This is a genomic window from Promicromonospora xylanilytica, from assembly GCF_054782895.1.
The window spans coordinates 115,343-343,201 of sequence record NZ_BAAGRP010000007.1 but is presented as its reverse complement, the minus strand read 5'-3'; the positions used below and the strand labels follow the sequence as shown (position 1 = coordinate 343,201).

Genomic DNA, 227,859 nt, shown 5'->3' with positions numbered 1-227,859 from the left:
CCCACCGAACGACCCGCACTCATCAAGACCCGGACTCATCAAAGGGGATGGACATGCGACCGATCCGAGCACTGCTGGCGGGCACGGCAGCGGCAGGACTGCTCCTGCTGACGGCCTGCACCACCGACGCCCCGACCGAGGAGCTGCCGGCCGCCGAGACGAGCGCCGCCGAGGAGGCGCCCGCCGAGTCCGGCGCCGAGAGCGAGTGGTTCGTCCAGGCGGACTACGACCGTGAGCTGGCCCAGCGCGACATCGAGCCGGAGGGCCCCGCCGACCAGCCGTGGCTCCAGGCCATCGAGCCCGAGTACGTGGACACGGCCGACCTCGCGAGCGAGGGCGGCGACAAGACGCTCTGCTTCTCCAACGCGTCGGTCTCCAACCCGTGGCGGGTCACCGGCTGGATCACCATGCAGCAGCAGGTGGAGGTCCTCAAGGAGGAGGGCGTGATCGGCGAGTTCCGGGTCTCCGACGCGGCCGACGACGACAACAAGCAGATCTCGGACATCCAGGCGTTCGTCGAGGCGGGCGACTGCGACGCGATCATCATCTCGCCGTCGACGACGGCGACGCTCACCCCCGCCGTCGAGGCCGCCTGCGAGAGCGGCACGCCGGTCATCGTGTTCGACCGCGGCGTGAACACCGACTGCATGGCGACGTTCATCCACCCGATCGGCGGCTACGCCTACGGCGCGGTGGGCGCGGAGTTCCTGGTCGACAACCTGGAGCCCGGCTCGACCGTCCTCGCGCTGCGCATCCTGCCCGGCGTCGACGTGCTGGAGCACCGGTGGGCCGCCGCGGACAAGGTCTTCTCCGAGTCGGACATCGACGTGGTCGGGGTCGAGTTCACCGGGGGCGACGGCGCCAAGATCAAGGACCTCGTCACCCAGTACCTGCAGCGCGGCGAGGTCGACGGCATCTGGATGGACGCGGGCGACGGCGCCGTGGCGGCCGTCGAGGCGTTCGAGGACGCCGGTCAGCCCTACCCCGTCTTCGTGGGCGAGGACGAGATGAGCTTCCTGCGCAAGTGGGACGAGACGGGCATGACGGCGATCGGCAACGTCTACTCGAACTTCCAGTGGCGCACGCCGATCCTCGCCGCGCAGAAGATCTGGGCCGGTGAGGAGGTGCCGTCCGAGTGGGTGCTGCCCCAGGAGCCCGTCGACGACTCCGACCTGGCGGCGTACCTCGACGCCAACGCCGACATGCCGTCGCTGCACTACGCGAAGTTCGGCGGCGAGGACCTGCCCGGGTACCCCGAGGCCTGGACGGACCGCTGAATGGGTGTGCCGACGAGAACCACGACCACGAGAACCACGACCACGTGGCCGGTAGGCGTCAACACCTGGGTGTGGACGTCGCCGCTCACCGACCGGTCGCTCGCCGAGATCGCGCCCCGCGTCGCGGGGTGGGGGTTCGACGTGCTGGAGCTCCCCGTGGAGCGGCTCGGCGACTGGGACCCGCACCACGCGGCACGGGTCCTCGCCGACCACGGCCTCGCGGCCAGCGTGTCCCTCGTCATGGGCGAGGGGCGTGAGCTGGTCGCCGCCGACACCGGCACCGTCCGCGCGACGCAGGACTACCTGCGGGCCGTGGTCGACGCCGCGCACGTCGTGGGCGCCCGGGTGATCGGCGGCCCGGCGTACGCGTCGGTCGGCCGTACGTGGCGGACCACCCCGCAGGAGCGGGCCGACGCACTGGCCGAGCTCGGCGAGCACCTCGCGCCCGTCGTCGACCACGCGATGGCCGCGGGCGTCGTCGTCGGCCTCGAACCGCTCAACCGGTACGAGACGAGCCTGATCAACACCGTGGACCAGGCGCTCGAGGCGATCAGCCCGCTCCCCGCGCAGGGCATCGGGCTGATGCTCGACGTCTACCACATGAACATCGAGGAGCGGGACCTGCCCGCGGCGGTCGAGCGCGCTGGGGCGCGCATCGCGGCCGTGCAGGTCTGCGGGAACGACCGCGGCACGCCGGGCGGCGACAGCCTCGACTGGCCGGGCCTGCTCGCCGCGCTGGAGCGGGCCAGCTACACGGGCCCGCTCGTCATCGAGTCGTTCACCGGCCAGAACGCGACCATCGCCACCGCCGCCTCGATCTGGCGGCCGCTGGCCGCGAGCCAGGACGCCCTCGCGACCGAGGGACTCGCACACCTGAGGGGACTGATGCCCGCCATGGACGGCTGAACCGCGCCGGAGGTCCACAGCGCTCGGCGCCGGCACGCCGGGCTGGTCAACGCAACACGCTCCGCCGGGGACCCCCCGGCGGGTCCGCACGTCGATCTGCCCAGGAGGCACCACGATGACCGCACCACGACGTCCCCGCTGGGGGAGATCCACAGCGGCGCTCGCCGCCGGAGCCCTGGCGCTCACGCTCGGGTCCGCCCCGGCGGCCACTGCCGCCGACGAACCGCAGGCGCAGACCCAGACCGGGGCCCAGACCGAAGCCCTGGCCACCGAGGCGCTGGACGAGGGCCGGGTCCTCATCTTCACCGCCACGACCCAGTACCGGCACGCCGAGGCGATCACGCAGGGCACTCCCGTGCTCGAGGCGGCGTTCGCCGAGGCGGGCATCGCGTCCGACCACACCGAGGACCCGACGGTCTTCAACGACACCGACCTGGCGCAGTACGACGCGCTGGTCATGTTCCAGGCGTCGGGCGACCCGTGGAACGCCGAGCAGAAGGCCGCGATGGAGCGGTACCAGCAGGCGGGCGGCGGCATCGTCGCCATCCACAACGCCACGGACATGCGGGGCAGCTACGGCTGGTGGGACGAGATGATCGGGTCGCTGATGCCCGGGCACGCCGCCACGGGCTCCAGCCCCGGCCTGCCGGGAACCGTCCGCGTCGAGGACCGGAAGCACCCGTCCACGGAGCACCTGCCGCAGCGCTGGGACCGCGCCGACGAGTGGTACAACTTCTCGACCAACGTACGCGGCGACGCGCACGTGCTGGCCACGATGGACGAGTCGACCTACGACCCGGGCAGCAACGCCATGGGCTACGACCACCCCATCTCGTGGTGCAAGTACTACGACGGCGGCCGCGCGTGGATGACCGGCATGGGCCACTTCGGCGCCCACTACACGGACGAGCCGGACTTCGTACGGCACATCGTCGGCGGCGTGCAGTGGGCTGCGGGCCTGGCCGAGGGCGACTGCGGCGGCACCGACTGGGGCCAGTTCGAGAAGGTGTCCCTGGACACCAACACGAGCGCCCCGTTCGGCATCGACGTGGCGCCGGACGGCCGGGTGTTCTACACCGAGCTGGTGCGCGGGCAGATCCGGGTCTTCGACCCGGAGACGCAGACCACGACCACGGCGGTGACGCTGCCCGTCTACTCCGGCGGTGAGGACGGCCTGCTGGGCATCGCGCTCGACGAGAACTTCGCCGAGAACGGGTACCTGTACCAGTACTGGTCGCCCGCGAGCGAGGACGACACCGACCCCGCGAACTTCACCAACCGGCTCTCGCGGTTCACGGTGACCCAGGACGGTCCGGGGACGACGACGATCGACCCGGCATCCGAGAAGGTGCTGCTCGAGGTCCCCGCCCGGCGCCTGCCGGACGAGCCCGGGCACACGGGCGGCGGACTGATCGTCGACCACGCGACCGGTGACCTGTACCTCGGCGTCGGCGACGACGTGAACCCCCACTCGGAACCGTCGGGCGGGTACGCGCCGCTCTCCGAGCGGGACGGCACGTTCCACGACGCACGGGAGACGTCGGCCAACACCAACGACCTGCGCGGCAAGGTGCTGCGGATCCACCCCGAGGACGACGGGACGTACTCGGTCCCCGAGGGCAACCTGTTCCCGGAGTCCGAGGACACCGCGGACAAGACGCTGCCCGAGATCTTCGCCATGGGCTTCCGCAACCCGTTCCGCTTCGCGATCGACCCGGCGACGGGCAACCTCGCCGTGGCCGACTACTCGCCCGACAACGGCAGCGACAACCTGGCCCAGCGCGGCCCGGCGGGCATCGCCGAGTGGAACCTGGTCAAGGAGCCCGGCTTCTTCGGCTGGCCGCTGTGCATGGGGAACAACGAGCCGTTCCGGGACGTCGACTACCGGACGAACCCGGTCACCGTCGGTGACTTCTTCGACTGCGACGCCCCGGTCAACGACTCGGTGCGCAACACCGGTCTGACCGAGCTGCCCCCGGCCCAGCCGGCCGACATGTGGTACGGGTACCAGCGGTCCTCCGTGCCCGGCGCCATCAACCAGGGTGGTGGCCTCGCGCCGATGGGCGGCCCGTTCTACGACTACGACCCCGAGCTCGAGTCGGACACCAAGTTCCCCGAGTACTACGAGGGCAAGGCGTTCTTCTACGAGTGGTCACGGAACCAGGTCTTCACCATCGAGCCGACGGACCCCGAGGCGGCGCCGGGCGAGCCCGACGTCGAGAAGGTCAACCGGTTCCTGCCGGACGAGGACTTCCTCGCGCCGATCGACGCGAAGTTCGGGTCGGACGGCGCGATGTACGTGCTCGACTGGGGCGGCGGCTTCGGCCGGGACAACCCCGACTCGGGTCTGCACCGGGTCGACTACGTGACGGGCTCCCGGTCGCCCGAGGCGCTGCCGAAGGCGTCGCCGGACTCCGGGACCGCACCGCTGGAGGTCCAGTTCGACGGGACGGGCAGCACCGACCCCGAGGGCGAGAACCTCGAGTACGCGTGGGACTTCGACGGCGACGGGACCACCGACTCGACCGAGCCGACGGCGTCGCACACGTACACGGCGGACGGCGTCTACGACGCGCGGCTGACCGTGACCGACCCGGCCGGCAAGGACGGGACCGCCACCGTGCCGATCACCGTGGGCAACACCCGGCCGGAGGTCGACTTCGGGCTGCCGCCCACGGGCTCGTTCTTCGAGTTCGGTGACACGATCTCGTGGGACGTCGACGTGACCGACGCGGAGGACTCGCCGGACGGCTCGGCCATCGACGACGAGCGCGTCGTCATCCAGCCGGCCCTCGGGCACGACGCGCACGCCCACCCGTCCGAGCCGCTGCACGGACGCACGGGATCGGTCGCGACCGCGCTGGGCGGCGGGCACGGTGAGGGCACCAACGTCTTCTACGTGCTCGACGCGCGGTACGAGGACGACGGCGGCGCCGGGGACATCCCGTCGCTCACCGGCTCGGACACGACGCTCGTGTTCCCCAAGGAGCGGCAGGCCGAGTTCCACACGGCGCAGGAGGGAACCCGGACGGCGCCGAGCCGGGACGTCGAGGGCGGCGGCGACGTCGTGGTCGGCTCCGACGGCGCATGGGCGTCCTACGACCCCGTGAACCTGCACGGGATCGACGCGCTGACGCTCCGGGTGGCCTCGGCGTCCGCAGGCACCATCGAGCTGCGCAAGGGGGCCCCGGACGGTGACCTGCTCGGGACCGCCGAGATCACGGGCAGCGGTGTCAGGGACTTCGGCGACGTGCGGGTCGACGTGGACGACCCGGGGGAGAGCTTCGAGCTCTACGTCGTCTTCCCCGGGCCGGGCGAGCGGTCGCTGAACTTCGTGGAGGCGAACGGCAAGGGCGTCAGCGACACCACCAGGCCCGAGGTGGCGATCACGTCGCCGGAGGCCGGGGTCGAGCTCGAGCACGGCCAGATCGAGGTCACGGCCGATGCCGCCGACGCGGAGAACACCGTCAGCCAGGTGGAGTTCTTCGTCGACGGGACGTCGATCGGCGTCGACGACACGGCGCCGTACGCGGCGGCGTGGGACGTCGCCGCCGACGGCTACTACGAGCTGACGGCGGTCGCGACCAACGACCGTGGTCTGCCGACGACCTCACGGGTCGTGGTGGCACAGGTCGGCGACATGTTCGGCGGGATGCGGACGTTCAGCAACGCGGACGGCGAGTTCGAGCAGCTGTCCTCCGGGGCGTACGTCATCGACTCGGGCGGCGCGAACATGTGGCAGGGCACCGACGAGTACTCGACGATCTTCCGCGAGGGCTCCGACCGGCACTGGTCGGCCACCGTGAAGATCAACAGCCAGGGGAACTCCAACGGGTCCGCCAAGGCGGGGATCATCGTCCGCAACGACGTGACCCAGCCGGGGACGTCACCCGGGTACGCGGCGCTCGGCATCCGGCCGAGCGGCGGGTTCGAGTGGCTGCGGGGCAACGACGCCGGCCAGCTGGTGACGTCGACGGGCGGCGGTTCGACGGCCTACCCGGCCTGGGTGCGGCTCGTGCGCGACGGCGACCTGTACTCGGCGTTCTGGAGCTCGGACGGCGAGACGTTCACCCAGATCGGGGAACCGGAGGAGCTGGCCGGGGCTGCCGACCTGCAGGACGTCGGGCTGTTCGTCACCGCGCACAGCACGACGAACCGCAGCGCCGTGGAGTTCCAGGACTTCACGTTCGACGACCAGCCGGACCCGCCGCAGGTGGAGGTCGCGGCGGCCAGCCGGTGCACCGGTCCGCAGGCCCGCGTTGCGGTGAGCGCGACCAACGCGGGCGCCGACCCCGCCCGGGTCGAGCTCACCACCACGCACGGGAGCAAGACCTTCAAGGAGGTCCTCCCGGGGGAGACGGTCTCCCAGCTGTTCCGGTCGGGTGCTGGGGCGCTCGACGCGGGGGCCGCCACGGTGACCGCGACCAACGGGCCGCACGAGGTGGTCGTCGAGGAGGCCTACGACGCCGTGAGCTGCGGCTAGCCGCCGTGGCTGACCCGACCGACTGACCAGATGGCCTGACCGGCCGGCCCACAGACCGGGCCGGCCGGTCCGACCGAGAGGAGCAAGGACGTGCCGAAGACGAGGAACAGACCGCGGAACCCACCGCGGAGCGCACCGAACGCCGCGGCACGTCCATCGAGCCGGGGTGGTGCCGGCCGCCCCGGACCTCGGCCGCCGGCGCCCGCGCGGCGCCGGTGGCGGAGGTGGGGTGCCGTGGCGGCGGTCGCGCTGGTGGCGGCCGCCACGGTCCTGGTCCTGGTGCTGGTGCAGCCGTGGGAGCCGGCGGCTGCGCCGTCGCCCGGGGGCATCCAGGTCGATCCCGCGCGGGTGGCGGAGCTCGAGGCCGCGGAGGCCGAGCGGGACGGCGACAACCTGACCGCGGCGGGGGAGCTCGCCACCTCGGCGCAGGAGCGGCTGCTGCCCGTGATGGACGGGCTGTACGAGGCGCTGCCGGCGGGGGAGGACTCCTCCGTGGATTCCTCGGCGGGCGGGCCGGAGAGGGACGGGAAGGCGCCGACGGCGGCCGAACTGCGCGAGTGGCGCGACACCGTCGAGCAGGTCACCGCGGAGCTCGAGGCGCTGCCGTCCGGGTCGTCCGAGCACAACATCGTGCGCAACGGGCTCCTGCTCTCCGCGGGGCTGCTGGGGGACACGCTCGACGTGGTGGAGCTGGCCGGTGAGAGCGACGGGCCGGGCTCGTCAGGGGAGTCCGAGCGGCTCTCCGCCGTCGCGGGCGACCTGCGGACGCGGGCCGTCGACGCCTGGGCGGTCGCGGCGGTCCAGCTGGACCTCCAGCACATCGCGGCCGACCGCGGCCACCTGCACGCGTTCCTGCCGCTGCACTCGGGCATGTCGGAGGAGGGCGAGGTAGAGCTGGGGCACGGGGACCACTGACGGTCCGGCGCGGCAGCTCAGTCCTCCTGCCACGCGACCGATCCCGTCACGGTGCGGCGGTACTGGCCCGGCGATGTACCGGTGTACTTCTTGAAGGCGACACCCATGTACTCGGAGTGGCTGAACCCGAGTCGCTCCGCGATGCGGTGCAGTGTCCAGTCCGTCGACGACAGCAGCTCGGCGACGCGGTCCATCCGCACGCGGAGGATCTCCGCGTGCACCGTCCGGCCGAGCAGCCGCTCGAACCGGTGGTCGAGCGCGCGCCGGGAGAGGCCCACGTGCTTGAGCACCACCTCGACCTTGAGGTTCTGGTCCGCACGGTCCCGGATGAAGCGGAGGGCCTCGACGACGAGCGGGTCGTCCACGGCGAGGATGTCCGACGACTGCCTGGTCACGATCCGCGTCGGATCGATGAGCCGCAGTCCGGGCTCGAGCACCTCGCCGTCCATCATCTGGTCCAGGAGCTTCGCGGCAAGGTGGCCCATGTGCGTCGTGTCCGGGTCGATGCTGGACAGCGGCGGCGAGGTCAGGTTGCCGATGAGCTCGTCGTTGTCGACCCCGATGACGGCTACCTCGTCGGGAACGGCGATGCCGGCGAGAGTGCAGGCCTCCAGCACCTCTTGACCCGCGATGTCGTAGCAGGCGAGAAGCCCTGTCGGCTTGGGCAGCCGGGTCAGCCACCCCGCCAGGCGCGCACGGTCGGCCGCTCGCCTGCCGGACGGGATCATCCGGAACTCGTAGGCCTTCGACCCTCGCTGCCGCACGTGCTCGGCGAACCATGCGCCGCGCTTGAGCGCCCAGGCGAAACGTTCGTCGCCGCAGTAGGCGAAGTTCCGCAACCCCCGCTGCTCGAAGTGCTCGACCGCCCACCGCGCGATCGTGTCGTCGTTGGTCTCGACTCCCGGCAGTGCCGGCACGAGCCGAGCCGCACTGAGGTCGACGGTCGGCAGGTCGAGCCGGCGGATGAGGTCCGCCGTCGCCGCGGTCTCGATACGTGCCAGCACGCCGTCGCCACGCCAGCCGTCGAGCCACGAGAAGTCGGTCTCGTGGCGACTGTGCTCGCCCAGGTACATCGACCAGCCGGTGCGTGCCTCCGCGTACTTCCGTACGCCGGTCAGCAGCGCACGTGCGTACGCGTTCGACGTCTCGACGAGCAGCGCGACGTGCCGGGTCGGCGGTGGGGGCATGTGAAATATCTAAGCAGCGATGCGTGATCGCGCATGGTGTGACCTCGGTCACGCTCCATAGCGTGTGGACCACTACCGAGGAGGTCAGCGTGACGGAGAACGTACGGGTGGCAATCGCCGGGCTGGGGTTCGGCGCGGAGTTCATCCCCATCTACCAGGCACACCCTGACGCCGAGCTGGTCGCCGTGTGTCAGAGGTCGAAGGACACCCTGGACCGCGTGGCCGATACCTTCGGCGTCCCGGGTCGCTACACCAGCTACGACGAGATGCTGCAGGACCCCGGCATCGACGCGGTCCACATCAACACCCCCATCTCCGCGCACGCCGAGCACACCGTCGCGGCCCTGAAGGCGGGCAAGCACGTGGCATGCACCGTGCCCATGGCGACGACGACCGACGAGTGCCGGGCGATCGTCGCCGCGGTCCGCGAGTCGGGCAAGAAGTACATGATGATGGAGACCGTCGTGTACTCGCGGGAGTTCCTCCACGTCCAGGATCTCGTGGCGGACGGCACGATCGGCCGGGTCCAGTTCCTGCGCGGAGCGCACCACCAGGAGATGGCCGGCTGGCCGGGTTACTGGGAGGGGCTCCCTCCCATGCACTACGCCACCCACGCGGTCAGCCCCGTCCTCACCCTCGCCGGCGCCCTGGCGGAGAGCGTCGTCTGTCTCGGGTCCGGCCGTATATCGCCGGCCCTGGCTGCCCGCTACGGATCACCGTTCGCCGTGGAGAGCGCGCTCCTCACGCTCCGCGACTCGGACGCCGGGGCCGAGGTCGCACGGTCGCTGTTCGAGACGGCCCGCGAGTACGTCGAGAGCTTCACGGTGTTCGGCGACCGGGCCACCTTCGAGTGGGAACAGACCCAGGGCGCCGGGCACGTGCTGCACGTCGGCGAGACGCCGAAGCGCATCGAGGTCCCGGACTTCGCCCACCGGCTGCCGTCGCAGGTCGCGCCGTTCACCACCCGAGGCGTCTACGACGACGAGCACGAGCACCTCTCCTTCGTCCAGGGGGCCGGCCACGGTGGCTCGCACCCGCACCTGGCGCACGAGTTCGTCCGGAGCATCATCGAGGATCGCGCTCCGGCGATCGACGAGGTCACGGCCGCCAACTGGACGTCGGTCGGCATCTGCGCCCACGAGTCGGCCATGCGCGACGGAGCCCGTGTGTACATCCCGGACTACTCGGACGTGCGGTGATGACCGCGACCCTGCAGCGGGGTGCGGCGCCGTCCTCGTCGCACCGGCGGACGCGATCGCGGTGGGCGGACCTACGGCGCCGGCTGCCGGCCGCCGGGGGAGGCGTGATCGCCGCGGCGGTCGTCGTGTGGGTGGTGTTCCTCGCCACGGACACTCCGGCGGGTCCCGCGGCGAGCAACCCCGGCACGTTCATCGTGACCGTGCTGGACGCCCTGACGTTCGGCGGTCTGCTGTTCGTCGCGGCGTCCGGCTTCACCCTGATCTTCGGGCTGATGCGCACCGTCAACATGGCGCACGGGTCGTTGTTCCTGCTGGCCGCCTACGTCGCCATCCGCGTGCAGGAGGCGATGGTCGGCCGGTCCCGCAACATCGGGGCGGCCGACGTCGGCATCCTCGACTGGCTCGTGCCGATGCTCGTCGGTGCGACGGTCGCAGCGGTGCTGGGGCTGATCATCCAGCAGGTCTTCCTGCAGTGGAACGAGGGCCAGGAGCTCCGGCAGGCGCTGATCACCCTTGCCATCACCGTCGTCCTCGCCGACCAGATGCTCCGCGCGTTCGGTGGGCTGGCCGGACGGATGGTGTGGCCCGGTGCGGTGACGCACTTCTACTCCGTGTTCGGCGAGCGTTACGCCCTCAGCCGGTTGTTCATGCTGGCCGTGGCCGTCGTCGTCGGTGTGCTGCTGTGGCTGTGGCTCAACAGGACGAGCGTCGGCATGGTCATCCGCGCCGGGGTCGACGACCGGCAGATGGTCCGTGGGCTCGGTATCAACATCAAGCTCGTGTTCGCGGTGACGTTCTTCGTCGGCTCGTTCCTCGCCGGGCTCGGCGGGGTGCTCGGCGCGTCCTTCGCCGGTGCCGCGCCCGGTACCGACGCCGACTGGCTGCTGAACTCCCTGGTGGTCGTCATCATCGGCGGGCTGGGGTCGTTCAAGGGTGCCGTCGCCGGGTCGTTGCTGTACGGGACGGTCGTGGCGTTCTCGCCGGCCTACCTGCCCAGCGAGTACTCGTTCTACGCCATCATCATGACGTTCGCCCTGCTGGCACTGGTGCTGGCCGCCCGGCCGCAGGGGCTGTTCGGGAGGATGGCATGACGATCCTCCGCTCCGCCCGGCCGGGCGTCGCCACCTTCGCCGGCCTGATCGCCGTGCTCCTGGTGCTGCCCGCCCTCGCCCCCGCGTTCTTCATCAACTTCGTGATGACCAAGACCCTGGTCCTCGGGATCGCGGCCGCCTCGATCGTGTTCCTCGCGCGGTACGGCGGCCTGGTGTCGCTGGCGCAGTTCCTCTTCTTCGGCGTCGGCGGCTTCATGTACGGCAACGCCGTGCTGGAGGACGGTTCTCGTGGCCTCAACCTGGGGATGAGCCCCTGGGCGGCGGTCGTCTTCGCGATCGTCGTCACCACGGTCGTCGCGTGCGCGCTCGGCGCGCTCGCCAGCCGGATGACCGGGCTCTACTTCCTGATGCTCACGATGGTCTACACGGTGATCGGGTTCTTCGTCTTCGCGCAGATCGTCGAGATCTCCGGCCCGGGAGGTCTCACGAGCATCCCCCGCCCGGAGCTCATGTCGCCGCCGGTCAGCCTGTACTACGCAGCGCTGGCGGTGTCCGTCGTGGCCTACGTGGGCTTCCGCGCCCTCGGCCGCACGCCGTTCGGGCTCACGCTGCAGGGCGTCCGGGACGATCCCGTCCGGATGGCGTCGCTCGGCTTCAACGTCCCGCTGCACCGGACGGCCGCCTTCACCCTGGCCGGCTTCGTCGCCGGACTCGCCGGGGTGCTGAACGTCTGGTGGAACGGGCAGATCGATCCCGCGTCGATCGCGCTCGACCCCAGCCTGATCCTGCTGATCATGGCCGTGATCGGAGGCATCTCCTACTTCGAGGGCGCCTGGCTGGGTGCCTTCGTGTACGTCCTCGTCTTCACCTACCTCCGCGACATCCCGCTGCTGGGCCAGATAGGGATCACCGAGGCTCGGCTGAACACGGTGATCGGAGCAGTGGTGCTCCTGATCATGGTGCTCTCCCCGGAAGGGCTGGCCGGGATCGCAGAGAAGGTCCGTCGCCGGGTCCGCGTGACCCGGGCGAGGCATTCCGCAGTGGCTGACGACGCACGTCCGACGCCGACGACACCCACAGGAGAACAATGATGATTTCCACCAGACCACGGCGGCCGGCGACGTTCGCCATCACCCTCGTCACCGGTCTCGCGCTGGCTACCGCGGGGTGCTCCGACCGCGGCGGAGCCAGCGGGCTGCCCGCCGACGACACGGCGGACCCGACCGGCTCCACCGCCGTCAGGGACGACGGCACCGTCCGGCTCGGCATCCTCGGACAGTGCGAAGGACCGTTCGGCGGTTTCCACGAGGACGTCGCCGGCGGCACAGCCCTCGCGCTGGTCAACCACGCCGGCGCCACCGTGAACTCACCGACCAGCGCCCTGGAGGGCTTCTCGGGTGCGGAGGTGGCAGGGACCCCGATCGAGCTCGTGGGGATCGGTTGCGGGAACGACACCGCCGACCGGATCCTCGAGGAGACCCGCCGCCTCGTCGAGCAGCTGGGCGCCAACGTGATCATCGGGCCGCTCTCCGGGGACGAGGGGCCTGCCGTGGCCGAGTACGCGAAGGCCAACCCCGACCTGACGGTGCTCGCCGGGATCTCCGGCTCCCAGGAGCAGACCCTGCACGTGCAGGCCGACAACTACTTCCGGTGGTACGGGGACGGGGCGATCTGGAACGCCGGGCTGGGCGACATCCTGTACAACGAGCGCGGCTGGCGCAAGGTCGCCGTGATCGCCGACGACTACAGCTTCGGGCACACGTCGTCGGCAGGGTTCATCGCCGACTTCTGCGGCGTCGGCGGTGAGATCACGCATCGCGTCTACCCGCCGCTCGGCACCACGGACTACTCGTCCTACATCGCGCAGCTGCCGGGCACGGACGAGGTCGACGGCTACTTCTGGGCCGTGGGCGGGACGGGCACCCAGGCGTCGCTCGAGGCCTTCGTCAACGGCAAGGGTGACCTGACCGGCGACCAGCACGCGGGCAACTTCTTCTTCAACCCCGACCTCGCCCAGGCGCTCGGCACCGATATCGCCGGTGCCTACATCGGGGGGTTCGCCACGCTGCCGGGCGACGTGCGCACCCCGGCGATCGAGGAGTACCTGGCCAGCGCGGACGCCACCTGGGAGTCGCTCTCTGGTTCGCTGAGCAACAACGAACCGGCCGACCCGTCGGTGGCGGCCGCGTTCGGGTTCTTCTACGGCTACTACTCGGCCGGTGTGGCACTGGTCGAAGGGCTGGCCGCCGTCGACGGCGACATCTCCGACCCGCAGGCCCTGCAGGCCGCGATCGGTGAGCTCGAGCTCGACCTGCCGTACGGACCCATGAGCCTCGACGAGAACCGCAGCGGGATCGTCGACGTCGGCCTGTCGCAGCTCGTCGTCAACGACGACGGGGAGATCGAGCAGGAGACCGTCGCGATCGTCCCCGGCGTCGACCAGACGTTCGGCGGGACGTTCGGCCCGGACACGCCGTCGCCGTCCCGGGACTTCCCGGGTTGCGAGAAGCGTGACCTGCCGTGGACGGGGAACGCGATCCCCGTCGTCGACGGTGTCCCGCAGGTCGACGGTGTCCCGCAGTAGGGGCGACGAGATGACGACCGTGCCGCGGGGCAGAGAGGAATCGGCGCACCGGCCGAGTGCCGTACCGGCGATCCAGGTCAGGTCCGTCGTCGTCGCCTTCGGCGGGCTGCGCGCGCTCAAGGGGCTGGACCTCGACGTGGCCCGAGGTGAGCGGCTGGCGGTCCTCGGTCCCAACGGGGCGGGCAAGAGCACGTTGTTCAACGTGATCGCCGGGGACATCCGGCCCACCGAGGGCGCTGTGCTGATCGAGGGACGGGACTGCACGTTCCTTCCGTCGAGGTACCGGCCCCGGCTCGGCGTGGTGCGCACCTATCAGAAGGCGCGGTGCCTCGACGGGCTGACGGTGCGCGAGAACCTCTATCTCGCGGTGGCCGGACGCCAGCGTCACCAGTGGCCGCTCTGGCGTTCCCACCGTGACCGGCAGCTGGACGATGCCGCGGGTGAGGTCGCCGAGGCGGTCTGGCTGGCCGATGACCTGGCCACGACGGCGGGCGAGCTGTCCCACGGGCAGCGCCGTCAGCTGGAGCTCGGCATGGCGATGGCCGGCGACCCGGAGGTGCTGCTCCTGGACGAGCCGGCGTCGGGCCTGTCCCGCGGTGAGCGGGAGCAGCTGACGGAGCTGCTGGGCTCGCTGGCCGGGGAGGTGACGCTGCTGCTGATCGAGCACGACATGGACGTGGCGTTCACCGTGGCGCAGCGGGTGGTGGTCATGGCCGACGGCGAGATCGTCGCCGCGGGGGAACCGGACCAGGTCCGCGGCGATCCGGTCGTGCACGAGATCTACCTCGGAGTGGAGGGATGACCATGGACAGCGCCGGTGAACCCCTGCTCGCCGTCGACGGGCTCTCGGCCGGGTACGGCGCATCGACGGTGCTGGGCGGCGTCAGCTTCCGGATGGGCGTCGAGGCGGTCGGGATCGTCGGCCGCAACGGGATGGGTAAGACGACCTTCTGCGACACGCTCGTGGGGTTCCTCCCGTCGTCGGCGGGGCAGGTCTCGTTGCGCGGGCGCCGGGTGGACAACCTGACACCGGAACGGGTGGCCCGGTCGGGGATCGCCTACGTGCCGCAGGGTCGGCGGCTCTTCCCGTCGCTCACGGTGGACGAGCACCTCGCGATGCTCGCCCGGCGGGCTCGGAACAAGCGGTGGACGCCGGATGCGGTCTACGAGCTGTTCCCCCGCCTCGCCGAGCGCAAGAAGCACGGGGGAGCGGACCTGTCCGGTGGTGAGCAGCAGATGCTCGCCGTCGGACGGGCGCTGCTGCTCAACGCCCGGCTGATCGTCATGGACGAACCGTCAGAGGGGCTGGCTCCCACGATCGTCGACGTCCTGGTGTCCGCGGTCCGGCAGCTGGTCGACGAGGGCGTCGCGGTGCTCGTCGTCGAGCAGAACCTGCGCGCCGCCACCCGGATGGCGAACCGCCAGCTCGTCATGGTCTCGGGGCGCATCGAGGCGGAGTTCACGGGCGACGAGCTGCTGGCGCGGCCGGACCTGCAGAGCCAGTACCTGGGCGTCGGTACCGCGTAGTGGCACGGCGTAGTGGCACGGCGTAGTGGCACGGCGTAGTGGCGCCTTGCCATGGGACGTACCCGGCAGACAGCCGGGCCAACACCGCAGAGGAGCACAGGTGAACGCAGCGAGAACCTTCGGAGTGAACACGTGGGTATGGACGTCACCCCTCACCGACGCCAAGCTGGCCGAGCTGGCGCCGCGCGTGGCGGACTGGGGGTTCGACTCGATCGAGCTCCCGGTGGAGGACGTCGGTGACTGGGACCCAGAGCGTGCCGCGACGCTGCTCGAGTCGCTCGGCCTGACGGCCACGCTCGTGCTTGCCATGGGCGCCGGACGTGAGCTCGTCGCGGCGGACCGCGCCACGATCACGGCCACCCGTGACTACATGCGTCGCGTGGTCGACATGGCGCACACGGTCTCGGCACCGGTGGTCGCCGGACCTGCCTACACGTCGGTGGGCCGTACCTGGCGGATGTCCGAGACCGAGAGGCGTGCGTGCTACCTGCAGCTCCGGGACGGGCTCGCCCCTGTCGTCGAGCACGCCCGCGCCGCCGGGATCACGGTCGCCGTCGAACCGCTCAACAGGTTCGAGACCAGCCTGATCAACACCGTCGACCAAGCGCTCGAAGCGCTCGAAGGTCTGCCGGCCGAGGCCTGCGGTGTCGGTCTGGACATCTTCCACATGAACATCGAGGAGCAGGACATCCCCGCGGCCATCCGGCGTGCCGGCGCCAGAGTCGCGCACGTGCAGGTGTCCGGTAACGACAGAGGTGCCCCGGGGGCCGATCACGTCGACTGGCGCGGCATCGTCGACGCGCTCGACGACGTGGGCTACCAGGGGCCGATGACGATCGAGTCGTTCACGCAGGACAACGAGACGATCGCGGTCGCCGCCTCGATCTGGCGGCCGCTCGCGGCGAACCAGGACGCCATCGCCGTCGACGGCCTGGCCTTCCTGTCTGGCCTCGTCCGAGAGGGGGCGCCGATGGCGTGAAACCGGCCGGTGGGTGGTTCGGCGGTGACCGACGGAAGGTCGGCCCGCATCCAGTGACGAGAGACGGTGAGAGGTCCATGCAAAGACGCAAGCGATCCATCGCAGGTGCCGTGGCCACGGCTTTCCTGGCTTCGACTCTGACAGCGGCGGCGATCAGCCCCGCCCAGGCACAGGAGGACGAATTCGACGTCCTGTTCTTCCACAAGACGACCGGCTTCCGGCACGGCTCGATCCCGGCGGCCCTCGACGCCGTCGAGGAGCTGGGGGTCGCCAACGGCTTCTCGGTGACCGAGACCGAGGACGCATCGGTCTTCACCGATGACGGGCTGGCCGACTACGAGGCCATCGTGTTCTACACCGATGGTGAGAACACGCTGGACGCCGACCAGCGGACCGCGTTCGAACGGTACATCCAGGCAGGCGGCGGCCACGTCGGCCTGCACTCGTCGTCCAACATGGACAAGACGGACTGGCCCTGGTGGGCCGATCTCATGGGTGGTGCGTTCTTCAGGAACCACCCGTCGGGAGCCGACCAGTTCCAGGAAGCCACGGTTCGGGTCGAGGACGCCACGCACCCGTCCACCGCGGCGCTGCCCGCCGAGTGGGTCCGCACGGACGAGTGGTACAACTTCACGGCCAACCCGCGCGAGAAGGTGCACGTCCTGGCGACCCTGGACGAGTCGACGTACGAGCCCGGTCCGGGCGCCATGGGTGCGGACCACCCGATCGCCTGGTGCTCCAACTTCGACGGTGGCCGCACCTGGTACACGGCGTTGGGGCACAACGCGGAGCACTACGACGAACCGCTCCTGCGTGAGCACATCCTCGGTGGCATCCAGTGGTCGGCAGGTGCCGTGGACGGCGACTGCGGTGAGCCGCGCGACGGCCTCCCGACGGAGGCGTCGTTCGAGAAGATCACGCTGGACGACAACACCGCCAACCCGATGGAGCTGGCGGTCGCGTCCGACGGGCGGGTCTTCTACGTCGAGCTGGGTGGGGCGGTCAAGCAGTACGACCCGGAGAACGGCTCGGTCACCAAGGTGGCGGACATCCCGGTGCATCGTGGTAACGAGAACGGGTTGCTGGGCATCGCGGTCGACCCGGACTTCGAGACGAACCAGTGGATATACCTCTTCTACAGCGCACCGTCCCCCGAGGTGCAGCGCGTCGCGCGGTTCACGGTCGACGGCACGGCCCTGGACATGGCGTCCGAGCAGGTGCTCCTCGAGATCCCGCACCAGCGGGAGGTGTGCTGCCACTCCGCCGGATCGATGACGTTCGGACCCGACGGCGACCTGTTCATCTCCTTGGGCGACGACACCGCCCACTTCGCGTCGCAGGGATACACGCCGATCGACGGACGGGTCCACGACCAGCACTCGAGCGAGGACGCCAAGCACAGCTACGACGCGCGCCGCACGTCCGGCAACACCAACGACCTCCGGGGCAAGATCCTGCGGATCACCCCCGAGGACGACGGCTCGTACTCGATCCCTGAGGGCAACCTGTTCGAGCCCGGTACCGAGAGGACGCGACCCGAGATCTACACGATGGGCCACCGCAACCCCTTCCGGATCGCCGTGGACGACGAGACCGGCTGGGTCTATGCCGGCGAGGTGGGGCCGGACGCGGGCAACAACAGCACGACCCGCGGTCCGCGCGGCCATGACGAGTGGAACCAGATCCGGGAGGCGGGCAACTACGGCTGGCCGTACTGCATCGCGGACAACCAGCCCTATCGCGAGTGGGACTTCGCCACCAGCACGCCCGGTGAGCTCTTCGACTGCGAGAACGGCCCGGCCAACGACTCCCCGTTCAACACCGGTCTGGACGTCGTGCCGCCGGCCGAGGACGCGTTCATCTGGTACCCGTACGGCGCGTCCCCGCAGTTCCCGGAGCTTCCGGGCGGTGCGGGCCGTACCGCCCTCGCCGGCGACGTCTACCACTACGACCCGGAGCTGCTGGGAGACGGCCAGTTCCCCGCCTACTACGACGACACGGTGTTCGTCATGGAGTGGTCTCGGAACTGGATGGGCGTCGTCCACCTGGACGACAACGGCGACTACGCGGACTTCGAGCAGTTCATGCCGAACACCGAGTTCCGCAGTCCTCAGGACATGGCGTTCGGACCCGACGGTGCGATGTACCTCCTCGAGTGGGGCGTCGACTTCAACTACGCCGGAGGCGGCGTCAACCCCGACTCCGGTCTCTACAAGATCAACTACACGGACGGTGCGCGCACGCCGGTGGCGGTGGCCGGATCCGACCGGGACTCGGGGGCCACTCCGCTGGAGGTGACCTTCTCCGGCTCGGAGAGTCACGACCCGGACGGTGACGACCTGACGTACGCCTGGGACTTCGGGGACGGGACCACGTCGGACCAGGTGAACCCGACCCACACCTACACCGAGGCAGGCGAGTTCACGGCGCGGCTGACGGTCAGCGACCCGTCGGGGCGGAACCACAGCTCGAGTCTGACGATCGCGGCGGGGAACACCCGACCGGAGGTGACGATCGAGGCGCCGGCCCAGGGGCAGGTATTCACCTGGGGCGACGACATCCCCTATCGGATCTCGGTCTCCGACACGGAGGACGGCTCCGGTGGCGACATCGACTGCGAGCGCGTGACCGTCCAGCAGGGTCTGTATCACGACGAGGGTGGCAACGCGCACGTGCACCCCGGTCACTCGCAGACGGGCTGCGTCGGGGTGCTCGAGACGCAGGAGGACGCCGAGCACGGTGACGCCGCGGACATCTCGCTGGTGGTCATCGCGAGCTACACGGACCTTGGTGGTGAGGTCGGTTCACCGGAGCTGACCGGTGCCGCGACCCACGTCCTGCAGCAGCCGCGCAAGGAGGTGGAGCACTTCACCGACTCCTCCGGGATCCAGGTCAGCCCCGCGAACGACCCGGAGACCGGAGGCGGCGACGCGATCGAGGGGCAGGGCAGCGCCTGGGCGTCGTACGAGCCGTACAACCTCGAGGGCGACGGTGCGCTGAGGCTGCGGGCCGCCGCCGCGGAGGACGCCACCGTCGAGGTCCGCCGCGACGCCCCCGACGGGGAGCTGCTGGGGACCGCCCAGATCGACGGAGGCGTCGAGATCGGCCGGTCCGACGGCCCCGCCGGATTCGGCAGCGCCGTCCAGCTGGGTGGGTCGAGCCCGCTGGAGCACATGGAGCTGCCGGCCGACATCGTCAGCGACGTCGACGACTTCACGTTCTCCGCATGGGTGAACTGGAACGGTGACCAGACGTGGGCCCGGGTCTTCGACTTCGGCTCGGGGACGGACAACAACATGTTCCTCACGCCCAGCGCCGGTGGTACCGACAAGCTGCGGTATGCCATCACCACCGGGTCCGGTGAGCAGCAGATCAATGGTTCGCAGCAGCTGCCGACGGACGGGTGGCAGCACGTCGCGGTGACGCAGTCCGGCACGACCGGCACGCTGTACCTGAACGGCGAGGTGATCGGGACCAACACCAGCATGACCCTGAGCCCGTCGGACCTGGGGCAGACCCCGAACAACCTGATCGGGAAGTCCCAGTGGCCGGACCCGCTGCTCGACGGCGCTGTCGACGACGTCAACCTGTTCGACAGGGCACTGACACCGCAGGAGGTCCAGTCCCTGGTGGGCCGCGCCGGCGGCGACGTCGGCGGGGGGAACCTGGCGTGGTACCAGTTCGACGAGGACGGCGGCGCGACGGCGGTCGACTCGTCCGAGCGGGGGAGCGACGCGAGCATCGTGGTGGCGGACGACGCCGCGGCCTGGCAGACCGTGACGGTGGACCTGCTGCCCACGGAGGGCACGTTCCCGCTCCATCTCGTCTTCCCGGACAGCAAGGCGCGGGTGAACTGGATGGAGATCGAGCCCGGGGACCCTGCCGGACCGGGTGCGTGCACCGATCCTGACCAGCGCGCGACCGTGGTCGTGGGAGACGTGGACAGCGGCGTGCCGAACCATGACGCCGGTGACGGATGCACGGTCAACGACCGGATCCTCGACGAGCAGGACTGGAGCAACCGCGGCGAGTTCATCAAGCACGTACGAACCGTGGTGGCGGAGCTCGAGAGCGACGGCGTGCTGACGGAGAAGGAGGGACGGGACATCAACCGCGCCGCCGCACAGAGCGACGTCGCCCGGAAGGGCGAGCGGCGCTGACCCGACTCGTGGACGGACGCGGGACGGACGCGTGACGGACGCGGGCGGCCCGGGGCGAGACGCCTCGGGCCGTCCGCGTCCGGTCGTGCTTCCAGAGATGGCGACCCCCCGACCCGCCCGGCCAGCCCGACCCGCCCGGCCAGCCCGACCGCGTCGGCTACCGGACGCCCGCCAGCGCCTCGCCCAGCGGCGTGCGGGTGTGCAGCACGCGCACACCGGTGCGGCGGCTGTCGACCAGGCCGGCGTCGCGGAGCACGGTGAGGTGGTGGGACGCGGTGGACACCGCGAGGTCGGTCAGCCGGGCGCACTCGGACGTCGAAAGCGGCTGCTGGAGCTCGAGCACGAGGCGGGCGCGGGCCGCCCCGAGCAGGGCGGTGAGTGCGGCGAGGGCGTCGGCGCCGTCGCGGTGCCAGGTCTCGGACACACCGTGCGCAGGGTAGAAGATCGTGGGTTGGGCCGGGCGCTCGGTGAGCACGGCGCAGCCGCGGGTGGCCATCATGACCGAGGGGACCAGCACCAGGCCGGTCCCGCCGCAGTCGACCACCTCCTCGTGCTGACGCATCTGGACGCGGACGATCTCGTCGGCCCAGGTCACCGTCGAGTGCAGGGTGCCGGCCATCTCGGCGAGCCCCGCGTCGCTGCTGCGCCGCGAGCGGACCGCGACGTCCGCTCGGAGCAGGCGCAGCATCTGCGGCCAGACGGGTGCGAGCAGCGTGTCCCATACCTCCTGCCACGCCCCGACGATCCGCGTCCTGGCGCGGTCGGGCGCCGCGATCAGGTCGCGGATCTCCTGCTGCCTGGCGCCGGTCGAGCGGAGCACCATCTTCTCCAGGTCGAACCGGAGCCGTTCGGCGGGGACCTGGCGGAGCCGTTCGGCCTCCTCCTCCGGCGTCATGTCGCCCGACGGCGTGGCGGTCAAGAAGTCGGGCAGGTAGCCGTCCACGCCGCAGATCGTGGCGATCAGCCGGAAGGCCTCGCCGGACGGCCTGGTGTCCAGACCGCGGAACCACCCCCAGTGCAGCGGTGCGCTCTGCGGGCGCAGGGTGGTCCGCACCGCATGGACCAGCTCGTGCCCGGGGGAGATGCCGAACCGCACCGCCGAGATGTCGCTCGAACCGAGCCGGAACTCCACGTACTTTCGATCCACGTCGAAAGCGTAGTCAGTGGTGCCGTGTCGGGCGGAGAGTGGGGCCATCAGGACGCGACACCCGCTCAAGGTGCCGCTGTAGGTCCCGTCGAAGATCCCGCTGAAAGGAATCTCATGCCCAGCTCCGCACCGATCCCCGCCGACAGCATCCGCATCGGCGACAGCCGCACCCTCCGGTTCGAGGGTGCGTCCTACGGGGCCAACGTGTCGTTCTTCCTCGTCACCAACGACCCGGGCCGGGGCCCGAGCCTCCACCGGCACCCGTACGACGAGACCTGGTCGGTGCTCGAGGGCGAGGCGACCATCGTGGTCGGCGACGCGACCTTCGTCGCCCGCGCCGGTGACACCGCCGTCGCACCGGCGGACACGTGGCACCGCTTCACCAACACCGGTACCGGGACGCTCCGGATGGTCTGCATCCACGCCTCGCCGGTGATGATCCAGGAGTTCGCTCCCGAAGCATGACGGCGGCAGGTGTTGCCCGCCGTCGCGCGCACGACCAGAATTCAGCGCAACCAGTCAGAAGGGAAGCAGTCCCATGACCCAGTACTTCCTGACCATGCCGCACGACGCGGCAGAGGAACCGACGATGGAGTCGATGAAGGAGATGGACCCGGCGGAGCTGGAGGCGGTCTTCGCCGCCGTCGGCGCCTTCAACACCGCCCTGACCGAGTCCGGGGCCTGGGTGACCGCGGGCGGGCTGCACCCGCCGTCGACCGCGATCACCGTCGACGCCACCGGCGCCGAACCGAAGCGCGTCCCTGGTCCGTTCGTGGACGCGCCGGAGTACGTCGGCGGGTTCTGGATCATCGACGTCGCGGACCAGGAGACCGCGCTCGGCTGGGCCGAGCGGGCCTCCGCGGCCCTGCAGTCGCGGATCGAGGTGCGTGCCCTGCAGGAGGAGCCCCAGTAGCGGACCGGACGCCGGGCGGGGTCAGCGGTCATCGCCGGACGGCGTGGCTGCCGGCCCCGGCCCGGCGGGGATCGGCTCCTCGAACACCAGCAGCGTGTGCGTGTTCACGATGCCCTTCATGCCCTGGATCTGGTCCAGGATCAGGTGCCGCAGGTCGGCGTTGTCCCGTGCGCGGACGAGCAGGACGAGGTCGAACTCGCCCCCGACCAGCCCGATGTGGTCCACGCCCCGGAGCCTGCGCAGCTCCTCCCGGACCGAGCGCCACTCCGCCTGCTCCAGGTTGACCGTGACGTAGGCCGACGTGCCCAGGCCGGCCAGCACCGGGTCGATGTCCGCGCGGTAGCCGCGGATGACGCCCGTCGACTCGAGGCGGCGCACGCGCGCGTAGGCGTTGGCACGCGAGATGTGCAGCTTCTCGGACAGCGTGCGCATGGACATGCGGCCGTCCTGCCGCAGCTCGTCGACGATGCGCTGGTCGACGTCGTCAAGACTCGATTCCACTTGTCTTGCGGCCACGCCCTCAGCTCCTTCGCCGGTGGACATTTGGATCGCATGACCAGCATATTGCTGGACGTTCTCTTGGATCGTCGCCGTTGATGGATTCCGGAGAGAACCTTGACGATCATATCTATATGACAGGCATCACAGGCAGGGCAAGTGACCCAGATCGCATGCTCCCGTCCCGGGAGCCGGTCATGCTCCTCGGCCCGGACGGCCGTCCCACGGCCGCGGAGGGCCTGCCCGCGGCCGATGCGCTGCTGCGGGGCCTCGCGGGCATGATCGCCGCCCGCCGCTTCAACGAGCAGGCGTCCGCGCTCGTGCGGCAGGGTCGGCTCGCGGTCTACCCGTCGTCGTTCGGGCAGGAGGCCTGCCAGGTCGCGGCGGCACAGGTGCTCACCGCCGACGACTGGCTCTTTCCCACCTACCGGGACACCGCGGCCGTCGCCGCGCGGGGGGTCGACCCGGTCGACACGCTCGGCCTGCTCAAAGGCGACTGGCACTCCGGGTACGACCCGTACGAGCAGCACGTCGCACCCCTGACGACGCCGCTGGCCACGCAGCTCCCGCACGCCGTGGGCGTGGCGCACGCGGCGCGCCTGCGCGGGGAGCCCGTCGTGGTGCTGGCGATGTGCGGCGACGGCGGCACGAGCGAGGGCGACTTCCACGAGGCGCTGAACTTCGCGGCGGTCTTCCGGGCGCCGGTCGTCTTCTTCGTCCAGAACAACCAGTACGCGATCTCGGTGCCGCTGGCCCGGCAGACGGCGGCCCCGTCCCTCGCCCACAAGGGAGTTGGCTACGGCGTCCCGGGTGAACAGGTGGACGGCAACGACCTCGCGGCGCTCCTGTCGGTCCTGTCCGGAGCGGTCGAGCGCGCCCGCGGCGGCGCGGGGCCACAGCTCGTCGAGGGACTGACCTACCGCATGCAGGCGCACACCAACGCCGACGACGCGACTCGCTACCGCGCCGACGACGAGGTATCGGCCTGGGCGGCCAAGGACCCGCTGGCGCGGCTGGACGCGTACCTGCGGGTCGAGGGTGTGCTGGACGACGCGCGGGCAGCGGCCTTCGGCGAGGCCGCGGAGCAGGTGGCCCGCCGCATGCGGGACGGCCTGAACCAGGACGTCGAACCCGACCCCGACGACCTGTTCCGGTACGTCTACGACCGCCCGACGCCCCAGCTCGAGGAACAGCTCGCCCAGGTCAGGGACGAGCTCAGCAGGGATCAGCAGGGCCGTGACTCGCAGGGCCGTGACTCGCAGGGCCGTGACTCGCAGGGCCGTGGCCCGCAGAGCAGAGTGGAGACCCGCTGATGACGACCACCACGGTGGAGCGCGCGACGCTCAGCACGGCGCAGGCGATCAACCGGGCCCTGCACGACGCCATGGCGGAGGACCCCTCGGTGCTCGTGCTGGGTGAGGACGTCGGCACGCTCGGCGGCGTCTTCCGGGTCACCGACGGCCTCACGGCTCTGTTCGGGGAGGACCGCTGCTTCGACACACCGCTCGCCGAGGCGGGGATCGCGGGCTTCGCCGTCGGCCTGGCCATGAACGGCATGCGTCCCGTCATCGAGATGCAGTTCGACGCCTTCGCCTATCCCGCGTTCGAGCAGGTGGCGAGCCACATCGCCAAGATGCGGAACCGGACCCGCGGTCGCGTGGGGCTGCCGCTGGTCATCCGGATCCCGTACGCCGGCGGCATCGGCGGGGTCGAGCACCACTGCGACTCGTCGGAGTCCTACTACGCCCACACCCCTGGCCTGCACGTCGTCGCGCCGTCGAACCCCGCGGACGCGTACTCGCTGCTGCGCGAGGCGATCGCGTCGCCCGACCCGGTCGTCTTCCTCGAGCCGAAGAAGCTCTACTGGGCGAAGGGCGAGGTCGCCCTGGGTAGCGCGGGGCCGGGCATCGGTACGGCCGTCGTACGCAGGCCGGGCACCGACGCCACCCTGATCGCCTACGGGGCGGCCGTGCCGGTGGCGCTCGAGGCGGCCGAGGTGGCCGCGGGGGACGGCAGGAGCCTGCAGGTGGTCGACCTGCGCTCGATCGTGCCGTTCGACGACGCGACCGTGTGCGCGGCCGTGGAGTCGACGGGCCGCGCGGTCGTCATCGCGGAGGCGGCGGGCTTCGCGAGCGTCGCCTCCGAGATCGCGGCCCGGGTGAGTGAACGCTGCTTCCACTCGCTGTCGGCACCGGTGCGCCGCGTCACCGGGTTCGACATCCCGTACCCGCCGCCGAAGCTCGAGCACTTCCAGCTCCCGTCGGTCGACCGGATCCTCGACACCGTCGACGAGCTCCAGTGGGAGGACGCGTGACCAGCACCGCGACCGCACAGACATTCCTCCTGCCCGACCTCGGGGAAGGACTGACCGAGGCCCAGGTGGTGCAGTGGCTGGTCGCCGAGGGTGACACCGTTGCCGTCGACCAGCCGGTGGTCGAGGTCGAGACCGCCAAGTCCGTGGTCGAGGTACCCAGCCCGTACGCCGGCCGGGTCGGCGTGCTGCACGCGGCAGAGGGCGAGCTCGTGGAGGTCGGGAGGCCGCTGATCACGATCGAACCGGAGGAGGTCGGTACCGGGCGCGATGGGGAGGCGGCGCGCGATGGGGAGGTTGCGCGCGATGGGGAGGCCGCCGAGGCCTATCGCGAGGAGGAACAGGCCGGCTCGGGCAACGTGCTCATCGGGTACGGCACCTCGGCGCGGGCCGCCTCGGGTCGCCGACGCCGGCCGCGCGGCGCACCGCCGGTGGCCCCCGCCGCCGTGCCGGACGACCGGCCGGTCAAGGTGGTCTCGCCTATCGTCCGGCGACTGGCCCGCGAGGCCGGGCTGGACCTGCACACGATCCGGCCCACCGGCGCCGGCGGGGTGGTCACCAGGTCCGACGTGTGGGCCGCCGTCGAGGGCGCGCGGGCAGCTGCTGCGGCGCCCGCGCCCGCTGTTCAGGCCGCTCCGCCCGGGGCCGTGCCGAGTGCGGCGCCCGTCCCGAGCGCCGCGGTGCCCGTCCCGAGCGCTCCCGGCGAGCGGCGCATCCCGCTCAGCGGCTTCCAACGGGCCGCGTCCCGGGTGCTCTCGCGGAGCCGTGCGGAGATCCCCGAGGCGACGGTCTGGGTCGACGTCGACGCCACGGCGCTCTGGGAACTGCGCGAGGCCGCCCGCACGCCGGCCGGCCCAGGGCCTGGCCTGCTCGCGTACGTCGCACGGTTCGTCGTGGCAGGCCTCAAGGAGTACCCGGTTCTCAACGCCCGGTTCGACGCTGAGCACGACGAGATCGTCGTTCCCGACGTCATCAACCTCGGCATCGCCGTGCAAAGCGAGCTCGGGCTCGTCGCGCCCGCCGTGCTCGGGGCCGGCTCGATGACGACGACCGAGCTCGACACCGCCCTGCGCGACCTCACGACCCGGGCACGAGCCGGCAGGGCGACGCCGGAGGAGCTCACGGCCGGCACGTTCACCCTGAACAACTACGGCAGCCTCGGGGTGGACGGCAGCGCGGCGATCATCAACCACCCGCAGGTCGCGATCCTGGGCCTCGGCCGCATCATCGACCGGCCGTGGGTGGTCGACGGCCAGCTGGTGCCGCGCAAGATCGCCCAGCTGTCGTTCGTGTTCGACCACCGGGTGTGCGACGGTGCGACCGCGGCCGGGTTCGTGCGTTCGGTGGCCGACGCCGTCGAGCACCCCGCCGCGGCGATCGTGCGGCTCTGACGGGGTGCCGCTGGGCTGTGGTGTTCAGCGGCGCCGCCCTTCTAACACGCGCTCTACGGGCTTGATGCCTCGTTGGTGGCGTGAGAGCGTTGTCGTGCCACAGGCCGCCTCTCCTGACCGTCCGGGGGAAAGGCGAACAGTCGTCAGGGCGGCCTGAGGGTCGCCTTGCATCTGGCACACAACCGTTCTTTCGCCGCCCGGCTCTGGGCTGTCTTCTTTCTCAACGGGGCTGTTCTCTCCAGTTGGGCCCCGCGGATACCAGAGGTCAAGCAGCTTCTGGATCTCAGCGACCGCGAATTGGGCACTGCCCTGTTCGGTGTCGCCGCAGGGTCTGTCCCCGCACTGCTGCTCACCGCCCGGATCCTTGACCGGGTGAGGTCGGGACCGGTCTGCGTGATGACCGCGCTGCTCTTCAGCGCGTCGCTGCCCTTGATCGGCCTCGTCGAGGACGTATGGCAGCTGACCGGCGTGCTCATGCTGCTCGGGGCGTCCAGCGGCGTCCTCGACATCGCAATGAACACCACCGGTATCGCCTACCAGCAGCTCACCGGTCACCGGGTCTTGTCCCGGTTGCACGGTGGGTACAGCCTGGGCGTGCTCGCCGGAGCCTTGGGAGGCGTGGCCGCCACGCATGGGGGTGGCACGGTGACCGAGCACTTCCTCGCCGTCACCGTCGTCCTTGTGGGCCTCACATTGGTGTGCGCGCCGGCGTTGTGGTCGCAACCCTTGAACCCCGGCGCCCGAGGGGTCGAAGACGCCGACCCCGCCCTTGCCCGAAACGGGCGCTTCGGCCTGCCGGTGGCGATTGCGGTGCTGGCGGTATCCGGCCTGCTCGTCGAGGGGTTGGTCACCGATTGGTCGGCTCTGCTGATCACCCGTGACCTCGGAGCGCCGGCCTCCCTGGGGGCCACCGCTCTGGCGTTGTTCAGCTTGGCGATGTTCATCTCTCGTTCGGCCGGTGACGCCGTGCTGAACCGCTTCACGGAACATGGGGTCCTGACGACCGTCGCCGTAGTCGTGATCTGCCTCGTGGTGCTCGGCTCCCTGGTCGCCCATCCGCTGGTCATGGTCGTGGCCATGGGCCTGGTCGGGCTGTTCCTTGGCCCGGTCTTCCCCATCGCGGTCTCCCGGGCCGGCCGGTCAGCGCCCGGACACGCCGCGACGATGACCGCGCGGGTCAGTGCCGTGGGGTACATCGCCTACCTCGGCGGACCGCCCGCGATCGGCTTCGCCACCGACGCCATCGGTCTACCTGCCACGTTCGCCGCGGCGGCGGCCCTCAGCGGCGTGAGTATCGCCCTCGTTCGCCGGGGTCCCGGCTGAGACTGCCACAGCCTCCGGGCGGTCAGGCATCCCGACCAGGTCGTGAAGAGTTATCCACAGATTCTATTTTGACCCTGCGATACGTACGAGTGTTCGAGATAATGGGATCGGCGAACAGGCGACGGGCAAGGGGGTGGGTGCTGATGGGTCAGCCGACGGATGGGACGGCGCCTGGTGCTCTGCCTGCTGCTCGGTCGGTCGAGGACGCGCTGGCGCGGATCGAGGCCGCGGTAGCTGATCTCGCGGTCCTGACGGACCCGGGGGTGTTGGAGGGGTGGGACGCACCCAGTGTGGGCCGGTTGGTCGACGCGCATGCCCGGATCCGGCAGGTGACCGGCCGGTTGGACGGTGTCCGATACACAGTGCTGCCCAGGATCGAGGCGGAAGGTTCGTGGCGGTCGGGCGGGATGGCGCGTACGTTCGCGTCCTGGCTCCGTGTCCGTGAGGGTGTCTCGGCTGGGACGGCGCGTAAGGACATGCTGATCGCCCGTCGTCTGGCAACCGCACTGCCGGTGACCCGGGAACGCCTGGTCGCGGGAACCGTGGGTGTGGATCATGTCCGGGTGTTGACGCAGGTCGCCCCGACCAGTGAGACGCGTACGGATGCGTTGGCGTGGCTGATCGATACCCGTACCGGAGAGGCGACGACGCCGGAACAGTTCGTGCAGACCGTGCCCGTCGACTTCCCCGTGGATGACCCGGACGGGTCCCGCACGCGTGCGGTGGTCACCCGGGTGCTGCAGGACGCGGTCGCTGACGGGACGCTGGTGACGGGTGAGGGTCTGGTCCTGCGGGAGGCGAACGTGCTGAACGCGGATCAGTTCCGGGTGGTGGCGCGCAGGTTCGCGTCGGTGACGGACCCGGATACCGACGAGGTGGAGGACGACAAGGCGGCCCGGGGTGAGTTCCTGGACCTGTCCAAGACGTTGGGTGGGTATCACGTGGCTGGTTTCCTCACCGACGAACACGGACTGCTGGTCCAGAGCGCGCTGACCGCGGTGATGGGTGCCCCGGCCGCGGAGGACACCCGCACCACGGGGCAGCGGCGGGCGCAAGCCCTGGCGGATGTGGCCCGCGTCGTGCTGGACACGAACCAGGCCTCGCCGGGGGCGGCGATCGCCCCGCACCTACATGTCACGGTGTCCTGGACCGAGCTGGAGACCCAGGTCACCCGCACCCGCGACGGCCTCTGCGTGACCTGCGGGCACACGACCACACGCCGAGCCCCAACCGGCACCACTGGCGCCACCGGCACGGCTGGCACCACGGGCACGGCTGGCACGACCAGCACGACCAGCACGACCAGCACGACCAGCACGACCAGCACGACCAGCACGACCAGCACGACTGGCACGACCAGCACGACTGGCACCACCAGCACGGGCGCGGTCGGCGCCACGGGCACGGCCGGTACAACGTCGCTGTCCGGGCTGCTCACGGGTGGTGGCCCGGTGTTCACCGAGACCGGTGGTCGTGCACCACGCGCGTTGTTGCGGCGGTTGGCGTGTGACAGTGCGGTCACCANGGCAGATGCGGCGTGCGGTCATCGCCCGCGATCAGCACTGCGTGTATCCCGGGTGTGACCAGCCGCCGTCACGGTGCGAGGTCCACCACGCGGTGACCCACTGGGCCGACGGAGGAGAGACCTCCGTCGCCAACAGCGCCCTGCTGTGCTGGTTCCATCACCAGCTCGTGGATGCCAAGGGCATCACCATGCACTGGACCGGCAAACCCACCACCACCCACACCGAGACGCGCACCGGCACCGGTATGCCCGGAGCACTGCTCGAGACCGGATGGGCCTTCACCGACCCCCGCGGCCACCGCATCCGACTACCCGAAGCCCTCGAACCCCTACCCCCACCGGACGCCGAAGCTGCCTGACCACCAGACGCCCGGCAACACCGCGACGTACACCGCCGAGACGGCGTGACCGGTGGGTGCCGGAGGCCCGGCACCGAGGCCCAGCACCGTGGCCCAGCACCGCAGCTGCCAGACCCCGACTACCCGGTCGAGCTCCGGTCGAGGAAGGGTCGCACGTCGCATCCCGCCGAGCGGATCGGCTGACGCTTGGACGGGCACAGGTCCCCACCAGCAGGACCGAAGCCCGTCAGCGGGGTTCGATCAGCTGGTTGGTGATCCGCGCCGTGCAGATGCGGCGGCCCTGCTCGTCGGTGACGACGATCTCGTGAGACGTGATGGTCCGCCCCAGGTGCACGGGAGTCGCGGTGCCGGTCAGCAGACCGTCCTCCGCGCCCCGGTGGTGCGTGATGTTGAGGTCCACGCCCGCGCACACCTTGTCCATCGTGCTGGCGTGGATCAGCGCGCACCACGATCCCAGGGCCTCGGCGAACGCGGCGGTCGCTCCGCCGTGCAGCCGGTTCAGCGACTGGGTGTTCCCCGCCACCGGCATGGTGGCCACGACGCGCTGCACCGACTGCTCCACGACCTGGATGCCCAGCTTCTCGTCCAGAGCACCCAGCGTGATCGTCCACGGCGTCGTCATGCCGACACTGTAGGTCGCCGCTACGGCATCCCGCCCGCCCCCGCCCGCCCGGCCAGCGGCACCCGCCAGCGGTGGCGCAGCGAGAGGCCCCGCGCGGTGAACACCAGCGCCGCCACGGCGCTGCCGGTGACCACGTTGAACCAGTCGAGGTTCCAGAGCAGCGAGGTCAGCGCGGCGCCCGCCACGGCGGGGATCGCGTAGATGCCCTGGGGCTGGAACACCTGCGGCACCTCGTTGGCGACGACGTCCCGCATCACCCCGCCGCCCACCGCGGTGGTGAGCCCCAGCAGCACCGACGTCACCGCGCCCATGCCCGACTCCAGGGCCGTGAGCGTCCCGGTGACGCAGAACAACGCGAGGCCTCCGGCGTCGAACAGCAGCAGCGTGCGGCGCAGCCGCCGGACCCCGAAGACGTGCAGGTAGACCGCCAGGGCAGCCAGCAGCGGCGGGACGATGTAGAGGGGCTGCTGGAAGGCGTTCGGCACGCCCTGGTTGATGACCAGGTCGCGGATCACGCCGCCGCCCAGGCCGACGAGCGACGCCAGCATGACCGATCCGACGATGTCGAAGTCGCGGCGGGCGGCCAGGAGGGATCCCGAGACGGCGAAGAAGAAGACGCCGATCAGGTCGAGCGCGAACATGACGTTCATGGTCGGAGGCCCTCGAACAGCACACTGGAGACGGTGGCGGCCAGTGCGTCCTCGCCGAGCGGCCCGTCGGGCCGGTACCAGTCGGCGAGGGAGTTGACCATGCCGAAGACCAGACGGCTGACGAGGTCGGGGTCGACGTCGCCGCGCAGGTCGCCCTCCGCGGCGGCCTGGCGGACCAGGGCGGCCAGGCGCTCGTCGATGTGCCGGCGCCGTTCCATGGCCGCCCGCTCGACGTCGCTGTTGCCGCGCACGCGCAGCAGGAGCGTGACGGCGGGGAGGTTGCCGGCGAGGATCCGGACCGCCGCCTCGACGGTGGTCCGCAGGCGGACGGAGCTGCGCTCGCCGTCGGTGGCCGTGGCCGCCGACTCGACCGCCGAGCTCAGTCCTTCCAGCGCCTCGTCGAGCGCCGCGGAGAGCAGCGCCTCCTTGCTCGGGAAGTGGTGGTAGACCGCCGACTTGGTGACGCCCAGCTCCGCCGCGAGGTCGCTGATCGACGTGGCGTCGAACCCGCGGCGGATGAAGAGGTCGATGGCCGTGCGGAGCACCGCCTCGCGGTCGTGGCCCGGGCGTCCGCGCGGCCGGCGGCCCGGCGCGGTGGCGTCTGTGGTCATCCGAGCATCGTCCCAGACGGGGCTGGTCCGGGCGGGCGGGGAGTGATCGGCAATCTGTCAGGTGATCGGCAACTCGGGTTACCGATCACCTGACGTTCTACCGATCACTCACCGGCTGCTCCCTTCGCGACCAGCGTCAGCACGTCGTACGTGGCCACCTGCTCGTCGTCCTGGTTGGTCACCGTCGCGTCCCAGCGCACCTCGCCGTAGTCCGCGGAGGTGCGCGGGGTGAGCTGCTTGACGGTGAGGCTCACCCGGATCGTGTCGCCCGGCTTGACCGGGGTGAGGAACCGCAGGTGGTCGACGCCGAAGTTGGCGAGCACCGGTCCGGGTTCCGGGTCGACGAACAGGCCGGCGGCCAGGGACACCACGAGGTAGCCGTGCGCGACGATGCCGCCGAAGAACGGGTTCGCCGCGGCGGCCTCCGGGTCGGTGTGCGCGTAGAAGGTGTCCCCGGTGAACTCCGCGAAGTGGTCGATGTCGTCGTGCGTGACCGTCCGGGGTGCGGTCTCGATCGTGTCGCCGACGCGCAGCTCGGCCAGCGACTTGCGGAACGGGTGCACGCCGTCGAGCACCCGGCGCGACCCGGTGGTCCACCGGCCGGTCACCGCGGTGAGCATGTCGGGGGAACCCTGGATCGCGGTGCGCTGCATGTGGTGCAGCACGGCGCGGATGCCGCCCAGCTCCTCGCCACCGCCGGCGCGCCCTGGCCCGCCGTGCACGAGCATCGGCAGCGGGCTGCCGTGGCCGGTCGACTCGGCGGCGTCGTCGCGGTCGAGGATCAGGAGCCTGCCGTGCCAGGGGGCGAGGCCCCGGGCGATCTCGCGCGCGACCTGCGGGTCGTGCGTGACCAGGGACGCCACCAGGCTGCCGCGCCCGCGGGCGGCCAGGTCCACGGCCTCGCGCACCGAGCCGTAGGTGAGCACGGTGGCGACCGGGCCGAACGGCTCCACGTCGTGGGGTTCGGCGGCACCGGGACGAGCGCGCAGCAGGACGGGGGAGAGGAAGGCCCCGCGCTCGGCGTCGGCTCCCACGACGTCGACGTGCGCCGGGTCGCCGTAGACGATGTCGGCGGACGCGCGCAGCGCCTCGATGGCCTTGCGCACCTCGTCGCGCTGGCCGAGGCTGGCGAGCGCGCCCATCCGGACGCTCTCGTCGGCGGGGTTCCCTACGGTGATGCGGTCCAGGCGCGCGCTGATCGCGTCGACCACGGTGTCCGCCATCGCCTCGGGGACGACGACGCGCCGGATCGCCGTGCACTTCTGGCCCGCCTTGACGGTCATCTCGGTGACGACGCCCTTGACGAACAGGTCGAGCTCCTCGTCCTGCGCGGTCACGTCGGGTCCGAGGATCGAGCAGTTCAGGGAGTCGGCCTCCACCCCGAGCCGGACGCCGCGGTGCAGCACCGACGGGTGGTTCCGGAGGATGTCGGCGGTGTGCGCCGACCCGGTGAAGGCCACGGAGTCCTGCTCGCCGAGGTGGTCCAGGAGCGTGCCGGCGCTGCCGCAGACCAGCTGCAGGCTGCCTTCGGGCAGTATGCCGGACGCGACGATCCGCCGGACGACCGCCTCCGTGAGGTACGCGGTCTGGCTGCCCGGCTTGACGATGCTCGGCAGGCCCGCGAGGAACGCGGGCGCGAGCTTCTCGAGCATGCCCCACACGGGAAAGTTGAAGGCGTTGATCTGCACGGCGACGCCGGGGCGGGACGTGTACAGGTGCTGGCCGACGAACGTGCCGCCCTTGCCGAGCGGCTCGAGGTCGCCGTCGAGCACCACCGTGTCGTTCGGCAGCTCGCGCTTGCCCTTGCTCGCGAAGCTGAACAGCGTGCCGATACCGCCGTCGATGTCGACCATCGAGTCACGCCGGGTGGCGCCGGTGCGCGCCGACAGCGCGTAGAACTCGTCCTTGTGCCCGCCCAGGTGCAGCGCCAGCTCCTTGAGTGCGCTCGCCCGCTCGTGGAACGTCAGCTCCCGGACCGCCGGGCCGCCGACCTGGCGGGCGTGGGCGACCAGCGCGGCGAAGTCCAGCCCGTGGCTGGTCACACGGGTGACCTCCGCGCCCGTCACCGCGTCCAGGACGGGCTCGCCGCCGTCGGTCCCGCGGAACCAGGCGCCCGCGACGTAGCTCTCCAGTGTGCTCACTGTGCGTACCCCTCCAGATCGGTCTGCCCGGGCCGTTGTGCTACCCGCTGTGCCTGTGTCAATGTATTACAGAACGTTCGGTCGGTAAATAGCAGACGTCGCCCAGCGGAGGTGCCCATGTCGGTAGTCACGGAACCGGAGAGAGGGCCGGAGCGAGGGCCGGAGCGGGAGCCCGAGGCCCGGCCCGAGAGCGAGGAGCAGCTCGAGGCGCGCTTCCAGGCCGTGATCGCGCGCAAGGACCGCATCGAGCCGCGCGACTGGATGCCGGAGGCCTACCGCAGGACGCTGGTCCGGCAGATCGCCCAGCACGCCCACTCCGAGATCATCGGCATGCAGCCGGAGGGCAACTGGATCACCCGGGCGCCCTCGCTGCGGCGCAAGGCGATCCTGCTCGCCAAGGTGCAGGACGAGGCGGGGCACGGCCTCTACCTCTACTCGGCCGCGGAGACGCTCGGCGTCTCCCGCCAGGAGCTTACCGAGATGCTGATCAGCGGCCGGCAGAAGTACTCGTCGATCTTCAACTACCCCACGCTCAGCTACGCCGACATGGGCACCATCGGCTGGCTGGTCGACGGCGCCGCCATCTGCAACCAGGTGCCCCTGTGCCGCACGTCGTTCGGCCCCTACGGGCGGGCCATGATCCGCATCTGCAAGGAGGAGTCGTTCCACCAGCGGCAGGGCTACGAGCTGCTCATGACGATGATGCGCGGCACCGACGAGCAGCGGGCCATGGTCCAGGAGTCCGTCGACCGGTTCTGGTGGCCGTCGCTGATGATGTTCGGCCCGCCGGACGACGCCTCGCCCAACACCGCGCAGTCCATGGCGTGGGGCGTCAAGACGCACACCAACGACGAGCTGCGCCAGCGCTTCGTCGACATGACGGTGCCCCAGGCGAAGGCCCTCGGCGTGACCCTGCCGGACCCCGACCTGGTCTGGAACGAGGAACGCGGCGCGCACGACTTCGGTCAGCCGGACTGGGCCGAGCTCTGGGCCGTGGTCAAGGGGAACGGGCCGTGCAACGCCCAGCGCGTGGCGCACCGCAAGCGGGCCTGGGACGACGGCGCCTGGGTCCGGGAGGCGGCGCTCGCCTTCGCGAACGGCTCCGGCGTCGAGGTCGGTGCCGATGCCGACCCCGCTGACGCGCGGCACGACGGGACGGAGACGACATGACCGGCCGGATCAGCGGCGAGTGGCCGCTCTACGAGGTGTTCGTGCGCGGCAAGCGCGGCCTCAACCACGTGCACGTCGGGTCGCTGCACGCACCCGACGACCAGCTCGCGCTGCGGCACGCCCGCGACGTCTACACGCGCCGCAACGAGGGCGTGAGCATCTGGGTGGTGCGCTCCAGCGCGATCACCGCGTCCAGCCCGGACGAGAAGGACCCGCTGTTCGCGCCCAGCGGCGACAAGGTCTACCGGCACCCCACGTTCTACGACATCCCCGCCGACGTCCCGCACATGTAGCGCCACCCGGCGCACGAACCGTCCGGCGCACGAAGGAGCACCGCATGCCCGACGTCCGTACCCACGACCCCGACGAGCACGACAACGCGTACGCGGGGCTGCTCGTCAACGACGCCCACTGGGCGTTCGGGACCGACTTCGAGGACCCGCTCGCCGGCGTCGACACCACGGTGCCTGACGGCGTGGACCCGGCGGCGCTGGCGACGTACTGCCTGATGCTGGGCGACGACGCGCTGGTGCTGTCCCAGCGGCTCGCGCAGTGGTGCAGCAACGCGCCGGACCTCGAGGAGGACATCGCCCTGGCGAACATCGCGCTCGACCTGCTCGGCCAGGCTCGGCTGCTGCTCGCGCGGGCGGCCGCCGCGGACCCCGGCCAGGTCCCCGATCTCCCGGAGCGCTCGCCGGTCCCGGCCGAGGACCGGCTCGCCTACTTCCGCGACGACCTGCGCTTCCGCAACGTGCGGCTCGTGGAGATCCCGGGCGGCGACTTCGCGCAGACGGTCGCGCGGATCCTGCTCTTCTCCACGTGGCGCCTCGCGCTCCTCGAGAGGCTGACGCACAGCCGCGACGCGGTGCTCGCCGCGGTGGCCGCCAAGGGCGTCAAGGAGCTGGCCTACCACCGGGACTTCGCGGGCCGCTGGTTCCTCACCCTGGCCCGTGGCACCGACGAGTCCCGGCGCCGGCTGCTCGCGGGGCTCGACACGATCTGGCCGTACCGGACCGAGCTGTTCGAGACGCACGAGGTCGAGCGGCAGGTGGCCGCAGCCGGCGTCGGCGTGGACCCGGCGGAACTCGCCGCCGACGTCGACGCGGTGCTCGACCAGGTGCTGACGGCGAGCGCCGTCACCCGGCCGACCGTGCCCCCGCTCGCGGGCGTGCAGGGCCGCAAGGGCCGCGACGGCCGCCACACCGAGGAGCACAGCAGGATGCTCGCCGAGATGCAGGTGGTCGCCCGCGCACACCCCATGGGGAACTGGTGACCTCCGCGCTGCGCCGGGAGCCGGCGCTCCGGGACGGGACGGCCGACCGGGACGGGACGCTCGACCGGGCGTGGGCGGCCGCGTCCGCCGTCGTCGACCCGGAGCTGCCGATGCTCACCCTCGTCGACCTCGGGGTGCTGCGGGACGTCGCCGTCGCCGACGACGGGGCCGTGGTCGCCGCCATCACGCCCACCTACTCCGGCTGCCCGGCGATGGCGACCATGCGGGACGACCTGCTGCGGGAGCTGCGGGCCGCCGGCTTCACCGACGCGCGGGTCCGGGTGGTCCTCGAACCCGCCTGGACCACGGACTGGATCACCCCGGCGGGACGTGCGGCACTCGCCGCGGCCGGGATCTCCCCGCCGGGGCCGGCCTCCCGGCGGACCGGCCCGGTGCCGTTGCGCCTGGTGCCCGCGCGCCGTGCCGTGCGCTGTCCGCGCTGCGGGTCCGCCGACGCCGTGGTCGGCTCGGAGTTCGGCTCCACCGCCTGCAAGGCGCTGTACCGCTGTCTGACCTGCCGGGAGCCGTTCGAGCACGTGAAGGAGATCTGACGTGACCGCCATCGCGCCGACCGGCGCCCGCGCCTCGCGGACGACGTTCCACACCCTCACCGTCACCGACGTCGAGCAGCTGACCGACGACGCGGCGGCCGTGACGTTCGACCTGCCCGCCGGCCTGGCCGACGTCTTCGCCTTCGACGCGGGCCAGTCGCTGACGCTGCGGCGCACGGTCGACGGCGTCGAGCACCGCCGCACGTACTCGATCTGCTCGCCCGTGGGCAGCGCTCCGCGGATCGGCGTGCGGGTGATCCCCGACGGGCTGTTCTCCTCCTGGCTGGTGCACCACGTGCGGCCGGGTGACCGGATCGAGGTGCAGCCGCCGAGCGGCAGCTTCCGGGCCGACCCGGCCCAGGGCGGACGGCACCTGTGCGTCGCGGCAGGCTCCGGCATCACGCCGATGCTCTCGATCGCCGCCACCGTGCTGAGCAACCCGGACGCGCGGGTGACGCTGCTCTACGGCAACCGCACCACGAGCTCGGTGATGTTCGCGGAGGAGCTGGCCGATCTCAAGAACGTGCACCGCGAGCGGCTCGACCTGGTCCACGTCCTGTCCAGGGAGCCGCGCGACGTCGAGCTGTTCTCCGGCAGGCTCGACGGCGACCGGCTGCGCAAGCTGCTGACGCTCGTGGTCCCGGTCGGTGACATGGACCACGTGTGGCTCTGTGGGCCGTTCGGCATGCTGGCCGACGCGCGCACGGTGCTCGCGGAGCTCGGGGTCCCGGCCGAGCGGGTGCACGTGGAGCATTTCTACGTCGACGAGCCGCCGCCCCCGCTGCGCCACGCGGACCGGGTCGTCGAGGGCGCGACCAGCCAGGTGACCGTCGTCCTCGACGGCCGCGCGACGACCAGCGCGATGTCGCAGGGCACGAGGCTCCTCGACGCGGCGCAGGAGGTCCGCGCCGACCTGCCCTTCGCGTGCAAGGGAGGGGTGTGCGGCACGTGCCGGGCCAAGGTGCGCGGCGGCGAGGTCGACATGGTGCGCAACTACGCTCTCGAACCCCAGGAGGTGGCCGCCGGCTTCGTCCTCACGTGCCAGAGCTACCCGGTCAGCTCCGACGTCGTGGTCGACTTCGACGCCTGACCGTGCGTGGGCACCGGCCCACTTCTCATCGACCACTGCTCACCAGCCCAGGAGGATCATGTCCGACGCCTTCATCCTTGACGGGGTGCGCACACCCATCGGCCGGTACGGCGGCGCGCTGTCCGCGCACCGGCCCGACGACCTCGCCGCGCTGGTCGTGCGCACCGTCGTCGAGCGCAGCGGCATCGACCCGGCCGACGTCGACGAGGTGGTGCTCGGCGCTGCCAACCAGGCGGGGGAGGACAACCGGAACGTGGCCCGCATGGCCGCGCTGCTCGCGGGGTTGCCGGACAGCGTCCCCGGGTTCACCGTCAACCGCCTGTGCGCCTCCGGGCTCACGGCGATCACCACGGCGCGCCAGATGATCGCGGCCGGCGACGCCGACGTCGTCGTGGCGGGCGGCGTCGAGTCCATGACCCGGGCGCCGTGGGTGACCGAGAAGCCGGCCCGCGCGTGGGCGAAGCCGGGCCAGACCTGGGACACCTCCATCGGCTGGCGGTTCACGAACCCGGCGTTCGACGCCGACACCACGCTGACGATGCCGCAGACCGCCGAGCGGGTCGCCGAGCGCTGGGGCCTGAGCCGCGCGGAGCTCGACGACTTCGCGCTCCGCTCGCACCGGCGCGCGCTGGACGCCCAGCGGGACGGGCGCTTCGACGCGGAGATCGTCCCCGTCGGTGACGTCACCCAGGACGAGGGGCCGCGTGCCGACACGACGGCGGAGAAGCTCGCCGCCCTGCGTCCCCTCCACGGACCGGGCGGCCGGATCACGGCGGGAAACTCCAGCTCGCTCAACGACGGCGCGGCGGCCGTGGTACTGGTCAGCGAGCGGTACGCGGCGGCCAACGGACTGGAGCCCGTGGCGCGGGTGGTCGCGGGGGCGAACGCGGGAGTGCCGCCCGAGATCATGGGGATCGGACCCGTGCCGGCCACGCGCAAGGTGCTCGACCGTGCGGGCTGGTCGGTCGGCGACCTGGACGCCGTCGAGCTCAACGAGGCCTTCGCCGCCCAGTCGATCGCCTGCGTGCGGGACCTCGCGCTGGACGACGAGACGGTGAACGCCGACGGCGGGGCGATCGCGCTCGGCCACCCGCTCGGCTGCTCGGGCGCCCGGATCACGGTCACCCTGCTGGGCCGGCTGGTCCGCACCGGCGGGCAGCGTGGACTGGCCACGATGTGCGTCGGGGTCGGCCAGGGGTCCGCGCTGCTGCTGGAGCGGCCATGAGCGCGCCACTGGTGGTCGAGGAGCACGACGACCTGGTCGTGCTGCGGCTCAACCGCCCCGAGGTGCGCAACGCGATCGACCGAGCCATGGTCGAGGCCCTGCACGGCGCATGCGCCGCGCTCGAGGCCACGCCACGCGTCGCGCTCGTGACCGGCTCCGGCGGCACGTTCGCGGCAGGGGCCGACATCGCCGAGCTGCGCGAGCGGCGCAGGGAGGACGCGCTCGCCGGGATCAACTCCGGCGTCTTCGAGCGGATCCGCCGGCTGCCCATGCCGACCGTCGCGCTCGTGGACGGTTACGCGCTCGGGGGCGGCGCGGAGCTCGCGTACGCGTGCGACTTCCGGATCGGCACCCCGGCGACCCGGATCGGGAACCCCGAGCCGGGCCTCGGGATCCTGGCCGCCGCCGGCGCCGCCTGGCGGCTGAAGGAGCTCGTCGGCGAACCCCTGGCCAAGGAGATGCTCCTGGCGGGGCGCGTGCTCGACGCCCAGGAGGCACTGGCCGTGCGGCTGCTGGGCGAGGTGGTCGAGGCCGGCGACCTCGAGGCGGCCGGACGCCGGCTGGCCGAGCGCATCGCGGCCCAGGCCCCGCTCGCCGTCCGCCTCACCAAGGCGGTGCTCGACGCGCCGCGCGACGCCCACCCGCTCGTCGACGACATCGCGCAGGCGGTGCTGTTCGAGACCCAGGACAAGACCGACCGGATGACGGCGTTCCTCGACCGGCGCAAGGAGCAGCCATGACCGGCGACAGCCCGCACGACGTGGGCGCCGTCCCGCGCGCCGTGGGCGTGTACGGCGGCGGTCGGATGGGCGCCGGCATCGCGCACGCCTTCGCGCTCGCCGGCGCCGCCGTCACCGTCGTCGAGACGGACGCCGCCTCCGCCGGGTCCGCGCGGTCGCGGATCGACGCGAGCCTCGCCCGGTCGGAGGCCGAGGGCGTGCGGGCGGTCGGCACGGTCGACGTCGTGACCGACCCGGCCGCCCTGCGCGGCTGCTCGCTGGTCATCGAGGCGGTCCCGGAGCTGGTCGGCCTCAAGCACGACGTGCTGCGCGCCATCGCCGCCGTGGCACCGTCCGCGGCGGTCGGCACCAACACGAGCTCCCTGTCGATCGACACCCTGGCCGACGCCCTGCCGGACCCGTCGCGCCTGGTCGGCCTACACTTCTTCAATCCCGTCCCGGTCAGTGCCCTGGTCGAGGTGGTCGTCGGTCCGCGGACCGCACCCGGCCTGGTCGCGGACGCCAGGGGATGGGTCGCCGGGCTCGGCAGGACGGCGGTCACGGTCAAGGACTCACCCGGCTTCGCGAGCAGCCGGCTCGGTGTGGCGATAGCGCTGGAGGCGATGCGCATGCTGGAGGAGGGCGTCGCCGACGCCGAGGACATCGACACGGCGATGACGCTGGGCTACCGGCACCCGGTGGGCCCGCTGCGCACCACCGACCTCGTCGGCCTCGACGTGCGGCTGAGCATCGCCGAGCACCTCGAGCGAGAGCTGGGCCCGCGGTTCGCGCCGCCGCGGGTGCTGCGGGACAAGGTCGCGGCCGGCGAGCTCGGCCGCAAGACCGGGCAGGGTTTCTACACGTGGTGACGACGTGCCGCCCGCTGGAGCGGCCCCATTCTCAGGAGGACCGATGACCGACACCCCCGTTGCCGTCGACCGTACGGCCGCGGTAGCGACCATCACGCTGAACGACCCGGAGCACCGCAACGCCCTGACCGGCGTGGCGAAGGCGGCGTTGCGGGACGCCGTCGCGGAGGTGGCCGCCGACGAGCGGGTGCGGGCCGTCGTGCTCACCGGGTCGGCCCGGGCCTTCTGCCTGGGCCAGGACCTCGGCGAGCACGCCGAGGCGCTCGCCGACGGGCCCGAGGCGGCGTTCGCCACGGTCCGTGAGCACTACACACCGATCGTCCGGGACCTGCTGACCATGCCCAAGCCGGTCATCGCCGCCGTGGGCGGTACCTGCGTCGGCGCGGGGCTCGGCCTCGCGCTGGCGTGCGACCACCGCGTCTTCGCGTCCGGCGTCATGCTGGCCACCGTGTTCGCGGGGATCGGGCTGACCTTCGACAGCGGGCTGTCCGTCACGCTGCCGCGCGCCGTGGGCGACGCCCGGGCGAAGGAGCTGGTCCTGTTCGGCAGGTCCTTCACCGCGGAGGAGGCCATCGAGTGGGGCATCTCCGGGGAGACGGCCGCCGCCGAGGAGGTGCTGCCCCGGGCCACGGCGCTGGCCCGGCAGCTCGCCGACGGGCCGACCACCGCTTTCGCACAGAGCAAGCTGCTGATCGGGCAGGCACGGGGCCTGACCCTCGACGAGGCGCTCGAGGCGGAGGCGCTCGCGCAGGTCACGTGCGGTTCGACGAGCGACCATGCCGGGGCCGTCGAGTCGTTCCTGAACCGGCGGGCACCCGTCTTCACCGGTCGGTGAGGCTGCGGGCCGGGACCACGGCACACGGGTTTCCCGAAGTGCTGTGACATCCCGGCCCCCGGTGCGTCTGAGAGGCATGACAGACACGACCGGAACGGCGCCGACGACCACCACCGCGACGCAGCCGGCTCCCCCGGGTCGCCTCCGTGGGGGAGGGGCTCTCGTCGCGCTCGACATCGACGGCACCCTCCTGGGCGCCGACCGTGAGGTCCCCGACGTGACGGTCGAGGCGGTCAGGGACGCCCGGCGGACGGGCCACCACGTGGTCCTCGCCTCCGGCCGGTCCCTGGTGGGGGTGCTGCCGGTCGCCCGCCGCCTCGGCTTCGACCAGGGCTGGGTCATCGCCTCCAACGGCGCGGTCCTCGCCCGTACCGGTGACGCCGTGCCGGAGGGCTACCGGCTCGAGAAGGTGCACACCTTCGACGTCGAACCGGTGATCCGCCTGGCCCGTGCCTTCATCCCCGGCGTGCAGGTGGGCGTCGAGGAGATCGGCTGGGGATACCGGGTCAACCGCCTCTTCGAGCGCGGGCTGGTCAACGGGCAGCAGCGCAGGGTCGCCGACACCGAGCTGTGGAACGTGCCGGCCCCCCGCGTCATCCTCCGTGCCGACGGGGCACGGGCCCTGCTGGAGCCGTTGCGAGAGCTCGGCGTGACGCCGAACCCCGCCGGCCCCGACTGGGTCGACGTCACGCCGGGCACCCAGAGCAAGGCGACGGCTCTGGAGCGCGTCCGCGAGCGGGTCGGGGTCGATCCGCGACGCACCGTGGCCGTCGGGGACGGGGTCAACGACCTGGAGATGCTCGCGTGGGCCGGCCGCGGCGTCGCGATGGGCCACGCGCCCGACGCCGTCCGGGGCGCGGCGGACGAGGTCACCGGCACCATCGAGGAGCACGGCGTGGTCGCCGTCCTGCGCACGCTGCCGGGGGTGGACGGCCGCGGTTCCGCGGCCGCCCGGCGTGCCGTGTCCCGCTAGCTCACCCGGAGGAACACCGGATTGCTGTAGAACCACAGGTCGTCCCACGGGTCGACCTCGCCCGGCACGTCCTGCGCGGGCCCGGCGGGGTCCACGTCGGCGCCCAGGAAGCCGGCCTGGCTCCGCTTGCCGTCGGTGCCCCGCACCCGGACGTAGCCGTCCTGCTCGGCCACGAACGTGGAGCTGAGCTCCACCGAACCCGATCTCCCGCTGGTGTCCCAGGAGCGGACCACCCGGGTGCCGGGGGCGTACAGGGTGTCCGGGTCGGCGGCAGGGCCGGTGACTGCGCCGCGGATCAGGTCGACGCGAGCCAGCTCCGGCAGGAGACCCGCGTGGTTGACGCCCTGTGCGAGGTCGATGGCGATCGTCAGCTCGACCGGCGTCCCCCTGGTGACCACGAGCTCCTCGCCGAGTGTGGCCCGGTGGCGTCGTCCGCCCCGGCCCTTCACCTTCAGCTGGATGTCCAGGCCCGCGATGAGGTCACCGAAGCAGACCCACATCCGGCCGGCACGCATGGCGTCCATCACCGCACGGTGACTGAAGTTGTCCGCGCCGACCCAGGTCTTGTTGTACGCGCCGGGCGGGAACGAGCTGTACTCGGTGACGGGCCGTCCCGCCCCGACCGGCGGCGGGTACACACCGGTGGTCTTGAAGGTGTCGCCGTCGTCGTTGAACGGGATGCTGTCGTACCCGGTCTGGTCGAGCGCGTCGACGGGGTTCTTGACCCAGTCGCCGCAGCCCTGGTGACCGTCCGAGGTGGTCGTGATCCACCACCTGCGACCCTCGGACAGCAGGCTGTCCCACACGCCGCCGACAGTGGCGGTCATCCAGTCGAAACCGCCCCAGGTCCGATAGCTCTCCACGGGGTACCCGGGGAAGGAGTACGTGCCGGGGCCGCCGTCGTACAGGCCGCGACCGCGGGCCATGCCGGGAGCGGGCAGGCCTGCCGCCTGGTGGCCGGGCGCACCCTCGAAGCCGATGACGACGCCGGGGGCCGCGTCCTGCCACGCCCGGAGCTCCGCCGGGGAGTCGATGCCCTTGCGGGCCGGGTGGTTGGGCAGTACCAGCGCGTCGGCCAGCCGCCCGGACCGCACGGTGGCGGCGATGTGCTCGAGCGCGGTGATCGCCAAGGCCTCGTTCTCGGGAGTGCCGTCGCGGGCGCCGACGACGAGGGCGTCGTAGCGGTCCACCAGCTCCTGCAGCGCCTCGGCCTCGCCGGCGCCCGGCGCCATCATGAACGTCGTGTGCTCGGCGCCGGGGATGTTCCACTCCAGGCCGTTGAAGATCAGCAGGTTCGCGCCGTGCCGCTCGCGGGCGGCCAGGATGTCCCGGCGCTGGGGAGCGATGCTGTGGGCCGCGAACGACTCGTTGCCGTGGTCGGTCACGACCATCCAGTCCAGCCCGCCGGTGACGGCGCGCACCGCCTGGTCGTCGATGCGGTACATCGCGTCGTTGCTGTACTGGCTGTGCAGGTGGTGGTCACCGGCGAGCCAGACATACCCGCCGCGACGGGGGCGGGAACGGCCGGGGGCGGCGCTCGCGGTCGTGGCGGTCCCTGCCGCCACCAGGCCGGCGCCGGCAGCACCGGCACCCAGCAGGAAACCGCGCCGGGAGGCGTTGAGCGGACCGGCGGTACCGGCGGCGTGATGGTCGTTCAAGGATGCTCCTGTGCAGTTCGTGGTCGAGCGCTCCCTGGTCGGGCACGGGAGCGCGGCTCACCATCGCAACCACCGATGTCCGGGGTCTGAATCGAGGCTGGCCCGCCGGTGAACCACCGGCCGGCGCGTCGCACGGCGACGAGCCACCTCGCCACGCCCCTTGACGCCGACATGGCTGTGCTCGTAACGTCCATACAGAAAGAATGCAAGAACCTGACAGAAGCCAAGCACAAAGCAGTGCATGCTCTGCAATTCACCTACCATGCCACCGTGCGGCCCTGGTCGCCCCGGTGACGCCGACCCGACCCAGAACGAGGACGTTCATGAGAATCCCCTGGAAGCACACGGTCATAGCGGGTGCGGCGGTGGCACTCGTCGTGCCGCTCGGCGTGGTCGCCGTCGCGCATGCCGCCGAGGTCACCAACCTCGCGCTGGGCCAGCCGATCGCGGCGTCGTCGGTGACGCAGACGTACACCGCGGCCAACGCGAACGACGGCAGCACGAGCTCGTACTGGGAGGGCGGCGGTGGCCAGTACCCCGCGCACCTCACGGTCGACCTCGGCGAGCCGGCCGACCTCGAGCGCGTCGTCGTCACGCTGCCGCCCGCGGACGTGTGGGCGGCGCGCACGCAGACCTTCAGCGTGCTCGGGCGGTCCGACGGCGAGACCGCGTTCCGCACCCTCGAGGCCTCGGCGGACCACGGCTTCGACCCCGCGAGCGGGAACAAGGTCGAGATCCCGGTCGACGGGCAGGCCGACGAGATCCGGCTCGCGTTCAGCGCGAACACCGGCGCCGGCAACGGACAGGTCTCCGAGCTGCAGGTGTGGGGCACGCCCACGGGTGGCGGCGACCCGACCGACCCGCCCACCGACCCGCCGTCCGACCCGACCGGCACGAACTACGCACAGGACCGGCCGGCCGCGGCGTCGTCGACGGAGTGGACGTACGTCGCCGCGAACGCGGTGGACGGGCAGACCGGGACGTACTGGGAGGGCGGTGGCGGGCAGTACCCGTCGACCCTCGACGTCTCGCTGGCCGCGCCCACGCAGCTGAGCAGCGTGCGCGTGCGGCTCAACCCGGACAGCGCGTGGGGCCCGCGCACCCAGACGTTCTCGGTCTGGGGGCGGTCCGGCAGTGATCCGTGGCGAGAGCTCGACGACTCCGCGGCGCACGAGTTCGCCCCCGCGAGCGGCAACCTCGTGGAGATCCCCGTCGCGGGCACCGTCACCGACGTGCGCCTGCGCTTCACGGGCAACACCGGCGCCGGCAACGGCCAGGTCGCCGAGCTCGAGGTGTACGGCGAGCCCGCCCCGAACCCGAACCTCACCGTCACCGCGGTGACGACGTCCCCCGCCGAGCCCACGGCGACCACCCCGGTGACCGTCACGGCCACGGTCGAGAACACGGGCGACCGGGCGTCGTCCGGCACCACGCTGGATGCGAGGCTCGGCGGCAGCGCCGTCGGCTCGGCGGACGTCGCGGCCCTGCAGCCCGGCGCCAGCGCCCAGGTGGACGTCGAGGCGGGCACCCGCCCCGCCGGCGAGTACACGGTGGGCGCGGTCGTCGACCCGGCGGACACGGTCGCCGAGCAGGACGAGACCGACAACGCGTTCAACGCGGAGACACCGCTCGTCGTGGGCGAGGCGCCGGGGCCGGACCTGGAGGTCGTCTCCGTGTCCTCCGACCCGGCCAACCCCGCCGTCGGCGTGGACGTCGCCTTCACGGTCACGGTCCGCAACCGCGGGAACGAGCAGGTCCCGGCGGGTTCGGTGACCCGCGTCGTGGCCGGCTCGACCACCCTGGGCGGTACGACGCCGGCGGTGCCGGCCGGCGAGACCGTCACCGTCACCCCGGACGGCACGTGGACCGCGGTGAACGGCGGCTCCACGGTGACGGCGACGGCCGACGCGACCGACGTCGTCGACGAGACGAACGAGGACAACAACACCGGCAAGCTCTCGGTGACCGTCGGGCGCGGCGCCGCCGTGCCGTACACCACCTACGAGGCCGAGGACGGCCGGTACACCGGCACGCTCCTGGAGGCCGACCCGCTGCGCACCTTCGGCCACACCAACTTCGCCACCGAGTCGTCGGGCCGCGAGTCCGTGCGGCTGAACAGCACCGGCCAGCACGTCGAGCTCACGTCCACGAACGAGACGAACTCGATAGTCGTGCGCAACTCGATCCCCGACGCGCCCGGAGGCGGTGGACAGGAGAAGACGATCAGCCTGTACGCCGACGGCGAGTTCGTGCAGAAGCTGACCCTCTCGTCGAGGCACTCCTGGCTGTACGGGACGACGGACTCGCCCGAAGGGCTGACCAACACCCCCGGCGGCGACGCCCGCCGGCTCTTCGACGAGTCGCACGCCCTGCTCGGCCGCTCGTTCCCCGCGGGCACCGTGTTCCGCCTCCAGCGCGACGCCGACGACGACGCGGAGTTCTACATCATCGACCTGGTCGAGCTCGAGCAGGTCGCCCCGCCCGCGGCCAAGCCCGCGCAGTGCACGTCCATCACCGAGTACGGCGCCGTGCCTGACGACGGCGTCGACGACTCGACAGCCATCCAGGCCGCCGTGACGGCGGACCAGGAGGGCGAGATCGACTGCGTCTGGATCCCCGCCGGTCAGTGGCGGCAGGAGCAGAAGATCCTCACCGACGACCCGCTGAACCGCGGCAACCACAACCAGGTCGGGATCAGCGACACCACGATCCGCGGCGCCGGCATGTGGCACTCCCAGCTCTACAGCCTGATCCAGCCCCAGGACGCCGACGGCATCAACCACCCGCACGAGGGCAACTTCGGGTTCGACATCGACGACAACGTCCAGATCTCCGACCTCGCGATCTTCGGTTCCGGACGCATCCGCGGCGGTGACGGCGACGCCGAGGGCGGTGTGGCGCTCAACGGGCGGTTCGGCCAGAACACGAAGATCAGCGACGTGTGGATCGAGCACGCCAACGTCGGGGTGTGGGTCGGGCGCGACTACTCGAACATCCCCGACTTGTGGGGCCCGGCCGACGGCCTGGAGCTCAGCGGCATGCGCATCCGCAACACCTACGCGGACGGCGTCAACTTCAGCAACGGCACCCGGAACTCCAGCGTGCTCAACTCCTCGCTGCGCAACACCGGCGACGACGCCCTCGCGGTCTGGGCCAACCCGTACGTCAAGGACCCGGCGGTCGACATCGGCCACGACAACACGTTCCGCAACAACACCGTCCAGCTCCCGTGGCGTGCCAACGGCATCGCGATCTACGGCGGCTACGACAACAGCATCGAGAACAACCTGATCTCCGACACGATGAACTACCCGGGCATCATGCTGGCCACCGACCACAGCCCGCTGCCGTTCTCCGGCACGACGCTCATCGCCAACAACGGCCTCTACCGCACCGGCGGGGCCTTCTGGAACGAGGACCAGGAGTTCGGTGCGATCACGCTGTTCCCCCAGACGCACGACATCGTCGGCGTCACCATCCGCGACACGGACATCATCGACTCCACCTACGACGGCATCCAGTTCAAGAACGGCGGCGGGAACATGCCCGACGTGCACATCACGAACGTACGGATCGACAAGTCCAACAACGGTTCCGGCATCCTCGCGATGGGCGGCGCTCGCGGCAACGCGATCCTGTCCGACGTGACCGTCACCAACTCCGGTGAGGGGGACATCGAGAAGGAGCCGGGTTCGACGTTCGTCTTCACCGGCGAGTAGGCGGAAGGCGGCCCCGCTGCCGAAACGGGGGCCGGTGCCGGCATCCGACGGGATGCCGGCACCGGCGGTGTTGAGCCGCAGGTTGTTGGGTTGCTGGTGGTGTCGAGCCGCAAGGTGCTGGTTGCCGGTCGTGCCGAGCCGCAAGTTGCTAGTCGTTGGTCGTGCCGAGCCGCAAGTCATGTGTCGATCAGAGCCCTGATCGACCATGATCATTCGGTTCGGCGTCGTGGTGGAAGCGGGGCTTGCGGTTCGACGTTCGTCAGGTCACTGGATGACCGTTAGCTCGCGGTTAGACGTCCGTCAGGCCACCGGACGACCGTTAACTTGCGGCTCGACACGGTCTCGCGCCGACCCCGCGCACGGCCGCGGCCGACCCCCACGCCGCCCCCACGCCGCCCCCACGCCGACCCCACGCCGACCCCCAGCCCCGCCCGCTCAGCTCCCCACGCGCTCCGTCACCCGGCGCCGCAGCTCGGCCGCGGCGGCGCGCGGGTCGGCCGCCCGGGTGATCGCGCGGACGACGACGACGCGCCGTGCCCCGGCGTCGAGCACCTGGTCGAGCCGGGCGGTGTCGATCCCGCCGATGGCGAACCAGGGCGTGGCCGGCTCCCGGCCGGCGACGTCACGCAGCAGGTCGAGGCCGACGGCGGCACGGCCGGGCTTGGTCGGCGTCGCCCACAGTGGTCCGACGCAGAAGTAGTCGACGCGCGCATCGGCCTCGGCGGCCAGCGCCTGGTCCAGGGAGTGGGTCGAGCGGCCGAGCACGGGACCGTCGCCGAGCAGGGCCCGCACCGCGTGCGGCGGGAGGTCGTCCTGCCCCATGTGCACGACCGGCGCACCGGTCAGTCCCGCGATGTCGGCCCGGTCGTTGACGGCCCAGAGGGCGCCGTGCTCGGCGGCCACCCGCGCGACGAGGGTGTGCAGCTCGACCTCGCGGGCGGCGTCCAGGGACTTGTCCCGGAGCTGGACGACGTCGACGCCGCCCTCCAGCGCCGCGTGCAGGAACGGTTCGAGGTCTTTCGTGTCCTCGCGGGCGTCCGTGCACAGGTAGAGGCGGGCGTCGGCGAGCCGGGTTCGGGGGTCCACGAGCGCGAGTCTAGGCAGACGCCGGACCCCGCCGGACGTCCCGTCCTTGTCCGGGCACCTCACGGGCGGGGATAAGGTTGTCGGGTGCACGGGAGCCCCGCTCGGGGCTGAGAGGGCGTGAGCGCCGACCGTCGAACCTGATCTGGGTCATGCCAGCGAAGGGAGAACATGTGAGCAGTCGTGCGTGCGACGTCCTCGTCATCGGCGGGGGGATCATCGGCCTGACCGCGGCCTGGCGGGCGCTGGAGGCCGGCGCGAGCGTCGTCGTGCTGGACCCGTCGCCCGGCGACGGCGCCACCCACGCCGCCGCGGGCATGCTCGCGCCCGTCATGGAGGCGGGCTTCGGGGAGGCCGGTCAGGCCCGGCTGGGCACCGCCTCGCTCGCCCTCTGGCCGGAGTTCTCCGCCGCGCTCGAGCGCGCCGCGGGGCTGCCACCGGGCGCCGTCGGGCTCGACACGACCGGCACGCTCGCCGTGGCGTACGACAGCGACGACCTGGTCGCGCTGCGCCGGATGCTCGCCCTGCACCGCGAGTGGGGCCTCGGCTCGGCCGAGATCACGCCCGACGAGGCGCGGCACCGCGAGCCCGCCCTCGGGCAGCGGCTCGCGGGCGCGGCGTGGGTACCCTGCGACCACCGGGTCGATCCCCGAGCGGTGCACGGGGCGCTGACCGCCGTCGTCGCGGCGCGCGGGACCGTCGTGCGCCGCGCCGCGGTCTCGCTGACCCGGGCGGACGGAGTGGCGGACGGCGCGGTGGTCGGCGCGGTCGACGAGGCCGGTGCCGGGTACGTGGCCGGGACGGTGGTCCTGGCCGCCGGTCACGCCAGCGGCACCCTGTTCGCGGGCGCGCCCACCCGGCCGGCCCCTGGGACGACGCTGCGCCTCGACGCCGCCGCCGACCGCGCACCGGCGGTGGTGGTGCGCGGCACCGTCCAGGGCCGCCCGATCTACGTGGTGCCCCGCGCGGCGCGCCCCGACGGGCTGCGCCGGCTGGTCGTCGGTGCGACGTCGGACGAGCGCGAGGACGACCACCTGACCCGCGCGGGCGACGTCTTCGCCCTGCTGCGTGACGCCCGCGCGCTGCTGCCCGGGCTCGACGACGCCGTGCTCCTGGAGGCCACCACCCGGTCCCGGCCCGCCAGCCCCGACAACGCGCCGCTGCTGGGCCGGGCGGCCGACGGGCTCTGCCTCGCCACCGGGCACCACCGCAACGGCATCCTGCTCACGCCGCTGACGGCCGTCGCCGTGGACCAGGCGCTGGGCGTGGCCCCGTCCAGCGCGCGGGCCGCGGACGCCGTCGAAGCCGCCAACCGGTACGCCGACCCGTACAGGTTCACCGAGACGTACAGGTCCGCCGACACGTACAGCACGACCCGAGGAAGCACAGCATGACCCGAGGAGGCACCGCATGACCACCGCCCCGTCCACGCCGCACCGCGAGAGCCCCGAGCCGCACACCGGCTCGGCCGGCACCGCCGTCGTCAACGGTGAGCCGTACCCGCTCGACGCCCCGGTGCCCGTCGCCGACCTGGTCGCCCGGCTCCTGCCCGGCCTCGTGGTCGACGGCGCACCGCAGGGGGTGGCCGTCGCGCTGGACGACGCCGTCGTGCCGCGCGGTGCCTGGAGCACCACCACCGTCCGGCCCGGCGACCGCGTCGAGGTCGTCACCGCGGTCCAGGGAGGCTGAACATGCAGGACACACCGAGCCAGGACACACCGAGCCAGGACGCACCACTCACCATCGCCGGCACGACGCTGAGCTCGCGGCTGGTCATGGGCACCGGGGGAGCGGCGAGCCTGCTCGCCCTGGAGGACGCGCTCGTCGCGTCGGGCACCGAGCTGACGACTGTCGCCATGCGGCGCGTGTCCCGGCCTCGGCCGTCGGGTGACCCGGCCGGCGCGGGGGACCCGTCGATCTGGGGTCTGCTCGCCCGCCTGGGCATCCGCGCCCTGCCGAACACCGCCGGCTGCTTCTCCGTGCGGGAGGCGGTGCTCACCGCCCAGCTCGCGCGGGAGGCGTGCGAGACCGACTGGATCAAGCTGGAGGTCATCGCCGACGACGTGACGCTGCTGCCCGACGCGATCGGCCTGGTCGAGGCGGCCAAGGTCCTGGTCGACGACGGCTTCACCGTGCTGCCGTACACGAACGACGACCCGATCGTCGCGCGCCGCCTCCAGGACGTGGGCTGCGCGGCGGTCATGCCGCTGGGCTCGCCCATCGGCTCGGGGCTCGGCATCGCCAACCCGCGCAACATCGAGGCGATCGCGGCGGCGTCGGCGGTGCCGGTGATCCTGGACGCGGGCATCGGCACCGCGTCGGACGCCGCGCTGGCGATGGAGCTCGGGTGCGACGGCGTGCTGCTCGCCACGGCCGTCACCCGCGCCGCCGACCCGGTGCGCATGGCCCGCGCCATGCGGCTCGCCGTCGAGGCGGGGCACGACGCCGCGCACGCCGGCCGGCCGCCACGCAGGGAGCGGGCGCTGGCGTCGTCGCCGGCCGACGGCCTCGTGCGCGTCGGTGACAACCTGGACCTCGCGCTGTGACCGCGGCTGGAACTGTGACCGCGCTGCCACCGCTCGTCGAGCCGGGCCGGGAGCTAGGCCGCGACGAGCTGGCGCGGTACGCCCGGCACCTCGTGCTGCCCGGCGTGGGCCCGGACGGGCAGCGCCGGCTCGCGAACGCGCGCGTGCTGGTGGTGGGCGCGGGTGGGCTCGGCAGCCCGGTGCTGCTCTACCTCGCCGCCGCGGGCGTCGGCACGCTGGGGATCGTCGACGACGACGTGGTCGAGGCGTCCAACCTCCAGCGCCAGGTGATCCACGGGGTCTCGGACGTCGGTGTGGCGAAGACGGCGTCGGCGCGCGCGGCGGTCGCCGAGATCAACCCGCACGTCGAGGTGGTGGAGCACCGCGCACGGCTGACGACGGCCAACGTGCTCGACGTGCTCTCCGGCTACGACCTGGTGCTGGACGGGACCGACGCCTTCGCCACCCGCTACCTCGTCTCCGACGCCGCCGAGGTGCTGGGCATCCCGTGCGTCTGGGGCGCGATCTACCGGTTCACCGGGCAGGTGGCCACGTTCTGGGGTGCGCCGCCCGCCGGTGTCGAGGGAGTCACCTACCGGGACGTGTTCCCGGCCCCACCGCCGCCCGGCGCCTCGCCCGACTGCGCGGCGGGCGGCGTGCTCGGCGCGATGTGCGGCACCGTCGGCTCGGTCATGGCGACCGAGGCGATCAAGCTGGTCACCGGGGCCGGCGAGAGCCTGCTCGGGCGGCTCGCCGTGTACGACGCGCTGGCCCTGACCTGGCGGCAGCTCTCCGTGGCCCGCGATCCCGCGAGGGAGCCGGTCACGGAGCTGCTGACCGGCACCGGCGACGCCGACCCGTACGTGGCGTTCTGCGGGCTGCCGCCGTCGGACGGTGCGACGGTCACCGTGGCGGAGCTGGCCGCGCTGCGCGCGGACGGCTCCGCGCCGGTGGTGCTCGACGTGCGCGAGCCGTGGGAGGTCGAGATCGCGGCCCTGCCCGGTGCGAGAGTGGTTCCGTCCGGGGCCTTCGAGGGTGACGACTCCGCCGTGGCGGTGGCCGACGTCGCTGCCTGGGCGGCGGGCCGCCCGGTGCACGTGCTGTGCAAGTCCGGGGGCCGATCACTGGCCGTGGCGCGGCGGCTGCGCGAGGCGGAGGTCGACGCCCGGTCGGTGGCCGGCGGGATCCTGGCCTGGGCGCGCGACGTGGACGAGACCGTGCCGGTCTACTGAGCCGGTCTACTGAGCCGGTCTACTGAGCCCGGCGACTGAGCCCGGCTACCGGTCCCGCGCGGCGGCCCATGCCTCCGGGCTCGCGACGTGGCTCGAGTGCCCGGCGGCGAGCACCGTGCGGAGCTCGGCGAGGTGCTCGGTGCCCGGAGGGAGCGCGAGGCGGTTGAGGATCGTCAGGGCCGGACCGGGATCGAGGTCCCCGAAGTAGTCGTGGTAGCTCCTCAGGAGGCCGCGGAACACCGCCGGCCGGAGCCGCTCGATCGAGGCCGCGGCCTCGTAGGACCGGGCCTTCACGCCCCAGCGCACCGGGCCCGACGCCGTCAGGACCCGGTCCGCACGGCGGAGGAAGGCCTCGTCGCCGCCCTCGTCGCCGACGGGGCCGGCCTCCAGCAGCTCGGCGTCCTGGCCCAGCAGGGCGACGAAGGCCTCCTCGGACGTGTCCGTGCACTCGAACCAGGTGTACCAGAGCGACTGGGTGATCCGTTCGCTGACCTGCGGCGCCTCCAGCCGGTCCCGGTAGCCCGCCCAGAGCTCCGCCGGAGGCTGCTGGCGGGAGCTGCCGCAGTACGGGAAGTGCATCTCCTGGGTGGTCCAGAACTCGTCGAGCAGGTCGACCAGGCCGAACGCGATGCGAAAACGCATCGCGACGTCGAGGCCGTCGTCGTCGAACACCCAGCTCGAGTAGTCGAGCGCTACGTCGTTGGCGCTCAGCTCCGAGCCGAGGTCGTCGTCGATCCACGTGGTGTCACCGATCTGGCGAACCTTCGCCCGGGCAAGCCATGACCGGGCGGTCTCGGCGTCAGCCGTCGTGCTCATCGTGTACCTCTCACCCGCATCCTCGTGGCCCAGGACCAGGGCTGTGCGCCGGTCGCCACAAGGCGTGGGATCTCGTCGTGCCGCGTTCCCGGTGGGATCAGGGAGCGGCTGTTCGCGGACCCGATGCTATCCGACGGGGGACCGCGACGTCCCGAGAGCGCTCGGCGGCCGGGCTCGGCTGCAGGGTCCTGGCCGGAGAAGCAGTTCACCGTGCGAGCCGTCTCTGTCCGGCCTAGCCTGACCAGGAAGGACGTCGTATGAACGTCCTCGGCGCGGGCCTCAAGGAGCGGGACTCTCAGGCGCCGGGCGGTCGCGGGTCGGCCGCTCGAAGGGAGGCCACCATGAGTGACAGCTCTGCAGACGAAGCCAAGTCCCGTCCTCGGTTCAGCCGGGCCTACTCCTTCGGCATCGTGACCGCCGGGTTCTTCCTCGTGTCGTGGATCGGCCAGTTCGTGTTCCAGGCGATCGCGGTCCGGAACGAGGCGACCCAGCACGGGGCGCAGTTCTCCTGGGCGGACTTCTACCCGCAGTTCCTGTCCTCCACGTTCGAGAACTGGCAGTCGGAGTTCCTCCAGCTCGTGTGGCAGGCAGCGGGCCTGATGCTGTTCTACTTCTGGGGCTCGTCGCAGTCGCGCGAGGGCGAGGAGCGGGTCGAGGCGAAGATCGACGCCCTCCTGGAGGACCGGGGGATCGACCCGACGCGGATGGACCACGACGTGCGGGCCCGTGCGGAGGGCAAGGGTGCCTGACCAGGGCGGGTGCCCGGGACACCGAAGGTCAGGGGGCCACCGCGATCTCGCCGGCGGACAGGCCCAGCAGGGCCACGCACAGCACCGCGACCCCCAGACCGAGGCCGAACGGGGCACGGCTGCGGGGCCGGGCGACGGCGCTGACGCCGGCGGCGAGCGCCAGGCCGACGGCGCCGGCCCCGCCGGCCCAGGCCGCGGCGTTCGGGGCACCGGCGGGGCCGGTGACCACGACGGCGGCCGCGGCCACCAGCAGGCACGGCGCGAGCACACCGGACACGCGGCGGCCGAGCCGGTGGGGCAGCCCCCGTACGCCTGTCGACGCGTCGTCCTCCAGGTCGGGCAGGGTGTTCGCGACGTGTGCGCCGACGCCGAGGAGCGCCACCGCACCCACCGCCCAGGCGGCCGGGACGCGTGGGCCCGGCGCCGCGAGCACGACGGTGACGGCCAGCAGCGGGAACGAGACCGCGTAGGGCAGCCACGACCAGGCGGTCTGCTTGAGGCGGGCGTTGTACGCCCACGCGCCGGCCACGGCCACGAGGTGGGCGACGCCGGGGGCGGGCCCCAGCGCCAGCGACGCGGCGACGCACACCGCGAGCGCCACGAACGCGGCCTCGCGCAGGGTGCGTGCGGTGAGGAGCCCGGCGACGACCGGTTTGTCGGTGCGGCCGACGGCGGCGTCGCGCTCGGCGTCGATCCAGTCGTTGGACCACCCGACGGAGAGCTGGCCGGTCCCGACGGCCACGGTGACCAGTACCACGGTGCCGGTCCCGGAGCCCAGAGCGGCGGCGAGGGCGGCGGCCAGGCCGGTCACGACCGCAGCGGGTGCGGCATGGCTCGCGCGCACGAGCCCGCGCACCAGCCTGCGGGTTTCGGCACGGGCGACCATGGGCGGCACGCTAGCCGTCGTGCGGGCTCCCCGCGCGGGCGGACCGGACCTGGGACACGATGCTGAGATGTCGCGCGTCGTTGCGGTCGAGCCGGTCCTGCCGACCCATGTGTACGCCCAGGGGGCGATCACGGAGGTCGTGGGGCCGCTGGTGGCGCCGGACCCGGCGCGCGGCGCGCTGCTGCGGCGTCTGCACGCGAGCGCGGGTGTGCGGCACAGGCACCTTGTGCTGCCGCTCGAGGAGTACGCGGGCCTGCACTCCCTCGGTGCCACCAACGCCGTCTTCGTGCGCGAGGGCGCGGTGCTGGCCGAGCAGGCGTCGCGGCGGGCGCTGGCCGCCGCGGGGCTGGAGCCGCGGGACGTCGACCACGTGTTCGCCACCTCGGTGACGGGGGTGGCGGCACCGTCGCTGGACGTGCTGCTCGCGGAGCGGCTCGGGCTGCGCGGCGAGGTGCGGCGCACGCCGTCGTTCGGCCTGGGGTGTGCCGGCGGCGCCGCCGGGCTGGCTCGCGTGCACGACCACCTGCGGGGCCGGCCGCGCGACGTGTCGCTCCTGGTGTCCGTCGAGTTGTGCTCCCTGACGCTCCAGCACGGCGACGACTCCACGGCCAACATGGTGGCGTCGGGGCTGTTCGGTGACGGTGCGGCGGCCGCCGTCGTGGTGGGCGCGCTGCATCCGCTGGCGCGGTCGGCCGGCGCTGCTCCGGGCGGGGCGGAGGGGCCGCGGCGTCGCACGGCCAGGGTGGTCGACACGCGGTCGCGGCTGTACCCGGGCACCACCGCCGCGCTGGGCTGGGAGGTGCGCGACACCGGTTTCGCGATAGTGCTCTCCGCGGGGCTACCCGACCTGCTGCGCGCGCACCTGGCGGCCGACGTCAAGGAGCTGCTCGCGGAGCACGGCGTCGCCCCGTCGGAGGTGCCGACCTGGGTGGTGCACGCGGGCGGACCCCGCGTGATCGACGCCGTGCGGGATGCGATCGGGCTGCCGGAGGACGCCGTGCGGGAGAGCCGGGAGAGTCTCGCCGCCGCCGGCAACCTCTCGTCCGCCTCGGTGCTCGACGTGCTGGCGAGGACTCTTGCGCGCTCGGACGCGCCACCGGGCTCGCTCGCGGTGCTCATGGCGTTCGGGCCAGGCGTGTCCTGCGAGCTGGTGCTGCTGCGACTGGAGGGCCGCTGATGCTCGGGCTCTACGTCGCGCTCGTAGGGGCCACGGCGGTCGAGCGCCTTGCCGAGCTCGTCGTATCCACCCGCAACGCCCGGTGGTCGTTCGCGCGCGGTGGCGTGGAGTCGGGGCGGGGGCACTTCCCGGCGATGGTGGCGCTGCACGGCGGGCTGCTGGTGGCGTGCGTCGCCGAGGCGGTCCTCGCGGACCGGCCGTTCCTCCCGTGGCTCGGCTGGCCGATGCTCGTCCTCGTGGTGGCGAGCCAGGCGCTGCGGTGGTGGTGCGTGGCCACGCTGGGGCACCGGTGGAACACCCGCATCATCGTGGTGCCGGGCCTGCCGCTCGTGTCCTCGGGCCCGTACCGGTGGATGCGGCACCCCAACTACGTGGCCGTGGTGGTCGAGGGGGTCGCGCTCCCGCTGGTGCACACCTCCTGGGTCACGGCGCTCGTGTTCACCGCGGCGAACCTGGTGCTGCTCGCCCGCTTCCGCATCCCGGCGGAGGAGCGGGCGCTCCGCCCGGCCGCACGCGAGGCGCGGTGAGCGGGGTGCCCGCCGGCGGTGGCGGCGGTGGTGGTGGCGGCGGTAGCGGCCTGGACGCCGACGTCGTGGTGGTGGGAGCGGGGCCGGTCGGGCTCGCCGCGGCGGTGCACGCACGGGCCGCGGGGCTCGGCGTGCTGGTCGTGGACCGGCGGACGGGCGTCATCGACAAGGCCTGCGGCGAGGGCCTGCTCCCGGGTGCGCTGCGCGCGGTGCAGGCGCTCGGCGCCGATCCGCCGGGCCGTCCCCTGTCGGGGATCAGCTACCGGGCACCCGGCAGGCACGCCGACCACCGGTTCGCCGCCGGGCCGGGCCGGGGTGTTCGGCGTACCGTGCTGCACGAGGCGCTGGGGGAGCGCGCCGCCGCCGTCGGGGCGCCGCGCGTGCACGGCAGGGTCACGGCGCTGCGGCAGGACCCCGTGGGCGTCGAGGTCGAGGTGGTGCCGGCGGCCGGCGGGTCCGTCCCGTTCACGCTGCGCGCCGGCTGGGTGCTCGGGTGCGACGGCCTGCACTCCACGGTGCGCCGGCTGGCGGGGTTGGAGGCCGGTGCGGGGCTGCGCCGCGCACGGCCGGCGCGCAACCGGTACGGCCTGCGCAGGCACTTCGCCGTCGCGCCCTGGAGCGACCTCGTGGAGGTGCACTGGTCACCGCACGCGGAGGCCTACGTGACGCCGGTCGCCGCAGGTGTGGTCGGGGTGGCGCTGCTCGGGCCGCGGGACGTGTCCGGCGCTGGGTTCGACGCCCTGCTGCGCACCCAGTTCCCGGAGCTGAGCGCACGGCTCGCGGCCGCGACGGGGGCCGGCCGGCTGCTCGGCGCGGGCCCGTTGCGCCGCCGGTCGCTGCGGCGCTCCGCCGGGCGGGTGCGGCTCGTCGGTGACGCGTCCGGCTACGTCGACGCGCTGACCGGCGAGGGGGTCCGCGTGGGGCTCGCGCAGGCGGACGCGGTGGTCCGGTACCTGGGCGACGCCGCCGCGTACGAGCGGGCGTGGCGCACGGTGACCCGGGACTACCGCACGCTCACCACGGGCCTGCTGGCCTGGGCGTCGACGCCGGCCCGCGGCGCGATCGTGCCCGCGGCGCAGCGCGTGCCGTGGCTCTACGGTGCCGTGGTCGAGCGGCTGGCCCGCTGATCTCCTGCGCGGGAGTGCCCCATCCGACACCGCGAGCGCTCTGAACCATGCAGGATGAGCCGTGCCCGCCGCAGCCCGGGCAGGTTCCGTGCTTGGCGTGATGCATCCTGTGCTTGAATATAGCCAGGCTAGTTAAATCGACGAGGAGGAACAGTGGCAACGGAACGAGTCGTCCTGCTGGACGAGGACCGCACGCCGATCGGCTCGGAGCTCAAGCACCTCGTGCACACGGAGAGCACCCCGCTGCACCTGGCCTTCTCGTGCCACGTGCTGAACTCCGCGGGGGAGGTGCTGGTCACCCGGCGCGCCCTGGGCAAGCGCACCTGGCCGGGCGTCTGGACCAACTCCGTCTGCGGCCATCCGCAGCCGGACGAGCCGATGGAGGCCGCCGTCGTGCGCCGCGCGCAGGACGAGCTGGGTCTGACGCTGAGCGGGATCCGCTCCGTGCTCCCCGGCTTCCGGTACCGCGCCACCGACGCGAGCGGAGTCGTGGAGAACGAGGTGTGCCCCGTGTACCTGGCCGTGACCGACGAGGAACCGCGGCCCCACCCCGACGAGGTCATGGAGGCCCGGTGGGCCGACCCCGCCGCGCTGGGCGACGCGCTCCGCGCCACGCCCTGGGCGTTCTCCCCATGGTTCGTGAGCCAGGCGCGGGAGCTGGAGCTCTACGCTCCGCCAGGCACCGGCGCCGGCCGCGACGTCCCATGACCCCGCGCACGCCCCACACCTGGTCGAGCGTGGTCGGCCTGCCCCGGTCCGAGGTGTTCGCCTGGCACCAGCGGCCCGGCGCGGTCACGCGGCTGACCCCGCCGTGGCTGCCCGTGCGGGTCGTCCGGGAGGCGGCGTCCCTGGCCGACGGCGAGGCCGTGCTCGGCTTCCCGCTGGGGCTGCGCTGGGCCGCCCGCCACCGCGGCCATGTGCCGCCCGAACGGTTCGTCGACGAGCTGGTCTCCGCGCCGCTGCGCTGGGGCGTCCGGTGGCGGCACACGCACGAGTTCCACGACGAGGGGTCCTTCACGCGCGTCACCGACCGGGTGGAGACCAACGTCCCGCGGGCCGTGCTGGAGTCCATGTTCGCCTACCGGCAGCGCCAGCTCGGCCTGGACCTCGCGGCCCAGGCGACCGCCCGGAACAGCGGCGACCGGCCGATGGTCGTCGCGATGACGGGCAGCGGCGGGCTCGTCGGCGGCGCGCTGGCACCGTTCCTGACGACGGCGGGCCACCGCGTGGTGCGGCTCGTGCGCGGGCGGCCGCACGGGCCCGACGAGCGGCACTGGGACCCGCACGCCCCCGCGGACGACCTGCTGCGCGGCGTCGACGCGGTGGTGCACCTCGCCGGCGCCTCGATCGCCGGCCGGTTCACGCCGGCGCACCGCGCAGCCGTCCGCGGCTCCCGGATCGGCCCGACCCGGGCGCTCGCCGACCTGGCGGCACGCACCGCCGACGGGCCGCGGGTGTTCGTCTGCGCCTCGGCGATCGGCTGGTACGGCCCCGACCGCGGCGACGAGGTGCTCGACGAGACCAGCGCGCGGGGCGAGGGCTTCCTCGCCGACGTCGTCGCCGACTGGGAGCACGCGTCCGACGCCGCGGCCCGGGCCGGGCTCCGGGTGGTCACCGTGCGCACCGGGCTCGTGCAGTCGCCCCGCGGCGGCACGCTCCGCGTCTTTCGTCCGCTGTTCTCCGCAGGGCTGGGCGGCCGGCTCGGCGACGGCGAGGCGTGGCAGTCCTGGATCGGCATCGACGACCTGGTCGACGTCTACCACCGTGCGCTCTACGACGGCGCGCTGACCGGGCCCGTCAACGCCGTCGCGCCCGCGGCGGTCCGCAACGCCGAGTACGCCGCGACCCTGGCGGGCGTGCTGCGCCGCCCGGCCGTCCTGCCCGTGCCGAACCAGGGGCCGCGGCTCCTGCTGGGCCGAGCGGGCGCGAGCGAGCTCGCCGAGGCCAGCCAGCACGTGTTCCCCGCGGCCCTGCTCGCGGCCGGGCACCGGTTCAGGCACCCGACCCTGGAGCCGGCCCTGCGACACCTGCTGGGCAGGGAGCGCCGCAAGGTGGTTGACGCCGGCTGACCGGATCGATTGAATATCGCCTGGCAGAGTGCAGTTTCCACACTGCGGAAGATCAGCTCGGGAGGGTGCGTGCGGATCGAGTCGATCGAGTCGCTGGTCCGGGGCGACGTCGTCGTCGTACGGGTCCGGACGGACGACGGCGGGGTGGGCATCGGCCAGAGCGCCCCGTACCAGGCAGAGACGACGGCGCACGTGCTGCACGCCGTCGTGGCCCGGTTCTTCCTCGGCCGTGACCCCTGGGACGTGGAGGCCGTGGTCGACGACTGCCTGCGCGAGACGTACAAGTTCCCGTCGAGCTTCATCCTCCGGGCGCTCGCGGGGGTCGACACGGCGTGCTGGGACATCCTCGGCCGGTCGGCCGGGGTGCCCGTCTACAAGCTCCTCGGCGGGCAGGCGCGGTCGACGGTGCCCGTGTACGCGTCGAGCATGCTGCGCTCGACGTCGCCCGCCGAGGAGGCCGACCGCCTGGCGGCCCTGGTCGACGCGCACGGGTTCGGCGGGGTGAAGGTCCGCGTCGGCGACCCGATGGGGCGCGACGCCGACGCGGCGCCCGGCCGCACGGAGCGGCTCGTCCCGCTCATGCGTCAGGTGCTGGGCCCGGACGTGGCGATCAGCGCCGACGCGAACGGCGGCTACTCTCCGGGGCGCGCCGTCCAGGTAGGGCGCCTGCTGGAGGAGCACGGGTACTTCCACTTCGAGGAGCCGGTGCCCTTCGGTGACGTCGAACAGCTGGTCCGCGTCACCGCCGCGCTCGACATCCCGGTGTCCGGCGGTGAGCAGGACACCCTGCTGCCGCAGTTCCACCGGCTCCTGAGCACGGGGGCCGTCGACATCGTCCAGCCCGACATCGGCTACGTCGGGGGCGTCTCCCGGGCGCGGAAGGTCGCCGTGCTGGCCGAGGCGGTGGGGCTGCCGTGCACGCCGCACTGCGCGAACGACTCGTTGCTCCAGGTCTTCTCGCTGCACCTTGCCGCTGCCGCGCCCGCGTGCTTCCAGCGCCAGGAGTGGAGCATCGAGGACACGCCGTGGACCCGGCACCTGTACGGGCCGGTGCCGGAGGTCCACGACGGTCACGTCGCCCTGCCCACGGGGCCCGGCTGGGGCGTCGAGCTGGACCCGGCGTTCCTCCGCGACGCGACCGTCACGACCTCGCGACGGCGGTAGCCGGGGTCAGCCCTTCAGCCCCGTCGTGGCGATGCCGCGGATGATGTACCGCTGCGTGAAGATGAAGAACGCCACCACCGGGACCAGCGACACCACCGACATCGCGAAGAGCGGGCCCAGGCCGGCTCCGGACTCCGTGCTCACGAGGGAGTTCAGCCCGATGGGGACGGTGTACTGCGTCGGGTCCGTGAGATAGATCAGCGGTGAGAAGAAGTCGTTCCAGTTCCAGATGAACGTGAAGATCGTCGTGGTGATGAGCGCGGGGCGCATGAGCGGCAGGATCACGCTCACGAACGTCCGCAAGGGACTGGCACCGTCGAGGGCCGCGGCCTCGTCGAGCTCCTTGGGCAGGCCGCGCAGGAACTGCACCATGAGAAAGATGAAGAACGCGTCGGTCGCGAGCAGCTTGGGCAGGACCAGAGGCCAGAACGTGCCGATCAGCCCGGCCTCGGAGAACTCGACGTACTGCGGTACGGCGATCACGTGGTACGGCAGCATGATCCCGGCCAGCATGAGCGCGAACATCGTGTTCTTGAGCCGGAACTCGAGGCGGGCGAACGCGTACGCGGCGAGCGAGCAGGACACGAGGTTCCCGATCACGCACCCGACGACGACGATCAGCGAGTTGACGACGTAGGACGGGAAGCCGCCCGCGGCACCCGAGCTCCAGCCCTGCGCGAAGTTCTCGCCGGTGATCCCCGACGGGACGAGGGAGAAGGAGCTCAGGATCTCGTCCTCCGGCGTGACGGTGCTCTTGAGCAGCCACAGGAGCGGGTAGAGCATGACGAGCGCGCCGACCAGGAGTGCGAGGTGCTTGACCTGCCGCGCGCCGCGGAATGTTTTCGGCTCAGTCATTGTAGAAGACCCAGAATCGTGAGAAGAGAAAGTTCAGGGCGGTCAGGACGCCGATCAGCACGAGGAGAAAGCAGCCCAGCGCGGACGCGTATCCCATGTTGAACCGGGTGAATCCCTCGATGTAGAGGTAAAGCGTGTAGAACATGGTCGAGTCGGCGGGACCGCCGGTCCCGCCGCTGATGACGTGCGCGGGAGTGAATGCCTGGAACGCGTTGATGGTCTGCAGGATCACGTTGAAGAAGATGAGCGGCGTGAGCATCGGCAGCGTGATGCCGAAGAACTTCCGGACCGGGCCGGCGCCGTCGATCGACGCCTGCTCGTACAGCTCCACGGGGATCTGCCGGAGCCCGGCGAGGAAGATGATCATCGGGGAGCCGAACGTCCATACGTTGAGCGCGATCAGGGTCCAGATGCTCGTGCTCGGGTTGTCGACCCAGTTCGGCAGGTTCTCGAAGCCGAGCAGCCCCAGCACCTGGTTGAAGCCACCCTCGTAGCCGAACACGGTGCGCCAGAGGATGCCGACCGCGACGCTGCCGCCGATCAGCGAGGGCAGGTAGTACAGCGCGCGGTAGTACGAGAGACCGCGCACGCCGCGGTCCAGGACGAGTGCGAGCAGCAGAGCCAGGGCTAGCTGCAACGGCACGGACACGACGACGTACGTGCCCGTCACCAGGAGCGACCGGTAGAAGCGGGGGTCCTCGGTGAACATCCGCACGTAGTTGTCGGCCCCGACGGGCTGCGGGCTCCCGAGCAGGTTGAAGTCCGTGAACGAGAGATAGACGGCCGCGAGCAGCGGTCCCGCGGTGAGCAGCACGAAGCCGAGGGTCCACGGGCCCATGAGGACCGCGAGGTCGCGGAAGCGCCCGCGGCGGGCCCCTGACCCGCGGCCACGCGGTGTGCGCCGGGGTGGTCGCGCGGCAAACGAGGTGCCGTCGCGGACGACGTCGGTGGTCGGTGCTGACACGAGGGCGGTCCCCTCTCGCTCAGCCGCGGTCGAGCTGCGACTGCAGCTCGGTCATGGCGGTCCGCACGGCCTCGTCGATCGGCTGGCCGCCGTTGAAGATGTTGTCGGCGGCGGTCTCGATGAGCTGCTGCCAGTCGGCGCCCGCCGGCGGCGGCTCGGGACGCTCGCGCATCGGCTGCTGGTCGATCCGCTCCTGCATGTCGATGATCTGGTTGTCGACGTCGTCGCCGACCTCGCGGATGCGGTCCACGACCTTCGGGTTCACGGGGATCCCCGAGGCGATCCCGACGATCTCGGCGCCGCTCGGGTCGTTGAGCAGGTAGTTGACGAACGCGCCGGCCTCCTCGGCGTTGGCGGTCGTCTCCGCGATGGCGATCCGCGTGTAGTAGCGGAACTGGTAGTCGTCGGGATGACCCGGCTCGACCGGGTACTTCAGGAGCTCGAGCTGGTGGTCCGCCGAGAAGTCGGCGTTGTCGCGGTACTGGTTGAGCTGCACCAGGTAGAGCCCCGTGCGGTGTCCCGTCTGGGTCCACTGGGTCTCCGACCCGCTGATCTCGGTCGGCATGACTGCACCGCTGTCGATGCCGCGCCGCCACCACTCGAACCAGCCGGCCAGCAGGTCGGCGTCGAACCCCAGGCTGCCGTCGGCCAGGAACGCCTCCGCGCCGTGCTGCCGGATCCACATGTGGGCGTGCTGGTAGAAGGACGCCTGGCTCGAGATGCCCCAGCTGTCGTCGCCGGTCGCGTCGCTGTACTCCTTCGCGAGGTCGTGCAGGTCGTCCCAGCTCCAGCTCTCGTCGTCGGGCAGGCCGGTGATCCCGGCATCCTCGAACGCCGTCCGGTCCAGCTGCACGCAGACGCTGTACTGGCTGTAGACGGGAGCCACCTGCTTGCCCTCGATCTCCCACGACGACACCTGGGCCGCGGGGATGTCGCTCAGCGAGAGGATCCCGTCGGGCAGCGTGGCCACGTCCTTCAGCACCCCTGAGTCGGCGAAGCTCGCCGCCTGGTTCGCGGGCAGCCAGAAGGTGTCGGGCAGGTTGCGCCCGCCGGCCTGCACGGACAGGCGGTCGACGTAGCCGGAGTACTCCGCCGGCTCCACCTGGACGGTGACGCCCGGCTCCACGGCCTCGAAACCCTTGGCGAACTCGGTGTAGATCTCCTGCCGTGCGGCGTTGCCCCACCAGGCGAACCGCACGGTGCCCTCGATCACACCGTCGGCGGCCCCGCCGTTGCCCCCCGCGCACCCGGCGAGGACGCCACCGCCCAGCAGGACGATCCCACCGAGCCCGAGGAAGCTCCGCCGGGACAGCGGATCCCTCGGCATCGTGTCAGCCGTGTTGTGCATATCGACTCCTTCGTCGCAGCTTGGTCTTCGTCGCAGGTTTGTCCTCGTCGCGGCCGGGTCCTCGTCGCGGCTCGGTCGCGGCGGGCGGGGACCTGCGTCACGGAACCTGGGCGGCTCTGCCCCGTGCCCGGACGACTGCCATGGTTGCGACGTCGTGCGCGGGGTGGCAATACGCAGAAAGTCCCGGCCGTGTGCAGATTTGCACAGCCCCCCGCAGGAGCCTCCTGCGCGCCTCAGGAGATCCCGGGGCGGCCCACCAGGTCGTCTCGCCGGGACGAGACGACGTCGGCCAGCACGTCGATGACGGCGCGCACCCGCGCCAGCCGCGCGTGCTCGGCGGGCAGCGCGAGCCAGTAGCGCCTGCGGAACACCAGCTCCGGCAGCACCGGCACGAGCCGGGGGTCGGCGCCCGCGATGTACTGCGGCAGCGGCGCGATGCCCGCGCCGGCCGCCGCGGCCTGCCACTGCGCCACGACATTGGTCGACTGGAGCTTGGGCTGGTGCGGCAGCCGCTGGAGCAGGCGCAGCGACGGCAGGTCCAGGAGGTGGTCGACGTAGAAGATCACCACGTGCCCGGCGAGGTCCTCGAGCCGTTCGACCGGCGGGCGCGCGGCCAGGTACTCCGGTGTCGCGTACAGCCGCAGGACGTAGTCGGTCAGGGGGCGGTGCGTGAAGTGCGCCGACGACGGCTGCTCGAGGGTCACGGCGACGTCGAACCCGCGCACCGCCTGATCGAGGTGCTGGGTGGCGGTCACCATCTCGACCACGAGGTCCGGGTACCGCTCGTTGAGCGCACCGAGCGCCGGCGCGAGCAGAAAGGCCCCGAACCCGTCGGGGCAGGTGATGCGCACGGTTCCCGAGAGCGTGGGCCCGCCGATCCCGAGGCGTTCCTCCGCCAGCGCGATGGCGCTGTCGACGGACTCGGCCGGCGTGAGCAGCGTGCGGCCCGCGTCGGTGAGCACCCAGCCCTGCTCCGTGCGGTCGAAGAGCCGCTGTCCCACCGCGCGCTCCAGTGCGCCGATCCGCCGGCTGACGGTCGTGTGGTCGACGCCGAGCTGTGCCGCCGCCCGCACGAGCCGCCGTCGCTGGGCTACCGCCAGGAAGTACCGAAGATCGTCTGCCGACATCATGGGGCACGCACCTCTCCCGCCCAGGCCCGCCGGACGGTCCTGGGCAATCCTGCACACCGGCCGTGGAAGGTTGTCCGTTGTGAGCCGTGGTCCGCCGCGCCACCGTGGAGCCCCGTAGACACCGGCGACGTCGCGTGCCCGAGGCCCGGGCACCGCCCGACGAGAGGACCCACCGCATGGCCGCGATCCGACTGACCTGCGACCACGAGCTCTTGCGCTCGCGAACCGGCTCCTGGGTGATCGGGCACCTCAGGACGGTGCTCGCCGCGCGAGAGGTCCGGGCGACGGACGGCCCGGGGACCGTCGGCGACGCCCTGCACGTCGTGGTCGGCCTCACCGGTGGCGACGCGGCGGCCCTCGTGGCCGATCCGCCGCGGGACCCCGAGTCGTTCGTGATCGCGCACGTCGACACGCCCGCCGGTGCCGCGCTCGTCGTCGTCGGCGCGGACGAACGCGGCCTGACCTACGGCGTCCTCGAGCTGGCCGACGTCGCCGAGCACACGGCGGCGCCGCGGGACGGCCGACCCGGCGAGGCCGTCCTGGCCGCGCTGCGTGCCGTGCCCGCCGGCGCGCACCGGCCGGCCACGGAGGTGCGCAGCGTGCTGCGCACCCTGACGAGCTACGTCCAGGATCTCTCCTGGTTCCACGACCGCGACTTCTGGCGCGCGTACCTGACGCACCTGGCCACGCACCGGATCAACCGGTTCCAGCTCGCCCTGGGCATGCAGTACAACTACTCGCACGACCCGGACGTGCGGGACGGCTATCTGGCGTTCGCCTATCCGTTCCTGGTGGCCGTGCCCGGGTTCGACGTCGCTGTCGTGGACGACGCCGAGCGCGCGGCCAACCTCGCCTCCCTGCGGTTCATCGGCGACGAGGCGTCCCGGCGCGGTATCCACTTCCAGCTCGGGCTGTGGAACCACGCGTACGACTTCCCGGACAGCCCGCACCAGCACTACCGCGTCACGGGGCTGACGCCGGACAACCACGCGGCGTACTGCCGGGCGGCCCTGCGGGAGCTCCTGGTCAGCTGCCCCGGCATCGACGGCGTGACCGTCCGTGTGCACTACGAGGGCGGGGTCCACGAGCCCGCCCACGAGTTCTGGGGCACCGTGCTCGCCGGCGTGCGGGAGGTGGACCGCACGGTCGAGATCGACATGCACGCCAAGGGCGTCGACTCCCGGATCCTGGACGCCGCTCGCGCCACGGGCGCACCCCTCGTCGTCTCCGGCAAGTACTGGGCGGAGCACTGGGGCCTGCCCTACCACCAGTCCTCGGTACGGGACATGGAGAGCGCCCGGCCACCGCGCGAGGGCCTGAGCGGCGTGACGCGCAACGAGCGGCGCTTCACCCGGTACGGGTACGGCGACTTCCTGCGCGCGGACCGCGACTACGGGTTCATGTTCCGGATCTGGCCCGGCACGCAGCGGGTGCTGCTCTGGGGCGACCCCGAGCAGGTCGCCGGGATCGCCAGGGCGACGGCGCAGATCGGCGGGCGGGGCGTCGAGCTCTGCGAACCGCTGACGTTCCTGGGCCGCAAGACCACCGGGACGTTCGGCTCGCGCGAGCTGTACGCGGACCGGGACCTGCGGATCGAGGGCGACCCGTGGACCAAGTACGCCTACACCTACCGGCTGTGGGGGCGGCTGCTCTACGACCCCGACGCGCGCCCGGCCACCTGGCTGCGGTACCTGAGCAGCAGGTACGGCCGGGCCGCCGACGACCTGGCGGCCGCGATCGGGGCGGCCAGCCGGGTACTGCCCCTGGTCACCACGTTCCACGGGCCCAGCGCGTCGAACAACTTCTACTGGCCGGAGATGTACGTCAACATGCCGCTCGCCCGGCACGGCCGCTCCGAGCACTACGCGTTCGACACGCCGGAGCCCGGCACCCTGGGCGCGGTGAGCTCGTTCGACCCGGAGCTCTTCGCGTCCATCGACGCGCACGCCGACGAGATCCTGTCCGGGAGACCGAGCGGCCGGTACACGCCCGTCGACGTCGCGCGGTGGCTGGAGGACCTGGTCCGCGGTGCGGAGCGGCACCTGGCGGCCGCGGTCGCGGCCTGCCACGACGCGGCCGCGCCGGACTTCCGGCGGACGACGACCGACATCGCGGTACTGGCCGCGCTCGGGACGTTCTTCGCCCGCAAGACGCGGGCGGGCCTCGACTACGCGCTGTACGAGCGGACGCACGCGTCGGGCCACCTGGCCGACGCCGTCGCGCACTACCGGGCGGCTCGCGACGCGTTCTCCTCCGTGGTCGCGCTGACCGACGGCGTCTACGTGCCCGACCTCGCCTTCGGTGACCGCGCGTCCGAGCGTGGGCACTGGTCCGACCGGCTGCCTGCGATCGAGCAGGATCTCGCCGACCTCGAGGCGGAGCTGGACGCGGCGCCGGTCCGCTCCGAGACCGCCAGGGCGATCGTCGCCGAACCGGCCGGCGGACACCGCCCGGTGGTGCGGTGCACGGTTCCGGAGACCTTCGAGCCGGGCGCCGAGGTACCCGTCGAGGTGGCGGTGCTCGACGACGTCGACTGCACGATCGACGTGCACTACCGGCGGCTCCACCAGGGCGAGCAGTGGTCCACCGTGGCGATGGCCCCGAAGGGCCACCACCACGGTGCCGCGGTGCCCGGCGTGGACACCGACTCCGCGTACGCGGTCCAGCTGTACTTCACCGTCCACGGCTCGACCGGTGACGCCTGGACCGTGCCGGGGCTGGGGGAGTCGCTGACCGGCCAGCCCTACTTCGTGCTGCGCCATCCCGCTCACCGCGACGGTCTTGGCACCAGGTCCACGGCCTGAAGCTGCGCGCGCACGGCGAGCTCGGCCGCCTTGAACGCGTGCTCCTGCGTCATCGCGTTCTCGGTGCGTTCGAGGCAGTCGAGCACGAGCCGGCCGAAGTACGGGTAGCCGACCTTGCCGTGCACGTCGAAGTGCGTCTCCTCCTCGCCGTTGGCCAGGTACAGGTGGCCGGGGCCGTCCTGCGTGCCGAGGTTCATGTACTTGCGCTGCTCGATGAACCCCTCGGTACCGAGGATGAACGTGCGGCCGTCACCCCACATCTGCAGACCGTCCGGGGTGAACCAGTCGCAGCGGAAGTAGCCCGTGGCGCCGTTGTCCATGGTGAGCATCGCGTCGCCGAAGTCGTCGAGCCCGGGGTGGTCCGGGTTGGCGTAGTTGGCGATCTGGCTGCGGACCACCGTCGCGTCGCGCGCCCCGGTGTAGTGCAGGATCTGCTCGATCTGGTGGCTGCCGATGTCGCACAGGATGCCGCCGTACTTCTCCTTCTCGAAGAACCAGTCCGGACGGTTGCCCGCCGAGAGGCGGTGAGGGCCGGTGCCCATGACCTGGACCACCCGCCCGATCGCGCCGGACTCGATGAGCTGGGACGCGAACACGGCGGTCTCCACGTGGATGCGCTCCGAGTAGTAGACGGCGTACTTGCGCCCGGTGCGGGCCACCGCCTCCCGGGCGGCCGCGAGCTGCTCGAGCGTCGTCAGGGGCGCCTTGTCGGTGAAGTAGTCCTTGCCCGCCGCCATGACGCGCAGGCCGAGGGCCGCCCGCTCGGACGTCACGGCGGCGCCGGCGACCAGGCGGACCGCGTCGTCCTCCAGCACCTCCGCCTCGCTGCGGGCGACGTGCGCCTGGGGGAACTTCTCCACGAACCGCGCCACCTTGGCCGGGTCCGGGTCGTACACCGACCGGAGGGTCGCCCCCGCGCCGATCAGGCCGTTGGACATGCCGTAGATGTGACCGTGGTCGAGGCCGACCACGCCGAACGTGAACTCGCCGGGTCCCACCACGGGTGCCGGGATCGCGTCGGGGGAGTAGCTGCCGCCGAATGCCGTGCTCATCGCTGCTGCCCTCCGACGGAGATGGTGCCCTCGAGGTCGTCGACCGACCGGGCCTTGGCGAAGTAGCGGGGCGCGTTGCCGAGCACACCCTCGCCCGTGTAGTAGGAGCTGTCGGTCGGGATCGGCAGGTCGACCGTCCGGCGCTCGATGGCGGCCTGGTAGATCGCGGTCACGACCTCGACGGTGCGCCGGCCGTCCTCGCCGCCGATCGCCGGCGCCCGGCCGGTCTCCAGGGCGCCGAGCAGGTCGTCGATCTGCCCCACGTGGCCCAGGTGGGGCAGCGGCGGGTGCGCGCTCCCGACGGCCTCGATCCGCTCGGCGAGCTCGGTGTTGCCCTCCGCCGTGGGGAACCCGTTGGGCTGCGTGGTCTCCGCGTGCACGGACCAGGGCTGTGCCACCGAGGCGTCCCGGCCCTGGATCACGATCTCCTGCTGCTGCCCGTGGTGCACCACGGAGCTGGTGAGCTGGGCGATGGCGCGGTCGTACTGGAGCAGGGCCACCGAGAGGTCCTCGACCTCGGCGTTGTCGTGCCAGGCGTTCGTCATGCTCGCGGTGACCGCCTGGGGTGCCCCCAGCATCCACAGCACGAGATCGATGTGGTGGATCGCGTGGTTGAGCGTGGGCCCGCCGCCCTCCGACTGCCAGGTGCCGCGCCACGACAGGTCGTAGTAGGGCAGTCCGCGCCACCAGGCCGAGTCGGTCCGGAGGTGCGCGACGGGCCCGAGGAGGCCGGAGTCCAGTGCGCCCTTGAGCGTGGCGATGTCGTCCCGGAAGCGGTTCTGCGCGATCACCGACAGCCGCTTGCCGCTCTCGCGCTCCGCGGCGAGCATCGCGTCGCACTCCGCGAGGGACGGCGCCATGGGCTTCTCGACCACGACGTTCATCCCGGCACGCAGCAGGTCGATCGAGATCGGGGCATGCGTCGACGGCGGTGTGCACACGGCCACCAGATCGATGTCGTCGCGGCCCAGCAGCGCCTCGTGGGACGAGACGACGACGGTGTCGTCACCGAGCCCGTGCTCGAGCCGCTTCGCCTCCGCCTTGGCCGGCACGGTGTCGCAGAGCGCGACGACGCGGCACCGCTCCGGGAACTGGAGGTAGCCCAGCAGATGTGAGCTCGAGATGTTCCCGGTTCCCACCAGGGCGACATTCAGCATACTTGCTCCTCGGATCGAATCCATCGAAAAGTTTCGGTACTATTCAGAAACCGCGTTGTAGGCTAGCCGCATGCTCTGCGCGGTGTAAAGAGGGATACGATCGCGAGGCAGTCGTCGGCGACGGGAAGCCGCCGGCCGCCTGATGCTTGAGATTTTCGGGGATCCGCGATAGAAACTGTCGGAACGAGGAGGCTGCCTTGACGAAGAAGACCGGGACGGCGCGCCCTAATCTCTCCGCCGTGGCCGCTCACGCGGGTGTCTCCACGGCGACCGCGTCCAAGGTCGTCAACGGCCGTCCGGACGTGGCCGAGGGGACGCGCGAACGCGTCGAGACCGCGATCAGCGAGCTCGGTTACCGAGGGCCGTCGCGGTCCAGCGCGGCACGCACGGTCGAGCTCATGGTCGACGTCCTCAACACCACCTACGCGACGCAGATCCTGCGCGGTGTCGTGCTCGCCGCCGAGGAGCTGGACATCGACGTGGTCGTCGGGCGCGTGCGGCACCGGTCGGCGCGCGGGGTGATGGAGTCGAGCGCCGCCTGGGCGCAGCGCATCGCCGCTGCCGAGCACATCGGGGCCATCGTGCTGACGTCCGGCCTGGGGCCGGACGTCTACGGGAGCCTCGCGCGGGCGCGCATCCCGATCGTCGTGATCGACCCGCTGGACTTCGCCCAGGCGGGCGTGGTGTCGGTCGGGTCGACGAACTGGCTCGGCGGGCGGAGCGCCGCCGAGCACCTGGTCGGGCTGGGTCACCAGCACATCGGGGTCATCGCGGGTCCGTCCGAGTCGATCAGCGCCGTGGCGCGCCTGGACGGTTTCCTCAGCTACTGCCGGCAGAAGGGGGTGGAGGTCGACCCCGGCCTGGTCCGCCCCATCCGCTTCGACCACGACCAGGCGGTGCAGGTCGCCGAGGAGTGGTTCCGCCGGCCGGACCCGCCGACGGCGATCTTCGCCGGCAGCGACGCCCAGGCGATGGGCGTGCTGGAGGCGGCGCGCCGCACGGGCCTGCTGGTGCCGGAGGACGTCAGCCTCGTGGCCTACGACGACACCCCGATCGCGTCCTGGGCCAACCCTCCGCTGACCGCCGTGCGGCAACCGCTGGAGGAGATCGGCCGGCGGGCGCTCCTGACGGTCCAGCAGCTCCACACCGGGACCCCTGTCGACTCCCACCACATCGAGATCGCCACCACGCTCGTGGTGCGGGACTCGACGGCACCGCCACGCACGGACCTCGTCAGAAGGACGCGGCCCTAGGCGGTCACCGGGAGAGGGGAGCTACGCTGCGACCCTCGCTCGGCGACCGAAAACGTTCCACACGACCATCGCACGACCACCGAGATGCCAGCGGGCATCAGAGATCGACGGAGATCACATGCGCACAGCCGACAGCTGGCCCATCGCGGCCAACATGCTTTCCTTCGGGTCGACGACAGCGGACGGCACCCCCAACGTCGACGCGCCCGCCGAGGCCTGGCGGGCTCAGCTGCAGCAGGTCGCCGACCTGGGCTTCACGGAGGTGGACCCGACCGACGCCTGGCTGTCGATCGGGGAGCTGAGCGACACGCGGTTCGGTGAGCTGCGCACGGTCCTCGCGGAGACGGGGCTCTCGGTCCCGTCCGTGTCGACCACGCGCCGCAGCGTCATCGATGCGGAGCGCGGCGAGGACTACCTGCGGTTCGGGCACATGATCATCGACCGCGCCCCCGCGCTCGGTGCCGAGGTCGTCAACTTCGGGTTCATGCAGGCGCTGACGCCGGCCCAGGAGCGGGCGCTGTGGTTCTGGCTCGCCGACGGGCACCACGACGACCTCTCCGACACGCCGATGTACGAGCTCGCGGTCGCTCGCATCCGCGAGCTCGCGGACCACGCCAAGGACCTCGGGGTGCAGATCAGCCTCGAGATGTACGAGGACACCTACATCGGCACGCCGGACCTGGCCGTCCGGTTCCTGCACGACGTCGACCGGGAGAACGTGGGCCTCAACCCCGACCTCGGCAACCTGGTGCGCCTGCACCGGCCGATCGAGGACATCCCGACGATGTTCGAGAAGGTCCTGCCGCTGACGAACTTCTGGCACATCAAGAACTACACGCGCGACGAGGACCCGGCGACGGGCGCGTACGCGACCCACCCGACGCCGCTCGTCCAGGGCGTCGTGAACTACCGCGCGGTGATCCGCCGGGCGCTGGAGCTGGGGTTCGAGGGGGTCTTCGTGTGCGAGCACTACGGCTCCGACAGCCTGGGGGTCGCCGCCATCAACCGCGACTACATCCGGGGCGTGCTCCGGGGCGCGGGCCGATAGCGGCGATGACCCCGCCGGCCGCAGGGCCGGCACGCGCGTGTAAAACGTTATCGACCGGTCGACGAGCAGGTCGACGAGCAGGTCTACGAGCAGGTCCACGAGCAAAGGTGCAGGTGACATGACCTACGTCCACAACCGTCCGGAGGACTTCGTCCCCGAGGCCCTGCGCGGCCTCGTCAAGGCCCACCCCGGCCGCATCCGCTCCGTGCCGGGGGGCATCGCCCGCGCGGAGGGCACCAGGCCCGGCAAGGTCGCCGTCGTCGTCGGCGGTGGCTCCGGGCACTACCCGGCGTTCGCCGGGCTGGTCGGCGACGGCCTCGCCGACGCGGCAGTCTGCGGCGACATCTTCACGTCCCCGTCCACGCGCCAGGTCATCGACGTCTGCCGGGCGGCCGACGCGGGCGCCGGCGTGTTCGTCACCTTCGGCAACTACGCCGGTGACGTCCTCAACTTCGGCGCGGCCGCGAGCCGGCTCCGGGCGCAGGGCACGGAGGTCACCATCCTCCTGGTCACCGACGACGTCGCGTCGGCCCCCGCCGAGCGGGCCGCGGAGCGGCGCGGCGTCGCCGGTGACCTCATGGTGTTCAAGCTCGCCGGGGCGGCCGCGGAGCAGGGGGCCGACCTCGCGGAGGTGAACCGGCTCGCCACCCGGGCCAACGAGCGTACGCAGTCGTTCGGCGTCGCCTTCGACGGGTGCACGCTGCCCGGCCACGACCACCCGCTGTTCAGCCTGGAACCCGGCGAGGTCGGCTGGGGGCTCGGCATCCACGGCGAGCCGGGTATCGGCGAGGAGGCGCTCCCGACGGCGGCGGCGCTGGCCGCCGAGCTGGTCGACCGGGTGCTCGCCGAGCGGCCCGCCGACGCCGACGGCCGGGCCGCCCTGCTGCTCAACGGCCTCGGCAACGTCAAGTACGAGGAGCTCTTCGTCCTCTGGGACAGCGTGCACGACCTGCTGCTGGAGCGGGACGTGCGGCTCGTGGCGCCGCTCGTCGGCGAGTACGTGACGAGCCTCGACATGGCCGGCTGCTCCCTGACCGTCACGTGGCTCGACGACGAGCTCGAGCCGCTGTGGCTCGCGCCCGCCGACACCCCGGGTTTTCAGCACGGCGGCTGGCGCCCCGCGCCGGAGTCCGTGCCCGACGCGATCGCGTCCGACGCGGAGACCGAGCTCGTGCCCGCTACCACCGCGGAGGGGGCCGACGCCGCGAAGACCGTGGCCCGCCTGCTGCGCCGGGCACGGACCGCGCTGCACGACGCCGAGCAGATGCTCGGCGACCTCGACGCGGTGGCCGCCGACGGCGACCACGGCAGAGGGATGAGCCGCGGGATCGACGCGGCGGTGGACGCGGCCGATGCCGCCGTGGACGCCGGCGGCGACGCCCCGTCCGTGCTGCGCCGCGCGGCCGACGCGTGGGCCGACCGGGCCGGCGGCACGTCGGGGGCGTTGTGGGGCGTCGGGCTCCTCGCGCTGGCTGACGCGCTCCCCGCGGACGCGCTGGTCACCCTCGACCACCTCGTCGCCGGAGTCACCGAGGCACGCGACCAGATCCAGCAGGTCGGCGGCGCGCGGGTCGGCGACAAGACGCTCGTCGACGCCCTGCACCCGGCGGTCGAGGCGCTCGCCGCCTCCGCCGCCCAGGGCGCCACGCCCGCAGAGGCCTGGCAGGCCACCGTGCTCGCCGCACGCGAGGGTGCGGCGTCCACCGAGCACATCGCGGCCCGGCGCGGGCGTGCGCGGGTGCTCGGTGACAAGAGCCTGGGGGTCCCGGATCCCGGGGCGACCTCGCTCGTCCTGATCCTGGGCGAGGTGGGTGCCGAGCTCGGCGTCCCCGCGCCCGTCAACCGGAAGGTGGAATCGTGATGACGGACGGTCTGCGGCTCGTGATCGGCTCGGACGACGCCGGGTACGAGTACAAGGAAGCGCTGAAGCGGGACCTGGAGGCGGACGAGCGGGTCGCCTCGGTCGTCGACGTCGGCGTGGCGCGGGACGAGCACACCGCCTATCCCCACGTCGGAGCGTCGGCGGCCCGCCTGGTCGCGGCAGGGGAGGCCGACCGCGCTCTGCTGGTCTGCGGCACGGGCCTGGGGGTGGCGATCGCGGCGAACAAGGTGGCGGGCATCCGGGCGGTGACGGCCCACGACTCGTTCTCCGTCGAACGCTCGGTGCTCTCCAACGACGCCCAGGTGCTCTGCTTCGGCCAGCGGGTCGTCGGCCTCGAGCTGGCCCGCAGGCTGGCCCGCGAGTGGCTCGGCTACCGGTTCGACCCGGCCTCGGCGTCCGCGCCGAAGGTCGCCGCGATCGGGGAGATCGAGGGTGCCGACCCGGCACCGGCCGGCGCGTCCTGCGACTGACCCGGCCGCTCGCTCACCCGGCACTCCCGCCAGCACCCAGCACGCTCAGCACACTCGTCAGGAAGGACATCATGGTCACGACCATCAGCTCCGTCGCCGTCGTGGGGACCGGATACATGGGCGGCGGCATCGCGCAGTCGCTCGCGCTCGCCGGCCTGCCGGTGACGATCGCCGACGTCTCCACCGAGGCGACGGAGGCCGCGTACGCGCGCCTGCTCGCAGAGGCGCAGCAGTTCGAGGACGACGGGCTGTACGACGCCGGCGCCACCGACACGATCCGGGCCAACCTGAGGACCGCCGGATCGATCGAGGAGGCGGTCACGGACGTCGACTTCGTCGAGGAGGCCGTCTTCGAGTCGGTCGAGGTCAAGCACGACGTGCTCGGCCGGATCTCCGCGGCGGCGCGCGCCGACGCGATCATCGGCAGCAACACGTCGACGATCCCCGCCCGCGTGCTGGTCACCGCGGTGACGGGTCCCGAACGGTTCCTCACCGTGCACTTCTCCAACCCCGCGCCGTTCATCCCGGGCGTCGAGCTCGTCCTCAGCGAGCAGACCGACCCGGGGGTCGTGCCGGTCGTACGGGAGCTGCTGGCCCGGGCCGACCGGCAGGGCGCCCTCGTCGCCGACGTGCCCGGGTTCGTGCTCAACCGCCTCCAGTACGTGCTGCTGAAGGAGGCGATGTCGATCGCGGAGGAGGGCATCGCGTCGCCCGAGGACATCGACACCGTGGTGCGCACGACGTTCGGCTTCCGGCTGGGCTTCTTCGGCCCGTTCGCGATCGCGGACCAGGCGGGGCTCGACGTCTACGCCGGCGGGTTCCGGACGTTCGAGGAGAACTTCGGCGAGCGCCTCGCCACGCCGCAGCTCATCCAGGACGCGGTGGACGGCGACCGCAAGGGCGTGAAGAACGGCAGGGGGCTCACCCGGGACTACACCCCAGAGCAGGTCAAGGCCCTCGTGGACTACCGCAACAAGGCCTACAGCGAGATGGGCAGGCTCCTGCGTTCCATGGGTCCGGCCCCGGCGTAGGCGTCTCCTCGCGCACGTGCCGGACGCTCAGGGCATCCAGGTGACCTGAGCGTCCTGCGCGTGGGCGGAGCCGGTGGTCGCTCGCGTTGATCGTATCGATACGACTCGGGTCACGGCAGATCGTCGGATCCGATGTCGGCAGTCTTGCATGCTAAAGATTTCGATAACGATATCAAGTCCGAGGGGAGTGGCAGAGACGGCATCTGGGCTGCGTATTGCTCGCACCGCCTCGCCTCGTCGCGATCAATTTCGACCCTTGACCGCGCTGTAGCGGCTGATGCACACTTCCTGGCAGGGCAGTCAGAACGAAAAAGTTTCGATCCTCAACGGTGTGGATTACAGCCTGGTCGGCACCGTTGCCATGACAGGAGAACGGCATGACCGCAACCAGTGTGGAGCGCAGGGCAGCGCCCGTACGCACGACCCCGTTGCGCAGGGACGGCCGGGCGGCCGCCGGCTTTCTCGCGCCGTGGTTCATCGGCCTCGCCGTCATCACCGCGGGGCCGCTGGTGGCCTCCCTGTACCTCTCGTTCACCGACTTCGACCTGCTGTCGCCGGCCCGGTGGATCGGGCTGGAGAACTACGCGCAGATGTTCCAGGACGCGCGCTGGCTCAAGTCGCTGGGCGTGACCGCGACGTTCGTGGCGGTCTCGGTGCCGCTGCAGCTGGCGTTCGCGCTGGCGCTGGCACTGTTCCTCGACAAGGGCCTGCGCGGCCTGTCGTTCTACCGGTCGCTCTACTACCTGCCGTCACTGCTGGGCGGCAGCGTGGCCATCGCGATCCTGTGGCGGCAGGTGTTCGGCAAGGAGGGTCTGGTCAACCAGGTGCTCGGCCTGTTCGGCATCGAGGGTCCGGGCTGGATCGCCCACCCGGACACCGCGCTGATGACGATCATCGCGCTCGGCGTCTGGACCTTCGGGTCGCCGATGGTGATCTTCCTGGCGGGGCTCCGGCAGATCCCCCAGATGTACTACGAGGCCGCGGCGATCGACGGCGCCTCCCGGTGGCGGCAGTTCCGGAACATCACGTTCCCCCTGCTGACGCCCATCGTCTTCTTCAACCTCGTGCTGCAGATCATCAACGCGTTCCAGTCGTTCACGCAGGCGTTCGTCGTCTCGGGCGGCACCGGCGGTCCGTCGGACTCGACGCTCTTCTACACGCTCTACCTCTACCTGCGCGGCTTCGGTTCGCTCGACATGGGTTACGCCTCCGCGATGGCGTGGGTGCTGCTGCTCGTCGTCGGCGGGTTCACCGCGCTCAACTTCGCCGCCTCGAGATATTGGGTCTTCTACGATGACTGACGTTCTTGTGCGCACCGACGCCGCCGCGCCCGTCCCGCCCGCCGCCCCGGCGGCCGCCCCCCGCCGCCGCGGCCGGTGGGGCAGCTGGTGGAAGCACGTGCTCCTGATCGGCTTCGGGCTCACCATGCTCTACCCGCTGCTCTGGATGATCTCGAGCTCGATCAAGCCGGACGAGCTGATCTTCCGCGAGCCGGGTCTTCTCCCGACCGCCATCGACCTCGGCAACTTCGCCGAGGGCTGGACCGCCCTCCAGCAGCCGTTCAGCCACTACCTGATCAACTCGGCGATCGTGGTGCTCGGCTCCGTGGTCGGCAACCTGATCTCGTGCTCCATGGCCGCCTACGCCTTCGCCCGGCTGGAGTTCAAGGGCAAGTCGCTGTGGTTCGGCATCATGCTGCTCTCGATCATGCTGCCGATCCACGTGGTGATCGTGCCGCAGTACGTGCTCTTCTCGCGGCTCGAGTGGATCGACACGTTCCTGCCGCTGATCGTGCCCAAGCTGCTGGCGACCGACGCGTTCTTCATCTTCCTCATGGTCCAGTTCTTCCGCGGGATCCCGCGCGAGCTGGACGAGGCAGCGCGGCTGGACGGCTGCGGCCACGTCCGCATCTTCACGCGGATCATGCTGCCCCTGGCCACGCCGGCCCTCGCCACCACCGCGATCTTCACGTTCATCTGGACCTGGAACGACTTCTTCTCCCAGCTGGTCTTCCTGACGTCCCCCGAGAACTACACGGTGCCGCTGGCCCTGCGCAGCTTCGTCGACGCGACGGGTGACAGCTCGTGGGGGTCCTTGTTCGCCATGTCGCTCGTCTCCCTCGTCCCGATCTTCCTCGTGTTCCTCTTCGGCCAGAAGTACCTGGTCAAGGGGATCGCGACCACCGGCATCAAATAGTCACTGTTGCAAAGGAGCATCATGAACACAGCACGACTTCCGCGGCGCCCCGTGTGGCGGCTCGTGGCAGGGGCGGTGTCCCTCGCGGTCCTGGTCGGGGCCACCGGCTGCTCGGGCGGGGGCGAGGACGACGGCACCGCGACCATCCGGTTCTCCTGGTGGGGCTCGGAGGAGCGCACCGCGCGGATGCAGGAGGCCATCGACCTGTTCGAGGCCGAGAACCCGGACATCCACGTCGAGGGCGACTTCGTGGACTGGGACGGGTACTGGGACAAGCTCGCCACGTCGGTCGCCGGCGGCAACACCCCGGACGTGCTCATGCAGGAGGACCGCTACCTCGGCGACTACGCCAACCGTGGTGTGGTCGCCGACCTGGGCGCGCAGGACATCGCCACGGACGACATCGACCCCACCCTGCTGGGCAGCGGGGAGATCGACGGCACGCAGTACGGCGTGCCGACCGGGTCGAACGTCTACACGGTCATCGCCAACCCGGCGATGTTCGAGGCCGCCGGTGTCGAGATGCCGGACGACACGACCTGGACGTGGGACGACTACGAGGAGATCGCGAACGCGATCTCCGACGGCTCGCCGGACGGCGTCCACGGCACGTCCGACTACTCGTACAACGAGACGGCGTTCACGGTCTACGCGCGTCAGCACGGTCAGTCCCTGCTGGACGAGAACGGTGAGCTCGGCTACGACGACGAGCTGCTCGTCGAGTGGTTCGAGCGCTCGCTGCGGCTGCAGGAGGAAGGCGGCCAGCCGCCGGCCGACGAGGCCCTCAACCTGGATCTGCTCGACTCGCCGATCGCCAAGAACGTCGCCGCGATGACGATCACCTGGTCGGCGCAGCTCGGGCCGGTCTCGACCGCGGCGGGCCAGGACATGGTGCCCCTGAGGATGCCGGGGGAGGCGGAGCACGAACGGCCCGGCATGTTCTTCAAGCCGGGCATGTACATGGCGCAGGCCGCGGACTCCGAGCACCCGGAGGCGGCCGCCAGATTCATCGACTTCTTCGTCAACAGCCCGGAGGTCGGCGAGATCTTCCTGACGGAGCTCGGGCTCCCGGGCAGCGCCCCCGTCCGCGAGACGGTGAGCGAGAACCTTCCCGAGAGCGAGCAGGTGGCCGCCGACTACGTGGTCGACCTGGCGGACGAGATCGTGGACGCCCCCGCCCCGCTGCCGAACGGTGCCGGTGACCTCGCCGACATCATGAACCGGATCAACAGCGACGTGCTGTTCGAACGGCAGACGCCGGAAGAGGCCGCCGCCCAGTTCCGGTCCGAGGCGGAGGCCGCGATCGGCTGACCCGCGCGGTCCGGAGGCACCACCCAACCATTCGGGTTCCCCGAGCGTCTCCTGGGTAAGACGCCGTCCCATCGACGATCGGGGTTCCGTGATGAAGGCTCGTGCACGCCGGCTGGCAGCCTCCGGCCACCGGACGATCAGGAGGATCGCCGTCGCGGCGACGGCCGCCGCCCTCGTGGCGACGTCCGCCGCCGCGCTCGAGCCCGGCGGGCCCGGGCCGGATCGCGGAGCGCCGCGGGAGCGGCCCACCACCACCGTGGTCACGCTGGTCACCGGCGACCGCGTCGCCGTGACGGAGCGCGACGGCGAGGACGTCGTCCGGATCGTGCCCGCCGCGCGTCCCGACGGCGCGCCGGTGGCGTTCCACCAGGTGGCCGGCGATGAGCGGCACCTGGTCATCCCGACCGACGTGCTCCCGCTGGTCCCGGACCGGCTCGACCGCGACCTGTTCGACGTCAAGCGGCTGGTGGCCGACGGGCGCACCGGAGACCTGCCGGTCATCGTCCAGACGCGCGGAGTCCAGACGCAACCACGGGCCGACGCTCGTGCGGCGCGACAGCCCGACTGGGCGGCGCTCGGCGTCGACACGGAGCGCGAGCTCGAGTCCATCGGCGCCGTGGCCGGCGACCTGGAGACGGGCGCCGGACCCGACGGGTCGGCGTCGTCCTGGGCGCTGCTCCGGGCGCTGGGGGCCGGCGGGGGAGGCAGTGCGGGCGCGAAGGCCGCGCCGGCGGGCAGCGCGATCGCCAAGGTGTGGCTGGACCGGCGGGTCGAGCCGCAGGACGCGGACTCGATGCCGCAGATCGGCGCCCCGCAGGCCTGGGATGCCGGGCACACGGGCGAAGGAGTGCTCGTCGGTGTCGTCGACACCGGGGTGGACGACGCCCACCCCGACCTCGACGACGGCGTGGTCGCGGCCGCACGGGACTTCACCGGGTCCGGCGAGGACCCGGACGGCACGACCGACGACGTCGGGCACGGTACGCACGTGGCCTCGATCATCGCGGGCTCCGGCGAGGCGTCCGACGGTGTGAACCGGGGCGTGGCGCCCGGCGCCCGCCTGCTGGACGCCAAGGTGCTCACGCCCGACGGCGGTGACACGTCCTGGGTGATCGACGGGATGGAGTGGGCGGCCGAGCAGGGCGCCGACATCCTCAACCTGTCCCTGGGCGAGCCGGGCAACTACACGGACGGCACCGACCCGGCGTCGCTCGCCGTGGACGCCCTGAGCGAGCAGTACGGGCTGCTCGCGGTCGCCGCCGCCGGCAACGAGGGGCCGGAGCCAGGGACCGTCCCGACCTTCGGCACGGCGTCGAGCGCCCTCACGGTCGCCGCGGTGGGGGACGACGACGTCGTGGCCGGGTTCTCCAGCGTCGGCCCCCGGGTCGACGGCGCCCTGAAGCCGGACATCGCGGCGCCCGGGGTCGGGATCGTGGCCGCCCGGGCCGCCGGCACCACGCTCGACGAGCCGGTCGACGACCTGCACGTCGCGGCGAGCGGCACCTCCATGGCGGCGCCGCACGCCGCGGGCGCCGCCGCCGTCCTGCGGTCCGCCCGCCCCGACCTGACCGGGCAGGAGCTCAAGGACGTGCTGATGGCGTCCGCGCAGCACGGCGAGCCGAACTCGGTGTGGCAGGAGGGCGCCGGGCGGGTGTGGATCCCGGGCGCCCTGCGGCAGACCGTCACGTCTGACCCGCCGTCGGTCTCGTTCGGCATCGTGCCGTACCCGCAGGACGAGGCCGAGCCGACGACCCGGACGGTGACCTACCGCAACCCCGGCGCCACGGCGCTGGAGCTCGACCTTGACCTCGCGGTACGGGACGAGGCGGGACAGCCGGCGCCGGCCGGGACGGTGACGGCATCGGCGACGCACCTGGTCGTTCCGGCCGGCGGCACCGCGAGCGTCGACCTGACCCTCGACCCCACCGTCGCGGCGCCGGGCGCCTACGGCGGTGCGCTGATCGCCCGGTCGGGCGAGGGCGAGCAGGTGCGCACGGCGGTCGGGTTCGTGAACGAGAGCGAGAAGTACGACCTGACCCTCCGGGCCACCGACGTGGACGGTTCGCCGGCGACGTCGGACGACCACCTGGTGCTGCAGAACGCCGCGGACCCGTGGGACCCGCTGTGGATCGAACCCGAGTTCACGGACGGCGTGGCCACGGTGCGGGTCGAACCGGGCTCGTACTACCTCGCCGGGTTCTTCGAGGCGCGCGACCCGGGCGTGTCCTGGCCGACAGCGGTCACCGCGGTCGCCGACCCGCTGGTGGAGGTGACCGGGGACGTGACGCTCGACCTGGACGCGCGCGACGCCCGGCCGCTGGAGGTCACCACGCACCGCGAGACGGACGACGCCGGCAAGAAGATCCTCATGTACCGGCTGGTGGACGGCGAGTACAACAGCACGGTCAGCGCGGACTACGGCGGGTACACCGACGACGTCGTGGCCCCCGACTTCTACGCCCTGCCCACGGAGCGGGTCGGGGAAGGTGTCGAGTTCGAGCTCGTCTCCCTCACGCAGCAGCGCCAGCCGGTGCTCCACGTCTCCGCCGGCCGGGGCGTGGGCGACGTACCCGTCACCATGGTGCCCGGCTCGGTGCCCGTGCCGGACCGCGGCCGGGTGCGCCTCGTCGACGCCGGCGGTGGCTCGGCCGCCGAGCTCGCCGACGCACGAGCCCGTGGCCGGTTCGCGCTCGTGGACCAGGGCGACGTAGCGGCCCAGGCGTCCGCGGCGGAGGCCGCCGGCGCGGCGGGCCTGCTGATCCGTAGCGACGGGCTCGGCACCGTACCCGGCGGCGTGGACGGCGCAGCGGACGGCGGCGTGGGGGTCCCGGTGCTCGCCACCGACCGGGACACCGGCGACCGGCTGCGCCGCGCGCTCGAGAGCCGGCCGGTGCGGCTGCGGATCCTCGCGCGCGACCAGGCCGCCTACACCTTCGACACGGTCGTGGAGCGCGTGGGGCAGGTGCCGGACGAGGACCTCACCCTGCGTGCGGGGCCACACAACCTGGCGGCGCTCGACATGGCGTACCGGGCGGTGAGCGCCGGGGGACAGGTCCAGGTCACGCCCGTGATCGTGCGCGACGGGCGCCAGGGCGTCTTCGGCCTCGACAGCGAGCTCACCGCGCCGACCGAGCGCACCGAGTACGTGAGCGCCGCCGAGGGCGTGCGCTGGTACCACCAGGTGATGCCGCGCCATACGGACGCGATGCTCGCCAGCGCGTTCGAGTCCGAGATCCGGGAGTACCGGCCGGGCGACACCGCGAGCGACGTCTGGCTGGCCCAGGCGCACCACGGCGGGTTCACGCCGCCGGGCGTCGGCGGCTACGGGGAGTTCGGCATGGCGTCCGCCGTGCGTGACTGGGACATGTTCTCCTTCGAGCTGCCCTTCTGGGTCGACGACGCGGGGCACTCGATGCCCGTCGCCCTGCCCTGGGAGGAGGAGGCAGACGTGCGGATGCGGCTGTGGCAGGACGGCGAGCTGGTGCTCGACGAGGCGGGCACGTGGGGCTCGGCGTTCGGGCTGCCGGACGAGCCCACCCGGTTCCGGCTGCGGTCCGACGTCGCTCGTTCCACGCCGTGGTGGGAGCTGTCGACGCGCGTGTCGACCGAGTGGGAGTTCACCTCGGCGTTCGCCGACGACCGCACGGTGCTGCCGCTGCTGCAGATCGACTACGGGCTGTCCCTCGACGACCGCAACCACGGGGACCGCCGCGAGGTGCTCCACCTGTCGGCCGCGCACCAGGGTGGCTCCACGCCGTCCGCGGTGGAGGAGATGCGGCTGTGGGCGTCCGCGGACGACGGGGAGACCTGGGCGCCCGTCGACGTCGTGCGGGACGGCGGGGCGGACGGCGCGGGCGGGTTCACCGCCACCGTGCGGGTGCCCCGGGGGACCGAGCACGTCTCGCTGCGCGCCGAGGCACGGGACGCCGCGGGTTCGCAGGTCAGCGAGACGGTGATCCGGGCGTACGCCGTCGGCCGGTGATGCTCGGGGCGGCGGGGGCTTTCGGCCCCTCGCCGCCCCGGCGCCGCGGCCGGGCCCCGCTACGCCACGAAGGTGTACCGGCCGGAGCCGACCCGGACCAGCACCGCGCCGTCCTCCACCGAGACGTCCGTGACGCCCTCCGCGCCGGACACGGGGCGCCCCCGCTCCGTGACGGCCTCGGGGTCGCCGGTCGGCAGGCGCACGGTCGCCGCCGACCCGACGGGCACGGACACCGTGAGCCGGAGCCCGGCGGCGGTGCGCCGCCACTCGCTGGCGACCGTTCCGTAGGGCGTCCGGACCGACGCAGTGGCGCGGTCCAGGTGCTCGGTCACCGCGGGGGCGATCGTGATGTCCCGGAAGCCGGTGTCGGGGGACGCCTGGATGCCCCCGACGTGCTGGTAGAACCAGTCGTCCACGGTGCCGAGGAAGTAGTGCCCGTAGGAGCGTGCCTCCAGCGACCAGTGCTCCCACATCGAGGTGGCGCCGTTCTCGATCATGTAGCCCCAGCTCGGGTAGGCGGTCTGCACGGCCAGCTCGTAGGCGACGTCGGCGTGCCCGTGCCGGGTCAGCACGGGCAGCAGCCACTTGGTGCCGAGCACGCCCGTGTTGAGCATGGTGCCCTTGGCACGCACGTCGGCGACGATGCTCGCCACCACCCGCTGGGTCGTGGCGGCGTCGGGCACGAGCCCGAAGGCCACGGCGAGCACGTTGTGCGTCTGCCGGTACCCGCGGTCGCCGTCGCCACGGTAGAGCCCGGCACCGTGGTCGAGGAACGTCTCGTTGAACGCGGCCCTGATCGTGGCCGCGTTGCGGGCGAAGTGCTCCACGTCGGCCGCCCTGCCGAGGAACCCGGCGCTGCGCCGCATGGAGGTGGTCATGGCGTAGAGGAAGGCCGTGGCCGAGACCCGCAGGTCCTCCGGCGCGTTGCCGCCCGCCGGGCTCGCCTCCGGGCTGACCCAGTCGCCGAGCCGCGCGTCGGGGACGATGCCGCCCTGGGACCGGTCGAACTCGAGGTCGACATACCGCTTCATGCCGTCGTAGCACTCGGCCAGCACCCGCTTGTCCCCGCCGTACTGGTAGAGCCACCACGGGATCATCACGTAGGCCGCGTGCCACGGCGGGCACACGCCCCACTCGCCCCAGTCACCCGAGCTGGGCGCGATGACGAGCGGCCTGCCCGCCTCGTCGCGCGTCTCGTGCACGTCGCGCAGCCACTTGGCGAACAGCTCGTGCACGTCGAGGTTCATCAGGAACATCTCGGCGCCGACGGCGGCGTCGCCGGTCCACCCGTTCTTCTCGAACATCGGGGTGTCGGTGGGGATGCCGTGGATGTTGTTCTTGAGCGTGTCGACGACCGCCCGGTGGGTCCGGTTCATGATGTCGCTGGAGCTGTCGAAGGTCCCGGTCTCCTCGGCTGCCGTGTGCACCACCCGCGCGGTGAAGGCCGACAGCGGCGGCGGTCCGTCCTGTGGCCACCCCGTGACCTCGAGGTACTGGAACCCCTTGTACGAGAAGCGGGGTTCCCACGTCTCCGGCTCCGGCCCGGCGGTCCCGGCCAGCGTGAAGCGGTCGGTCTGGAAACCGGCCTGGAAACCGCCGTTGTTGCTCATGTTCACGCGACCCTCAGCGGTGAGCTTCTCGCCGTGGGCCGCCCGGATGGTCGCCCCGGCGGGACCGGTCGCGGTGTACCGCACCCAGCCCGCGATCACGCGCGGGAACTTCACCACGTAGACGCCCGGCTCCGGCTCGGTGACCTCCACGGCGGGCAGCGACCCGGTCACCTCGATCGGCTGCTGGCGCTGGTTGACCAGCACGCCGCGAGGGCCGGGGGCCACGGCGGCGGCCGCCCACCCGCCGTCGTCGAACCCGACCGTGTCCCAGCCGGGCACGGTGCGGCGCGCGTCGTACGCCTCGCCGCCGTAGAGGTCGTCGAACACCGTCGGCCCGTCATGGATGTGCCAGGTCGCGTCCGTGGTCACGCGCTCGACGGCGCCACCGGCGTACTCGAGGTACAGCACCGCGCGCACCACGGGCTCGTCGTGCCACGGCGGCGACTGCCAGCGCCACACGTTGCCCCCGGTCATCCCGTAGAAGCCGCGGCCCAGCTCGAGGCCGAGCGCGTTGCGGCCGGGCCGCAGCCGCCGCGTCAGGTCGACGGCGGTGTACTGGACGGTGTCGTCATAGTCGGAGAACCCCGGGGCAAGCACCTGGTCGTCGGCAGGTCTGCCGTTGAGCGACACGTTCGCGTACCCGCCGGCGGCCAGGTAGAGCGTGGCGCGCCGGAGGCGCGGACCCACCTCCAGCTCCTTGCGGAGCAGCGGCGCAGGCAGTGGCGGCAGCGTCGGCAGCCGCACCCCGCGGCCCCACGGCCCTGAGCCGTAGGGCGCGAGCTCGGTGGCCGGGGCCCAGGCGGAGTCGTCGAGGTCCGGTCGCGCGAAGTCCTCCGGGAAGTCGGTCGCGGCCGTCCAGGCACTCCCGGTCGGAACGGTCGACGTCGTCCCGTCGGAGTAGGTCACGCGCACGACGGCGAGCACCGCCCCCGCGCTGACGGCGTCGTTCGTGCCCCGCACGGCGACGACCGTGGAGGTCCCGGACAGGTCGGCCTCGTAGAAGCGGGAGCCCTGCCAGCCGTTCTCGACGGGCTCGGTCCCGCCGACCTCGGCGCCGTCCACCCAGAGGGTGAAGGAGTCGTCGGCGGTGATCAGGACCTCCGCCCGCGTGGCGGATGCGCCGTCCGGGGCCGTCTGCGTGAGCCGGAAGGCCCGGTCCCGGTCGGGGAGCTCACCCTCCGCGAGCCAGATCCAGGAGGCGCCCTCGAACGTCAGGTCGGTGACCTGGCCGGAGCCCCGCTCGTTGCCGATCCACTCGGCGCCCGCCCAGTCGCGGTCCTCGTACAGACCCGTGCGGAAGTCCGACGACGTCGTGGTGGTCCCGTGCGTGGTCGTCACGTCGACCCGCCACGTGTAGTCCGTGGCGGCGCGCAGCGGCGGGCCTTCGTACTCGACGTTCGCCGACTCGCGCGACGGCACGACGCCGCTGTCCCACACCGTGCGCGACCGCACGCCCTGGGTGCTGACCCGCACCCGGTACGACCGCTGCACGACGCCGCGCCCGTCCGACTCGACGGTCCACGAGAACCGGGGACGGTCGACGTCGATCCCGAGCGGGCTGGTCTTCTTCTCGACGAGCGGATCGGCGAGCCGCACGGCGCCGACACCGCCGGTCGCGGTCTCGGCGGCCGCGGCGGCGACGCTGCCGAGGGGCAGAGCGGCGGCGGTGGACGCGACGCCGGCGGTCTTGAGGAACAGTCTGCGGTCCAGTGTCATGGCGCCTCCAGGCGTAGCGATCGTCATTGATCGTCCGGGTTGAGAGGGTTGCTCCATTGCATCGTTTCAACCAGCCGTCGCCAGTGTAGGGCCGGGCGGGTCGCGTGACCAGACCTTGGCGCCTCAGACCCTGCGGCCGAGCAGGTCGGCCGCAGGGGATGGCCCGACGGGATGTCTACGACGCGGCGAGCACGGCGGCCGCGGCCGGCTGCCGGGTGCCGGTCGCGGAGCCGAGCCGTGCGGCGAACGTCGCGACGTCGGGGGGTAGGCTCGCGCCGCGCCAGGCAATGTGCTGATCCTGGCGGGCGATCACGAACGGTGTGGCGAAGGTGGGGTCTTCGACGGCCTCGGGAAGCCGGACCAGCGTGATCGGCAGCCCCGCGGCGCGAGCCCGGTGGGCCCAGCTCTCGGCCACCTCGAACTCGTCGAGGGCGACGAGGGTGTACCACGGGCCGAGATGGTCGTAGAGCGAGCTCCCGTCGGTGAGCCAGAGGTGGGGGAGGCGGCACCCCGGGACCGTGGAAGGGGTGTACGTGCCCATCGAGTATTCCGGGGCCGGGCCATCACTCACGATGATGGGGCTGTCCGTGTAGCTGTAGCCGAAATTGAGACCGGCGGCGGCGAACTGCTGCACGTTGAGGTCATAGGCGAGCCGCCCGAACGCGTCGCGTGCCGCGTCACCGGCAGGTCCTGTGTCCTCGAGCTCCGCGGGCAGGTCAGTCGCCGAGATCTTCCGCAGGTGGGACATCGCGAACCGGGACACCTGGTCGGTGATGGGGGCGCGCTCGGCGACGTAGGCGTCGAGGACGGACTCGTCGGCCCAGCCGTCGATGACGGCGCCGAGCAACCAGGAGAGGTTGAGGGCGTCGGCGATGCCCGCGTTCATGCCGTAGCCGCCCATCGGCACCCAGAGGTGCGCCGCGTCCCCCGCGATGAAGATCCGGCGGTCCCGGAACTTGTCGGCCACCAGGCGTCGAGCGATCCAGTCCTCGCGGGAGACGATGTCGTAGGTCTGGTCGTCGGTCAGTCCCAGGATGTCCCGGATGGCGCGGTCGCGGTCGACCTCCTGGCGTTCGGCCTCCTGCGCGGTGAGGTAGGTGTGGATCAGGAAGGTCTGCTCCCCGTCGATGGAGTACACGTGCCCGTTCCTGCGCTCGTTGTAGACGTAGTAGCACCACGCCCTGCCCGCTGACATGTGCTCGTACAGGTCGGGCATGCGGATAGACGTGGACTGGACGTGCTGCAGCACCGGGTCCCCGTGGAATCGGGACCCGATCGACTTCCTCACGAGCGACCTACCGCCGTCGGCACCGATGGCGTAGCGCCCTCGGAGGACGGTGGGGGAGCCTGCTCCGACAGGGGCGACCGAGACGGTGACGCCGTCGTCGTCCTGCGCGACGGAGTCCGCTCTGGTCTCGTTCCGCAGGGAGACACGGGGCAGGGCGGCCACGTGTTCCTCGAGGATCGGCTCGAGGAACTGCTGGTTGACGCGGTGCGGCGGTTCGGCCGCCGCCCACGTCGTGTCGGGCCCGGTGCCGCTGCCGTCACGACGCTGACTCGCTGACGGGACCGGGATGCGCCCGAACTCGGTACCGGTCACCGAGGTGAGAAAGGCGATGTCCTGCGGATGGTCGGCCGGCAGGCCTGCGGAGCGCACCGTGTCAGCGAGGCCGAAGCGTCGGAAGGACTCCATCGTGCGTGCGGAGACGTGGTTGCACTTCACGTTCGGCGGGTCGAGATACGAGTTCTCCTCGATCACGATCACCGACACGCCGCGTGAGTCGAGGTCCATGGCGGCGAGCAGTCCCACGGGACCACCGCCGACGATGATGACGTCCGCGTCGTAGACGGATGAGGTTGTCACTGTTGTGAGCTCCTGTCGGTTCAGCCGATCGTGGCGAGATCGCGCTCGTTGCTTTCTGGAAGGAGGAACAGCGCGACGGCGCACAGGGCGAGGGCGGCGATCCACACACCGCCGAGCAGTGCGAGGCCGCCGGCCGACACCGCGATCGAGCCTGCGATGATCGGTGTGAAACCGGCGCCGATGGCAGATGCGCCCTGGAAAGCGAGCGAGGAGCCCGTGAATCGGACGGCTGTCGGGAAGAGCTCGGCGAGCAACGCCGCGAGCGGACCCAGGATGATTCCCTGGAGTCCCTGGCCGACGACGACGGCGATCGCGAAGGACCAGTTCTGGCCGGCGTCGACCAAGAGGACCAGCGGATAGGCGAAGACGGCCGCTCCGACGATGCCCGCCGCGATGACGGGACGGCGCCCGACGCGGTCGCTGAGGCGCGCGGCGAGCAGCGTGGTGAGGAAGAGGGCGATGGCGGACGCGACCTTCGCGTTGAGGGCGAACGTCTGGTCCACACCCTGCGCGGTCGCGTGGCTGAGCCCCCACACGGAGGCCATGCCGGAGATGGTGAGCTGGGAGATCGCGACAAGGGTGCCGAGGACCAGCGGCCTCGGGGACCTGGTCAGTACCGCCACGAGCGGGACGCGACGCTTCTCGGCCTCCTGGTCGAACCGGAGGAAGAGAGGGCTCTCCACGACCTTCAGCCGGACGACGAGCCCGATGACGACGAGGGCGACGCTGAGCAGGAACGGGACACGCCAGCCCCACGAGAGGAACTCCTCTCGCGGCATCAGCGTGAAGAGACCGAGGATCCCGGCGGACAGGATCGATCCGGCGGGTGCGCCGAGGTTGGCGAACGACGCGGCCAGGCCTCGCTTGCCGCCCGGCGCGTGCTCGAGCGCGATCAGCATCGCTCCGCCCCACTCGCCACCGACGGCAAAGCCCTGGACCATGCGTAGTGCGACCAGCATCAGGGGGGCCGCGACACCGATCTGGTCGTACGTGGGAAGAAGTCCGATGAGCGCAGTAGCGATCCCCATCAGGAGCATCGTGGTGACGAGCACGCCCTTGCGCCCGAGCTTGTCACCGAAGTGGCCGAAGACGATGCCGCCGAGTGGCCGCGCCACGTAGCCGGCCGCGAGCGTGCCGAACGACGCGATGGTCGCGATGGAGGGGCTCAGGCCGGCGAAGAACACGTGAGCGAAGACGAGCGCCGACGCACTGGCGTACAGCATGAAGTCATAGAACTCGATGGCGCTGCCGAGGAAGCTCGACGCGAGGATCCGCTTCATCTGCGGCGTGCGGAGCGTGCCTTCGACATCGGGGGCGGTCTGTGATGCGGGGATGTTCATCATTGAACTCCTTGGTGCCGGCCACCTGTACCCAGGCGCCGCGGACGGGCGGAACACGACGAGTCTGGGCGTCTTGTGCTCGTCATTCAATGACAAGTATCTGGATAGATAGTTTGATACTGCTAAAGTGGCCCGATGCCAACCTTGTCGTTGAGGCAGCTCCAGTACTTCTGCGCCGTGGTCGAGGCGGGATCGGTCACGGAGGCTGCCAGAAGGCTTCGCGTGTCGGCCGGAGGCGTCTCCCTGGCCATCACGCAGCTCGAGGACGCGCTCGACGTGCAGCTGACGTTACGGACCCGAGGCAAGGGGGTCGAGATCACCGATGCGGGCCGGACCGTCTACGCCTCCGCTCGGGGGGTGGCACGAGGGCTCGAGGACATCCAGGAGGTCGCCGCGGCGATCAGGGGTGACCTCACCGGGCCGCTTCGGGTGGGCATGTTCACCACGCTCTCTCCGTGGCTGTTCCCTCAGATGGCCGAGTATTTCGCGCGACGCCACCCGGAGGTGGACCTGCGGCTCGAGGAGGGGGCGTCGGCGGAGCTCCAGGACCTCCTGACCGAGGGGCGGCTCGACGCGGCTCTGCTGTACGAGAACCACATCGTCTCCGAGGTGGAGGTGCTGCGGCTTGCTCCGGTGCGGTTGCAGCTCGCGGTAGCGCCCGACCACCCGTTGGCCGTCCTCGACGAGGTCCCGCTCGCGGCACTTCGCCACGAGGACGCGGTCCTCCTGGCGATGCGCCCGGCGACCGATCACGTCGAGGAGATCCTCCGGAGTGCCGGGATCACGCCGCGTGTGCGGTGGCGCAGTGCGAACGTCGAGACGATTCGGTCACTGGTCGCGCGAGGCCTCGGCTACACGATCATCATGGGGAGGCCGCACGGCGACAGGACGTACGACGGCAAGCCCGTGGTGTACCGCCCCATCGCGGACGAGATCCCGCTCAACCACGTCGTGCTCGCCACCGCGGCGGGTGCCCGCAGAGTCGCGCGCGTGGAAGCCCTCCGCGCCTACTGCCGTGACGCGGTGCCGGGGCACATGACCGCGCGCGGTGACGCGCCCGTCAGCCAGACGGGTCATCTCTGACCGGCCCCGTCAGATCCAGCCGCGTTCCTCCGCGAGCAGCAGAGCCTGCTGCCGCGTGCCGACCGCCAGCTTTCCCAGCACGGCGGAGATGTGGTTACGCACCGTGCCCGGCGCGAGCGACAGGGTGCGCGCGATCTGGCGGGTCGTCTCGCCGTGCCGGCCGGCACGCAGCACGTCCAGCTCGCGGTCCGTCAACGGCGAGCGTTCGTCGCTCAGCGCGTCGGCCGCGAGCTCCGGGTCGATGTACCGCCCGCCCACCGCCACGCGCCGGATGACGGCGGCGACCTCGTCGGCGCCGCGACTCTTGGGCAGGAACCCGGCGGCCCCGGAGGCCAGCGCCCGGCGCAGGACTCCCGGCCGTGCGTGGCGGGTGACGATCACGCACCGGGTGGCGAGCGTGCGGTTCAGCCGCTCGGTGACCTGTACGCCGTCGAGGTGCGGCATCTCGAGGTCCAGCAGGCAGACGTCCGGCTTGACGCGCTCCGCCTCGGCGACGGCCTCCCTGCCGTCAGCGCACTCCGCCACGATCTCGATGTCGGCCTCCAGCCGCAGCAGCGCGGCCAGGGCGGAGCGGATCATGCCCTCGTCGTCGGCGAGCAGCACCCGGATCATTCAGGGACCTCTTCTCGTGCGGGAACCGTGACGACCACGGTGAAGGTGTCGCCGTCGCGCAGCACCCGGAGGTCCCCGCCGGCCTCGGCCGCGCGGCGCCCGATCCCGTCCAGGCCCGAACCACCGTTGCTGTCGGGGGTGTCGAGCGAGTGGCCCGCTGCGACGTCGTTGGCGATCTCGTAGCGCCACGACCCGTCCGGCCGCGTGAGCGTGAGGCGGGCCCACCGCCCGCCGCCGTGGCGCAGCACGTTCGTCGTCGTCTCCCGGATGACGGGCCCGAGCACGGCGGCCGGCGCCAGAGGCGCGTCCGGGTCCACCGTGGCCTCGGCGCGCGTACCGCCGGCACGCAGGAGATCCACCGCGTTGGCGAGCTCGTCGGTCAGGGGGACCGAGCGGAAGCGGGTGGCCAGGTCACGCGTTCCCTGGCGCGCGTCGTCCACGCTGGCACGTGCGGCGCGCAGCTGCTCCATGCCCTCGGGCGCGTCGTGGGGCATGAGTCGTTCCGCGAGCTCCAGCTGCAGGGCGATGACCTGGAGGTGGTGCCCCTGCAGGTCGTGCACGTCCGTCGCGAGCCGCAGCCGCTCCTGGGTCGCGGCGAGCCGCGCCTGCGAGGCGCGGGCCTGGTCGAGCGCGACGAGCACGTCCCACCACCACAGCGAGGAGACCGTGACGCAGGGCAGGACGACGGAGACGAAGGCGATCTGGATCCAGCCGTCGCTCGCACCCGCACCGACCGCGGCGCGCACATCGACCACCGCGAGCGCGGCGAGCAGGGCGGTCGCGACGAGCGTCGCGCGCAGACGCATTCCCGCCGGCCAGTTCAGCACCATGGCCACCTGGATCAGCGGCAGCACGGCCACCACCCAGTAGCCGGTGACGATCCCCGCGGCGAGCCCGTAGACCGCGGCGACCACGAACGCCGCGAGGTGGCGGCGCCAGATCACCAGCGGCGCCGTGGGGTTCCGGTGCCGGTAGTCGAGCAGCGGGAGCAGGGTCGCGCCGCACCACAGCAGTCCGCCGACGCCGACGGCCACCGACGTGGGCGCCCCGAAGCCGTCGTCGACGAGGGCGCTCACGAGGAGGAAGGCGACCAACCCCTGGAAGAGCATGACCGCCAGCGCGATGTACCACCAGGTCGCGCTGATGCTCCGGGTGAGCCGTAGCGCGCTGAGGGCTTCCGCCGCCGCCGTCGGGGAGACCGTGGGGTCGGGCTGGCTGATCACGGAGCCAGGCTACGGGCATGACACATGTCATGGGTCCGCGACGGTCGCGGGGCGGACCAGCACCGCGGCGAGCGCCGTCGGCACGGCGAGCGCGGCCGCGAGGCCGACGTCACCGGCGAGGGCGAGGCCGGCGCCCCTGAGCGCCGCGCCGGCGAACACGCCGAGGCTCATGCCCGCGGCCTGCAGGCTGAACGTGGTCGTGGTGAGCGGTCCGGCGCGGTGGGCGACCAGGCTCGTGACGGTCGCGCCGACCACGGCGTGGCTGAAGCCCATGACGGCCGTGGCGGCCAGCGCGACGGGCGTGTCCGCCGGAGGTACGACCGCGGAACCGAGGCCGATCGCCAGGAGGGTGGACGCGGCGAGCAGGACGAGCAGCGCCGCGGTCAGGGCCGCGAGACGCGGGCCGCCGGGGTTCAGCCGTGTCCTCACTGGACGGCCTGGCGCATCGAGGACCTCCGGGTCAGGAGTTGGTTGAGAACCGTTCTCAACTCTGCTTCACTGTACCCGATTAGCGGGAATGATTATCAATCTCCCGAACTGTCCGGGTGCCCCGCGCCCCTGGACGATCCGTCCCCCAGAAAGGATCACTGGTGGTGAGAGCTACTGTGCTTCGCCGTGTCCCAGCGGCGCCGGCCCACGTGGGTGCGGCGCTCGCCGGCGTGGTCGCGCTCGCGGCGGCGTTCGTCGCCCCCGCGGTCGGTGCCGCCGTGGCGGCCCCCGTCCGTACCGCCGCGGAGGACCGCGAGTTCGTCCTGAACAGCGGCCACGTCGACGGCTTCGAGACCACCTACGACGCCCGGACGGGTGAGCTCGTGCTGTCGGTCCGTGACGACACCCGCATCTACGAGGGCGAGCCGGTCTTCCGTGCGCCGGAGTCCACGACCTTCGCCTACGAGGACCCGCGTAGCCAGGTCACGCTCCCCGCGGCCGAGGGCGGCTGGGCCTTCCTCGGCGAGCACGGCGGGTCCACGGTCTGGCTCGGCTCACAGACCGGCGGCGACCAGGAGCACGCCCCCTGGGTGGGCTGGAGCACCGAGCGGCTCCTGGACTCGCTCGCGGGGACCGGTATCACGCCCGCCGCCGGCCAACCCGTGTCGCTCGACGTCGTGGTCGACGGGCCGGGTGACGTGCTCACCTTCCAGAACGACTCGTTCGGTCGGCCGGTCAACCGCTACCTCGACACGACGACGTCCGACGGCGGGACCATCCCCGTCGCGGCCAACGCCCACGTGCACACCAACTGGGTCTACACGGCCGAGGGGGACTACACGCTCACCGTGACACCGTCCCTCGCGACGTCGGACGGCGACACCGTGACGGGGGACCCCGCGACCTACCACGTCCGGGTGGGCGAGCGGCCCGTGACGACGGTGCTCACCGTCACGGCCGACAGCGCCGAGCACACCGAGGGCGACACGGTCGTGCTGACGGCGGCCCAGGACCTGCGGACCGAGCTGTCGGTCTACCGGTGGGAGATCGCCCCGGCGGACGGAGACGAGTTCGCACCGGTCGCGGGCCAGCAGTCGGCCACCTACGAGCGGGAGCTCACGCTCGACGACGACGGCGCACGCGTGCGGGCCGTCCTGCTCGACGGCGAGCGCGCGGCGGGAACCTCCGAGCCGGTGACGCTCTCGGTCGCCGAACGGCCCGAGCCGACGCCTACGCCGACGCCGACGCCGACGCCGACGCCGTCGCCGACCCCTCCGCCGGATCCTGAGCCGACCCCGGATCCTGAGCCCACACCGGATCCTGAGCCCACGGTGCCGGCCCCAGGGACCGACGAGCCCGGTGACGACGAGCCCGGTCAGGACCGCCGGTACGTGCTGGACCACGGGCACGTCGACGCGTTCGAGACCAGCTACGACGCCGGGTCCGGGCGGCTGAGCCTGTCGGTCAAGGACGACACCCGGATCCATGCCGACGGCTCGGTCCGTCGCTCGCCGGAGGACGTGACGCTGGCCTACGAGGACGACCGCGGACAGGTCGAGCTGCCCGAGGCGACGGGCGCCTGGGCCTTCCTCGGCGAGCACGGTGGCCGGACCGCCTGGCTCGGGTCCCAGACCGGCAGCGACCAGGACTACCTCCCGTGGGCGGGCTGGAGCACCGAACGCCTGCTGTCGTCGCTGGCCGGGACCGGGATCACCCCCGCGGGCGGGCAGCCGGTGTCCCTCGTGGTGAAGGTCGACGGGCCGGGCGACGTCTTCACGTTCCAGAACGACTCCTTCGGCCAGCCGGTCAACCGGTACGTCGACACCACCGCGTCCGACGGCGGGACGATCCCGGTCGCCGCGAACGCGCACGTGCACACCAACTGGGTGTTCACCGCCGCGGGTGACTACCACCTGGAGGTGACGCCGCGGCTGCGGACGGACGACGGCCGCACGATCACCGGGCCGCCCGCCGACTACCACTTCCGGGCGGGCGGGCAGCAGACGGACGGTCCCGGCGGGGGCGAGGACGGCAAGGGGCCGGGCAAGGGTCCGGACGCAGGGCCGGACGCAGGGCCGGACGACGGCCCCGGCAAGGATCCGACCGGCACGCCGACCGGCGACTCCGGCGACGGGCCTGGCGACGGCCCGGGCGACAACCCGGGGCCCGGCGGCACGGCCACCGACGCTCAGGCAGAGCAGTGCGTCGCACACCCGGTCGAGCGCGAGGTGAGCACGCCGAAGGCGAGCACGCCCGAGGCGGGCGGCGTCAGCTCCGGCCACTTCGACTTCGGCTCGATGGTGCGGGACGGCGAGCTCGTCGCCCAGGTGAAGGACGATCGCGAGCAGCCCTCGTCCTGGGTCGACCCGGCGTCGCTCACCTTCCGCCTGGGCGAGGCGGCCGAGGACGAGGTGCCGACCGGCAGCGAGTTCGCGTTCCTCGGAGCGCCAGGTTCGACGATCTGGTCGGTCGGTCAGGTCCAGGAGCCCGGCGTTCCGTGGATCGGCTGGAACACGCAGCACCCGAGCCTGAACGAGGCGGCCGACGGTCCGGTCACCTTCACGCTCGACGGCGTCGACGGTCCCGGCGAGCTGGGCGTGTACGCCACCGGCACGTTCGGAGGAGTGGGGACCAAGAGCTTTGGCACGCTGCCGGGGTTCCCGAAGTCGGTGTCCGTGCCGCTCAACCAGCACGTGCACGCCAACTGGGCGTTCACGAAGCCGGGCGCCTACGAGGTGACGGTGACGCAGTCGGTCCCGCTCAAGAGCGGGGGGACGGCGTCGGACGCGGCCACGCTGAAGTTCACCGTCGGTGACACGACCGGAGCGGAGCCGGCGCCGGGAACGACGACGCGGACCAGCTTCGTGGGGCGCACCGCGTCGGGCGAGGAGTGCGACCTCAGCGCCGCCCAGCGGGCCGCGCTCGCGAGCACCGGCGCGAGCGTGCTCCAGCCGGTCGCGCTGGCCGGGGTCCTCGTGCTGACGGGTGCGGCGCTCGTCGTCGTCGCTCGTCGTCGTCGGGCATGACCGTGCTCCCACGACGGTGGGCCGCCGCGGTCAGCATGGTCGCGGCGGGCTCGCTCGCCCTCGTCGGCTGCGCGGCCGCCCCTCGCGCGGCCGACGACGGGAGACTCCGCGTGGTCACCACCACCGGGGTGCTCGCCGACCTCGTGCGCAACGTCGCCGGCGACGAGGTGGAGGTCACCTCGATCGTGCCGCCCACCGGCGACCCGCACTCCTACGACCCGACGCTGCGCGACGTGCGCGACGTCGTGTACGCGGACGTGGCCTTCAGCAACTACCTGCTGCTGGAGGACCACGCCGTGGTCACGACCCTGGACGCCAACCTGCCCGACGAGGCGCCGAACGTGTCGCTGGCCGAGTCCGCCACGAAGTACGCCGCCGAGGTGATCCCGCTGGTCGAGAACGTCAACCTGGACACCGTCTGGCTCGGGCTCCGCGTGCAGGGCAGCGGTGCGGAGCTGGGCGCGACGCGCGCGTCGGAGGCACGACTCACGGTCACCGGCGTGGAGGGCCCCGGGCGCCTGGCGGGATACCTGACCGAGACCTTCGGGCACCCGCGGGTCTACTTCGACTCCGGCGACGGGTTCGACGCCGCGGACGGGTACGCGCGCGACACCGCGGCCCTGCCCACCGCCGCGCACACCCACATGAGCTGGGCGTTCACCGAACCGGGCGTGTACACGGTCGCGCTGGAGTCTGGCCTGACGCTCGAGCCCGGCGCGGACCCGTGGCCGTTGGGGGAGGCGTCGGTGACCTTCGCCGTCGGGGTGGACCCGCACTCCGTGCCCGGCATGGCGGGCGCCCGGGTGCTCGACGGCGGGCACGCGGACGTCACCATGAACCTCGACGACCGATCGATCGTGCTGCGAGCCGACACCCCGGCGGGCCAGAGCTCCGGCCGCGACACGAGCCCGGGTGCCCACGGCGCCGCCGGGCACACCCACGCGGAGACCCTCGACCCCGCCGAGACCGTGATCGCCGTGCCGAACAAGGCGCTCGCGCCCGTGCCCGCCCAGCCCGGCTTCGGGTTCCTCGGCACGCCGGGGGACCAGGTCTACCTGCTGCCCCAGGCGGTCCTCGGCAAGCACGTGCACGGCGAGATCGACCCGCACCTCTGGCAGGACGTGCGCAACGCGCAGGCGTACGTGGAGGTCATCCGGGACACCCTGGTCGCGGCCGCCCCCGAGCGGGCCGCGGAGCTCCGGGACAACGCCGAGGCCTACCTCGCGCTGCTGCGCGAGACGGACGCCTACGTGGAGCGCACCATCGCGCAGATCCCACGGTCCCGCAGGCACCTCGTGACCACGCACGACGCGTTCGCCTACCTCGGCACGGCGTACGACGTGGACATCGCGGGGTTCGTGACGCCGAACCCCGCGGCCGAGCCCAGCGTGGCCGATCGGATCAAGCTCACCCGGACGATCCAGACGCTGGACGTGCCCGCGGTGTTCCTCGAGCCCAACCTCGCGGCCCGGTCGACCGTGCTCACCGAGGTGGCGCGCGAGAACGACCTGCGGGTGTGCGCCATCTACTCCGACGCGTTCGACGACCGCGTCACCACCTACGTCGACCTGATGCGTGCCAACGCCGACAGCCTCCGCCGGTGCCTGACATGAAGGAGCACCCCATGACATCCCGAACCATGCGCAGCCGCCGGACGCCCGCGTGCACGGTACCGCTCGCCGCCGGCCTGCTCGCCGCCGGCCTGGCCCTCGGCACGGCGCCTGCCGCAGCCACCGACGCCCCGGACGACGCGGGGCTGGAACAGACCGTCGAGTCCGGTGAGGAGGTGGTGGCGGGCGACGTGGTGGTGACCGACGGGCACGTCGACGTCGGACCCCGGTTGGTCGACGGCGAGTGGACGATGCTCGCGCGCGACGACCGCGAGGTCCCGTCCGTATGGCGCGATCCCGCGCGGACCGTGCTGCACCTCGGCGACGCGGCGGTGCTGGAGGCGCCCGACGGGCCGGACTTCGAGTTCCTCGGCGTCGAGCCCGGCACCCCGCTGCACGTCGTGCCCCAGACGCAGGCGCCCGACGTGGTCTGGCTGGGCTGGAACACGCAGGACCCCCGGGTCGTGGACGCGATCGGGCAGGGGGCTTCGCTCCGGCTCGACGCCGTGGACGGACCCGGTGAGGTCTTCGTCTTCCTGCAGGAGGGCGTGTCCGGACCGCCGAACGTGCTGTGGGACTCGGGTGAGCCCCTGCCGCAGGAGCTGTGGATGGAGACCAACACCCATGTCCACGCCAACTGGGTGTTCACGGAGCCCGGCGTCTACCGGCTCGCCGTGACCACGCTCGCCGAGCTCACCGACGGGACCCGCGGCGAGGACTCCAGCACCCTCGTGTTCGCGGTCGGCGAGGACACCGACCCGGCCGGGGCGTTCAGTGCGGTCCCGGACGACGGCGCCTCGGCCGGCACCACGCCGTCGGCCACCCCGACCGGTGAGGCAGCCGACGGTGAGGCCGGTGCGGAGGCGGCCGATCCGCCCGAGCCGAGCGCGTCGCCGTCGGACGGCGGTGGTTCCGGCCTGCTGGTCTGGGGAGCCGGCGCAGCCGGACTGGTGCTGCTCCTGGTCCTGGTGGCGCGCGTCGTGGGCGCCCGCCGAGCCCGCGCGGCGGCGGAGCACGACGCCGGGGACGAGTCGTGACGGCGACCGTCGCGAGCGGGACCACGCCGTCGGTGCGACCGGCGTCCGCCGCGGTGCTGGAGGTGCGTGACCTCGCCGTGGTCCTCGGCGGCCGGCCGGTGCTGCACGACGTGCGGCTCGAGGTCGCCGAGGGCGAGCTGCTGGGCCTGGTCGGCCCGAACGGCGCGGGCAAGACGACGCTGCTGCGGGCCGTGCTGGGACTCGTGCCGTCGTCCGGCCGGATCACCATCGCGGGGCGGCACGTGCGTCCCGGCCGGGCACGCTCCCGGCCGGCAGGCGTGACCTCGATCGGATACGTGCCGCAGCGGCACGAGTTCGCCTGGGACTTCCCGGTCACGGTCGAGGAGGCCGTGCTGACCGGGCGGGTCGCCCGGATCGGCTGGCTGCGCGGAGCCCGGACGGACGACTACCGGGCGGTGCGCCGGGCGCTGGACCGCGTCGAGATGACCCACCTGCGGTCCCGGCCCGTCGGCGAGCTCTCGGGTGGCCAGCGCCAGCGGGTCCTGGTGGCGCGCGCCCTGGCGCTCGACCCGCGGATCCTCCTGCTGGACGAGCCGTTCACGGGCCTGGACGTACCCACGCAGGAGCACCTGACCGAGCTGTTCCGCGAGCTCGCGGACGAGGAACGAGCCGTGATCATGACGAACCACGACCTGGTGGGCGCCGTCCACGCGTGCGACCGCCTGTGCCTGCTGAACGGGACCGTCGTCGCCTCCGGCACGCCTGCTGAGCTGGCCGGGCCCGAACCCTGGATGACGGCGTTCGGCGTCTCCGCCGGTTCGCCCCTCCTGACGGCGATCGCCCAGGTCGCCCGCGGGCGTGCGGCCGGAACGCCGGACGGTGACGGCGCATGATCTCGCCGGCGGACTTCGTCGCCGACCTGCTCAACCCCGACCTCGCGTTCCTGCCCAAGGCGCTGTTCATGGCGGTGCTCTCCAGCGTCGTGTGCGGCGTGGTCGGCACCCACGTGGTGCTGCGCGGCATGGCCTTCATCGGCGACGCCGTGGCGCACGCCGTGTTCCCAGGGCTCGCGATCGCGTTCGTGCTGCAGGGCTCGCTCGTGCTCGGGGGCGCCGTCGCGGGGATCACGACGGCCCTCCTGGTCGCGCTGTTCGCCCAGAACCGCAGGCTGCGCGAGGACTCCGTGATCGGCGTCTTCTTCGTCGCCGCGTTCGCGCTCGGGATCGTGATCATCTCGGCCGCTCCCGGGTACGCCGGGTCGTTGCAGGACTTCCTCTTCGGGTCCATCGTCGGCATCCCCGACGAGAACGTGCTGGTCGCCGTCGTGGTCGGGCTGGTGCTGATGGTGGTGCTGCTCGCGTTCCACAAGGAGCTGGTCGCGGTCAGCCTGGACCGGGAGTCGGCACGGGCGCTCGGGCTGCCCGTCCTGCGCCTGGACCTGTTGCTCTACGTGGTGGTGGCCGCCGCGATCGTGATCTCCGTGCAGACGATCGGCAACGTCCTCGTCCTGGCGCTCCTGGTGACGCCAGCCGCGGCCGCCCGCCTGCTGACCGACCGGCTCGGTCCGATGATGCTGCTCGGCCCGACCATCGGCGGGGTGTCGGCGCTCGCCGGCCTGTACCTGTCGTGGAGCCTCGACCTCCCGGTCGGCGGCACGATCGTGCTCGTCGCCACCGCCGTGTTCCTCCTGGCCTGGCTGTTCGCGCCCCGGCACGGCGTCCTGACCCGTGCCGTGCGACGGCCCGGTGCCGCGGTGCGGACCGCGCCGGCCTGACCCCGCCCGTGACTTCCCTGCGGACGGCTCCTCGCCGCCCGTGCCCCCACGCATGGAATGAGAGGTTCCCGTGAGAACGACGCGTCCCAACGAAAGAGCGGGCCGGTCACCGGTCCGGCGGCTGCCGGTGGTGCCGGCCGTCTCGGCCCTCGTCGTCGCCGCGGTACTCGGCACGTCGGGCCCGGCACTCGCCGACGACGGTCCGGCACCGGACCCGGTCGAGCACCAGGTGCTGCAGAAGGTGCACACCGACGCGGTGTCGACGTTCCTGGACGAGGGGGCGTTCACCCTGGGCACGAGGGCCGACCTGCCCGAGGGCAACGGCACGCGCCTCGACCCCGCAGAGACGCTGTTCCACGTCGACGACGCGTCACGCCAGAGCGTGCCGGCGGGCTACGAGTTCGTGGCGCCGGCCGGTGCGTCGGTGTGGATCGCGCCGGAGTCGAACCCGTCCGGCGGGAACGGCTACGGCCAGCTGTGGCCAGGGTTCTCGACCGAGTCGGTGCCGGCGGGGGCGGTCGACGGGAACTCGACGGAGTTCCGCCTGCTGTCGGTGGACGGTCCGGAGGCCGGGGACGTGGAGGTGTGGCGCGGATCGGGCCCCGGCCTGACGCGCATGTGGTCGTCGGACGAGGAGATCGCCACCTTCGACCTCGGCCGCACCCACATGCACGCGAACTGGGCCTTCACCGCGCCGGGGACGTACCGGCTGACCGTCGAGGGGGCGGCGGCGATCGAGGGGGAGGCGGTCACGGACACAGCCGTGTACACGTTCGTCGTCGGTGACCTGCCGCAGACCGTCGAGACCACGACGACACTGGAGTCCTCGGCGACCCAGGTCGTCGAGGGCAGCCCCGTGACCCTCTCCGCCGCGGTCGCCCCCGCGGGCGTCGAGGGCCATGTCGAGTTCCGCGACGGTCCGGCGGTGCTGGGCCACACCGAGGTGTCCGACGGCGGTGGCGCGGAGCTCGAGGTGTCCGGTCTGGGGGTCGGTACCCGCTCGATCACCGCGGTGTTCGTGCCGTCGGTCGCCAACTTCACGACCGGCTCGACCTCCGACCCGGTCACCGTCACCGTCGTCGACGGTTCGGGCACGGAGTTCGGTGTGGCCGGGGTCGCGGGCTCCTACGAGCCGGGCGACACGCTGACCGCTACCGCCGTCGGGGCGACGCTGAAGGAGGACCAGGTCTTCCGCTGGCTCCTGCGCACCCAGGGCTATACCTCCACCGTCGTCGCGCAGTCCGACGCCGGCGCCACGTACTCCCGGGAGGTCGACGCGCTGGCGGACGACACCGAGATCAGCGTGACCGTCTACGACTCGGCCGCGCGCACCACGGTGGCCGAGAGCCCGTGGGTGCCGATCACCGTCGTCGGGCAGGGCGACCGGCCGGTCATCACCGCGACGGAGGGCTTCCACGACCCGCTGCTGCCCGGGGACGCCATCGAGTTCACGGTCAGCGGGCGCGAGCTGGGTGAGGGCGAGTCGATCGCCTGGGGCTTCGTGCCCTACGGCGCGTACTTCGGCGCGATCATCCCGGAGTACGAGTGGGACGCCACCTATACCGACGACGCCCGGACGACGGTGCGCCTGAGGTCCAAGGTCAACGCGCCGGAGACCCGGCCGTACTCAGGACCCCTGACCGCGAGCGTCGTCAAGGACGGCGTGACCATCGCCCGCTCGAGCTTCGAGCCGGTCATCACGGGGCATCGCGAGCTGAACGTGACCGGGCACCGCAACCTCTACCGCGAGGGCGGGGCCGTCACGATGGACGCGAGCGTCTACCCGGTTCGGGAGGGCGACGACCTCACCTACACGTGGAACTTCACGAAGGGAGACGTGACCGAGGTCTGGGGTGCCGAGCAGCAGGCCACGGCCGCGCTGACCGGACCGGAGCTCTCGCCGGCCGAGCACGACGGCGGAACGCTGCGGCTGGACGTCCACAGCGACGGCCTGCTCGCCCAGCAGTCACAGCGGTACCCGATCAACGTGACCGACGACCTGACGTCCCAGATCCTCGAGATCGGGACGCTCGCCGGCCACTACCACCAGGGCGACGCGCTCGACCTCACGCTGACCGTGGACCCGGAACCCCTGGACGGTGACGTGCTGGAGTGGCAGTGGAGGTGGCCGGGCTCCGAGGACTGGAAGACCATGACCGGTGTCGAGGACGATGTCTTCGCGACGTACGCCGAGCAGGCGCTCGACGGCGTGGAGATCCGTGCCGTCCTGACGTACTCCGACCCGGGGACCGCTCCGGTGGTCTCCGAGACCCGGACCGTTCACGTGGACGACCACGGCGCCCCGGCCAGGCAGCAGGTCGCCGTGGCGGGGGAGACGACCTACCCGGAGGGTGAGACGGTCACCCTCTCCGCCGAGGTCGAGCCCGGAACGGTCCTCACGGCGTTCCGGTGGGAGCGGAAGGCCGCCGCTGCGGACGAGTTCGTGGTCGTCGAGGGCGAGAACGGCGCGACCCTCACCTTCGAGGCGGCCGCCGCCGACCACGGCAGCGAGTACCGCGCCACCGCGATGACACCGAGTGGCCAGGTCGGGTACGGCCCGTCACCGGCGACCGCGCTGACGGTGACCGAGGCCGTGGAGGAGCCGGCCGTGGAGGAGCCGGCCGTGGAGGAGCCGGGTGTGGAGGAGCCGGCCGTGGAGGAGCCAGGTGTGGAGGAGCCCGGTACGGACGAGCCCGGTACGGACGAGCCGGGAGCCGCCGTCGTTCCGCGGGACGGACCGTCCGGTGCCGACGACGACCGGGCGCCGCGACCGGCAGGGGTGCTCGCGGCGACCGGCTCGGCGGGTGTTCGGCTCCTCGTCGGGGGAGCGCTCCTGCTGACCCTCGGCGGAGCGGCGCTGATGTGGGTGCGCCGACGGGTCGAGCGGCACCGGCCCGGCGCATAGGGTCGGGTCCGTACCGGCACGCGACGAGCGGAGTGGGCGGGATGGCCGAGACGGCACTGGTGGTCGAACGGGGAGATGTGCTCGGCGAGCCGTACCGGCGCCGGATCACCGAGGTCTACGTGCGCAGCTTCGCGGAGGACTTCGTCGCGTTCTCGCGCGACACGGACAGGCTGGCCGACGCGTTCGAGCACATGCTGCTGCTCGAACGGTTCTACGTGGTGCTCGTCGACGGGGAGCCCGCAGGCCTCGCGTCGTTCACGGAGGGCGACCAGGAGCTGTTCGCACCGCGGCTGCGGCAGCTCCTGCGTCATCTCGGACCGGTGCGCGGGCTGCTCGGCCACGTGGTGATCCGGAGCTGGTTCATGGGCGCGTCCGACGGGGCACGGCCCGGGCTGGCCGAGATCGGGTTCGTCGCCACGGAGCCCGCCTACCAGGGTCGAGGCGTCGCGACAGCGCTGCTGCGCCACCTGCTGGCGCTGCCGGGGCATCACGAATACGTGCTCGAGGACATCAAGGACACCAATGCGCCTGCCCTCGGCCTCTACGCGAAGCTCGGCTTCACGGTGTACAAGCGGCAGCCGGTGCGCCACGCCCGACGCGTCGGCTTCGCCATCGCCGCCGCGGTGTCGCTCGTGCCCCCAGGGCTGCCGACGTCGCGTCGTTGTGGGACAGCGCGTGAGTCACGCCGCCGGGAGGGGCCGCAGGCCGATGAACTTCATCCGGTCCTCGCCGTAGTGGCAGGTCTGCAGGGCCAGGTCGCCGTCGAGCCCGACGAGGTCGTCGGTCGTGGACCAGACCTTCGAGGTGTGCCGGATGTCGACGACCTCGTAGACCTGGTCGCTGCCCTCGACGCGAAGGTGCTGCCCGGTCTCCCAGGGCAGGACGGCGTCGCCGCCGCAGGTGTTGTGCGCTGCCCACACCGCCGGGACGTCGTCGTGCTCGTACGACGTCATCTCGGTGAACGAGCCGTCGCACCGGTCGAGCTCGGGTATGCCGCCCGAGACGCCGAGCCGCACGGTCGGTATCTCCCCGGTGACTCGTTCGCGGGTGGTGTCGACCACCGCGTCGGTGGTGGTCTTCACCGTCCCGTAGGCACGCTCGACCGTCTGAGGTGCGACGAGGTTCCCCACGGTGAGTGCCCCACCGGCAGCGACCAGGAGCCCTCCGGCGAGGCCGACGACGGCCTCGCCCCGCCGCCGGGGCGAGCTGCGTGCGTGCCGCCTGCGCGGCATCAGAGCCGAAGGGGTGAGTGTCATGGGCTCATCATGCCGTCAAGTCGACTATCGCGCATAGTCGACCAGGTGCCAGTGACGCCGGCGGGAGCGTTTTCCGTTATCCCGGCGTAGGCGGCAAGATCAGGGTTCACGACCTCCTGCCACGCAGATCAACCAACGGAGCCGCAATGCCCGGAGACGGCCGACGCCACCTCCACGCGCCGATCGTGGCCGCCGAGCACCCGCTCGTGCGCATGCCGGCCGCGCTCGTCCTCGCGGTGGCCGGCGGGCTCGCGCTCGACGCGTCCTTCCCGTCGCTCGGCTGGTGGCCGCTCGCGTTCGCGGCCGTCCCGCTCGCCTTGATCTCCCTGATCGGGCGGACCGTGTGGGGCGGAGTGCTCGTCGGCGCGGCGTTCGGCGCCGCGTTCTACTTTCCGCACCTGTCGTGGGCGTCGCAGTTCCTCGGTGACAACCCTCTCGGGTGGGTGCCGTGGGTGGCGCTGGCGGCGGCGGAGACGCTCGTGCTCGCGGCGGTCTCGCCGCTCGTCGTGCTCGCCTACCGGTGGCTGCCGCGCTGGCGCGACACCCGGGCCGTGCGTCTCGTGGTGCTCCCGGTGCTGGTGGCCGGGGCGTGGACGGCCCGGGAGATCGTCCTGGGCTCCTGGCCGTACGGCGGGTTCCCGTGGGGCCGCCTGGGCATGAGCCAGTCGGAGAGCCCCATCGCGCCTGTCGCCTCCTGGCTGGGCGTGTCCGGGCTGGGCTTCCTGATGGTCGTGCTGTGCGCGGCGGCCGTCGAGGCGGTCCGGTGGAGCCCGCTGGTGCGGGAGACACCGGATGCGGACGGCGGTACCCGCAGGCGATGGGTCGCTGCACTGCCGCGGGTGGTCCCCGCCGGCCTGCTCGCCGTGGTCATGCTGCTCGTTCCCCGGTTCCCGACCGACGACGCGGGCACGATCCGCGTCGGCGCCGTGCAGGGCAACGGGCCCGCCGCCTACGTGGACGAACGGGACGCGCACGAGGTGCTGGAGTCGCAGCTCGCGGCGTCGGCGCCCCTGACGAGCGAGCCGGTGGACGTGGTGCTGTGGCCGGAGGGCGGCGTCGACAGCGACCCGGCCGCACAGCCGGGCACCGCACGGGCCCTGGACGCCGCGGCGGCCGCCTACGGAGCGCCGGTCATCGTCAACGCGGCGTCCGCCGTCGGCGACCTCTTCTACAACACGTCGTTCCTGTGGACCGAGGGCGGGCCGGAGGCGACGCACGCGAAGCGGCACCCCGTCCCGTTCGGCGAGTACGTGCCGGACCGGCACGTGTACGGCGCGATCGCGCCCGGTCTCGTGGGGCTCCTCACCCGTGAGTACACCCCGGGTGCGGACTCGCCGGTCTTCGACCTCGGCCGCGCGAGCGTCGGGCTGGCGATCTGCTTCGACGTGGCGTTCGACGACGTCATCGACGAGGGCCTCCGCGACGGCGCACAGGTGTTCATGTTCCAGACGAACAACGCCGACTTCCGGGGCACGGACGAGAACCTGCAGCAGGTCGCGATCGCCCGGATGCGCGCGATCGAGACCGGGCGCACCGTCGTCAACGTCTCCACGACCGGCACCAGCCAGATCGTCGCGCCGGACGGCAGCACGACCTCGTCGCTCGCGAGCGACGAGGCGGGGCTCATGGTGGCCGAGGTCGAGCTGCGTGAGGGCCTGACCGCCGGTGCGGTGCTGGGCCCGTGGGTCAAGAACGTGCTGCTGTGGGGGACGGTCCTGGCGCTCGCGGTGCTGGGTGTCGCCGTCCGGCGGTCAGGTGGTCGTGCCGGTCATGCGCACCCGGTGAGCGCGGTGACGGCGTAGGGCAGGTGCACGGCGGTCGCCAGGAGCGTGAGGGCGGCCACGTAGGACATCGCGGCGACGGCGGGCAGCACCCCGGCGGTGCCGGGGCAGGGCTGCACGAGGTGGCGGATACGGTCGGGGCCGAGCATGTGCAGGGCGCCCTCCGTGGTGTCGTCCGCGGGCGCGGGGCTGCTGTGCTCCCCGAGGGTCAGCAGCGCGCCGGCCAGTGCTGGGGTTCCCGCGCGGCGGCGGGCGGCGTCGTCCGCCGCGATCTCGAGGTAGTGCCCGAGCGCGGCCTCCGCGGCCGCGACGAGCGGGACCCAGCGGAGGAGGCGCGAGATGCCTGCCGTGGCCGTGGTCACGAGATGGTGGTGCTGGCGCAGGTGCGCGTCCTCGTGGGCGAGCACCGCTGCCAGCTCGTCCGGAGCCAGGGCGCCGACGGCCCCCGTGGAGAGGTGGATGCCGCCGTTGCGGCGGGGGAGTGTCATGGCGAACGGGTGCGGGTCGTCGACGACGAGCACCGGGTACCCGAGGACCGTGCGACGCTCCGCCCGCACACGCAGGAGAAGCCCCGTGCGCGCGGTCGCGTGGCGGCGTCGCATCACCTCCGCCACGATCGCGACGCCGAGCGCCACTGTGGCGAGTGCGGGCAGGGCCAGCAGGAGGAGGACAGGCACGGCGCTGTCGAGCGGCGTGGTGGGGAAGGGGTTCGCGGCGTCGAGGCACCGTTGACAGGCCTCGGCTGCGCCGTCGGGCAGGAGCGACGGACCCGACATCGTCCACGCCAGCAGCGGTCCGAGCGCGAGGGCGGTACCGACCCAGGCCAGGACGCTCCCGGCGAGCAGCGCCACGGCGGCGCGCGGGACTCGTGCCAGGGCGGGCGCCGCGCGCCGCAGCACCCACGGTCCGGCAGCCGCCGACGCCACCAGCGACGTGATCAGCAGGACGACAAGGGAGCCCACGGTCACGAGGCGTCCCCGTCCTCGCGCTGCCGCAGGTAGTCGCGCAGCAGGTCGAGGTCAGCGGCCGGGATCGTGTCGACGAACCGCAGGATCGACGCGGCCCGGTCACGGCTCGTCCCGAGCGCGTGCCGCATCACCGCGGCGACGTGCTCCTCGCGCCGGGTTCGAGCCGTGTACAGCGTGGAGTGGCGCTCCTTACGGGCGGAGACCAGCCGCTTGCGGTCGAGGTTGGTCAGCACGGTGGCGATCGTGGTGTAGGCGAGATCGCCGGGGAGCTGGTTGATGATGCCGCGGATCGTGGCAGGTCCGTGGTCCCACAGCACGTCCATGACCTGCGACTCCAGTGCGCCGAGCCGAGGCGGCTCCGGCGACCCGTTGCGTGAGCTCATGCCCCCATCATGCACGAGAGCGACTACAGGCCATAGTCGACTACCAGCGATAGTCGACTATGTGTCATAGTAGGGCCGCCCAGTACGCCGACGAGAGGGACGCCCCATGTCTACGCAGACCCACCGCCGGGCGAGGCCGGGATGGGTGACCCCGGTCGCCGCCACGGGCGTCGCCGCCCTGCTGGTCGGGCTCGTCGTCGCGCTGGCGCAGTCCGGCCCCGACGCGGCGGGTGAGCAGGCGGACGCGGCGGGCGCGCCCGAGGTGGTCCAGGAGTCCGAGCAGCCGGCGGACCGGCCGGACCAGCCGGACCTCACCTCCGTGGAGCGTCGCGACCCCGACGATCCGCTCGCGGCGGGTCCGGTCGACGCACCGGTGACGCTCGTCGTGTTCTCCGACTACCAGTGCCCGTTCTGTGCGCGCTGGAGCCACGAGACGCTGCCCCTGATGATGGACACGTCGAGGCCGGTGACCTGCGGGTCGAGTGGCGCGACGTCAACGTCTTCGGTCCCGCCTCCGAACGCGCGGCGCGGGCCTCCTACGCGGCCGCGCTGCAGGGCACGTTCTGGGAGTACCACGACGCGCTCTTCGCGGGCGGTGAGAAGCGCGCGGAGGCGGAGCTGAGCGACGAGGCGCTGACCGCCCTGGCCGGAGACCTCGGCCTGGACGTCGAGCAGTTCGGCACCGACCTGGAGTCCTCGGCCGCCGCGACGCAGATCGACCGGAACGCGCAGCTCGGCCTCGACCTGGGTGCCTTCTCCACACCGGTCTTCCTCATGGGCGGTGAGCCGCTGGTCGGTGCCCAGCCCTCGCACGTGTTCGTCGACGCGTTCGAACGAGCGCTCGCCGCGGCGGGGTGAGGCGATGGACATCGGCCTGCTCAGCGCCTTCGTCGGCGGGGTCCTCGCCCTCCTCAGCCCGTGCGCGGCACTGCTCATGCCCGCCTTCTTCGCCTCCACCGTCGGTGCGGGCCCGCGCCTGGTCGCCCACGGCGCCGTCTTCTACGCGGGGCTGCTGCTCGTGCTCGTGCCCCTGGGGGTGGGTGCAGGTGCGGTCGGTGCGCTCTTCGCCACCCACCGCCAGGCGATCGTGCTGGCCGCCTCCGTCCTGCTCGTGCTCCTCGGAGCCGCGCAGGTCCTTGGGTTCGGGTTCGACCCGGCGCGCCTCCTACCGGGCGTTCCCAGCCTCCAGACCCGTGCGCACGTCGCGACCGGCTGGCTCAAGACACTGCTGCTCGGTGCCGCCAGCGGCGTCGCGGGATTCTGTGCGGGTCCCATCCTCGGCGCCGTCCTGACCGTCGCCGCCGCGCGAGGCGACGCCGTCGCCGCCGGCGGGCTCCTCGCCGTCTACGGGGCAGGGATGGTCGCGCCGCTGCTGGTGATCGCGGCCCTGTGGGGGCGGATCGGGGTCCGGGGGCGGAGCGTCCTGCGCGGCCGGGTCTTCACCGTCCTCCGGCGCGAGCTGCACACCACCTCTGTGCTCACGGGGCTGCTGGTCCTCGGCGTCGGCGTGCTGTTCTGGACCACCAACGGTCTGGTCGGAGCACCCGAGCTGCTCCCTGTCGAGGCCCAGGCCTGGCTCCAGGAACGTTCGGCCCTGCTCGCCGACCCGGTCCTGGACGTCCTCGTCGTCCTCGTCGCCGCCGCCGTGGTCATCACGGTGTCGTTCGTCCGTCGCCGGAGGGGGCACGGCCGGGAGGACCTTTCTGCCACGTCTTGAGCGTCCAAAATCCGCCGGATAGCGTCCCGTCGACCCACGGCGACGGCGCCGCGGGCACAGGGAGGGCGGACAGCTCATGAACGACCACGCGCACGAGACGGACCCACGTCGAACGGCGCCCGACCGGCGTCGGACCCTGCCGGCCGCGCGCCGCACCGCGCGGTTCCGCGCCGTCGCCGGCGCGCTCACGACGACGCTCGCCCTGACCCTCGGCCTCGCCGCGCCCGCCGCCGGCGACGGGACCGACGCCGAGATCGAGCCGCTGCCCGCGCTGGGCGTCATCGGCGCCAACTACAACGAGAACCTCGACCGGCTCGACGCGCGTGAGCTGCGCGCGGCACGTGCGACGTGGGTCCGCGGCTTCTACACCCTGCCGGAGGCCGACACCGTACCGCCCGAGCGGAGCGACACCCTCCTGGCGGTGCGCGCCGCCCAAGGCGACGGCTTCCGGACCGTGCTCAGCCTGAAATTCCCGAAGGCCGGCACCTCGTTCCCCCGGCCCGGCAGCGCGGAGATGACCGCCGAGCTCGCCCGCCTGGACCGCGTGCTGCCGCACGTGCTCGGCACGGTCGACATCGTCACCATCGGCAACGAGCCCTTCATCGAGAGCATCCCGGACGAGCGCGACGAGCGCCTCAACGAGTTCTACGAGACGGTCGCCCGCCACGTGATCGAGCGGCGCTCGCAGCTGTGCGGTGCCGGCTGCGCCACCCACCTCTACATGGGGGCGCTGAACCGTCTGGACCTGCCGAGGAACCGGACGCCCGCCGTCGAGCGGTACCTCGCCTTCGTCCGCGAGACCCCCGCGATCGAGGGCGTCGACCTGCACCCGCACGTCGCCGACCAGGACAAGATCCAGGACTTCCTGGACTACACCCTGCCCAGGCTCCGCCCGGAGCAGACCTTTCTGGTGACCGAGTTCTCCCTGGTCTGGTACTGGCAGCGGCACATGACGGACCGGATCCCCGCCCGGTTCGCCCAGCGGTACGGATACGCGCCGGAAACCCAGGTGTGGCAGGTGATCGACGAGGCGATCGAACGCCCCTTCCCCTCGCACAAGTGGAACGACCTCCTGTCGCAGAGCCCCTGGTTCGAGGACAAGAAGCACCTGCTGCGCGACGAGATGGAGCGGTTCCGCGGCACGGGCCGGCTCGCCGTGGCGACGTACGGCTTCAACCAGATCCCCTCGATGACGGCGGGGTGGAGCGCCACGAAGCCGCCGTGGCTCCTGAACAGCGTGTTCGCCGACCTGACCGTGCGGCCGAGCGGTCAGGGGATGTCGACGCCCGGCTACGCCTGGATCGACGACTTCAGGCGGCTGCAGGGGCCCGGCGTGCGGTGATGACGCCGTGAGCCCGCGCCCATCGGCCTCACCCCAGGCCGGTGGGCGCTCCCATGGCGCGGTCGAGGATCGTCGAGAGCGGTGGCGGCTGAGTGCTCGCGGTCCATGCGCTCAGCGCCGCCTCCACGCACCCGAGCGCCGCGGCGATCACGGCGTGCGTACGGGGGTCGGAGTCGTCGTCCGGATCGGCACCGAGGCGGCGTGCGATCTCCGGCCGGAGCGCCTCCTGCCAGCGGGCGTTCTTCTCCCGGTGCCGGGCAGCCAGGGCAGGCGTGCGCACGATCAGGCGGGTCAGCCGGCGGGTGCGCTCGTCGTGGCCCTCGTACCGGTCGATCAGCGCATCGAGCGCCCGCCGCATGGCGACCCACGGCGCTTCGTCCGGTGGCCGGGCGGTGAGCGCGTCTCGCAGGTACTCGCCGGCGTCGGCCGTGTCGCCGAAGAGCGCGTCCTCCTTCGACGGGAAGTACCGGAAGAACGTGCTGCGCGAGATCTCGGCGGCCGCGCAGATGTCGTCCACGGTCGTCTCTTCGTAGCCGCGCTCGAGGACCAGGTCCTGGACGGTCGCCGCGACTTCGGCACGCATGGCCTGACGCGCTCGGGCTCGGACGCCGCGCTCTGCCTTGATCGGACTCATGCCCACGATGGTACCGCCTGCCATTAGTGGTACTGTGTCTCACGTTAGGAAGTCAGTGCCATCAGCGGTCGTGTCAACCGGCCGAACAGGGCAGTGCCACAGGGAGTGGAGAGACATGGGCGAGAGCAAGGTGATCGTCATCACCGGTGCGAGCGACGGCATCGGGGCGGCGGCCGCACGGCGGCTGCACGCGGCCGGCCATACGGTCGTGGTCGTGGGCCGGTCGGCCGAGAAGACCCGGGCGGTCGCCGACGAGCTCAAGGCGGACAGGTACGTCGCGGACTTCACCCGGTTCGACGACGTCGAGCGGCTCGCGGACGAGCTCCGTGCCGCCTACCCGCGGATCGACGTGCTCGCCAACAACGCCGGCGGGGTGTTCGGGACGCGGGCCAAGACGGTGGACGGGTTCGAGAAGACGTTCCAGGTCAACCACCTGGCGCCGTTCCTGCTCACGCGACGACTCCTGGACACGCTCATCGTGTCGAGGGCCTCGGTGCTGCAGACCTCCAGCACGGTGCGGTTCGCCAAGGAGGTCCACCTGGACGACCTGGACCACGACCGCAGCTACGACCCCGTGCGTGCCTACAGCGCGGCCAAGCTGGAGAACATCCTCTTCACCACCGAGCTGCACCGGCGCTACCACGGGGCCGGTCTCTCGGCGGCGTCCTTCTACCCGGGCAACATCGCGTCGAACTTCGCGTCCGACACGACCAGTCCCATCATGCGATTCGTCCGGTTCTTTGGTTCGATCCCGGCGGTCGGGCGCCTCCTGCTGTCCACGCCGGACCAGGGTGCCGACCAGATCGTCTGGCTCGCCGAGGGCATGCCGGGCACCGACTGGCAGTCGGGGGCCTACTACTACAAGCGCCGGGCCAGCGTGCCGCGCAACCCGCAGGCCGAGGACGCCGACTTCGCGCGCAGGTTGTGGGAACGGTCCGAGGAGCTGCTCGGGAGCCGGCTGTCCGAGCTGGCGTGACGAGCCGGCGGGCGTCGCTGGTCAGCGTCCGCGGTGCTCGCCCACGCGTTCCCGCTCCCGGCGTGCGACGCGCCGTGCGAGCAGGACCAGCAGGAGTACCTCGGCCGCGATGGTGACCGCGCCGGTGACGGCCGTGGTCGGTGAGGCGGGCATCATGAAAGCGGTGTGGCTCACCAGCAGGCCGCCGGCCAGCCAGACCCGGTGCAGGTCGCCCCAGCCGGGCGCGGTGCTCCAGCGCAGCGCCGTCAGCGCGGCGGCGACCGCGAACACGGCCGCCGCGGTCAACGGGACCGCCAGGTGGATGCTGTCACCGAAGATGTTCTCCGGACGCAGGCCCGGTGGCAGCAGGAGCCCGAAGAACACGACGGTCGCCGCTCCCGCCGCGAGACCGGTCACGGCCGGCCTCGGGGCGGAGGCCGCCGGAGCGGGGACCGGGACGGTGCGGCCGGGTGCGACGCGCAGTGCCAGCCACGCCAGTGCCGCGATGGCGACGACGTACCCGACGGTCCAGCCCACGGGGGTCTGGTACCCGGGGTGCTCGGTGGCCGAGATGAGGCCGCGGAGACCGAGCACACCGACCACCGCCAGCACGCCCACGCCCGCGAGCCCGCCGCCGCGCAGGTACGGTCGGCCACGGTGGGCCGGGAAGAGCAGGTCGGTGAGCAGTACCGGGACCAGCACGCTGAAGACGATGTGCACCCCGAGCTGGGACTCCCAGTACGTCCAGTTGGCGCCGAGCGCCCGCCAGCCCCAGTCGGCGGCGCCGTACATCTCCGGGCTGGTGAGGGCCTGCAGCCCGAGGCCGTCCTCGGCCAGCTGGTAGGCCAGGCCGAGCAGCACGAGGCTCGGCCAGCCGCCGCCGGCCCGGGCGACGGCCTCGCGGACCACGAGCACCCCGGCCCCGTACATCACCAGCAGCAGCGGCAGGAGCAGCCAGGTGAAAGGTATCGCGATCGCGGTGAACGTCAGCTCGGCGCAGACGGTGGCCAGCAGCGCCAGCGTCCATGCCGCTCGCAACCGCCCGGGTCGAGGGTGCTCGGGATCTTCCATCGGTGCCCCCTGTGGTCGTCGTCCCACTGCACTCTACGAGAGTGCGCCGGCTCACCTCCTGGTGCGCCGGAACAGGACGACCGCTGCCACCACGGTCCACACCATCGACAGGACGCGTCCGGCCGGCAGGAGCGCGCTGGCGTAGAAGAAGGCGATCGACAGCACGGAGAGCATGGCGAGCGTGCCGGCGACGTACCCGAGGACGCGCGTCGGCCGACCGAGCAGGCCGCGGCTGCCCAGGATCCGCGAGGCCGCGAACGCGAAGAACCCGAGGGTCGCGACGTTGGCGACCCCGCCGGCGTAGAAGCTCACCTGGCGCAGTACGCCGACGGTGTCGGCGGAGACCGACGGGGCCAGCCCCGCGATGACGGCCGTGGCGGCCGCGGACACCAGCATGGCGCCCACCGACGCCGCGGCGACCACGTTCAGCCGGCGCCCCGCCGTCCCGAGGGCGGGCCGGACCGAGCGGGCGAAGACCGCGAACCCGAGGACGGACACGACCTGCAGCGCGGCCCCCACGACCGCCGCCGCAGGGTTGGCGACGTAGTAGGCGGCGATCTCGGCGGTCGTGCCGTCGAACGGGAGGCTCCGGTCGGCGAGCGCTCCGGCGACCGGGTCGACGGCGAGGTAGGCGGCGAGGAAGACGGCTGCGCCGGCGATCGCGGCGCCGCCGACGTCGGCGGTCGTGCTGGCGGTCGTGCTCGTGCTCGTGCGGGCGGCCGCGGAGCGGCCCACGGAGCGGGGCGTCGTACTCATGATGGTCTCCTTGTCACGACCGGGCCCCTGTGGTCCGGTGGTGACTCAACCCTCGCGGTGGCGGAGCGCCGCCACGTCCGCTCCTGGGCTGCACCCTGGCTACGTCGCCGAGCGTAGGACGGCGCCGGTCACATCTCGAGCAGCGCCGCCGCGAGCGACTCGTCGACGATGAGCACGTCGACGAGGCCCGAGCGGACCGCCGAGCGCACGGCGTCCGCACGGTGGGCGCCGACGCAGGTGCCGATGATGTTCGGTACGGACCGTAGCTGGGCGAGGGTCAGGCCGACGATCCGCCCGTCGACGCCGACGTCGAGCGGGCGCCCCTCGTCGTCCATGACGCGACCGGAGACGACCGCCGCCGCCCCGGCGGCCGCGGTCCTGCGTACGAGGTCCGGGGGGAGCAGCGGCAGGATCGACGAGCCCTCCTTGGTCCAGGTGCCGATGCCGACGACGGCGTGGTCGGCGTGCTCGGCGCGCTTCATCACGTCGGCGATCTCCGGTGCCGACAGGAGCGACGTCGCGATGTCCGCGGTCGGGGCGACGAGCGGTGCGTAGACGGGGTACGCCGTGCCTCCGGCGGTGCGGGCCACCTGGCGGATCACCTCGACCGACCCGACCCGGTCGCCCGAGAACGTCAGGGCGCCCGCGAGCTGCACGACGTCGCAGGGGGCGAGCCGCTGCAGCCGGGCCGGCATGGCCTCGATGGCCCGGGACCAGCCGATCGCCAGCGACTCGCCCGGGGCGACCGCCTCTCCCAGGTAGGTGGCGAGCGCCTGCGCCACGGCCTCGACGCCGGCGTCGGGCCGCAGGGCGCGGGCGGGAGCGACGATCGCGCGTCGCAGTCCGAGCGCCTGCTGGAGGCGTTCCGCGAGCCCGCCCCGCGGTGTCTCCTCGTCCGCCACCTGGATCGTGACCAGGCCCTCCTCGCGGGCATCGTTGAGCACGCGGGCCACCTGCCACCGGCTCAGCCCTGTCTCCTCCGCGATCTGCACCTTGGACCGGTCCTCGATGTAGTACGCCTTGGCCACCTCGAGCATGACCGCTCTGCTGACCGACTCGGCTCGTCTGCGCGCATCCACCACGGCGCCAGTATTGCACATCTGAGCGTTGTAGAACCGCACTATTGCGCGATGAGGTGGACGTCCCTACACTCGCTGCAGCAAACGAGCGTTCCTAGCGGTGCTCTTATGTGCATTGCTCACCCAGGCGTCCAAAGGGGGACATCGATGCCGGCCGACCGTCCGAACATCGTCTTCATCATCACCGACCAGCAGCGGTTCGACACGATCGCCGCGCTCGGCCACGAGCACGCGATCACCCCGAACCTCGACCGCCTCGTGCGGCGCGGCACCACCTTCACGCGCACCTACGTGACGGCACCGTCCTGCGCGCCGTCCCGCGCCAGCCTGTTCACCGGCATGTACCCGCACACGACCGGGGTGCTCAAGAACAACGACCCGTGGAACCACTCGTGGGTCGAGCGGCTCGCGGACTCCGGCTACCGCTGTGTCAACGTGGGCAAGATGCACACCTACCCGTACACCGCGAGCGTCGGCTTCCACGAGCGGCACGTGGTCGAGAACAAGGACCGGTCCAACCCGACGCTGCCCTTCTTCCTCGACGAGTGGGACAAGGCCTTTCGCAGCCGTGGCCTGGTGAAGCCGGACCGCGCGACGAAGTACCGGGCGCTCGACGACTACCGTGAGCGGCTCGGCGCGTTCGAGTGGGAGGCGCCCGACGACCTCCACGTCGACAACTTCGTCGGCGACCTGGCCACGCACTGGCTGGACGTGTACCCCGGCGACGAGCCGTTCTTCCTGCAGGTGGGCTTTCCCGGACCGCACCCGCCGTACGACCCCACGACCGAGGCGATCGCGCGCTACGACGGTGTCGACATGCCGCCGGCACACGACTCCGCCGAGGACCGGGCGAGCCAGCCGTTCGCGGTCAAGGACCTCATCCGCGACAACCTCGAGGTCGACCACGACGGGATCGTGCACCTCGAGCACCCGACGGCGGCCCAGGTGGACAGGCAGCGCCGGTACTACATGGCGAACGTGACGATGATCGACGAGCAGGTGGGGTCCGTCGTCGACGCCCTCGAGCGGCGCGGCGTGCTCGACGAGACCGTCATCATCTTCACGTCCGACCACGGCGACTGCCTCAACGACCACGGCCACATCCAGAAGTGGTCGATGTACGAGCCGAGCGTGCGGGTGCCCGCGATCGTCGCGGGACCCGGGATCGCCGCCGACCAGAGGTTCGACGGGCTGACGTCGCTCTTCGACCTCGGGCCCACCGTCATGGAGCTCGCGCGGCTCACGCCGCCGGCCTGGATGGAGGCGCGCTCGCTCCTGCCCGCGCTCCGCGGCCAGGAGTTCGAGGGGCGGGAGTTCGCCTTCTCCGAGCACGCGCGCGACATGGTGCTGCAGCAGACGGCCCTGATGACGATGGTCCGGGACGAGCGCTACAAGCTGGTCGAGTTCGTCGACCACGAGGACGGCCAGCTCTTCGACCTGGAGCGGGACCCGCACGAGATGGCCAACCTGTGGGACGACCCGGAACATCGCGGCGAGCGCGACCGGCTCTCGCGGGTGATCTCGCGATGGCGTGCCGAGAGCGAGCTCCACACGGCGTCCTGGACCGCCGCCTTCCGCTGATCGCGCGACGATCCGCACCAGCACGACCACGACAGACAGTTACAAAGGAGTGACGAGATGAACGAGCGCGTGAGCAGGACCCTCAGGGCCGCGGTAGCCGTCGTCGCCCTCGGTGGCCTGGCCACCGGGTGCGGCGCGAGCGGCGGGTCCGCCGGGGCGGGCGGAGAGTGCGGCACCATCACCATGGTGGTCCCGTACGCGGCGGGCGGGAGCTCCGACGTCGTCGGACGCGCGCTGGCCGACGCCGTGAGCAGCACCGAGGGCACCCGCGTCGAGGTGGTCAACAAGACGGGTGCCAACGGCACGGTCGCCGCCACGCAGATCGCCACGCAGCGGCCCGACCCGTGCGAGGTGATCTACCTGCCGAACGGCCCGTTCGCCTCGATGCCGTACTTCCAGGAGCTCCAGTTCGAGCCGGCGAGCTTCCGCGGCGTCTATGCCGTGAACGAGGAACCCATCCTCCTGCTCGTGAACGCGGCCAGCGAGTGGCAGAGCATGGACGACCTGCGCGAGGACTCCGGCACCCGGTTCACGTACGCCAGCTCGGGCACCGGCAGCTACACGCAGATCGCCGTCGCGCAGACGTTCGCGGACCTCGGCGCCGACGCGGAAGGCATCCCGTTCGACGGCTCGGCCCCCGCGATCACCGCGCTCCTCGGCGACCAGGTGGACGCCGTCGCCGTGCACCCGGGCGAAGCCATGCAGTACCTCGAGTCGGGCGACCTCAGGGCGCTCGCCGTCTTCAGCGACGAACGCCTGGAGAGCCTGCCCGACGTGCCGACGGCGACCGAGCAGGGCGTCGACGTCGAGCTCGCGGTGTTCAAGGCGCTGTACGCGAACGCGGAGGTCCCGGACGAGGCCGCGGCGGAGCTCGAGCGGGTCTTCAGTGCGGCGGGGGAGTCCAAGGAGGTCACCGACACCCTCAAGACGCTCTACTCAGAGCCCTCGGACGTGCCGACCGACGAGCTCGTCTCGACGCTCGAGGCCGAGCACGAGGCGAACGGGACCACGTTCGCCGAGCTCGGGATCATCGATGAGTAGCGCGGGGGACGCGGAGAGCGCCGCACCGAGGCAGCGCGCTCTCAAGCCGATCGGCGCGGCCGTGCTCATGCTGCTGGGTGGCGGCGCGGTCGTCTCCGGCCTGGGCTTCGGTGCCGGGTCCCTCGACCGCCCCGGCCCCGGCATGTGGCCCGTGGCGCTGGGGGTCGCCCTCGTCCTGAGCACCGTGGTGTTCCTCGTCGTCAACCGGGACGGCAAGGAGGGCGCCTTCGGTCCCGAGGTGCGGAACGCGCTGACCGTCATCGGGTCGATCGTGGCGTTCATCCTCCTCTTCGAGCACGTGAGCTTCCTGCTGGCCTCGGTGGTGCTCCTCGCGGGCTGCCAGATCGCCGCGGGCGCGACGCGCTGGCTGACGATCGCGATCACGTGCGTCGTGGGGACGGGCGCCGCCTGGCTCCTGTTCTTCGTCGTCCTCGGCGTCACCACCCCGCTCTAGTACCGCTCCGGACCGGCAACCTCTCCACCGGCAAGGCCTCTCACCGTTAGGCGTCGACACCATGGAAGACTTCCTCCTCGGGCTCGCGACAGCCCTCACCTGGCAGAACCTCCTCGTCGTGTTCGTCGGGGTACTGGTCGGCAACCTCATCGGGGTGCTGCCAGGACTGGGCTCCGCCGGCACGATCGCCCTCCTGCTGCCCATCACGTTCGCGATGCCGCCCGAGTCGGCCATCATCATGCTCGCCGGCATCTACTACGGCTCCGCGTACGGCGGGACCATCACGTCGGTGCTGCTGAAGATCCCCGGCGAGGCGACCACGATCGTCACGACGTTCGACGGCTACCAGATGGCCAGGAAAGGTCAGGGCGGGGTCGCGCTGGGCATCTCGGCGATCGGCTCCTTCATCGGCGGCACCATCGCCATCGCCGGGCTGCTGTTCCTCGCCGCGCCCATCGCGGAGCTGGCCCTGGGGTTCGGCCCGGCCGAGTACACGCTCCTGGCGCTCACCGGCATCGTCCTGGTCGCGTACCTCGCGAACGGCGGCATGCTGCGGGGGCTGGTCGTCGCGGCGCTGGGGCTCCTGCTGGCCACGATCGGCACCGATCCCATCACCGGCACCGTGCGCTTCACGTTCGGTGTCCCGGAGCTCGGCGGGGGCATCGAGTTCGCGGCCGTCGCGATGGGGCTCTTCGGCATCGGCGAGCTCATGCACACGATCGAGGAGTCCCGCCGCAACCCGGCCACCTCGCTCACGTACGGCAGGGTGCTGCCGAACCGGCAGGAGCTGCGGCGGTCCGCCGCTCCCTTCGCCAGGGGTTCGGTGATCGGCTTCCTGCTGGGCGTGCTGCCCGGCGGCGGCGCGACGATCGCGTCGATGGCGTCCTACGGCGTCGAGAAGCGCGTGTCGAAGAACCCGGGCGGGTTCGGTCGCGGCGCGATCGAGGGCGTGGCGGGCCCGGAGACCGCGAACAACGCCGCGGCGAACTCGTCGTTCATCCCGCTGCTGAGCCTCGGGATCCCGGCGAACACCACCATGGCCGTCATCTTCGGTGCGCTCATGATCCAGGGCATCACGCCGGGGCCCCAGCTCATCCAGACCAACCCGCAGCTCTTCTGGGGCGTGATCGTGTCGATGTTCATCGGCAACATCGTGCTGCTGGCCCTGAACATCCCCCTCATCCACGTCTTCACGCGTCTGCTGAGCGCGCCGATGCGGCTGCTCGGGCCGCTGACGCTGCTTGTGACCCTCGTCGGGGTGTACAGCATCAACGGCTCCATCTTCGACGTCTGGGTGGCGCTCGGGTTCGGCGTGCTGGGCTACGTCATGAAGAAGTTCGGGTTCGAGGTGGCGCCGCTGGCCCTCGCCTTCGTGCTCGGCCCGCTGCTGGAGTCGAACCTCCGGCGGGCCCTGCTGCAGTCGGACGGCTCGTTCTCGATCTTCGTGGCGAACCCGGTCTTCCTCGTGCTCGTGGCCGGCGCCGTCGCCTGGGCGGTGCTCGGCTGGAGCGGCCGCAGGCGTGCGGCCGCTCGCAGCGAGGCGGACGTCAGGAGCAGCGAGGAGGACGTCAGGAGCTGAGCGCGGCCTCGACGCGTCGCAGCGTGGTGCGCTGCAGCTCCACCCGGCCCTCGACACCGAGCGCACGCGGGCGCGCCGCGACCTTGATGCCGATCATCGTCCCGTGGGCCGTCCCGTGCGTCGTCCCGTGCGTCGTCTCAGCGAGGCTCCGGGCGATCTCGGTGTCGTCCAGCAGCGAGGTGGGCTCCCCCGACTGGTCCCTGGAGGGCGCCGGGGGAGTGTGGGCGTCGGCCCACGCCGGTCCGAACGGCCCGTCGACCGCGGCACAGCCGGACAGGACGAGCCCGCTGAGCACCCCGGCCTCGCGGGCGAGCCGCAGGTGCTCGACCGGGCCCTCTACCGACCGCCGCTCGAGCGCCGAGCGGCCCCAGTTGACCAGGGCGCCGACGTTCTCGTGGCCGGCCTCGCGCAGCGCGGCGAGGCAGCGGACCTCGTCCGCCATGGACAGGTAGCCCTTGGCCGGGGCCTGGCCCGGCACGACGGCGTCGCAGTGCTCGACGAGCAGCGTGCGGCCGTCCACGTCGCCCTGCAGCACCTGCGTCAGGGCGTCGGTCAGGGCGGCACCCGACGCGGCGCGGGCGTCCTCGGCCGTGGTGGGCGCGCTCACCAGGGCGACGGCGCGGACGGCGGTCCGGCCCAGGGCCCGGTCGATCCGCCGGGCGGTCGCGAGCACGTCGTGCACGAATCCGATCGCGTCACGTCGTCCGGACGCGTCCGTCGAGGCGAGCCCGAACGCCGGGTCGCGGTCGAGGCGCGCCCGGGTGCCGGGCACCGTCGTCAGCACGAGGCCCCACGAGTCGTCGATCCGGCCCAGCATGGCGTCCTCGTCCACGAGCGAGCCGTCGGCCGCGACGGGCAGCTCGATCGAGCCGATCCCCTCGACCGAGCGGAGCCCGCGGTAGTAGGCGTCCACGCTGCCGCTGCCTTGCCGGGCCTCGGTGGGCGCGGCGGGGTAGGTGCTCACCAGCAGGCCCGTCATCGGGTCAGGTCCACGGTCTGCGTGCGGGCGGCCTGTTCGACCTCGGGCCCGAGGGCCGCCGCCGCCCCGACGCCGGTGGGTACGGTCTGCCGGCCGTGCACCGGTACCGGCAGCCCCGGGTAGTCCTCACGGCTGCCGGACCCGGAGGTCGTGACGAACTCGGCCGGCTCGGCCTGTGGAAGCGTCGCGAGGAGCTGCACCGCCCACGGGTGCATCGCGCCGTAGTGGGGCGAGAAGCCCACCCCGCGAGCGCTCGCGTCGCGGTGGATCTCGCGTGCCGCGGTGAGCCCGCCGGCCCAGGTGAGGTCCGGCTGGATCACGTCGACCACGCCCTCGGCGAGGACCTGATGGGCCTCCAGCGCCGAGAACGCGTAGTTGCCGAGGCACAGCCGGGGCGCGTGCGACCAGCCGGCGACGCGCTTCTTGATCGACTCGTACCCGCGCGCGTCCCACGGGAGCAGCGGGTCCTCGAGCCAGTCGAGCTGCCCGTCGGTGAGCTCGCCGAGCACCGCGTCGGTGAACTCGGCGGTCCAGCTGCAGGCGGCGTCGATCATCACGAGCGTCCCTGGCGCGACGGCGTCCCGCACCCGGGTGACGTCCTGCGCGACGCGGCGTGCGGCGCCCGGCCCGTCGTCCGGGCCGAAGCGGGCCGCGATCTTGACCCCGTCGAGCCCGTCGAGCCCGTCGAGGTGCTCCGGGTGCACCGTGACGTAGCAGGGGAGCGACTCGCGGACCGGGTCGCCGTCGGACAGGAGGGCTCCGAGGGCGACCCCCGCGTGCTGCGCGCGCAGGTCCCACAGCGCCAGGTCGATCGCGCTCAGGGCGGCGGCGCCGACGCCGGACCACCCGTACGTCAGCTGGGAGGCGGTGAGCTCGCGGTAGAGCTGGTCCGCCTCGGCGAGGCTCCGCCCGCGCAGGAGCCCGGCCAGGTGGTCGACGATGACCGCCACGGTGGCGGTGCCGCGCGTGGCGCCCACGCCGACGCGGCCGTCGGCGGTACGGATCCGCACGAAGACGCGCTCGTGCTGCCCGCGCCAGCTGGACCGGCTGGCCGCGTGCCGGGGGTAGCCGGACATGTGGGTGGAGAGCTTCTCCTGCTGCAGCCAGGTGGAACCGATCTGGCTGGGACTGGTCAGGACCTCGAGACCCGCCAGCGTGTCGCTCACGCGATCTCCGCCGTGGGGTCGACCGCCAGGGCGGCGGAGAGCTGGCCCCGTCCCTGCTCCAGCGCCCGCACGAGCTGCTGCTCCATCTCCCGGCCGTGCCGGGTGAGCGGGAACGAGGCGCTGATCGCGAGCCGGTCCGCGGACGTGGTGGGTACCGTCACCGCGACGCACCCGATACCGTCCGTGGCCTCCTCGAGCTCGAGGGCGTACCCCCGGGTCCGGGTCTGCTCGACGTCGCGCAGCAGGCTGTCCAGGTCGGTGCAGGTGTTGCGCGCGAGGCGGGTCAGCGGCTCGGTCAGCTGCGCGCGGATGTCGTCGTCGTCCCACTCGGCGAGGAGCGCCTTGCCCATGGCGGACGCGTGGGCGGGCAGGCGCAGGCCGACGGCGCTGCGCATGGCGAGCGCCTGGCGCGACCGGCGCACGGCGAGGTAGACGACGTCGCGGCCCTCGAGGGTGCCGAGGTTGACCGTCTCGCCGACGGCCAGGGCGAGGTCGTCGAGGATGCCCTGGATGCTGGCGGTCCCGGACTCGCGCATATACGCGCCGCCGGCCTCGAGAGCGCGGATCCCCAGCGTGTAGGTGGGTCCCGGGCGCGTCTCGGTGAGCCAGGAGCGCGCGGCGAGCGTCGCGAGGAGGCCGTGGAGGCTGCTCTTGGGCAGGCCGGTCTCGGCCAGGAGCTCGGAGTAGGTCCGCGGCCGTGGATCGGCGCTGAGGAGCTCCAGGATGGTCAGGATCCGGTCGGCCGACTTCACCGGGGTGGTGGGTCGGCCCGTGCTCCGCGGGCCAGCGGCAACCATGTGTCCTCCTTGACGTTGTCGAACGTGGCTCCTATGGTCTCAGAAATATGAGCCGTGTTCAAGGATATGAGAAGCGTAGGGTCGGCGAGATCGTGCCCGTCCTGCTGGGCGCCGACTCCGCGATCAACTGGCTCATCGTCCAGGTCACCGACGAGCGGGGCGGGACAGGGCTCGGCGAGGCGACCCTGGAGCGGCAGAACTCCCGGGTGGCGGCACACGTCGAGGCCCTCGCCGGAGAACTTCGCGGTCAGGGGCTCGACGCCGCGATCGCCCTGACGCGACGGCCCGCCACGTCGCTCGCCGAGGCCTCGGCGCTCAGCGCGCTCAACCAGGCGCTCTGGGACCTGCGGGCGCGGGCCGGCGGGTTGCCGCTGGCGTGGCTGCTCGGAGACCGGCCGGTCTCCGTCCCCCCGCTGTACGCCAACATCAACCGCGCGATCGTGGGCGACCGGAGCCCCGCGGCCTTCGTCCGGGTGGCGCAGGCCGCCGAGCGTGACGGCTACCCGGCGATCAAGATCGCCCCCTTCGACGACGTCGAGCCGCGACCGCTGACCGACGCCGCCGTCCGCCGGGCCGTGGACGAGGGCCTGGCCAGGACCGCCGCCGTCGTGGAGGCGGTCGGCGTCGAGGTGCGGATCGACCTGCACTGGCGGTTCGAGGTCCGGGCCGCCGTCGACGTCGTCGCCGAGCTCGCCGCCATGGGGCTCGGCTGGGTGGAGGGGCCCGTGCGCGAGCACGACCTCGACGCCTGGCGGCAGGTCCGGCGGAGCACCGAGTGCGTGCTCGCCGGAGGGGAGACGCTCACGAGCGCGGCCGACCTGGACGGCTTTCTCTCGGCGTCCGGTGTGGACGTGGCGATGCCGGACATCAAGTACTGCGGCGGCGTGGACGGGTTCCGCCAGTGCCTCGACGTCGCGCGCCGGCACGGGGCGCAGGTCTCGCCGCACAACCCGAGCGGACCGGTGGCGAGCCTCGCCACCGTGCACGCGGCGGGAGGTCAGCCCCTGCACAGCCTCGAGGTGGCCTGGCGGCAGGTGCCCTCACCCCTCGACGTGCTGGACCGCGGCGCGCTCACCGTGCCGCGCGGCCCGGGGCTGGGGTTCGAGCTCGCCCAGGACGCCGCCGCGCTGTTCCCGGCCCACGACGAGCCCGACCGGGCTCCGACCGACCTGATCTGACCGCCTGACCTGCCTGACCCGACCGACGACGACGTCTGGAGCACGCCCATGACCTCCCCCTCCACCCCTGACCGGCCCTCCACCCCTTACCGGCTCGGCATCTCCGCCGAGTTCTTCAAGGCCGACGGCAGCACCATCTACGCGGACATCGGCATCTCCGAGCTGGAGGCCCACGGCATCGAGTGGCGCGCCCTGGAGTCCACCGACCTGGCCCAGGTCGACGGGATCGCCGACCTCGACGCCCTGCTGGTGCTCCGCCAGGAGGTCACGCAGCGCGAGCTCGACCTCATGCCCCGGCTGCGGCACGTCGCGCGGTGGGGCGCGGGGCTCGACCGCATCGACCTCGAGGCGTGCGCCGCGCGGGGCGTGGTCGTGACCACGACCCCCGAGGGTGGCCGCCGCCCGGTGGCCTCGGCCGCCCTGGCCCTGCTGCTGGCGCTCGCCCACCAGATCCCGCAGCGGGACGCGCTCGTGCGCACCGGGCGCTGGGCCGACCGCACCGAGGTGCTCGGGGTCGGCCTGGGCGGGATGACGATCGGGATCATCGGCCTGGGGACGATCGGCAGCGAGTTCGCCCGGCTCGTGGCCCCGTTCGGGGCGCGGCTCGTCGCCGCGGAGGAGCGTACGGACCCGGCCAGGGCGGCCGGGCTCGGCGTCGAGCTGGCCCCGACCGCGGACGTGCTGCGCCGGTCCGACGCCGTGGTGCTCATGTGTCCGCTGACCCCCGCGACCCGCGGGCTCATCGGCAGGTCGGCCCTGGCCACGATGAAGCCCACCGCGTTCCTGGTGAACGTCGCGCGCGGCGAGATCGTCGACGAGGCCGCCCTGACCGCCGCGCTGGCGGAGGGCCGCCTGCGGGGTGCCGGCCTGGACGTGTTCCAGAACGAGCCCCTCCCGGGCGACAGCCCGCTCGTCGACCTGCCCACCGTGATCCTCGCGCCGCACTCGCTCGCGTGGGGCGACGAGATCCTCGACGGCAACCGCACGCAGGCGCTGCGCGACATCCGCCTCGTGGCCGGCGGGGAGGCCCCCACGGCCGTGGCGAACCCGGACGCGCTCACCGGTGAGCTCTGGGCAGGGCGCGCCGTGGGCGGCCGGGCGTAGTTGATCGCCGAGAAGCGGTGACGTAGAGTTGCAAACACTGAACACAGTTCACATGGATGAACGGAGCGACGGAGCAATGATGCATCGTTACCAGACCTGGGCAGCCCGCGGAGTCGCCGGCGTCGTCGCGGTGGGAGCCCTCGCCGCCTGTGGTTCCACCGGAGCGGCCGGAGGATCCGGCCCCTGGGAGCCGACGAAGGACGTGACCATCACCGTCGCGTTCCCGGCCGGGGGCGGCACCGACGCCGCGGCCCGGGCGCTCGCCGAGGGCCTCGAGAGCGTCCGGGAGGACCTCAACGTCGTCGTCGTGAACCGCGACGGCGGCTCCGGCACCGTCGGCTACACGTACGCGGCGCAGCAGGCCAAGGAGCCGCACGAGCTGACGTTCGTCGAGCCAGGGTTCGTGATCGTCCCCGAGACCACCGAGGTGCCGTTCACGACGGACGACGTCGCGACGATCGGCGGGGTCTCCACCTACACCAGCGTGATCATCACGCCGGCCGGCGAGCACAAGGACCTCGACTCGCTCCTCACCGCGGCGAAGGGCGGCTCCCTCGCGGTCGGGTACCCCAACGCCACCGGCCCGCAGGCGATCTCCACCGCCCTCATCGAGGAGGAGGCGGGCATCGAGATGGAGCACATCGTCTACCAGAGCGGTGGAGAGATCACGGCCGGGGTGGCGAGCGGCGACCTCGACGTCGGCATCACCGCCCTCGAGCACGCACAGGGCTTCATCGAGGACGGCCGGGTCGAGGCGCTGGCCGTGCTCTCCGACGAACGGATCGACAACGAGACCTTCGCCGACGTCCCGACGGCCACGGAGGCGGGGCTCGAGGTGTCGTTCAGCGGCTTCCGCGGCCTCGTCGCGGGCGGCGACCTCACCGACGAGCAGGTCGAGTACTGGGAGTCGGCGCTCGAGGACTACCGGGCCTCCGACGCGTACCAGGAGAGCCTCGACACCACGATGACGCAGAAGCTCGACCTGTCCGGCGACGAGTTCCGCGGCTACCTGGGGGAGTTCGGCGAGACCGTCCGCCCGATCCTCCCGCAGCTGGGTTCATGAGCAGCGCGTCGGCCGCCGGCCGCCAGGACGGGCTCGGCGGCATCGTCCTCCTGGCCCTCGGGATCGTGGTCGTCCTCGCGTCGAGCGAGAACGAGTGGTTCACGAGCTCCGGCGTGGTCGGCCCCGCCGCGGTTCCCGGCACGTGCGGCATCCTGCTCGCGGTCCTCGGTCTCGTGCAGCTCGGCCAGGGCATCCGTGCCCGCCGGGCCGCGCCGGTCACGTCACCGGGCACCTCGCCGGTCGACGTGCCCGGCGACGCCGGCGCGCCGGCCGAGCCCGCCGAACCCGCCGAGCCCGCAGAGTCGCGCCGCCACCTCGCGTGGCTCGCCTGGGCAGGCGTGATCGTCGCCGCGGTGGTGCTCCCGTACCTCGGGATGCTGCCGGTCATCGGCCTGCTCACGCTCTACCTGGTCAAGGTCGTCAGCCGCAAGAGCTGGCGTGCCGCGCTCGTCTACGCCGTCTGCCTCGTCGTGGCCGTGTACCTCCTGTTCGTCATCGTCCTCGGCATCCCGCTGCCGACGTCCCCCTGGATCGGGTGATCCCGCATGCTCGAGAACTTCCTGAGCGGCTTGGAGTCGGCTCTCACCCTGCAGAACTTCCTCCTTCTCCTGGTGGGCGTCGTCGGCGGCACCGTCATCGGCATGCTCCCCGGCCTCGGCGCCGCGTCCGGCATGGCGCTGCTGATGCCCCTCGCGGCCGGGCTCGACCCCCTGCCCGGCCTGATCCTGCTCGCCGCCGTGTACTACGGCACGCAGTACGGCGGGAGCATCACCTCGATCCTCCTCAACACCCCCGGCGACGCCGGCCAGCTCATGACCACGCTGGACGGCTACGCCATGGCCAAGCGCGGCAAGGCGGGCACGGCGCTCACGATCTCCGCGGTCTCGTCGTTCGCCGGCGGCATCCTCACCATCCCCCTGATGGTCATCCTCGGTCCCGCGCTCGCGGAGGCGGCGCTGCGCCTCGGCCCACCCGAGATGCTCGTGCTGCTCGTGTTCGCGCTCGTCAGCGTCGCGGCCATGACCTCGACGCACCGCACGAAGGCCTATGCGATGGCGGCGTTCGGCATCCTGCTGTCCACCGTCGGGTTCGACCCCCAGTCCGGTGTCCCGCGGCTCACGTTCGGGCAGCCGGACCTGCTCAACGGGATCAACCTGGTCCCGGTGATCATCGGCGTCTTCGCGCTGGGCGAGGTGCTCAACCAGCTGGGTGCCGGGACCGTTCGGCCCATGCGGGCCCGGTTCCGCGAGCTGTTCCCCCGGTGGTCGGAGCTGCGCGAGAGCCTTCCGCCCACGCTGCGCGGCTCGGTCATCGGGTTCGTCGTGGGCGTGCTGCCCGCCGCCGGCTCGACGATCGCCGCGTACTTCGCCTACGACGTCGAGCGCAGGATCCCGGACAAGGGCCGCCGGCCGATGGGCACCGGCTCCGTCCGCGGTGTGGCGGCGCCCGAGGCGGCGAACAACGCCGCCGTCAACGGCGCGTTCGTCCCGACGCTCTCCCTCGGCATCCCGGGGTCCGCGACGACGGCGATCCTGCTCGGCGCGCTCCTCGTCTACGGCGTCCAGCCGGGGCCGTCCTTCATCCCCGACAACCCCGAGCTGTACTGGGGGCTCGTCGCGTCGTTCCTGCTGGGCAACATCGCCCTGCTGGTGCTCAACGTGCCCCTCGTGCCGTTCTTCGCGTCCGCGCTGCGGGTCCCGTACCTGTTCCTCTTCCCCGCCGTGGTCGCCACGTGCCTCATCGGCGCCTACGCCCTGCGCAACAACCTCTTCGACGTGCTGGTCGCCGCCGTGTTCGGCCTCGTCGGGTTCCTCATGATCCGGGGCAGCTACCCGCCCGCACCGCTCGTGCTCGGGCTGGTGTTCGGGCGGCTGCTCGAGGAGAACCTCGTGCGGACGTCGGGCATGGGCCGCGGAGACCTCGGCATCATCCTCGAGCGACCGATCTCGCTCACCCTCGTCGTGCTGACCGTTCTCGTCGTCGTCGCCCCGCCCGTCGTGGCAGCCGTACGCCGCGGCGTCAGTCGCCGACAGCCGGCCGCCGCCGGCACCACCGAACCGAAGCAGAAGGCGGATACCCGATGAAGATAGTCATCACCGAGTGCGACCACGACACGTTCGACGCCGAGCGGGCGGTCGTCGAGGCGGCGGGTGCCGAGCTCGTGCTGACGCAGTCGTTCACCAGCGCGGACCTGATCGCCGCCGCGGCCGGCGCCGACGCGATCCTGGTCCAGTACGCCCGGATCACCGCCGAGGTGATGGACGCACTGCCGACGCTGCGCGCGATCGGGCGCTACGGTGTCGGCGTCGACTCGGTCGACATCCCGGCCGCGACGGAGCGCGGCATCGCGGTCTGCAACGTCCCCGACTACGGCACGGAGGCGGTCTCGGACCACGCGATCGGCCTCACCCTCGCGGTGGCGCGCGGCATTCCCCGGCTCGACCGCGGGGTCCGGGCGGGCGCGTTCGACCTGCCCGTCGTCCGCCCGCTCTACCAGACCAAGGACCGGGTGTTCGGGATCATCGGGCTGGGCCTGATCGGCACGGCGACGGCCCGCAAGGCGGCAGGCCTCGGCTACGAGGTCATCGGGTACGACGCCGCGGCCGACCCCGGCGCCGAGACCTTCCACGGCGTGCGGTCCGTGAGTCTCGCGGAGCTCCTCGAGCGCTCCCAGGTCGTCTCGCTGCACACCCCGCTCGACGAGACGACCCGGCACCTGATCGGCCCCGCGGAGCTCGCCCGGATGCGCCACGACGCGATCCTGGTGAACACGAGCCGCGGGGGAGTGGTCGACGTCGACGCGCTCGTCGACGCCCTGCGCTCCGGGTCGATCCAGGGCGCCGGCATCGACGTGCACGAGCACGAGCCGCTCCCGGCGGACCACCCGCTGACCGAGATCGACTCCGTCGTCCTCACCCCGCACCTCGCCTGGTACACGGAGGAGTCGTACGACGAGCTCAAGCGCCGCACGGCGGCGAACGTCGTCGACGTCTGCGCCGGGCGGACACCGCGCAACATCCTCAACCCGGAGGTCCTCGGCCGTACCGGCCACGGGCTCACCCCGGCACGTACCGCGACAGGAGCATGAGATGACGACCATGAGGGCCGCCGTCTGGACCGGCACGGACGAGATCGACGTCACCGACGTGCCACTGCCCGACGTCCCCGAGGGCTGGGCACTCGTCAAGCTGGCGTACAACGGCATCTGCGGGACGGACCTCTCGATCTACCACGGCAAGCACCCGCGGGCGCGGCACGGGCTCGTGCCCGGGCACGAGATGTCCGGCTGGGTCGAGCAGGCGGCGCCCGGCGGGCCCGCCGAGGGCACGCTCGTCGTCGTCGAGCCGCTCCTGTCGTGCGGGCGCTGCCTGCCGTGCACCAGCGGCAGCCCGCACGTGTGCAACGACCTGGGCCTGTACGGGATCGACCGGCCCGGCGGGATGGCCCCCTACGTCGCACTGCCGCCCGAGGTGCTGCACGAGGTGCCCGCCGGCGTCGACCCCCGCACGGCGGCGCTCGCCGAGCCGCTCGCCGTGGCCGTGCACGCCGTGGACCGGTCCGGCATGCAGGCCGGCGACACCGTCGCCGTGTTCGGCGCGGGCCCGATCGGGATCCTCACCGCGCTCGTGGCACGCCGCGCCGGAGCGGGCCGGGTCGTCATCACCGAGCCCAGCCCCTGGCGCCGCGAGGTCGCCGCCGGCATGGGATTCACCACCGTCCCGGACGGCTCGACCATGACCGAGGTGCTGCACGAGCTCACCGGCGGCGAGGGCGCCGACACCACGTTCGACTCCGCGGCCCACCCGACCGTGACCGCCGAGCTCACCGCCGCCACCCGCGTGCTCGGCCGCATCGTGATCGTCGGCGTCTACAAGCAGCCCGTCCCGCTCGACCTCCAGGCGGTCTGCTTCAAGGAGCAGTCGGTGGTCGGCGTCCGGGTCTACACGTCACAGGACGTCGCAGCGGCCATCGACCTCATCGCCACCGGCGACCTCGACCTCGACCGGTTCCCGACCACGGCGTTCGACCTCGCGGACGTCGGCGCCGCGTTCGACGCCGCGACATCGGGCCAGGACACGCTCAAGGTCCTGGTCACCCCGCTGCCCGGAAAGGCTGACGCATGACCAACCCGTTCGACCTCACCGGGAGGACCGCCGTCGTGACCGGAGGCGGGCGCGGGCTCGGCCGCGGCATCTCCGAGTCGCTGCTCGGCGCCGGGGCAGACGTCGTCGTGCTCGCCCGCAGCCCGCTCCCGGACGACCTCGTCGAGCACGCGGCCACGCTGGGCCGGCGGATCGACCACCACCCGATCGACCTCGCCGACTCCGACGCCGTCGCCGCGACCGCCGACGCGGTGCTCGCCGACCGCCGCGTCGACATCCTCGTGAACAACGCCGGGACGCAGGACCGCTACCCGGCCGCCGACTTCCCCCTCGCGGCATGGGACCAGGTGCTCGACGTCAACCTGCGCTCCGTGTTCCAGCTCTGCCAGCTGTTCGGGCGGCCGATGCTCGAGCGCGGCGACGGCAGGATCGTCAACCTGGCGTCCCTGCTGTCGTTCCAGGGCGGGCTGACCGTCCCCGCGTACGCGGCCAGCAAGGGCGCCGTCGCACAGCTCACCAAGGCACTCTGCAACGAGTGGGCGGCCAAGGGCGTCAATGTCAACGCCGTGGCCCCCGGCTACATGGCGACCGAGATGAACACCGCGCTGCTCGACGACCCGGTGCGCCGCGAGCAGCTGCTGGTCCGCATCCCCGCCGGGCGCTGGGGCCAGCCGGAGGACATCGGCGACGTCGTCGTCTTCCTCGCGTCCCGTGCCGCGACGTACGTGCACGGCCAGGTCCTCGCCGTCGACGGCGGCTGGCTGGCCCGGTAGGACGCCCGGGCCACCGCGGTGGCCCGGGCGTTCCTGCCGCGGATCAGGACTCGATCGTCTGCCGGCTCTCGGACGTGTCCTGGCCGATCGGGGTCGAGCCGGCGCTGTGCGCCACCTCGATCCTGCGCGGCCGTGCCTCCTCGCTGACCGGGATGGTCAGCACCAGCACACCGTCGGTGTACGAGGCCGAGATGCTGTCGAGAGCGAGGCCACGACCGACGGTGAGCTGCCGCGCGAAAGTACCCGCCGGCCGCTCGTGCACCAGCCACTGGGCGTCGGCGTCCGAGCGCTGCGTGCGCTCGGCGCGGACCGTGAGCGTCCGGTCCTCGACCGAGACGTCGATGGTGCCGGGGTCGACGCCGGGGAGGTCCATCGACAGGACGTAGTGGTCACCCGTGCGGAACAGGTCCATCGGCATGCCGCCGGACTGGCGTGCGTTGCCGGCGAACGAGCTGAAGAGCCGGTCCATCTCCCGGACCGGGTCCCAGTAGGTAGCCATCGCACATCACCTCCTACGACGATGCGGCCCTGGCCCCTCCAGGGCCGCGGCGATCGGCGACGGCTCGGCCGCCGCCTGGCTACACCCATATTCTGGCACTCGGACGTCGAGAGTGCCAAGACCCGGAGCGGCACGTCGCGACCCGGACGAAATCATCCTGACGGCGGGCCAAGATCATTCGTAGGGCTGATGCCCCCGCCAGGCCGGCCCGCGTACGTTCGACACATGCCAGAACTTCGACGCATGCCAGAAGACAGCGGAGAGCGCCCGGGCTGGAACTGGGGCGCGGGCATCGCGCTCGGGATCGCCCTCGGGGTCTCCATGGGCATCGCGACGAACAGCTGGATCCTCGGCATCGCACTCGGCGCGGCCCTCGGGACGGCGCTCGCGGCGGCCATGCGACCCCATGGAGGCCAGGACGAGGGTGAGGACACGCCTGGGCCCTGAACGGGGCACACCCCGCGGACCTGTGTCGGACTTGTACGTGTTGTGCGATTTTCGCCGACACGGCGCGCCCGGCCCCATACGGTGGCGAACGTGACCACTCCAGAGGCTATGACGACGACCGTCGCGGAAGAGCCGTGGGACAGCGCGGACGGTGTGCGGCTGCGCGGCGCCATGGCAGCCGAGCTTGCCGCCCGCTACAAGATTCCCGACCAGGAGACCGACAAGCCGGCCGCGGAGACCGTCAGCGTGTTCCTGGTCGCGCGCGACCAGGAGGGCAGGGCGATCGGCTGCGGCGCCCTCCGCGTGCTGGAGGACGGCACGGGCGAGATCAAGCGGATGTATGTGGACCCGGAAGCGCGCGGCACCGGGGCGGCCACGAGCGTCCTACGCGCGCTGGAGGACCACGCCCGGCAGCGTGACGTCGACACGATCGTGCTCTCGACCGGCACCAAGCAGCCCGACGCGATCCGGTTCTACGAGCGCGAGGGGTACGAGCTGTTCGACGGCTACGCGCCGTACGTCGGGCACCCGATGGCGCGGTGCTTCACCCGGCGGCTCGGGTAGGTGCGGGACAGGGCTCGTTCCGAGGCGCGGTCAACCGATTGACCGGTTCTGTCCGTGTCGCTTAGCCTGGCCGCCGGGCGTTCAGGACGCTGCGTACGGATCCGGGTCGAAGGAGACCTCGTGAGGCTGCGCCTGACCACCACGCTGTCCAGCGCCGAGCATGCCCTGATCTTCGCGCGCTGAAATGACAGCGCTGACATCCGGCGTCGTCGAACGGGTAGACGGCCGCACCACCGAACGAAGGAGCGAACGATGAGGTTCACCAGAGTTGCCGCTACGGTCGGCGCGCTTGCCTGCGCACTGGGGGCGGCGGCCCCCGCCGGCGCGCAGAACGGTGGCGCCCCCGAGGTGTCGCAGCGTACGCAGGTGCAGCGGGCAGTCGCGTCGTACGACGCGATGCAGGACTACATGGCCGCGGACGACGGCTCCGGCCTCTACCGGGAGCGGTACCCGAGCGGGGCCGAGGACCGTGCCTACTCGTTCGAGTGGCCGCACTCCCAGGCGCACGTCGCGACGCTCGACCTCACCGGGCTGCCCGGGGCGCTGGGTCGGTCGTTCGAGGACGACCTCGCGGACGACGCGCGCGGGCAGGAGCACTTCTGGAACGCTGACGGCGGCACCACCGGGCTGCCCGGCTACGACTCGTACCCGCGGGCGCCGTACGGCGGTGGCGGCGACATGTTCTACGACGACAACGAGTGGGTCGCCCTCGCCAAGGTGCAGCAGCACCTGGCGACCGGCGACGAGGCGGCGCTGCGGCGTGCCGAGGAGATCTTCGAGCTCGTGGTCTCCGGATGGGACACCGACTCGTCGCACCCTGCCCCCGGCGGCGTCTTCTGGACCCAGGCCGACTGGAGCACCGACCGCAACACCGTCTCCACGATGCCCGGCGCGCAGCTCGCCACCCGCCTGTACATGATCACGGGGGAGGAGCACTACCTCGACTGGGCGCTGCGGATGGTGGGATGGACCGACGAGCACCTGCTCGCGCCGAACGGTCTCTACTGGGACAACATCAAGCTCGACGGGTCCATCGACCGCACGCAGTGGTCGTACAACCAGGGCGTCCCCGTGGGCACCTACACCCTGCTGTACGAGGCGACGGGCGACGAGCGCTACCTGGAGAAGGCGGAGGCGATCGCGGCGGCGTCCTACAACTACTACGTCACCGAGGGGCGGCTGGGCGGCCAGCCGATGTTCTTCAACTCCATCTGGTTCAAGAACCTCCTTCTGCTGGAGTCCGTGACCGGTGGCACGACGTACCGGGACGCCATGGCGGACTACGCCGACCACCAGTGGGGCGCTGAGCGGGACTCCGCGACCGGGCTGTTCAACGCCGGTGACGAGCACACCGAGCTGCTGGAGCAGGCGGCGATGGTCCAGATCTATGCCACCCTCGCCTGGCCGCGCGAGCAGGCGTCGATCCTGTACTGACCTGTACCGCCCGAACCGAGGCGGGCTGGTGACCTCGCCGTCGAGCCACGACGAGCGGAGCCGATCCGGAACGAGGATCGACGGCGAGGTCGCTCGGGTCCGCCGTTCAGGTAGACCGCCGCGATGCGGTCGTGATGTCGTCAGCGGGGTTCGCGTCGAGCGCGAAGAGATCCGCAGGTTCGCCGACGGTGAGCATCCCGCGGTCGGGTCGGTCAGTTCTTGCCGCGCAGCTCGGCGAGCACCTTGTCGAGCCGGCGGGCGCGGGTCTCCTCGGTCTTGGCGCCGTCAATCGACTGCGCGTGCGCCTTCTGCTTGCTGTAAGAAAGCTGCCCCCATGCTTCGGCGGCCGCGGTGTCGGTCGCGAGCACCTGCGCGAGCGCATCCGGGACCTCGACCGTGCGTGGCGCGTCGTCGAGCTCCAGAGTCACCTCGACCTCGTCGCCTGCGCCTCTTCCGGTGGCTGCTCTGGTCTCGGAGTTGAACGAGATCAGGTACTGCCCGCCCATGGAGGTGATCGTGTTGCGGTAGGTGTATCCGCCGTCGATCGTCACGGTCACGGGCACACGCTTACCGCGCTCGAACGAGCGAACGACTTCCTCCGGTACGACGATGCCGACGTTGTTGCCGCCGCCGGGCCAGAGTGTGGTGCGGAACGTGGGCATCGTGGTCTCCTTCTCGATCGGATCGCTGACGAACAGCAGTTTGCTGGACACGGCACCTCCCGCGCAATACTGTACGGTCTAGTTTTATCGCACGGAGGACTCGTGACTACGGAGGGATGCCTCGTGACCGGACCGGAGGCTCGATCGAATGCCGTGCGGCACGAGGCCTTGGACGGCATGACCAGGCTGCTCCTTCTTGCGGGGGCGGTGGCAGGGCCGCTCTTCGTGGTCCTCGCGCTGGCTCAGGCGGTGCTACGTGAAGGATTTGATCCGCTGCGTCATGCGGTGAGCCAGCTCGCGCTCGGCGACGGCGGCTGGGTTCAGGTCGCGAACTTCGCCGTCACCGGCCTGCTGATGCTCGCCTGTGCGATCGGCCTGCGACGTGTCCTGGGCGGCGGACGCGGCGGACAGTGGGCGCCGGTTCTCATCGCGGTCATGGGCTTGGGCTTCGTGGTCGCCGCCTTCCTGCCGGCCGACCCCGGCAACGGCTTTCCTCCCGGCACGGCCTCGGAGGCCTCGCTCAGCGTGACGGGAATGCTCCATCTCGCGTGTGCCGGTATCGCGTTCGTCGCCCTCGCCGCCGCGTGCTTCGTGCTGGCGAGCCGGTTCTCCAGGATAGGCTGGCGTGGCTGGGCCATTGCGGGGCGCACGAGCGGGGTGCTGCTGGCGATCGGCTTCGCCGCGGCGAACTCTGGCGTCGTCGGTGGGCCCCTCGCCATGTTTGTCGGAGTCGTCATCGCCTGGCTTTGGATTGGTATGTCGGCAGCACGCCTTGCCCGGTGAGCGGTGGGCCCGCTCGACCCGGCATGAAGAGAGTTGGGACGGGCGATGGGAGGACGAGTGGACCTGCGCGAGGGCACTCGGTCTGCTGACAAGCACCGCGCGATCCTGCAGGCGGCAACGGAGATCTTCCTCGACAGGGGATATGCCGGGGCCAGCATGGATGAGGTCGCCGCCCGCGCCGCTGTCGGCAAGCAGACGGTCTACAAGCATTTCGTGGACAAGCGTTCACTCTTCACCGAGATCGTGCTCGGCACCACCAATCAGGTTGACGGCATGGTGCAGCTGATCGCTGAGACCTTGTCCCGTACCGATCACGTCGAGCGGGACCTCACGTCACTGGCCCGCCGCTTGCTCCTCACTCTCATGGATCCTCAGTTGCTGCGGCTGCGCCGTTTGATCATCGCCAGTGCCGGTCAGTTCCCCGAGCTGGGGCGCGCCTGGTACCAGCAGGGCTTCGAGCGCGTACTCGCGAGCCTCACGGACAGCTTCACCCGACTCGGCGAACGTGGGCTGATGAATGTGCGCGAGCCGGGACGTGCTGCCGACCACTTCGTCGGCATGCTCCTCTGGATCCCTCTGAACAGGGCCATGTTCATGGGCGAGGACAGGCCGTGCACGACGACCGAGCTGGAAGCACACGCCGAAGCGACAGTGCAGGCGTTCCTCGCAGCTCACAGCACGGCGTAGCTTCGCGACAACGGACCGGCCGCCGGCCCAGGGCTTGTGACGCCTCGCTACGGGACCAACCGATGCCGTCCCGAACCGAGCACCTGGGTCGCTCCGCCCGGCAGCGTCACGTCCGCGGTCGCGTTGACCGGAACGATGACGGTGACCTCTGGACCACCCCGGCGCCGTCGCCAGGCGACCTCGACCCGGCCTCGTGGAGTGTCCACGTGCGTACTCGCCCAGGCGAGGTTCCCGAACGCGCGTGGGGCGACGCGGAAACGGGCCCAGCCGGGCTCGAGTGGTTCGAGCCCGAGGACGCGGGCCAACATCCAGCTGACGGGTGAGGACAGCGTCGGGTCGTTGTGGCTGCGGGCGTCAGCCCGCCACTGTTCCCAGAGGGTCGTCGCACCGAGACTGCGCCAGTAGCCATAGCCGGGATAGTCCTCGGTGCTGAGGACGTCGAGCGCGAGGTCGGCGTGGCCGTGGTCGCTGAGCGCGTACGGGAGGGAGATCGTGCCGAACGACCCGGTGTCGAGGTGGCGGTCGTTGCGCTCGACCTCGGCCGCGAGCCGGTCTGCCACCGGACGGATCATGTCATCCGGCACCAGCCCCAGGTGCAGCGGGATCGCATTGCTCGTCTGCCGGTAGTCGACCGTCATTCCCGTCCGGTAGATCCCGGCGGCACGGTCCAGGTAGCGCTCGTTGAAGTCGTCGGTGAGCGCGGCCGCCCGACGGCGCCAGCTCCGGGCCTGGGCCTGATCGCCAGTCACCTCGGCGATGGCCGCGGCGTCCCGCAGGGTCTTGATCAGGTACGCGGCAGCCACCAGCGCAGTGCCCTCCGGCGCGTACGGGTTGCCGTCCTCACTGGGCGGGTACCAGTCGCCGAAGTTGTCCATGAGCTCCCCGTCCTGCTCCTGGAGTGCGGCGAGCAGGAGTTCGACGTAGCGGCGGACCGCCGGGTAGTGCCGCTCCGGCACGGTCCTGTCGCCGTGGTGCAGGTAATAGCGGCGGACCAGGTGCGGGTACGCGGCGGTCGTCGACGGGCTGGCGAGGAACGGCCACGGCGCGATCGGCGTGTAGACGCCGATGTTGCCGTCCGCGGTCTGGCCCACCCGGATGTCCTCGAGCCACTTGTCGAAGACGGTCGCGCTCTCCACACCGCACAGCTGGGTGGTGTCGGCCTGAAGCCCCTGGGCCAGCCAACCCATCTTGAGCAGGCCGGACGTGTCGGGATGGCCATGCATGCCGTTGCGGCTGGTCCGCGCCGCCGCGTCGACGACCCACTGCAGGACCGGCTGGTCGAGGCCTAGACCCATGGTCGGGTCCAGGTCGGAGCGGACAGGCACGGCGACCAGATCGGGTCGCTCGCTCATCCCGGTGACCTCGACGTACTGGAAGCTCTTGTACGCCCAGGACGGCTGCCAGTCGATCGGGCCCCCGGCAGCGAGGTACTCGTCGCGCTGCAGCCTGCCGGTGATCGAGGGATTCTCGACCCCGCCCGGGGCACCTGGGTCGATGCGCCCGTGCTCTCCGAGCTTCTCGTGCTGCAGGATGCTGACAACAGTGCCCTTGGCGGTCTGCCCTCGCAGCTGTACCCAGCCGGAGACGACCTCACCGAAGTCGTACAGCCAGACTCCCGGCTCCGGTTCGCGGACCGCGACGGGCTCGACGGGCCGGTGCGTGCGGATCGGCTGATGGGGGTAGGGCTCCAGACGGCCCTGCGGTGGCGGCACCTGCCGGGCGGCCGCCCAGCCGTCGTCGTCGTAGACCGCGGTGGTCCAGCCCTCCAGCTCACGTGCGCGTCGGGCGTCGTAGGTCTCCCCGGTGTAGAGGCCGTCGAACAGGGTCGGGCCCTCTGTCAGACGCCAGTCCGGGCCGCTGCCGACGACGACCTGCTGACCGTCGTCCAGCGTGACCTCCAGCTGGACGAGGATCTGGGGCTCGCTCGTCCACGGCTGCAGGTTGGTCCCGTCGGAGTCCGCGGCCCGGGTGGCGAAGAGTCCGCGTCCCACATCCACGCCGATCGCATTATCGCCGCGCCGGACCAGTCGGGTCACGTCATGGGTGGTGTAGAGCACGCGCCTCGTGTAGTCGGTGAAGGGCGGGGTCAACTGCTGATCGCTGACGGGGCGACCGTTGAGCATGGCCCGGCCGTGGCCCAGACCGACCAGATAGAGCCGCGCCGACACCGGGTTCCGGTCCAGCCGGAACGTATGCCGGAACCGCGGGTTGGGCGGCGGGTCGCCGGGCAGGGCGTACAGCCACCGGTCGAGCAGGTCGATCTCTTCGCCGTCGGCGACCGCGGTGCCGTGGGGGTATGGGCTGCCGTCCCGCTCGTTGCCGAGCCGGCCCTGCCAGGCGACCACGTCCGTGGGACTCGTGGCCCCCAGGTAGTACCGACCTTCACCCAGCGGCTCGGCCAGGTCCAGCCGGGCTTGCGCCTCACCGGCCCCGACGGTCATCCGTCCCCGGGCGAGCACCTCGCCTTCGGCCCGGTCCCGGCGCAGGACCAGGTCGACGTCGGCCGACTCGGCGGACACCGTGAGCAGGACGGCGACGGCGCTCATGGTGCCGGCGACGGCAAACGTCTGGCCGAGCTCATGACCCGGCAGGATCCTGTCGGGCGTGAAGCGCTCCGGCTCGAGGGTCCTGGTCGGCTGGGGAAGCACGGCACCGCTCCCGATCCAGGCTGCCTGCCAGGGTTCGTCGGGCAGTGCGGTCTCGAACCAGGCAGGCTGGCTCCACGGGCCGACCCGGCCGGCTTCGTCCCACACCCGTACCGTCCACCGGTGGCGGGTCCGGGGCCGGAGCGTCGGTCCGGCATAGCTGATCGCACTCTGGTCCGCCGACTCGACTCGGCCGGAGTCCCAGACCTCGACGGGCGCTCCCGCGACCGGGGACTCGGTCACCCGGAGCTGGTACGCCGACTGCCGGCGGTCGTGACCGGACCCGCGCAGCCGCCAGCCGAATCGAGGCGGCCGGACCCCGACCCCGAGCGGATCCGACAGGTGCTCGGTCGTCAGCCGATCGGCGCGGAGCGACCGGCCGTCAGCCCACGCCGTGCCCGGCACCGCGTAAGCGGCCGCGACCGCGCCCGCGGTCCCGGCCAGGAACGTCCTGCGTGACACCGTCACGTCGTCCTCCGATGCATCATCACGTACCCGGTCAGTGCCTTGGTGCGCTCGACGCGCACGCCCCCTGCGTAGTCGCGCACACCCGGCGTCGTCGCGGGAGTGCTGCGTGCAGGTGCCCACGATCCTGGTGAGACCTCGCCTGCCGGGCATCCGCTCCACGACGCAACCGGGGCTACGCCGGCCGACGTAGGCAGAGTTCGCCCCTGGCGCTCGAACCCCGGCGACGGCACGCCGCGGCCTGCGCGGAATCAGGCCCTGGGCGGTACGGGGCTTGTCCAACGGCCGCCAGTGCAGGAATTGAACAGGGCACGCGGGTACCGGAGGTAGGGTCCGGCTGTCGTCAGCCGGACTGCTCAACCGCGCTTTGAAACGGCATCCTTCACGACCTGCCACATTTCATAGTTCCCGCATTCTGCCGTGATCTCGGCCGTCTCCTGAGCTGCGGCGAAGAAATCGTTCGCGATCGGCGAGGTGCGTGACTCCGCCATCGCGACGAACACCTGATCCGGCGCCAGATCTGCGACGGGTACATAACTGATATCTGGACGGGAGTAGAACACCGTCTCAGAACGCCCCACGAACGATATGCCGCGGCCGGCCGCGACGTGCTCGAGCTTCTCCTCCACTCCGCGCACCCGGAGTCCGGAGTCGGGGTGCGGGCGCCTGGTGGGCTGCGTGCTCGGGCCGGCATGCCAGATCAGCGGCTCACCGGCGAGGTCTGCCTCGGCCACCTCCTCCTTGCCGGCCAGCCGGTGGTCCGTGGGCAGCGCCACCATGAGCGGCTCGGGGTACAGCGGGCTCAGGCGCAGGCCGGTCTCGTCGATGGGCAGCCGCACGTAGGCGACGTCGACGCGGCCGTCGAGCAGCATCGGGGCCTGGTCGTCCCACTCCATGCGCTGCACGTCCACGACCACGTCAGGATGCCGGGCCTCGAACACTCTGGTCGCCGGGATGACCGGGATACCGGCCCGAAAGCCGACCACCAGCCGCTTGCTGCCGTGGGCGGTCACGGACACGCGGCGCTGGACCGCATGCGCGGAGGCGAGCAGCGGACCCGCGTCGTCCAGCAGCTGGCGGCCCGCATCGGTCAGCGTGACACCGTGGCTGTTCCTGGTGAACAGCGAAGCGCCGAGATCCTGTTCCAGCGCGCGGATCTGGCGGCTGAGCGCCGGTTGCGCGATGTGCAGCTGCTCGGCCGCGCGGCCGAAGTGCAGCCGGTCGGCGACGGCCACGAAGTAGCGCAGCTTGCGCAGGTCCAGATCCATGGGGCCTCCCGTTCCGGCAATGCCTCGAGGGTATCACCGCGGCTGAAACAGGTCTTGGACACACGATCAGGCCAGTGGCATCGTTCATCGGGCCGAGAGAAATCGGCAAAAGAATTCGGTACAGGAATTCGGGATCGGCATGTGATGGCAAGGCCCAGAAATCGGGATGCGCACATCATTATCCGGGCTCATTCGCTCCCGTCTCGAAAAACCGTCAACTCAAAGGAGTGACCGTGGGAAAGCTCGATGGCAAGGTCGCGGTGATCACCGGTGGATCCACCGGGATGGCGCTGGCCGGGGCCAAGCTGTTCGTCGAGGAAGGCGCGCACGTCTTCATCCAGGCCCGGCGGCAGGAAGCGCTCGACGACGCCGTCCGGCTGATCGGTCGCAACGTCACCGCTGTCCAGGGTGACGCGTCTGACCTGGACGATCTGGAGCGCCTGTACGACACCGTCAAGAGGGAGAAGGGCTCGATCGACGTGCTGTGGGCCAGCGCCGGGTTCGGCGAACCCGGCGTCCTCGGCGAGATCACCGAGGAGCAGTTCGAACGCTCCTTCTCGCTCAACGTGCGCGGCACCCTGTTCACCGTGCAGAAGGCGCTGCCGCTGATCAACGACCACGGCTCGATCCTCATGACCGGTTCCAACGCCTCGCTCGGTGCCTTCCCCGGCTGGAGCCTCTACGCGGGAAGCAAGGCGGTCCAGCAGGCCTGGGCGCGTGTCTGGCTCAACGAGCTGCGGGACCGCAAGATCCGGGTGAACGTCCTGACCCCCGGCCAGGTCGGCACCGCCAAGCAGGAAGAGCTCTTCGACGAGGCGACGAGGGCCGCATTCGAGTCCCTCATTCCCCGCGGAACGATGGGCCGTCCCGAGGAGATCGCCACCATCGCCCTGTTCCTCGCCTCCGACGACTCCAGCTACGTCAACGGTCTGGAACTCGTCGCCGACGGCGGCACGACCGCCATCTGAACCACACACGAACGAGAGTCATGGCGGCCCTGAGGGACGGGCGCCTCGAGAACAGGAAGAGGCACGGCTCATGAGCAGCATCACCTTCATCGGTGCGGGGAACATGGCCCGCACGATCGGCACGCTCGCGGTAGCGGGCGGCAACACCGTCGAGGTCATGGCGCGCGATCAGGCCAAGGCCGTTGCGCTGGCCGAGGCACTGGGGGGCGGCACCACGGCGGGTAGGTGGGGCGCCGTCCCGGCCGGGGACATCGTCGTCACGGCGGTGTTGTACGACGGCGTCGTCTCCACCGTCGCCGAGTACGGGGACGCCCTCGCAGGCAAGACCATCGTCGACATCAGCAACCCCTTCAATGCCGCTTTCGACGGGCTGGCCCACAGCGAGCCGACGTCGATCGCCGAGGAGGTCGCCAAGATCGCCCCGGCCGACGCCACGGTCTTCAAGGCCTTCAACACCATCTTCCGCGGCGTCCTGGAGAGCGGCCGGCCCGACGTCTTCTTCGCGGGTGACGATTCGCAGGCCAAGTCGGACGTGGCGGTGTTCATCAAGAGCCTCGGACTGCGCCCGCTGGATGTCGGCGGCCTGAAGATGGCGCACTGGCTGGAAGGAGCGGGCGTGCTCACGGTAGGCCTCGCGGGCAACGGGATCGGCCACGGGAACTTCGCCCTGGGCGTCAACGAGTTCACCGGCTGATCCTCCGGACCGACCGGTCACCGAACAAGGCGGTGATCGAGCGCACCGGCCGGTTGTGACCACGAAGAGACGACCACCCAGGAAAGAGAGCACTCACCATGAGCACCATCAGCTTCATCGGCCTCGGGGGCATGGCCCATGCCATCGCCTCACGCGCGGTATCGGGCGGCCACTCCGTCCAGCTCATCGGCCGCGACCCGGCCAAGGCCAAGGGCCTGGCCGCCGAGATCGGCGCAGGGGCGACGGCGGGAACCTTCGGCACCGTCCCGGTGGGCGACCTCGTCGTCCTCGCCGTGCCGTACACCAGCGCGGTGCCGGTCGTCGCCCAGTACGGGGACGCGCTGGCCGGCAAGGTCATCATCGACATCTCCAACACCTTCGACGCCGACGCCACCGGGCTGCTCACTCCCGACGGCACGTCCGGCGCCCAGGAGATCGCCAAGGCCGTGCCGGCGACCACGCACGTCGTGAAGGCGTTCAACACCGTCTTCGGCCACGTCCTGGTCCAGGAGCGACCGCTGGACGTGTTCTTCGCCGGAGACGACGCACGGGCCAAGGCGGACGTGTCGGCATTCATCGAGAGCCTCGGGCTGCGACCCCTCGATGTGGGCGGCCTGGAGATGTCCCGCTGGCTGGAAGGGGTCGGGCCCCTGCTGATGGGTCTGGCCCGCAACGGCGCAGGCACGTTCGACGTCGCCCTCGGCGTCACGCTCCCCGCCTGAACGCCCTCACAACACCCGTTCCTCCCGCGCCACCCACAAGGAGCACCAGCATGCACGTCTTCGTCACCGGCGGGACCGGCCATTCCGGTTCGCACATCATTCCCGAGCTCGTCGCCGCCGGGCACGAGGTGACCGGCCTGGCACGGTCGGACACGGCCGCCACGGTGCTGTTCGCACTCGGCGCGAAGGTCCGCCGCGGCGACCTCCAGGACCTCGACGGGCTCAAGGAGGCGGCCGCGGACTCGGACGGCGTCATCCACGTCGCGCACAGGCAGGACCTGCTGCCGTCCGGCGGGATCGACGCCGTGGCCGCCGCGGAGCTCCCGATCATGCTCAAGTACGGCGAGGCGCTCGCGGGAACCGGAAAGCCGCTGGTCGCGGCGGGGAGCATCGGCTCGCCCGGGAACGGGGGAGACAACCTGGGCCGGCCGGCCACCGAGGAGGACCCGGCCCTTCCCGTGGGCGCCGAGCACAAGGGCACGCTGCGAGCTCGCAATGTCGTGGAGACCGCGGTCATCGGCCTTGCGGAGCGGGGAGTGCGATCTTCCGTCGTGCGGATCGCCAACATCGCGCACAGCACGACCGACCGGGCCGGCTTCCTCCTCACGCTGATCGCCCTGGCGAAGGAGAAGGGCGTCGCCGGCTACCCCGGAGACGGCGCGAACCTGTGGAACGCCGTGCACGCCCGCGACGCCGCCTCCCTGTTCCGCCTCGCGTTGGAGAAGGGCGACGCCGGCAAGTACTGGCACGCGGTGGGGGACGGGGGCATCCCGGTCCGCGAGATCGCCGAGGCCATCGGCAGCAGGCTGGGCCTGCCCGCGGTGAGCGTGCCTCTGGACGAGCTGATGCTGCCGGGCCACTTCGGTTTTCTCACGAACGTGGTCACGCAGAGCTACCCGGCGTCCAACCTCATCACGCGCCGAACCCTCGGCTGGGAACCCGCTCAGCCCGGCCTGCTCGCCGACCTGGACAACGGCCACTACTTCCCGTCGACTGACGGCCCCGCCATCTGAGGTTCGAGAACATGACAACTGTGGGATTCATCGGAAGCGGGTCCATCGGCAGCACCGTCGCGCGGCCCCACAGCTTGCGGGGCGCGACGTAGGCCGCCGTGAGCATGCCACCGGCCCGCTCGCACCATCCATGTGCAACCAAAGAGTTGCGCGTCTGGCTCGGTAGTGCAACCATAAAGTTGCACGTAACCGAAGGAGGACGTCATGGAACCGATGGGCAGGCTCCGCGGCAGGACACACATGGTCCTTGTCGTCTTGTTCTTGGGGGCATTCGCGATGGGCAGCGCAGAGCTGCTCGTTATGGGGATGCTCGACCTGATCGCGGCCGACCTGGCCGTCTCGATCCCAGCGGCCGGCGCGCTGGTCACCGCCTTCGCGTTGGGTATGGCATTCGGCGGCCCGTTGCTCGCGCTCGTGACCGCGCACTTGGACCGTAGAGCGGTACTGGTCGGTGCGGTGGCGGCGTTCGCGCTGCTCAACCTGATGCCGGTACTGGTAGCCGACCACACGTTGTTCCTCGTCGCGCGCGCCGGGGTCGGGGCAACAGAGGGCCTGTTCGTCGCCGCGGCTCTGACAGCACCGGAGGGTGTCGTGCCGCGGGATCGTGCCGGCCGCGCGATGGGTGTGGTGATCACCGGCTTCGCTGCCGCGAGCGCTCTCGGCATGCCGCTCGCGTCATTGTTGGGGCGGGAATTCGGGTGGCGTGCGTCGTTCGTGGGCCTGGCGGTCATCGGGGTCGGGGTCATGCTCGCCGCCATGCTGGTCCTACCTCCGGTCCCGGCATCGGGCGTGGGCCAGACGGCCGTCGCCCAGCTGCGCCACGCGTTCGCACCGCGGGTGCTCGCCGTGTTGGCGCTGTGCTGCCTCGTCTTCGCAGGCGTCCAGTCGGCCCTGACGTACCTGGTGCCGTACCTGGGCGACGTCACAAGGGTCACCGGCCCGGCGGTGGTGGGTGTGCTGTTCGCATTCGGGGTGGCGACGACCGTGGGCTCCGCGGCAGGATCCCGCTTCGCCGACGCTCACGCCGCGCGCGCCCTGCAGTGGGGGACGATCGGGCTGACGGTCTCGCTGCTGGTCATGTTCCTCTTCGGTGGGCAGGTCGCGGTCGCTGTGCTGGCAATCGTCGGTGTGGGACTGTTCGCCATGGGGATGGCGCCTGCCATGCAGAGCCGGGTGATGAGCCTGGCCGGACCCGGAGCGGCCCTCGCGGCCTCACTGCCGGCGTCCGCCAGCAACGCCGGGGACGCGGTCGGTGCCCTGCTCGGGGGCGCAGCGATCGGGCACGCGGGTCTTGCCGCCGCCGTCTTCGCGGGAGCCGTGGTCGCGACGACCGCAGTGGTTGTGGCCATCGCGACCGGCCGGCTCCGCCCGGAGGCTCCCGCCACAGAGGCCGCCCACCGGACCGCCAAGCCGCTCGCCGCACGCAGCTAGTCTGGTTGAGGAAGGGACGAACGACATGACCGACAATCCGCTATCCGTCGCCGAGCAGGACACGTTCACCGTGCGCCGCACGATCCGGATCGCCGCTCCGGTGGAGAAGGTGTGGATCGCCGTCACCGAGCCGGAGCACATCTCCAGCTGGTTCGGGCGAACGGTGCTCGTCGGAGACGGCACCGGAGCCCACGGCACCGTCACGTGGCCGGACGAACCAGCCATCCCGATCCGTGTCGAGGAGGTCGACGCGCCGCGAACCATCTCCTACCGGTGGTGCAACGACGAGGGCGCCGAGTCCGTCCCGAGCGAGGTCGACACCGCACACTCGACGGTGTTCACCTTCACCCTCGAGCCGGTGGCCGGCGGTACACAGCTCACCGTGGTCGAGACAGGGTTCGAAACCACCAGTGATCCCGCCGGCAACCTTGAGAGCCACCGCCTCGGCTGGGACGAACAGCTGGACCGGCTGGTCGAGGCGACGGAGGCGCTGCGATGAAGGAGGCGCTGGTTCCGATGTGCGCTGCGCTCGGTGACGAGAACCGCTGGAGCATCCTGACCAGACTGGGTGAGGGCCCAGTGTCCGCGTCGACGCTGGCCGCCACGTTGCCCATCAGCCGCCAGGCGATCGCCAAGCACCTTGGGATCCTCCATCGGGTTGGGCTGGTGGAGCCGGAGCCGGTGGGTCGTGAGGTGCGATATCGCGTTCTGGGCTCGGAGCTCAGCGCCACTGCCAGACGCCTCGAAGTCATCGGCACGGCCTGGGAGCGACGCCTCCTGGACATCAAGGGGATCGCGGAAGACCTCTGATGGCCCCGCGCGCCTCGGCCCTCAACGGTGCCGGCCTGCCCCGCGGCGCCGACAGGGCAGCTTACGAGGGTGAGGTCGAGTGCGCCGGCGCGGCGTGCAGGCGATGGACTACAGCTATGTGCTGATGGATCTGACCGTTCGGGGACGCCAGGAATCCTGGGAGGACTCAGCTCTCCTCGCCGCCCACACCCAGGTCACGCCCAACGCCACCACGAGCAGCCCGAACGCCCCTCCGACCGCCACCCGCAGCCCGAACACCGCGAGCAGGCCACTGGAGAAGATCACCCCGAGCGAGGTGGCTGTCCGGAGCAGCGCGAACAGCTCGGTCCTCCGATCGGGCCGAGCGAGCTTGTCCAGCGCCAGCGAGTAGAACGTCCCGAGCACGGGCAGGAAGAACCCGATCACCGCAGCCCCCGCAAGGGTCAGCGCGAGGTGCCCGCCGAACAGCACCAGTCCGGAACCAGCCGTCGTCGCCGCGAGGTGGACCACCACGCCACGAGGCGTGGACATGCGGTTCCGAACGCTCACCCACACGCCGCCTGCCACCGACCCCGCACACAGCACGAGGGCGAAGAGGAACGCCCACCGCGCCTCCAGGCCGAAGGAGAGCGCGAAGGAGACGGCTCCGACCTCGACGGCGGCGACCACGGCTCCACCCGCAGTCGCGCACAGCAACCATACGAGTGCGGTCCGCGGGATTCGCCCGCGGGCGCTGCGGTCCGACCGGTCGGCGGGCGGGGTCCGAGCCTCGGGGATGCTCGGGAGCAGGAACAGGGGCCCGACGCCGAGCACGGTCACCGTCGCCATGGCCAACACCGGTGAGACCGCACCGATCGTGGAGGCGAGCACCGGGGCCAGCGCGAACGTCACCTCGTTCAGCGTGGCGGCGACGCCCAGCGCGCGGGGGAGGCCGAGCGGCGCCACAAGGTAGTTGAGCAGGAATCGCTGGTAGCCGTACGCGGCACCATTGACGGCTCCTGCCGCTATGACTGCCAGCAGGAGCAACGGGAACGCGACCTCCAGCGCCGCCAGCACGGTCGCGGCGGCGAGCGCGACCGCCCGGACGGCGATGAGCACGCGCAGGTAGCGCACGCCGTTGAACCGGTTGCCCAGGCGGGTGACGGGAACGGCGAAGAGGATCTGCGCGGCCGTCATGGCGAGGACCATTGCGGCCCCGGACCGGGCCGAACCCGTCACGGGGAGCGCCACCAACGCGAACACGATGGGCGCCGCGGCCTGCGGCACGCCGAACGTCCCGTAGCCGGCCTGCCAGCGCGCCACGTCCCATCGGGAGCGCCGCGTCGTCGTCTCCAGTTCCGGCGTGCTCGCCGGGGTCCGGGTCATCAGCGCCTCGTGTTCCTCGTGTTCATAGAGTGGCCGTGCGGTCGCCTCGTGGACCGATCGCATGGTTGAGCACTATATTGCCCGTCTTGAGCGAATGTCGATGTGATGTGAAACGAGGGGCGCATGGCCGAGCGGATACGACCCGAGGTAGCGGTCCTCGTGGGCAGACGCATCCGTTCGCTCCGGTCCGGCGCGGGGCTGACTGTCACGCGGCTCGGTGAGCTCAGCGACGTCAGTCGGCGCATGCTCACCCAGATCGAGCTCGGCCAGGCGAACCCCAGCCTCGCGACTGTCGACCGGATCGCCTCGGCGCTCGGGACGACGTTCCCCGCGCTGGTCGGCCTGCTCGGCGATCCGTCACCTGACGGGGTCGAGGTGTGGTCGACGTCGAACGGAAGCTGGGCCTACCTGCTCAAGGCCACCGAGACGCCGCATGTCTCGGTGGAGCTGTGGAAGTGGCACATCACCGGCGGTGACACCTATCGAACGGCACCGGAGGCGGGCGCGCCCGACTCCATGGTGCACGTGGTGCGCGGCCGTCTCCGGGTGCGGTCGGACGCGATCGAGCTGCCCGTGGACGAGCTGGAGTCGGCGCGGATCGCGGGCAGCGCGCCGTGCGTGTTCGAGGCGGCCTCGGACGAGGCCGACTTCCTGTGGGTCGTCACGATTCCCCGGGTGGGCTGAGGGCCGAGCATCTGGGCGACGCTGGTGGACGAGCGCGCCAACACGGAGGCTTGCCCGGTTGCGCGGCCGGTGAGGTAGGCGCTGGGGTGCGAGTGGTCCGGGACGTCCGTACGGTCTTGAGATGAGCAGAGCCGCCCGGGCCGTCGATCGTGCGATTGCGACGTACCAGCGGCACGTCTCACCGCGGAAAGGCTGGCGGTGCGCCTACGGCGTCCTTTACGACGGCGCCGGATGCTCGGGTGCGGTGCGGGACCTGCTCTCCCGAAAGGGCATCATCCGGGGTGCCGTGCCCACGGCGGTGCGCTTTCTCGCGTGCTACCAGGCAGCCAGGGTGTTGGCCATGGCTGACGTGCAAGGCGTGTGCTGCTGCGGGCCCATCCCGATCCCGTTCGGGTGGAGGTCGCCCCGCGGCCAGTGATCTTCGAGGGGCACCCGAGGTCGCATCACTGACACCGGTATCGCCGATTGGTTGCGAGCCCACGAAATCTCCGCGCGGCAGTCGCGGACAAGGTGAGCTGGCCCGAACGGTACGACCCGCGAACATCGGCGTCCATGCGCTCAACGACATCGACGTGCAGGCGCCACCGGACGTGGTGTGGTGACTGTTGATCGACGCCGAGAACTGGTCGAGTGACGGTCGGATTTCCCATGACCGTGACCCTGACCCTGACCGAGTACGAGCCGTTCCGCAGACTCTCCTGGCAGATGATGGTGGACGGCGACGAGACCGGTTCCACCGCGTACCACGGCTGGGTCATCACACCCACCTACCAGGGATGCCACGTGCTGACCGAGGAGACGCAGCAGGGCCCGTTCTTCCTCGAGGAGCTGGGACGCAAGAATCCGGGCGCGCTCTACCGCTATCACCAGGACTGGGTCGAACGCCTCGCCCGCTGTCCCAACTGATGTGGCTGATCGAGCACCGCGAGGAGCCGAGGTCCGCGCTCTGACCCGTGAAGCGCCCCGGCCGTGCGAGCGGTCGGGGCTCTCGGGCCGTTCGGCACTACATCCCGTGCCGCGGGCCGGTGACGACAGTGCCTACGACGTCGTCACCCGAATCACCGAAGGCGGCCCACAGCAGTTCGATCCCGCGCACCCGACGACGTCGCCACGGCGGTCCCGTGGGTGGTGGCCTCGGACCAGGCGAGCTATGTGCAGGGTGCGACGATCGCTCTCGACGGCGGGATCGTCGGCAGCTGTCTGACGGTTGTCCCAGCTGTCAGCGTGGAGGAGTCTGTTCTGGATGCATGTGGCGCGCGATGAGTCATGACCGAGATCCGAGCAACGACGACCTTGCGCAGGACCGTTCCGAGTCCTCCGGAAGCAGTTTCCTGACGCACGTTTACCATTCCCTCATGTCTGACCTCAAGGCCACATACCTGGCGTACCTGGACGCTCTGAACGACCGTCGCTTCGGCGACCTGACCGAGTTCGTCCACGATGACCTCACCTACAACGGCAAGATGCTCACCCGCCAGGAGTACGCCGACATGATCGCCGCGGACGTGCAGGCCGTGCCGGATCTGCACTTTGACGCACATCTGTTCACCAGCGGCGATGACCTGATCTCCGCCCGGCTCTGGTTCGAGTGCACCCCGACCGGAGCGCTCTTCGGGCTCTGGCCAACGGGCCAACGCGTCTCGTTCGCCGAACACGTCTTCTACCGGTTCCGGGACGGGCGTATCGCGGAGGTCTGGTCCCTCATCGATCGTGACGCGGTCAGAGACCAATACGCCGGCTGACTTCGGCCGTCGTGCGGACAAGAGGTGGGAAAAGGTGGGCGGTTCAAGGCCTAGAAACCCTTCAGGCCCGGGATTCGTTGGAATCCCGGGCCTGATCTGTCGGGCTGACAGTGTGTGATCTCAGGACATCGGAATGGGGTGTCTCGGGTCATCGGAATGGGCGTGTCTCGGGACATCGGCATACCAGGGCCGGTACACCCCCGGCCATGTCCACCAGGAAGCTCGTGATCACGGCCGTGCTGGCCGGTTCGTCGCAGTCCGAGGCCGCCCGCCGTTACGGCGTCTCCCAGGGCTGGGTCTCAGACCACCGTCTCCCGAGCCACCGTCCACCGGGTCCTGACTCGTGAAGGCACCATCACTCCCGAGCACAGAAAACGCCCCCGGTCCTCCTATATCCGCTTCCAGGCCGACCAGCCGAACGAGACCTGGTAGTCCGACTTCACCCACTACCGGCTGGTCACACACGCGGGCCGCCCGGGACCCGACGTCGAGATCATCACCTGGCTGGACGACCACTCCCGCTACGTGCTGCACGCCACCGCCCACCAGCGCATCACCGCACTCGTCGTGCTGAACACCTTCCGACAGGCCTGTGACCAGCACGGATACCCCGCATCGGTCCTGACCGACAACGGCATGGTCTACACCGTCCGCTACGCCGGCGGCCGCGGTGGACGCAGCTACCTCCAGCACGAGCTACGCCGCCTGAACATCGTCCAGAAGAACGGCCGGCCGAACGACCCCACCACCCAGGGCAAGGTCGAACGCTTCCAGCAGACCATGAAGAAGTTGCTCCGCGCCCAGCCGATCCAGCCGACCACGACCACCGAGCTGCAAGCGCTGATCGACACCTTCGTCGACGAGTACAACCACCGCCGCCCCCACCGATCACTGCCCCACCGCCAGACCCCGACCACCGCCTACCAGGCCCGCCCCAAGGCCACTCCGAACACCGACCGCACCACCGACACCCATGACCGGGTCCGCCACGACCGCGTCTCGACCGCCGGAACCATCACCCTGCGGCACAACGGCACGCTCTACCGGATCGGGATCGGCAAGACCTACGCCCGAACCTACGTCCTAGCCCTGGTCCAAGACCTCGACATCCGCATCATCAACGCCGCTACCGGCGAGATCCTCCGCGACCTCACCCTCGACCCGACTCGGATCTACCAGGGCACAGGCAGACCACCCGGCCCTGCCCGGAAATAACGAATGGCCTGAACCTACGATCCGTAGGTTCAGGCCATTCCGATGTCCTGCGACATCACACTGTCGGGCTGACAGGATTTGAACCTGCGACCCCTTGACCCCCAGTCAAGTGCGCTACCAAGCTGCGCCACAGCCCGCGGCGTTCCTGAGCAAGCTCAAGAGTACCGGTGTGGTCCCCGTGGGGACGACCGAAATACTACCCCACCTCCGGCCATGTGCCCGACCACGGACGGACGCCGGCGAGATCCCCGCGACTAGTCTTGGCACCGTGCACCACTCACCGGCCGGGGGCGTCCGACGTATCGACTACTTTCCGTGGGAGTACGACCCCACGTCCCCGGAGGCAGAGGCGCAGGCCGCCCGTCAGCGAGAGCTGGCCGACGGCGGGGCGGCGTTCGGGGACGGCGTCTTCATCGCGCAGAACGCGGCGCTCTTCTGTGACCGGCTCTCGATCGGTGACCGCAGCTATGTCGGTGCGCTCGCCTACGTCACGGGCGACCTGACGATCGGCGCGGACTGCTCGATCAACCCCTACGCCGTGGTGCGCGGCGAGATCCGGATGGGCGACGGCGTCCGGATCGGTGCGCACAGCTCCATCCTCGGGTTCAACCACAGCATGTCCAACGACCTGCCGATCCACCGGCAGCGCACCTGGAGCAAGGGCATCACGCTCGGTGACGACGTCTGGATCGGCTCGAACGCCACGATCCTCGACGGGGTCACGGTCGGCGACCACGTCGTCATCGGGGCGTCCGCCGTCGTCACCAAGGACGTGCCGGACTGGGCGGTCGTCGCGGGCAACCCTGCGCGCGTCATCCGCGACCGGCGCGCGGAGACCCGGGCCACCCGGGAGCACGATCTCGCGGCCGATCTCGGCACCTTCGCGGACCGGGCCCGGGACCAGGCCGGCGACCTCCTTGCCCGCTGCTACGAGGACGGCCGGTTCGTCGACCGTCCGTCGGCGTCCGCCGGTGCGCAGGAGCCGGCGATCCGCCCGTGGGCGGACGCCGTCGAGATCGCCGACGTGCTGCTCGGCACGCCGCCGCCGGGATTCGACGCGGCCGACCTGGTCCGGCGACTGACCGCCCGACAGGACCCGGTGACGGGGCTCGTCCCGGCAGGCGACCTCTCGGACCGGGGCCTGACGCGGCCACCGGCGTCGGGCGAGACCCTCACCGCCATGGACGGCAGCGCGAGCTATCACGTCCTCAGCGTCGGGTACGCGGTCCGGCTGCTCGGCGGGCGGCTCCCGCATCCCGTGCGCGCCGTGCACGGCCTGAGCGACCACGACGTCGTCGCCGCGCTCGAGGCGCGTGACTGGGGCGCCCAGGCCTGGGGGAGCGGCGCCGCCGTCGACGCCCTCGCGACGGCGTGCGCGCTCAACATCACCGACTTCTCCGCGGAGCTCGCCGACGGCGGGGCCGGCCCCGTGTACGGGCTGCTGGGCTGGCTGTCCGCGCGGGCCGACCCCGGGACGGGGCTCTGGGGCGCGCCGCGTCCGGCGCCCGAACCGCGCTGGCTGCAGGCCGTGAACGGGTTCTACCGGCTGACCCGCGGCTCGTACGCGCAGTTCGGGGTGCCGCTGCCGTACCCGGAGGCGGCCGTCGACACCGTGCTGGAGCACGCGGGCGACCCGTACCTCGGCACGCCCGACGGGTACACCGCCTGCAACGTCCTCGACGTGATCCATCCGCTCTGGCTCGCGGCGAAGCAGACCGGGCACCGGCGTACCGAGGGCAGTGCGTGGGCGCTCGACCAGCTCCAGCGGGCGCTGCGCGGCTGGTCGGACGGCGAGGGCTTCGCCTTCGCGCCGCGCAGCGACGGGCCGGACGGCGTGCCCGGCCTCCAGGGCACCGAGATGTGGCTGAGCATCGTCTGGCTGCTGGCCGACTATCTCGGCCTGTCCGACGCCCTGGGCTACCGTCCGCGCGGCGTGCACAGCCCGGACCCGCTCGTCCGGCTGGCGGGGCCCTAGCCGCGGTTCGGGGCCCCGCGGTTCAGGATCCCGTCCGTGGCCGGAGTCAGGAGATGCCGCGGAAGAAGGTGCGCAGGTCGTCCGCGAGCAGGTTCGGCTCCTCCATCGCGGGGAAGTGACCGCCCTCGGCGAACTCGCTCCAGTGGCTGATCGCGTTCCACGGGTCCATCACGCGGCGCACGAGCGGATGGGCGTCGAACACGGCCCAGCCGGACGGCACGTCGGCGACCGGGGCCCAGTCGAGCCCCGCGTGCTCGCCCTCGTAGTAGAACTGTGCGCTCGACGCCCCCGCGCGGGTGAACCAGTACAGGCTGATGTTCGTCAGCAGCTGGTCGCGGTCGACCGACTCGTCCGGCGTCCGGTACGTGGTCCTTGTCCCGGTCCCTGTCCGTGTCCGTGTCCGTGTCCTGAACTTCTCGGCGATCCACGCGAGCTGCCCGACCGGCGAGTCGGTCAGGGCCGCGCCGATCGTGTCGGGGCTGTGGTTCTGCATCTCGAGGTACCCGCGCTCTGCGGTGGCGCGGGCGCGGATCTCCTCGATCTGGGCCGTCTCGTCGTCGGACAGACCCTCTGGGAAGGGGAACTTGTCGCCGACGAACCCGAGCAGCGCGCTCTCGCTGGCGACGTGCGTGCCGATGACGCGTTCCGGGTGGAGTGCGGCGAGCCGGCCGGTGACGCCCGAGCCGATATCGGTGCCGTGGGCAGCGAAGCGCTCGTACCCGAGGCGCGTCATGATCTCGGCGTACGCCTCGGTGGTGCGGGCCAGCTCCCAGCCGGTCCCGGACAGCGGGGTGGAGAACCCGAAGCCCGGCGGCGACGGGATCACGACGTGGAACTCGTCGGTCAGCAGCGGGATCAGGCGCTGGTACTCGACGAAGGAACCGGGCCAGCCGTGGCACAGGAGGATCGGCGTGGCCGCGGGGTCGGCCGAGCGTGCATGGACGACGTGGAACGTCTGCCCGTCGACGACGGTCGTGAGCTGGTCGTACGTGTTGAGCGCCGCCTCCTGGGCGCGCCAGTCGAACCCGTCGCGCCAGTACTCGGCGAGCTCGGTCAGGTACGCCTGCGGGACGCCGCGGCTGAAGTCCGCGCGGTCGTCCCGGCCCGGCACGGGGAGGGGCCGGCGCGTGCGCGCCAGCCGGTCGCGCAGGTCGTCGACGTCGGCCTGCGGGATGTCGATGCGGAACGGTGTCAGTGCGCTGTTCTCGTTCATGACATCCACGCTCCCGGATAATGCGGCAGGTTCCCTTCCGCGATTGCTGGGATGATCGAGAACATGCTGGAGACCTCGGCCCGACTGCTCGAGCTGCTGTCGCTGCTTCAGCTCAAGCGCGACTGGACGAGCGCGGAGCTCGCCGGCCGGCTCGAGGTGAGCACGAGGACCGTGCGCGCCGACATCGGCAAGCTGCGGTCGCTCGGCTACCCCGTGGACGCGCGCCCCGGCGTCGCGGGCGGCTACCGGCTGGCCGCCGGTACGGCGATGCCCCCGCTGCTGCTCGACGACGACGAGGCGGTCGCCGTCGCGGTGGCTCTGGGTGCTGCCGCGACGCGAGGGCTCGGCGTCGAGGAGACCTCGCTCACCGCGCTCGCGAAGCTGGAGCAGGTGCTGCCCGCGCGCCTGCGCCGGCGCGTCGAGGCCGTACGTGACGCGACGAGCGTCGTCGAAGGGGCGCGGCCGCCGCTCGATCTCTCGGTGCTCGGCGCGGTAGCCGCCGCGATCCGCGGCCACGAGAGGCTCCGGTTCGGGTACACGAAGCCTGGGGGCCGCGAAGCGGCACGCCACGCCGAACCGCAACGGCTGGTGTGCTGGGGCACGCTCTGGTACCTGCTCGCCTGGGACCTCGACCGTGACGACTGGCGCGTCTTCCGCGTCGACCGCATGGTCGCGAGCGCTCCGACCGGTGCGCGGTTCCGGCCGCGCGTGATCCCGGAGGACGAGGTCGTCGACTACGTCGTCGGCCGGGTCACGGGTGGTGCCTCCCCGGCGTGAGGTTCCCCGTCGTGACGTTCCCCGTCGTGGACGCGCGCACGACGAGCGACGTGGCGAGCTCCTCCCGTGGCGCCTCGAGGGGCGGGTCGGCACTGATCCGCAGCAGCATGCGCAGTGCCGCCTCACCCATCTCCGCGATGGGCTGCCGCACGGTGGTCAGCGCCGGGCTGGCCCACTGCGCCTCCGGCAGGTCGTCGAAGCCGACCACGCTCACGTCGTCGGGGATGCGGAGCCCGAGCGCGGCCGCGGCGTCGTACACGCCGAGCGCCATCGTGTCGGAGCACGCGAAGACCGCGGTCGGCGCCGGGGCGGCCCGCAGCAGCTCCGTCGCCAGCTCGGCGGCGCTCGCACGGTTCCAGCCGGTGTGCGCGACCCGGCTGTCGGGCAGGTCGAACCCTGCGTGCGTGACGGCGGATCGGAACCCGTCGACCCGGGCCTGGCTGTAGAGGTGCGTGCGCCGCCCGGCGAGCACGGAGAGGCGCCGGTGCCCCAGGGAGAGGAGGTGCTCCGCGGCGGCCCGCCCGCCCGCCCAGTTCGCGGCGCCCACGCTGGCGACGGTGGTCGGCGGCTGGGTCACGGGGTCGAGCAGCACGATCGGCACCCGGGCCGCCGCCAGCGTGGCGAGCTGGTCGCTGGTGGTGTCGACGAGCGCCAGCACGGCGCCGCGCAGCCTGCGCGCGAGCAGCCGGGTGAGCCAGGCGTCGTCGGGCGGCCGTGCCACGGAGACCACGACGTCGACGCCCGCCTCCTCAGCGGCGCGTTCCACGCCGCTGAGCGCGCGGTTGGCCCAGGTGCCCTCGACGCCGCTCAGCACCAGGTCGACGAAGGGGGAGCGGTCGCCGTCCGCGGGCGCTCCCCGGCCGGGCCGGCCGCGGTACCCGAGCTCCGCGACGATCCGCATGACGCGTGCGCGCATCTCGGCCGAGACGTCCGACCGGCCGCTGAGGACCTTCGAGACGGTGGGCGTGGTGGTGCCAGCTGCTCTCGCGACGTCCGCGAGCGTCGTCCGGCGTGGGGTCGGCATGCGAGGGAGGCTAGTGGCAGCGAGGAAAGTTGCGCAACTTATTGCCTCTTGTTCTCGCCATACATGGTCATGTATCAAAGGGGGGCGGTGCTGTGTGAAGCAAATGTTGCGCAACTTGGGAGAGTGCTGGATGACATCTTCGACGACGAAGCGCGCCCTGGTCGTGCGCGGGGGATGGGACGGGCACCAGCCCGTCGACACCACCGACTCGTTCCTGCCGTTCCTGAGGGGGCACGGGTACGACGTACGGGTCGAGGAGACGACGGCGGTGTACGCCGACGTCGACTACCTGGCCGGCGTGGACGTGGTCGTCCAGACCATGACGATGAGCACGATCGAGGACGCCGAGCTCCGCGGCCTGATCGGTGCCGTGCGGGGCGGCACGGGTCTCGCGGGATGGCACGGCGGCATCGCCGACTCGTACCGGAGCAGCTCGGACTACCTGCAGCTCATCGGTGGCCAGTTCGCGTGCCATCCGGCGAAGGCGGAGCCCGGTGAGCTGTCGGGCGTGGCGGCCGACAACTTCGTGCGGCACACGATCGAGATCGTCGCCGACCGCGCCGAGCACCCGATCGTCGCGGGGATCGGCGACTTCGAGCTGACGACCGAGCAGTACTGGGTGCTGTCCGACGACTACAACGACGTGCTCGCGACCACGACGCTCGCCGCCCGCGACTTCGACCCGTGGCACCGGCCGGTCACCTGCCCGGCGATCTGGACCCGGCAGTGGGGCGACGGGCGGGTCTTCGTGTCGACGCCGGGCCACGACCTCGGCGTCGTCGACGACCCGAACGTCCGGACCGTGATCGAGAGGGGAATCCTGTGGGCCAGCCGCTGAGGGTAGGGATCGTCGGCCTCGGCGCGATCTCCGGCCAGTACCTGACCTCGTTCCAGCGCCTGGAGGCCGTGCGCCTGGTGGCGGTGGCCGACCTCGACGCGGACCGTGCGGCGGCGGTCGCCGCCGAGCACGGGGCGCGCGCGCTGAGCGTCGACGAGCTGACGAGCGACCCGGAGGTGGACCTCGTGCTCAACCTGACCACCCCGGCCGCCCACGCCGAGATCGCGCTCCAGGCGATCGCCGCCGGCAAGGACGTGTACGGCGAGAAGCCGCTCGCGGCCACGCTCGACGACGCCCGCACGGTGGTCGAGGCGGGTCGCGCGGCCGGGGTGCGGGTCGCCTGCGCGCCGGACACCGTGCTGGGCACCGGCGTGCAGACGGCGCGGAAGGCCATCGACGACGGGATGATCGGGCAGCCGGTCGCCGCGACCGCGACCATGATGACGCCCGGCCACGAACGCTGGCACCCGAACCCCGACTTCTACTACCAGCCGGGCGGCGGCCCCCTGCTCGACATGGGTCCGTACTACGTGACCACGCTCGTCACACTGCTCGGTCCCGTCACCTCGGTGGTCGGCGCCGCGAGCCACACGAGGGCGACCCGCGAGATCGGTTCGGGTGCCCGGGCGGGGGAGGTCATCCCCGTCGGCGTCGACACGCACGTGACCGGCGTGCTCCGGCACGAGTCCGGGGCGCTGTCGACGCTGGTGATGAGCTTCGACTCGGTCGCCACCAGGGCCTCGAACATCGAGGTCCACGGCCAGGGCGGCTCGCTCGTCGTGCCCGACCCCAACCTGTTCGACGGCGACGTGCAGCTGCACGAGCTCGGGGGCGCCTGGCGGACCCTGCCGCCCAGCGCGGGCTACCGGGGCGCCGGACGCGGCTACGGAGTCGCCGACCTCGCCGTCACCCCGCCCGGCGCGCCCGCCCGCGCGAACGGCGACGTCGCGTACCACGTGCTCGACGTCATGACCGCGCTGCTCGCGGCCGCGGGCAGCGGCGCGGCGGTCGGTGTGGAGAGCACGTGCGACCGGCCGGCTCCGGTCCCGCTGTCGGACGCGCCGGGCTGAGCGGCTGTCAGACGCGCGGTCGCCCGGCCTGCGCGTCTGGCTCACCGTCCGTGGCACGGCGGCGGGGGCGCCGTCCACCGTGGACGGCGCCCCCTTGTCACCGCTGCTGGTCAGTCCTCCCAGTCGTCGAGGACGTCGTCCATCGCGCCGTTGAAGTCGGCCACCTCGGCGTAGACGCCGGGGCTGCCGGGCACGGCGCAGCCGGCGCCCCAGCTGACGATGCCGACCAGGATCTGGCCACCCTCGTCGTCGGGCGCCATCAGGGGGCCGCCCGAGTCGCCGCCACAGGTGTCGACCCCGCCGTTCACGAGATCGCCCGCGCACAGCATGGTCTGGCTGTCGAACGCGTTCGGGTAGGCGTCCGAGCAGGCCTCGTCGTCGACGAAGGGCAGCTCCACCCAGCGCGCGACGGTCGGAGACCCGGCGCCGGTCTCGCCCCAGCCGACGGCCTCGAGGGCCTCGAACTCGGCCGGGTCCACGTCGACCTCGATCGGGTCGGCGTCGACCGGCTCGTCGAGCCGCAGCAGCGCCCAGTCGTTGGCGTTCTCGACCGGCTCGCCGTAGTCGTGGGCGATGTGCACGTCGGTCACGGCGGTCTCGACGAGCTCGTCGGAGTCCAGGTCGACGGAGCCGGAGAAGACGGCGAGGTCGTCGACGTCGGCCACGTCCTCGACGCAGTGCGCCGCGGTGAGGACCACCGACTCGGAGATGACCGACCCGCCGCAGGACTGCCGTTCCCACGGCGTTCCGTCGCCGGCGGAGCCGACCGCGACGAGCCAGGGGTACTGGCCCTCCGCGGCGGGCTGGCCGCCGACGACCAGCGGGCGGAGGTCGTCATCGGTGGTGATGGCCTGGGCGCTGGTGGTGAGGCCGGTCCACGCGAGCGACGCGGCGGCGAGGCTCGCACCGGCACGGAGCATGCGCATTCGCTTCCTGTCCACGGTGATCCTTTCGGGTGGGGTGAGGAGCAGGCCGTTCGGCCGTCCGCGCCGAAGGTAGGCGGGCCGGTGCGGGACCCGTCCCGGTGGTCGTGGGATCGGGTCTGGTTCGGCGAGCGCGACGAACAAGTGTGCGATAGGTTGGTGTCATGACGCGCACCGGTGACACGCCACCCCGAACGGCCGACGTGGCCGACGTGGCCGACGTGCGGGCCGTGCGTGAGTACCTGGCCGGCATGATCCTGCCCGGTGCCACCGACACGGCGTCCACCGTGCCGCAGGAGGTGCGTTCGGACTGGGTGGACCTGCTGGCCGAGCTCGAGGCGGTGAAGAACGCCGCGACCGCGACGCAGGCGCGGCTTGCTGTCGCGCTGGAGGTGGCCACGAAGGCGCAGGAGGCGGAACGGGGGATCCGTGCCGAGCGGCGGGGCTGTGGCGTGCCGAGCCAGGTCGGGGCGGCGCTGCGGTCCAGCCCGCACGCGGGCGCGTCGTTCCTGGGAACGGCCAGGGCATGGATCACCGGTATGCCGCACACGTTCGACGCTCTGCGCACCGGTGTGCTGTCGGCGTGGCGGGCGACGCTCCTGGTGCGAGAGACCTCTCACCTGTCCGCCGAGCACCGCGCCCGGGTCGACGAGGAGATCTGCGGGCCGGCCGGTCTGGCGGAGCTGGCTCGGACGGGCACGAGGCGGCTGGTCGCGCGGATCAAGGAGCTTGCCGCTCGGTTGGACGTGCACGCGTGCGTGAAGCGCAACGCGAGGGCGGAGTCGGAGCGTCACGTCTCGGTGCGGCCGGCACCGGACCTGATGGTGTACGTGACCGCGCTGGTCCCGATGCGGCAAGGAGTCCAGGCCTACGCCCAGCTGAAGGCGCACGCGGACGCGGTCAAGGCCGTCGGCGACGAGCGGGGCACGGGCCAGATCATGGCGGACACCCTGATCGAACGCATCACGGGGCGCGACCCGGGCCGCGCGGACGACGTCCCGGTCACGATCAACCTGCTGGTCTCCGACCAGACGCTGCTCGTCGCCGGTGACGCGCCTGCTGTCCTGCTGGAGGGCGCGCCGGCGGGGGTGGGCTGCGTCCCGGCCCCGGTGGCGCGGAGCCTGGTCGCGCACGGGATCGACGCCGACGCGGCCTGGCTCCGCGCGGTCTATGTCGACCCGGGCGGGCGGCTGCTGGCGACGACGTCGGCGGCGCGGTTCCACCCCCCCAGGGCCTGGTGGCCTTGTTGCGTGCGCGGGAACAGGGCATCTGCGCGTCGTCGTGGTGCGATGCGCCGGTGCGGCACATGGACCACGTCACGCCCCACGCCGAGGGTGGTGCGACCAGCCTGGAGAACGGTCAAGGGCTGTGTGCCCGGTGCAACCACGCGAAGCAGGCGCCCGGGTGGCAGCAGAAGGTCACCGAGGTCGGCGGCCGGCACGCGGTCGAGACGACCATGCCCACGGGGCATACCTCTGTCTCCGTGGCACCCGATCCGCCGGAACCGGTCAGACCCGTCCCACGGAGCAGGCCCGTCTCCGGGAGCCGGTACAGCATCGGCTGCGCCGTTCCGGGCACCGCTGGGGCCATTGCCTACCGTCCACCTGGGCGGCGCGAGCCGGTCCGTCGTCAGGCGCGTCCGGTGGGCGCACGCGTGCGCTGAGCCGAACGGGCTGTAGCGTCGGTTCCATGCGTCTTGGCGTGCTCGACATCGGATCCAACACGGGGCACCTGCTCGTCGTCGATGCCCACGGGGGCGCGGCGCCGCTGCCCGCCTCGTTCCACAAGGAGCCGCTGCGGCTCGCCGAACACCTCGACGACCAGGGCGCGGTGAACCAGGCGGGCGTGGATGCCCTCGTCGAGTTCACCGCGCAGGCCCTGCGGGTCGCGGAGGACCGGGGCTGCGCCGAGACGCTCGCCTTCGCCACGTCCGCCGTGCGGGACTCCGTGAACTCCGAGGCGGTGCTCAAGACCGTGCTCGACCGCACGGGGGTGCGGCTCCAGGTGCTCAGCGGCGAGGACGAGGCCCGCCTGACGTTCCTCGCGGTGCGGCGGTGGTTCGGCTGGTCGGCCGGGCGGCTGGCCGTGTTCGACATCGGCGGCGGCTCGCTGGAGATCGCCGGCGGGGCCGACGAGGCACCCGACACCGCGTGGTCGCTCCCGTTCGGGGCCGCCCGCCTCGCCCGCACGCACTTCGGTACGGTGCCCGATGCCGGGGCGCTCCGCGCCCTGCGGCGCGAGCTGCGTGCCGGCATCGCGCAGAACGCCGGGAGCCTGCTGCGCGGCGGACGGCCCGACCGCGCCGCCGCCACGTCGAAGACGTTCCGTTCCCTCGCGCGCATCTGCGGCGCCGCCCCGGCGGGGGACGGGCCGCTGGTGCGCAGGGTGCTGCGGCTCGAGGCCCTGCGTGAACGCATCGACGAGCTCGTCACCCTGGAGCCCGACGACCTGGCCGGCCTGCCCGGCGTCTCGCCGAGCAGGGCCCACCAGATCGTGCCGGGCGCCCTGGTGGCCGAGGCGTGCATGGACGTCTTCGACCTGGCCGAGCTCGAGATCTGCCCCTGGGCGCTGCGCGAGGGCATGATCCTGGAGCGTCTGGACCTGATCCCGCACATCGACATGGACTGACCCGCACTGGCGGTGGGCGGATACCGGGCCGGGCGGATACCGGGCGGGCGGATACTGGTGGTATGCCGGTAGTCATCAGTCCTGTCGAGCGTCTGCGGGCCCGGGTGGGTGACGCGCTCTTCCTGCGGGTCGCCGGGCCCGACGGGTACGCGGCGCGCGACCGGATCCACCTCACACCCGGGCCTCGCTGGTTCCCGCCCGGCAGTCCGATCCGGCTGGTCCACGGTGACTCTGCGACCTTCGTCGGCGGCCTGCGCGCGCTGCTGCTGCAGTCGCTCCACCCGCTCGCCATGGCGGGCGTCGCCGGCCACTCCGGCTACCGCGGTGACCCGTGGGGACGTCTCGCCAGGACCTCGACGTTCCTCGGCTGCACGACCTTCGCGACGGCGGAGCACGCCCAGGAGATGGTCGACCGCGTGCGCGCCGTCCACGAGCGGGTGCGGGGCAAGGCGCCCGACGGCCGTCCGTACCGTGCGAGCGACCCGCACCTGCTCACCTGGGTGCACGTCGCAGAGGCCGACTCGTTCCTGGCTGCCCACCAGCGCTACGGCGTCCGGCCGCTCGACCCGGACGAGGCGGACCGGTACGTCGCCCAGTCCGGACACGTCGCACGAGCCCTCGGCGCCGAGAACGTGCCCGCGACGGTGCGTGAGCTGGCCGACTGCCTTGAGTCCTACCGCGCCGAGCTGGAGGCTACGCCCGCCGCCCTCGACACCGCGCGCTTCCTGCTGTGCGAGCCGCCGCTGCCCTGGCCGGCGCGCGGCCCCTATCGCCTCCTCGCGGCAGGAGCCGTCGCGCTGCTGCCCGCCTGGGCGCGTGATGAGCTCGGTGCCGGCACGCGGTTCAGCCGGGCTCTCGGCGGTCCCGCCGGGGGAGTCGCCGTCCGCGCCGTGCGCTGGGGCATGGACGACGTCTCCCACCAGGGTCGCCGCTGGTGACCGTGCGGTAGGAAGGTCGGTCGAATCGTTCCGGCGCAGATGTGTACGTTCGTACATCCCACGCGTACGATCGCCCCATGGCCGACCCGTACCGCCGTCGACGACTGTCCCTCTTCGCGCTGTCCCTGCTGACCGGGATCGGTCTGTCGTCCTGGGTCACCAGGACGCCTGCGGTGCGGGACGCCGTGGACGCCTCGACGGCCGGGATGGGGCTGATCCTCTTCGGGCTCTCGGTCGGGTCGATGGTCGGCGTCCTGTCCGCAGGTGCCTTCGTCCGTCGGCACGGTGCCCGGCCCGTGATCGTGGTGGGGGCCGTGCTCACGGTCGTCGGGATCGCGGTGATCGGCCTCGGCGCCGGCCTGTCCGCGGCGGTGGGGGTCTTCGCGGGACTTCTGCTCGTCGGTCTCGGTGGCGGGGCGGGGGAGATCGGCCTGAACATCGAGGCCGCCGCGGTGGAGACCGCTACCCGACGCCCTGTGCTCCCGCTGCTCCACGGCTGCTTCAGCCTCGGCACCGTGGTGGGTGCGCTCGCGGGCATCGGGCTCACCGCGGTCCAGTTCCCGGTGCTCTGGCACCTGCTGGCCGTGGTCGCCGTCATGGCGGGCCTGGCCGGCTGGGCCTTCCCCGGCATCCCCGGTGGGACCGGCCGGGACAGCTCCGGCGTGCGCGACCGGCGCGCAGGCGGCCGCACGCGCGGTACGGCGCGCCGCCCCAGCGTGTGGCGCGACTCGCGGCTCCTGCTCATCGGCGTCGTCGTGCTGGCGATGGCCTTCGCCGAGGGCTCGGCCAACGACTGGCTGCCTCTGCTCATGGTCGACGGGCACGGTGTCTCCGCCACCAGCGGTTCCCTCGTCTACGCGGGCTTCGCGCTCGCCATGACGGTCGGCCGCTTCGCCGGTGGCCCCTTCGTGGTCCGGTACGGGCGTGCGGCCGTCCTGTCGGTCAGCGCGGTCGGCGGGGCGATCGGCGTCGCGGGCGTCGCCTTCGCGCCCAACCCGGTCCTGGCGGGGATCTCCGTCGCGCTCTGGGGTCTCGGCGCCTCCCTCGGGTTCCCGGTGGCGATCTCGGCCGCCGGCGACGACCCCGAACGGGGCGCGGAGCGGGTCAGCGCCGTCGCCACCAGCGGCTACCTCGCGTTCCTCGTCGGACCGCCCCTGCTCGGGTTCCTCGGGGAGCACGCGGGGCTGCGGCAGGCGATGCTCGTGGTCATGGGGCTGCTGCTCGTCGCGGCGGTCGCCGCGCGGGGCGCCAGGTCGCGGCAGGCCTCCGACGACGGCGAGCCGGCTCCTGCCGATGAGCCAGCGTCCGCCGACGAGCCGGTGGGGCCTCGCCCGGCGGCGTGACGGGCACCGGCTCAGCTCGCGCCGGCGCCGGCGCCGGCATCCTCCGTGCCGTCGTCGTCGCGGCCGTCGTCGTCGCGGCCGTCGTCGTCGCGGCCGTCGTCGTCGCGGACGGCGCCGCAGCGCCAGCAGGGGCCCGTCGGGCTCTCGTTGATGGCGCCGCAGTCGGGGCACACCTCGGACAGCCAGCAGGCGGCGTCCCCGCCGTCGGGCCCGCTCACGGGTCGTGGTGCGTCCGGCACGCTCCACCTCCTGGTCGTCGGCTGACGCGGCGAGATCATCCGCTGACGCGAGGCTATCCCCGGCCGGTACGGAACGGCCAGGTGCGGCCAGGCGCGGCCAGGTGCGGTGCGACCAGCGCGCCGCCCTTGCTTAACGGTGCGGTTCACGGCAGAGTCTGTCGTGACGCACCTCACACCGTGGTGAGGGGCGTCGCCAAAGGAGGTGCCGAATGACGACCACCGAATTTGCCACGTTGCGCCGCTCGATCGAGCAGCTGCGCCAGAGCGTGTCCCAGGTGCGCAGCGCCTTCGGTGACGGGCCCGAGGTGCGGCGGCTCATGAACGACCTCGAGCGGCTGGAGATCGACGCGACGGAGCTCGCGTCGGCCGAGCCCCTGCGACCGACGAACAGCCGGGTGCCCGAGCACGTCGTCATACCCGACACCCCGCTGGACGAGTCGATGTTCAGCGATGCCGACGACGAAGGGCTCGGCGGCTACCACGGCGACCGGTCGTGACGGCGCCCGCCCGAACCATCGGCTCGCGGGGCGTCGACAGCCCGGGCCGCGCCGCCATCGGGGCGCGGACGCTGCGGTCGGACCGGTGGTGGCTGCCGCCGCTGGCGACCACGGTCGGCCTGCTGGCCTTCGTCGTGTACGCGACGGTCCGGGCGTTCCAGCAGCAGTACTTCTTCGCGGACGAGCGCTACCTGACGCCGTTCTACTCGCCGTGCGTGTCGCTCGGCTGCGCGTCGGAGCCGGGGGCCGCACACTTCGGGATGTTCCTGCCGGACCACCCGCTCGTCCCGTACGCGGCGCTCAGCCTGCCGTTCCTGCTCCTGTTCCGGCTGACCTGCTACTACTACCGCAAGGCGTACTACCGGTCGTTCGCGCTCACGCCCGCCGCGTGCGCGGTGCCGGAGCCGCACGCGTCGTACCACGGCGAGACCCGTTTCCCGCTGGTCCTGCAGAACGTCCACCGGTACTTCTTCTACGTCGCCGTGGTCATCTCGCTGATCAACACCTACGACGCCGTCGTCGCGTTCCGGCACCCGACCGACGGGTTCGTGGTGGGCGTCGGCAACCTGGTGCTGCTCGCGAACGTCGCGCTGCTGTGGTGCTACACGGCGTCCTGCCACTCCTGCCGGCACGTGATGGGCGGCAGGCTCACGCACTTCTCGAAGCACCCGGTGCGGTACCGGCTCTGGACGTGGGTGTCCGCGCTCAACACGCGGCACGCGACGTTCGCGTGGATCACCCTCGGCACGCTCGTCCTGACCGACCTGTACGTGGCGCTCGTCGCCAGCGGAACCATCACCGACCTGCGACTCATCGGATAACTGGACAGGAGCCCGGCCTTGGCGGAGATCGAACGGCACGAGTACGACGTCCTCGTCATCGGCGCCGGGGGTGCCGGGCTGCGGGCCGCCATCGAGGCGCGCGAACGCGGGCTGAGGACGGCGATCGTCTGCAAGTCGCTGTTCGGCAAGGCGCACACGGTGATGGCGGAGGGCGGGTGCGCCGCCGCCATGGGCAACGTGAACGAGAACGACTCCTGGCAGGTGCACTTTCGCGACACCATGCGCGGGGGCAAGTTCCTGAACAACTGGCGGATGGCGGAGCTGCACGCCAAGGAGGCGCCCGACCGCGTCTGGGAGCTCGAGACGTACGGCGCGCTGTTCGACCGTACGAAGGACGGCCGGATCAGCCAGCGCCACTTCGGCGGGCACACCTATCCGCGCCTCGCGCACGTCGGCGACCGCACCGGGCTGGAGCTGCTGCGCACCATGCAGCAGCGCATCGTCGCGCTGCAGCAGGACGACCACGCCGAGACCGGCGATCACGAGGCGCGCCTGCGGGTCTTCGCCGAGTGCACGGTCACCGAGCTGCTCACCGACGACGGCGCCGTCGCCGGGGCCGTCGGGTACTGGCGCGAGTCGGGCCGGCTGGTGCTGTTCACGGCACCCGCCGTGGTGCTGGCCACCGGCGGGATCGGCAAGTCGTTCCAGGTCACGTCGAACTCGTGGGAGTACACGGGCGACGGCCACGCCCTCGCGCTGCGCGCCGGCGCGGAGCTCATCGACATGGAGTTCGTGCAGTTCCACCCCACCGGCATGGTGTGGCCGCCGAGCGTCAAGGGCATCCTCGTCACCGAGGGCGTGCGTGGCGACGGCGGCGTGCTCAAGAACTCGGACGGCAAGCGGTTCATGTTCGACTACGTCCCGGACGTGTTCAAGGGCCAGTACGCCCAGTCGGAGGACGAGGCGGACCGCTGGTACGAGGACCAGGAGAACAATCGTCGTACCCCCGACCTGCTGCCCCGCGACGAGGTGGCCCGCGCCATCAACACCGAGGTGAAGGAAGGGCGCGGCTCCCCGCACGGGGGCGTCTACCTCGACATCGCGAGCCGTATGCCGGCCGATGAGATCAAGCGCCGCCTGCCCTCGATGTACCACCAGTTCAAGGAGCTGGCCGACGTCGACATCACCGCCGAGCCCATGGAGGTCGGCCCCACGTGCCACTACGTTATGGGCGGCATCCACGTGGACCCGGACACCGGGCAGTCCCGCGTGCCCGGCCTGTTCGCGGCGGGGGAGTGCGCCGGCGGGATGCACGGCTCCAACCGGCTCGGCGGCAACTCGCTGTCCGACCTGCTGGTGTTCGGCCGGCGTGCGGGGCTCGGCGCGGCCGACTACGTGGCAGGCCTGGGCAGCCGCCCCGCCGTCCACGACGCGGACGTCGACGCCGCGGCGCGGCTCACGCTCGCGCCGTTCGACCCGCCGCTCGACCCCGGGTCGCGCAGACCGGGCGACGCGAGCGGAGCCGACGGCGGCGGCGAGAACCCGTACACGCTCCACTCCGAGCTGCAGCGCATGATGAACGACCTGGTCGGCATCATCCGCACGGAGTCGGAGGTGCGCGAGGCGCAGGAGCGGCTCGGCGCGCTGCGTGCGCGCGTGCGGCGGGTCTTCGTCGAGGGTCACCGACAGTACAACCCCGGCTGGCACCTGGCGCTGGACCTCCGGAACATGCTCATGGTGAGCGAGGCCGTGGCGGCGTCGGCCCTGCTGCGCACCGAGAGCCGCGGCGGGCACACCCGCGAGGACCACCCGGGACTGGACCCGCAGTGGCGCCACCGCGTCCTCGTCACGCGCCTCGCCCGCGACGACCAGGGCGTTCGCGACGACCAGGACGGGGACGACCCTGCGGTGCCGCGCGTCGTCGTCGAACCGGCCGAGCGGCTGCCGATGCGCGAGGACCTCCTCGCGCTGTTCGACCTCACGGAGCTCGAGAAGTACTACACGGACGCCGAGCTGACCGCGCACCCCGGGCGCTCGGCAGACCCAGCGGGAGGTACCGCATGAGCTACACGGGCACGTTCCGGATTTGGCGCGGTGACGCCGACGGTGGGGCGCTCGCGGACTTCGAGGTCGAGGTCAACGAGGGCGAGGTGGTGCTGGACGTGCTCCACCGGCTGCAGGCCACCCAGGCGCCCGACCTCGCCGTGCGGTGGAACTGCAAGGCGGGCAAGTGCGGGTCGTGCTCCGCCGAGATCAACGGGAGGCCGCGTCTGCTGTGCATGACGCGGATGTCGGTCTTCGAACCCGGTGACGTGGTCACCGTGACGCCGATGCGCACGTTCCCGGTGATCCGCGACCTGGTGACGGACGTGTCGTTCAACTACGCGAAGGCACGCGAGATCCCGTCGTTCACCCCGCCCGCCGACCTGGCGCCAGGGGAGTACCGCATGGCGCAGGTCGACGTCGAGCGGTCCCAGGAGTTCCGCAAGTGCATCGAGTGCTACCTCTGCCAGGACACCTGCCACGTGGTGCGCGACCACGAGGAGAACAAGGAGTCGTTCGCCGGCCCACGCTTTCTCATGCGGGTCGCGGAGCTGGAGATGCACCCCCTCGACGTGGCCGACCGGGTGCCCGCGGCGCAGGAGGAGCACGGGCTCGGCCAGTGCAACATCACGAAGTGCTGCACCGACGTGTGCCCCGAGGGCATCAAGATCACCGACAACGCGCTCATCCCGCTGAAGGAGCGCGTGGCCGACCGGCGTTACGACCCCCTGGTCTGGCTCGGCCGGACGATCTCACGACGGCGCGGCTGAGCGCGGGCGCCGGGTCAGCAGAGGGTCGTGGCCTCGCGGCCGGCTCACCGGCCGTACCGAGTCCAGGGCACGCGCGAGCAGGTCCTGCGTGACGGCCGTGCCGTCGTCGCCGGCGCGCAGGGCCGCCATCACCTGGTCGGCGGCCAGGCGCAGGGAGACGCCCGCCTCCTGGGCCGCGGTGACGAGGACGTCGGCCGCCGTGGCCTCGTCCACGCCACGCACCGCGACGATCACGCCCTTGGCCTGCTCGATCATGGCCTGGCTGACGAAGGCGCGGTGCACCACGCCTTCGGACCGGCGGTCCAGCGCCTCCTTCTGGACCGGCGTCACGTCGACGACGTAGCCGACCAGCTCGGGCGACCGGCTGCGCGGTCCCTGCGATCCCTGCCCGGTCACGACCACCGAACGGGTCCGGCCGCGCCGGTCGACAATCCGGTGTGCGCAGGCGAACGGGCGGCCGAGCCGCAGCGCCTCGCCGGCGGCGCGGACCACGCGGCTGCGGTCGTCCGGATGCTTGCGCGACCGGAGCGCCTCAAGACCGGGCTCGACCTCGTCCCGCCGCCACCCGTGCATCGTGTAGACCTCGTCGGACCACCACCAGGTCCCCGAGGCGAGCTCGACGCTGTAGCGGCCGACGAGAAGATTGGTCCCCAGGCCGAGGGCACGGGACAGGTCTGCTGCCGAGAATCCGATGGCTTGCTGGGGCTGCGCGATGGATGACATGTGGACCTCCCAGATCCGGTTCGGACCGGGAGCCGCTTCATGACTCCGAAGACTCAGTGTAGAACGGTCAGGACGATTCGGACAGTCCAGGGAGCAACGCGGACGCGCCCTCCTTCCAGCGGCCGAGCGCGTACGTGCCGACGTCGCCGTCGATGGCCAGGCAGGCGGCGGCGCCGAGCAGCACGTCGTCGCGAAGTTCCGGCTGCTGTTCCACGAGCCGCCCCGCCAGGTCGCGCGCCGCGATCTGCTCGTGCACCGAGTCCGCTTCCACGTGCTCGTCGAAGTAGTGCGTCGTACCGGTGCCGTACCCGAGCCGGCGGAACCCGTCGCCGTACAGCCTGCTCGGGATCGACGACGTGATCTCGTACGCGGCCAGGTGGCCGACGATCGCCCCGCGGAGCCGGCGGTGCAGCGCGAACAGCGACATCGTGTTCAGGGAGGTGAGCACGGGCGTCGGCACCACGTCGAGGTATCGGCCGTACGAGTCGTCCAGTCCGGCGCCGCGCATCGCATGCGCGAAGAGCTCGGAGTGCAGGCGCCCCGGCCGCCCACCGCCGTACTCGTCGGCCTGGATCTCGACCAGCGCCGCCTTGGGCGTGCCGTGCAGGCGCGGGATGGCCCAGGTGTGGGGATCGGCCTCCATCAGCTGGTAGACCGACCGCAGCATCAGGAACTCGCGCGCCTGCCGCTCGTCGGCGTGCTTGGCGACGTACCGCGCGAGGCGGGGCGGACCATCGGCCTCGGCGAGCTCGAAGAGCCGCCGTGCGACGCCGGTGGCGTCGGTCTCCTCGCACGTCGGCCGGCCCGCCCGCGCGCGGACCGCTGCCTCGAACGGGCGCTCGAGCTCCTGCCGCACGCCCAGCAGGGCCGGCTCCCACTCCCACGTGTCGTCGATCCCCTCGACGCCGCGATGGTGCAGCTCGTACAGGATCGTGAGCGCGAGCTGCAGGTCGCCGTCGCCCAGGACGTCGTGGTCGGGCGGCACGCGCTCGGCTGCCGCGCGCTCGGCTGTCGCGCGCTCGGCTGCCGCACGCACCGGGGCGAGGCGGTCGCCGGCGTCGTCGTCGGGCGGGCCCGCGGTGAGCGCCGCGAGCAGTGCGGTACTGAGCGGGCCGCGGGGGCGTGGTAGCGGGAGGCGGGCCGCTTCGTCGGGGACGGGCCGGGCGGCTCCGTCGGTCGCCGCGAGGTCCCGCACGGGGGTTGAGGTCATCTGGAGGCTCCTGATCCTGCGGATCCTGCCCTGGATCCTGCCCTGCCGCGCCACTTCTCGACGACCTGCCCATCGTGGGCAGGGAGCGTTCGGCTCGCAAGGCTGCGGTCCGTCGAAACGCGGCCGGGTTGCGAGTGCCACCCGCCGTTCTACGTTGGGGCCGAGGTCAGGAAGAGGCCGCACCGGTGGAGCAGGGCCCACCGTGGCTCGTGCTCTGCGAACCCGCCCGGCTGGTACCGGGCGTGTACGACGACAGGAGTGGCGACCATGAGCGAGACGAATGTTCCGTACGGCGCAGGAGGCGGTTCGCAGCAAGCCTGGGCCCCCGGTCGTACGGAAGCCAACCCAGGCAACGAGACGACCGGTGTCAAGGAACGGGTCAGCGAGGCGGCGTCGCAGATGGGCGACGCGGGCCGCGAGACGGCCCACGACGCGAAGGAGCGCGCACGCGACGTCGCCCACGAGGCGAAGGACCGCACCCGCGGGCTGATGGATCGCACGCGGACCGAGCTCAGCACCCAGATGGAGTCCCAGCAGCGGCACCTCGCGGGTGGCCTCCGGGCACTGGGCGACGAGCTGCACCAGATGGCCGAAGGGACGCAGGACCCCGGCTACGCGACCGACCTCGTGCAGCGGGCGGGCGAGGCCAGTGGCCGTGCGGCCCGGTGGTTCGAGGACCGGCAGCCCGGCGACGTCCTGCACGAGGTGGAGGACTTCGCCAGGCGCCGGCCGGGCTTGTTCGTCCTCGCGGCTGCGGGCGCCGGCCTGCTCGTCGGGCGGTTCCTGCGCGGCGCGAAGGACGCGTCGGGCGAGGATGACGAGGCCGCACGGCAGGAACCGAGCACGCCCGGCGGCCCGTACGGCGGTGGTACCTCGGGCGCCGGTACGTCCGGCGGTACCGACGCCGGCGGCCTGAGCGGCACGGGCGCGGGACCTGTCGGTTCCGGGGCGCAGGGCGGTGAGCCGGACGTCGGACGGAGCGGTGCGTTCCCGGCGATGTCCAACGACAACCTTCCGCAGGACCCGCGGGTGCCGAGGGCAGCGGGGGAGACGCCGCCGGCCTTCCCGCCCACGGTGCCCGACGGGCCCCGACCGCAGACCACCGGGGGTGAGCACGATGTCGAGCGACCGTGACCCGTTCGCCGCGTCCAGCGCGGCGCCGCCCGCGACCGGCGCCCGGGGCGAGGAGCCCGGGGGACCGGCCCGCGAGCAGAGCATCGGAGAGCTGTTCAGCGAGGTGAGCCGAGACCTCTCGACGCTGGTCCGGCAGGAGGTCGCGCTGGCGAAGGCCGAGGCCGCACAGTCGGCCAAGCGGGCAGGGAAGGGCGCCGGGATGTTCGGCGGCGCCGGCGTGGCGGGGCACATGGTCCTGCTGTTCCTGTCGCTCGCCCTGTGGTGGGCGCTCGGGTCCGCGCTCGGCGGCGGCTGGTCCGCGCTGGTCGTCGCAGCGGTGTGGGCGGTGGTCGCGGCCGTCCTCGCGATGCGCGGGCGCAGCGAGATCAAGGCGGTGGAGGGACTGCCGCAGACGGCCGACTCGGTCAAGAAGATTCCCGACGCACTGCGAGGACACGAGGAGAGGAACCCATGAGCACCAGCGATCCTGACGAGATCCGCGCGGACATCGAGCGCACGCGCGACGAGCTGAGCTACGACGTCGACACGCTCGGCGGCCGTGTGAACCCCAGCAACGTCGCACGGCGCCAGACGGACAAGGTGCGGTCCCGCATGACCCGGGTCAAGGACCGGGTGATGGGCACGGCGCACCACACGAGGGAGTCGGCCGGCGGGACGGCGCACCACGCCGCGGACCGCGGGCGCGAGAAGGCGGCGTCGGTCGCGGACTCGGCCCGGCACACCGCGTCCTCCGTCGCCGAGTCGGTCGGCCACGCACCGCGTGCGATGCGGGAGCAGACGCAGGGCAGCCCGCTGGCCGTCGGCCTGGTGGCGTTCGGCGTCGGCCTCGCGGTCGCGTCCCTCATCCCGTCGAGCCGTGCCGAGCAGCGCGCCGCGACGGCGACCCAGGAGAAGGTCGCACCGCTCGTCGACGACGTGCGGTCGACGGCGAGCGAGGTGGCGGAGGACCTCAAGCAACCCGCGCGGGAGAGCATGGAGTCCGTCCGGGATGCCGCGAAGGATGCCGCGAGGCAGGTCGGCGAGCACGGTCGTGAGGCCGCCGCTGACGTCCGCGAACGGCAGACGGGGAATGGCTGAGATGCCATGACCGAGACCGACGACGCGTCCGAGCGGGTCGGTGCGCCCGCGCCCGACGACCGGCGCAAGCCGGACGCACCGCCGGAGCTGCACCGCACGACGTGGACGTACGTGCTGCGGAACACGGTGCGGCAGTTCTCGGGGGACCAGTGCCTCGACCTGGCCGCCGCCCTGACCTACTACGCCGTGCTCGCCGCGGCGCCGGCCCTGCTGGCGCTGGTGTCGGTGCTCGGCCTCGTGGGCAGCGGCGGCCAGGCCGTCGAGCAGGTGATCGGCACGCTGGAGGGCGTCGTGCCGCCGGACGCGTTGTCGGTCGTCGCGCCGCTCGTCCAGAACGCCGCAGGCGGCGGGGCGGGCCTCGCTCTCGTGGTCGGTGTCGTGGTCGCCCTGTGGTCGGCGTCCGGGTACGTCGGCGCGTTCGGCCGCGCGATGAACCGGATCTACGAGATCGACGAGGGGCGCCCCGTCTGGAAGCTGCGCCCCGTGATGCTGCTCGTCACCCTGGTGGCGGTCGTGATCGCCGCGCTGGTCGTCGCGTCGCTCGCGCTCAGCGGGCCGGTGGCCCGTGCGGTGGGCGATGCCGTAGGCCTCGGCTCGACCGCCGTGACGGTCTGGAGCATCGCCAAGTGGCCAGTGGTGCTGCTCCTCGTCGTGGTGCTGGTCGCGATCCTCTACCGCGTCACGCCGAACGTGCGCCAGCCCAGGATGCGGTGGCTCAGCGTGGGCGCGTTCGTCGCCATCCTCGTGTGGGTGCTGGCGTCCGCCGGGTTCGGCGTCTACGTCGCGACGTTCGCGAGCTACGACGCCACCTACGGATCACTTGCCGGGATCATCGTGTTCCTGCTGTGGCTGTGGATCACCAACCTCGCGCTGCTCTTCGGCGCGGAGCTCGACGCGGAGCTCGAGCGTGGGCGCGAGCTCCAGGCGGGCATCGCCGCCGAGGAGTCGGTGCAGCTCCCGGCCAAGGACGCACGCGCGAGCGACAAGCGTGCGGCGAAGCGGCAGAAGGAGGTCGAGCGCGGCAGGGACCTGCGGGTGGCGGCCGCCCGCCGAACCGACGACAGAGCCGAAGACAGAGCCGACGACAGAGCAGACGACAGAGCCTGACGGAGGAATGCATGACGACGAGGGACGATGCCTCGCACCCTGAAGCCGCCCCGTTCCCTGGTGCCGCCCCGAGCGCCGAGGAGGTGACCGTCACGGCCTGTCCCGACGGCCCGCTGCTGGTGCGCGGCCCGGCGGAGATCCTGGGGCCCGACGGCGAACCGGTGCCACGCACGCGCGCGACCGTCGCGCTGTGCCGCTGCGGCGGCACGGCCATCGCCCCCTGGTGCGACGGGACGCACAAGGTGAACGGCTACCGCACGGACGGCTGATCCGGCGGCTGATCGGATGGCTGGTCGGATGGCTGGTCCGGTGGCGTCCCCACCCGGAAGGCCCGCGCACGCGCGTACGCGTGGAACCGGTCGAACGTCTCGACCTGACGCAGGCCCTGGTCGATCAGGTCGTCGACCTGTTCGGCGTCCAGGCCGAGCTCGTCGGCGTGCTCGCGCAGCGTCCGCCAGCCACCGATCTTGCCCACCACCACCGAGCGCATGAGCTCCGCCTCGAGCACCGCGGACATCGGAGACCTCTGGACGACGCGCCCGTTCAGCTTGAGCCTGCCCGCCTTCTCGCCCAGCCACGCCGCCACCTGGCGGTGCCGGCGGACCGGTGCCCCCAGCCTGTCCAGCAGGTCGCGGTACAGCTCACGCTCACCACGGAGCTGCTCGGTGATCTCGGCCAGCTCGGCGTGGAACGGGGTGTCCCGGTAGCCGCGGGTCATGCGCTCGCTGCGCTCCAGACCCGCCGTCGCGCCGGTGAAGTGGTCCGAGAGGTAGAGGCCGAACAGGTCCCGGTCCATCGAGTCAGGGATCCGCACCGGGCCGCGGTGCCGCAGCGGCAGCACGGAGCCGCCGGCCGGCCGGGGCGTCGCCGGCCGCAGGGGAGCCGAGCGCAGACCCTGGCCGACCGCCATGCCGCCGACCAGGTCCTCGACGGCCTGTGCGGCGGTGCGGCGCGGTACCCAGCCCAGCTCCTCCTTGATCCGGGACGTGTCGAGCACCGGCACGGTCATCGCCATGTCGAGCCAGCCAGGGTCCGCCCGGACCAGGCGCGCGTCGTACGCGACGGCCAGCGCCGCACGGACGGTGGCGGGCGGCACCTCCACCACCCGGCCGTGACCGACGATCCGCGCGAGGTCCGCGCCGTGCAGCAGATCGTCCGCCGCGACGTTGAAGGCACCGCTCGCCCGCTCGACCACCACGCGGCGGTACGCGTCGGCGACGTCGGTCGCATGGACCGCCTGCAGGCGCAGCCCGGCGGGCAGCGGCAGCACGGGCGGGCGGCCCCGCCGCAGTAGCTGCACCGGCACGAGCGGCCCCAGGAAGTAGCGCACGATCGACTGGGCGGCGTCGGCCTGGAAGATGAGCGCCGGGCGCAGGCGCGCCACCGCGACGTCGGGGTGCGCCGCCTCGAACTCGTCGAGCACCCGCTCCTGCGCCGCCTTGTCCACGCTGTAGTGCGACGTCGGGATCCCCCGGGTGGGCCAGCCCTCGTGCCGGGGTGCGTCGTCCTCGACGGGGGAGTACGCCCCTACCGACGAGGCGACGACGAGGTGCGGCACCCCCGCGAGCGCCACCGCCTCGGCGACCCGGCGCGTGCCCTCCACGTTGGTGCGGCGCAGCAGGTCGCGCTCGCGGTTGGGCTGGACCAGCCACGCGAGGTGCACCACGGCGTCCGCGCCCCGGAACTGCTCGGCGAGCCGCTCGACCGTCGTCGCTGTGCTGCCCTCAGCGGCGACGTCGATCGCCGCCCACTCGGCGTGTCGGTACTCCTCGGCGTTGCGGTCGGGCAGTCGGGTGGCGACACCCAGCACCGACGTGACCCGGCCTTCCGCGCGCAGAGCACGCAGGAGGGCGGTCCCGGCATTCCCTGTGGCCCCGACGATGACGACGCGCATGGAGCCACCGTCGCACCGGCTCGAGGTGTTCGCATCCGGCGACGGACCCGCGTGGCGCGTCTCGCGGGTCGGCGGGTGTGCCCTCATGCTGGCGGTATGCCTGGCGCTACCGTGCACCGTGTGAACCGGTCCAGCGACGGCGGCCGCACGGTCGTCGGGCACGTGCGCGGTCCGCTCGACGCGGACCGCGCCGTGGTGCTCGTGCACGGGGTGGGCTCGTCGTCGCGGGCCTACCAGAAGCTGGCCGGCCACCTGGTGGCGCACGGCGAGGTGCACGCGGTCGACCTGCCGGGTTTCGGCACGTCCCCGCACCTGACCCACGACGTCTCGATCCCCGAGCACGCCGCCGCCGTGGCGCGGTACGTGCGGGAGCACGTGCTCGGCGCGGGTCTGACCGCCCCCGTCGTCGTCGGCCACTCCATGGGCGCCCAGGTGGTGGGCCAGCTGCTCGCGGACCACTCCGACGTCGCGTCGGCGGGTGTTCTCGTCGGCCCGACGGCGGAACCCGGCACGCGCAGCCTGCGTGGCCAGGCGGCCCGTCTGGCGATCGACGCGGTGGGCGAGCGCCCGCGCACCGTCGGCGTGCTGCTCGTCGACGCCCTGGTGCGCTGCCGTGTCCCGTACTACCTCGGGCAGCTGCGCCACGTCATCGAGTACCGGCTGGAGGATGCCCTGCCACGGTCCGTCGTACCGGTCGTGGTGGTGCGCGGCGAACGTGACCCCGTCGCGCCGCCGGAGTGGGTCGAGCTGCTCGCGGCCCGCGCGCCGATCGGCACCCACCGCACTGTGCGGGGTCGTCACCACGCCATGGACACGGACCCCGCGGGCGTCGCCGGAATCGTGCTCGAGGCGTGGCGCGCGGCGGGACGAGGCATCGGGTGACCGGGCGCCGTCGTTCACCGGGCGGCACGCTGGCCCGGCTGGGGGCGTGGGCCGCCGACTACGCGTGGGCCACGGACCGCCAGCTGCGCCACCTCGTGCGACGCCCGGACCTGCCGGTGGCAGCGGGCGGGGCGGGCGGCGGGGCCGGCACGCGGGCGCCGGTCGTGCTCCTGCCGGGCATCTACGAGACGTGGGAGTTCCTGGACGCCGTCGCGACCGCCCTCGCCCGCGCGGGGCACCCGGTCCACGCGGTCCCGGGTCTCCGGCACAACGCGCGGCCCGTCCCCGAGTCGGCCGACGTCGTGGTCGAGCACCTCTCGCGCACCGGTCTGAGCGGCGCCGTCCTTGTGGCGCACAGCAAGGGCGGGCTGATCGGCAAACGGGTGCTGCTGTCGCCGGCGAGCGACCGGCTGCTCGGTATGGTCGCGATCGCCACTCCGTTCACCGGATCGCGGTGGGCCCGGTACATGTTCTCGCGGGCCCTGCGGTCGTTCGACCCGCGGGACCCCGTGCTCCTGGCGCTGGCCGGTGAGCTGCTCGTCAACGAGCGCATCACCGCGGTCTACCCACGGTTCGACCCCCACATCCCCGAGACGGGGAGGCTCGCGGGCGCGCGGAACATCGAGCTCCCGCTGTCCGGACACTTCCGGCCGCTGGGCCACCCGCTGCTGGTCGACACGGTCGTGCGCGAGGTGGCGCGGGTCGAGGCGGAGCAGGCGGCCGCCTGAACAGGATGCGGTCGATCAGGATGCGGTCGACGCCGGGGTTGCCGTCCGCCTGCCTCCGCGTGGTCCACTGGGACGTGCTCACCGTGCGCCACCGCTCGCCGCGCCGGCTCGACGTCGCCCTGACGCTCGGGCAGCTCGGTCACGGGCCGGCGGACCCGACGTTCCACCGCGCCGTGGACGGGACGCTCTGGCGTACGTCGCTGCTGCGTACCGGTCCGGTGACGCAGCGGTTCGTGCCGGCAGGGCCCCACGAGGTGGTGGTGCACCTGTGGGGCGACGGCGCCGCGGAGGCCGCTGAGGCCCTGCCCACGCTGCTCGGCGAGGACGACGACACCACGGGGTTCGCGCCCCCGTCCCAGGTGCGCGACGCCCATCGGCGCGCGGCGGGGATGCGGATGGCGCGCAGCGGCCGGGTGCTGGAGGCGCTGGTGCCCGCCGTACTGGAGCAGCGCGTCCAGACCGTGACCGCGCACCGGGCCTGGCGGTGGCTCGTGCGGCGGTACGGTACGCCGGCGCCCGGCCCCGTGCCGGCGGACCTGCCGAGCGGGCCGGGTGGTGGTCTGCGCGTCGTGCCTGACGCGCGCACGTGGGCGAGGATCCCCGTCTGGGACTGGCACCGGGCGGGCGTCGACCCCGGTCGCGCCCGCACCGTGGCACGGTGCGCGCTGGTGGCGCCGCGACTCGAGGAGGCGTGCGGGCTGGTGCCGGCGGAAGCCCGCGCGCGGCTGGAGAAGGTGCAGGGCGTGGGCGTGTGGACGTCGGCGGAGGTGGCGCAGCGCGCCTTCGGCGACGCGGACGCCGTGTCCGTCGGCGACTTCCACCTGCCGGCCGCCGTCGGCTGGGCGCTGGCCGGCGAGCGTACCGACGACGACGGCATGCTGCGGCTGCTGGCGCCGTACGCCCCGCACCGGCACCGGGTGGTCCGGCTGCTCATGCTGGACGGGCGGCACAAGGCGCCTCGGCGCGGGCCGAAGCTGCCGATCCCGGACTACCGGGCGTTCTGAGAGCCGTTCCTGCTCTTCGCGACGCACCCGGCCACGGCCCACCCGGCCACGAGCCACCAGGCCACGACGTAGAGGAGCAGCGCCGCGACGAGCGCCGCGCACGCCCCGGTGACGGCGGACGCGATCGCTACCTCGAACGTCTCTCCTGCGGACAAGCCGGTGGCGCCCCAGAGCTCGACGGTGCCGGCGACCGCGCCGACGGCGACCACGCCCGCGACGACCAGGCCGAGCCGGAGGGCGCTCCGGCGGTCCGCCGCGGCCCGCCGCACCGTCCGGGACCTGCGCCGCCACAGGTACACGGCGAGCACCACCAGTCCGACGACGGTGCTGACGTGCTGCAGCGCCCTCGCCCACGTGAGGCCTTCGACCAGCTGGTCGGTCAGGAACGGTACGTGCAGCACGACCCAGCCGTCGCCGTGCGTGAAAGAGTCCCAGACCAGGTGTGTGGCGATGCCGATCAGCAGGGACAGCAGCACCCAGCCGCCACGGCGCAGCACGGTGGCCGGGTCGCCCGGCTCGGACGACGGGGGCGGGCCGGCGGGCAGCAGGGCACCGACCGGGCGGCGAGCGAGCAGGTACAGACCCCACAGGGCGAGGGCGTAGGGGAGGGCGACGGTCAGCGCACCGAGCGGCCCGTGCGACGTCGTCGCGTTCATGAACGGCTCGTACCAGGACTCGGCGGTCACGGGGACCGGCACCGTCCGAGCGAAGTACGGCATGTCGGGTGCCACCGCCCCCGCGACCAGTGCGGCGGCGCTGAACGGGCGTCGCACGAAGGGCAGCACCGCTGCGGGATGGGAGAGCGTGAACGGCATCCGTCGTCCTTCGGAGCTCGGGCGGGTCAGGATGGCCAGATCAGGGCGGCCAGATCAGGGCGGCGGCACGGCGTCGCAGAGTGCGTCCGCGGGCAGTCGTCGGACCATACCCCGTCCCTCACGCGCTGCGACTTCCGTCGCCCCCGCGACGGCCGCCACCCGCCGCGACGGCCGCCACCCGCCGCGACGGTCGATCCCGCGTCCGGGTCGAGGCGGTCAGGAATCGAGAAGCCCGCAGCGCCCGCCCCGGATAACGTCGAAGGCACCGGTGGGCGCGGGGTCCACCCGTACGGAAGGGCAGATCGCGATGAGCAGCACGGCAGGCCGGCACGAGCACGTCGATCCCTCGACCGGAACGTTCTCGGAGGAGGAGCGCGCGGCGATGAGAGCGCGGTCCGCCGAGCTGAGGGCGGAGGCCCGCGGCGGCCGCGGGGCGAAGAAGGCGGCACGGGACGAGGCGGCGGTACTGGCGAAGATCGCCGACATGGCGTCGCCGGACCGCGAGCTGGCGGGCCGCGTGCACGACATCGTGATGGCCGCCGCCCCCGAGCTGGCCCCCAAGCTAATGTACGGGCAGCCCGCCTACGCCCGGGACGGCAAGGTGATCTGCTTCTTCCGCAGCGGGCAGGCGGACAAGGAGCGCTACTCGACGCTCGGGTTCGGCGCAGACGCCGCCCTCGACGAGGAGGGCGGCATGTGGCCGACGTCGTACGCGTTGACCGGCCTGGACGACACCAGCGCGGCCGCGATCACCGAGCTCGTCAGGAGGGCTGTGGGCTGACCTCCGCCAGCACGTCCACCAGAGCCGCCACGGACGGGATCACATGGGTGTGCGGCGCCGTCGCGAGCGTCTCCCTGGGCACGCCGCCGCTGAGGACGCCCACCACGACCCCGGCCCCGGCGTTGGACCCGGCCTCGAGGTCGAGCACGGTGTCGCCCACGGTGAGCACGTCGGCGGTCCGCAGCACACCGGTGCGCTCCATCGCCCGGTGGACCATGTACGGCGCCGGCCGGCCGGCCGGCACGTCGTCTGTGCACACGACGGCGTCCACCGTGCCGTCCCGCCAGCCGAGCCGGTCGAGCAGGAGGTCGGTGACGTCCGCGGAGAACCCGGTCGTCAGCGCGATCTTCGCGCCCCGGTCGCGGAGCGCGGCGAACGCGTCGACCACCCCGGGCATCGCCACGGGCGGCGTCGTGTCGTACGTCTCGCGGAGCAGCCGCTCGAAGTCGGTGAACGTCTCCTCGACGGCGGTCGGGTCACCGCCCAGCGCGAGGAGGGCGCGGATGGCCGTGCGCTTGTCGGCGCCCATCCAGTGCGCGACGTCGGAGACCTCAGCCGTGCTGCCGTGCCGGCGGACCGCGGCGTGCAGCGCGCGGTAGACGGCGCCTCCTTCTTCCACGGTCGTGCCGGCGATGTCCAGGGCGGCGAGAGCGATCATGAGCGGTTCCTTCCAGAGGGGTGGTACGAGATGCGGGAGTGGGCGAGCCGGGGCTGGCCAGATCTGACGGAGCCGGTCAGCTCGTGAGCCCGGCCTGGTCGAGCACCCGGGCGGCGAGGCCGAGGCCCGTCGTCATCCCGATGCCCGTGGTGACCGTCGCGACGTGCACCCCGGGTTCGGGCTCGGCGACCAGGAACTCCTCGGGCGCGGTCGCGTACGTGCCCTGCCAGCGCTCGACCACGGTGAGCTCCGTGCCGGGCCGATCCGTGCCGGACCGATCCGTGTTGGGCAGCCCTGTACCGGGCAGCCCTGTACCGAGCAGGTCGGTGAGCAGCCGCAGCAGCACGGCGTAGCCCTCCTCGTCCTGGAACACGGGTGCGTCGACCCCGCGGAGGTGCGTGTCGCCGACGATCAGCGTGCCGTCGCGCTGAGGCGTCAGCATCAGGTTGACGTCCCAGGCCGCCGCGGCAGGGTCCGCCGCGGCGAGCTCCTCGGCGACGAGGTGTGCCGACGGGCAGGCGGCCAGGGCCGCGTAGCGGACCATCGACCAGCCCGTGAGCACGGGGCCCGCGAACCGCGCGGCGGAGGGCCGGACCCGGAGCATGTGCAGGCGGCAGCGACGTACCTGAGCCTGCGCGGCGACGTCAGGCAGCAGGCGGTCGAGGTCGTGGTGGGCGGCGACGATCACGACGTCCGCGTCCAGGCGGCCCCTCGTGGTCTCGACGCGGCCCGTGCCGACCGCGCGGGCCGCCGTCCGCCACCGGAAGGTCACGCCCTGGCTCTCGAGCCAGGCCGCCAGTGCGGGGGCCGCGACTCGCGGGTCGACCTGGAGGTCCAGCGGCAGGTGCGCGCCCCCGACGACGGGTTCCGGGCGGACCGGGGCGCTCGCCCGCGTCCGGTCGGCGTCGAGCAGGCGCACCTCGTGGTCGCCGCGCTCGGCGGCCAGCTCCTCGAGCAGCCGCAGTTCCGTGCTCGTCCGTGCGACGACGTGCGTGCCCGTCGTCGCGACGGTGAACCCCGCGGCAGAGCCGAGCGACAGCCAGCGTTCCCGCGCCGCGAGCGCGTACTCGCGAGCGGGACCCGCCTGCGCGGTGACGCCGACGTGCCCGAAGTTCTGCACGGAAGCCCCCACCACCGAGCCCGCCTGCTCGATGACGGTCACGCGGTAGCCGCGCCGGTGTGCCTCGGCCGCCGCGCCGAGCCCGACGATGCCGGCGCCGACGACCACGACGTGTGCTGCGCTCGTGGGGGCTGTGCTTGCGACGGCTGTGCTTGCGACGGCTGTGCTGCTGGCGGCTGGGCGGGAGCTGGTCACTGGGGGTCCTTCCGACGCTGGGGCGAGAGCTGGGTGCACGGCTGGTCGTTCACGCGGGAGTCACCTGGCCGGGCTACGGTCCGCGGGTGACCAAGTCGACGGAGATCGTCCGGGTGCTCGCCGAGGAGCTCGCGAACGTCCCGCCGGGTACCCGGGTCGCGTCGGAGGCCGACGTCGGCCAGCGGTTCGGCGTCGGGCGCGCGGCCGCCCGCGCCGCCCTCGGTGAGCTGGAGCGCCGCATGCTCGTGAGCCGCATCCAGGGCGGCGGAACCTTCACGCGGCGGCGCGTCGACTACCTCGTCGCGCCGGGCCGTGCCCCGTCCTGGAGCCGGACGGTCCGGGAGGCCGGGGCGACGCCGCGCACCGTCGTCCTGGCGTGCGACGAGGTCCCGCTGCCCGGCTCCGTCGCGCACGCGCTCGGGGTCGAGCCGGGGGAGCCCGGCTTCCGCCTCGTGCGCAGGTCGTTCATCGACGGCATGCCCGCCGCGTGGGGCGTCGAGTGGCTGACGGTGACGCTGGTGCCCGAGCTGCCTGCCGCCCTGCGCCACGAGGAGTCGCTCGACGCGATCCTGCGCGAGGTCGCCCGGGCGGATCCGGAGCGCGCCTGGACGCGGGCCAGCATGGAGTCCGCCCCCGACGACGCGAGCGCCGGGCTCGGCTGCCGGCCGGGCGACCCCGCCTGGCTGATCGCGAGCCTCGCCCGGGACGGCACCGACGGGCGCCCGCTGCTCTCGACCCACCGGTGGGTGCGCGCGGACGCCGTCCGGGTGATCGTGGAGCTGGGCGCGCCCGAACAGGTCGCTCATCAGGAACAGGTCGCTCAGGAACAGGTCGCTCACGGGACCACCGCCGCCCGGGGCGCGGTACCCGCCGGGCCCGTGAGCAGCGACCCGACCTGAGACAGGCCGACGGCGGGGCTCACGAGCTCGTGCCACGGCACCGTGTCCCGCGTGCGGGCCAGCAGCTCCAGGCCGGCGTCGAGGTGCCGGGGCTCGTAGTTGTGCACGCCCGTGACGGTGAGCCAGCCACGCACCACGCGTTCCGCGTCGAGCGGCACGGGCGCAGCCGGGGCCACGGAGCCGGCCAGCACGAGTCGCCCGCCGACGTCGAGGGAGTCGAGGCACCGGGTCACCGCGGGGCTTGCCCCGGAGAGCTCGATCGCGACGTCGACGGGCCCGAGCGGTGCGGCGCCGTCCGGCCCGTCGACATCGTGCGCCGAGGTCGCGCCGAAGCGCAGCGCGAGGTCGAGGCGCTCGCGGTCCGGGTCCGTGACCAGGACCTGGGCGGCACCCGCCGCGCGCGCGGCCGCGACGGCGGTGATGCCGAGCATCCCGGCGCCGCTGACCAGGACGCGGCGTCCGGCGAGGGGGCCGGCGGCCTCGAGGGTGGCCATGACCGTCGCGGTCGCGCAGCCCGCCGGGGACGCGAGCTCGTCGGGCAGGCCGGCCGGTACGCGGACGACGGCCGCGCCGGCCGGCAGCAGGATGTGCCGGGCGTAGGTCCCGCTGAGCGGCCAGGCCGACGCGAACCCCTCGTGCCCCACCTTGCGGACCGACCGGCACTTGGCGGAACGGCCGGCGGCGCACCGGTCGCAGGCGCCGCACGCGACGGTCACGCCCCAGACCACCCGGTCGCCGGGCACGAGGCGGCGGGCGTCGGCGTTGCGGGTGGTCTCGTCGTGGGTGGTGTCGTCCGGACCCGTCGCGACGACGTCGCCCACCGCCTCGTGCCCGAGGACCGACGGGACCGGCGCGGCGCGCCGGCCCGACACGGTGTGCCGGTCGCTCCCGCAGACCGTGGTGAGCCGGATGCGGACCAGCACCTCACCGGGTCCCGGTGCGGGGAGCGGTACGTCGACGAGGCGGACCGCGTCGCCGCCCTCCCACAGCGCGACCTGCGTCGTGGTAGGGGTCAGGTCTGGATGGGTCAGGTCAGCAGAGGTCAGGTCAGTTGTGCGCGGATCCACCCGGAGAGCCTCTCGATGAGCAGGACGACGACGAACACGAGCAGCACGATGCCGCCCACCACCTCGAACCGGAGGGTGCGCACCGCCTCGAACAGCAGGAATCCGACCCCGCCGGCGCCGACGATCCCGAGGATCGTCGAGGTCCGGATGTTGACGTCGAGCAGGTAGAGGGCCGAGCCGACGACCGACGGAAGGCTCTGGGGCAGGACCGCCGCGAAGAGCACCTTCCACCAGCCGCCGCCGACGGACCGCACCGCCTCGGCGGGTCCCGAGGGAATCTCCTCGACGGCGTCGGCGACCAGCTTTCCGAGAAACCCGATCGAGCCGATGCCGAGCGCGATGGCACCGGCGACCGGCCCGAGCCCGACGGCGGCGACGAGGATCACCGCGAGGACGAGCTCCGGGACTGCCCGGACCACGAGGACGGTGGCGCGCGCGGCGGCGTGCACGGCGGGGTGCGGTGCCACGTTCCGCGCGGCGAGCAGCCCGAGGGGGAGGGAGAGGGCCACCCCGATCGCCGTCGCCACGAGCCCGATGGCGAGCGTCTGGAGCAGGGCCTCCCAGAGCACCGGGCCGAGCGACGTGAGGTCGGGCGGGAAGGTGCGCCCGGCGACCGCGAGCAGGTCGGGCACGGACGTCACCAGGGCGACCGGATCGATGCCGAGGCGGACGAACGCGAGCACCGTGAGGGCGACCGCCGCTCCGCCGGAGAGGAACCGCACCACCCGGTCGCGCTCGAAGCGAGGGCTGCGGGGTGCGAGCAGCGCGCGCCGGACCGCCATCGACAGCAGCTCCATGGCGGCGACGACCACGAGGATGACACCGACGATGCCGAGCGCCTTCGGGTACACGAGGCCGCGCAGGGCGTCCTGGAGCGCGAACCCGATGCCGCCCGCGCCGACGAAGCCGAGCACCACCGACGTGCGCAGGTTGATGTCGACCCGGTAGACGAACGCCGAGATCCACGCGGGCACCACCTGGGGCACCACCCCGTTGAGCAGCTCGCGCAGCGGGCCGACGCCGACGCTGCGCACCGCCTCACGGGGGCCCGGGTCGGCGTCCTCGATCGCGTCGGCGAAGAGCTTGCCGAGCATGCCGACCGAGTGCAGCGCGAGCGCGAGCACGCCCGGCAGCACGCCGAGCCCGAGCGCGCGGACGAACAGCACCGCGAACACGAGGTCGGGCACCGCGCGGCAGAACGTGATGAGGCCGCGGGCGACGGCGGCCACGGCGGGGTGCGGCGTCGTCGTGCGCGCGGCGAGGAACGCGAGCGGAACGGACAGGACGGTCGCGAGCACGGTCCCGAGGAACGCCATGAGCACCGTGTCGAGGGTGAGCGCCGCGATGCGGGCCGGGTCGTCGAGGCGCGGCGGGAGCATCCGCTCCACGAGCGAGGCCACGTTCTCCCCGCCGGCGACCAGCGTGGGCAGGTCCAGGCCGATCGACGACGCCGCGACGAGCGTCAGCAGCACCGCACCGCCGGCGAGCCAGCGCAGCACGCGCTGCTGCGGCGTCGGCGGCAGCGGGGAGCGACCGCCGGGGCGGCGCTCGGCCGGGGTGTGCTCGGCGGGGGTGTGCTCGGCGGGGGTGTGCTCAGCCGGGGTGTGCTCGGTGGCGCGGCGCTCGGGCGCGCGGCCCTCGCGGGTGACGGGTGCGCTCACGTCAGGACCTCGACCGGTTCGACGCGGCGGTAGATCGACATCGCGTCGTCCCTGGTCAGGCCGGCGGCAGGCCGGTCGAGGACCTTCTTGCCGCTGCGCAGGCCGACCAGCCGGTGCGCCCACCCGAGCGCCAGGTCCACCTGGTGCAGGGTGCACACGACGGTCAGCCCCTCCTCGGCGCACACGCGCACGAGGAGGTCCATCACCGCGCCCGCGTTCTCCGGGTCGAGCGACGCGACGGGCTCGTCGGCCAGCACGAGCTGGGGGCGCTGCATCAAGGTCCTCGCGATGGCGACGCGCTGCTGCTGACCGCCCGAGAGGGTGTCGGCCCGCTGATAGGCGTGGTCCGCGAGGCCCACCCGCTCGATGTGGGCGAGCGCCTCGTCCCGCATCCCTCGCGGGTACGTCGTGACGCCGTACCGCGGGCCGCGCACCCGCCCGAGCCCGCCGATCAGCACGTTCTCCAGGCAGGTGAGCCGCCCGACGAGGTTGAACTGCTGGAACACGAAGCCCACCTCGGTGCGCAGCCGGCGCAGCTCGCGCCCCGACGCACGGTCGACCCGCGTGCCCGCCACCGTGACCTCACCGGCCGTGGGCCGGTGCAGCCCGTTGAGGCAGCGCAGCAGCGTCGACTTGCCCGAACCCGACAGCCCGAGCAGCACGAGCAGCTCGCCGCGCGCCACGTCGAGGTCGATGCCGGCCAGGGCCGTGGTGCCGTCGAACTCCTTGGTGAGGCCGCGGACCTGGACGACGGGGGCTGTGCCGTCCGGGGCTGGGCTGCCGGGCCGCACCGTCAGCCCTCGCACTTGTCCGACTTGGTGAGCGCGCAGACCTCGCGGGTCCCGTCGTAGTCGGCGTCCTTCGCAGGCGCGAAGCCCCAGGCATCCTCGTCGGTGAGCAGGCAGTCGCCGTCGCAGTACCCCTGCGACAGCAGGTGCTCCGAGTTGGCCTTCTCGGTGATGAGGTCCGCGAGCTTGGCGTTCACGTCGTCGCCGAGGGCGTCGTTGCCGACGAACAGCGAGCCGGAGATCTTGGGGGAGCGCCACACCTCCTTCAGGTCACCGTCGGCCAGGTCTCCCGCGGCGGGAAGCGTCTCGGTGACCATGGACTCCATGGCGAAGCCCGCCTCGCAGTCGCCGGCGGCGACGCCGAGCGCCGAGGCGTCGTGCGCCCCCGCGTAGACCGGCTGGACCCCCGCCGCGACGTCGGCCTCCTTGCCGGAGGCGATCACGCCGGCGTCGATCAGGCCGGAGCTCGGGTACAGGAAGCCAGACGTCGACCCCGGGTCGACGAAGCACACGCTGCGCCCCGCGAAGTCCTCGAGGCCGTCGATGTCGCTGTCGCCAGGGGCGATGCCGAGCGAGTAGTAGCCGGGCTCGGCGTCCTTCGCCTCGATGGCGGCTCCGAGCGGGGTGATCGCCGCGTCGTTGTGCGTGGCGATCACGTACGCGAACGAGCCGAGGAACGCGATGTCGACCTTCTCCGCGATGAGCCCCTCGATGACGCCCGCGTAGTCGGACGCCTGACTCACCTCGACGGTCGCGCCGGTCTCGGCCTCGAGCATCGCGACGATCGGGTCGTACCCCGCGGCGAGGTCCGTCGAGTTCTCAGCCGGGATCGCGGCCAACCGGATCACCGACGGGAAGCCCTCTGCGGTGGTGCTCCCGGCCGCGGCCCCGGAACCGCCGGCACACGCGGACATCGTCAGCATCGTCGCCGCGGCGAGCGCCACCGTGGCGAGGGTCTTGGTGCTCTTCATCATCTCTCCGGTCGTAGCCGTTCTGGCGGTGCCCGGTCCGGGCGCCGTCGCCGAGTCTGTGAGGCCGCGGAGAACCGTCGGCCCTGCGGTGGTGAACGGCGGGTGAACTGTCGTTCACCGTCCCGCCAGGTCGTCCGGACAACATGGGGCGGTGAACCATGCGACGAGCCGGCCTTCGGAGCAGCCGGTGCAGCCGGTGCAGCCGGTGCGGGTGGGCGGCTGGCCGATCGGGACGACGCCGGAGGACTGGACCCTCGTCGGCGTCACCGCCGTCCTGCCCGACCAGGTGGTCGAGGACGCCCGGGTCGTCGCCCGCGACGGCCGCATCGTCGAGGTGGGCCGGCGCCGGCCCGGCGCGGCCGCAGACCTCGACGGCGGCGGAGCGCTGTGCCTGCCGGCCCTGGTGGACGTGCATACCGACGTCCTGGCGCACGAGCGCCGTCCGCGACCGGGGGCCGACCTCCCGCTCGACCTCGCCGTCCGCACCGCCACCGAACGCCTCGCCGGCTGCGGCGTGCTCACCGCCTTCCACGGCGTGCCCTTCGGCGCGCACACGCCGGTCGGCCTGCCCGCGGGCGCGCCCGGACCCGAGGACCTGCTACACGCGCTCCAGGCGCCGGAGGCCCGGGCGTCCGGCGCGCGGGTGCTGCACCGGCTCGACATCCGCAGTCCCGCCGGGCTCGCGGCGCTGGAGGCCGCGCTCGCCCAGGCCTCGCCCGACGACATCCCGCCGCTCGTCTCGCACGAGGACCACACGCCGGGGATCGGGCAGTACGCCGACCCCGCGGACATGGAACGCCTCCTGGTCGGCCGCGAGGGCTTCTCCGCCACCGCCGCGCGCACGCACGTCCAGGGCTGGCGCAGCGAACGTGAGGAGCGGGCCGACGTCGCCGCGGCGACCCTCGCCAGGCTCGGCGACCTCGCCACCGCCGGGCGCGTCCGGCTGGCGGGCCACGACCCCGAGACGCCCGGTGACATCGAGGCGCTCGCGGCCCGGGGCGGCGTCATCGCTGAGTTCCCGACGACGGTCGCGGCAGCCCGAGCCGCGCACGAGCGGGGGCTGTCCGTGGTGGCCGGCGCTCCCAACGTGGTGCGCGGCGGCTCGCACACCGCGAACGTCTCGGCGCGCGAGCTCGTGGCGCTCGGGCTGGTCGATGCGCTCGCGTCCGACTACGTGCCCGCCACCCTGCTCGCCGCCGTCGAGGTGCTGGTCCGCGAAGGGCTGGCCGACCTGCCGCGCGCCGTAGCCCTCGTCACCTCCGGCCCGGCGCGTGCGGCAGGGCTCACCGACCGGGGCTCGCTCGTCCCGGGGGCACGGGCTGACGTCGTCCTGGTGCGGAACCTGGGCCGGTGGCCGGCGGTGGTGGCGACGCTCCGGACGGTGGACCGGTGAGGGTGGGTCGGTGACGGCGGATCTGTGACTGTGCCCCGTCGGTGGCCCGGTTGCTCGGTCGCCCGGTTGCTCGGTGGCCCAGGCGAGTTCGGTCGGCGTGAGTTCGGTCGGTTGGTATGAGATCGGTCGGACGATTGACCGATCTCATACCAACCGACCGAACTCACCTCACCCGGCGGTGCATCGGACCGAACTCGGCGGGCGGGCTCACCCCGAGTGGGTCAGGTCCCTGCCCGTCGACTCGCCGGTCGTCTCGGTCGTCTCGGTCGTCTCGGTCGTCTGGGCCGTCCCGGTCGTCCTCGTCGTTCCGGTTGCCTCGATCGTGCCCGCCGTGGAGCCCGACGGACCACCGTCGTTGTCCGCTGCCACGACATGCCCCGTGCCGAACTGCCGGGACAGCGCCCCGCGGAGCCGTTCGCGCGCCGGGAGGTGTCCGTCGTCGTCCGCCCGGCCCGGCGTCGCCGGAACCGGGGTCACGGCCAGGCGCGCCCGCTCCGTGTCGCCGACCGGCTGGTGGATCTCGACGTACCCACCGTTCGGCATGCGGACGACCCGGCCCGTCTCGTGTCCGTGCAACGCGATCTCCCGGTCCTTGCGCTGCAGGCCGATGCAGATGCGCCGGGTCGCCTCGAACGCCAGCGCCGGACCGATGACCACCGCTACCTGCAGCACGGTGATGACCGTCTCGAACGGCACGCTGAACTCGGTCGAGACGATGTCGGCGCTCGCCGCGCCCCACAGGATGCCGTAGAAGAGCGCGCCGGCGACGCCGATCCCGGTGCGTACCGGGACGTTCCTCGGCCGGTCGAGCACGTGGTGCGGGGCGCGGTCCTGGTTCACCCACGCCTCGATGTACGGGTAGACGATCAGGAGCGCGAAGTACGCGCCGATGACGGCGAGCGGGACCAGCGTCGCGAACGTCCACGTCCACCCGCCCCACTCGGTCTCCCAGCCGACCGGGACCAGCCGCAGCGCACCGTCGAGGAACCCCATGTACCAGTCCGGCTGGCTCCCCGCGCCCACCTCACCGACGGACGCAGGCCCGTAGGACCAGACAGGACTGATCGTCGAGGTGGCCCCGAGCAGTACGAGCACGGCGCTCGTGAGACCGACCATGCCGGCGGCGCGGAGCGCGGCGTCGGGCCACAGGCGCAGCCCGAGCGAGGCCGTGGGCCGAGCGGTCGGTGCCGGCTGCGGCTGCCCGTGCCGGACGGCGAGCACGGCCCGCACCGCGATCACCACGACGAGCAGACCGGGGGCGATCACGGCGTGCACGGGGTACAGGTTCTCGATGATCCGGCCGGGGAACGGTCCGCCGAACATCAGGTTCGCCGCCCACGTGCCGATGACCGGGATGCTCAGGACCACACCCTCCACGATGCGCAGGCCCGTGCCGGAGAGCATGTCGTCCGGCAGGGCGTAGCCGCTCCAGCCGGCGAGCAGGACCAGCACGAAGGCCCCGACCAGCAGGACCCAGCTCAGCCGTCGTGGGCGGCGGAACCCCCCGCTGAAGAACGTGACGAGAAGCTGCATGATGATCGACGCGGGCATCACGAGTGCCGCCCAGTGGTGCGTCTGGCGTACCAGGAGCCCGCCGGTCTGCTCGAACGAGATGCGCATGGTCGAGGCGAAGGCCTCGGTCACGGTCGCGCCCTGGAGCGGTCCGTACGGCCCCGCGTAGGTCACCAGCTCGTTCGACGGTGTGTACCAGGTCGCCAGCAGCACGCCCGTCACCGCCAGCACGAGCAGGCACGCGAACGTGACGACGCCGAACAGGTTCGACCAGCGCAGGTGCACCCGCCGTCGGGCCAGCGCGGTGATGGCCGGCGTAGTGATGGCCCGCGCGGTGCGGGTAGCGGGCCGCGCCGACCGACGGCGCGGGTCAGCCGGCATCGCGCACCACGCTCAGGTCGGGCGGGGAGCTCGGCTCGGGCCGGGCGGTCCCTGCGGCGTCGGCGGTGGCATCGGCGAGGACGGCGGCGCCGGATCCCGCGAACGGGTCGCCGCCGGCGAGGAAGGCCGCGCGCGGCCGCTGCACCGTGGACAGCGGGATGATGTCCCGGCCGAAGAACACCGCGGACATCCAGACGAGCAGCACGCGGATCTTGCGCTCCCACGTCGGGACGGCGAGCACGTGGTAACCGCGGTGCATGAGCCACGCCAGGAAACCCTTGATGACCAGACGCCGGTACTGGAAGATCCCGTGCCCGATGCCGAGGGTCGCCACCGTGCCGAGACTGTGGTGGACGTACGGCCGGACCTGCTTGCCGCGCAGGTCGGCGACCAGGTTCCGCGCGAGGAGCTTGCCCTGGCGTACCGCGTGCTGCGCGTTGGGCACGGTCCGCGTGCCGGGGACCGGCGAGGTCAGGTCGGGGACCGCCGCGTTGTCGCCGGCCGCCCACGCGTGCTCGACGAGGGCCTCGTCGCTGCCGACCCGCAGGTCGGCCCGGACCCGGACCAGGCCGCGCTCGTCCACGGGCAGGTCGGTGTTCCGCGCGACGACGGGGTTGCTGCCGTTGCCCGCCGCCCAGATCAGCAGCCCGTTGGCGTACGACTCACCGGTGGACAGCATGATCCGGCCGTCCGCTGCGGAGACCACCCGCGTGCCGAGGTGGACGTGCGCGCCCCGCGCCTGCAGGTGCTTCACGACCCAGCGGCCCGGCCCGTCCGTCACCTCCGGCAGGATGCGGTCGTTCGCCTCGACGAGGTGGAAGGCGAGATCGTCGGCACTGAGCTCGGGGTAGGCACGCAGCAGGCTCGTGGCCAGGGACAGCAGCTCGCCGAACGCCTCCACCCCGGTGAACCCGCCGCCGACGACGGTAACCGTCAGCAGCGCGCGACGTTCGAGGCCGGGCGGGACCAGCGCCGCCCGGTCGAAGGCGGTCAGGAGCTGGTCGCGGATCGCGACGGCTTCCTCCACGTGCTTGAGGCCGATCGCCTCCTCGGCGATGCCCGGGACCGGGAACGTGCGGGTCACGGCGCCCGCGGTGACGACGATGGTGTCGTACGCGATCTCGCGCAGCGCGCCGTCGTTGGTCCGCACCGTGGCCCGGCGGTGCGTGTGGTCGATCGACGTCGTGTGTCCGGCGATGATCGTGGTGCGGCGCAGGTGCCTGCGCAGCGACACCATGACGTGCCGTGCCTCGATCGAGCCGGCCGTCACCTCGGGCAGGAACGGCTGGTAGGTCATGTAACCGTGCGGGTCGACGAGGGTCACCTCCGCCTCGTCGTCACGGAGCTTCTTCTCCAGCTTCCACGCGGCGTAGAAGCCTGCGTAGCCGCCGCCGACGATCAGAATCTTCTCCATCACACCCTCCTGGTGGTCTTACCAGTTCGACAACACAGGACGACCAGACGTGACGTGGTGGTGGTCACAGCGAAGGCATCCGGCGCCGGCCGGGGCTGCATCATCCGCTCCAGCCACGCGGTGAACCGTCGTCGATCGGGCCGTCCATGGGCTGGTCCTTCTCGAAGTAGCTCGCGTACATCACGGCGCACCAGCCGTCCCCGTCGTAGTCGTAGGCAGGGGGGCAGGCAGGGGAGAAGGCAGGGGAGAACGGCTGCTCGATGCCGGTGGCGTTCTGCGGCAGGTTGGGTGGTGGATCGGCGTGCGCGCCGGTGCGACCAGCGCGAGCACGGCGACCAGAGCAGTGGCTGCGAACCTGACCAATCGCGGGGCCGGGGCGGGCTAGCACGTAGGCGAGGCGCAGCCCCGCGCGTTCGGGCACTGACGCGTGACGGAGCGGCCGCCGTCGCACTATCTTGAGGCATGACCAGCGCGACCCCGCCCGCACCGGACGGCCCAGATGCTGGCGGCCTCGAACGGGGCAGCCCGGATCTGCGTGGGCTCGAACCGGGCGGGCTCGAACCGGGCGGGCTCGAGCCGGGCGGGCTCGCACCCGGCCGCGGCGCCACCCTGACGCCCGGCTTTCGCGGTAGGTCACGCCCCGAGGGCGTGACACTGCCTCCTGGGCAGTACGCGGAGGAGGGGTTCCCGGTCCTCTCCGCGGGCCCCACGCCCAACATCGGTACGGCGACCTGGAGCTTCACGGTCACCAACGAGGCCGGCGCGACGAAGTCCTGGACCTGGGCGGAGCTGATGGCCCTTCCGCAGGAGACACCGACGGTCGACATCCACTGCGTCACGCGCTGGTCCAAGTTCGGCACCCGCTGGCGCGGTATCTCCCTCGACGTGCTGCTCGCGGAGGTGGAGTCCACCGCGGAGTTCGCGATGGTCGGCTCCTACGGCGGCTACACCACCAACCTCCCGGTGGCGGACCTGCTGGGCGGCAAGGCGTGGATCGCGCACACCTTCGACGGAAAGCCGCTGCACGCCGAGCACGGAGGCCCTGCCCGGCTTCTGGTACCGCACCTGTACTTCTGGAAGTCGGCCAAGTGGGTGCGCTCGCTCACCCTCATGCCGATGGACCGGCCCGGGTTCTGGGAGAAGCTCGGCTACCACGACCTCGGCGACCCGTGGCGCGAGCAGAGGTATCAGGGTGACTGAGGTGCCAGGGTGACGGAGGTGCCAGGGTGAGTGAGGTGCCGGGATGACTGAGGTGCCGGGTACGGGTGCCCGACCCGGCGAGGCGCAGCGCACCCGGCTCGGCGAGCGGTACGCCGTACGGTCCGGCTGGCAGGTCGCCACCCTGGCGGACCGGCGACCGGAGAGTCCTTCCGCCGTGACCCTCGTGCTCGACGTGCCCGGATGGCCGGGCCACCAGGCGGGTCAGCACATCGACCTGCGGCTCACAGCGCCCGACGGGTACACCGCCGAACGGTCATACTCCCTGGCCTCGGGGCCGACGGCTGCGGGGCCGACGGCTGCGGGCGCGACGGCCGGTGGGGTGACGGCTGCTGGGGCGACGGCACCGGGAGCGAGGGTGGCCGGCCCTGGCCGGGTCGAGATCACCGTCCAACGGGTGCACGACGGCGAGGTGTCTCCGTACCTCGTCGACGAGTTTCCGCCAGGCTCGGCGATCGAGGTGCGCGGGCCCATCGGTGGCTGGTTCGTCTGGGACCCCGTGCTCGACGCCGGCACGCCCGTGCTGCTCCTCGCCGGAGGATCGGGTCTGGTCCCGGTCATGTCCATGGTCCGGGCCCGGCACGAGGCAGGGGACCGGACGCCGGTCCGCCTCATCTACTCGGTCCGGACGGCGGAGGACCAGCTGTACCCCGAAGAGCTGGCGGCGCTCGCGGCCCGCACCGACGGGTTCGAGGCCCGTACGATCTTCACCCGCGCCGTATCGCTGACCGAGCTGCGCGGTCCGCGACGGTTGACCGCCTCCGAGCTGGCCGCCTGGGGCTGGCCGCCCGAGCTGGAACCCCGGGTGTACGTCTGCGGCCCCACAGGATTCGTCGAGGCGGTCACGCGCATGGTGGTGGCCCAGGGCCACGACCCGGCCAGGGTCCGGACGGAACGGTTCGGACCCGCGGCGGACTGAGACACGCTTGCTGGGCTGGGCTGGGCTGGGCTGGGCTGGGCTGGGCTGGGCTGGATCGGGCTCGGGGTCAGCCGGGAGCACCCTCCGCCGTCGGCGCTTGGACCGGGTGCCACATGGGCTGCAGGACCGGGCCGCCCTCGGGCAGGCATATCGGTGCGCCGTGATCGTGGAAGCCGTGCCGCGCGTAGAGCTTGCGGTTTCGCGGGGCCGACGCCTCCAGGTAGACCGGAAGGTCGAGCTCACGCGCCCGGTGGAGGCCGTAGCGGAGGATGGCGGACCCCGCGCCCAGCCTGCGTCGCCGAGGCAGCGTGGCCATGGCCGACAGGTAGACGTGCGGTACGTCAGGGTGCCGAGGCCCCGTGGCGGACAGGACCGCGGCGAGCCGACGGGTGATCAGCCGGTCGTCATCGGGCAGCTCAGGATCTGGCGGGGCGCCGTCCAGCTCGGCCCAGACGGAGGCGGCGACGGGTTCTCCGGTCGACAGGAACGCGACGACGAGCTGCCCGGCGTCGACGGCAGCCCGCAGGGACGACTCGAAGAGCTCGCGGGTATGGTCCTGCCGGAGCTCGGGTTCGGGCTCGACCCACGCCGAGACTTCCTCGTCGGCGAATGCTTCGACGCACACGGGCAGGACCGCGCCGAACTCCGAGGGCACGGACGGTCGGACGGTTCCGGGGAAAGTCGCCATGAAACCAGGCTGATGGATTCGGGCGGGCTGGTGCAGTAGTTTCGTCGCACCGGCTGACGCGACGAAACTAGTCGCGGACGAGTCTGCGATCTGGCGAGTCTGCGATCTGGCGAGTCTGCGAGCCGGCGAAACTCCGAGCAGTTGAGAACTAGGAGCACGGGTACGGGAGTAACGCCGCCGAGGCACGAAGGGTGAGCATGGCGTGTGTGGAGTGCGGGCGGGACCTCGGCCCCGTCGCGGGCACCGGGCGGCCTCGCCGCTACTGTTCCCGGTCTTGTCAGTCGCGGGCGTATCGACGCCGTCGGGACCAGGGCCGTCTCGTGGATCCGATGTCACCACCGCGGCGAGGGCAACAGGCCGTGCCTGAACGCACGCCTGAGCGTGTGCCTGAGCGCTTGCGTGGACGCGGTGCCGGCTCTGGGCCGGGACGTGGGCCGGGACCAGGAAGGCCGTCGGGGTCGAGCCCGGGGTCCGACCTAGGTGCGGGTCCAGACGCCGGAGTGGGTGCTGGATCCGGCGGGGTGTTCGGTGACCTGGTTCAGACCGCCGTCGCGCTGGCTGACGCGGACGGTATCGCCGCCGTCACCCTGCGCACCGTCGCGCATCACGCAGGTGTCGCCCTCTCCGAGGCGCGTCGGACTCTCCGCAACAGGGACACACTCCTGGCGGCCATGGTTCAGCGCCTTCTCTCGCCGCCCCACCGCACGGCGCCGCTGGACGGCACGCCAACCCCGGACGGCGCTGCCTCGCCGGGCCGCACGGCGTCGCCGAACCGCACGCTGCCCCCGGATGGCACGGCCTCGCAGGGCCGCACGGCGTCGCCCGACCGCACCGTGTCCGAGAGCGCGGTCCGGACGCTCACTCGCCTTGCCGAGGAGGAATGGGCGGCTTACCGGGAGCACCCGTGGCTCGTCCCGGTCCTGGCGAGCAGCCGCCCGCCCCTCGTTCCCGCCGTCCTGGAGGCCGCACGGACGAGTACCGAGGTGTTCATGGACCTCGGTCTGGACGCACCGTCGGCTCTCGGTAGATACATCGCACTGAGCGGCTATGTGCAAGGTATGGCCCTGCTGCTCGTCGCCGAACGGGACGAGTCGATGCACTCCGGGAGCGACTACCGCCTCTGGTGGGCGCAGGAGGCACGGCGGCTTGACCGCACGGGCCTTCGTCGTCGGCACCCGTGGCTCGAGGCAGCGAGCGCCGGCGGCCTTCCGGAGACGTTCGACGCCGACGTCGACGCGTGGTTCCGGGACGGGCTTGGCCGCGTGCTCGTCGGGCTGGTGGCGACGGGCGGTGAGGATTCGTAGCCGTAGCCGTAGCCGTAGCTCTCCACCAACACGGACGCGCACGAGAACGTGCGGTGCGAACGTGGTGCGGCTCGGTCACGTGCTCGGGCTGGAGGCGTGGACGGGGTGTCCGTTGCGATCGGTGAAGTGCCAGCCGTTGTCGAAGTGCATGGTGATGCCCTGGCTGTCGACCAGGTCGTGATGGTGCCAGCAGAGCAGGGCGGCGTTGTTGACGCTGGTCTCGCCGCCGTCGGCCCAGTGGCGTATCGCATGGTGCACCTCGCATCGTGAGGGTGGTTGGTCGCACTGGCCGAGGACGCAGTGCTTGTCGCGGGCGATCACGGCTCGCCGGAGCTGACCCGTGATGGTGCGCTGGGTGCGGCCGACGTCAAGGACCTGGGAATCCGGCCCGAACACGATGCGGGTGACCTGGCTGTCGCACGCGAGGCGGCGTAGCAGGCTGGCAGGGACGGGGTGGTTGGTCTCGGTGAACACGGCTGGGGTCTTGATCGTGGGCACCCCGAGTCCGTCGAGCTCGGCCACGCCGGCAACACCAGTCACGCCACCGGTGCTGCTGGTGATTCCGTTGGTGATTCCGGTGCTGGTGCTGGTGCCGGTGCCGATCGGCCGGCGGGCGTTGATCCGGTTCTTCGCAGCGAGTGCCTGGAGCTCGGTCCAGGACACGGTCACGGACAGGTGGGGCCGCACGGCCGCCCCCGTGCCGGTGTGCCCGTGGTCGAGCACGACGCGAGCGATGTCGGCCAGGGCCTGGGCGCGGCGCTGCCCTGGCGTACGGTCGTCGCCCGCGTCAGGGGCGCCCATGACCGACCCGATCGCGGTGGTCAGGGCGTGGCCGTGCTCCTCGGTGAGGAATCCGGACAGGTGGTACCCGCCGAGCGTGGGGGAGACCGCGACGTACTCGCGGTCCTTGGCCCTGGTGTAGCCACGCTCGTCGGCCTCCGGGTCGGCATGACGGGCGAAGTAGCGCACCAGGCCGCGGAACCGGTCCGGGCCGTTCTCGCTCGACCAGTCCAGCAGCTGCTCCTCCCACGTCGGGGAGGCCGGTGTGGCAGACCCGACCGTGGTGTGGCTGTCGCCCTCGCCCTCGCCCTCGTCGGTGCCGCGGTCCGGCTCTTCGGCGTCTGGCGCGGCTCCAGCGGCCGTGGCAGCCTCGACCGGCTCGTCCGCCGCCGGGTCGGAAGTAGCCGGGTCGGTAGTGGCTGGGTCGACCGTTGCCAGGTCGATCGCCGGTGCTCCGAGAGCCTCGGTGCGCGTCGTGCTGGTGGTCGCTACCTCGACCAGCGCGCGGACCTTGTCGGTGCCGATCGCGCCGGACAGGGCCGCCGTCAGGGTCGCGGGCAGGTGGTCACGCAGTGCCCGCGCGATCCGGACCTCCCGGCGTGCGGTGACTGTCTGCACGTCCTCCGCGCGCGCCAGCCAGACCGCGAAGGTGCGCGCACCGGTCTGGGCCCAGAGCCCGGCGGACTCGATCCGGGGCAGGATCGACCAGCGCACCGCGTCCATCCGGGCTCCGGCAGTCCGCAACCGGGCCGACACCTCCACCAGAAGCGAGGTCGCCACTGGTGGTTCCTGCGGCACCAGCGCATCCGCAGTCCCTGGCCCGCCCGCAGTCCCCGGACCGACTGCGTGCGCGAGCTCGTCGAGGAGGTGCTCCAGCTCGGCGAGGACGTGCTCGACCGGGCGTCGAGCCGCGCCGTCGTACTGGTCTGCTGCTTCCATGGCCACCTCCCCTCGATCCGTCCGTCATCGGTGCGGGCTGGTATCGACCGCCCTTCCTGCACTCTCAACCCTATCGAACAACCGTGCGCACAGATGGACAGATAAAAATTCTGTGGATAACTGTTCGATCGGGTCGGAGGGGTGCAGGATGAGAACCAGGACAGGAGGAGCGCAGGAGGAGTACCAGGAGGGGTGCAGAATGCAGAAGGAGTGCAGGACGGGGCAGGCGGAGGGGCACGGTCGCCCTCTACGGTCGCCTCCGGGCCAGCTTCGACGGCCACCAGATCGCCCTGCCGATGTCGTAGCCGAGCGCGGGAACGAGCAGCGAACGGACCGCGAACGTGTCGAGCAGGACGCCGAAGGCGACGATGAATGCGAGCTGTGCGAGGAACAGCACCGGGATGACCGCCAGTGCCGTGAAGGTGGCGGCGAGCACCAGGCCTGCCGACGTGATGATGCCCCCGGTCAGCCGAAGCCCGCGCAGGACCCCCTCGCGCGTGCCGTGCGTGAGCGACTCCTCGCGGACACGGGTCATGAGAAAGATGTTGTAGTCGATCCCGAGCGCGACGAGGAAGACGAAGCCGAACAGCGGCACCGCCGGGTCCGCCCCGGGGAACCCCAGCAGGTCGTTGAACACCAGGGCCGCCACCCCCATCGCGGTACCGAACGAGAGCACCGTCGTCAGGATCAGCAGCACCGGCGCGAGCACGGCGCGCAGCAGCAGCATGAGGATCAGGAGGATCACGACGAGCACGATCGGCACGATGAGGGCGCGATCCCGGATCGAGGCCTCGTTCGTGTCGAGGTCCGTGGCGGACTCGCCGCCCACCAGGGCGGCCGGTACCGCCTCGGCGTAGGCGGAGCGCAGGTCGCGGACGGTCTGCTCCGCGGCCGCGGAGTCCGCGGCATCGTCCGGCGTGCCCTGGAGCAGGACCGCGCCGTCCGAGACCACGGGCTCGGGCGTCGGCGGCGGGGCGGCGCCCGGTGCCGCTCCGCCCGGCGCGCCACCAGCCGGCCCGAACGCCTGGATGCCGTCGGCGGTCACCGGGGCGGTCCCGCTCGGGGTCTCCGCGGTGACCGCCACCTGGGCAATCCCGTCCTCCCGCAGCAGGACGTCGGCCGCGCGCTGCAGCTCGTCCTCCGGCGCGACGACGTAGACCGGGCTGCCCGAGCCCGCCGGGAAGTGCTCCGCGAGCCGGTCCTGCCCGGTGCGTGCCTCGGACGTACCGAGCACGAGCTCCGACTGTGGCACACCGGTCGCCTGGAGCTGGGTGACGCCGACGCAGCCGAGCGCGAGGACCGCCGCCGTCGTCACCCAGACGGTACGCGGCCTGGCGCGGATGCCGCGGGAGACCCTGCCCCACAGGCCACCGCCCTGGGCACCGGCTCGTGCGGCCGCTGGGTCGTACGTGGGGCGCCGGGGCCAGAACGCCGCGCGGCCGAGGGTGAGCAGCAGGGCGGGTAGCAGGGTGAGCGCGGCGAGCATCGCGAAGAGGATGCCGACGGCGGCGACCGGGCCCAGTGCGCTGTTGGAGCGCAGCTCGCTCAGCAGCAGGCAGAGCAGGCCCGCGATCACGGTGCCGCCCGAGGCGAGGATCGGTTCGAAGGAGCCGCGCAGCGCGCGCAGGGTCGCGGTCCACCGGTCCGGCGTGTGCACCAGTTCCTCGCGGAAGCGGGCCACGTACAGGAGGGCGTAGTCGGTGGCCGCCCCGATGACGAGGATGAACAGGATGCCCTGGGTCTGGCCGCTGAGCAGCAGCACCCCGGAGCGCGCCAGGTGCCAGACCGTCAGCAGCGCGAGGCACAGTGCGAACATGCTGGTGGCGAGCACGGCGAGCGGGAGGAGCAGCGAGCGGTACACGACCACGAGGATGACCAGCACCGCCGCGAGCGCGACACCGAGCAGGATGCCGTCGATCCCCGCGAACGCGGACACCAGGTCGCTGGAGAACCCGGCGGGTCCCGTGATGTAAAGATCGATGCCGTCCGGCAGGCCACTGATCAATGTGCTGCGGAGCTCCGCCGTCGCCTCGCCGAGGTCGACCGAGCCGGACAGCGGGACGAACGCCTGCGCGGCGGCGCCGTCCTCGGCGGGCAGCGGCGGGGAGACGTCGCCGTCGACGACGTCCAGGTCGGCGACCGCGTCGAGCCGCTCGGCGACGGCGGTGAGGTCGTCGTCGGTGAGCGTGCCCGCCGCGCCCGCGCCCTCACCAGCAGCGCCCTCACCAGCAGCGCCCTCACCAGCAGCGCCCTCGCCGTCGTCGTCCGTCGCGACGAAGACGGCGATCGCCGGTACGGCGTCGCCCTCGGTGAAGCCGGAGAGTCGTTCCTGCACCTCGGTCGCCTCGGCGGTGGCGGGGAGGTAGGCGGTGCGGTCGTTGGAGGAGACCTCGTCCACGCGACCGAAGTAGGGGCCGCCGATCGCGGCGCCCACGAACCAGACGATGATGAGCACGGCGGGCAGAGTCACCCGGAGCCAGCGCGGCACGCGCGAACCGGTGGTCATGAGGCACGCTCCCAGCGCGCCACGTCGCCAGGTACGACGACGAACAGCGGGTGCGCTGCCGGCGGCACGGTCCGGTCGAGCCGGGCGCGGTGCGCGGGGGAGCGCACGGCGAGCTTGTTCAGGAGGTGCCGCCACTCCAGGTCGAGCTGCCCGGTGGTCACCGTGATCCTGGCGGTGTCGCGGATGCTCCGGTCCGGGACCTGCGAGATCCGCTGCGCGTCGAACCGGTAGCCGCGTCGTGTCGCCTCGTCGCGCAGCCCGTGGAGGTACGCGGAGATCGCGGTCGCGGGCTCCGGGTGCTCGCGGAACCGTTCGAGCTGCGGGTGGGCGGTGTAGCCGCGGGTGCGGCCGAGGAGCACGGCTTGCGCGAGGAGCGCCTCGCGCCAGCAGGCGACGAGTGCCTGGCGGTCGAGCAGGGCAGGGTCAAGGGACCAGAGCCGCATGCGGCAGGACCTCCATGTTCAGGACCTCCATGTCTGGTCGCCGGGGAGCGGACCGATGTGGGGCTGGCCGGATTTAGCTAGCCAGGCTACATTCAAGCACAGGACGCAATAAGTCGAAGCGGAGTAGCATCCGACCGTGAGCCCCCGACCCCTGTCGCCCGACCAGGACGAGCCCTCGATGATGGACCCGCGCGTGCTGGACCCCGAGCAGGAGCTGGTGCGCCGTACGGGCCTGGACGACGGCGACGTCGACCAGGTGGTCGGTGTGCTGGAGGCGTTGCGTCGCTGGCGCGAGGCCGAGCGCCGCATGAGCGAGGCCTCGCGGAGCTACATGAAGCTCGGTGAGACCGACATGCGGGCGATCCGCTTCATCCTCGCGATGCAGAACCATGGGCGGGTCGTGACCCCTGGCGCGATCGCCGAGCATCTGGGCATCACGACGGCGTCCACCACGAAGCTGATCGACCGGCTGGTGGCCGGCGACCACGTGCTGAGGTTCCCACACCCCTCCGACCGGCGCAGCCTCGCGATCGAGGTCACCGAGGACACGCGGAAGGTGGCGCGGCAGGCCGTCGGGCGCACCCACGCCCGCCGGTTCGACGCCGCGGCTCGCCTGAGCACGCAGGAGAGGGAGATCGTCACCCGGTTCCTGAACGACCTGGCGGCCACTGCCGAGGACACCACCGAGGGCACGGCCGAGGGCACGGCCGAGGGCACCGCGGACGGCACCGCGGAGGGCGCCGGGGCGGACGCCGGAGACCCGGACGTGCCGTCGAGCTGACCATCCGGCCCTGGCGGAACGGTCGCCGTACCGGGTCGACCCCTCACGTCTCGAGGAGTACCCGCACGTCCCAGGGCCCCAGGGTGAGCTCGGTGCCGCCGGCGAGCTCCTCGCCGCTCACGACGTCGCGCACGATGTCGCGCATGGTGCCGGGCAGTACGAAGGTGCTCGGCTCCCAGCACCACGAGTGCACGAAGCGGACTCGCTCGCCTGCCGGGTTGGTCGCGCCGGTGACCGTCTGCGACGGCGCCTGCGGGCGCCATGACGGTGCGGTGTCGACCGCCTGCCCGCCGTGCCGCACCGCCCAGGACAGCACCGCGCGGGCGAGCGCAGGGTCGGGGATCGTGCCGACGGTGGTCACCCTGCCGGAGCCGTGCGCGCGGGTGGTGACCGCCGGCCACCGGCCGTAGTGCGGGTGGTCGTAGGTGGCCAGCACGTCGGCGTCGAGCACCTGGAGGCCGTCCACCCAGTGGGTGGCGCGGGCTCCGGCCGGGAGATCGAAGCCGTCCGCCCCGTGCACGGCGAGCGGCGTGTCGATGGTCGCGAACTCGTCGTACCAGACGCCGGCCGCCGCGCTGAGGTGCGCGGGCTTGCGCTCCGGCCGGGCGCGGGCCTCCTCGTCCTCGTACCCGGTGCGGATGCCCAGCACGAGGTGACCGCCGGCGGCCGCGTAGCGCTCCAGCCACCGGAGCAGGTCGTCATCGGCCACGGTGACGCCCGCGGCGACCAGCACGGGCTGCTCGGCCGCCGTCTCCTCGGGGCTGCTGTCCGTGAGCCGGGTGTCGTGCACCAGCCGTGACTGGAGGCCGGCGTCGAACGCGCCGCGGTAGAAGCTGTCGAGGATGCGGTTGAAGCCGCGCGGGTCCGGACCGGCGCCTCCGCCGATCTGCGGGAACTCCGCCAACGACCACTTGCTCGCCGTGGACCAGACGAGGGCGACGTCGGCGTCGGGCGTCAGGTTCGCCACCGTGGAGCCAGCCGTACGCAGCTCCTGGCCGAGGGCAGCTACCTGCTCGTACACCCGCCCGGGCTCCAGGGAGTGCGGCAGCACGCCGCCCCAGTACGTCTCGGTGCCGTAGGGCAGCGTGTGCCAGTGCCAGTACTCGATCATCGTGGCGCCGCGCGAGATCAGGGCCCACGCTGCCTGCCGCCACTGCCCGTCGTAGGCAGGCTCGTTCAGCCACGGCTGCCCGATCGCCTGCGCGTTGGTCTCCGTGACCAGGAACGGCGCCTGCTTCGACGAGTACATGCGGTCCGCCGTCGCGTACAGCGACCACGTGCCCGCCGTCATCCAGGTGTTGTTCTCGTCGACCGTCGGCGGCAGCGTCAGGTGGTCGCGCATACGGTAGTACGGGTTGCCCGCGGTCACGTCGAGCTCGCGCGTGAGCGCGTCGTCCTGCACGCCTGCCCGCTCGTAGGAGATGCAGGTGGTGACGAACTGGTCCTCGCGGGCGTACTCGCGCACGACGTCGGCCTGCCAGTGGATGAAGTCCGTCGTGAGTTCTGCCTGGAACCGGCGCCAGGCGAGCGCGTACTGCGGCTGCGCGTTGCCCGACGGCGTCCAGAGGTCCGCCCAGGTGCTGAGCCGGTGCGACCAGTAGGTCAGGCCCCACTCGTCGTTCAGGCGTTCCACCGTGCCGTAGCGGGAACGGAGGTGGTCGACGAACCGCTCGAAGACCTGGCGGTTGTGGAAGATCTCGTTGCCCGGCTCGTTGTCCACCTGGAACCCGATGACGGCGGGGTGCCGGGCATACCGCGCGACGATCGCGCGGATGATCCGCTCCGCGTGGAACAGGAACGCGGGGTGGGTGTAGTCGACCTCCTGCCGTGCGCCCCAGCCCATAGCGCTGCCGTCCTTGCGCACGACGTTGATCTCCGGATACAGCCGCGCCAGCCACATCGGTACGGCGTAGGTCGGCGTACCGAGCACGACCTGGATGCCGCGCGCGTGGGCACCGTCGAGCACCGGCTGGAGCCAGTCGAGGTCGAACCGGCCGTTCTGCGGCTCCCAGGTGGACCAGACGGACTCGCCGACCCGGATCACCGTGAAGCCCGCCTCCACCATCAGGTCCAGGTCCCGCTCGAGCCGCCCCGTGCGCCGTTCGCTGGCACTGCGGCTCTCAGCGCTGAGGTCGCCGGTGCCGAGGACGCCGGTGCCGAGGTCGCCGGTGCCGAGGTCGCCCGGGCGGTGGTACTCGTAGTAGTACGCGGCGCCGAACAGGACGCCGTCGTTCAGGTGCTGCAGTGTGTTCATGCTGGTCTCCCCAGAGGTGCGGCAAGAGGTGGGCGGGCGGCTGCGGGATCCTCAGGCGGGCGGCGGCGCCGTGCTCTCCCGCACCACCAGCTCGGCTGGGACCAGGCGGTGGCGTTCCGGCGGCGGCCTGCCCTCGATGGTGCGCACCAGGTGATCCACGGCGAGGCGGGTGACCTCGGCGAAGTCCTGGCGCACCGTCGTCAGGGCGGTCGAGAGGAACTCGGCTTCGGGTGCGTCGTCGAAGCCGACGACGCTGACGTCGCCCGGGACCCGCAGCCCGGCGTTCTCCACGGCCCGGACGGCGCCGATGGCCATGTGGTCGTTGGCGGTGAAGATCGCGGTGACGCCGCCGTGGCGCAACAGCTCCGTCGTGGCCTCGTAGCCGGACCGTGGGGTCCAGTCGCCGTGCACCACGGGCGGTACGTCGGCGCCGACGCCAGCCAGGGCGGTCCGCCAGCCGTGGATCCGCCGCGCCGTCGCCGACCATCCCTGGGCGCCTCCGACGTGGTGCACCGTACGGTGCCCGAGCGCGAGCAGGTGCTCGGTCGCGGCCGTGGCCCCGCCGGTCTCGTCGGCGCCAAGGATGAGCTCGTCGGGGCGTGCCGTGCTGCTGCCTGCCGTGCTGCCGGCCGTGGTGGGCGTGCTGGTGTCCATGCTGGTGGGGGAGCCGAAGCTGAGCACGGGAAGACCGTTGGGGATGCGCAGGCCGGGGTGGCACTGTTCGGTGCGGCTCTGTTCGGTGCGGCCTCGTTCGGTGCGGCCTCGTTCGGTCGGCTCGGCGAGCACCAGGCCCGCGATGTCCTGGGTGACGAGCTCGTCGACGGCTGCCTGCAGGTCGGCGACCTGGTTGCCCCTCGTGCGCGCGACGCTCAGGTAGTAGCCCGACCTCCGCAGGGCGGTGTCGACACCCTCCAGGATCGACGCCGGCCCGTACAGCGACGTGCCCATGGCGACCATGCCGACGCGCTGGTTCCGGCGGGTCACCAGGGCGCGCGCCGCGGCGTTGGGCCGGAAGCCGAGCTCGTCGATCACTGTCCGGACCTTGGCCCGGACCTCCTCGGTGACGTGCGGTTCCCCGTTGACCACGCGCGAGACGGTCTTCTGCGAGACGCCGGCGCGGCGGGCGACGTCGGTCATCGATACCCGTTGTGCGGTACCCACGTGCGCAGCTCCTTCGCCGGCGGTCACTGACGGTCACTGAGCGTTGACTACGTAGTCAACGGTGCTTGAGCAGATCACGGGTGCGGAGCTGTGGTCAAGGGTTGTGAGGTCAAGGGTGGGGGTCAAGGGTGGTGAGGTCGGTTGGTTCGCGCGGTAGGTGTGCAGGTTCGCGGGCTGGGCTGGGTGAGTTCGGTCGGTTGGTGGGCTGGGCCGGGTGACTTAGGTCGGTTGGTGGGCTGGGCTGGGTGAGTTCGGTCGGTTGGTGGGCTGGGCCGGGTGACTTCGGTCCGTTGGTGGGTCCGGCCCGGTGACTTCGGTCGGTTGCCTCGAGATCGGCCCGACGATCGACCGATCTCGAGGCAAGCGACCGAACTCGATGCAATTGACCGAACTCATCGGACGCCGGCCAGAACTCACGAGGTCTCCCCGCGATAACATGCGAACCGGTTCGACCTTCCAGCCTGCGGAGACGCCACTGCCCGCCACCTTGTGCCGCAAGAGTCCAATAAGTTCGGTCTTGCGGTCCTCGGAAAGGTGGGTCTACAGTCGAACCGGTTCGCACCAGAAGCAGTCACAACAGCAACGCCCAGAGCAGCAACAGCCAGAGCAGCAACAGCCAGAGCAGCAACAGCCAGAGCAGCAACAGCCAGAGCAGCAACAGCCAGAGCAGCAACAGCACCAGTCGCAACGGGCGGCAACGAGCAGCAGCACAGGAGGCAGTGTGGCCACCATCGGGGATGTCGCCCAGGCGGCGGGGGTGTCGCGCAGCACGGCGTCGTACGCGTTGTCGGGCAAGCGGGCCATCTCGGCGGACGTGCGCCGGCGCGTCGAGGACGCCGTGCGGCAGCTCGGCTACACGCCGAACGCGGGAGCGCGGGCGCTCGCGACGTCGCAGACGATGGTGATCGGGCTGCTCGCCGAGTTCCTCGAGGACGAGTTCGCGCCCGCGATGCTCCAGTACATGCTGGGCGTCTCCAACACGGCGCGCGAGCTCGGCTACGACATCCTGCTCGTGTCCGACGCCGACGGTACGCGTGCCCTGCGCCGGATCACCGACTCCCGCATGGTCGACGGCATCGTGCTGCTCAACGTCGCCGAGCGGGACGAGCGTCTGCCCATCCTGCGGTCCGCCACACAACCGGGCGCGCTCGTGGGGCTGCCCGCCGACTGCAGCGGCGTGGACGTGTTCGACCTCGACTTCGAGGAGGCCGGCCGGCTCATGGTGGACCACCTGCACCGGCTCGGGCACCGCGAGGTGGTCCTGGTGTCGCAGCCGGAGCACGTGATCGAGCGGGGCGGCGCGTACGTGTGGCGCCTGCAGAACGCCGCCCTCGAGGCAGCCCGGTCGCGCGGGATGACGCTGCACACCGTGTCGGGGTCGTCGAGCCAGCCCGACGTCGGCCGGGACCTCAACGCCCTGCTCGACGCGCACCCCGGCGTCACCGGGCTGCTGATCAACAACGAGGCCGCCGCGGCGGCGCTGCCGACCGTCCTGCACGAACGCGGGCTGACGGCACCCAGCGACCTGTCCGTCGTCGGGCGGTACTCGGACGAGTTCGCCCGCACCTTCTCCCTGCCCTACTCCTCGATCGAGAGCGCCCCCGACCGGCTCGGCCGCATGGCCGTGCGCCAGCTCGTGCGCCGCATCGAGGGCGAGGTGGCAGCGGACGAGCCGCACGTCGTCCGGTTCGTCACCCCCGAGCTCGTCGACCGCGGCAGCACCGGCGTACCCCGGCCGGCCTGACCACGGCCCGCCCAGCACCAGGCAAGCCAGCACCAGGCAAGCCAGCACCAGGCACCCACAGCACCAGGCACCCACAGCACCAGGCACCCAGCATCCGGCCCGACGGCGCCGTCGCGCAGGACCAGTTCAAGGAGGAACCATGCACCACACCCGACCCCGTACCGGGCGCAAGCCCGCCACCGGCCTCGTGGCGGTCGCCGCGCTCGCCCTGGTCGGTGTGCTCGGCGCCTGCTCGTCGGGCGAGTCCGCGTCCGGCGGTGGAGCCGGCGGCGACGACAGCACCTACACCTGGTGGGACCCGTACCCGCAGCACGACGACGCGTCGGACTGGACGGGCCGGGTACAGGCCTGTGGTGAGGAGGCCGGCGTCACCATCGAGCGCACGGCGTACGACACCACCGCGCTGACCAACCAGGCGCTGCTCGCCGCGCAGGAGGGCACGTCGCCGGACGTCATCCTGCTCGACAACCCGGCGGTCTCCACCCTCTCGGACACCGGCATGCTCACCACGGTCGACGAGCTCGGCCTGGACACCTCCGCCGTCGACGAGAACCTGCTCGCGGCCGGCGTCGTCGACGGGGAGACGTACGGCATCCCGATCGGCGCCAACACGCTGTCGCTCTACTACAACGCGGACATCCTGAAGGCCGCCGGCGTCGACCCGACGTCCGTCACCGACTGGGACTCGCTCACCGCCGCCCTCAAGGAGGTCACCGACAACGGGGACAAGGGCATCACGTTCGCGGGCATCGGCACGGAGGAGGGCTCGTTCCAGTTCCTGCCGTGGTTCTGGGGCGCCGGGGCCGACCTGCGTGACCTCGACTCGCCGGAAGCCGTCGCGGCGCTCGAGCTGTGGACCGGCTGGCTGGAGGAGGGCTACGCGCCCAACTCGGTGATCAACAACTCCCAGAACACCACCTGGGAGGAGTTCCTCACCGGCGGCTTCGGCTTCGCCGTCAACGGCACCTGGCAGGTCGACAGCGCTGCGGGCGCCGACTTCGAGACCGGCGTGGTCCAGCTTCCCGCGCGCGACGGCGGCGTCGCGCAGGCCCCGACGGGCGGTGAGTTCATCCTCGCGCCGGTCCAGCAGAACACCGAGCGCTACGACGTCACCCGGCAGATCGTGGAGTGCATGACGACGCCGGAGGGCTTCGTCGAGACGGCGAACACGTTCGCCTACTACGTCCCGCCGACGGCGGACGGGCAGGCCGCGCTCGTCGAGGAGAAGCCGGGGCTCGCGCCGTGGGTGGAGGCGGTGCGCAACGCGAAGGGGCGCACGAGTGACGACCTCGGCGCCGACTACCCGGTGATCTCCGAGGCCCTCTGGACGGCGGTCCAGAACTCCCTCTCCGGCGCGGACACGCCGGAAGAGGCCCTCACGACGGCCCAGACCGAAGCGGAATCAGCCACCAGCTGACCCACCCACCGTCGTTGAGTGCTGGATATTCGCCCTGAAACTGCCCGTCGAAGGGCGAATATCCAGCACTCGACGGAAAGACCTGAGGACTTTGTGATGACCACCATTGAGGTTGCGGCTGCGGCGGTCGGCGCGGACCGGCAGCCGGCACCCCGCCGGCGCCGCGGCCCAGCGGCCTCCCAGTGGGCCGCCGTCGGGTTCGCCGCTCCGCTGCTCGTGTACCTGATCCTCTTCTACGTCTACCCGCTCTGGCGCAACATCGACCTCAGCGTCCACGACTACACCATCCGGGCGTTCGTCCAGGGCAACGCCGAGTTCGTCGGGTTCGAGAAGTACGTCGAGGTGTTCAGCTCGTCGACGTTCCCGACGGCGCTGTGGAACACCGCCGTCTTCACCGTCGTCTCGATCGTGTTCCAGTACGCGCTCGGCCTGGCGCTCGCCGTGTTCTTCCGGTCCGGGTTCCGCCTGTCCGGCCTGCTGCGCGCGATGTTCCTCGTGCCGTGGCTGCTGCCGCTCATCGTGTCCGCCTCGACGTGGGCGTGGATGCTGAACAGCGACAACGGGATCGTGAACTCGGTGCTCGCGGCGTTCGGCGCGCAGCAGATCAACTGGCTCACCTCCCCGGACACCGCCCTGCTGTCGGTGACGGTCGCCAACATCTGGCTGGGCATCCCGTTCAACCTCGTGATCCTGTACTCCGGCCTGCAGAACATCCCCGGCGAGGTGTACGAGGCCGCGTCCCTCGACGGCGCCGGTCCGTGGAAGCAGTTCTGGAGCATCACGTTCCCGCTGCTGCGCCCGGTGTCGGCCATCACGCTCCTGCTCGGGCTGATCTACACGCTCAAGGTCGTCGACGTCATCTGGATCATGACGACGGGCGGGCCGGGCGACGCGTCGACCACGCTCGCCATCTGGTCCTACCGGGAGGCCTTCGGCACCGGCCAGCCGGACTTCTCGCCGGCCGCGGCGGTGGGCAACCTGCTGATCCTCATCGCCCTCGTCTTCGGCTTCCTGCACCTCCAGCTCCAGCGCCGACAGGAGGACTCATGACCAGCCGCCGCCCGCGCCCCCGCAGGACCCCAGGGAGAAAGCCCTGGTGGAAGACCACGCTCGGCCTCGTCCTCACCGCGTTCATGCTGTTCCCCGTCTACTGGATGGTGAACGTCTCCCTGACGCAGACGAGCGACCTGCGGGCCGACCCGCCGCACTGGTTCCCCTGGGAACCGACCTTCGAGGGCTACGCCGCGGTGTTCCAGCAGCAGCTCCCGGCACTCGGCACGAGCCTGCTGGTGGGTCTCGGCTGCGTGGCGCTCACCGTCGTGATCGCCGCGCCGGCCGGGTACGCGCTCGCTCTGCTCAACCTCCGTGGCGGTCGCACGCTGAACTTCCTGCTCCTGGTCGCCCAGATGATCCCGGCGGTGGTCATGGCCATGGGGTTCTACGCGGTCTACAACAGCCTGGGCCTGCTCAACACCGTCGGCGGGCTGATCGTCGCGGACTCGACGGTCGCCGTGCCGTTCGGCGTGCTGCTCTACACGGCGTTCATGTCGGGCATCCCGCGCGAGCTGCTCCAGGCGGCCCGGGTCGACGGCGCGGGCGCATGGCGCACCTTCCGTTCGATCGTGCTGCCCGTGAGCCGCAACTCGACGCTCACGGTCGCCCTGTTCGCATTCCTCTGGGCGTGGTCGGACTTCATCTTCGCCTCGACCCTGAACCGCAACGGCGAGCTCATCCCGATCACGCTCGGCATCTACAACTACATCGGCAACAACACGACGCAGTGGAACGCCATCATGGCGACCGCCGTCGTCGCGTCGGTGCCCGCCGCGATCCTGCTCGTCGTGGCCCAGCGCTACGTGGCGGCGGGCGTCACGGCCGGTGCGGTCAAGGACTGAAGGAGCTTCGTGACACATCACCCCTCGACGCCGACGGCGTCCCCGGTCGCGCCGCGCGGCCCGCGCCGCGGGCTCGGCGTGGGCGAGCTGCGCCTCGACGGCGGCTTCTGGGGAGCGCTCCAGGAGACGAACGCACGGGCCACGCTGCGGCACTGCCTCGACTGGATGGAGCAGCTCGGCTGGCTCGGCAACTTCGACCACGTCGCCGGGGGCACCACCGGCGGGGACCGGCCGGGCTGGCAGTTCTCGGACTCCGAGGTGTACAAGCTGCTCGAGGCGCTGGCATGGGAGCACGGCCGCACCGGCGACGCAGGCGTCGACGCGCTCCTGCGCAAGATCGTCGACCGGGTCGCCGCGGCGCAGGACGAGGACGGGTACCTGAACACCTGCTTCGGGCACGTGGGGCAGGCCGGCCGGTACACGGACCTCTCCACGGGCCACGAGCTGTACTGCACCGGCCACCTGCTGCAGGCCGCGGTCGCGCGGGTGCGGACCGTCGGCCCGACGGCGGCGGACGACGCCCTGGTGGACGTCGCCCGGCGCGCCGCCGACCACGTGTGCCGGGAGTTCGGTGCGGACGGGCAGCGCGCCACGGGTCAGGCCGGCATCTGCGGGCATCCCGAGATCGAGGTCGGCCTCGCCGAGCTCGGCCGCGCGCTGGGCGAGCCCCGGTACACCGAGCAGGCGCGACTGTTCGTCGAGCGCCGCGGGCACGGCACGCTGGCGCCGATCGCCCTGCTCAGCCCCGCGTACTTCCAGGACGACGTGCCGGTGCGCGACGCGGACGTCTGGCGCGGGCACGCCGTGCGCGCCCTGTACCTGGCGGCCGGGGCGGTCGACGTGGCCGTGGACACGGACGACGCCGACCTGCGCGCCGCCGTCGAGCGGCAGTGGACGCGCTCCGTGGAGCGCCGTACCTACCTGACCGGCGGCATGGGGTCGCGGCACCAGGACGAGGGGTTCGGGGACGACTGGGAGCTGCCGCCCGACCGTGCGTACTGCGAGACCTGCGCGGGCGTCGCCTCGGTCATGGTGTCCTGGCGCCTGCTGCTCGCCACCGGCGAGGTGCGCTACGCCGACCTCATCGAGCGCACGCTGTACAACGTCGTGGCGACCTCGCCGCGCGCGGACGGGCGCGCCTTCTTCTACGCGAACCCCCTGCAGCAGCGCGAGCCCGGCGCGGACGTGCGGCCCGACGCCGTCAACCCTCGCGCGGAGGGTGGGGTGCGCGCGCCGTGGTTCGACGTGTCGTGCTGCCCCACCAACGTGGCCCGCACGCTCGCGTCGTGGCAGGCGTACGCGGCGTTCGTCGACGAGCCGAGCGCCCTGGCGCCGGGCGCGGCTGCGGCTGCGGCTGCGGGCGCGGGCCCGGACCCGGACACGGCCCCGAGCGCGAGCGCTGCCGTCGTGACCGTCGCCCAGTACGCGGCGGGTGAGCTCCGTGTCGTCCTCGACGACGTGCCCGCCGGCGGACCGCGCGGTGGCGAGCTCGTCCTGAGCGTCGGCACGGGTTACCCCCACGACGGCCGGGTGCGCGTCGAGGTGGTCGCGGCCCCGGAGCGGCCCGTGACCCTGCGGCTGCGCGTGCCGCACTGGGCCGGGGGCGCCACGCTCACCGGCCCGGACGGTTCCGTTCGCGACGTCGACCCGGGCTGGGCGGACGTGACCGCGACCCGCCCTGCTACCGCTGCCCGTCTCGCCGCCGGCGACGTCGTGGTGCTCGACCTGCCCGTGGACCCTCGCCTGACCTGGCCCGACCCGCGGGTCGACGCGGTCCGCGGTGCCGTCGCCGTCGAGCGCGGGCCGCTCGTGCTGGCCCTGGAGTCGGTCGACCTGCCGAACGGGGTGTCGCTCGACCAGGTGCGGCTCGACGCCGCCACGGCGCCGCGCGCGCACGCCGACGGCGCCGTCGTCCGCGCGCTCGCCGTCGCGCTGCCCGACGGCGGAACGCGGACGCCGCCGTTCGGCTCCCGTGAGCCTGCCGACGCGATGCCTGCCGACGTGCTCGATCTGCCGCTCGTGCCCTATCACCGCTGGGCGGAGCGTGGCCCGTCGACCATGCGCGTGTTCGTCCCCACAGCCCGAGGCGAGGAGCCCCGATGACAGACCAGACCCTGCCCGTCCGCGCGGACGGCACCCGCCTGACCTGGCGGGGCGGCGGCGAGACGCTTGTCGTCGAGCCCTGGGGCCACGACAGCGTGCGGGTGCGTGCGACGGTCCTCGGCGACGTCGAGGACACGGACTGGGCTCTGCTGCCGCCTGCCCGCACGACCGACGACGCAGCCCACGACGCAGCCCACGACACAGCCCACGACACAGCCCACGACGCAGCCCACGACGCCGCGCGCGTCGAGCTGCGAGCCGACGGCGCGACGCTCGTGAACGGCGGTCTCCGCGTCGAGCTCACCACGACGAGCGGGTTCAGCGAGGTGCTCGGCTACGAGGTGTCGCACTGCGAGCTCGCCTTCTACGACGCCGAGGGCCGGCTGCTGCTGCGCGAGATCGACCGCGGTGGTTCGCTCCAGCTCCGCGCCCGGAACTTTCGCCCGCGGCTGGGCGACGACGGGCACACGCTCACGGCGTCGTTCGAGTCCGACCCGGCCGAGAAGCTGTACGGGATGGGCCAGTACCAGCAGCACGTGCTGGACCTGAAGGGTTCCACGTTCGAGCTGGCGCACCGCAACTCCCAGGCGAGCGTGCCGTTCGTGATGTCGAGCGCCGGGTACGGGTTCCTGTGGCACGACCCGGCGATCGGGCGGGCGACGTTCGCCCGCAACCGCACCGAGTGGCACGCCGAGTCGACGAGGCAGCTCGACTACTGGGTGACCGCCGGTCGCACGCCCGCACAGATCTCGCGCGCCTACGCCGACGCGACGGGCCACGCCCCGATGATGCCCGAGCGCGGGCTCGGGTTCTGGCAGTGCAAGCTGCGCTACTGGAACCAGGAGCAGCTCCTGGAGGTGGCGCGCGAGCACCGCCGGCGTGGGCTGCCGCTGGACGTCATCGTCGCCGACTTCTTCCACTGGCCGAAGATGGGCGACTACCGGTTCGAGGACGAGTTCTGGCCCGACCCGGCGGCGATGGTCGCCGAGCTGGAGCAGCTCGGCGTCGAGCTCATGGTCTCGGTCTGGCCGCAGGTCTCGCTGGAGTCGGAGAACGACTCGTACCTGCGGCGGAACAACCTGCTGGTCCGCGCGGACCGGGGGATCGACGTGCAGATGGCGTTCCAGGGGCCCAGCACGTTCCTCGACGTGACCAACCCCGAGACGCGACGCTGGCTCTGGGAGACCTGCCGGCACAACTACGGCGAGCACGGCATCCGCACCTTCTGGCTGGACGAGGCCGAGCCGGAGTACGGCGTCTACGACTACGACGCCTACCGCTACCACCTCGGCCCCGCCCTGCGCGTGGGCAACGTCTACCCGCAGGCGTTCGCGCGCGCCTTCTACGAGGGGCAGACGGCTGACGGCGACTCTCCCGGAGAAAATCAGGTCGTGAACCTCGTCCGCTGCGTGTGGGCGGGCAGCCAGCGCTACGGGGCGCTGGCGTGGTCGGGGGACATCTCCTCGACGTTCGAGGACCTCGCCCGCCAGGTCACCGCCGGCATCCACATGGGGGTCGCGGGCATCCCGTGGTTCACCACGGACATCGGTGGCTTCCACCGGGGCGACGTGACCGACCCGGCGTTCCACGAACTGCTCGTGCGGTGGTTCCAGGTCGGCGCGTTCAGCCCGGTCATGCGGCTGCACGGCGACCGGCTGCCGCGCGAGGACGTCGTCGCGGCGGACGGCTCGCCGCGCCTGGCCTCCGGCGGCCCCAACGAGCTGTGGAGCTTCGGCGACGAGGTGTACGGGGTGCTGGAGCGCTACGTCCACCTGCGCGAGACGCTGCGGGACTACGTGCGCGACACCATGCGCACCGCGCACACCGACGGCCAGCCCGTGATGCGCGGCCTGTTCCACGACTTCCCGGACGACGCCCGAGCGTGGGACGTCGACGACCAGTTCCTGCTCGGCCCCGACGTCCTGGTCGCGCCCGTCCTCGCGGCAGGCGTCCGCGAGCGCGACGTCTACCTCCCGGCGGGAGCCCGCTGGACCGACGCCGCGACGGGCCAGGTGCACGACGGCGGGGCGACGGTGCGTGCCGCGGCCCCGCTCGACGTCGTGCCCGTGTTCCTGCGCGACGGCGCCCTGCCTCAGGTGGTGGGCCGCACGACCGGTCGGGTGGTGCCGGGCACGCCCGCTGTCGTGGCGTCGACGGCGGAGCCGGGTGCTGGATCGTCCGGGACGGGGCTGACCAGCGCGGGGCCGAGCAGTGCGGGCTCGAGCAGTACGGGGGCGGCCTAGGTGCGCCCGGTGCCGCCCGGTCGAGGGCTCGTCCCGGGAGGTCGGCCGCCCCGCAGTGACTGCCGACCTCGGGTCTCACCTCCGGGGAAGCCGTCGGGCTGAGCACTGTCGAACCGGTTCGCCTCCCCGTGCCGTGCCCGGCGCGAGATCGGTCCTTTGCTTCGAGATCGGTCAATCAAACGACCGATCTCGAAGCAAAGGACCGATCTCGAAGATCCGGGCCAGCAACCGACCGATCTCAAGGAGCCGCGCCCAGCAACCGACCGATCTCGACGACGCAGACCAAGTGACCGAGCCACGTCCCGTCCGCACGAACCCCGACCCACGGACCCCGGCCCACGAACCCGGCCCACGAACCCCGGCTGATGACCCCCGTTCCACCCCACGATCCCCGTTCCACCCACGATGAGAAGGAAGGCACTCAACGATGAGCACGACACCTTCATGGCACAGCAGCTCGCGTAGCGGACCGCCGAGCACCAGGCCGGCCCGCGAACAGGCAGCCCACGACGGACCGGGACGGCGCAGACCCCTGCGCACCGTCGCGGCCGCACTCGCCACGCTGGCACTCGCCGGCAGCACCGTCGGGGCGGCGCTCGCGGCCCCGGCCACGGCCCAGGAGCTGCCCGCGCCCGACCTGCACTACACGATGGACGACGTGGCGGGCGACGTCGTACCGGACGCCTCGGGCAACGGGCTGGACGGCACCATCTCCGGCACCACGGGCCTGGTCGACGCCGAGGGCGGCGGCACGGCGCTCGACCTCCCCGGCGGTCAGGACGGCGGTTACGTGACCATCCCGCGCGCCGCCCTGGAGGGCGCCACCGACCTCACCGTCTCGGCGCGTGTGCGCTGGGACGGCGCGGGCGGGGCGTGGCAGCGGGTCTTCGACCTCGGCACCGACTCCACGCGCTACCTGTTCGCCACGCCGTCGAACGGCGACGGCCGCCTGCGTACCGCCCTGACGACGAACGGCGGTGGCGGCGAGGCGCAGGTCAGCGGGTACGGTCCGCTGCGCGCGGCGGACTGGGTGACGCTCACGGTCACGCTCGACGCCGCGACCGGCCAGGTCACCACCTTCCTCGACGGCGTGGCCGTCGGCTCGGCGGCGTCCGCCGTGGCCGCGGGCGACCTGCTCACGGATGCCGCGCGGTCCGCCGGCTACATCGGCAGGTCGTTCTACCCGGACCCGCTCCTGGACGGCGCCGTCGACGACTTCCGGCTCTACCGGTCCGCGCTGACGCGGGACCAGGTGGCGCAGCTCGCGGGGGAGACACCCGGCCTGGTGGACCTGGCCGAGGAGTCCTTCGAGGTACGCACCACGGTCGCGGCAGCGCCCGACCTGCCCGAGACGGTGCGAGCCACCTTCACCGACGGCTACGACCGCGCCGTGCCGGTGACGTGGGACGAGATCGACCCGGCGCAGTACGCGCAGCCCGGGGAGTTCACGGTAGCGGGCGACGCGTCGGGCACGCCGGTGACCGCTACGGTCACCGTGCACCGCGGCGAGCTGCGCGTCGACCTCGGCGCGCCGATCGGGGAGTTCCACGGTGGGGCGTCCGGCACCCTGTACGGGCTGTACGGCGACGGGCTGCCGAGCGACAACCTCATCGAGGGCATGGGGATCCGCACCGTGTCGACCAAGGCGCAGGACGGGCCCCAGCACCCGGGCGCCGACGCGCTCGAGGTGGTGCGGCCGCTCGCCGACGCCACCGACGGTGACGTCTACATCTACATGACCGACATCCACCGCGGCTTCCCGTACGAGTGGCCCGGCGACACCCCGCAGGAGAAGCTCGACGGCTTCGTCGAGAAGATCGGGACCCAGGTCGACCAGGTGCTCGAGATGCCTGCCGAGTACCAGGACAACGTCGTCTTCGTCCCGTTCAACGAGCCCGAGGGCAACATGTTCGGCACGGGCCGGTGGAGCTACGACGGCACGTCGTGGCTCGACGACCCGACGGACTACTTCGCCGCCTGGGACCGGGTCCACGCGCTCATCAAGGACCGGATGCCGGGGGCGCGCATCGCCGGGCCGAACACGAGCGTCCTCTACGGCCAGGTCAAGGGCTTCCTCGAGCACACCGTGGAGGCCGGCACCGTCCCGGACGTCATGACGTGGCACGAGCTGTCCCACCCGGAGAAGATCCGCGAGTCGGTGGCGACCTACCGCGACTGGGAGGCCGACGTCTTCGCCGGCAGCGACCTGGCGGGCACCGAGCTGCCGATCAACATCAACGAGTACGCGTTCAACTACCACACGTCGGTCCCCGGCCAGATGATCCAGTGGATCTCGGCCATCGAGGACTCCAAGGTCGACGCCGACATCGCGTACTGGAACATCGACGGCAACCTGTCCGACTCCGCCGTCCAGTCCGACCGCGGCAACGGGCAGTGGTGGCTGTTCAACGCGTACGCGCGGATGAGCGGGAACACCGTCGAGGTGACGCCGCCCTTCCCGGGCGAGAACTACACGCTGCAGGGCGTCGCCACCCTGGACGAGGAGCGCGCGACCGCGCGCACCATCGTCGGCGGCACCGACGGCGCCGCCCCGGTCGAGCTCGTGAACGTCCCGGAGGACGTCTTCGGGGACGACGTGCGCGTCACCGTGCGGGAGATCCCCTGGACCGGCCAGCTCGGCGACTCCGCGCAGCCGCGCCACCTCGCCGAGACCACCATGCCGGTGACCGACGGGAAGGTCGCCGTCGAGTTCGACGGGGAGTCGCTGCCGCTGCTGCGGGAGTCCTCCGCGTACGAGATCGTCGTGACGCCCGCCGGCGTCGGCGAGAGCACCAGCACGGCACCGACGACCTGGGAAGGCAGCTACGAGGCGGAGGACGCCACGCACACCGGGTCGGGCTACAGCCTGAACGGCCCGGAGGGCTCACCGGCCGACGTCGGCAAGTTCTACACCTCCGGCGGGTACGACGTCGGCGGCCTGCGCACCGGCTCCGACCTCGTGCTGGACTTCGAGGTCACCGTGCCGCAGGACGGCATGTACGACCTGTCCGTCTTCGCCAACAGCCAGAACACCTTCGAGGCCGTGGCCGAGCAGGGCCCGACCAACGTGTTCGTGCGGGTCGACGGGGAGGCGGAGCAGGAGCTGCACCTTCCGCTCGGCTACAAGTGGGTGGTCTGGGACCACGCCGACACGACGGTCGACCTCACGGCGGGCACACACACCATCTCGCTCGCCGCCCGGAGCCTCGACGGCAGCGGCGCCACGCAGGGCGACGCGATCGTCGACCGCATCACCCTGGCCCTGCCCGGTCCGGACGCCGCGACGTCCGTGTACGAGGCCGAGCACGCGACGCTCGACGGCGGCCGGTCGCTGTACGAGGCACCCGACGGCGTGGACCCCGCAACGGTCTCCGGCGCGGGCGGCGTCGAGCTGGCCGACGGCGAGACCGCCACGTTCTGGGTCTACGCGGCCGACGACGAGGGGACGACGCTCGGCGTCGACACCCTCGGCGGCGGCAGCGGCACGCTCTCGGTGAACGGCCGCGACGTGCTCGCCCAGGGCGAGCCGGCGGGGCAGGTCGCCGCGCACCTGTCCGGAGGCGTGAACAAGGTGGTCGTGACAGGCGGCGCGGACGGCGTCGTCGTCGACCGGCTGACGACGTCTCCCGGGGCCGGTGCGCTCACGGCGACCGAGTACCAGGCGGAGGACGCCGAGCTCGCCGGTTCCGCCGCGGTGTCCGACCTCTCGCTCGCGGAGGGCGGCAAGGCCGTGACGGACGTCGGGGGAGAGCCCGGCAACGACAGCACCCTGACGTTCCGGGTCGACGCCGGCGAGACGGGCCCGCACGCCGTCGTCCTTCGGTACTCGAACCCGGAGCAGTCGCCCGCCTCGCACTACAACCCCGACCCGATCGCCCGACGTGCCGACATCTCGGTGAACGGCGGCACCCCGGATCCGGTGCTCTTCCCCCACACGTTCCACGAGAACAACCTCTGGGAGAAGACCGTCGTGCTCGACCTGGAGGAGGGGGCGAACACCATCACGCTGAGGTCGCAGGAGGCGCCCAACTTCGACGGCGTCACCTACGCCTCCGACGTCTGGCCCGACTTCCCGCTGCGTTCGCGGTGGGCCCCGGTCGTCGACCGGATCACCGTGTCGCCGCTGGCAGCGCCGATCCGCACGCAGGTGGCGACCGAGACCGTCTGCCGAGGCGCGCGAGCCTTCCTGGTGGTCAGCACCACGAACGTCGGTGACGAGGCGGTCGGCGTGCGCGTCGCCGGAACGCTCGGTGCGCGGTCGACCGAGGACCTGGCGCCGGGCGACAGCTGGCGGCAGACGTTCCCGGCGCGCTCGACGTCGCTCGAGGCCGGATCGGTCACGGTGACGGCGGCCGGCGTCACGACGGAGCACACCTACCCGCCGGTGGACTGCGGCTGACCAGGGCCGGTCGATGAGTGCGGGGAATCTGCCGGGTCAGCGACGTGGACCCAGCAGATACCCCGCACTCATCGTGCGTTCCGGGCAGGGCGCCCGCTCAGCAGGGAGTAGCCGACGGCGGTGGCCGCCACGACGCAGAACACTCCCGCAGGCGCGACGGTTCCGCTCACCAGGAGCGCTACCAGGACGGCGGTGGCCGCGGCGGCGAGCTCCGGCCGGCGTCGGCCGACCGTGGCCCGCAGGCCTCGACGGTCTGCGACCTTGGGCGTGATCACGAACCGGGCCCGCAGGCCCAGGCACACCCGCAGGACGGCGCGCAGCGCGACGACCGCGACGGAGGCGTAGAGCATCCCGGCGCGCAACAGGAAGAGGGACGCCGTCACCGGGCCGCGCCGACGGGTGCGCCGGACCGCCTCGGGCAGCAGCGGCACGGCGCCGAGAAGACCGAGCGAGGCAGCGAGCGGCACCGGGAGGCCAGGCATACGTTCGACAGCCGCCGCCAGGGCGAAGGCGAACAGGGCAAGGGTCATGCCGGCGCCGACGAGCGGGGAGGCGAGGTCGATGAACACGTCGAGCCGCCGTGCGGGGCGCAGACGCGTGTCGAACAGGAGGCCGCGGTCACGGCCGAGCAGTTCGACGGCGCCCTCGGTGAACTTGCCGAGCTGCGTCGTGAACGCCGTGTAGTCGGCGGGGGCGTCCTCGACGGACATGAGCTCCGGCACGTAGCGCACCGTGCGTCCGTGCCGCGCGAGCTCGAGCGTCAGCGCGGCATCCTCCGCCACGGCCTCGGGGAACCCGCCGGCCTCGTGCAGCGCTCCGACGTCGAGCAGGGCACCGCGGCCCGCGAAGGTCGCCGTCCCGAACCGGGCCCGGCCGGCGGACACGGCACGCAGGTGCGCGTCGAACATGCCGCGGAAGTCGCGCACGAACCGGGTGTCGCCCTGCCGCGATCTGATGGCGCCCTGGACCACCGCCACCCGGGGGTACGCGTGGAGGTGGCGCAGCGCCGTGCGTACGAAGTCGGGGCCGATCTCCTGATCGGCGTCAATGACGACGACCGCGTCCACCCCGGATGCGTGATGGCGGAGGTAGTTGTTGAGATTGCCGGCCTTGAACCCAGCACGGTCGGACCGCCGGACCACCTCGACACGGCCCGGGGCGGCCGGGGCAGCAGCGGTGGCGGCGAAGGCGTCCACGGCGGCCCGTCCCTTCGTGCTGCGGGAGTCGTCGAGCACGACAGTCCGCGTACGCGGGTGGGTCTGGCGCATGCTGCGCTCCACGACGCCGGCGCGGAAGTCGTCGGCCGTGGTCCAGAGCAGGGCGACCACCAGGTCGTCGAGCTCCGGGCGTGGTGCTCTTGCCCGCGTCCCGACCGACGGGTGCGAGCGCCGGGCGCCGGCGGCCAGGAGCACGGCTGCCCGGGCACCGACCACCCAGGCCGCCGCGATGGCGACGGCCGCGAGCGTCGTCGTCGTCCACGTCGTGGGGGTCGACGGAACGGTGGTCCCCGCGAGGACGAGCCACGCGAGCGCCGCGAGCGCGGCCCACGCCAGGGCGAGCGCGACGGCGGGGCCGAGCGCGGAGAGTGGCCCCGGGGCGCCCTCGCCGGGTTCTGGGAGCGGGTGGGAGTTCTCCGGACGGGGTTCCTCTGGGCCGGTGGTCAGCATGTCCTTATCCCACCGGTGGCACGCCGGCCGGTCACTGGAGCGCGGACCAGGTCGGGGGTAGACCGGGCTGTACCCCACTGGTGGACCGGCTGCTATCCCGGGCCGGACGCGCCGGCGGTACCGTGACCGGGTGAGCCGATCCGACAGCCTTGCGCTCGCCTTGCGGCGGCCCGGCTACCTGGTGTCGCGTTGGTTGCCGCGAGCCTGGCTGTTCACGCTCGTGAGCGCACTGCTTCCCGGACCCTTCGCCATCCTCATGTTCAACGGCATCCTCCGGGACCAGCCGCTGAGCTTCCTGGTGGGTGCACTGGTCCTCCTCATGCTGCTGCTCAGCCCGCTGATCGCCCGGCTGGACCGATCCCGCGTGAAGCTGATCGGCCGGGAGACGATCGCCGACCCACACGTGCCGACCGACCGTCGCGGCGTGGGCAGGTTGGTCTTCCGGCTGCGGGAGTCGGCGACCTGGCGCGAGGTGGCGTACGTCGTCGTGACCATCCCGCTCGGCTGGGTGGGGGCCGCCGCCCAGGTCCTCAGCGTCTGGTCGCTGATCCTCGTCGTGTCGCTGCCGGGCAACGTCCTCGGCGGTGGCAACGCCTGGGACGAGAACCCCGTCGGCGTGGTCCTCGCGCTCTTCGGGGTGGCTGTGGCGGTTCCGGTGCTCGGCTACATGCTCGGTCTGCTCGCGGAGGCGCAGGCCGCACTCGCACGGGCGCTACTGGCACCGCGCCGGGCTGAGCTGCGCCATCAGATCGAGCGGCTCACCGCCTCGCGTACACGTCTCGTGCGGTCGTTCGAGGGAGACCTGCGCCGCATCGAGCGCGACCTGCACGACGGCGCCCAGCAGAAGCTGGTGACCCTCGCGATAGCCCTCGGATCTGCGGGCCTCGACGCGGAGGAGCTGGCGCGGGCGGGGGTCGACGTCGGGCGCCTGCGGGGCCACCTGGAGCGGGCGCACGACCTCGCGGAGGCCGCGCTCGAGGACCTGCGCTCGACCGTGCGCGCCATCCACCCGCGGGTGCTCGCCGATCACGGGCTGACGGCGGCCGTGCAAGAGCTGACCTCCCGGATGCCGGTACCGGTGACCCTGGAGGGCGGTGTCGACGAGCGCTTCGACACGGAGATCGAGCTGTGCGCCTACTTCGTGGTCAGCGAGGCGCTCACGAACATCGCACGGCACAGCGAGGCACACGCCGCGGAGGTGCACGTGGCCCGCGACGGTGAGCTGTTGGCGGTCCGGGTGCGTGACGACGGCGTCGGCGGCGCGGACCTCCGGTCCGGGTCCGGTCTGGTCGGCCTGCAGGAGCGTGCCGAGGCCGCACAGGGCAGCCTGACGGTGACCAGCCCGCCCGGCGGGCCGACGACGGTCGCGCTGCTCCTGCCCGCCCGAGGGCCCCACGCCGCGCCGGCCGTGCAGGCCGTGCCGGAGACTGTGTGACATGCGGATAGTACTGGCCGAGGACTCGATCCTGCTGCGTGAGGGGCTCGTGGGGCTGCTCGAACGGGTGGGGCACGAGGTGGTGCACGTGACGGGTGACGCAGAGGAGCTCGTGCGCCTCGTGTTGGCGGACGGTGCGCACGGCGAGCTGCCCGACCTGGTGGTCACCGACGTGCGGATGCCACCGCGGCTGCAGAACGACGGGATCGACGCAGCGGCGGAGCTCCGGCGGCACTACCCGGCGCTCCCGGTGGTCCTCCTGTCGCAGTACGTCGCCGACGCCTACGCGCGCGACCTCCTCGCGGGCTCCTCGGGCGGGATCGGCTACCTGCTCAAGGACCGGATCGGGCGCGTGAGCGACGTCATGACGTCGCTTGAGGTCGTGGCGGCCGGCGGTACCGTCATCGACCCGCAGATCGTCCGGTCCCTGCTCGACCGCAGCTCGTCGCCGCTCGGCACCCTGACGCCACGCGAGCGCGAGGTGCTCGGCCTGATGGCGGAGGGCAGGTCGAACCCCGAGATCGCCGAGCGGCTCGTCGTGAGCGACGCGGCCGTGGCCAAGCACATCGGCAACGTCTTCGCCAAGCTCGGGCTCACCGTCGACGACGCGGGCCACCGCCGCGTACGGGCGGTGCTGGCTTACCTGCGCGGCTGAGAGATGCGCGACTCCGGTTCGGCCGCCGTCCGGTCTCCGCGGTCCGAGATCGAACGTACCGTTGCTTCGTATGAGCCACGGCAACGTCACCATCACCGCGGACCTGGTCCGGGACCTGCTGCGCGAGCAGCATCCGGACCTGGCGGACCGCCCGGTGCGCCTGGGCGCGAAGGGCTGGGACAACCAGCTCTGGCGGCTGGGCGACGATCTCGCCGTACGGCTGCCGTGGGCCACCGAGTCGGCCGACGTGCTGCTGCGCAAGGAGCACGCGTGGGTGCCCGGTCTGGCGCAGCGGCTCCCGCTGCCCGTCCCGGTGCCGCAGCGGCTGGGCGAGCCGGCCGAGCTGTTCCCGCGCTCCTGGATCGTGACCACCTGGGTGCCGGGCACCCCGGCGGACCACGCTCCCGCGACGCGGGGTGCCGAGGCTGCCGACGCGCTCGCCGCGTTCCTGTCGGCCCTCCACCGGCCCGCGCCGGACGGCGCACCGGCCGGCCGGAGCCGTGGTGGGCCGCTCCGTGAGCGCGCCGGGGAGTTCACCGAGCGGCTGGCCGCCGCCGTCGAGCTGGGGCTGGTGGCCGACCCGGCCGCGGTGCGCGCCGCCTGGGACGACGCGGTGGCCGCACCGGACTGGGCCGGCCCGCCGCTGTGGCTTCACGGCGACCTGCACGCGGCCAACATCCTGACCGCCGACGGCACGTTCTGCGGTGTGATCGACTTCGGCGACCTGTGCGCGGGCGACCCGGCCACCGACCTGGCCGCCGTCTGGGCGCTGCTGCCCGACGGCGCCGCGGAGCGGTTCCACGCCGCGTACCGGCCCGGCGACGCGGACGGCCCGGACGCCGCCATGCTCCGCCGCGCCCGTGGCTGGGCGCTGCTGACCGCGCTGAGCGGCATCCTGATCGGCGAGGCCGGCACCGCGGGCCGTACGGGCGGCAAGCAGTCGTGGGGCCCGCCGGCGCACTCGGCGATGCGCCGCCTCCTGGCGCCGGCGGGCTGACGGCCGGCTACCTAGACGACCGCCCCGAGGAGTAGGACCACCAGGAGCGCGACGACCGACAGCACCGACTCCATGAGGGTCCAGGTCTTGAACGTCTGGCCCACGGTCATACCGAAGTACTCCTTGACGAGCCAGAATCCGGCGTCGTTGACGTGGGAGAGGAACACGGAGCCCGCGCCGATGGCGAGCACGAGCAGCGCCGCGTGGGTGGGCTCGAGCCCGGTCGCGAGGGGCGCCATGATGCCGGCCGCCGTGATGGTCGCGACGGTGGCGGAACCGGTGGCGATGCGGATCAGCGCGGCGACGAGCCAGCCGGCCAGGAGCGGGGTGATCCCGGCCTCCGCGATGCCGGAGGCGATCACCTCACCGACGCCGGAGTCCACGAGCGTCTGCTTGAACCCGCCACCGGCGCCGACGATGAGCAGGATTCCCGCGATCGGTGCGAACGACGACCCCACCAGGTCGCCGAGCTGCTGACGGGTGCGTCCGACGGCTGTGCCGAAGGCGACCAGCGCGAACAGCGCGGTCAGGAGCAGCGCGACGAGAGGCTCGCCGAGGAACTCCAGCACGGTCCCGTAGCCCGTCTCGGTGGCGCCGGCGATCTCGACGACGGACCGCGCCAGCATGAGCAGCACGGGCAGGAGCACGACCAGGACCGACATGCCGAACGTGGGCTTGCGCAGCCCGGCCGTGGCGTTCGACGAGGTGCCGTCGCCGGGGACGCCCAGGACGCTGGTGGGCGGGTCGAGCCGTACCCAGCGCGTGAGCGGGATGGCCAGCAGCGGTCCGGCGACGATCACGGTCGGGACGGCGACGAGCAGGCCGAGCCCGAGCGTGAGGCCCAGGTCGGCGCCGAGGGCCTCGATGGCGAGCAGCGGTCCGGGGTGCGGGGGTACGAGCCCGTGCAGCGCGGAGAGCCCGGCGAGCGCCGGGATGCCGACCAGGACGGGGTTGGCGCGCAGGCGGCGTGCCACGATCATCACGACCGGGATGAGCAGCACCACCCCCACCTCGAAGAACAGGGGGATGCCGACCACGAACGCGATCAGGGCCATGGCCCAGGGCAGCCGCGCAGCCGGGGTCCGGTCGAGGATCGTGTCGACGATGCGGTCGGCGCCGCCCGAGTCGATGAGCAGCTTGCCGATGATCGCGCCGAGCGCGATGAGCACGCCGACGCCCGCGACGGTGGACCCGAGCCCCGCCGAGAAGCTGGTGAACGTGTCGGTCAGGCCGATTCCCGCCGCCACCGCGAGCACGCCGGACCCGAGCACGAGGGCCAGGAACGGGTGCATCTTGAGCCACACGATGAGCACGATGATGGTGGCGATGCCTGCCACCGCCGCGACGACGAGCTGCGGGGTCGAGGCCGCCGGAGCGGCGTCGCCGGCGTGGGGGAGGGCGAGCGCGGCACCCTGGGTGATCAGGTCGGAACGGAACATCAGCGGGCCTCGGGCTCTGCGGCGGGGGTGGTGGCGGGGGTGATGGCGGGGGTGGTGGTGGCGGGCTCGCCCAGGAGGCGCAGCGCCTCGTCGACGATCTGGTCGGGCCGGGGGCCGATGTCGACCGCGAACCCGGGCTCGTCGTCCTGGAGGGGCTCGAGTGCGGCGAGCTGGCTGTCGAGCATCTCGGGCTTCATGAAGTGCCCGGCCCGGCCCTGGATGCGTTCGCGCAGCAGGTCGTAGGAGCCGGTGAGGTGCACGAACCGCACGTCGCCCGCGGTCTCCAGCAGGTCGCGATAGCTGCGGCGCAGAGCGCTGCACGGCACCACCGCGCTGCGCCCCGCGGCGAGCTCCGCCGCGAACCAGTCCCGGATCCCGCGCAGCCACGGCCAGCGGTCGTCGTCGTCCAGGGGGTGGCCGGCGGCCATCTTGGCGACGTTGGCGGGGGAGTGGAAGTCGTCTCCCTCCGCGAACGACGCGCCGAGCCGGCCGGCCAGGAGGGCGGCGACGGTCGTCTTGCCCGAACCGGCTACGCCCATGACGACGATCGCCCTGGGCCTGCGGTCCTGGCCGTCGGGCGTCCCGTCGGTGGTCTGGGTCGAGAACATCGCTGTCTCGGTGACGTCTGTGTCCATCCCCCCATCCTCACCCATTGGTGACACCATTAATGCGTGATTCATATCACCAATGGGTGCCCGCGCAGGCAAGGACCAGGTCCGCCCTATTCTTGGACGATGCCCCCAGTGCTGCACAGCCCAGTCCTCGAAATCCTGGGCCGCCGCATCACCGGAGGCGAGCTGCCCGCGGGGGCGGTGCTCACGCTGGACGGGATCGGCGCCGAGTTCGAGGTGTCCCGCACGGTCGCCCGCGAGGCGATGCGGATGCTCGAAGGGCTCGGCCTGGTCCGTTCCGGCCCTCGCGTGGGCATCGTCGTGCTGCCCCACGAGGCCTGGAACGTGCTCGACCCCCGGGTCATCGGCTGGCGGCTCGACGGTCCAGGGCGTGCCTCGCAGCTGCGCTCCCTGACCGAGCTGCGCCAGGCCGTCGAGCCCCGCGCCGCCGCGTGCGCCGCCCGAGGCGCCTCGGCCGCCGTCCGCGACGAGCTGGTGGCCACCGCACGGCGGCTGCGCGAGCTCGGCGAGGCCGGGCGGGGCGACGGCGAGGAGTTCCTCGACCTCGACATCCGGATGCACGAGCTCCTCATGCGTTCCAGCGGCAACGAGCTCTTCAGCGCGCTCGCCGACGTCGTCTCCGTCGTCATCTCCGGACGCACCCACCTCGGCCTGATGCCCGCACACCCCGAGCCCGAGGCCCTGGATGCCCACGAGGCGGTGGCGCTCGCCGTGGCGCAGGGAGACGGCGCGGCCGCGGAGGACGCGATGGCACGGATCGTCCGCGAGGTGCGTGGGGCGCTCGGCTGACGGCCTGCCACGGCAGGTGCCGAGCCGCAGGTGACGGTCCGGGCACGCGAACCGCAGCCCCAGTCCCAGTCCCTTAATCGTTGTGGGTCCTGGGCAGGTATGCCTCGCGTGCACCAGAATGTCGGCGTGCACCCGACCTCGCCCCGACGGCTCCGCGACGCGCGGGGCCCTCTCGTGGCGTCGGCTGCGACAGCGACCGCCCTGCTGTCGCACCTCCTGGGTGGCGGCGCGATGCCCGGCTGGCTCGGGATAGTCGTGCCATGGGCGCTGTCACTGACGCTGTGCACGGTGCTCGCGGCCCGACGGCTGTCGCTGTGGCGCATCACCACGTCCGTCGTGCTGAGCCAGGTCCTGTTCCACACGCTGTTCGTGCTGGGCGCTCCGGCAGCCCAGGCAGTTCCGGGACACACGGGTGCTCCGGGACACGGGATGCACGAGCAGCTCCCGCCGTCGTCCGGAGGCTCGCCCTTTGGGCTGATCAGCGCCGATGTGACGATGTGGTGCTGGCACGGGGTCGGCGCGGCGGTGACCGTCGCCGCCCTGTACGGCGGTGAACGGGTGCTGTCCCGCCTGCGTGAGCTGGCCGCCGACCTCGCTGGCTGGCTGCGCGGCCACCTCGCGGTCCCCGCTGACGCCGCCGCGCCGTTCCCCGTCGTCCGGCTGACGGCGCCCGACTGGTTCACCGGTTCCTTCCCCGCTCGTCCTGAGGTCTCGGAGTCGCGGCGGCGCGGACCGCCGGCCGTGCCCGCGATCTGACTTCTTCCGAGCATCGAGCCCACTCACGGGTACCGAGCGGCCTCGCCGTGCCCGCCGTCCTGCCTGGACGCGCCCGGGCGAGGGGCCGTCGATGCTGCCCTCAGGACCTGAAAGCGACCCCTCATGACCACTACCGTCTCCGTCACGCCCGAGACCGACCAAGAACGTCCCCGCCCGCCGGGGAACGACCGCCCCCACGGCCGGCCCCGCTGGTTCGGCGCGCTGCTGCTCCGGCTGCACTTCTACGCGGGCCTCCTCGTCGGCCCGTTCATCCTCGTCGCCGCGGTGAGCGGTGCTCTGTACGCACTGACGCCCACGATCGAGCAGGGCGTCTACCGGCACGAGCTGCACGCCCCCGTCACGGACACCCGGCTCACCCTGGCCGAGCAGACCGCGATCGCCCAGGACCACATCGGCGACGGCGCGGCGATGCCGTCGGCCGTTCGTCCGGCCCCCGAACCGGGGACACCACCCGCATCATGTTCGCCGACGAGGCGCTCGGCGAGAGCGAGTC

197 protein-coding genes, 1 tRNA gene, 4 pseudogenes and 1 riboswitch (1 of these 203 running past the window's edge) are annotated in these 227,859 nt (G+C 72.2%); of the genes and pseudogenes, 136 read left to right on the top strand and 66 right to left on the bottom strand.

Annotated features, from left to right (window positions below):
• Positions 1 to 47: 47 nt before the first annotated feature.
• The 4 genes from ACYVK7_RS09330 (at position 48) to ACYVK7_RS09315 (ending at position 7,581) form a co-directional block, all read left to right on the top strand.
• Positions 48 to 1,277, top strand: coding sequence for a substrate-binding domain-containing protein (locus tag ACYVK7_RS09330; RefSeq protein WP_460887418.1), 1,230 nt, complete (start codon positions 48 to 50; stop codon positions 1,275 to 1,277).
• The gene (locus ACYVK7_RS09325) at positions 1,278 to 2,183 is read left to right on the top strand and encodes a sugar phosphate isomerase/epimerase family protein (protein WP_460887417.1); all 906 of its coding nucleotides are present in this window, start codon (positions 1,278 to 1,280) and stop codon (positions 2,181 to 2,183) included.
• A gap of 115 nt (positions 2,184 to 2,298) precedes the next feature.
• The gene (locus ACYVK7_RS09320; protein WP_460887416.1) at positions 2,299 to 6,666 is read left to right on the top strand and encodes a ThuA domain-containing protein; all 4,368 of its coding nucleotides are present in this window, start codon (positions 2,299 to 2,301) and stop codon (positions 6,664 to 6,666) included.
• Between the two features lie 234 nt (positions 6,667 to 6,900).
• On the top strand, positions 6,901 to 7,581 hold the full coding sequence (locus ACYVK7_RS09315; RefSeq protein ID WP_460887415.1) for a hypothetical protein: 681 nt from the start codon (positions 6,901 to 6,903) through the stop codon (positions 7,579 to 7,581).
• 17 nt (positions 7,582 to 7,598) lie between these two features.
• On the opposite strand, the gene ACYVK7_RS09310 is transcribed toward ACYVK7_RS09315, so the two are convergent.
• The gene (locus tag ACYVK7_RS09310) at positions 7,599 to 8,768 is read right to left on the bottom strand and encodes a XylR family transcriptional regulator (RefSeq protein ID WP_460887414.1); all 1,170 of its coding nucleotides are present in this window, start codon (positions 8,766 to 8,768) and stop codon (positions 7,599 to 7,601) included.
• A gap of 89 nt (positions 8,769 to 8,857) precedes the next feature.
• Between ACYVK7_RS09310 and ACYVK7_RS09305 the strand changes: the two genes are divergently transcribed.
• The 8 genes from ACYVK7_RS09305 (at position 8,858) to ACYVK7_RS09270 (ending at position 20,269) form a co-directional block, all read left to right on the top strand.
• Complete coding sequence (locus tag ACYVK7_RS09305) at positions 8,858 to 9,967, top strand: Gfo/Idh/MocA family protein (protein ID WP_460887413.1); 1,110 nt, start codon at positions 8,858 to 8,860, stop codon at positions 9,965 to 9,967.
• Positions 9,967 to 11,058: a branched-chain amino acid ABC transporter permease gene (locus ACYVK7_RS09300; RefSeq protein WP_460887412.1), complete on the top strand. Its 1,092-nt coding sequence runs from the start codon at positions 9,967 to 9,969 to the stop codon at positions 11,056 to 11,058. The genes ACYVK7_RS09305 and ACYVK7_RS09300 overlap by 1 nt, the downstream gene beginning before the upstream one ends.
• The gene (locus tag ACYVK7_RS09295) at positions 11,055 to 12,110 is read left to right on the top strand and encodes a branched-chain amino acid ABC transporter permease (protein ID WP_460887411.1); all 1,056 of its coding nucleotides are present in this window, start codon (positions 11,055 to 11,057) and stop codon (positions 12,108 to 12,110) included. The genes ACYVK7_RS09300 and ACYVK7_RS09295 overlap by 4 nt, the downstream gene beginning before the upstream one ends.
• Positions 12,110 to 13,603 (top strand): ABC transporter substrate-binding protein, encoded by a 1,494-nt coding sequence (locus tag ACYVK7_RS09290; RefSeq protein ID WP_460887410.1) that lies wholly within the window; start codon positions 12,110 to 12,112, stop codon positions 13,601 to 13,603. Before ACYVK7_RS09295 ends, ACYVK7_RS09290 begins: the two co-directional genes overlap by 1 nt.
• Positions 13,604 to 13,613: 10 nt before the next feature.
• Positions 13,614 to 14,405, top strand: coding sequence for an ABC transporter ATP-binding protein (locus ACYVK7_RS09285; protein WP_460887409.1), 792 nt, complete (start codon positions 13,614 to 13,616; stop codon positions 14,403 to 14,405).
• On the top strand, positions 14,402 to 15,130 hold the full coding sequence (locus ACYVK7_RS09280) for an ABC transporter ATP-binding protein (RefSeq protein WP_460887408.1): 729 nt from the start codon (positions 14,402 to 14,404) through the stop codon (positions 15,128 to 15,130). Before ACYVK7_RS09285 ends, ACYVK7_RS09280 begins: the two co-directional genes overlap by 4 nt.
• 100 nt (positions 15,131 to 15,230) lie before the next feature.
• On the top strand, positions 15,231 to 16,109 hold the full coding sequence (locus ACYVK7_RS09275) for a sugar phosphate isomerase/epimerase family protein (RefSeq protein ID WP_460887407.1): 879 nt from the start codon (positions 15,231 to 15,233) through the stop codon (positions 16,107 to 16,109).
• A 110-nt stretch (positions 16,110 to 16,219) separates the two neighbouring features.
• Entirely contained in the window at positions 16,220 to 20,269 is a 4,050-nt protein-coding gene (locus ACYVK7_RS09270; protein ID WP_460887406.1) for a ThuA domain-containing protein, read from the top strand.
• Positions 20,270 to 20,426: 157 nt separating this feature from the next.
• On the opposite strand, the gene ACYVK7_RS09265 is transcribed toward ACYVK7_RS09270, so the two are convergent.
• On the bottom strand, positions 20,427 to 21,416 hold the full coding sequence (locus tag ACYVK7_RS09265) for an ArsR/SmtB family transcription factor (protein ID WP_460887405.1): 990 nt from the start codon (positions 21,414 to 21,416) through the stop codon (positions 20,427 to 20,429).
• A 114-nt stretch (positions 21,417 to 21,530) separates the two neighbouring features.
• Between ACYVK7_RS09265 and ACYVK7_RS09260 the strand changes: the two genes are divergently transcribed.
• Together ACYVK7_RS09260 and ACYVK7_RS09255 are read left to right on the top strand one after the other, a co-directional pair.
• Positions 21,531 to 21,881, top strand: coding sequence for a cupin domain-containing protein (locus tag ACYVK7_RS09260; RefSeq protein WP_460887404.1), 351 nt, complete (start codon positions 21,531 to 21,533; stop codon positions 21,879 to 21,881).
• Between the two features lie 73 nt (positions 21,882 to 21,954).
• Positions 21,955 to 22,329 (top strand): YciI family protein, encoded by a 375-nt coding sequence (locus ACYVK7_RS09255; RefSeq protein WP_460887403.1) that lies wholly within the window; start codon positions 21,955 to 21,957, stop codon positions 22,327 to 22,329.
• 21 nt (positions 22,330 to 22,350) lie between these two features.
• On the opposite strand, the gene ACYVK7_RS09250 is transcribed toward ACYVK7_RS09255, so the two are convergent.
• A complete protein-coding gene (locus ACYVK7_RS09250) occupies positions 22,351 to 22,845 on the bottom strand; it encodes an Lrp/AsnC family transcriptional regulator (RefSeq protein WP_460887402.1) in 495 nt (164 codons plus the stop codon).
• Between the two features lie 155 nt (positions 22,846 to 23,000).
• On the opposite strand from ACYVK7_RS09250, the gene ACYVK7_RS09245 reads away from it, so the two are divergent.
• The 6 genes from ACYVK7_RS09245 (at position 23,001) to ACYVK7_RS09220 (ending at position 29,736) form a co-directional block, all read left to right on the top strand.
• Positions 23,001 to 24,140, top strand: coding sequence for a thiamine pyrophosphate-dependent dehydrogenase E1 component subunit alpha (locus ACYVK7_RS09245; RefSeq protein WP_460887401.1), 1,140 nt, complete (start codon positions 23,001 to 23,003; stop codon positions 24,138 to 24,140).
• A complete protein-coding gene (locus ACYVK7_RS09240; RefSeq protein ID WP_460887400.1) occupies positions 24,140 to 25,141 on the top strand; it encodes an alpha-ketoacid dehydrogenase subunit beta in 1,002 nt (333 codons plus the stop codon). Before ACYVK7_RS09245 ends, ACYVK7_RS09240 begins: the two co-directional genes overlap by 1 nt.
• Positions 25,138 to 26,529 (top strand): dihydrolipoamide acetyltransferase family protein, encoded by a 1,392-nt coding sequence (locus tag ACYVK7_RS09235; RefSeq protein WP_460887399.1) that lies wholly within the window; start codon positions 25,138 to 25,140, stop codon positions 26,527 to 26,529. The genes ACYVK7_RS09240 and ACYVK7_RS09235 overlap by 4 nt, the downstream gene beginning before the upstream one ends.
• Before the next feature lie 165 nt (positions 26,530 to 26,694).
• The gene (locus ACYVK7_RS09230; RefSeq protein ID WP_460887398.1) at positions 26,695 to 27,852 is read left to right on the top strand and encodes an MFS transporter; all 1,158 of its coding nucleotides are present in this window, start codon (positions 26,695 to 26,697) and stop codon (positions 27,850 to 27,852) included.
• Positions 27,853 to 27,953: 101 nt separating this feature from the next.
• Positions 27,954 to 29,435, top strand: a complete 1,482-nt coding sequence (locus tag ACYVK7_RS09225; protein WP_460887908.1) for a DUF222 domain-containing protein — start codon at positions 27,954 to 27,956, stop codon at positions 29,433 to 29,435.
• Positions 29,436 to 29,469: 34 nt separating this feature from the next.
• Complete coding sequence (locus tag ACYVK7_RS09220; protein ID WP_460887397.1) at positions 29,470 to 29,736, top strand: hypothetical protein; 267 nt, start codon at positions 29,470 to 29,472, stop codon at positions 29,734 to 29,736.
• Between the two features lie 226 nt (positions 29,737 to 29,962).
• Here the strand turns inward: ACYVK7_RS09220 and ACYVK7_RS09215 are convergent, their stop codons facing one another.
• From ACYVK7_RS09215 to paaZ, 4 genes are all read right to left on the bottom strand, one after another.
• A complete protein-coding gene (locus ACYVK7_RS09215) occupies positions 29,963 to 30,358 on the bottom strand; it encodes a PaaI family thioesterase (protein WP_460887396.1) in 396 nt (131 codons plus the stop codon).
• Positions 30,359 to 30,378: 20 nt separating this feature from the next.
• Positions 30,379 to 30,999: a trimeric intracellular cation channel family protein gene (locus tag ACYVK7_RS09210; RefSeq protein WP_460887395.1), complete on the bottom strand. Its 621-nt coding sequence runs from the start codon at positions 30,997 to 30,999 to the stop codon at positions 30,379 to 30,381.
• Positions 31,000 to 31,004: 5 nt separating this feature from the next.
• On the bottom strand, positions 31,005 to 31,619 hold the full coding sequence (locus ACYVK7_RS09205; protein WP_460887394.1) for a TetR/AcrR family transcriptional regulator: 615 nt from the start codon (positions 31,617 to 31,619) through the stop codon (positions 31,005 to 31,007).
• 104 nt (positions 31,620 to 31,723) lie between these two features.
• Complete coding sequence (gene paaZ / locus ACYVK7_RS09200) at positions 31,724 to 33,760, bottom strand: phenylacetic acid degradation bifunctional protein PaaZ (RefSeq protein ID WP_460887393.1); 2,037 nt, start codon at positions 33,758 to 33,760, stop codon at positions 31,724 to 31,726.
• 117 nt (positions 33,761 to 33,877) lie between these two features.
• Between paaZ and paaA the strand changes: the two genes are divergently transcribed.
• The 10 genes from paaA (at position 33,878) to ACYVK7_RS09150 (ending at position 42,465) form a co-directional block, all read left to right on the top strand.
• A complete protein-coding gene (gene paaA / locus ACYVK7_RS09195) occupies positions 33,878 to 34,930 on the top strand; it encodes a 1,2-phenylacetyl-CoA epoxidase subunit PaaA (RefSeq protein WP_460887392.1) in 1,053 nt (350 codons plus the stop codon).
• Positions 34,927 to 35,223, top strand: a complete 297-nt coding sequence (paaB, locus tag ACYVK7_RS09190) for a 1,2-phenylacetyl-CoA epoxidase subunit PaaB (RefSeq protein WP_460887391.1) — start codon at positions 34,927 to 34,929, stop codon at positions 35,221 to 35,223. The genes paaA and paaB overlap by 4 nt, the downstream gene beginning before the upstream one ends.
• Positions 35,224 to 35,267: 44 nt before the next feature.
• Positions 35,268 to 36,203: a 1,2-phenylacetyl-CoA epoxidase subunit PaaC gene (gene paaC / locus ACYVK7_RS09185; protein ID WP_460887390.1), complete on the top strand. Its 936-nt coding sequence runs from the start codon at positions 35,268 to 35,270 to the stop codon at positions 36,201 to 36,203.
• On the top strand, positions 36,200 to 36,754 hold the full coding sequence (gene paaD, locus ACYVK7_RS09180) for a 1,2-phenylacetyl-CoA epoxidase subunit PaaD (RefSeq protein WP_460887389.1): 555 nt from the start codon (positions 36,200 to 36,202) through the stop codon (positions 36,752 to 36,754). Before paaC ends, paaD begins: the two co-directional genes overlap by 4 nt.
• Position 36,755: 1 nt before the next feature.
• Positions 36,756 to 37,844 (top strand): 1,2-phenylacetyl-CoA epoxidase subunit PaaE, encoded by a 1,089-nt coding sequence (paaE, locus tag ACYVK7_RS09175; protein WP_460887388.1) that lies wholly within the window; start codon positions 36,756 to 36,758, stop codon positions 37,842 to 37,844.
• A 58-nt stretch (positions 37,845 to 37,902) separates the two neighbouring features.
• Complete coding sequence (locus tag ACYVK7_RS09170; protein ID WP_460887387.1) at positions 37,903 to 39,069, top strand: thiolase family protein; 1,167 nt, start codon at positions 37,903 to 37,905, stop codon at positions 39,067 to 39,069.
• Positions 39,066 to 39,809 carry an enoyl-CoA hydratase/isomerase family protein gene (locus tag ACYVK7_RS09165; RefSeq protein ID WP_460887386.1) on the top strand — a complete coding sequence of 248 codons (744 nt, stop codon included), beginning with the start codon at positions 39,066 to 39,068 and terminating at the stop codon, positions 39,807 to 39,809. The genes ACYVK7_RS09170 and ACYVK7_RS09165 overlap by 4 nt, the downstream gene beginning before the upstream one ends.
• Positions 39,806 to 40,657, top strand: coding sequence for a 3-hydroxyacyl-CoA dehydrogenase family protein (locus ACYVK7_RS09160; protein ID WP_460887385.1), 852 nt, complete (start codon positions 39,806 to 39,808; stop codon positions 40,655 to 40,657). Before ACYVK7_RS09165 ends, ACYVK7_RS09160 begins: the two co-directional genes overlap by 4 nt.
• 43 nt (positions 40,658 to 40,700) lie before the next feature.
• The gene (locus tag ACYVK7_RS09155; RefSeq protein ID WP_460887384.1) at positions 40,701 to 41,492 is read left to right on the top strand and encodes an enoyl-CoA hydratase/isomerase family protein; all 792 of its coding nucleotides are present in this window, start codon (positions 40,701 to 40,703) and stop codon (positions 41,490 to 41,492) included.
• Between the two features lie 76 nt (positions 41,493 to 41,568).
• Positions 41,569 to 42,465, top strand: coding sequence for an HAD family hydrolase (locus ACYVK7_RS09150; RefSeq protein ID WP_460887383.1), 897 nt, complete (start codon positions 41,569 to 41,571; stop codon positions 42,463 to 42,465).
• Here the strand turns inward: ACYVK7_RS09150 and ACYVK7_RS09145 are convergent.
• Complete coding sequence (locus ACYVK7_RS09145; protein ID WP_460887382.1) at positions 42,462 to 44,123, bottom strand: PHP domain-containing protein; 1,662 nt, start codon at positions 44,121 to 44,123, stop codon at positions 42,462 to 42,464. The two genes, ACYVK7_RS09150 and ACYVK7_RS09145, sit on opposite strands and share 4 nt — an antisense overlap.
• A 323-nt stretch (positions 44,124 to 44,446) precedes the next feature.
• Between ACYVK7_RS09145 and ACYVK7_RS09140 the strand changes: the two genes are divergently transcribed.
• Positions 44,447 to 47,842 (top strand): CARDB domain-containing protein, encoded by a 3,396-nt coding sequence (locus ACYVK7_RS09140; protein WP_460887381.1) that lies wholly within the window; start codon positions 44,447 to 44,449, stop codon positions 47,840 to 47,842.
• Between the two features lie 435 nt (positions 47,843 to 48,277).
• On the opposite strand, the gene thiE is transcribed toward ACYVK7_RS09140, so the two are convergent.
• Positions 48,278 to 48,928: a thiamine phosphate synthase gene (gene thiE / locus ACYVK7_RS09135; protein WP_460887380.1), complete on the bottom strand. Its 651-nt coding sequence runs from the start codon at positions 48,926 to 48,928 to the stop codon at positions 48,278 to 48,280.
• Between the two features lie 78 nt (positions 48,929 to 49,006).
• Positions 49,007 to 49,109, top strand: a riboswitch (TPP riboswitch).
• Between thiE and thiO the strand changes: the two genes are divergently transcribed.
• The 4 genes from thiO (at position 49,099) to ACYVK7_RS09115 (ending at position 52,682) form a co-directional block, all read left to right on the top strand.
• Positions 49,099 to 50,319 (top strand): glycine oxidase ThiO, encoded by a 1,221-nt coding sequence (thiO, locus tag ACYVK7_RS09130; RefSeq protein WP_460887379.1) that lies wholly within the window; start codon positions 49,099 to 49,101, stop codon positions 50,317 to 50,319. (Overlaps the previous riboswitch by 11 nt.)
• 16 nt (positions 50,320 to 50,335) lie before the next feature.
• The gene (gene thiS, locus ACYVK7_RS09125; RefSeq protein ID WP_460887378.1) at positions 50,336 to 50,614 is read left to right on the top strand and encodes a sulfur carrier protein ThiS; all 279 of its coding nucleotides are present in this window, start codon (positions 50,336 to 50,338) and stop codon (positions 50,612 to 50,614) included.
• Positions 50,615 to 50,616: 2 nt separating this feature from the next.
• Positions 50,617 to 51,471: a thiazole synthase gene (locus tag ACYVK7_RS09120; RefSeq protein ID WP_460887377.1), complete on the top strand. Its 855-nt coding sequence runs from the start codon at positions 50,617 to 50,619 to the stop codon at positions 51,469 to 51,471.
• Between the two features lie 14 nt (positions 51,472 to 51,485).
• On the top strand, positions 51,486 to 52,682 hold the full coding sequence (locus ACYVK7_RS09115) for a ThiF family adenylyltransferase (RefSeq protein ID WP_460887376.1): 1,197 nt from the start codon (positions 51,486 to 51,488) through the stop codon (positions 52,680 to 52,682).
• Between the two features lie 45 nt (positions 52,683 to 52,727).
• On the opposite strand, the gene ACYVK7_RS09110 is transcribed toward ACYVK7_RS09115, so the two are convergent.
• Positions 52,728 to 53,498, bottom strand: coding sequence for a hypothetical protein (locus ACYVK7_RS09110; protein WP_460887375.1), 771 nt, complete (start codon positions 53,496 to 53,498; stop codon positions 52,728 to 52,730).
• A gap of 341 nt (positions 53,499 to 53,839) precedes the next feature.
• Here ACYVK7_RS09110 and ACYVK7_RS09105 point away from each other — a divergent pair, with 341 nt between their 5' ends.
• Positions 53,840 to 54,247, top strand: a complete 408-nt coding sequence (locus tag ACYVK7_RS09105; protein WP_460887374.1) for a DUF6766 family protein — start codon at positions 53,840 to 53,842, stop codon at positions 54,245 to 54,247.
• Between the two features lie 28 nt (positions 54,248 to 54,275).
• On the opposite strand, the gene ACYVK7_RS09100 is transcribed toward ACYVK7_RS09105, so the two are convergent.
• Positions 54,276 to 55,133 carry a UbiA family prenyltransferase gene (locus ACYVK7_RS09100; protein ID WP_460887373.1) on the bottom strand — a complete coding sequence of 286 codons (858 nt, stop codon included), beginning with the start codon at positions 55,131 to 55,133 and terminating at the stop codon, positions 54,276 to 54,278.
• A gap of 67 nt (positions 55,134 to 55,200) precedes the next feature.
• On the opposite strand from ACYVK7_RS09100, the gene ACYVK7_RS09095 reads away from it, so the two are divergent.
• From ACYVK7_RS09095 to ACYVK7_RS09070, 6 genes are all read left to right on the top strand, one after another.
• A complete protein-coding gene (locus ACYVK7_RS09095) occupies positions 55,201 to 56,310 on the top strand; it encodes a type III polyketide synthase (RefSeq protein WP_460887372.1) in 1,110 nt (369 codons plus the stop codon).
• On the top strand, positions 56,310 to 56,837 hold the full coding sequence (locus ACYVK7_RS09090; RefSeq protein ID WP_460887371.1) for an isoprenylcysteine carboxyl methyltransferase family protein: 528 nt from the start codon (positions 56,310 to 56,312) through the stop codon (positions 56,835 to 56,837). Before ACYVK7_RS09095 ends, ACYVK7_RS09090 begins: the two co-directional genes overlap by 1 nt.
• Positions 56,834 to 57,964: an NAD(P)/FAD-dependent oxidoreductase gene (locus tag ACYVK7_RS09085; RefSeq protein WP_460887370.1), complete on the top strand. Its 1,131-nt coding sequence runs from the start codon at positions 56,834 to 56,836 to the stop codon at positions 57,962 to 57,964. The genes ACYVK7_RS09090 and ACYVK7_RS09085 overlap by 4 nt, the downstream gene beginning before the upstream one ends.
• A gap of 153 nt (positions 57,965 to 58,117) precedes the next feature.
• The gene (gene idi / locus ACYVK7_RS09080; RefSeq protein ID WP_460887369.1) at positions 58,118 to 58,672 is read left to right on the top strand and encodes an isopentenyl-diphosphate Delta-isomerase; all 555 of its coding nucleotides are present in this window, start codon (positions 58,118 to 58,120) and stop codon (positions 58,670 to 58,672) included.
• On the top strand, positions 58,669 to 60,033 hold the full coding sequence (locus tag ACYVK7_RS09075) for a TIGR01777 family oxidoreductase (RefSeq protein ID WP_460887368.1): 1,365 nt from the start codon (positions 58,669 to 58,671) through the stop codon (positions 60,031 to 60,033). The genes idi and ACYVK7_RS09075 overlap by 4 nt, the downstream gene beginning before the upstream one ends.
• A gap of 69 nt (positions 60,034 to 60,102) precedes the next feature.
• Entirely contained in the window at positions 60,103 to 61,197 is a 1,095-nt protein-coding gene (locus ACYVK7_RS09070; RefSeq protein ID WP_460887367.1) for a mandelate racemase/muconate lactonizing enzyme family protein, read from the top strand.
• Positions 61,198 to 61,203: 6 nt separating this feature from the next.
• Here ACYVK7_RS09070 and ACYVK7_RS09065 read toward each other — a convergent pair whose 3' ends face one another.
• The 4 genes from ACYVK7_RS09065 to ACYVK7_RS09050 form a co-directional block, all read right to left on the bottom strand.
• On the bottom strand, positions 61,204 to 62,052 hold the full coding sequence (locus tag ACYVK7_RS09065; protein ID WP_460887366.1) for a carbohydrate ABC transporter permease: 849 nt from the start codon (positions 62,050 to 62,052) through the stop codon (positions 61,204 to 61,206).
• Complete coding sequence (locus ACYVK7_RS09060) at positions 62,045 to 63,016, bottom strand: carbohydrate ABC transporter permease (RefSeq protein WP_460887365.1); 972 nt, start codon at positions 63,014 to 63,016, stop codon at positions 62,045 to 62,047. The genes ACYVK7_RS09065 and ACYVK7_RS09060 overlap by 8 nt, the downstream gene beginning before the upstream one ends.
• Positions 63,017 to 63,035: 19 nt before the next feature.
• On the bottom strand, positions 63,036 to 64,364 hold the full coding sequence (locus ACYVK7_RS09055; protein WP_460887364.1) for an ABC transporter substrate-binding protein: 1,329 nt from the start codon (positions 64,362 to 64,364) through the stop codon (positions 63,036 to 63,038).
• 233 nt (positions 64,365 to 64,597) lie between these two features.
• Positions 64,598 to 65,491: a LysR family transcriptional regulator gene (locus ACYVK7_RS09050; protein ID WP_460887363.1), complete on the bottom strand. Its 894-nt coding sequence runs from the start codon at positions 65,489 to 65,491 to the stop codon at positions 64,598 to 64,600.
• 179 nt (positions 65,492 to 65,670) lie between these two features.
• On the opposite strand from ACYVK7_RS09050, the gene ACYVK7_RS09045 reads away from it, so the two are divergent.
• On the top strand, positions 65,671 to 68,298 hold the full coding sequence (locus tag ACYVK7_RS09045) for a hypothetical protein (RefSeq protein ID WP_460887362.1): 2,628 nt from the start codon (positions 65,671 to 65,673) through the stop codon (positions 68,296 to 68,298).
• On the opposite strand, the gene ACYVK7_RS09040 is transcribed toward ACYVK7_RS09045, so the two are convergent.
• On the bottom strand, positions 68,262 to 69,350 hold the full coding sequence (locus ACYVK7_RS09040; RefSeq protein WP_460887361.1) for a Gfo/Idh/MocA family protein: 1,089 nt from the start codon (positions 69,348 to 69,350) through the stop codon (positions 68,262 to 68,264). The two genes, ACYVK7_RS09045 and ACYVK7_RS09040, sit on opposite strands and share 37 nt — an antisense overlap.
• Entirely contained in the window at positions 69,347 to 70,507 is a 1,161-nt protein-coding gene (locus tag ACYVK7_RS09035; RefSeq protein ID WP_460887360.1) for a Gfo/Idh/MocA family protein, read from the bottom strand. Before ACYVK7_RS09035 ends, ACYVK7_RS09040 begins: the two co-directional genes overlap by 4 nt.
• A gap of 197 nt (positions 70,508 to 70,704) precedes the next feature.
• On the opposite strand from ACYVK7_RS09035, the gene ACYVK7_RS09030 reads away from it, so the two are divergent.
• From ACYVK7_RS09030 to ACYVK7_RS08990, 9 genes are all read left to right on the top strand, one after another.
• Complete coding sequence (locus tag ACYVK7_RS09030) at positions 70,705 to 71,760, top strand: LacI family DNA-binding transcriptional regulator (protein ID WP_460887359.1); 1,056 nt, start codon at positions 70,705 to 70,707, stop codon at positions 71,758 to 71,760.
• Positions 71,761 to 71,878: 118 nt separating this feature from the next.
• Positions 71,879 to 72,808: a sugar phosphate isomerase/epimerase family protein gene (locus tag ACYVK7_RS09025; protein WP_460887358.1), complete on the top strand. Its 930-nt coding sequence runs from the start codon at positions 71,879 to 71,881 to the stop codon at positions 72,806 to 72,808.
• Positions 72,809 to 72,926: 118 nt separating this feature from the next.
• Positions 72,927 to 74,669: a dihydroxyacetone kinase family protein gene (locus ACYVK7_RS09020; protein WP_460887357.1), complete on the top strand. Its 1,743-nt coding sequence runs from the start codon at positions 72,927 to 72,929 to the stop codon at positions 74,667 to 74,669.
• Complete coding sequence (locus ACYVK7_RS09015; protein ID WP_460887356.1) at positions 74,669 to 75,160, top strand: ribose-5-phosphate isomerase; 492 nt, start codon at positions 74,669 to 74,671, stop codon at positions 75,158 to 75,160. The genes ACYVK7_RS09020 and ACYVK7_RS09015 overlap by 1 nt, the downstream gene beginning before the upstream one ends.
• 71 nt (positions 75,161 to 75,231) lie before the next feature.
• Entirely contained in the window at positions 75,232 to 76,191 is a 960-nt protein-coding gene (locus tag ACYVK7_RS09010) for a 3-hydroxyacyl-CoA dehydrogenase family protein (protein ID WP_460887355.1), read from the top strand.
• A gap of 377 nt (positions 76,192 to 76,568) precedes the next feature.
• Positions 76,569 to 77,492: a carbohydrate ABC transporter permease gene (locus tag ACYVK7_RS09005; RefSeq protein WP_460887354.1), complete on the top strand. Its 924-nt coding sequence runs from the start codon at positions 76,569 to 76,571 to the stop codon at positions 77,490 to 77,492.
• The gene (locus tag ACYVK7_RS09000; protein ID WP_460887353.1) at positions 77,485 to 78,387 is read left to right on the top strand and encodes a carbohydrate ABC transporter permease; all 903 of its coding nucleotides are present in this window, start codon (positions 77,485 to 77,487) and stop codon (positions 78,385 to 78,387) included. The genes ACYVK7_RS09005 and ACYVK7_RS09000 overlap by 8 nt, the downstream gene beginning before the upstream one ends.
• Before the next feature lie 21 nt (positions 78,388 to 78,408).
• Positions 78,409 to 79,698: an ABC transporter substrate-binding protein gene (locus tag ACYVK7_RS08995; protein ID WP_460887352.1), complete on the top strand. Its 1,290-nt coding sequence runs from the start codon at positions 78,409 to 78,411 to the stop codon at positions 79,696 to 79,698.
• A 91-nt stretch (positions 79,699 to 79,789) separates the two neighbouring features.
• Complete coding sequence (locus tag ACYVK7_RS08990; protein WP_460887351.1) at positions 79,790 to 83,680, top strand: S8 family serine peptidase; 3,891 nt, start codon at positions 79,790 to 79,792, stop codon at positions 83,678 to 83,680.
• Positions 83,681 to 83,739: 59 nt separating this feature from the next.
• Here ACYVK7_RS08990 and ACYVK7_RS08985 read toward each other — a convergent pair whose 3' ends face one another.
• The 3 genes from ACYVK7_RS08985 to ACYVK7_RS08975 form a co-directional block, all read right to left on the bottom strand.
• Positions 83,740 to 87,006, bottom strand: coding sequence for a family 78 glycoside hydrolase catalytic domain (locus tag ACYVK7_RS08985; protein ID WP_460887350.1), 3,267 nt, complete (start codon positions 87,004 to 87,006; stop codon positions 83,740 to 83,742).
• 175 nt (positions 87,007 to 87,181) lie between these two features.
• The gene (locus ACYVK7_RS08980) at positions 87,182 to 88,870 is read right to left on the bottom strand and encodes an FAD-dependent monooxygenase (RefSeq protein WP_460887349.1); all 1,689 of its coding nucleotides are present in this window, start codon (positions 88,868 to 88,870) and stop codon (positions 87,182 to 87,184) included.
• A gap of 20 nt (positions 88,871 to 88,890) precedes the next feature.
• Positions 88,891 to 90,210 (bottom strand): MFS transporter, encoded by a 1,320-nt coding sequence (locus ACYVK7_RS08975; RefSeq protein WP_460887348.1) that lies wholly within the window; start codon positions 90,208 to 90,210, stop codon positions 88,891 to 88,893.
• A gap of 135 nt (positions 90,211 to 90,345) precedes the next feature.
• On the opposite strand from ACYVK7_RS08975, the gene ACYVK7_RS08970 reads away from it, so the two are divergent.
• Positions 90,346 to 91,293 (top strand): LysR substrate-binding domain-containing protein, encoded by a 948-nt coding sequence (locus tag ACYVK7_RS08970; RefSeq protein ID WP_460887347.1) that lies wholly within the window; start codon positions 90,346 to 90,348, stop codon positions 91,291 to 91,293.
• Between the two features lie 9 nt (positions 91,294 to 91,302).
• On the opposite strand, the gene ACYVK7_RS08965 is transcribed toward ACYVK7_RS08970, so the two are convergent.
• The 3 genes from ACYVK7_RS08965 to ACYVK7_RS08955 are packed head-to-tail and all read right to left on the bottom strand — an operon-like array spanning position 91,303 to position 93,557.
• On the bottom strand, positions 91,303 to 91,905 hold the full coding sequence (locus ACYVK7_RS08965; RefSeq protein ID WP_460887346.1) for a response regulator: 603 nt from the start codon (positions 91,903 to 91,905) through the stop codon (positions 91,303 to 91,305).
• A complete protein-coding gene (locus ACYVK7_RS08960; protein ID WP_460887345.1) occupies positions 91,902 to 93,128 on the bottom strand; it encodes a sensor histidine kinase in 1,227 nt (408 codons plus the stop codon). Before ACYVK7_RS08960 ends, ACYVK7_RS08965 begins: the two co-directional genes overlap by 4 nt.
• Positions 93,129 to 93,155: 27 nt before the next feature.
• On the bottom strand, positions 93,156 to 93,557 hold the full coding sequence (locus tag ACYVK7_RS08955) for a hypothetical protein (protein WP_460887344.1): 402 nt from the start codon (positions 93,555 to 93,557) through the stop codon (positions 93,156 to 93,158).
• 161 nt (positions 93,558 to 93,718) lie between these two features.
• Here ACYVK7_RS08955 and ACYVK7_RS08950 point away from each other — a divergent pair, with 161 nt between their 5' ends.
• The 7 genes and pseudogenes from ACYVK7_RS08950 to ACYVK7_RS08920 form a co-directional block, all read left to right on the top strand.
• Positions 93,719 to 96,583: a TIGR03773 family transporter-associated surface protein gene (locus ACYVK7_RS08950; protein WP_460887343.1), complete on the top strand. Its 2,865-nt coding sequence runs from the start codon at positions 93,719 to 93,721 to the stop codon at positions 96,581 to 96,583.
• A complete protein-coding gene (locus ACYVK7_RS08945; RefSeq protein ID WP_460887342.1) occupies positions 96,580 to 98,196 on the top strand; it encodes an anchored repeat ABC transporter, substrate-binding protein in 1,617 nt (538 codons plus the stop codon). Before ACYVK7_RS08950 ends, ACYVK7_RS08945 begins: the two co-directional genes overlap by 4 nt.
• Positions 98,197 to 98,207: 11 nt before the next feature.
• Positions 98,208 to 99,230 (top strand): choice-of-anchor M domain-containing protein, encoded by a 1,023-nt coding sequence (locus ACYVK7_RS08940; protein WP_460887341.1) that lies wholly within the window; start codon positions 98,208 to 98,210, stop codon positions 99,228 to 99,230.
• A complete protein-coding gene (locus ACYVK7_RS08935) occupies positions 99,227 to 100,084 on the top strand; it encodes an anchored repeat-type ABC transporter ATP-binding subunit (protein WP_460887340.1) in 858 nt (285 codons plus the stop codon). Before ACYVK7_RS08940 ends, ACYVK7_RS08935 begins: the two co-directional genes overlap by 4 nt.
• Complete coding sequence (locus ACYVK7_RS08930) at positions 100,081 to 100,965, top strand: anchored repeat-type ABC transporter permease subunit (protein ID WP_460887339.1); 885 nt, start codon at positions 100,081 to 100,083, stop codon at positions 100,963 to 100,965. The genes ACYVK7_RS08935 and ACYVK7_RS08930 overlap by 4 nt, the downstream gene beginning before the upstream one ends.
• 70 nt (positions 100,966 to 101,035) lie before the next feature.
• Entirely contained in the window at positions 101,036 to 103,870 is a 2,835-nt protein-coding gene (locus tag ACYVK7_RS08925; protein WP_460887338.1) for a choice-of-anchor M domain-containing protein, read from the top strand.
• A 41-nt stretch (positions 103,871 to 103,911) separates the two neighbouring features.
• Positions 103,912 to 104,421, top strand: a pseudogene (locus ACYVK7_RS08920) (GNAT family N-acetyltransferase); the annotation flags it as partial.
• 129 nt (positions 104,422 to 104,550) lie between these two features.
• Here ACYVK7_RS08920 and ACYVK7_RS08915 read toward each other — a convergent pair.
• Entirely contained in the window at positions 104,551 to 105,126 is a 576-nt protein-coding gene (locus ACYVK7_RS08915) for a hypothetical protein (RefSeq protein ID WP_460887937.1), read from the bottom strand.
• 146 nt (positions 105,127 to 105,272) lie between these two features.
• Between ACYVK7_RS08915 and lnt the strand changes: the two genes are divergently transcribed.
• Positions 105,273 to 106,928, top strand: coding sequence for an apolipoprotein N-acyltransferase (gene lnt, locus ACYVK7_RS08910; protein ID WP_460887337.1), 1,656 nt, complete (start codon positions 105,273 to 105,275; stop codon positions 106,926 to 106,928).
• Here the strand turns inward: lnt and ACYVK7_RS08905 are convergent.
• Together ACYVK7_RS08905 and ACYVK7_RS08900 are read right to left on the bottom strand one after the other, a co-directional pair.
• Positions 106,895 to 107,875 carry a M56 family metallopeptidase gene (locus ACYVK7_RS08905; RefSeq protein WP_460887336.1) on the bottom strand — a complete coding sequence of 327 codons (981 nt, stop codon included), beginning with the start codon at positions 107,873 to 107,875 and terminating at the stop codon, positions 106,895 to 106,897. The two genes, lnt and ACYVK7_RS08905, sit on opposite strands and share 34 nt — an antisense overlap.
• Positions 107,872 to 108,258 (bottom strand): BlaI/MecI/CopY family transcriptional regulator, encoded by a 387-nt coding sequence (locus tag ACYVK7_RS08900; RefSeq protein ID WP_460887335.1) that lies wholly within the window; start codon positions 108,256 to 108,258, stop codon positions 107,872 to 107,874. Before ACYVK7_RS08900 ends, ACYVK7_RS08905 begins: the two co-directional genes overlap by 4 nt.
• 106 nt (positions 108,259 to 108,364) lie before the next feature.
• On the opposite strand from ACYVK7_RS08900, the pseudogene ACYVK7_RS08895 reads away from it, so the two are divergent.
• The 4 genes and pseudogenes from ACYVK7_RS08895 to ACYVK7_RS08880 form a co-directional block, all read left to right on the top strand.
• Positions 108,365 to 108,658: pseudogene (locus tag ACYVK7_RS08895) on the top strand (DsbA family protein); the annotation flags it as partial.
• 2 nt (positions 108,659 to 108,660) lie between these two features.
• Positions 108,661 to 109,116 (top strand): DsbA family protein, encoded by a 456-nt coding sequence (locus tag ACYVK7_RS08890; protein WP_460887334.1) that lies wholly within the window; start codon positions 108,661 to 108,663, stop codon positions 109,114 to 109,116.
• A 4-nt stretch (positions 109,117 to 109,120) separates the two neighbouring features.
• Positions 109,121 to 109,975 carry a cytochrome c biogenesis CcdA family protein gene (locus ACYVK7_RS08885; RefSeq protein ID WP_460887333.1) on the top strand — a complete coding sequence of 285 codons (855 nt, stop codon included), beginning with the start codon at positions 109,121 to 109,123 and terminating at the stop codon, positions 109,973 to 109,975.
• A 76-nt stretch (positions 109,976 to 110,051) separates the two neighbouring features.
• Positions 110,052 to 111,317 (top strand): hypothetical protein, encoded by a 1,266-nt coding sequence (locus ACYVK7_RS08880; protein ID WP_460887332.1) that lies wholly within the window; start codon positions 110,052 to 110,054, stop codon positions 111,315 to 111,317.
• 28 nt (positions 111,318 to 111,345) lie between these two features.
• On the opposite strand, the gene ACYVK7_RS08875 is transcribed toward ACYVK7_RS08880, so the two are convergent.
• Positions 111,346 to 111,951 (bottom strand): acyl-CoA-like ligand-binding transcription factor, encoded by a 606-nt coding sequence (locus ACYVK7_RS08875; protein ID WP_460887331.1) that lies wholly within the window; start codon positions 111,949 to 111,951, stop codon positions 111,346 to 111,348.
• A 115-nt stretch (positions 111,952 to 112,066) separates the two neighbouring features.
• On the opposite strand from ACYVK7_RS08875, the gene ACYVK7_RS08870 reads away from it, so the two are divergent.
• Positions 112,067 to 112,927, top strand: a complete 861-nt coding sequence (locus ACYVK7_RS08870; RefSeq protein WP_460887330.1) for an SDR family NAD(P)-dependent oxidoreductase — start codon at positions 112,067 to 112,069, stop codon at positions 112,925 to 112,927.
• 21 nt (positions 112,928 to 112,948) lie between these two features.
• Here ACYVK7_RS08870 and ACYVK7_RS08865 read toward each other — a convergent pair whose 3' ends face one another.
• The 3 genes from ACYVK7_RS08865 to ACYVK7_RS08855 form a co-directional block, all read right to left on the bottom strand.
• Entirely contained in the window at positions 112,949 to 113,977 is a 1,029-nt protein-coding gene (locus ACYVK7_RS08865) for a hypothetical protein (RefSeq protein WP_460887329.1), read from the bottom strand.
• A 51-nt stretch (positions 113,978 to 114,028) separates the two neighbouring features.
• Positions 114,029 to 114,733, bottom strand: coding sequence for a hypothetical protein (locus ACYVK7_RS08860; protein ID WP_460887328.1), 705 nt, complete (start codon positions 114,731 to 114,733; stop codon positions 114,029 to 114,031).
• A 128-nt stretch (positions 114,734 to 114,861) separates the two neighbouring features.
• Positions 114,862 to 115,770: a sugar-binding transcriptional regulator gene (locus tag ACYVK7_RS08855; protein ID WP_460887327.1), complete on the bottom strand. Its 909-nt coding sequence runs from the start codon at positions 115,768 to 115,770 to the stop codon at positions 114,862 to 114,864.
• A gap of 189 nt (positions 115,771 to 115,959) precedes the next feature.
• Here ACYVK7_RS08855 and ACYVK7_RS08850 point away from each other — a divergent pair, with 189 nt between their 5' ends.
• From ACYVK7_RS08850 to ACYVK7_RS08835, 4 genes are all read left to right on the top strand, one after another.
• On the top strand, positions 115,960 to 117,393 hold the full coding sequence (locus ACYVK7_RS08850; RefSeq protein WP_460887326.1) for a sulfatase family protein: 1,434 nt from the start codon (positions 115,960 to 115,962) through the stop codon (positions 117,391 to 117,393).
• Between the two features lie 57 nt (positions 117,394 to 117,450).
• Positions 117,451 to 118,434 (top strand): Bug family tripartite tricarboxylate transporter substrate binding protein, encoded by a 984-nt coding sequence (locus ACYVK7_RS08845; RefSeq protein WP_460887325.1) that lies wholly within the window; start codon positions 117,451 to 117,453, stop codon positions 118,432 to 118,434.
• Positions 118,427 to 118,888, top strand: coding sequence for a tripartite tricarboxylate transporter TctB family protein (locus tag ACYVK7_RS08840; RefSeq protein WP_460887324.1), 462 nt, complete (start codon positions 118,427 to 118,429; stop codon positions 118,886 to 118,888). The genes ACYVK7_RS08845 and ACYVK7_RS08840 overlap by 8 nt, the downstream gene beginning before the upstream one ends.
• 61 nt (positions 118,889 to 118,949) lie before the next feature.
• Positions 118,950 to 120,467, top strand: a complete 1,518-nt coding sequence (locus ACYVK7_RS08835) for a tripartite tricarboxylate transporter permease (protein WP_460887323.1) — start codon at positions 118,950 to 118,952, stop codon at positions 120,465 to 120,467.
• On the opposite strand, the gene ACYVK7_RS08830 is transcribed toward ACYVK7_RS08835, so the two are convergent.
• The 3 genes from ACYVK7_RS08830 to ACYVK7_RS08820 are packed head-to-tail and all read right to left on the bottom strand — an operon-like array spanning position 120,457 to position 123,409.
• Positions 120,457 to 121,446, bottom strand: a complete 990-nt coding sequence (locus tag ACYVK7_RS08830; protein WP_460887322.1) for a DUF4862 family protein — start codon at positions 121,444 to 121,446, stop codon at positions 120,457 to 120,459. The genes ACYVK7_RS08835 and ACYVK7_RS08830 overlap by 11 nt on opposite strands.
• Complete coding sequence (locus tag ACYVK7_RS08825) at positions 121,443 to 122,612, bottom strand: enolase C-terminal domain-like protein (protein ID WP_460887321.1); 1,170 nt, start codon at positions 122,610 to 122,612, stop codon at positions 121,443 to 121,445. Before ACYVK7_RS08825 ends, ACYVK7_RS08830 begins: the two co-directional genes overlap by 4 nt.
• Positions 122,609 to 123,409, bottom strand: a complete 801-nt coding sequence (locus ACYVK7_RS08820) for an IclR family transcriptional regulator (protein WP_460887320.1) — start codon at positions 123,407 to 123,409, stop codon at positions 122,609 to 122,611. The genes ACYVK7_RS08825 and ACYVK7_RS08820 overlap by 4 nt, the downstream gene beginning before the upstream one ends.
• Before the next feature lie 47 nt (positions 123,410 to 123,456).
• Here ACYVK7_RS08820 and ACYVK7_RS08815 point away from each other — a divergent pair, with 47 nt between their 5' ends.
• The 8 genes from ACYVK7_RS08815 (at position 123,457) to ACYVK7_RS08780 (ending at position 131,630) form a co-directional block, all read left to right on the top strand.
• Entirely contained in the window at positions 123,457 to 124,587 is a 1,131-nt protein-coding gene (locus tag ACYVK7_RS08815) for an enolase C-terminal domain-like protein (RefSeq protein WP_460887319.1), read from the top strand.
• A gap of 48 nt (positions 124,588 to 124,635) precedes the next feature.
• Positions 124,636 to 125,691, top strand: coding sequence for an NAD(P)-dependent oxidoreductase (locus tag ACYVK7_RS08810; RefSeq protein ID WP_460887318.1), 1,056 nt, complete (start codon positions 124,636 to 124,638; stop codon positions 125,689 to 125,691).
• Between the two features lie 79 nt (positions 125,692 to 125,770).
• On the top strand, positions 125,771 to 126,754 hold the full coding sequence (locus tag ACYVK7_RS08805) for a tripartite tricarboxylate transporter substrate binding protein (protein ID WP_460887317.1): 984 nt from the start codon (positions 125,771 to 125,773) through the stop codon (positions 126,752 to 126,754).
• Positions 126,751 to 127,293, top strand: coding sequence for a tripartite tricarboxylate transporter TctB family protein (locus ACYVK7_RS08800; RefSeq protein WP_460887316.1), 543 nt, complete (start codon positions 126,751 to 126,753; stop codon positions 127,291 to 127,293). The genes ACYVK7_RS08805 and ACYVK7_RS08800 overlap by 4 nt, the downstream gene beginning before the upstream one ends.
• Positions 127,294 to 127,299: 6 nt before the next feature.
• A complete protein-coding gene (locus ACYVK7_RS08795; RefSeq protein WP_460887315.1) occupies positions 127,300 to 128,838 on the top strand; it encodes a tripartite tricarboxylate transporter permease in 1,539 nt (512 codons plus the stop codon).
• Positions 128,835 to 129,842, top strand: a complete 1,008-nt coding sequence (locus tag ACYVK7_RS08790; protein ID WP_460887314.1) for a C-terminal binding protein — start codon at positions 128,835 to 128,837, stop codon at positions 129,840 to 129,842. The genes ACYVK7_RS08795 and ACYVK7_RS08790 overlap by 4 nt, the downstream gene beginning before the upstream one ends.
• Before the next feature lies 1 nt (position 129,843).
• Positions 129,844 to 130,878, top strand: a complete 1,035-nt coding sequence (locus ACYVK7_RS08785; protein ID WP_460887313.1) for a zinc-dependent alcohol dehydrogenase — start codon at positions 129,844 to 129,846, stop codon at positions 130,876 to 130,878.
• Entirely contained in the window at positions 130,875 to 131,630 is a 756-nt protein-coding gene (locus ACYVK7_RS08780; protein ID WP_460887312.1) for an SDR family oxidoreductase, read from the top strand. Before ACYVK7_RS08785 ends, ACYVK7_RS08780 begins: the two co-directional genes overlap by 4 nt.
• Before the next feature lie 43 nt (positions 131,631 to 131,673).
• On the opposite strand, the gene ACYVK7_RS08775 is transcribed toward ACYVK7_RS08780, so the two are convergent.
• Complete coding sequence (locus tag ACYVK7_RS08775) at positions 131,674 to 132,129, bottom strand: Hsp20/alpha crystallin family protein (protein ID WP_460887311.1); 456 nt, start codon at positions 132,127 to 132,129, stop codon at positions 131,674 to 131,676.
• Positions 132,130 to 132,354: 225 nt separating this feature from the next.
• Between ACYVK7_RS08775 and ACYVK7_RS08770 the strand changes: the two genes are divergently transcribed.
• From ACYVK7_RS08770 to ACYVK7_RS08760, 3 genes are all read left to right on the top strand, one after another.
• Positions 132,355 to 132,576 (top strand): hypothetical protein, encoded by a 222-nt coding sequence (locus tag ACYVK7_RS08770; protein ID WP_460887310.1) that lies wholly within the window; start codon positions 132,355 to 132,357, stop codon positions 132,574 to 132,576.
• Positions 132,577 to 132,666: 90 nt separating this feature from the next.
• Positions 132,667 to 133,140: a GNAT family N-acetyltransferase gene (locus ACYVK7_RS08765; protein ID WP_460887309.1), complete on the top strand. Its 474-nt coding sequence runs from the start codon at positions 132,667 to 132,669 to the stop codon at positions 133,138 to 133,140.
• Between the two features lie 252 nt (positions 133,141 to 133,392).
• Positions 133,393 to 134,574 carry a glycoside hydrolase family 76 protein gene (locus ACYVK7_RS08760; RefSeq protein WP_460887308.1) on the top strand — a complete coding sequence of 394 codons (1,182 nt, stop codon included), beginning with the start codon at positions 133,393 to 133,395 and terminating at the stop codon, positions 134,572 to 134,574.
• A gap of 212 nt (positions 134,575 to 134,786) precedes the next feature.
• Here ACYVK7_RS08760 and ACYVK7_RS08755 read toward each other — a convergent pair whose 3' ends face one another.
• Positions 134,787 to 135,287 carry a YdeI/OmpD-associated family protein gene (locus ACYVK7_RS08755; protein WP_460887307.1) on the bottom strand — a complete coding sequence of 167 codons (501 nt, stop codon included), beginning with the start codon at positions 135,285 to 135,287 and terminating at the stop codon, positions 134,787 to 134,789.
• Positions 135,288 to 135,359: 72 nt separating this feature from the next.
• Between ACYVK7_RS08755 and ACYVK7_RS08750 the strand changes: the two genes are divergently transcribed.
• Both ACYVK7_RS08750 and ACYVK7_RS08745 read left to right on the top strand, forming a co-directional pair.
• A complete protein-coding gene (locus ACYVK7_RS08750) occupies positions 135,360 to 136,019 on the top strand; it encodes a DUF998 domain-containing protein (RefSeq protein WP_460887306.1) in 660 nt (219 codons plus the stop codon).
• Positions 136,020 to 136,076: 57 nt separating this feature from the next.
• Positions 136,077 to 136,706, top strand: a complete 630-nt coding sequence (locus tag ACYVK7_RS08745; protein WP_460887305.1) for a TetR/AcrR family transcriptional regulator — start codon at positions 136,077 to 136,079, stop codon at positions 136,704 to 136,706.
• A 47-nt stretch (positions 136,707 to 136,753) separates the two neighbouring features.
• Here ACYVK7_RS08745 and ACYVK7_RS08740 read toward each other — a convergent pair whose 3' ends face one another.
• Entirely contained in the window at positions 136,754 to 139,819 is a 3,066-nt protein-coding gene (locus ACYVK7_RS08740) for a family 78 glycoside hydrolase catalytic domain (protein WP_460887304.1), read from the bottom strand.
• Between the two features lie 353 nt (positions 139,820 to 140,172).
• Positions 140,173 to 141,084 (bottom strand): LysR family transcriptional regulator, encoded by a 912-nt coding sequence (locus ACYVK7_RS08735; RefSeq protein ID WP_460887303.1) that lies wholly within the window; start codon positions 141,082 to 141,084, stop codon positions 140,173 to 140,175.
• A 233-nt stretch (positions 141,085 to 141,317) separates the two neighbouring features.
• Between ACYVK7_RS08735 and ACYVK7_RS08730 the strand changes: the two genes are divergently transcribed.
• The 7 genes from ACYVK7_RS08730 (at position 141,318) to ACYVK7_RS08700 (ending at position 146,722) form a co-directional block, all read left to right on the top strand.
• Entirely contained in the window at positions 141,318 to 142,052 is a 735-nt protein-coding gene (locus ACYVK7_RS08730) for an SDR family NAD(P)-dependent oxidoreductase (protein WP_460887302.1), read from the top strand.
• Positions 142,053 to 142,122: 70 nt separating this feature from the next.
• The gene (locus tag ACYVK7_RS08725; protein ID WP_460887301.1) at positions 142,123 to 142,746 is read left to right on the top strand and encodes an NADPH-dependent F420 reductase; all 624 of its coding nucleotides are present in this window, start codon (positions 142,123 to 142,125) and stop codon (positions 142,744 to 142,746) included.
• Between the two features lie 98 nt (positions 142,747 to 142,844).
• Positions 142,845 to 143,468, top strand: a complete 624-nt coding sequence (locus tag ACYVK7_RS08720) for an NADPH-dependent F420 reductase (protein ID WP_460887300.1) — start codon at positions 142,845 to 142,847, stop codon at positions 143,466 to 143,468.
• A gap of 50 nt (positions 143,469 to 143,518) precedes the next feature.
• Positions 143,519 to 144,481 (top strand): SDR family oxidoreductase, encoded by a 963-nt coding sequence (locus ACYVK7_RS08715; RefSeq protein WP_460887299.1) that lies wholly within the window; start codon positions 143,519 to 143,521, stop codon positions 144,479 to 144,481.
• A 240-nt stretch (positions 144,482 to 144,721) separates the two neighbouring features.
• Positions 144,722 to 145,912 carry an MFS transporter gene (locus ACYVK7_RS08710; RefSeq protein ID WP_460887298.1) on the top strand — a complete coding sequence of 397 codons (1,191 nt, stop codon included), beginning with the start codon at positions 144,722 to 144,724 and terminating at the stop codon, positions 145,910 to 145,912.
• A gap of 25 nt (positions 145,913 to 145,937) precedes the next feature.
• The gene (locus tag ACYVK7_RS08705) at positions 145,938 to 146,411 is read left to right on the top strand and encodes an SRPBCC domain-containing protein (RefSeq protein ID WP_460887297.1); all 474 of its coding nucleotides are present in this window, start codon (positions 145,938 to 145,940) and stop codon (positions 146,409 to 146,411) included.
• On the top strand, positions 146,408 to 146,722 hold the full coding sequence (locus ACYVK7_RS08700) for an ArsR/SmtB family transcription factor (RefSeq protein ID WP_460887296.1): 315 nt from the start codon (positions 146,408 to 146,410) through the stop codon (positions 146,720 to 146,722). The genes ACYVK7_RS08705 and ACYVK7_RS08700 overlap by 4 nt, the downstream gene beginning before the upstream one ends.
• Before the next feature lie 114 nt (positions 146,723 to 146,836).
• On the opposite strand, the gene ACYVK7_RS08695 is transcribed toward ACYVK7_RS08700, so the two are convergent.
• Positions 146,837 to 148,066, bottom strand: a complete 1,230-nt coding sequence (locus ACYVK7_RS08695) for an MFS transporter (RefSeq protein WP_460887295.1) — start codon at positions 148,064 to 148,066, stop codon at positions 146,837 to 146,839.
• 123 nt (positions 148,067 to 148,189) lie between these two features.
• Between ACYVK7_RS08695 and ACYVK7_RS08690 the strand changes: the two genes are divergently transcribed.
• From ACYVK7_RS08690 to ACYVK7_RS08665, 6 genes are all read left to right on the top strand, one after another.
• A complete protein-coding gene (locus ACYVK7_RS08690) occupies positions 148,190 to 148,750 on the top strand; it encodes a helix-turn-helix domain-containing protein (RefSeq protein WP_460887294.1) in 561 nt (186 codons plus the stop codon).
• A gap of 121 nt (positions 148,751 to 148,871) precedes the next feature.
• A complete protein-coding gene (yidD, locus tag ACYVK7_RS08685) occupies positions 148,872 to 149,168 on the top strand; it encodes a membrane protein insertion efficiency factor YidD (RefSeq protein WP_460887293.1) in 297 nt (98 codons plus the stop codon).
• A 230-nt stretch (positions 149,169 to 149,398) separates the two neighbouring features.
• Positions 149,399 to 149,656 (top strand): SRPBCC family protein, encoded by a 258-nt coding sequence (locus tag ACYVK7_RS08680; protein ID WP_460887292.1) that lies wholly within the window; start codon positions 149,399 to 149,401, stop codon positions 149,654 to 149,656.
• Between the two features lie 341 nt (positions 149,657 to 149,997).
• Complete coding sequence (locus ACYVK7_RS08675) at positions 149,998 to 150,492, top strand: ester cyclase (RefSeq protein WP_460887291.1); 495 nt, start codon at positions 149,998 to 150,000, stop codon at positions 150,490 to 150,492.
• A 206-nt stretch (positions 150,493 to 150,698) separates the two neighbouring features.
• Positions 150,699 to 150,839: a hypothetical protein gene (locus ACYVK7_RS08670; protein WP_460887290.1), complete on the top strand. Its 141-nt coding sequence runs from the start codon at positions 150,699 to 150,701 to the stop codon at positions 150,837 to 150,839.
• Positions 150,840 to 150,945: 106 nt separating this feature from the next.
• Complete coding sequence (locus ACYVK7_RS08665; protein WP_460887907.1) at positions 150,946 to 151,707, top strand: integrase core domain-containing protein; 762 nt, start codon at positions 150,946 to 150,948, stop codon at positions 151,705 to 151,707.
• A gap of 63 nt (positions 151,708 to 151,770) precedes the next feature.
• On the opposite strand, the gene ACYVK7_RS08660 is transcribed toward ACYVK7_RS08665, so the two are convergent.
• A tRNA-Pro gene (locus ACYVK7_RS08660) sits at positions 151,771 to 151,844 on the bottom strand.
• Between the two features lie 131 nt (positions 151,845 to 151,975).
• Here ACYVK7_RS08660 and ACYVK7_RS08655 point away from each other — a divergent pair.
• Positions 151,976 to 153,682 (top strand): acyltransferase, encoded by a 1,707-nt coding sequence (locus ACYVK7_RS08655; RefSeq protein ID WP_460887289.1) that lies wholly within the window; start codon positions 151,976 to 151,978, stop codon positions 153,680 to 153,682.
• Between the two features lie 46 nt (positions 153,683 to 153,728).
• Here the strand turns inward: ACYVK7_RS08655 and ACYVK7_RS08650 are convergent, their stop codons facing one another.
• Positions 153,729 to 154,895 (bottom strand): epoxide hydrolase family protein, encoded by a 1,167-nt coding sequence (locus ACYVK7_RS08650; protein ID WP_460887288.1) that lies wholly within the window; start codon positions 154,893 to 154,895, stop codon positions 153,729 to 153,731.
• A gap of 51 nt (positions 154,896 to 154,946) precedes the next feature.
• Between ACYVK7_RS08650 and ACYVK7_RS08645 the strand changes: the two genes are divergently transcribed.
• Positions 154,947 to 155,672, top strand: a complete 726-nt coding sequence (locus ACYVK7_RS08645) for a helix-turn-helix transcriptional regulator (RefSeq protein ID WP_460887287.1) — start codon at positions 154,947 to 154,949, stop codon at positions 155,670 to 155,672.
• Here ACYVK7_RS08645 and ACYVK7_RS08640 read toward each other — a convergent pair.
• Positions 155,647 to 156,696, bottom strand: coding sequence for a LacI family DNA-binding transcriptional regulator (locus tag ACYVK7_RS08640; RefSeq protein ID WP_460887286.1), 1,050 nt, complete (start codon positions 156,694 to 156,696; stop codon positions 155,647 to 155,649). The genes ACYVK7_RS08645 and ACYVK7_RS08640 overlap by 26 nt on opposite strands.
• Positions 156,697 to 156,826: 130 nt before the next feature.
• Between ACYVK7_RS08640 and ACYVK7_RS08635 the strand changes: the two genes are divergently transcribed.
• Complete coding sequence (locus ACYVK7_RS08635) at positions 156,827 to 157,534, top strand: ThuA domain-containing protein (RefSeq protein WP_460887285.1); 708 nt, start codon at positions 156,827 to 156,829, stop codon at positions 157,532 to 157,534.
• Positions 157,519 to 158,604, top strand: coding sequence for a Gfo/Idh/MocA family protein (locus ACYVK7_RS08630; RefSeq protein WP_460887284.1), 1,086 nt, complete (start codon positions 157,519 to 157,521; stop codon positions 158,602 to 158,604). Before ACYVK7_RS08635 ends, ACYVK7_RS08630 begins: the two co-directional genes overlap by 16 nt.
• Positions 158,605 to 158,714: 110 nt before the next feature.
• On the opposite strand, the gene ACYVK7_RS08625 is transcribed toward ACYVK7_RS08630, so the two are convergent.
• Positions 158,715 to 159,545 carry a S1 family serine peptidase gene (locus tag ACYVK7_RS08625; protein ID WP_460887283.1) on the bottom strand — a complete coding sequence of 277 codons (831 nt, stop codon included), beginning with the start codon at positions 159,543 to 159,545 and terminating at the stop codon, positions 158,715 to 158,717.
• Between the two features lie 233 nt (positions 159,546 to 159,778).
• Here ACYVK7_RS08625 and ACYVK7_RS08620 point away from each other — a divergent pair.
• From ACYVK7_RS08620 to ACYVK7_RS08605, 4 genes and pseudogenes are all read left to right on the top strand, one after another.
• Positions 159,779 to 161,190, top strand: a pseudogene (locus ACYVK7_RS08620) (HNH endonuclease).
• A 26-nt stretch (positions 161,191 to 161,216) separates the two neighbouring features.
• Positions 161,217 to 162,155 carry a Ppx/GppA family phosphatase gene (locus ACYVK7_RS08615; RefSeq protein ID WP_460887282.1) on the top strand — a complete coding sequence of 313 codons (939 nt, stop codon included), beginning with the start codon at positions 161,217 to 161,219 and terminating at the stop codon, positions 162,153 to 162,155.
• A 62-nt stretch (positions 162,156 to 162,217) separates the two neighbouring features.
• Positions 162,218 to 163,093: an oxygenase MpaB family protein gene (locus tag ACYVK7_RS08610; RefSeq protein WP_460887281.1), complete on the top strand. Its 876-nt coding sequence runs from the start codon at positions 162,218 to 162,220 to the stop codon at positions 163,091 to 163,093.
• 77 nt (positions 163,094 to 163,170) lie between these two features.
• On the top strand, positions 163,171 to 164,436 hold the full coding sequence (locus tag ACYVK7_RS08605) for an MFS transporter (RefSeq protein ID WP_460887280.1): 1,266 nt from the start codon (positions 163,171 to 163,173) through the stop codon (positions 164,434 to 164,436).
• A gap of 11 nt (positions 164,437 to 164,447) precedes the next feature.
• Here the strand turns inward: ACYVK7_RS08605 and ACYVK7_RS08600 are convergent, their stop codons facing one another.
• The gene (locus ACYVK7_RS08600) at positions 164,448 to 164,675 is read right to left on the bottom strand and encodes a hypothetical protein (protein WP_460887279.1); all 228 of its coding nucleotides are present in this window, start codon (positions 164,673 to 164,675) and stop codon (positions 164,448 to 164,450) included.
• A 209-nt stretch (positions 164,676 to 164,884) separates the two neighbouring features.
• Between ACYVK7_RS08600 and ACYVK7_RS08595 the strand changes: the two genes are divergently transcribed.
• From ACYVK7_RS08595 to ACYVK7_RS08580, 4 genes are read left to right on the top strand one after another with little or no spacing between them, the layout of a single operon-like run.
• On the top strand, positions 164,885 to 165,172 hold the full coding sequence (locus ACYVK7_RS08595; RefSeq protein WP_460887278.1) for a hypothetical protein: 288 nt from the start codon (positions 164,885 to 164,887) through the stop codon (positions 165,170 to 165,172).
• Positions 165,169 to 165,993: a hypothetical protein gene (locus ACYVK7_RS08590; RefSeq protein WP_460887277.1), complete on the top strand. Its 825-nt coding sequence runs from the start codon at positions 165,169 to 165,171 to the stop codon at positions 165,991 to 165,993. The genes ACYVK7_RS08595 and ACYVK7_RS08590 overlap by 4 nt, the downstream gene beginning before the upstream one ends.
• Positions 165,994 to 166,011: 18 nt before the next feature.
• A complete protein-coding gene (locus ACYVK7_RS08585) occupies positions 166,012 to 168,018 on the top strand; it encodes a fumarate reductase/succinate dehydrogenase flavoprotein subunit (protein WP_460887276.1) in 2,007 nt (668 codons plus the stop codon).
• Complete coding sequence (locus tag ACYVK7_RS08580; protein WP_460887275.1) at positions 168,015 to 168,767, top strand: succinate dehydrogenase/fumarate reductase iron-sulfur subunit; 753 nt, start codon at positions 168,015 to 168,017, stop codon at positions 168,765 to 168,767. Before ACYVK7_RS08585 ends, ACYVK7_RS08580 begins: the two co-directional genes overlap by 4 nt.
• On the opposite strand, the gene ACYVK7_RS08575 is transcribed toward ACYVK7_RS08580, so the two are convergent.
• On the bottom strand, positions 168,750 to 169,490 hold the full coding sequence (locus tag ACYVK7_RS08575) for a PAS and ANTAR domain-containing protein (protein WP_460887274.1): 741 nt from the start codon (positions 169,488 to 169,490) through the stop codon (positions 168,750 to 168,752). The genes ACYVK7_RS08580 and ACYVK7_RS08575 overlap by 18 nt on opposite strands.
• 67 nt (positions 169,491 to 169,557) lie before the next feature.
• Entirely contained in the window at positions 169,558 to 170,700 is a 1,143-nt protein-coding gene (locus tag ACYVK7_RS08570; RefSeq protein WP_460887273.1) for an iron-containing redox enzyme family protein, read from the bottom strand.
• Positions 170,701 to 170,967: 267 nt separating this feature from the next.
• Between ACYVK7_RS08570 and ACYVK7_RS08565 the strand changes: the two genes are divergently transcribed.
• Genes ACYVK7_RS08565 through ACYVK7_RS08545 form a run of 5 tightly spaced genes read left to right on the top strand, consistent with a single transcriptional unit; the run spans position 170,968 to position 174,287 of the window.
• Positions 170,968 to 171,834 (top strand): hypothetical protein, encoded by an 867-nt coding sequence (locus ACYVK7_RS08565; RefSeq protein ID WP_460887272.1) that lies wholly within the window; start codon positions 170,968 to 170,970, stop codon positions 171,832 to 171,834.
• Complete coding sequence (locus ACYVK7_RS08560; RefSeq protein ID WP_460887271.1) at positions 171,818 to 172,288, top strand: phage holin family protein; 471 nt, start codon at positions 171,818 to 171,820, stop codon at positions 172,286 to 172,288. Before ACYVK7_RS08565 ends, ACYVK7_RS08560 begins: the two co-directional genes overlap by 17 nt.
• Positions 172,285 to 172,911, top strand: a complete 627-nt coding sequence (locus ACYVK7_RS08555) for a DUF3618 domain-containing protein (RefSeq protein ID WP_460887270.1) — start codon at positions 172,285 to 172,287, stop codon at positions 172,909 to 172,911. Before ACYVK7_RS08560 ends, ACYVK7_RS08555 begins: the two co-directional genes overlap by 4 nt.
• Positions 172,912 to 172,917: 6 nt before the next feature.
• Positions 172,918 to 174,018 carry a YihY/virulence factor BrkB family protein gene (locus ACYVK7_RS08550; RefSeq protein ID WP_460887269.1) on the top strand — a complete coding sequence of 367 codons (1,101 nt, stop codon included), beginning with the start codon at positions 172,918 to 172,920 and terminating at the stop codon, positions 174,016 to 174,018.
• A gap of 11 nt (positions 174,019 to 174,029) precedes the next feature.
• Positions 174,030 to 174,287, top strand: a complete 258-nt coding sequence (locus tag ACYVK7_RS08545; protein ID WP_460887268.1) for a CDGSH iron-sulfur domain-containing protein — start codon at positions 174,030 to 174,032, stop codon at positions 174,285 to 174,287.
• Here ACYVK7_RS08545 and ACYVK7_RS08540 read toward each other — a convergent pair.
• Entirely contained in the window at positions 174,269 to 175,912 is a 1,644-nt protein-coding gene (locus ACYVK7_RS08540) for an NAD-dependent epimerase/dehydratase family protein (RefSeq protein WP_460887267.1), read from the bottom strand. The genes ACYVK7_RS08545 and ACYVK7_RS08540 overlap by 19 nt on opposite strands.
• A gap of 120 nt (positions 175,913 to 176,032) precedes the next feature.
• On the opposite strand from ACYVK7_RS08540, the gene ACYVK7_RS08535 reads away from it, so the two are divergent.
• The 3 genes from ACYVK7_RS08535 to ACYVK7_RS08525 are packed head-to-tail and all read left to right on the top strand — an operon-like array spanning position 176,033 to position 178,526.
• Positions 176,033 to 176,794 (top strand): alpha/beta fold hydrolase, encoded by a 762-nt coding sequence (locus ACYVK7_RS08535; RefSeq protein WP_460887266.1) that lies wholly within the window; start codon positions 176,033 to 176,035, stop codon positions 176,792 to 176,794.
• The gene (locus ACYVK7_RS08530) at positions 176,791 to 177,522 is read left to right on the top strand and encodes an esterase/lipase family protein (protein ID WP_460887265.1); all 732 of its coding nucleotides are present in this window, start codon (positions 176,791 to 176,793) and stop codon (positions 177,520 to 177,522) included. Before ACYVK7_RS08535 ends, ACYVK7_RS08530 begins: the two co-directional genes overlap by 4 nt.
• A gap of 20 nt (positions 177,523 to 177,542) precedes the next feature.
• The gene (locus ACYVK7_RS08525) at positions 177,543 to 178,526 is read left to right on the top strand and encodes a DNA-3-methyladenine glycosylase family protein (RefSeq protein WP_460887264.1); all 984 of its coding nucleotides are present in this window, start codon (positions 177,543 to 177,545) and stop codon (positions 178,524 to 178,526) included.
• On the opposite strand, the gene ACYVK7_RS08520 is transcribed toward ACYVK7_RS08525, so the two are convergent.
• Positions 178,511 to 179,341, bottom strand: a complete 831-nt coding sequence (locus tag ACYVK7_RS08520) for a DUF4184 family protein (RefSeq protein WP_460887263.1) — start codon at positions 179,339 to 179,341, stop codon at positions 178,511 to 178,513. The two genes, ACYVK7_RS08525 and ACYVK7_RS08520, sit on opposite strands and share 16 nt — an antisense overlap.
• Before the next feature lie 307 nt (positions 179,342 to 179,648).
• On the opposite strand from ACYVK7_RS08520, the gene ACYVK7_RS08515 reads away from it, so the two are divergent.
• Positions 179,649 to 180,122: a DUF1801 domain-containing protein gene (locus ACYVK7_RS08515; RefSeq protein WP_460887262.1), complete on the top strand. Its 474-nt coding sequence runs from the start codon at positions 179,649 to 179,651 to the stop codon at positions 180,120 to 180,122.
• On the opposite strand, the gene ACYVK7_RS08510 is transcribed toward ACYVK7_RS08515, so the two are convergent.
• Complete coding sequence (locus ACYVK7_RS08510; protein WP_460887261.1) at positions 180,103 to 180,780, bottom strand: phosphonatase-like hydrolase; 678 nt, start codon at positions 180,778 to 180,780, stop codon at positions 180,103 to 180,105. The two genes, ACYVK7_RS08515 and ACYVK7_RS08510, sit on opposite strands and share 20 nt — an antisense overlap.
• Before the next feature lie 76 nt (positions 180,781 to 180,856).
• The gene (locus tag ACYVK7_RS08505; protein WP_460887260.1) at positions 180,857 to 182,095 is read right to left on the bottom strand and encodes a TIGR03364 family FAD-dependent oxidoreductase; all 1,239 of its coding nucleotides are present in this window, start codon (positions 182,093 to 182,095) and stop codon (positions 180,857 to 180,859) included.
• An 86-nt stretch (positions 182,096 to 182,181) separates the two neighbouring features.
• Between ACYVK7_RS08505 and ACYVK7_RS08500 the strand changes: the two genes are divergently transcribed.
• On the top strand, positions 182,182 to 182,994 hold the full coding sequence (locus tag ACYVK7_RS08500) for a GntR family transcriptional regulator (protein ID WP_460887259.1): 813 nt from the start codon (positions 182,182 to 182,184) through the stop codon (positions 182,992 to 182,994).
• On the opposite strand, the gene ACYVK7_RS08495 is transcribed toward ACYVK7_RS08500, so the two are convergent.
• Genes ACYVK7_RS08495 through ACYVK7_RS08480 form a run of 4 tightly spaced genes read right to left on the bottom strand, consistent with a single transcriptional unit; the run spans position 182,931 to position 187,481 of the window.
• Entirely contained in the window at positions 182,931 to 184,061 is a 1,131-nt protein-coding gene (locus ACYVK7_RS08495; RefSeq protein ID WP_460887258.1) for a zinc-binding dehydrogenase, read from the bottom strand. The two genes, ACYVK7_RS08500 and ACYVK7_RS08495, sit on opposite strands and share 64 nt — an antisense overlap.
• Complete coding sequence (phnE, locus tag ACYVK7_RS08490) at positions 184,037 to 185,722, bottom strand: phosphonate ABC transporter, permease protein PhnE (protein WP_460887257.1); 1,686 nt, start codon at positions 185,720 to 185,722, stop codon at positions 184,037 to 184,039. The genes ACYVK7_RS08495 and phnE overlap by 25 nt, the downstream gene beginning before the upstream one ends.
• Positions 185,719 to 186,528 (bottom strand): phosphonate ABC transporter ATP-binding protein, encoded by an 810-nt coding sequence (gene phnC, locus ACYVK7_RS08485; RefSeq protein ID WP_460887256.1) that lies wholly within the window; start codon positions 186,526 to 186,528, stop codon positions 185,719 to 185,721. Before phnC ends, phnE begins: the two co-directional genes overlap by 4 nt.
• Positions 186,516 to 187,481: a phosphate/phosphite/phosphonate ABC transporter substrate-binding protein gene (locus ACYVK7_RS08480; RefSeq protein ID WP_460887255.1), complete on the bottom strand. Its 966-nt coding sequence runs from the start codon at positions 187,479 to 187,481 to the stop codon at positions 186,516 to 186,518. Before ACYVK7_RS08480 ends, phnC begins: the two co-directional genes overlap by 13 nt.
• Positions 187,482 to 187,632: 151 nt before the next feature.
• Here ACYVK7_RS08480 and ACYVK7_RS08475 point away from each other — a divergent pair, with 151 nt between their 5' ends.
• The gene (locus tag ACYVK7_RS08475) at positions 187,633 to 188,874 is read left to right on the top strand and encodes an alpha-D-ribose 1-methylphosphonate 5-triphosphate diphosphatase (RefSeq protein WP_460887254.1); all 1,242 of its coding nucleotides are present in this window, start codon (positions 187,633 to 187,635) and stop codon (positions 188,872 to 188,874) included.
• A 207-nt stretch (positions 188,875 to 189,081) separates the two neighbouring features.
• On the opposite strand, the gene ACYVK7_RS08470 is transcribed toward ACYVK7_RS08475, so the two are convergent.
• The 3 genes from ACYVK7_RS08470 to ACYVK7_RS08460 form a co-directional block, all read right to left on the bottom strand.
• Complete coding sequence (locus ACYVK7_RS08470; protein ID WP_460887253.1) at positions 189,082 to 190,767, bottom strand: cytochrome b; 1,686 nt, start codon at positions 190,765 to 190,767, stop codon at positions 189,082 to 189,084.
• Complete coding sequence (locus ACYVK7_RS08465; RefSeq protein ID WP_460887252.1) at positions 190,757 to 192,181, bottom strand: NAD(P)/FAD-dependent oxidoreductase; 1,425 nt, start codon at positions 192,179 to 192,181, stop codon at positions 190,757 to 190,759. The genes ACYVK7_RS08470 and ACYVK7_RS08465 overlap by 11 nt, the downstream gene beginning before the upstream one ends.
• Positions 192,182 to 192,281: 100 nt before the next feature.
• Positions 192,282 to 192,602 carry a hypothetical protein gene (locus ACYVK7_RS08460; protein ID WP_460887251.1) on the bottom strand — a complete coding sequence of 107 codons (321 nt, stop codon included), beginning with the start codon at positions 192,600 to 192,602 and terminating at the stop codon, positions 192,282 to 192,284.
• A gap of 41 nt (positions 192,603 to 192,643) precedes the next feature.
• Here ACYVK7_RS08460 and ACYVK7_RS08455 point away from each other — a divergent pair, with 41 nt between their 5' ends.
• Complete coding sequence (locus tag ACYVK7_RS08455; RefSeq protein ID WP_460887250.1) at positions 192,644 to 193,381, top strand: sulfite oxidase-like oxidoreductase; 738 nt, start codon at positions 192,644 to 192,646, stop codon at positions 193,379 to 193,381.
• A 43-nt stretch (positions 193,382 to 193,424) separates the two neighbouring features.
• Positions 193,425 to 194,318 (top strand): ferredoxin reductase, encoded by an 894-nt coding sequence (locus ACYVK7_RS08450; protein ID WP_460887249.1) that lies wholly within the window; start codon positions 193,425 to 193,427, stop codon positions 194,316 to 194,318.
• A gap of 67 nt (positions 194,319 to 194,385) precedes the next feature.
• On the opposite strand, the gene ACYVK7_RS08445 is transcribed toward ACYVK7_RS08450, so the two are convergent.
• Together ACYVK7_RS08445 and ACYVK7_RS08440 are read right to left on the bottom strand one after the other, a co-directional pair.
• Complete coding sequence (locus ACYVK7_RS08445) at positions 194,386 to 195,006, bottom strand: GNAT family N-acetyltransferase (protein ID WP_460887248.1); 621 nt, start codon at positions 195,004 to 195,006, stop codon at positions 194,386 to 194,388.
• 476 nt (positions 195,007 to 195,482) lie between these two features.
• Complete coding sequence (locus ACYVK7_RS08440; protein ID WP_460887247.1) at positions 195,483 to 195,611, bottom strand: hypothetical protein; 129 nt, start codon at positions 195,609 to 195,611, stop codon at positions 195,483 to 195,485.
• Positions 195,612 to 195,677: 66 nt separating this feature from the next.
• Between ACYVK7_RS08440 and ACYVK7_RS08435 the strand changes: the two genes are divergently transcribed.
• Positions 195,678 to 196,310, top strand: a complete 633-nt coding sequence (locus ACYVK7_RS08435) for a TetR/AcrR family transcriptional regulator C-terminal domain-containing protein (protein ID WP_460887246.1) — start codon at positions 195,678 to 195,680, stop codon at positions 196,308 to 196,310.
• Between the two features lie 75 nt (positions 196,311 to 196,385).
• On the opposite strand, the gene ACYVK7_RS08430 is transcribed toward ACYVK7_RS08435, so the two are convergent.
• The 3 genes from ACYVK7_RS08430 to ACYVK7_RS08420 all read right to left on the bottom strand — a co-directional run bounded on the left by ACYVK7_RS08430 (position 196,386) and on the right by ACYVK7_RS08420 (position 200,978).
• Complete coding sequence (locus ACYVK7_RS08430) at positions 196,386 to 198,029, bottom strand: HNH endonuclease (RefSeq protein ID WP_460887245.1); 1,644 nt, start codon at positions 198,027 to 198,029, stop codon at positions 196,386 to 196,388.
• A 247-nt stretch (positions 198,030 to 198,276) separates the two neighbouring features.
• Positions 198,277 to 200,535: an MMPL family transporter gene (locus ACYVK7_RS08425; protein WP_460887244.1), complete on the bottom strand. Its 2,259-nt coding sequence runs from the start codon at positions 200,533 to 200,535 to the stop codon at positions 198,277 to 198,279.
• Complete coding sequence (locus ACYVK7_RS08420) at positions 200,532 to 200,978, bottom strand: pyrimidine dimer DNA glycosylase/endonuclease V (RefSeq protein WP_460887243.1); 447 nt, start codon at positions 200,976 to 200,978, stop codon at positions 200,532 to 200,534. The genes ACYVK7_RS08425 and ACYVK7_RS08420 overlap by 4 nt, the downstream gene beginning before the upstream one ends.
• Positions 200,979 to 201,114: 136 nt before the next feature.
• Here ACYVK7_RS08420 and ACYVK7_RS08415 point away from each other — a divergent pair, with 136 nt between their 5' ends.
• Positions 201,115 to 201,759 carry a MarR family winged helix-turn-helix transcriptional regulator gene (locus ACYVK7_RS08415; protein WP_460887242.1) on the top strand — a complete coding sequence of 215 codons (645 nt, stop codon included), beginning with the start codon at positions 201,115 to 201,117 and terminating at the stop codon, positions 201,757 to 201,759.
• 43 nt (positions 201,760 to 201,802) lie between these two features.
• Here ACYVK7_RS08415 and ACYVK7_RS08410 read toward each other — a convergent pair whose 3' ends face one another.
• Together ACYVK7_RS08410 and ACYVK7_RS08405 are read right to left on the bottom strand one after the other, a co-directional pair.
• Positions 201,803 to 204,013 carry a beta-galactosidase gene (locus tag ACYVK7_RS08410; RefSeq protein WP_460887241.1) on the bottom strand — a complete coding sequence of 737 codons (2,211 nt, stop codon included), beginning with the start codon at positions 204,011 to 204,013 and terminating at the stop codon, positions 201,803 to 201,805.
• A gap of 51 nt (positions 204,014 to 204,064) precedes the next feature.
• Positions 204,065 to 205,174 (bottom strand): LacI family DNA-binding transcriptional regulator, encoded by a 1,110-nt coding sequence (locus ACYVK7_RS08405; RefSeq protein WP_460887240.1) that lies wholly within the window; start codon positions 205,172 to 205,174, stop codon positions 204,065 to 204,067.
• Positions 205,175 to 205,895: 721 nt separating this feature from the next.
• Between ACYVK7_RS08405 and ACYVK7_RS08400 the strand changes: the two genes are divergently transcribed.
• The 7 genes from ACYVK7_RS08400 to ACYVK7_RS08370 all read left to right on the top strand — a co-directional run bounded on the left by ACYVK7_RS08400 (position 205,896) and on the right by ACYVK7_RS08370 (position 218,975).
• Positions 205,896 to 206,918 (top strand): LacI family DNA-binding transcriptional regulator, encoded by a 1,023-nt coding sequence (locus ACYVK7_RS08400; RefSeq protein ID WP_460887239.1) that lies wholly within the window; start codon positions 205,896 to 205,898, stop codon positions 206,916 to 206,918.
• Between the two features lie 139 nt (positions 206,919 to 207,057).
• Positions 207,058 to 208,335, top strand: coding sequence for a sugar ABC transporter substrate-binding protein (locus tag ACYVK7_RS08395; RefSeq protein ID WP_460887238.1), 1,278 nt, complete (start codon positions 207,058 to 207,060; stop codon positions 208,333 to 208,335).
• A 96-nt stretch (positions 208,336 to 208,431) separates the two neighbouring features.
• On the top strand, positions 208,432 to 209,385 hold the full coding sequence (locus tag ACYVK7_RS08390) for a carbohydrate ABC transporter permease (RefSeq protein ID WP_460887237.1): 954 nt from the start codon (positions 208,432 to 208,434) through the stop codon (positions 209,383 to 209,385).
• On the top strand, positions 209,382 to 210,230 hold the full coding sequence (locus tag ACYVK7_RS08385) for a carbohydrate ABC transporter permease (protein WP_460887236.1): 849 nt from the start codon (positions 209,382 to 209,384) through the stop codon (positions 210,228 to 210,230). Before ACYVK7_RS08390 ends, ACYVK7_RS08385 begins: the two co-directional genes overlap by 4 nt.
• Before the next feature lie 9 nt (positions 210,231 to 210,239).
• On the top strand, positions 210,240 to 212,333 hold the full coding sequence (locus ACYVK7_RS08380; protein ID WP_460887235.1) for a glycoside hydrolase family 127 protein: 2,094 nt from the start codon (positions 210,240 to 210,242) through the stop codon (positions 212,331 to 212,333).
• Positions 212,330 to 214,576: a glycoside hydrolase family 31 protein gene (locus ACYVK7_RS08375; RefSeq protein WP_460887234.1), complete on the top strand. Its 2,247-nt coding sequence runs from the start codon at positions 212,330 to 212,332 to the stop codon at positions 214,574 to 214,576. Before ACYVK7_RS08380 ends, ACYVK7_RS08375 begins: the two co-directional genes overlap by 4 nt.
• Before the next feature lie 427 nt (positions 214,577 to 215,003).
• The gene (locus ACYVK7_RS08370) at positions 215,004 to 218,975 is read left to right on the top strand and encodes a LamG-like jellyroll fold domain-containing protein (RefSeq protein WP_460887233.1); all 3,972 of its coding nucleotides are present in this window, start codon (positions 215,004 to 215,006) and stop codon (positions 218,973 to 218,975) included.
• Positions 218,976 to 219,043: 68 nt separating this feature from the next.
• On the opposite strand, the gene ACYVK7_RS08365 is transcribed toward ACYVK7_RS08370, so the two are convergent.
• The gene (locus ACYVK7_RS08365) at positions 219,044 to 220,642 is read right to left on the bottom strand and encodes a glycosyltransferase family 2 protein (protein ID WP_460887232.1); all 1,599 of its coding nucleotides are present in this window, start codon (positions 220,640 to 220,642) and stop codon (positions 219,044 to 219,046) included.
• Positions 220,643 to 220,772: 130 nt separating this feature from the next.
• Here ACYVK7_RS08365 and ACYVK7_RS08360 point away from each other — a divergent pair, with 130 nt between their 5' ends.
• The 3 genes from ACYVK7_RS08360 to ACYVK7_RS08350 all read left to right on the top strand — a co-directional run bounded on the left by ACYVK7_RS08360 (position 220,773) and on the right by ACYVK7_RS08350 (position 223,729).
• Positions 220,773 to 222,077, top strand: a complete 1,305-nt coding sequence (locus ACYVK7_RS08360) for a sensor histidine kinase (RefSeq protein ID WP_460887231.1) — start codon at positions 220,773 to 220,775, stop codon at positions 222,075 to 222,077.
• A gap of 1 nt (position 222,078) precedes the next feature.
• Complete coding sequence (locus ACYVK7_RS08355; protein WP_460887230.1) at positions 222,079 to 222,732, top strand: response regulator; 654 nt, start codon at positions 222,079 to 222,081, stop codon at positions 222,730 to 222,732.
• A gap of 70 nt (positions 222,733 to 222,802) precedes the next feature.
• Complete coding sequence (locus ACYVK7_RS08350; RefSeq protein WP_460887229.1) at positions 222,803 to 223,729, top strand: aminoglycoside phosphotransferase family protein; 927 nt, start codon at positions 222,803 to 222,805, stop codon at positions 223,727 to 223,729.
• Positions 223,730 to 223,740: 11 nt separating this feature from the next.
• Here the strand turns inward: ACYVK7_RS08350 and ACYVK7_RS08345 are convergent, their stop codons facing one another.
• Both ACYVK7_RS08345 and ACYVK7_RS08340 read right to left on the bottom strand, forming a co-directional pair.
• Complete coding sequence (locus tag ACYVK7_RS08345) at positions 223,741 to 225,168, bottom strand: GntT/GntP/DsdX family permease (RefSeq protein WP_460887228.1); 1,428 nt, start codon at positions 225,166 to 225,168, stop codon at positions 223,741 to 223,743.
• Positions 225,168 to 225,776: a gluconokinase gene (locus ACYVK7_RS08340; protein ID WP_460887906.1), complete on the bottom strand. Its 609-nt coding sequence runs from the start codon at positions 225,774 to 225,776 to the stop codon at positions 225,168 to 225,170. The genes ACYVK7_RS08345 and ACYVK7_RS08340 overlap by 1 nt, the downstream gene beginning before the upstream one ends.
• 126 nt (positions 225,777 to 225,902) lie before the next feature.
• On the opposite strand from ACYVK7_RS08340, the gene ACYVK7_RS08335 reads away from it, so the two are divergent.
• From ACYVK7_RS08335 to ACYVK7_RS08325, 3 genes and pseudogenes are all read left to right on the top strand, one after another.
• Positions 225,903 to 226,589: a FadR/GntR family transcriptional regulator gene (locus tag ACYVK7_RS08335; RefSeq protein ID WP_460887227.1), complete on the top strand. Its 687-nt coding sequence runs from the start codon at positions 225,903 to 225,905 to the stop codon at positions 226,587 to 226,589.
• A 126-nt stretch (positions 226,590 to 226,715) separates the two neighbouring features.
• Positions 226,716 to 227,345: a hypothetical protein gene (locus ACYVK7_RS08330; RefSeq protein WP_460887226.1), complete on the top strand. Its 630-nt coding sequence runs from the start codon at positions 226,716 to 226,718 to the stop codon at positions 227,343 to 227,345.
• Positions 227,346 to 227,468: 123 nt separating this feature from the next.
• Positions 227,469 to 227,859: pseudogene (locus ACYVK7_RS08325) on the top strand (PepSY-associated TM helix domain-containing protein) (it continues 1,111 nt past the right edge of the window).

Bases quoted from the DNA above. Each gene is read 5' to 3' on its own strand.
- ACYVK7_RS08605 (WP_460887280.1), top strand. From the start codon at position 163,171: ATGGCCGACCCGTACCGCCGTCGACGACTGTCCCTCTTCGCGCTGTCC.
- ACYVK7_RS09295 (WP_460887411.1), top strand. From the start codon at position 11,055: ATGACGATCCTCCGCTCCGCCCGGCCGGGCGTCGCCACCTTCGCCGGC.
- ACYVK7_RS09300 (WP_460887412.1), top strand. From the start codon at position 9,967: ATGACCGCGACCCTGCAGCGGGGTGCGGCGCCGTCCTCGTCGCACCGG.
- ACYVK7_RS08975 (WP_460887348.1), bottom strand. From the start codon at position 90,210: ATGAACATCCCCGCATCACAGACCGCCCCCGATGTCGAAGGCACGCTC.
- ACYVK7_RS09285 (WP_460887409.1), top strand. From the start codon at position 13,614: ATGACGACCGTGCCGCGGGGCAGAGAGGAATCGGCGCACCGGCCGAGT.
- ACYVK7_RS08430 (WP_460887245.1), bottom strand. From the start codon at position 198,029: ATGGAAGCAGCAGACCAGTACGACGGCGCGGCTCGACGCCCGGTCGAG.
- ACYVK7_RS09330 (WP_460887418.1), top strand. From the start codon at position 48: ATGGACATGCGACCGATCCGAGCACTGCTGGCGGGCACGGCAGCGGCA.
- ACYVK7_RS09025 (WP_460887358.1), top strand. From the start codon at position 71,879: ATGCGCACAGCCGACAGCTGGCCCATCGCGGCCAACATGCTTTCCTTC.
- ACYVK7_RS08780 (WP_460887312.1), top strand. From the start codon at position 130,875: ATGACCAACCCGTTCGACCTCACCGGGAGGACCGCCGTCGTGACCGGA.
- ACYVK7_RS08565 (WP_460887272.1), top strand. From the start codon at position 170,968: ATGAGCGAGACGAATGTTCCGTACGGCGCAGGAGGCGGTTCGCAGCAA.
- ACYVK7_RS08850 (WP_460887326.1), top strand. From the start codon at position 115,960: ATGCCGGCCGACCGTCCGAACATCGTCTTCATCATCACCGACCAGCAG.
- ACYVK7_RS08865 (WP_460887329.1), bottom strand. From the start codon at position 113,977: ATGGAAGATCCCGAGCACCCTCGACCCGGGCGGTTGCGAGCGGCATGG.
- ACYVK7_RS08810 (WP_460887318.1), top strand. From the start codon at position 124,636: ATGACCTCCCCCTCCACCCCTGACCGGCCCTCCACCCCTTACCGGCTC.
- ACYVK7_RS08420 (WP_460887243.1), bottom strand. From the start codon at position 200,978: ATGCGGCTCTGGTCCCTTGACCCTGCCCTGCTCGACCGCCAGGCACTC.
- ACYVK7_RS08575 (WP_460887274.1), bottom strand. From the start codon at position 169,490: ATGTCATCCATCGCGCAGCCCCAGCAAGCCATCGGATTCTCGGCAGCA.
- ACYVK7_RS08440 (WP_460887247.1), bottom strand. From the start codon at position 195,611: ATGCGCGACGGTGCGCAGGGTGACGGCGGCGATACCGTCCGCGTCAGC.
- ACYVK7_RS08855 (WP_460887327.1), bottom strand. From the start codon at position 115,770: ATGCTCGAGGTGGCCAAGGCGTACTACATCGAGGACCGGTCCAAGGTG.
- ACYVK7_RS08570 (WP_460887273.1), bottom strand. From the start codon at position 170,700: ATGACCTCAACCCCCGTGCGGGACCTCGCGGCGACCGACGGAGCCGCC.
- ACYVK7_RS09170 (WP_460887387.1), top strand. From the start codon at position 37,903: ATGTCCGACGCCTTCATCCTTGACGGGGTGCGCACACCCATCGGCCGG.
- ACYVK7_RS09055 (WP_460887364.1), bottom strand. From the start codon at position 64,364: ATGCACAACACGGCTGACACGATGCCGAGGGATCCGCTGTCCCGGCGG.
- ACYVK7_RS08990 (WP_460887351.1), top strand. From the start codon at position 79,790: ATGAAGGCTCGTGCACGCCGGCTGGCAGCCTCCGGCCACCGGACGATC.
- paaA (WP_460887392.1), top strand. From the start codon at position 33,878: ATGTCGGTAGTCACGGAACCGGAGAGAGGGCCGGAGCGAGGGCCGGAG.
- ACYVK7_RS08560 (WP_460887271.1), top strand. From the start codon at position 171,818: ATGTCGAGCGACCGTGACCCGTTCGCCGCGTCCAGCGCGGCGCCGCCC.
- ACYVK7_RS09320 (WP_460887416.1), top strand. From the start codon at position 2,299: ATGACCGCACCACGACGTCCCCGCTGGGGGAGATCCACAGCGGCGCTC.
- ACYVK7_RS08355 (WP_460887230.1), top strand. From the start codon at position 222,079: ATGCGGATAGTACTGGCCGAGGACTCGATCCTGCTGCGTGAGGGGCTC.
- paaC (WP_460887390.1), top strand. From the start codon at position 35,268: ATGCCCGACGTCCGTACCCACGACCCCGACGAGCACGACAACGCGTAC.
- ACYVK7_RS08940 (WP_460887341.1), top strand. From the start codon at position 98,208: ATGACATCCCGAACCATGCGCAGCCGCCGGACGCCCGCGTGCACGGTA.
- ACYVK7_RS08815 (WP_460887319.1), top strand. From the start codon at position 123,457: ATGAGCCGTGTTCAAGGATATGAGAAGCGTAGGGTCGGCGAGATCGTG.
- ACYVK7_RS08365 (WP_460887232.1), bottom strand. From the start codon at position 220,642: ATGCTGACCACCGGCCCAGAGGAACCCCGTCCGGAGAACTCCCACCCG.
- ACYVK7_RS09155 (WP_460887384.1), top strand. From the start codon at position 40,701: ATGACCGACACCCCCGTTGCCGTCGACCGTACGGCCGCGGTAGCGACC.
- ACYVK7_RS08515 (WP_460887262.1), top strand. From the start codon at position 179,649: ATGAGCAGCACGGCAGGCCGGCACGAGCACGTCGATCCCTCGACCGGA.
- ACYVK7_RS08645 (WP_460887287.1), top strand. From the start codon at position 154,947: ATGATCGAGAACATGCTGGAGACCTCGGCCCGACTGCTCGAGCTGCTG.
- ACYVK7_RS08845 (WP_460887325.1), top strand. From the start codon at position 117,451: ATGAACGAGCGCGTGAGCAGGACCCTCAGGGCCGCGGTAGCCGTCGTC.
- ACYVK7_RS08580 (WP_460887275.1), top strand. From the start codon at position 168,015: ATGAGCTACACGGGCACGTTCCGGATTTGGCGCGGTGACGCCGACGGT.
- ACYVK7_RS08945 (WP_460887342.1), top strand. From the start codon at position 96,580: ATGACCGTGCTCCCACGACGGTGGGCCGCCGCGGTCAGCATGGTCGCG.
- ACYVK7_RS08345 (WP_460887228.1), bottom strand. From the start codon at position 225,168: ATGTTCCGTTCCGACCTGATCACCCAGGGTGCCGCGCTCGCCCTCCCC.
- ACYVK7_RS09290 (WP_460887410.1), top strand. From the start codon at position 12,110: ATGATTTCCACCAGACCACGGCGGCCGGCGACGTTCGCCATCACCCTC.
- ACYVK7_RS09075 (WP_460887368.1), top strand. From the start codon at position 58,669: ATGACCCCGCGCACGCCCCACACCTGGTCGAGCGTGGTCGGCCTGCCC.
- ACYVK7_RS08595 (WP_460887278.1), top strand. From the start codon at position 164,885: ATGACGACCACCGAATTTGCCACGTTGCGCCGCTCGATCGAGCAGCTG.
- ACYVK7_RS08455 (WP_460887250.1), top strand. From the start codon at position 192,644: ATGACCAGCGCGACCCCGCCCGCACCGGACGGCCCAGATGCTGGCGGC.
- ACYVK7_RS08335 (WP_460887227.1), top strand. From the start codon at position 225,903: ATGCCCCCAGTGCTGCACAGCCCAGTCCTCGAAATCCTGGGCCGCCGC.
- ACYVK7_RS08640 (WP_460887286.1), bottom strand. From the start codon at position 156,696: ATGCCGACCCCACGCCGGACGACGCTCGCGGACGTCGCGAGAGCAGCT.
- ACYVK7_RS09000 (WP_460887353.1), top strand. From the start codon at position 77,485: ATGACTGACGTTCTTGTGCGCACCGACGCCGCCGCGCCCGTCCCGCCC.
- ACYVK7_RS09110 (WP_460887375.1), bottom strand. From the start codon at position 53,498: ATGAGCACGACGGCTGACGCCGAGACCGCCCGGTCATGGCTTGCCCGG.
- ACYVK7_RS09280 (WP_460887408.1), top strand. From the start codon at position 14,402: ATGACCATGGACAGCGCCGGTGAACCCCTGCTCGCCGTCGACGGGCTC.
- ACYVK7_RS08710 (WP_460887298.1), top strand. From the start codon at position 144,722: ATGGTCCTTGTCGTCTTGTTCTTGGGGGCATTCGCGATGGGCAGCGCA.
- ACYVK7_RS09215 (WP_460887396.1), bottom strand. From the start codon at position 30,358: ATGACGACGCCGTGGACGATCACGCTGGGTGCTCTGGACGAGAAGCTG.
- ACYVK7_RS08375 (WP_460887234.1), top strand. From the start codon at position 212,330: ATGACAGACCAGACCCTGCCCGTCCGCGCGGACGGCACCCGCCTGACC.
- ACYVK7_RS09165 (WP_460887386.1), top strand. From the start codon at position 39,066: ATGAGCGCGCCACTGGTGGTCGAGGAGCACGACGACCTGGTCGTGCTG.
- ACYVK7_RS08340 (WP_460887906.1), bottom strand. From the start codon at position 225,776: ATGTTCTCGACCCAGACCACCGACGGGACGCCCGACGGCCAGGACCGC.
- ACYVK7_RS08705 (WP_460887297.1), top strand. From the start codon at position 145,938: ATGACCGACAATCCGCTATCCGTCGCCGAGCAGGACACGTTCACCGTG.
- ACYVK7_RS08805 (WP_460887317.1), top strand. From the start codon at position 125,771: ATGCATCGTTACCAGACCTGGGCAGCCCGCGGAGTCGCCGGCGTCGTC.
- ACYVK7_RS09240 (WP_460887400.1), top strand. From the start codon at position 24,140: ATGACGACCACCACGGTGGAGCGCGCGACGCTCAGCACGGCGCAGGCG.
- ACYVK7_RS08965 (WP_460887346.1), bottom strand. From the start codon at position 91,905: ATGATCCGGGTGCTGCTCGCCGACGACGAGGGCATGATCCGCTCCGCC.
- ACYVK7_RS08390 (WP_460887237.1), top strand. From the start codon at position 208,432: ATGACCACCATTGAGGTTGCGGCTGCGGCGGTCGGCGCGGACCGGCAG.
- ACYVK7_RS08540 (WP_460887267.1), bottom strand. From the start codon at position 175,912: ATGCGCGTCGTCATCGTCGGGGCCACAGGGAATGCCGGGACCGCCCTC.
- ACYVK7_RS08385 (WP_460887236.1), top strand. From the start codon at position 209,382: ATGACCAGCCGCCGCCCGCGCCCCCGCAGGACCCCAGGGAGAAAGCCC.
- ACYVK7_RS08680 (WP_460887292.1), top strand. From the start codon at position 149,399: ATGACCGTGACCCTGACCCTGACCGAGTACGAGCCGTTCCGCAGACTC.
- ACYVK7_RS08775 (WP_460887311.1), bottom strand. From the start codon at position 132,129: ATGGCTACCTACTGGGACCCGGTCCGGGAGATGGACCGGCTCTTCAGC.
- ACYVK7_RS08790 (WP_460887314.1), top strand. From the start codon at position 128,835: ATGAAGATAGTCATCACCGAGTGCGACCACGACACGTTCGACGCCGAG.
- ACYVK7_RS08450 (WP_460887249.1), top strand. From the start codon at position 193,425: ATGACTGAGGTGCCGGGTACGGGTGCCCGACCCGGCGAGGCGCAGCGC.
- ACYVK7_RS08555 (WP_460887270.1), top strand. From the start codon at position 172,285: ATGAGCACCAGCGATCCTGACGAGATCCGCGCGGACATCGAGCGCACG.
- ACYVK7_RS08720 (WP_460887300.1), top strand. From the start codon at position 142,845: ATGAGCACCATCAGCTTCATCGGCCTCGGGGGCATGGCCCATGCCATC.
- yidD (WP_460887293.1), top strand. From the start codon at position 148,872: ATGAGCAGAGCCGCCCGGGCCGTCGATCGTGCGATTGCGACGTACCAG.
- ACYVK7_RS09015 (WP_460887356.1), top strand. From the start codon at position 74,669: ATGACGGACGGTCTGCGGCTCGTGATCGGCTCGGACGACGCCGGGTAC.
- ACYVK7_RS08860 (WP_460887328.1), bottom strand. From the start codon at position 114,733: ATGAGTACGACGCCCCGCTCCGTGGGCCGCTCCGCGGCCGCCCGCACG.
- ACYVK7_RS08930 (WP_460887339.1), top strand. From the start codon at position 100,081: ATGATCTCGCCGGCGGACTTCGTCGCCGACCTGCTCAACCCCGACCTC.
- ACYVK7_RS08545 (WP_460887268.1), top strand. From the start codon at position 174,030: ATGACGACGAGGGACGATGCCTCGCACCCTGAAGCCGCCCCGTTCCCT.
- ACYVK7_RS09045 (WP_460887362.1), top strand. From the start codon at position 65,671: ATGGCCGCGATCCGACTGACCTGCGACCACGAGCTCTTGCGCTCGCGA.
- ACYVK7_RS08525 (WP_460887264.1), top strand. From the start codon at position 177,543: ATGCGGTCGACGCCGGGGTTGCCGTCCGCCTGCCTCCGCGTGGTCCAC.
- ACYVK7_RS09095 (WP_460887372.1), top strand. From the start codon at position 55,201: ATGTCGCGCGTCGTTGCGGTCGAGCCGGTCCTGCCGACCCATGTGTAC.
- ACYVK7_RS08465 (WP_460887252.1), bottom strand. From the start codon at position 192,181: ATGGAGAAGATTCTGATCGTCGGCGGCGGCTACGCAGGCTTCTACGCC.
- ACYVK7_RS08715 (WP_460887299.1), top strand. From the start codon at position 143,519: ATGCACGTCTTCGTCACCGGCGGGACCGGCCATTCCGGTTCGCACATC.
- ACYVK7_RS08870 (WP_460887330.1), top strand. From the start codon at position 112,067: ATGGGCGAGAGCAAGGTGATCGTCATCACCGGTGCGAGCGACGGCATC.
- ACYVK7_RS09245 (WP_460887401.1), top strand. From the start codon at position 23,001: ATGCTCCCGTCCCGGGAGCCGGTCATGCTCCTCGGCCCGGACGGCCGT.
- ACYVK7_RS08395 (WP_460887238.1), top strand. From the start codon at position 207,058: ATGCACCACACCCGACCCCGTACCGGGCGCAAGCCCGCCACCGGCCTC.
- ACYVK7_RS09255 (WP_460887403.1), top strand. From the start codon at position 21,955: ATGACCCAGTACTTCCTGACCATGCCGCACGACGCGGCAGAGGAACCG.
- ACYVK7_RS08725 (WP_460887301.1), top strand. From the start codon at position 142,123: ATGAGCAGCATCACCTTCATCGGTGCGGGGAACATGGCCCGCACGATC.
- ACYVK7_RS08635 (WP_460887285.1), top strand. From the start codon at position 156,827: ATGACATCTTCGACGACGAAGCGCGCCCTGGTCGTGCGCGGGGGATGG.
- ACYVK7_RS08835 (WP_460887323.1), top strand. From the start codon at position 118,950: ATGGAAGACTTCCTCCTCGGGCTCGCGACAGCCCTCACCTGGCAGAAC.
- ACYVK7_RS08875 (WP_460887331.1), bottom strand. From the start codon at position 111,951: ATGAGTCCGATCAAGGCAGAGCGCGGCGTCCGAGCCCGAGCGCGTCAG.
- ACYVK7_RS09310 (WP_460887414.1), bottom strand. From the start codon at position 8,768: ATGCCCCCACCGCCGACCCGGCACGTCGCGCTGCTCGTCGAGACGTCG.
- ACYVK7_RS09035 (WP_460887360.1), bottom strand. From the start codon at position 70,507: ATGCTGAATGTCGCCCTGGTGGGAACCGGGAACATCTCGAGCTCACAT.
- ACYVK7_RS08695 (WP_460887295.1), bottom strand. From the start codon at position 148,066: ATGACCCGGACCCCGGCGAGCACGCCGGAACTGGAGACGACGACGCGG.
- ACYVK7_RS08795 (WP_460887315.1), top strand. From the start codon at position 127,300: ATGCTCGAGAACTTCCTGAGCGGCTTGGAGTCGGCTCTCACCCTGCAG.
- ACYVK7_RS08650 (WP_460887288.1), bottom strand. From the start codon at position 154,895: ATGAACGAGAACAGCGCACTGACACCGTTCCGCATCGACATCCCGCAG.
- ACYVK7_RS09005 (WP_460887354.1), top strand. From the start codon at position 76,569: ATGACCGCAACCAGTGTGGAGCGCAGGGCAGCGCCCGTACGCACGACC.
- ACYVK7_RS08370 (WP_460887233.1), top strand. From the start codon at position 215,004: ATGAGCACGACACCTTCATGGCACAGCAGCTCGCGTAGCGGACCGCCG.
- ACYVK7_RS08610 (WP_460887281.1), top strand. From the start codon at position 162,218: ATGCCGGTAGTCATCAGTCCTGTCGAGCGTCTGCGGGCCCGGGTGGGT.
- thiS (WP_460887378.1), top strand. From the start codon at position 50,336: ATGACCACCGCCCCGTCCACGCCGCACCGCGAGAGCCCCGAGCCGCAC.
- ACYVK7_RS08350 (WP_460887229.1), top strand. From the start codon at position 222,803: ATGAGCCACGGCAACGTCACCATCACCGCGGACCTGGTCCGGGACCTG.
- ACYVK7_RS08760 (WP_460887308.1), top strand. From the start codon at position 133,393: ATGAGGTTCACCAGAGTTGCCGCTACGGTCGGCGCGCTTGCCTGCGCA.
- ACYVK7_RS09140 (WP_460887381.1), top strand. From the start codon at position 44,447: ATGAGAATCCCCTGGAAGCACACGGTCATAGCGGGTGCGGCGGTGGCA.
- ACYVK7_RS09100 (WP_460887373.1), bottom strand. From the start codon at position 55,133: ATGGTCGCCCGTGCCGAAACCCGCAGGCTGGTGCGCGGGCTCGTGCGC.
- ACYVK7_RS09040 (WP_460887361.1), bottom strand. From the start codon at position 69,350: ATGAGCACGGCATTCGGCGGCAGCTACTCCCCCGACGCGATCCCGGCA.
- ACYVK7_RS09050 (WP_460887363.1), bottom strand. From the start codon at position 65,491: ATGTCGGCAGACGATCTTCGGTACTTCCTGGCGGTAGCCCAGCGACGG.
- ACYVK7_RS09325 (WP_460887417.1), top strand. From the start codon at position 1,278: ATGGGTGTGCCGACGAGAACCACGACCACGAGAACCACGACCACGTGG.
- ACYVK7_RS09090 (WP_460887371.1), top strand. From the start codon at position 56,310: ATGCTCGGGCTCTACGTCGCGCTCGTAGGGGCCACGGCGGTCGAGCGC.
- ACYVK7_RS08770 (WP_460887310.1), top strand. From the start codon at position 132,355: ATGCCAGAACTTCGACGCATGCCAGAAGACAGCGGAGAGCGCCCGGGC.
- ACYVK7_RS08470 (WP_460887253.1), bottom strand. From the start codon at position 190,767: ATGCCGGCTGACCCGCGCCGTCGGTCGGCGCGGCCCGCTACCCGCACC.
- ACYVK7_RS08520 (WP_460887263.1), bottom strand. From the start codon at position 179,341: ATGCCGTTCACGCTCTCCCATCCCGCAGCGGTGCTGCCCTTCGTGCGA.
- ACYVK7_RS08690 (WP_460887294.1), top strand. From the start codon at position 148,190: ATGGCCGAGCGGATACGACCCGAGGTAGCGGTCCTCGTGGGCAGACGC.
- ACYVK7_RS08880 (WP_460887332.1), top strand. From the start codon at position 110,052: ATGAACGACCACGCGCACGAGACGGACCCACGTCGAACGGCGCCCGAC.
- ACYVK7_RS08670 (WP_460887290.1), top strand. From the start codon at position 150,699: ATGTCCACCAGGAAGCTCGTGATCACGGCCGTGCTGGCCGGTTCGTCG.
- ACYVK7_RS08915 (WP_460887937.1), bottom strand. From the start codon at position 105,126: ATGACACTCACCCCTTCGGCTCTGATGCCGCGCAGGCGGCACGCACGC.
- ACYVK7_RS08995 (WP_460887352.1), top strand. From the start codon at position 78,409: ATGAACACAGCACGACTTCCGCGGCGCCCCGTGTGGCGGCTCGTGGCA.
- ACYVK7_RS08675 (WP_460887291.1), top strand. From the start codon at position 149,998: ATGTGGCGCGCGATGAGTCATGACCGAGATCCGAGCAACGACGACCTT.
- ACYVK7_RS09160 (WP_460887385.1), top strand. From the start codon at position 39,806: ATGACCGGCGACAGCCCGCACGACGTGGGCGCCGTCCCGCGCGCCGTG.
- ACYVK7_RS08510 (WP_460887261.1), bottom strand. From the start codon at position 180,780: ATGATCGCTCTCGCCGCCCTGGACATCGCCGGCACGACCGTGGAAGAA.
- ACYVK7_RS09020 (WP_460887357.1), top strand. From the start codon at position 72,927: ATGACCTACGTCCACAACCGTCCGGAGGACTTCGTCCCCGAGGCCCTG.
- ACYVK7_RS08970 (WP_460887347.1), top strand. From the start codon at position 90,346: ATGCCAACCTTGTCGTTGAGGCAGCTCCAGTACTTCTGCGCCGTGGTC.
- ACYVK7_RS09260 (WP_460887404.1), top strand. From the start codon at position 21,531: ATGCCCAGCTCCGCACCGATCCCCGCCGACAGCATCCGCATCGGCGAC.
- ACYVK7_RS08840 (WP_460887324.1), top strand. From the start codon at position 118,427: ATGAGTAGCGCGGGGGACGCGGAGAGCGCCGCACCGAGGCAGCGCGCT.
- ACYVK7_RS08885 (WP_460887333.1), top strand. From the start codon at position 109,121: ATGGACATCGGCCTGCTCAGCGCCTTCGTCGGCGGGGTCCTCGCCCTC.
- ACYVK7_RS08820 (WP_460887320.1), bottom strand. From the start codon at position 123,409: ATGGTTGCCGCTGGCCCGCGGAGCACGGGCCGACCCACCACCCCGGTG.
- ACYVK7_RS08550 (WP_460887269.1), top strand. From the start codon at position 172,918: ATGACCGAGACCGACGACGCGTCCGAGCGGGTCGGTGCGCCCGCGCCC.
- ACYVK7_RS08435 (WP_460887246.1), top strand. From the start codon at position 195,678: ATGGTTCAGCGCCTTCTCTCGCCGCCCCACCGCACGGCGCCGCTGGAC.
- ACYVK7_RS09120 (WP_460887377.1), top strand. From the start codon at position 50,617: ATGCAGGACACACCGAGCCAGGACACACCGAGCCAGGACGCACCACTC.
- ACYVK7_RS08480 (WP_460887255.1), bottom strand. From the start codon at position 187,481: ATGAAGAGCACCAAGACCCTCGCCACGGTGGCGCTCGCCGCGGCGACG.
- ACYVK7_RS09205 (WP_460887394.1), bottom strand. From the start codon at position 31,619: ATGACCACAGACGCCACCGCGCCGGGCCGCCGGCCGCGCGGACGCCCG.
- ACYVK7_RS09010 (WP_460887355.1), top strand. From the start codon at position 75,232: ATGGTCACGACCATCAGCTCCGTCGCCGTCGTGGGGACCGGATACATG.
- ACYVK7_RS08985 (WP_460887350.1), bottom strand. From the start codon at position 87,006: ATGACACTGGACCGCAGACTGTTCCTCAAGACCGCCGGCGTCGCGTCC.
- ACYVK7_RS08445 (WP_460887248.1), bottom strand. From the start codon at position 195,006: ATGGCGACTTTCCCCGGAACCGTCCGACCGTCCGTGCCCTCGGAGTTC.
- ACYVK7_RS09105 (WP_460887374.1), top strand. From the start codon at position 53,840: ATGAGTGACAGCTCTGCAGACGAAGCCAAGTCCCGTCCTCGGTTCAGC.
- ACYVK7_RS09150 (WP_460887383.1), top strand. From the start codon at position 41,569: ATGACAGACACGACCGGAACGGCGCCGACGACCACCACCGCGACGCAG.
- ACYVK7_RS09065 (WP_460887366.1), bottom strand. From the start codon at position 62,052: ATGACTGAGCCGAAAACATTCCGCGGCGCGCGGCAGGTCAAGCACCTC.
- ACYVK7_RS08700 (WP_460887296.1), top strand. From the start codon at position 146,408: ATGAAGGAGGCGCTGGTTCCGATGTGCGCTGCGCTCGGTGACGAGAAC.
- ACYVK7_RS08800 (WP_460887316.1), top strand. From the start codon at position 126,751: ATGAGCAGCGCGTCGGCCGCCGGCCGCCAGGACGGGCTCGGCGGCATC.
- ACYVK7_RS08900 (WP_460887335.1), bottom strand. From the start codon at position 108,258: ATGAGCTCACGCAACGGGTCGCCGGAGCCGCCTCGGCTCGGCGCACTG.
- ACYVK7_RS09210 (WP_460887395.1), bottom strand. From the start codon at position 30,999: ATGTTCGCGCTCGACCTGATCGGCGTCTTCTTCTTCGCCGTCTCGGGA.
- ACYVK7_RS08615 (WP_460887282.1), top strand. From the start codon at position 161,217: ATGCGTCTTGGCGTGCTCGACATCGGATCCAACACGGGGCACCTGCTC.
- ACYVK7_RS08410 (WP_460887241.1), bottom strand. From the start codon at position 204,013: ATGAACACACTGCAGCACCTGAACGACGGCGTCCTGTTCGGCGCCGCG.
- paaB (WP_460887391.1), top strand. From the start codon at position 34,927: ATGACCGGCCGGATCAGCGGCGAGTGGCCGCTCTACGAGGTGTTCGTG.
- ACYVK7_RS08735 (WP_460887303.1), bottom strand. From the start codon at position 141,084: ATGGATCTGGACCTGCGCAAGCTGCGCTACTTCGTGGCCGTCGCCGAC.
- ACYVK7_RS08830 (WP_460887322.1), bottom strand. From the start codon at position 121,446: ATGACGGGCCTGCTGGTGAGCACCTACCCCGCCGCGCCCACCGAGGCC.
- lnt (WP_460887337.1), top strand. From the start codon at position 105,273: ATGCCCGGAGACGGCCGACGCCACCTCCACGCGCCGATCGTGGCCGCC.
- ACYVK7_RS08785 (WP_460887313.1), top strand. From the start codon at position 129,844: ATGACGACCATGAGGGCCGCCGTCTGGACCGGCACGGACGAGATCGAC.
- ACYVK7_RS08425 (WP_460887244.1), bottom strand. From the start codon at position 200,535: ATGACCACCGGTTCGCGCGTGCCGCGCTGGCTCCGGGTGACTCTGCCC.